250 protein-coding genes, 1 riboswitch and 2 other annotated features (2 of these 253 only partly in view) are annotated in these 228,542 nt (G+C 40.7%); of the genes, 174 read left to right on the top strand and 76 right to left on the bottom strand.

Translation table 11 applies throughout. The annotated features are described in order from the left end of the window. From LQ226_RS06865 to LQ226_RS06840, 6 genes are all read left to right on the top strand, one after another. Positions 1–198, top strand: the 3' end of a protein-coding gene (locus LQ226_RS06865; protein WP_231417105.1) for a sulfatase family protein. 1,596 nt of this gene lie to the left of the window's left edge; only the last 198 of its 1,794 coding nucleotides appear in the window; its start codon lies beyond the left edge, outside the window; it ends in the stop codon at positions 196–198. A 184-nt stretch (positions 199–382) separates the two neighbouring features. Then, positions 383–799, top strand: coding sequence for a GNAT family N-acetyltransferase (locus tag LQ226_RS06860; RefSeq protein ID WP_231417104.1), 417 nt, complete (start codon positions 383–385; stop codon positions 797–799). 98 nt (positions 800–897) lie between these two features. Next, positions 898–1,719, top strand: a complete 822-nt coding sequence (locus tag LQ226_RS06855) for an ABC transporter permease subunit (RefSeq protein ID WP_231417103.1) — start codon at positions 898–900, stop codon at positions 1,717–1,719. Continuing rightward, positions 1,712–2,791, top strand: a complete 1,080-nt coding sequence (locus LQ226_RS06850) for an ABC transporter permease (protein WP_231417102.1) — start codon at positions 1,712–1,714, stop codon at positions 2,789–2,791. The genes LQ226_RS06855 and LQ226_RS06850 overlap by 8 nt, the downstream gene beginning before the upstream one ends. A 16-nt stretch (positions 2,792–2,807) precedes the next feature. Then, on the top strand, positions 2,808–2,945 hold the full coding sequence (locus LQ226_RS06845; RefSeq protein WP_231417101.1) for a hypothetical protein: 138 nt from the start codon (positions 2,808–2,810) through the stop codon (positions 2,943–2,945). Positions 2,946–2,996: 51 nt separating this feature from the next. Then, positions 2,997–3,542 (top strand): GNAT family N-acetyltransferase, encoded by a 546-nt coding sequence (locus LQ226_RS06840; protein WP_255687712.1) that lies wholly within the window; start codon positions 2,997–2,999, stop codon positions 3,540–3,542. Between the two features lie 21 nt (positions 3,543–3,563). Here the strand turns inward: LQ226_RS06840 and pflA are convergent, their stop codons facing one another. Together pflA and pflB are read right to left on the bottom strand one after the other, a co-directional pair. Continuing rightward, positions 3,564–4,307 (bottom strand): pyruvate formate-lyase-activating protein, encoded by a 744-nt coding sequence (gene pflA / locus LQ226_RS06835; RefSeq protein ID WP_231417100.1) that lies wholly within the window; start codon positions 4,305–4,307, stop codon positions 3,564–3,566. A gap of 115 nt (positions 4,308–4,422) precedes the next feature. After that, a complete protein-coding gene (gene pflB, locus LQ226_RS06830; protein ID WP_231417099.1) occupies positions 4,423–6,678 on the bottom strand; it encodes a formate C-acetyltransferase in 2,256 nt (751 codons plus the stop codon). A gap of 329 nt (positions 6,679–7,007) precedes the next feature. Between pflB and LQ226_RS06825 the strand changes: the two genes are divergently transcribed. From LQ226_RS06825 to rsgA, 6 genes are all read left to right on the top strand, one after another. Beyond that, on the top strand, positions 7,008–7,370 hold the full coding sequence (locus tag LQ226_RS06825) for a DUF4181 domain-containing protein (protein WP_231417098.1): 363 nt from the start codon (positions 7,008–7,010) through the stop codon (positions 7,368–7,370). 469 nt (positions 7,371–7,839) lie between these two features. After that, positions 7,840–8,706, top strand: a complete 867-nt coding sequence (locus LQ226_RS06820) for a hypothetical protein (protein WP_231417097.1) — start codon at positions 7,840–7,842, stop codon at positions 8,704–8,706. A gap of 29 nt (positions 8,707–8,735) precedes the next feature. Beyond that, positions 8,736–9,173, top strand: a complete 438-nt coding sequence (locus LQ226_RS06815; protein WP_231417096.1) for an NUDIX hydrolase — start codon at positions 8,736–8,738, stop codon at positions 9,171–9,173. Between the two features lie 127 nt (positions 9,174–9,300). Beyond that, entirely contained in the window at positions 9,301–9,729 is a 429-nt protein-coding gene (locus LQ226_RS06810; protein ID WP_231417095.1) for a hypothetical protein, read from the top strand. Positions 9,730–10,024: 295 nt separating this feature from the next. After that, complete coding sequence (locus LQ226_RS06805) at positions 10,025–11,491, top strand: S-layer homology domain-containing protein (RefSeq protein ID WP_231417094.1); 1,467 nt, start codon at positions 10,025–10,027, stop codon at positions 11,489–11,491. 196 nt (positions 11,492–11,687) lie between these two features. Further along, positions 11,688–12,701: a ribosome small subunit-dependent GTPase A gene (rsgA, locus tag LQ226_RS06800; RefSeq protein ID WP_231417093.1), complete on the top strand. Its 1,014-nt coding sequence runs from the start codon at positions 11,688–11,690 to the stop codon at positions 12,699–12,701. Positions 12,702–12,761: 60 nt separating this feature from the next. Here rsgA and LQ226_RS06795 read toward each other — a convergent pair whose 3' ends face one another. The 3 genes from LQ226_RS06795 to LQ226_RS06785 all read right to left on the bottom strand — a co-directional run bounded on the left by LQ226_RS06795 (position 12,762) and on the right by LQ226_RS06785 (position 14,289). After that, positions 12,762–13,295, bottom strand: a complete 534-nt coding sequence (locus LQ226_RS06795; protein WP_231417591.1) for a DUF420 domain-containing protein — start codon at positions 13,293–13,295, stop codon at positions 12,762–12,764. A 145-nt stretch (positions 13,296–13,440) separates the two neighbouring features. Continuing rightward, the gene (locus tag LQ226_RS06790) at positions 13,441–13,830 is read right to left on the bottom strand and encodes a hypothetical protein (RefSeq protein WP_231417092.1); all 390 of its coding nucleotides are present in this window, start codon (positions 13,828–13,830) and stop codon (positions 13,441–13,443) included. Between the two features lie 24 nt (positions 13,831–13,854). Further along, positions 13,855–14,289 (bottom strand): VOC family protein, encoded by a 435-nt coding sequence (locus tag LQ226_RS06785; RefSeq protein WP_231417091.1) that lies wholly within the window; start codon positions 14,287–14,289, stop codon positions 13,855–13,857. 287 nt (positions 14,290–14,576) lie between these two features. Between LQ226_RS06785 and LQ226_RS06780 the strand changes: the two genes are divergently transcribed. From LQ226_RS06780 to LQ226_RS06750, 7 genes are all read left to right on the top strand, one after another. Then, complete coding sequence (locus LQ226_RS06780; RefSeq protein ID WP_231417090.1) at positions 14,577–15,257, top strand: hypothetical protein; 681 nt, start codon at positions 14,577–14,579, stop codon at positions 15,255–15,257. 104 nt (positions 15,258–15,361) lie between these two features. Further along, positions 15,362–15,775, top strand: a complete 414-nt coding sequence (locus LQ226_RS06775; RefSeq protein WP_231417089.1) for a hypothetical protein — start codon at positions 15,362–15,364, stop codon at positions 15,773–15,775. A gap of 231 nt (positions 15,776–16,006) precedes the next feature. Further along, entirely contained in the window at positions 16,007–17,086 is a 1,080-nt protein-coding gene (locus LQ226_RS06770) for a carbamoyl phosphate synthase small subunit (RefSeq protein ID WP_231417088.1), read from the top strand. Further along, a complete protein-coding gene (gene carB, locus LQ226_RS06765; protein ID WP_231417087.1) occupies positions 17,073–20,273 on the top strand; it encodes a carbamoyl-phosphate synthase (glutamine-hydrolyzing) large subunit in 3,201 nt (1,066 codons plus the stop codon). The genes LQ226_RS06770 and carB overlap by 14 nt, the downstream gene beginning before the upstream one ends. 13 nt (positions 20,274–20,286) lie before the next feature. Next, complete coding sequence (argF, locus tag LQ226_RS06760; protein WP_231417086.1) at positions 20,287–21,234, top strand: ornithine carbamoyltransferase; 948 nt, start codon at positions 20,287–20,289, stop codon at positions 21,232–21,234. A gap of 210 nt (positions 21,235–21,444) precedes the next feature. Beyond that, positions 21,445–22,722, top strand: coding sequence for an Nramp family divalent metal transporter (locus LQ226_RS06755; RefSeq protein WP_354665908.1), 1,278 nt, complete (start codon positions 21,445–21,447; stop codon positions 22,720–22,722). 273 nt (positions 22,723–22,995) lie between these two features. Then, a complete protein-coding gene (locus tag LQ226_RS06750; RefSeq protein WP_231417085.1) occupies positions 22,996–24,537 on the top strand; it encodes a BCCT family transporter in 1,542 nt (513 codons plus the stop codon). Positions 24,538–24,578: 41 nt separating this feature from the next. On the opposite strand, the gene LQ226_RS06745 is transcribed toward LQ226_RS06750, so the two are convergent. Together LQ226_RS06745 and LQ226_RS06740 are read right to left on the bottom strand one after the other, a co-directional pair. Beyond that, positions 24,579–27,311 carry a glycoside hydrolase family 31 protein gene (locus LQ226_RS06745; protein ID WP_231417084.1) on the bottom strand — a complete coding sequence of 911 codons (2,733 nt, stop codon included), beginning with the start codon at positions 27,309–27,311 and terminating at the stop codon, positions 24,579–24,581. 344 nt (positions 27,312–27,655) lie between these two features. Continuing rightward, positions 27,656–28,201: a hypothetical protein gene (locus LQ226_RS06740; RefSeq protein ID WP_231417083.1), complete on the bottom strand. Its 546-nt coding sequence runs from the start codon at positions 28,199–28,201 to the stop codon at positions 27,656–27,658. 167 nt (positions 28,202–28,368) lie between these two features. Here LQ226_RS06740 and LQ226_RS06735 point away from each other — a divergent pair, with 167 nt between their 5' ends. Beyond that, entirely contained in the window at positions 28,369–28,773 is a 405-nt protein-coding gene (locus LQ226_RS06735) for a VOC family protein (RefSeq protein ID WP_231417082.1), read from the top strand. 42 nt (positions 28,774–28,815) lie between these two features. Then, positions 28,816–29,784, top strand: coding sequence for a quinone oxidoreductase family protein (locus tag LQ226_RS06730; protein WP_231417081.1), 969 nt, complete (start codon positions 28,816–28,818; stop codon positions 29,782–29,784). 4 nt (positions 29,785–29,788) lie between these two features. Here LQ226_RS06730 and LQ226_RS06725 read toward each other — a convergent pair whose 3' ends face one another. Further along, positions 29,789–30,022 carry a hypothetical protein gene (locus tag LQ226_RS06725; RefSeq protein ID WP_231417080.1) on the bottom strand — a complete coding sequence of 78 codons (234 nt, stop codon included), beginning with the start codon at positions 30,020–30,022 and terminating at the stop codon, positions 29,789–29,791. A gap of 221 nt (positions 30,023–30,243) precedes the next feature. Here LQ226_RS06725 and LQ226_RS06720 point away from each other — a divergent pair, with 221 nt between their 5' ends. The 4 genes from LQ226_RS06720 to LQ226_RS06705 all read left to right on the top strand — a co-directional run bounded on the left by LQ226_RS06720 (position 30,244) and on the right by LQ226_RS06705 (position 34,805). After that, positions 30,244–30,615: a hypothetical protein gene (locus tag LQ226_RS06720; RefSeq protein ID WP_231417079.1), complete on the top strand. Its 372-nt coding sequence runs from the start codon at positions 30,244–30,246 to the stop codon at positions 30,613–30,615. Between the two features lie 213 nt (positions 30,616–30,828). After that, positions 30,829–31,752 (top strand): HD domain-containing phosphohydrolase, encoded by a 924-nt coding sequence (locus LQ226_RS06715; protein WP_231417078.1) that lies wholly within the window; start codon positions 30,829–30,831, stop codon positions 31,750–31,752. A gap of 210 nt (positions 31,753–31,962) precedes the next feature. Then, positions 31,963–32,994: an AbrB family transcriptional regulator gene (locus LQ226_RS06710; RefSeq protein WP_231417077.1), complete on the top strand. Its 1,032-nt coding sequence runs from the start codon at positions 31,963–31,965 to the stop codon at positions 32,992–32,994. Positions 32,995–33,221: 227 nt separating this feature from the next. Beyond that, positions 33,222–34,805: an N-acetylmuramoyl-L-alanine amidase family protein gene (locus LQ226_RS06705; RefSeq protein WP_231417076.1), complete on the top strand. Its 1,584-nt coding sequence runs from the start codon at positions 33,222–33,224 to the stop codon at positions 34,803–34,805. Between the two features lie 107 nt (positions 34,806–34,912). On the opposite strand, the gene LQ226_RS06700 is transcribed toward LQ226_RS06705, so the two are convergent. From LQ226_RS06700 to LQ226_RS06685, 4 genes are all read right to left on the bottom strand, one after another. Next, positions 34,913–35,437, bottom strand: a complete 525-nt coding sequence (locus tag LQ226_RS06700; protein WP_231417075.1) for a DUF2812 domain-containing protein — start codon at positions 35,435–35,437, stop codon at positions 34,913–34,915. Between the two features lie 19 nt (positions 35,438–35,456). Next, positions 35,457–35,996, bottom strand: coding sequence for a DUF2812 domain-containing protein (locus tag LQ226_RS06695; protein ID WP_231417074.1), 540 nt, complete (start codon positions 35,994–35,996; stop codon positions 35,457–35,459). Beyond that, positions 35,997–36,332 carry a PadR family transcriptional regulator gene (locus LQ226_RS06690; protein WP_231417073.1) on the bottom strand — a complete coding sequence of 112 codons (336 nt, stop codon included), beginning with the start codon at positions 36,330–36,332 and terminating at the stop codon, positions 35,997–35,999. Between the two features lie 135 nt (positions 36,333–36,467). After that, a complete protein-coding gene (locus LQ226_RS06685; RefSeq protein ID WP_231417072.1) occupies positions 36,468–36,677 on the bottom strand; it encodes a hypothetical protein in 210 nt (69 codons plus the stop codon). Positions 36,678–36,858: 181 nt separating this feature from the next. Between LQ226_RS06685 and LQ226_RS06680 the strand changes: the two genes are divergently transcribed. Together LQ226_RS06680 and LQ226_RS06675 are read left to right on the top strand one after the other, a co-directional pair. After that, entirely contained in the window at positions 36,859–38,256 is a 1,398-nt protein-coding gene (locus LQ226_RS06680) for a poly-gamma-glutamate hydrolase family protein (protein ID WP_231417071.1), read from the top strand. A gap of 81 nt (positions 38,257–38,337) precedes the next feature. Continuing rightward, complete coding sequence (locus tag LQ226_RS06675) at positions 38,338–38,556, top strand: DUF3951 domain-containing protein (protein ID WP_231417070.1); 219 nt, start codon at positions 38,338–38,340, stop codon at positions 38,554–38,556. A 465-nt stretch (positions 38,557–39,021) separates the two neighbouring features. Here the strand turns inward: LQ226_RS06675 and LQ226_RS06670 are convergent, their stop codons facing one another. Beyond that, complete coding sequence (locus LQ226_RS06670) at positions 39,022–39,867, bottom strand: TetR/AcrR family transcriptional regulator (protein ID WP_231417069.1); 846 nt, start codon at positions 39,865–39,867, stop codon at positions 39,022–39,024. A gap of 130 nt (positions 39,868–39,997) precedes the next feature. Here LQ226_RS06670 and LQ226_RS06665 point away from each other — a divergent pair, with 130 nt between their 5' ends. After that, positions 39,998–43,159: an efflux RND transporter permease subunit gene (locus LQ226_RS06665; protein ID WP_231417068.1), complete on the top strand. Its 3,162-nt coding sequence runs from the start codon at positions 39,998–40,000 to the stop codon at positions 43,157–43,159. 159 nt (positions 43,160–43,318) lie between these two features. Here LQ226_RS06665 and LQ226_RS06660 read toward each other — a convergent pair whose 3' ends face one another. Further along, positions 43,319–44,062 carry an SDR family NAD(P)-dependent oxidoreductase gene (locus LQ226_RS06660; RefSeq protein ID WP_231417067.1) on the bottom strand — a complete coding sequence of 248 codons (744 nt, stop codon included), beginning with the start codon at positions 44,060–44,062 and terminating at the stop codon, positions 43,319–43,321. 237 nt (positions 44,063–44,299) lie between these two features. Between LQ226_RS06660 and LQ226_RS06655 the strand changes: the two genes are divergently transcribed. The 6 genes from LQ226_RS06655 (at position 44,300) to LQ226_RS06630 (ending at position 48,349) form a co-directional block, all read left to right on the top strand. Beyond that, on the top strand, positions 44,300–44,953 hold the full coding sequence (locus LQ226_RS06655) for a reverse transcriptase-like protein (protein ID WP_231417066.1): 654 nt from the start codon (positions 44,300–44,302) through the stop codon (positions 44,951–44,953). 196 nt (positions 44,954–45,149) lie between these two features. Next, entirely contained in the window at positions 45,150–45,581 is a 432-nt protein-coding gene (locus tag LQ226_RS06650; protein WP_231417065.1) for a DMT family transporter, read from the top strand. A gap of 12 nt (positions 45,582–45,593) precedes the next feature. Further along, positions 45,594–46,292 carry a Crp/Fnr family transcriptional regulator gene (locus LQ226_RS06645; RefSeq protein WP_231417064.1) on the top strand — a complete coding sequence of 233 codons (699 nt, stop codon included), beginning with the start codon at positions 45,594–45,596 and terminating at the stop codon, positions 46,290–46,292. Positions 46,293–46,308: 16 nt separating this feature from the next. Further along, entirely contained in the window at positions 46,309–46,737 is a 429-nt protein-coding gene (locus LQ226_RS06640; RefSeq protein ID WP_231417063.1) for a DMT family transporter, read from the top strand. Positions 46,738–46,964: 227 nt separating this feature from the next. Next, a complete protein-coding gene (locus LQ226_RS06635) occupies positions 46,965–47,618 on the top strand; it encodes a hypothetical protein (RefSeq protein WP_231417062.1) in 654 nt (217 codons plus the stop codon). Between the two features lie 56 nt (positions 47,619–47,674). After that, on the top strand, positions 47,675–48,349 hold the full coding sequence (locus LQ226_RS06630; protein ID WP_231417061.1) for an HAD hydrolase-like protein: 675 nt from the start codon (positions 47,675–47,677) through the stop codon (positions 48,347–48,349). Here LQ226_RS06630 and LQ226_RS06625 read toward each other — a convergent pair. The 4 genes from LQ226_RS06625 to LQ226_RS06610 form a co-directional block, all read right to left on the bottom strand. Then, a complete protein-coding gene (locus tag LQ226_RS06625; protein WP_231417060.1) occupies positions 48,322–48,585 on the bottom strand; it encodes a phospholipase in 264 nt (87 codons plus the stop codon). The two genes, LQ226_RS06630 and LQ226_RS06625, sit on opposite strands and share 28 nt — an antisense overlap. Positions 48,586–48,653: 68 nt before the next feature. Continuing rightward, positions 48,654–48,767 (bottom strand): YjcZ family sporulation protein, encoded by a 114-nt coding sequence (locus tag LQ226_RS06620; RefSeq protein WP_231417059.1) that lies wholly within the window; start codon positions 48,765–48,767, stop codon positions 48,654–48,656. A gap of 121 nt (positions 48,768–48,888) precedes the next feature. After that, on the bottom strand, positions 48,889–49,005 hold the full coding sequence (locus LQ226_RS06615) for a YjcZ family sporulation protein (RefSeq protein ID WP_084599432.1): 117 nt from the start codon (positions 49,003–49,005) through the stop codon (positions 48,889–48,891). Between the two features lie 145 nt (positions 49,006–49,150). Beyond that, positions 49,151–49,396: a hypothetical protein gene (locus LQ226_RS06610; protein ID WP_231417058.1), complete on the bottom strand. Its 246-nt coding sequence runs from the start codon at positions 49,394–49,396 to the stop codon at positions 49,151–49,153. A 137-nt stretch (positions 49,397–49,533) separates the two neighbouring features. Between LQ226_RS06610 and LQ226_RS06605 the strand changes: the two genes are divergently transcribed. Beyond that, positions 49,534–50,376 (top strand): DUF2268 domain-containing putative Zn-dependent protease, encoded by an 843-nt coding sequence (locus tag LQ226_RS06605; protein ID WP_231417057.1) that lies wholly within the window; start codon positions 49,534–49,536, stop codon positions 50,374–50,376. A 46-nt stretch (positions 50,377–50,422) separates the two neighbouring features. On the opposite strand, the gene LQ226_RS06600 is transcribed toward LQ226_RS06605, so the two are convergent. The 3 genes from LQ226_RS06600 to LQ226_RS06590 form a co-directional block, all read right to left on the bottom strand. Then, the gene (locus LQ226_RS06600) at positions 50,423–51,118 is read right to left on the bottom strand and encodes a class I SAM-dependent methyltransferase (RefSeq protein ID WP_231417056.1); all 696 of its coding nucleotides are present in this window, start codon (positions 51,116–51,118) and stop codon (positions 50,423–50,425) included. Between the two features lie 104 nt (positions 51,119–51,222). Further along, positions 51,223–51,909 carry a VOC family protein gene (locus LQ226_RS06595; RefSeq protein WP_231417055.1) on the bottom strand — a complete coding sequence of 229 codons (687 nt, stop codon included), beginning with the start codon at positions 51,907–51,909 and terminating at the stop codon, positions 51,223–51,225. A gap of 82 nt (positions 51,910–51,991) precedes the next feature. Continuing rightward, complete coding sequence (locus LQ226_RS06590; RefSeq protein WP_231417054.1) at positions 51,992–52,717, bottom strand: 3-ketoacyl-ACP reductase; 726 nt, start codon at positions 52,715–52,717, stop codon at positions 51,992–51,994. Positions 52,718–52,886: 169 nt separating this feature from the next. On the opposite strand from LQ226_RS06590, the gene LQ226_RS06585 reads away from it, so the two are divergent. Both LQ226_RS06585 and LQ226_RS06580 read left to right on the top strand, forming a co-directional pair. Continuing rightward, positions 52,887–54,311: an aldehyde dehydrogenase family protein gene (locus LQ226_RS06585; RefSeq protein ID WP_231417053.1), complete on the top strand. Its 1,425-nt coding sequence runs from the start codon at positions 52,887–52,889 to the stop codon at positions 54,309–54,311. Between the two features lie 295 nt (positions 54,312–54,606). After that, positions 54,607–54,804, top strand: coding sequence for a cold-shock protein (locus LQ226_RS06580; protein ID WP_027446191.1), 198 nt, complete (start codon positions 54,607–54,609; stop codon positions 54,802–54,804). A gap of 48 nt (positions 54,805–54,852) precedes the next feature. Here LQ226_RS06580 and LQ226_RS06575 read toward each other — a convergent pair whose 3' ends face one another. Then, the gene (locus tag LQ226_RS06575) at positions 54,853–55,059 is read right to left on the bottom strand and encodes a DUF6366 family protein (protein WP_231417052.1); all 207 of its coding nucleotides are present in this window, start codon (positions 55,057–55,059) and stop codon (positions 54,853–54,855) included. A gap of 198 nt (positions 55,060–55,257) precedes the next feature. Here LQ226_RS06575 and LQ226_RS06570 point away from each other — a divergent pair, with 198 nt between their 5' ends. The 6 genes from LQ226_RS06570 (at position 55,258) to LQ226_RS06545 (ending at position 58,303) form a co-directional block, all read left to right on the top strand. Continuing rightward, on the top strand, positions 55,258–55,671 hold the full coding sequence (locus LQ226_RS06570) for a PadR family transcriptional regulator (RefSeq protein ID WP_231417051.1): 414 nt from the start codon (positions 55,258–55,260) through the stop codon (positions 55,669–55,671). Positions 55,672–55,724: 53 nt separating this feature from the next. Beyond that, a complete protein-coding gene (locus LQ226_RS06565) occupies positions 55,725–56,186 on the top strand; it encodes a hypothetical protein (protein WP_231417050.1) in 462 nt (153 codons plus the stop codon). Between the two features lie 16 nt (positions 56,187–56,202). Then, entirely contained in the window at positions 56,203–56,502 is a 300-nt protein-coding gene (locus LQ226_RS06560; protein ID WP_231417049.1) for a DUF3784 domain-containing protein, read from the top strand. Between the two features lie 123 nt (positions 56,503–56,625). Continuing rightward, on the top strand, positions 56,626–57,030 hold the full coding sequence (locus tag LQ226_RS06555) for a VOC family protein (protein ID WP_231417048.1): 405 nt from the start codon (positions 56,626–56,628) through the stop codon (positions 57,028–57,030). Positions 57,031–57,107: 77 nt separating this feature from the next. Next, entirely contained in the window at positions 57,108–57,725 is a 618-nt protein-coding gene (gene lepB, locus LQ226_RS06550; RefSeq protein WP_231417047.1) for a signal peptidase I, read from the top strand. 143 nt (positions 57,726–57,868) lie between these two features. After that, positions 57,869–58,303 (top strand): DMT family transporter, encoded by a 435-nt coding sequence (locus tag LQ226_RS06545; RefSeq protein WP_231417046.1) that lies wholly within the window; start codon positions 57,869–57,871, stop codon positions 58,301–58,303. 9 nt (positions 58,304–58,312) lie between these two features. Here LQ226_RS06545 and LQ226_RS06540 read toward each other — a convergent pair whose 3' ends face one another. Then, positions 58,313–58,669 carry a MerR family transcriptional regulator gene (locus LQ226_RS06540; protein WP_231417589.1) on the bottom strand — a complete coding sequence of 119 codons (357 nt, stop codon included), beginning with the start codon at positions 58,667–58,669 and terminating at the stop codon, positions 58,313–58,315. A gap of 105 nt (positions 58,670–58,774) precedes the next feature. On the opposite strand from LQ226_RS06540, the gene LQ226_RS06535 reads away from it, so the two are divergent. From LQ226_RS06535 to LQ226_RS06495, 9 genes are all read left to right on the top strand, one after another. Then, positions 58,775–59,533, top strand: a complete 759-nt coding sequence (locus LQ226_RS06535; RefSeq protein WP_231417045.1) for an SDR family NAD(P)-dependent oxidoreductase — start codon at positions 58,775–58,777, stop codon at positions 59,531–59,533. A 222-nt stretch (positions 59,534–59,755) separates the two neighbouring features. Continuing rightward, the gene (locus tag LQ226_RS06530) at positions 59,756–59,911 is read left to right on the top strand and encodes a hypothetical protein (RefSeq protein ID WP_231417044.1); all 156 of its coding nucleotides are present in this window, start codon (positions 59,756–59,758) and stop codon (positions 59,909–59,911) included. A gap of 144 nt (positions 59,912–60,055) precedes the next feature. After that, positions 60,056–61,690 (top strand): acetolactate synthase large subunit, encoded by a 1,635-nt coding sequence (locus tag LQ226_RS06525; RefSeq protein WP_231417043.1) that lies wholly within the window; start codon positions 60,056–60,058, stop codon positions 61,688–61,690. A gap of 9 nt (positions 61,691–61,699) precedes the next feature. After that, positions 61,700–63,130, top strand: a complete 1,431-nt coding sequence (locus tag LQ226_RS06520) for an aldehyde dehydrogenase family protein (protein WP_231417042.1) — start codon at positions 61,700–61,702, stop codon at positions 63,128–63,130. Positions 63,131–63,329: 199 nt separating this feature from the next. Continuing rightward, positions 63,330–63,926 carry a hypothetical protein gene (locus tag LQ226_RS06515; protein WP_231417041.1) on the top strand — a complete coding sequence of 199 codons (597 nt, stop codon included), beginning with the start codon at positions 63,330–63,332 and terminating at the stop codon, positions 63,924–63,926. An 18-nt stretch (positions 63,927–63,944) separates the two neighbouring features. After that, positions 63,945–64,562 carry an NUDIX hydrolase gene (locus LQ226_RS06510; protein ID WP_231417040.1) on the top strand — a complete coding sequence of 206 codons (618 nt, stop codon included), beginning with the start codon at positions 63,945–63,947 and terminating at the stop codon, positions 64,560–64,562. A gap of 187 nt (positions 64,563–64,749) precedes the next feature. Beyond that, on the top strand, positions 64,750–65,658 hold the full coding sequence (locus LQ226_RS06505; RefSeq protein WP_231417039.1) for a DoxX-like family protein: 909 nt from the start codon (positions 64,750–64,752) through the stop codon (positions 65,656–65,658). A 5-nt stretch (positions 65,659–65,663) separates the two neighbouring features. Beyond that, a complete protein-coding gene (locus tag LQ226_RS06500) occupies positions 65,664–66,272 on the top strand; it encodes a DUF4166 domain-containing protein (RefSeq protein WP_231417038.1) in 609 nt (202 codons plus the stop codon). Further along, a complete protein-coding gene (locus tag LQ226_RS06495) occupies positions 66,265–66,987 on the top strand; it encodes a helix-turn-helix domain-containing protein (RefSeq protein WP_231417037.1) in 723 nt (240 codons plus the stop codon). The genes LQ226_RS06500 and LQ226_RS06495 overlap by 8 nt, the downstream gene beginning before the upstream one ends. A 59-nt stretch (positions 66,988–67,046) precedes the next feature. On the opposite strand, the gene LQ226_RS06490 is transcribed toward LQ226_RS06495, so the two are convergent. Then, positions 67,047–68,273 carry an MFS transporter gene (locus LQ226_RS06490; RefSeq protein WP_231417036.1) on the bottom strand — a complete coding sequence of 409 codons (1,227 nt, stop codon included), beginning with the start codon at positions 68,271–68,273 and terminating at the stop codon, positions 67,047–67,049. Positions 68,274–68,421: 148 nt separating this feature from the next. On the opposite strand from LQ226_RS06490, the gene LQ226_RS06485 reads away from it, so the two are divergent. After that, positions 68,422–68,853: a MarR family winged helix-turn-helix transcriptional regulator gene (locus LQ226_RS06485; RefSeq protein ID WP_231417035.1), complete on the top strand. Its 432-nt coding sequence runs from the start codon at positions 68,422–68,424 to the stop codon at positions 68,851–68,853. A 185-nt stretch (positions 68,854–69,038) separates the two neighbouring features. Next, positions 69,039–69,884, top strand: a complete 846-nt coding sequence (locus tag LQ226_RS06480) for a GNAT family N-acetyltransferase (protein ID WP_231417034.1) — start codon at positions 69,039–69,041, stop codon at positions 69,882–69,884. Positions 69,885–69,983: 99 nt separating this feature from the next. Here the strand turns inward: LQ226_RS06480 and brnQ are convergent, their stop codons facing one another. The 3 genes from brnQ to LQ226_RS06465 all read right to left on the bottom strand — a co-directional run bounded on the left by brnQ (position 69,984) and on the right by LQ226_RS06465 (position 72,636). Continuing rightward, positions 69,984–71,336 carry a branched-chain amino acid transport system II carrier protein gene (gene brnQ / locus LQ226_RS06475; RefSeq protein ID WP_231417033.1) on the bottom strand — a complete coding sequence of 451 codons (1,353 nt, stop codon included), beginning with the start codon at positions 71,334–71,336 and terminating at the stop codon, positions 69,984–69,986. 184 nt (positions 71,337–71,520) lie between these two features. Then, positions 71,521–72,147: an FMN-dependent NADH-azoreductase gene (locus LQ226_RS06470; RefSeq protein WP_231417032.1), complete on the bottom strand. Its 627-nt coding sequence runs from the start codon at positions 72,145–72,147 to the stop codon at positions 71,521–71,523. A 57-nt stretch (positions 72,148–72,204) separates the two neighbouring features. Beyond that, positions 72,205–72,636, bottom strand: coding sequence for a MarR family winged helix-turn-helix transcriptional regulator (locus tag LQ226_RS06465; protein ID WP_231417031.1), 432 nt, complete (start codon positions 72,634–72,636; stop codon positions 72,205–72,207). Between the two features lie 169 nt (positions 72,637–72,805). On the opposite strand from LQ226_RS06465, the gene LQ226_RS06460 reads away from it, so the two are divergent. The 4 genes from LQ226_RS06460 (at position 72,806) to argS (ending at position 77,313) form a co-directional block, all read left to right on the top strand. Beyond that, a complete protein-coding gene (locus LQ226_RS06460; protein ID WP_231417030.1) occupies positions 72,806–73,675 on the top strand; it encodes a pirin family protein in 870 nt (289 codons plus the stop codon). Between the two features lie 184 nt (positions 73,676–73,859). Further along, the gene (locus LQ226_RS06455) at positions 73,860–74,360 is read left to right on the top strand and encodes a GNAT family N-acetyltransferase (protein ID WP_231417029.1); all 501 of its coding nucleotides are present in this window, start codon (positions 73,860–73,862) and stop codon (positions 74,358–74,360) included. Positions 74,361–74,432: 72 nt separating this feature from the next. After that, entirely contained in the window at positions 74,433–75,182 is a 750-nt protein-coding gene (locus LQ226_RS06450) for an NRDE family protein (RefSeq protein ID WP_231417028.1), read from the top strand. A gap of 162 nt (positions 75,183–75,344) precedes the next feature. Further along, positions 75,345–75,561 (top strand) — a binding site (T-box leader). 42 nt (positions 75,562–75,603) lie between these two features. After that, positions 75,604–77,313, top strand: a complete 1,710-nt coding sequence (gene argS, locus LQ226_RS06445; protein WP_370635449.1) for an arginine--tRNA ligase — start codon at positions 75,604–75,606, stop codon at positions 77,311–77,313. Between the two features lie 96 nt (positions 77,314–77,409). Here argS and LQ226_RS06440 read toward each other — a convergent pair whose 3' ends face one another. Beyond that, entirely contained in the window at positions 77,410–78,240 is an 831-nt protein-coding gene (locus LQ226_RS06440) for a GNAT family N-acetyltransferase (protein ID WP_231417026.1), read from the bottom strand. A 223-nt stretch (positions 78,241–78,463) separates the two neighbouring features. Here LQ226_RS06440 and LQ226_RS06435 point away from each other — a divergent pair, with 223 nt between their 5' ends. The 5 genes from LQ226_RS06435 (at position 78,464) to LQ226_RS06415 (ending at position 81,801) form a co-directional block, all read left to right on the top strand. Then, positions 78,464–78,892, top strand: coding sequence for a VOC family protein (locus LQ226_RS06435; protein WP_231417025.1), 429 nt, complete (start codon positions 78,464–78,466; stop codon positions 78,890–78,892). Positions 78,893–79,089: 197 nt separating this feature from the next. Further along, on the top strand, positions 79,090–79,371 hold the full coding sequence (locus LQ226_RS06430) for a CD3324 family protein (RefSeq protein WP_231417024.1): 282 nt from the start codon (positions 79,090–79,092) through the stop codon (positions 79,369–79,371). A 155-nt stretch (positions 79,372–79,526) separates the two neighbouring features. Then, the gene (locus LQ226_RS06425) at positions 79,527–80,075 is read left to right on the top strand and encodes a GNAT family N-acetyltransferase (protein WP_231417023.1); all 549 of its coding nucleotides are present in this window, start codon (positions 79,527–79,529) and stop codon (positions 80,073–80,075) included. An 11-nt stretch (positions 80,076–80,086) separates the two neighbouring features. Next, positions 80,087–80,983 (top strand): GNAT family N-acetyltransferase, encoded by an 897-nt coding sequence (locus LQ226_RS06420; RefSeq protein WP_231417022.1) that lies wholly within the window; start codon positions 80,087–80,089, stop codon positions 80,981–80,983. Positions 80,984–81,408: 425 nt separating this feature from the next. Then, positions 81,409–81,801 (top strand): nucleoside 2-deoxyribosyltransferase, encoded by a 393-nt coding sequence (locus LQ226_RS06415; RefSeq protein ID WP_231417021.1) that lies wholly within the window; start codon positions 81,409–81,411, stop codon positions 81,799–81,801. Between the two features lie 275 nt (positions 81,802–82,076). Here LQ226_RS06415 and LQ226_RS06410 read toward each other — a convergent pair whose 3' ends face one another. Further along, positions 82,077–82,463 carry a hypothetical protein gene (locus LQ226_RS06410; RefSeq protein ID WP_231417020.1) on the bottom strand — a complete coding sequence of 129 codons (387 nt, stop codon included), beginning with the start codon at positions 82,461–82,463 and terminating at the stop codon, positions 82,077–82,079. A gap of 95 nt (positions 82,464–82,558) precedes the next feature. Between LQ226_RS06410 and LQ226_RS06405 the strand changes: the two genes are divergently transcribed. From LQ226_RS06405 to LQ226_RS06395, 3 genes are all read left to right on the top strand, one after another. Beyond that, complete coding sequence (locus LQ226_RS06405; RefSeq protein ID WP_231417019.1) at positions 82,559–83,311, top strand: phosphotransferase family protein; 753 nt, start codon at positions 82,559–82,561, stop codon at positions 83,309–83,311. 167 nt (positions 83,312–83,478) lie between these two features. Continuing rightward, a complete protein-coding gene (locus tag LQ226_RS06400) occupies positions 83,479–84,705 on the top strand; it encodes an MFS transporter (protein WP_231417018.1) in 1,227 nt (408 codons plus the stop codon). A gap of 72 nt (positions 84,706–84,777) precedes the next feature. Beyond that, positions 84,778–85,458, top strand: a complete 681-nt coding sequence (locus tag LQ226_RS06395; protein WP_231417017.1) for an alpha/beta fold hydrolase — start codon at positions 84,778–84,780, stop codon at positions 85,456–85,458. 21 nt (positions 85,459–85,479) lie between these two features. Here LQ226_RS06395 and LQ226_RS06390 read toward each other — a convergent pair whose 3' ends face one another. After that, positions 85,480–85,758: a hypothetical protein gene (locus tag LQ226_RS06390; RefSeq protein ID WP_231417016.1), complete on the bottom strand. Its 279-nt coding sequence runs from the start codon at positions 85,756–85,758 to the stop codon at positions 85,480–85,482. A 321-nt stretch (positions 85,759–86,079) separates the two neighbouring features. On the opposite strand from LQ226_RS06390, the gene LQ226_RS06385 reads away from it, so the two are divergent. After that, positions 86,080–86,667 (top strand): group-specific protein, encoded by a 588-nt coding sequence (locus LQ226_RS06385; RefSeq protein WP_231417015.1) that lies wholly within the window; start codon positions 86,080–86,082, stop codon positions 86,665–86,667. Positions 86,668–86,680: 13 nt separating this feature from the next. Here the strand turns inward: LQ226_RS06385 and LQ226_RS06380 are convergent, their stop codons facing one another. Both LQ226_RS06380 and LQ226_RS06375 read right to left on the bottom strand, forming a co-directional pair. Then, positions 86,681–88,258, bottom strand: coding sequence for an MFS transporter (locus LQ226_RS06380; protein WP_231417014.1), 1,578 nt, complete (start codon positions 88,256–88,258; stop codon positions 86,681–86,683). Then, complete coding sequence (locus LQ226_RS06375; protein ID WP_231417013.1) at positions 88,251–88,802, bottom strand: PadR family transcriptional regulator; 552 nt, start codon at positions 88,800–88,802, stop codon at positions 88,251–88,253. The genes LQ226_RS06380 and LQ226_RS06375 overlap by 8 nt, the downstream gene beginning before the upstream one ends. A 337-nt stretch (positions 88,803–89,139) precedes the next feature. Between LQ226_RS06375 and LQ226_RS06370 the strand changes: the two genes are divergently transcribed. The 4 genes from LQ226_RS06370 to LQ226_RS06355 all read left to right on the top strand — a co-directional run bounded on the left by LQ226_RS06370 (position 89,140) and on the right by LQ226_RS06355 (position 91,404). Beyond that, positions 89,140–89,364 carry a hypothetical protein gene (locus LQ226_RS06370; RefSeq protein ID WP_231417012.1) on the top strand — a complete coding sequence of 75 codons (225 nt, stop codon included), beginning with the start codon at positions 89,140–89,142 and terminating at the stop codon, positions 89,362–89,364. 141 nt (positions 89,365–89,505) lie between these two features. Next, the gene (locus LQ226_RS06365) at positions 89,506–90,222 is read left to right on the top strand and encodes an MBL fold metallo-hydrolase (protein WP_231417011.1); all 717 of its coding nucleotides are present in this window, start codon (positions 89,506–89,508) and stop codon (positions 90,220–90,222) included. 2 nt (positions 90,223–90,224) lie between these two features. After that, entirely contained in the window at positions 90,225–90,800 is a 576-nt protein-coding gene (locus tag LQ226_RS06360; RefSeq protein WP_231417010.1) for a TetR/AcrR family transcriptional regulator, read from the top strand. A 94-nt stretch (positions 90,801–90,894) separates the two neighbouring features. Beyond that, on the top strand, positions 90,895–91,404 hold the full coding sequence (locus tag LQ226_RS06355; RefSeq protein WP_231417588.1) for a GNAT family N-acetyltransferase: 510 nt from the start codon (positions 90,895–90,897) through the stop codon (positions 91,402–91,404). Between the two features lie 66 nt (positions 91,405–91,470). Here the strand turns inward: LQ226_RS06355 and LQ226_RS06350 are convergent, their stop codons facing one another. Next, positions 91,471–92,148, bottom strand: a complete 678-nt coding sequence (locus LQ226_RS06350) for an FHA domain-containing protein (RefSeq protein WP_231417009.1) — start codon at positions 92,146–92,148, stop codon at positions 91,471–91,473. Between the two features lie 142 nt (positions 92,149–92,290). Between LQ226_RS06350 and LQ226_RS06345 the strand changes: the two genes are divergently transcribed. Beyond that, entirely contained in the window at positions 92,291–93,268 is a 978-nt protein-coding gene (locus LQ226_RS06345) for a glycerophosphodiester phosphodiesterase family protein (RefSeq protein ID WP_231417008.1), read from the top strand. 151 nt (positions 93,269–93,419) lie between these two features. Here LQ226_RS06345 and LQ226_RS06340 read toward each other — a convergent pair whose 3' ends face one another. Next, positions 93,420–93,938 carry a dihydrofolate reductase family protein gene (locus LQ226_RS06340; protein ID WP_231417007.1) on the bottom strand — a complete coding sequence of 173 codons (519 nt, stop codon included), beginning with the start codon at positions 93,936–93,938 and terminating at the stop codon, positions 93,420–93,422. Positions 93,939–94,041: 103 nt separating this feature from the next. Between LQ226_RS06340 and LQ226_RS06335 the strand changes: the two genes are divergently transcribed. The 4 genes from LQ226_RS06335 to LQ226_RS06325 all read left to right on the top strand — a co-directional run bounded on the left by LQ226_RS06335 (position 94,042) and on the right by LQ226_RS06325 (position 97,667). Beyond that, a complete protein-coding gene (locus LQ226_RS06335) occupies positions 94,042–94,974 on the top strand; it encodes a helix-turn-helix transcriptional regulator (RefSeq protein ID WP_231417006.1) in 933 nt (310 codons plus the stop codon). 72 nt (positions 94,975–95,046) lie between these two features. Beyond that, positions 95,047–95,163: an RAxF-45 family protein gene (locus tag LQ226_RS21120; protein ID WP_354665907.1), complete on the top strand. Its 117-nt coding sequence runs from the start codon at positions 95,047–95,049 to the stop codon at positions 95,161–95,163. A gap of 161 nt (positions 95,164–95,324) precedes the next feature. Further along, a complete protein-coding gene (abc-f, locus tag LQ226_RS06330) occupies positions 95,325–97,175 on the top strand; it encodes a ribosomal protection-like ABC-F family protein (protein WP_231417005.1) in 1,851 nt (616 codons plus the stop codon). Between the two features lie 57 nt (positions 97,176–97,232). Beyond that, positions 97,233–97,667 (top strand): ASCH domain-containing protein, encoded by a 435-nt coding sequence (locus tag LQ226_RS06325; RefSeq protein WP_370635447.1) that lies wholly within the window; start codon positions 97,233–97,235, stop codon positions 97,665–97,667. Positions 97,668–97,745: 78 nt separating this feature from the next. On the opposite strand, the gene LQ226_RS06320 is transcribed toward LQ226_RS06325, so the two are convergent. The 3 genes from LQ226_RS06320 to LQ226_RS06310 form a co-directional block, all read right to left on the bottom strand. Next, positions 97,746–99,197 carry an MFS transporter gene (locus tag LQ226_RS06320; protein WP_231417003.1) on the bottom strand — a complete coding sequence of 484 codons (1,452 nt, stop codon included), beginning with the start codon at positions 99,195–99,197 and terminating at the stop codon, positions 97,746–97,748. Then, positions 99,190–99,789, bottom strand: a complete 600-nt coding sequence (locus tag LQ226_RS06315; protein WP_231417002.1) for a TetR/AcrR family transcriptional regulator — start codon at positions 99,787–99,789, stop codon at positions 99,190–99,192. Before LQ226_RS06315 ends, LQ226_RS06320 begins: the two co-directional genes overlap by 8 nt. Positions 99,790–99,953: 164 nt before the next feature. After that, a complete protein-coding gene (locus LQ226_RS06310; RefSeq protein ID WP_231417001.1) occupies positions 99,954–100,217 on the bottom strand; it encodes a hypothetical protein in 264 nt (87 codons plus the stop codon). A gap of 85 nt (positions 100,218–100,302) precedes the next feature. On the opposite strand from LQ226_RS06310, the gene LQ226_RS06305 reads away from it, so the two are divergent. The 8 genes from LQ226_RS06305 to LQ226_RS06270 all read left to right on the top strand — a co-directional run bounded on the left by LQ226_RS06305 (position 100,303) and on the right by LQ226_RS06270 (position 110,109). Continuing rightward, positions 100,303–100,692, top strand: coding sequence for a DoxX family protein (locus LQ226_RS06305; protein WP_231417000.1), 390 nt, complete (start codon positions 100,303–100,305; stop codon positions 100,690–100,692). Between the two features lie 132 nt (positions 100,693–100,824). Beyond that, positions 100,825–101,976 carry a M20 peptidase aminoacylase family protein gene (locus LQ226_RS06300; RefSeq protein WP_231416999.1) on the top strand — a complete coding sequence of 384 codons (1,152 nt, stop codon included), beginning with the start codon at positions 100,825–100,827 and terminating at the stop codon, positions 101,974–101,976. Between the two features lie 138 nt (positions 101,977–102,114). After that, a complete protein-coding gene (locus LQ226_RS06295; RefSeq protein WP_231416998.1) occupies positions 102,115–103,251 on the top strand; it encodes an FtsW/RodA/SpoVE family cell cycle protein in 1,137 nt (378 codons plus the stop codon). A 44-nt stretch (positions 103,252–103,295) separates the two neighbouring features. Next, positions 103,296–104,570, top strand: a complete 1,275-nt coding sequence (locus LQ226_RS06290; protein WP_231416997.1) for a S41 family peptidase — start codon at positions 103,296–103,298, stop codon at positions 104,568–104,570. A 5-nt stretch (positions 104,571–104,575) separates the two neighbouring features. Beyond that, on the top strand, positions 104,576–105,142 hold the full coding sequence (locus LQ226_RS06285; RefSeq protein WP_231416996.1) for a lysozyme inhibitor LprI family protein: 567 nt from the start codon (positions 104,576–104,578) through the stop codon (positions 105,140–105,142). Between the two features lie 304 nt (positions 105,143–105,446). After that, on the top strand, positions 105,447–107,588 hold the full coding sequence (locus LQ226_RS06280) for a type IA DNA topoisomerase (RefSeq protein ID WP_231416995.1): 2,142 nt from the start codon (positions 105,447–105,449) through the stop codon (positions 107,586–107,588). 231 nt (positions 107,589–107,819) lie between these two features. Continuing rightward, on the top strand, positions 107,820–109,238 hold the full coding sequence (gene nhaC, locus LQ226_RS06275) for a Na+/H+ antiporter NhaC (RefSeq protein ID WP_231416994.1): 1,419 nt from the start codon (positions 107,820–107,822) through the stop codon (positions 109,236–109,238). A 16-nt stretch (positions 109,239–109,254) separates the two neighbouring features. Beyond that, positions 109,255–110,109: an MBL fold metallo-hydrolase gene (locus LQ226_RS06270; protein ID WP_231416993.1), complete on the top strand. Its 855-nt coding sequence runs from the start codon at positions 109,255–109,257 to the stop codon at positions 110,107–110,109. Positions 110,110–110,296: 187 nt separating this feature from the next. On the opposite strand, the gene LQ226_RS06265 is transcribed toward LQ226_RS06270, so the two are convergent. Next, positions 110,297–110,692 (bottom strand): VOC family protein, encoded by a 396-nt coding sequence (locus LQ226_RS06265; RefSeq protein WP_231416992.1) that lies wholly within the window; start codon positions 110,690–110,692, stop codon positions 110,297–110,299. 190 nt (positions 110,693–110,882) lie between these two features. Next, complete coding sequence (locus LQ226_RS06260) at positions 110,883–111,305, bottom strand: organic hydroperoxide resistance protein (protein WP_231416991.1); 423 nt, start codon at positions 111,303–111,305, stop codon at positions 110,883–110,885. A 158-nt stretch (positions 111,306–111,463) separates the two neighbouring features. Between LQ226_RS06260 and LQ226_RS06255 the strand changes: the two genes are divergently transcribed. The 4 genes from LQ226_RS06255 (at position 111,464) to LQ226_RS06240 (ending at position 114,546) form a co-directional block, all read left to right on the top strand. Continuing rightward, a complete protein-coding gene (locus LQ226_RS06255) occupies positions 111,464–111,907 on the top strand; it encodes a MarR family winged helix-turn-helix transcriptional regulator (RefSeq protein ID WP_231416990.1) in 444 nt (147 codons plus the stop codon). Between the two features lie 218 nt (positions 111,908–112,125). Beyond that, entirely contained in the window at positions 112,126–112,860 is a 735-nt protein-coding gene (locus LQ226_RS06250) for an IclR family transcriptional regulator (protein WP_231416989.1), read from the top strand. Between the two features lie 24 nt (positions 112,861–112,884). After that, positions 112,885–114,072, top strand: a complete 1,188-nt coding sequence (locus LQ226_RS06245; protein WP_231416988.1) for an MFS transporter — start codon at positions 112,885–112,887, stop codon at positions 114,070–114,072. A gap of 12 nt (positions 114,073–114,084) precedes the next feature. Then, entirely contained in the window at positions 114,085–114,546 is a 462-nt protein-coding gene (locus LQ226_RS06240) for a heme-binding protein (RefSeq protein WP_231416987.1), read from the top strand. A gap of 136 nt (positions 114,547–114,682) precedes the next feature. On the opposite strand, the gene LQ226_RS06235 is transcribed toward LQ226_RS06240, so the two are convergent. Further along, entirely contained in the window at positions 114,683–116,578 is a 1,896-nt protein-coding gene (locus tag LQ226_RS06235) for an alkyl/aryl-sulfatase (protein ID WP_231416986.1), read from the bottom strand. 199 nt (positions 116,579–116,777) lie between these two features. On the opposite strand from LQ226_RS06235, the gene LQ226_RS06230 reads away from it, so the two are divergent. The 7 genes from LQ226_RS06230 to LQ226_RS06200 all read left to right on the top strand — a co-directional run bounded on the left by LQ226_RS06230 (position 116,778) and on the right by LQ226_RS06200 (position 122,133). Beyond that, positions 116,778–117,125: a MerR family transcriptional regulator gene (locus LQ226_RS06230; RefSeq protein WP_231416985.1), complete on the top strand. Its 348-nt coding sequence runs from the start codon at positions 116,778–116,780 to the stop codon at positions 117,123–117,125. Continuing rightward, positions 117,122–117,583 carry an SRPBCC family protein gene (locus LQ226_RS06225; RefSeq protein ID WP_231416984.1) on the top strand — a complete coding sequence of 154 codons (462 nt, stop codon included), beginning with the start codon at positions 117,122–117,124 and terminating at the stop codon, positions 117,581–117,583. Before LQ226_RS06230 ends, LQ226_RS06225 begins: the two co-directional genes overlap by 4 nt. Before the next feature lie 425 nt (positions 117,584–118,008). After that, positions 118,009–118,956, top strand: a complete 948-nt coding sequence (gene qoxA / locus LQ226_RS06220; RefSeq protein ID WP_231416983.1) for a cytochrome aa3 quinol oxidase subunit II — start codon at positions 118,009–118,011, stop codon at positions 118,954–118,956. Positions 118,957–118,980: 24 nt separating this feature from the next. After that, positions 118,981–120,924: a cytochrome aa3 quinol oxidase subunit I gene (gene qoxB, locus LQ226_RS06215; protein WP_231416982.1), complete on the top strand. Its 1,944-nt coding sequence runs from the start codon at positions 118,981–118,983 to the stop codon at positions 120,922–120,924. Position 120,925: 1 nt separating this feature from the next. Next, entirely contained in the window at positions 120,926–121,531 is a 606-nt protein-coding gene (gene qoxC / locus LQ226_RS06210) for a cytochrome aa3 quinol oxidase subunit III (protein ID WP_231416981.1), read from the top strand. 1 nt (position 121,532) lies between these two features. Then, complete coding sequence (qoxD, locus tag LQ226_RS06205; RefSeq protein WP_231416980.1) at positions 121,533–121,907, top strand: cytochrome aa3 quinol oxidase subunit IV; 375 nt, start codon at positions 121,533–121,535, stop codon at positions 121,905–121,907. A gap of 19 nt (positions 121,908–121,926) precedes the next feature. After that, positions 121,927–122,133: a cytochrome C oxidase subunit IV family protein gene (locus LQ226_RS06200; RefSeq protein ID WP_231416979.1), complete on the top strand. Its 207-nt coding sequence runs from the start codon at positions 121,927–121,929 to the stop codon at positions 122,131–122,133. A gap of 51 nt (positions 122,134–122,184) precedes the next feature. Here LQ226_RS06200 and LQ226_RS06195 read toward each other — a convergent pair whose 3' ends face one another. The 4 genes from LQ226_RS06195 to LQ226_RS06180 form a co-directional block, all read right to left on the bottom strand. Next, positions 122,185–122,472 carry a hypothetical protein gene (locus LQ226_RS06195; protein ID WP_231416978.1) on the bottom strand — a complete coding sequence of 96 codons (288 nt, stop codon included), beginning with the start codon at positions 122,470–122,472 and terminating at the stop codon, positions 122,185–122,187. 331 nt (positions 122,473–122,803) lie between these two features. Then, positions 122,804–124,162 (bottom strand): GntP family permease, encoded by a 1,359-nt coding sequence (locus LQ226_RS06190; RefSeq protein WP_231416977.1) that lies wholly within the window; start codon positions 124,160–124,162, stop codon positions 122,804–122,806. Then, positions 124,163–125,290, bottom strand: a complete 1,128-nt coding sequence (locus tag LQ226_RS06185) for a glycerate kinase (RefSeq protein WP_231416976.1) — start codon at positions 125,288–125,290, stop codon at positions 124,163–124,165. Positions 125,291–125,400: 110 nt separating this feature from the next. After that, positions 125,401–126,465, bottom strand: a complete 1,065-nt coding sequence (locus tag LQ226_RS06180) for a CdaR family transcriptional regulator (RefSeq protein ID WP_231416975.1) — start codon at positions 126,463–126,465, stop codon at positions 125,401–125,403. Between the two features lie 232 nt (positions 126,466–126,697). Here LQ226_RS06180 and LQ226_RS06175 point away from each other — a divergent pair, with 232 nt between their 5' ends. Then, on the top strand, positions 126,698–127,864 hold the full coding sequence (locus LQ226_RS06175) for a YecA family protein (RefSeq protein ID WP_231416974.1): 1,167 nt from the start codon (positions 126,698–126,700) through the stop codon (positions 127,862–127,864). A gap of 310 nt (positions 127,865–128,174) precedes the next feature. Here LQ226_RS06175 and LQ226_RS06170 read toward each other — a convergent pair whose 3' ends face one another. Continuing rightward, positions 128,175–128,903: a YxlC family protein gene (locus LQ226_RS06170; RefSeq protein ID WP_231416973.1), complete on the bottom strand. Its 729-nt coding sequence runs from the start codon at positions 128,901–128,903 to the stop codon at positions 128,175–128,177. Next, positions 128,896–129,417 carry a sigma-70 family RNA polymerase sigma factor gene (locus tag LQ226_RS06165; protein ID WP_231416972.1) on the bottom strand — a complete coding sequence of 174 codons (522 nt, stop codon included), beginning with the start codon at positions 129,415–129,417 and terminating at the stop codon, positions 128,896–128,898. Before LQ226_RS06165 ends, LQ226_RS06170 begins: the two co-directional genes overlap by 8 nt. 618 nt (positions 129,418–130,035) lie before the next feature. On the opposite strand from LQ226_RS06165, the gene LQ226_RS06160 reads away from it, so the two are divergent. Next, positions 130,036–130,614 (top strand): Crp/Fnr family transcriptional regulator, encoded by a 579-nt coding sequence (locus LQ226_RS06160; RefSeq protein WP_231416971.1) that lies wholly within the window; start codon positions 130,036–130,038, stop codon positions 130,612–130,614. 4 nt (positions 130,615–130,618) lie between these two features. Here the strand turns inward: LQ226_RS06160 and LQ226_RS06155 are convergent, their stop codons facing one another. Then, positions 130,619–131,323 carry a DUF4386 domain-containing protein gene (locus tag LQ226_RS06155; protein WP_231416970.1) on the bottom strand — a complete coding sequence of 235 codons (705 nt, stop codon included), beginning with the start codon at positions 131,321–131,323 and terminating at the stop codon, positions 130,619–130,621. Positions 131,324–131,597: 274 nt separating this feature from the next. On the opposite strand from LQ226_RS06155, the gene LQ226_RS06150 reads away from it, so the two are divergent. From LQ226_RS06150 to LQ226_RS06140, 3 genes are all read left to right on the top strand, one after another. Next, entirely contained in the window at positions 131,598–132,254 is a 657-nt protein-coding gene (locus LQ226_RS06150) for a hypothetical protein (protein ID WP_231416969.1), read from the top strand. A 59-nt stretch (positions 132,255–132,313) separates the two neighbouring features. Continuing rightward, entirely contained in the window at positions 132,314–133,384 is a 1,071-nt protein-coding gene (locus LQ226_RS06145; RefSeq protein WP_231416968.1) for an NAD(P)H-dependent flavin oxidoreductase, read from the top strand. 112 nt (positions 133,385–133,496) lie between these two features. Continuing rightward, positions 133,497–134,306 carry a DUF2785 domain-containing protein gene (locus LQ226_RS06140; protein WP_231416967.1) on the top strand — a complete coding sequence of 270 codons (810 nt, stop codon included), beginning with the start codon at positions 133,497–133,499 and terminating at the stop codon, positions 134,304–134,306. Positions 134,307–134,424: 118 nt separating this feature from the next. Here the strand turns inward: LQ226_RS06140 and LQ226_RS06135 are convergent, their stop codons facing one another. Together LQ226_RS06135 and LQ226_RS06130 are read right to left on the bottom strand one after the other, a co-directional pair. Next, positions 134,425–135,009 (bottom strand): helix-turn-helix domain-containing protein, encoded by a 585-nt coding sequence (locus LQ226_RS06135; RefSeq protein WP_231416966.1) that lies wholly within the window; start codon positions 135,007–135,009, stop codon positions 134,425–134,427. A 246-nt stretch (positions 135,010–135,255) separates the two neighbouring features. Beyond that, positions 135,256–136,332, bottom strand: a complete 1,077-nt coding sequence (locus LQ226_RS06130; RefSeq protein WP_231416965.1) for an iron-containing alcohol dehydrogenase family protein — start codon at positions 136,330–136,332, stop codon at positions 135,256–135,258. 281 nt (positions 136,333–136,613) lie between these two features. Between LQ226_RS06130 and LQ226_RS06125 the strand changes: the two genes are divergently transcribed. The 6 genes from LQ226_RS06125 (at position 136,614) to LQ226_RS06100 (ending at position 142,215) form a co-directional block, all read left to right on the top strand. Then, complete coding sequence (locus LQ226_RS06125) at positions 136,614–137,345, top strand: ABC transporter ATP-binding protein (RefSeq protein WP_231416964.1); 732 nt, start codon at positions 136,614–136,616, stop codon at positions 137,343–137,345. Next, on the top strand, positions 137,342–138,160 hold the full coding sequence (locus LQ226_RS06120) for a hypothetical protein (RefSeq protein WP_231416963.1): 819 nt from the start codon (positions 137,342–137,344) through the stop codon (positions 138,158–138,160). The genes LQ226_RS06125 and LQ226_RS06120 overlap by 4 nt, the downstream gene beginning before the upstream one ends. A 14-nt stretch (positions 138,161–138,174) precedes the next feature. Next, positions 138,175–138,942: a hypothetical protein gene (locus LQ226_RS06115; RefSeq protein ID WP_231416962.1), complete on the top strand. Its 768-nt coding sequence runs from the start codon at positions 138,175–138,177 to the stop codon at positions 138,940–138,942. A gap of 57 nt (positions 138,943–138,999) precedes the next feature. Beyond that, on the top strand, positions 139,000–139,674 hold the full coding sequence (locus LQ226_RS06110) for a response regulator transcription factor (RefSeq protein WP_231416961.1): 675 nt from the start codon (positions 139,000–139,002) through the stop codon (positions 139,672–139,674). Positions 139,675–139,768: 94 nt separating this feature from the next. Then, complete coding sequence (locus LQ226_RS06105) at positions 139,769–141,055, top strand: HAMP domain-containing sensor histidine kinase (RefSeq protein ID WP_231416960.1); 1,287 nt, start codon at positions 139,769–139,771, stop codon at positions 141,053–141,055. A 245-nt stretch (positions 141,056–141,300) separates the two neighbouring features. Next, positions 141,301–142,215 (top strand): FAD-dependent oxidoreductase, encoded by a 915-nt coding sequence (locus LQ226_RS06100; RefSeq protein ID WP_231416959.1) that lies wholly within the window; start codon positions 141,301–141,303, stop codon positions 142,213–142,215. 146 nt (positions 142,216–142,361) lie between these two features. Here LQ226_RS06100 and LQ226_RS06095 read toward each other — a convergent pair whose 3' ends face one another. After that, entirely contained in the window at positions 142,362–142,532 is a 171-nt protein-coding gene (locus LQ226_RS06095; protein ID WP_231416958.1) for a hypothetical protein, read from the bottom strand. Positions 142,533–142,861: 329 nt separating this feature from the next. Between LQ226_RS06095 and LQ226_RS06090 the strand changes: the two genes are divergently transcribed. After that, positions 142,862–143,893 (top strand): serine hydrolase domain-containing protein, encoded by a 1,032-nt coding sequence (locus tag LQ226_RS06090; RefSeq protein ID WP_231416957.1) that lies wholly within the window; start codon positions 142,862–142,864, stop codon positions 143,891–143,893. Between the two features lie 337 nt (positions 143,894–144,230). Beyond that, positions 144,231–145,295 carry a mechanosensitive ion channel family protein gene (locus tag LQ226_RS06085; protein WP_231416956.1) on the top strand — a complete coding sequence of 355 codons (1,065 nt, stop codon included), beginning with the start codon at positions 144,231–144,233 and terminating at the stop codon, positions 145,293–145,295. A 146-nt stretch (positions 145,296–145,441) separates the two neighbouring features. Here the strand turns inward: LQ226_RS06085 and LQ226_RS06080 are convergent, their stop codons facing one another. Further along, complete coding sequence (locus LQ226_RS06080) at positions 145,442–146,206, bottom strand: YibE/F family protein (protein WP_231416955.1); 765 nt, start codon at positions 146,204–146,206, stop codon at positions 145,442–145,444. Continuing rightward, positions 146,203–147,339, bottom strand: a complete 1,137-nt coding sequence (locus LQ226_RS06075) for a YibE/F family protein (RefSeq protein ID WP_231416954.1) — start codon at positions 147,337–147,339, stop codon at positions 146,203–146,205. Before LQ226_RS06075 ends, LQ226_RS06080 begins: the two co-directional genes overlap by 4 nt. A 281-nt stretch (positions 147,340–147,620) precedes the next feature. Between LQ226_RS06075 and LQ226_RS06070 the strand changes: the two genes are divergently transcribed. From LQ226_RS06070 to LQ226_RS06050, 5 genes are all read left to right on the top strand, one after another. After that, complete coding sequence (locus LQ226_RS06070) at positions 147,621–148,481, top strand: VOC family protein (RefSeq protein ID WP_370635446.1); 861 nt, start codon at positions 147,621–147,623, stop codon at positions 148,479–148,481. A 133-nt stretch (positions 148,482–148,614) separates the two neighbouring features. Then, positions 148,615–148,950, top strand: coding sequence for a winged helix-turn-helix transcriptional regulator (locus tag LQ226_RS06065; RefSeq protein ID WP_231416953.1), 336 nt, complete (start codon positions 148,615–148,617; stop codon positions 148,948–148,950). Between the two features lie 251 nt (positions 148,951–149,201). Continuing rightward, positions 149,202–149,792 carry a TetR/AcrR family transcriptional regulator gene (locus LQ226_RS06060; RefSeq protein WP_231416952.1) on the top strand — a complete coding sequence of 197 codons (591 nt, stop codon included), beginning with the start codon at positions 149,202–149,204 and terminating at the stop codon, positions 149,790–149,792. A 16-nt stretch (positions 149,793–149,808) separates the two neighbouring features. Continuing rightward, positions 149,809–151,092: an MFS transporter gene (locus tag LQ226_RS06055; protein WP_231416951.1), complete on the top strand. Its 1,284-nt coding sequence runs from the start codon at positions 149,809–149,811 to the stop codon at positions 151,090–151,092. 52 nt (positions 151,093–151,144) lie between these two features. Next, positions 151,145–152,185, top strand: a complete 1,041-nt coding sequence (locus LQ226_RS06050; RefSeq protein WP_231416950.1) for an alpha/beta fold hydrolase — start codon at positions 151,145–151,147, stop codon at positions 152,183–152,185. 83 nt (positions 152,186–152,268) lie between these two features. Here the strand turns inward: LQ226_RS06050 and LQ226_RS06045 are convergent, their stop codons facing one another. Then, positions 152,269–154,404: an HYR domain-containing protein gene (locus LQ226_RS06045; RefSeq protein ID WP_231416949.1), complete on the bottom strand. Its 2,136-nt coding sequence runs from the start codon at positions 154,402–154,404 to the stop codon at positions 152,269–152,271. Between the two features lie 154 nt (positions 154,405–154,558). After that, on the bottom strand, positions 154,559–155,809 hold the full coding sequence (gene tyrS, locus LQ226_RS06040; RefSeq protein WP_231417586.1) for a tyrosine--tRNA ligase: 1,251 nt from the start codon (positions 155,807–155,809) through the stop codon (positions 154,559–154,561). A 37-nt stretch (positions 155,810–155,846) separates the two neighbouring features. Then, positions 155,847–156,074 (bottom strand) — a binding site (T-box leader). A 236-nt stretch (positions 156,075–156,310) separates the two neighbouring features. Between tyrS and LQ226_RS06035 the strand changes: the two genes are divergently transcribed. From LQ226_RS06035 to LQ226_RS06015, 5 genes are all read left to right on the top strand, one after another. Then, positions 156,311–156,682: a VOC family protein gene (locus LQ226_RS06035; RefSeq protein ID WP_231416948.1), complete on the top strand. Its 372-nt coding sequence runs from the start codon at positions 156,311–156,313 to the stop codon at positions 156,680–156,682. A 1-nt stretch (position 156,683) separates the two neighbouring features. After that, a complete protein-coding gene (locus tag LQ226_RS06030; protein ID WP_354665906.1) occupies positions 156,684–157,907 on the top strand; it encodes an MFS transporter in 1,224 nt (407 codons plus the stop codon). 22 nt (positions 157,908–157,929) lie between these two features. After that, a complete protein-coding gene (locus tag LQ226_RS06025; RefSeq protein WP_231416947.1) occupies positions 157,930–158,334 on the top strand; it encodes a YhfM domain-containing protein in 405 nt (134 codons plus the stop codon). A 159-nt stretch (positions 158,335–158,493) separates the two neighbouring features. After that, complete coding sequence (locus tag LQ226_RS06020; protein WP_231416946.1) at positions 158,494–159,369, top strand: hypothetical protein; 876 nt, start codon at positions 158,494–158,496, stop codon at positions 159,367–159,369. A gap of 390 nt (positions 159,370–159,759) precedes the next feature. Further along, positions 159,760–161,052, top strand: a complete 1,293-nt coding sequence (locus LQ226_RS06015; protein ID WP_231416945.1) for a DUF3137 domain-containing protein — start codon at positions 159,760–159,762, stop codon at positions 161,050–161,052. A 62-nt stretch (positions 161,053–161,114) separates the two neighbouring features. On the opposite strand, the gene LQ226_RS06010 is transcribed toward LQ226_RS06015, so the two are convergent. The 3 genes from LQ226_RS06010 to LQ226_RS06000 form a co-directional block, all read right to left on the bottom strand. Further along, positions 161,115–161,723, bottom strand: coding sequence for a hypothetical protein (locus LQ226_RS06010; RefSeq protein ID WP_231416944.1), 609 nt, complete (start codon positions 161,721–161,723; stop codon positions 161,115–161,117). A 426-nt stretch (positions 161,724–162,149) separates the two neighbouring features. Then, positions 162,150–162,617, bottom strand: a complete 468-nt coding sequence (locus LQ226_RS06005) for a flavodoxin (RefSeq protein WP_231416943.1) — start codon at positions 162,615–162,617, stop codon at positions 162,150–162,152. A 14-nt stretch (positions 162,618–162,631) separates the two neighbouring features. Continuing rightward, on the bottom strand, positions 162,632–163,024 hold the full coding sequence (locus tag LQ226_RS06000) for a hypothetical protein (protein WP_231416942.1): 393 nt from the start codon (positions 163,022–163,024) through the stop codon (positions 162,632–162,634). 156 nt (positions 163,025–163,180) lie between these two features. Between LQ226_RS06000 and LQ226_RS05995 the strand changes: the two genes are divergently transcribed. From LQ226_RS05995 to LQ226_RS05980, 4 genes are all read left to right on the top strand, one after another. Then, a complete protein-coding gene (locus tag LQ226_RS05995; RefSeq protein WP_231416941.1) occupies positions 163,181–163,654 on the top strand; it encodes a hypothetical protein in 474 nt (157 codons plus the stop codon). A 144-nt stretch (positions 163,655–163,798) separates the two neighbouring features. Next, the gene (locus LQ226_RS05990) at positions 163,799–164,155 is read left to right on the top strand and encodes a hypothetical protein (RefSeq protein WP_231416940.1); all 357 of its coding nucleotides are present in this window, start codon (positions 163,799–163,801) and stop codon (positions 164,153–164,155) included. A gap of 35 nt (positions 164,156–164,190) precedes the next feature. Next, entirely contained in the window at positions 164,191–165,327 is a 1,137-nt protein-coding gene (locus LQ226_RS05985; protein ID WP_231416939.1) for a metallophosphoesterase, read from the top strand. Continuing rightward, positions 165,296–165,703: a VOC family protein gene (locus LQ226_RS05980; RefSeq protein ID WP_231416938.1), complete on the top strand. Its 408-nt coding sequence runs from the start codon at positions 165,296–165,298 to the stop codon at positions 165,701–165,703. The genes LQ226_RS05985 and LQ226_RS05980 overlap by 32 nt, the downstream gene beginning before the upstream one ends. Before the next feature lie 109 nt (positions 165,704–165,812). Here LQ226_RS05980 and LQ226_RS05975 read toward each other — a convergent pair whose 3' ends face one another. Together LQ226_RS05975 and LQ226_RS05970 are read right to left on the bottom strand one after the other, a co-directional pair. Then, a complete protein-coding gene (locus LQ226_RS05975; protein ID WP_231416937.1) occupies positions 165,813–166,001 on the bottom strand; it encodes a YjzC family protein in 189 nt (62 codons plus the stop codon). Between the two features lie 149 nt (positions 166,002–166,150). Next, a complete protein-coding gene (locus LQ226_RS05970; RefSeq protein WP_207527502.1) occupies positions 166,151–166,339 on the bottom strand; it encodes a YjzC family protein in 189 nt (62 codons plus the stop codon). Between the two features lie 223 nt (positions 166,340–166,562). On the opposite strand from LQ226_RS05970, the gene LQ226_RS05965 reads away from it, so the two are divergent. Next, positions 166,563–167,471, top strand: coding sequence for a GNAT family N-acetyltransferase (locus LQ226_RS05965; protein WP_231416936.1), 909 nt, complete (start codon positions 166,563–166,565; stop codon positions 167,469–167,471). An 89-nt stretch (positions 167,472–167,560) separates the two neighbouring features. Here the strand turns inward: LQ226_RS05965 and LQ226_RS05960 are convergent, their stop codons facing one another. Further along, positions 167,561–168,070, bottom strand: a complete 510-nt coding sequence (locus LQ226_RS05960; protein WP_231416935.1) for a gamma carbonic anhydrase family protein — start codon at positions 168,068–168,070, stop codon at positions 167,561–167,563. A gap of 68 nt (positions 168,071–168,138) precedes the next feature. Between LQ226_RS05960 and LQ226_RS05955 the strand changes: the two genes are divergently transcribed. The 10 genes from LQ226_RS05955 (at position 168,139) to LQ226_RS05910 (ending at position 178,745) form a co-directional block, all read left to right on the top strand. Continuing rightward, a complete protein-coding gene (locus tag LQ226_RS05955; RefSeq protein ID WP_231416934.1) occupies positions 168,139–169,110 on the top strand; it encodes an NAD(P)H-dependent flavin oxidoreductase in 972 nt (323 codons plus the stop codon). A 389-nt stretch (positions 169,111–169,499) separates the two neighbouring features. Then, entirely contained in the window at positions 169,500–170,540 is a 1,041-nt protein-coding gene (locus LQ226_RS05950; protein ID WP_231416933.1) for an ABC transporter substrate-binding protein, read from the top strand. Positions 170,541–170,670: 130 nt separating this feature from the next. After that, positions 170,671–171,624: an ABC transporter permease gene (locus LQ226_RS05945; RefSeq protein WP_255688310.1), complete on the top strand. Its 954-nt coding sequence runs from the start codon at positions 170,671–170,673 to the stop codon at positions 171,622–171,624. 2 nt (positions 171,625–171,626) lie between these two features. Next, complete coding sequence (locus LQ226_RS05940; RefSeq protein ID WP_231416932.1) at positions 171,627–172,421, top strand: ABC transporter ATP-binding protein; 795 nt, start codon at positions 171,627–171,629, stop codon at positions 172,419–172,421. A gap of 15 nt (positions 172,422–172,436) precedes the next feature. Further along, positions 172,437–172,841, top strand: a complete 405-nt coding sequence (locus LQ226_RS05935) for a thioesterase family protein (protein ID WP_231416931.1) — start codon at positions 172,437–172,439, stop codon at positions 172,839–172,841. 26 nt (positions 172,842–172,867) lie between these two features. Beyond that, positions 172,868–173,998: a Leu/Phe/Val dehydrogenase gene (locus LQ226_RS05930; RefSeq protein WP_284526492.1), complete on the top strand. Its 1,131-nt coding sequence runs from the start codon at positions 172,868–172,870 to the stop codon at positions 173,996–173,998. Between the two features lie 13 nt (positions 173,999–174,011). After that, on the top strand, positions 174,012–175,082 hold the full coding sequence (gene pdhA, locus LQ226_RS05925; protein ID WP_231416930.1) for a pyruvate dehydrogenase (acetyl-transferring) E1 component subunit alpha: 1,071 nt from the start codon (positions 174,012–174,014) through the stop codon (positions 175,080–175,082). Continuing rightward, entirely contained in the window at positions 175,082–176,077 is a 996-nt protein-coding gene (locus LQ226_RS05920) for an alpha-ketoacid dehydrogenase subunit beta (protein WP_231416929.1), read from the top strand. The genes pdhA and LQ226_RS05920 overlap by 1 nt, the downstream gene beginning before the upstream one ends. 13 nt (positions 176,078–176,090) lie before the next feature. Continuing rightward, positions 176,091–177,335, top strand: coding sequence for a dihydrolipoamide acetyltransferase family protein (locus LQ226_RS05915; protein ID WP_231416928.1), 1,245 nt, complete (start codon positions 176,091–176,093; stop codon positions 177,333–177,335). Beyond that, positions 177,336–178,745, top strand: a complete 1,410-nt coding sequence (locus LQ226_RS05910; RefSeq protein ID WP_231416927.1) for a dihydrolipoyl dehydrogenase family protein — start codon at positions 177,336–177,338, stop codon at positions 178,743–178,745. It begins immediately after the preceding gene. Between the two features lie 60 nt (positions 178,746–178,805). Here LQ226_RS05910 and LQ226_RS05905 read toward each other — a convergent pair whose 3' ends face one another. Further along, positions 178,806–179,657 carry an STAS domain-containing protein gene (locus LQ226_RS05905; protein WP_231416926.1) on the bottom strand — a complete coding sequence of 284 codons (852 nt, stop codon included), beginning with the start codon at positions 179,655–179,657 and terminating at the stop codon, positions 178,806–178,808. 148 nt (positions 179,658–179,805) lie between these two features. On the opposite strand from LQ226_RS05905, the gene LQ226_RS05900 reads away from it, so the two are divergent. Both LQ226_RS05900 and LQ226_RS05895 read left to right on the top strand, forming a co-directional pair. Further along, on the top strand, positions 179,806–180,078 hold the full coding sequence (locus LQ226_RS05900; protein ID WP_231416925.1) for a hypothetical protein: 273 nt from the start codon (positions 179,806–179,808) through the stop codon (positions 180,076–180,078). A 20-nt stretch (positions 180,079–180,098) separates the two neighbouring features. Then, entirely contained in the window at positions 180,099–180,989 is an 891-nt protein-coding gene (locus LQ226_RS05895; RefSeq protein WP_231416924.1) for an RluA family pseudouridine synthase, read from the top strand. Between the two features lie 80 nt (positions 180,990–181,069). On the opposite strand, the gene LQ226_RS05890 is transcribed toward LQ226_RS05895, so the two are convergent. Then, entirely contained in the window at positions 181,070–181,876 is an 807-nt protein-coding gene (locus LQ226_RS05890) for a cupin domain-containing protein (protein WP_231416923.1), read from the bottom strand. A gap of 306 nt (positions 181,877–182,182) precedes the next feature. Here LQ226_RS05890 and LQ226_RS05885 point away from each other — a divergent pair, with 306 nt between their 5' ends. The 6 genes from LQ226_RS05885 to LQ226_RS05860 all read left to right on the top strand — a co-directional run bounded on the left by LQ226_RS05885 (position 182,183) and on the right by LQ226_RS05860 (position 187,490). Continuing rightward, entirely contained in the window at positions 182,183–183,136 is a 954-nt protein-coding gene (locus LQ226_RS05885; protein WP_231416922.1) for an LCP family protein, read from the top strand. A gap of 148 nt (positions 183,137–183,284) precedes the next feature. Continuing rightward, on the top strand, positions 183,285–184,085 hold the full coding sequence (locus tag LQ226_RS05880; protein ID WP_231416921.1) for a metallophosphoesterase: 801 nt from the start codon (positions 183,285–183,287) through the stop codon (positions 184,083–184,085). Positions 184,086–184,161: 76 nt separating this feature from the next. Further along, positions 184,162–186,087: an ATP-dependent DNA helicase gene (locus LQ226_RS05875; RefSeq protein WP_231416920.1), complete on the top strand. Its 1,926-nt coding sequence runs from the start codon at positions 184,162–184,164 to the stop codon at positions 186,085–186,087. Between the two features lie 98 nt (positions 186,088–186,185). Beyond that, positions 186,186–186,452: a 2Fe-2S iron-sulfur cluster-binding protein gene (locus tag LQ226_RS05870; protein WP_231416919.1), complete on the top strand. Its 267-nt coding sequence runs from the start codon at positions 186,186–186,188 to the stop codon at positions 186,450–186,452. A gap of 152 nt (positions 186,453–186,604) precedes the next feature. Further along, entirely contained in the window at positions 186,605–187,045 is a 441-nt protein-coding gene (locus tag LQ226_RS05865; RefSeq protein WP_231416918.1) for a hypothetical protein, read from the top strand. A gap of 109 nt (positions 187,046–187,154) precedes the next feature. Next, complete coding sequence (locus tag LQ226_RS05860) at positions 187,155–187,490, top strand: hypothetical protein (protein WP_231416917.1); 336 nt, start codon at positions 187,155–187,157, stop codon at positions 187,488–187,490. Positions 187,491–187,521: 31 nt separating this feature from the next. Here LQ226_RS05860 and LQ226_RS05855 read toward each other — a convergent pair whose 3' ends face one another. Next, positions 187,522–188,571 carry a homocysteine S-methyltransferase family protein gene (locus tag LQ226_RS05855; RefSeq protein ID WP_231416916.1) on the bottom strand — a complete coding sequence of 350 codons (1,050 nt, stop codon included), beginning with the start codon at positions 188,569–188,571 and terminating at the stop codon, positions 187,522–187,524. Positions 188,572–188,662: 91 nt separating this feature from the next. Further along, a riboswitch (SAM riboswitch) is annotated at positions 188,663–188,777 on the bottom strand. Positions 188,778–188,901: 124 nt separating this feature from the next. On the opposite strand from LQ226_RS05855, the gene LQ226_RS05850 reads away from it, so the two are divergent. Then, positions 188,902–189,444 carry a GNAT family N-acetyltransferase gene (locus LQ226_RS05850; RefSeq protein ID WP_231416915.1) on the top strand — a complete coding sequence of 181 codons (543 nt, stop codon included), beginning with the start codon at positions 188,902–188,904 and terminating at the stop codon, positions 189,442–189,444. Between the two features lie 30 nt (positions 189,445–189,474). On the opposite strand, the gene LQ226_RS05845 is transcribed toward LQ226_RS05850, so the two are convergent. After that, positions 189,475–190,113, bottom strand: coding sequence for a YczE/YyaS/YitT family protein (locus tag LQ226_RS05845; RefSeq protein ID WP_231416914.1), 639 nt, complete (start codon positions 190,111–190,113; stop codon positions 189,475–189,477). A gap of 161 nt (positions 190,114–190,274) precedes the next feature. Between LQ226_RS05845 and LQ226_RS05840 the strand changes: the two genes are divergently transcribed. The 3 genes from LQ226_RS05840 (at position 190,275) to LQ226_RS05830 (ending at position 193,328) form a co-directional block, all read left to right on the top strand. Continuing rightward, positions 190,275–190,691, top strand: a complete 417-nt coding sequence (locus tag LQ226_RS05840; RefSeq protein ID WP_231416913.1) for a hypothetical protein — start codon at positions 190,275–190,277, stop codon at positions 190,689–190,691. A gap of 253 nt (positions 190,692–190,944) precedes the next feature. Further along, on the top strand, positions 190,945–192,336 hold the full coding sequence (gene nhaC / locus LQ226_RS05835) for a Na+/H+ antiporter NhaC (RefSeq protein WP_231417582.1): 1,392 nt from the start codon (positions 190,945–190,947) through the stop codon (positions 192,334–192,336). Positions 192,337–192,446: 110 nt separating this feature from the next. Next, on the top strand, positions 192,447–193,328 hold the full coding sequence (locus LQ226_RS05830) for a cupin domain-containing protein (RefSeq protein ID WP_231416912.1): 882 nt from the start codon (positions 192,447–192,449) through the stop codon (positions 193,326–193,328). A gap of 41 nt (positions 193,329–193,369) precedes the next feature. Here LQ226_RS05830 and LQ226_RS05825 read toward each other — a convergent pair whose 3' ends face one another. Next, a complete protein-coding gene (locus tag LQ226_RS05825; protein ID WP_231416911.1) occupies positions 193,370–194,557 on the bottom strand; it encodes a cytochrome P450 family protein in 1,188 nt (395 codons plus the stop codon). Positions 194,558–194,639: 82 nt separating this feature from the next. On the opposite strand from LQ226_RS05825, the gene LQ226_RS05820 reads away from it, so the two are divergent. The 3 genes from LQ226_RS05820 (at position 194,640) to LQ226_RS05810 (ending at position 197,901) form a co-directional block, all read left to right on the top strand. After that, entirely contained in the window at positions 194,640–194,822 is a 183-nt protein-coding gene (locus LQ226_RS05820; protein WP_231417620.1) for a hypothetical protein, read from the top strand. A 64-nt stretch (positions 194,823–194,886) separates the two neighbouring features. Continuing rightward, positions 194,887–196,002, top strand: a complete 1,116-nt coding sequence (locus tag LQ226_RS05815) for an NAD(P)/FAD-dependent oxidoreductase (protein ID WP_231416910.1) — start codon at positions 194,887–194,889, stop codon at positions 196,000–196,002. Between the two features lie 147 nt (positions 196,003–196,149). Then, complete coding sequence (locus tag LQ226_RS05810; protein WP_231417581.1) at positions 196,150–197,901, top strand: ABC transporter ATP-binding protein; 1,752 nt, start codon at positions 196,150–196,152, stop codon at positions 197,899–197,901. Between the two features lie 98 nt (positions 197,902–197,999). On the opposite strand, the gene rarD is transcribed toward LQ226_RS05810, so the two are convergent. Beyond that, positions 198,000–198,896: an EamA family transporter RarD gene (rarD, locus tag LQ226_RS05805; protein ID WP_231416909.1), complete on the bottom strand. Its 897-nt coding sequence runs from the start codon at positions 198,894–198,896 to the stop codon at positions 198,000–198,002. 101 nt (positions 198,897–198,997) lie between these two features. Between rarD and LQ226_RS05800 the strand changes: the two genes are divergently transcribed. After that, complete coding sequence (locus tag LQ226_RS05800) at positions 198,998–199,519, top strand: hypothetical protein (RefSeq protein ID WP_231416908.1); 522 nt, start codon at positions 198,998–199,000, stop codon at positions 199,517–199,519. Between the two features lie 95 nt (positions 199,520–199,614). Further along, entirely contained in the window at positions 199,615–199,740 is a 126-nt protein-coding gene (locus tag LQ226_RS20905; protein ID WP_255687605.1) for a hypothetical protein, read from the top strand. 77 nt (positions 199,741–199,817) lie between these two features. Here LQ226_RS20905 and LQ226_RS05795 read toward each other — a convergent pair whose 3' ends face one another. After that, positions 199,818–200,246, bottom strand: coding sequence for a hypothetical protein (locus LQ226_RS05795; RefSeq protein ID WP_231416907.1), 429 nt, complete (start codon positions 200,244–200,246; stop codon positions 199,818–199,820). 198 nt (positions 200,247–200,444) lie between these two features. Between LQ226_RS05795 and LQ226_RS05790 the strand changes: the two genes are divergently transcribed. The 9 genes from LQ226_RS05790 (at position 200,445) to LQ226_RS05750 (ending at position 207,854) form a co-directional block, all read left to right on the top strand. Further along, a complete protein-coding gene (locus LQ226_RS05790; protein ID WP_231416906.1) occupies positions 200,445–200,876 on the top strand; it encodes a BrxA/BrxB family bacilliredoxin in 432 nt (143 codons plus the stop codon). Between the two features lie 79 nt (positions 200,877–200,955). Next, positions 200,956–201,906, top strand: a complete 951-nt coding sequence (locus LQ226_RS05785) for an aromatic acid exporter family protein (RefSeq protein ID WP_231416905.1) — start codon at positions 200,956–200,958, stop codon at positions 201,904–201,906. 54 nt (positions 201,907–201,960) lie between these two features. Beyond that, entirely contained in the window at positions 201,961–202,467 is a 507-nt protein-coding gene (locus tag LQ226_RS05780; RefSeq protein WP_231416904.1) for a L,D-transpeptidase, read from the top strand. 217 nt (positions 202,468–202,684) lie between these two features. Beyond that, a complete protein-coding gene (locus LQ226_RS05775; protein ID WP_231416903.1) occupies positions 202,685–203,413 on the top strand; it encodes a ZIP family metal transporter in 729 nt (242 codons plus the stop codon). Positions 203,414–203,576: 163 nt separating this feature from the next. Beyond that, positions 203,577–204,668 carry an ethanolamine utilization protein EutH gene (eutH, locus tag LQ226_RS05770; RefSeq protein ID WP_231416902.1) on the top strand — a complete coding sequence of 364 codons (1,092 nt, stop codon included), beginning with the start codon at positions 203,577–203,579 and terminating at the stop codon, positions 204,666–204,668. Positions 204,669–204,699: 31 nt separating this feature from the next. After that, positions 204,700–205,467 (top strand): kanamycin nucleotidyltransferase C-terminal domain-containing protein, encoded by a 768-nt coding sequence (locus tag LQ226_RS05765; RefSeq protein ID WP_231416901.1) that lies wholly within the window; start codon positions 204,700–204,702, stop codon positions 205,465–205,467. 84 nt (positions 205,468–205,551) lie between these two features. Further along, positions 205,552–206,490 carry an exonuclease domain-containing protein gene (locus LQ226_RS05760; protein ID WP_231416900.1) on the top strand — a complete coding sequence of 313 codons (939 nt, stop codon included), beginning with the start codon at positions 205,552–205,554 and terminating at the stop codon, positions 206,488–206,490. A gap of 296 nt (positions 206,491–206,786) precedes the next feature. Next, on the top strand, positions 206,787–207,272 hold the full coding sequence (locus LQ226_RS05755) for a PaaI family thioesterase (protein WP_231416899.1): 486 nt from the start codon (positions 206,787–206,789) through the stop codon (positions 207,270–207,272). Positions 207,273–207,293: 21 nt separating this feature from the next. After that, positions 207,294–207,854: a hypothetical protein gene (locus LQ226_RS05750; RefSeq protein WP_231416898.1), complete on the top strand. Its 561-nt coding sequence runs from the start codon at positions 207,294–207,296 to the stop codon at positions 207,852–207,854. A gap of 89 nt (positions 207,855–207,943) precedes the next feature. Here the strand turns inward: LQ226_RS05750 and LQ226_RS05745 are convergent, their stop codons facing one another. The 3 genes from LQ226_RS05745 to LQ226_RS05735 all read right to left on the bottom strand — a co-directional run bounded on the left by LQ226_RS05745 (position 207,944) and on the right by LQ226_RS05735 (position 210,007). Further along, complete coding sequence (locus LQ226_RS05745; RefSeq protein WP_231416897.1) at positions 207,944–208,297, bottom strand: carbohydrate ABC transporter permease; 354 nt, start codon at positions 208,295–208,297, stop codon at positions 207,944–207,946. After that, positions 208,266–208,436, bottom strand: a complete 171-nt coding sequence (locus LQ226_RS05740; protein ID WP_231416896.1) for a hypothetical protein — start codon at positions 208,434–208,436, stop codon at positions 208,266–208,268. The genes LQ226_RS05745 and LQ226_RS05740 overlap by 32 nt, the downstream gene beginning before the upstream one ends. A gap of 170 nt (positions 208,437–208,606) precedes the next feature. After that, positions 208,607–210,007 carry a hypothetical protein gene (locus tag LQ226_RS05735; RefSeq protein ID WP_231416895.1) on the bottom strand — a complete coding sequence of 467 codons (1,401 nt, stop codon included), beginning with the start codon at positions 210,005–210,007 and terminating at the stop codon, positions 208,607–208,609. Between the two features lie 147 nt (positions 210,008–210,154). On the opposite strand from LQ226_RS05735, the gene LQ226_RS05730 reads away from it, so the two are divergent. Further along, positions 210,155–210,460 (top strand): hypothetical protein, encoded by a 306-nt coding sequence (locus LQ226_RS05730; RefSeq protein WP_231416894.1) that lies wholly within the window; start codon positions 210,155–210,157, stop codon positions 210,458–210,460. Between the two features lie 16 nt (positions 210,461–210,476). Here the strand turns inward: LQ226_RS05730 and LQ226_RS05725 are convergent, their stop codons facing one another. Together LQ226_RS05725 and LQ226_RS05720 are read right to left on the bottom strand one after the other, a co-directional pair. Further along, a complete protein-coding gene (locus LQ226_RS05725) occupies positions 210,477–211,091 on the bottom strand; it encodes a hypothetical protein (protein ID WP_231416893.1) in 615 nt (204 codons plus the stop codon). A 556-nt stretch (positions 211,092–211,647) separates the two neighbouring features. Next, the gene (locus tag LQ226_RS05720; protein ID WP_231416892.1) at positions 211,648–211,845 is read right to left on the bottom strand and encodes a hypothetical protein; all 198 of its coding nucleotides are present in this window, start codon (positions 211,843–211,845) and stop codon (positions 211,648–211,650) included. A 251-nt stretch (positions 211,846–212,096) separates the two neighbouring features. Here LQ226_RS05720 and LQ226_RS05715 point away from each other — a divergent pair, with 251 nt between their 5' ends. Both LQ226_RS05715 and LQ226_RS05710 read left to right on the top strand, forming a co-directional pair. Continuing rightward, positions 212,097–212,621, top strand: coding sequence for a M15 family metallopeptidase (locus LQ226_RS05715; RefSeq protein ID WP_231417580.1), 525 nt, complete (start codon positions 212,097–212,099; stop codon positions 212,619–212,621). Positions 212,622–212,772: 151 nt separating this feature from the next. Next, the gene (locus tag LQ226_RS05710; RefSeq protein WP_231416891.1) at positions 212,773–214,098 is read left to right on the top strand and encodes a short-chain fatty acid transporter; all 1,326 of its coding nucleotides are present in this window, start codon (positions 212,773–212,775) and stop codon (positions 214,096–214,098) included. Between the two features lie 148 nt (positions 214,099–214,246). On the opposite strand, the gene LQ226_RS05705 is transcribed toward LQ226_RS05710, so the two are convergent. Continuing rightward, positions 214,247–215,803 carry an ABC-F family ATP-binding cassette domain-containing protein gene (locus LQ226_RS05705; protein ID WP_231416890.1) on the bottom strand — a complete coding sequence of 519 codons (1,557 nt, stop codon included), beginning with the start codon at positions 215,801–215,803 and terminating at the stop codon, positions 214,247–214,249. 453 nt (positions 215,804–216,256) lie between these two features. Here LQ226_RS05705 and LQ226_RS05700 point away from each other — a divergent pair, with 453 nt between their 5' ends. Then, positions 216,257–216,985: a polyphosphate kinase 2 family protein gene (locus LQ226_RS05700; RefSeq protein ID WP_231416889.1), complete on the top strand. Its 729-nt coding sequence runs from the start codon at positions 216,257–216,259 to the stop codon at positions 216,983–216,985. Between the two features lie 146 nt (positions 216,986–217,131). On the opposite strand, the gene LQ226_RS05695 is transcribed toward LQ226_RS05700, so the two are convergent. Then, positions 217,132–217,695, bottom strand: coding sequence for a glutathione peroxidase (locus LQ226_RS05695; protein ID WP_231416888.1), 564 nt, complete (start codon positions 217,693–217,695; stop codon positions 217,132–217,134). 169 nt (positions 217,696–217,864) lie between these two features. On the opposite strand from LQ226_RS05695, the gene LQ226_RS05690 reads away from it, so the two are divergent. From LQ226_RS05690 to LQ226_RS05675, 4 genes are all read left to right on the top strand, one after another. Next, positions 217,865–218,293, top strand: a complete 429-nt coding sequence (locus LQ226_RS05690) for a DUF1801 domain-containing protein (protein WP_231416887.1) — start codon at positions 217,865–217,867, stop codon at positions 218,291–218,293. Between the two features lie 132 nt (positions 218,294–218,425). Further along, on the top strand, positions 218,426–219,502 hold the full coding sequence (locus LQ226_RS05685) for an SDR family oxidoreductase (protein WP_231416886.1): 1,077 nt from the start codon (positions 218,426–218,428) through the stop codon (positions 219,500–219,502). Between the two features lie 278 nt (positions 219,503–219,780). Next, positions 219,781–221,364 (top strand): BCCT family transporter, encoded by a 1,584-nt coding sequence (locus LQ226_RS05680; protein WP_231416885.1) that lies wholly within the window; start codon positions 219,781–219,783, stop codon positions 221,362–221,364. Between the two features lie 109 nt (positions 221,365–221,473). Further along, the gene (locus tag LQ226_RS05675; protein WP_231416884.1) at positions 221,474–222,019 is read left to right on the top strand and encodes a GNAT family N-acetyltransferase; all 546 of its coding nucleotides are present in this window, start codon (positions 221,474–221,476) and stop codon (positions 222,017–222,019) included. A 12-nt stretch (positions 222,020–222,031) separates the two neighbouring features. Here LQ226_RS05675 and LQ226_RS05670 read toward each other — a convergent pair whose 3' ends face one another. Then, complete coding sequence (locus LQ226_RS05670) at positions 222,032–222,409, bottom strand: carbonic anhydrase (protein ID WP_231416883.1); 378 nt, start codon at positions 222,407–222,409, stop codon at positions 222,032–222,034. Between the two features lie 249 nt (positions 222,410–222,658). Here LQ226_RS05670 and LQ226_RS05665 point away from each other — a divergent pair, with 249 nt between their 5' ends. Then, positions 222,659–223,621 (top strand): alpha/beta hydrolase, encoded by a 963-nt coding sequence (locus LQ226_RS05665; RefSeq protein WP_231416882.1) that lies wholly within the window; start codon positions 222,659–222,661, stop codon positions 223,619–223,621. 148 nt (positions 223,622–223,769) lie between these two features. Here LQ226_RS05665 and LQ226_RS05660 read toward each other — a convergent pair whose 3' ends face one another. Further along, positions 223,770–223,985, bottom strand: coding sequence for a hypothetical protein (locus tag LQ226_RS05660; protein WP_231416881.1), 216 nt, complete (start codon positions 223,983–223,985; stop codon positions 223,770–223,772). Between the two features lie 199 nt (positions 223,986–224,184). On the opposite strand from LQ226_RS05660, the gene LQ226_RS05655 reads away from it, so the two are divergent. The 6 genes from LQ226_RS05655 to LQ226_RS05630 form a co-directional block, all read left to right on the top strand. After that, positions 224,185–224,766 carry a kinase gene (locus LQ226_RS05655; protein ID WP_231416880.1) on the top strand — a complete coding sequence of 194 codons (582 nt, stop codon included), beginning with the start codon at positions 224,185–224,187 and terminating at the stop codon, positions 224,764–224,766. A 23-nt stretch (positions 224,767–224,789) separates the two neighbouring features. After that, on the top strand, positions 224,790–225,311 hold the full coding sequence (locus tag LQ226_RS05650) for a hypothetical protein (protein WP_231416879.1): 522 nt from the start codon (positions 224,790–224,792) through the stop codon (positions 225,309–225,311). A 164-nt stretch (positions 225,312–225,475) separates the two neighbouring features. Beyond that, a complete protein-coding gene (locus LQ226_RS05645) occupies positions 225,476–226,684 on the top strand; it encodes an acyl-CoA dehydrogenase (protein ID WP_231416878.1) in 1,209 nt (402 codons plus the stop codon). Positions 226,685–226,696: 12 nt separating this feature from the next. Continuing rightward, complete coding sequence (locus tag LQ226_RS05640) at positions 226,697–227,476, top strand: SDR family oxidoreductase (RefSeq protein ID WP_231416877.1); 780 nt, start codon at positions 226,697–226,699, stop codon at positions 227,474–227,476. A 36-nt stretch (positions 227,477–227,512) separates the two neighbouring features. Then, the gene (locus LQ226_RS05635) at positions 227,513–228,076 is read left to right on the top strand and encodes a TetR/AcrR family transcriptional regulator (protein ID WP_231416876.1); all 564 of its coding nucleotides are present in this window, start codon (positions 227,513–227,515) and stop codon (positions 228,074–228,076) included. Positions 228,077–228,088: 12 nt separating this feature from the next. Next, on the top strand, positions 228,089–228,542 hold the 5' portion of the coding sequence (locus tag LQ226_RS05630; protein ID WP_231416875.1) for a 3-hydroxyacyl-CoA dehydrogenase family protein. It continues 425 nt past the right edge of the window; the window shows 454 of its 879 coding nt (coding positions 1–454); the start codon lies at positions 228,089–228,091; its stop codon lies off the right edge, out of view.

Genomic DNA, 228,542 nt, shown 5'->3' with positions numbered 1-228,542 from the left:
CCTGACCAATATGAGCTTTATAACCTATCTCAAGACCCGCTTGAAGAGAAGAATTTAGCTAACATCTCCTATCAGACTCCAGAGTCCCTAGTCATCATGAATCTATTGATCTCAGCTCTTGAAGAGCAATGCCGACAGAAGCGCTTATCCCCCTCGAGTGGTTCCGTGCCTGGGATGCCTTCTTGTAACGATACGTAACCGACTTGATAAATTATTAGCCATTCACCTAACGATACTATTACCCGGGAGCTATTAGCTGCTGGGTGATTGGTGTATTTTTAGATATGGGATTCAGAAAATTGTGTGTAAGACGATGAGATCCTGTAAACTGTAGAGGAGCATCATTTAAAATAGGATGTTATTCCTGAAAGGGGGAAGTTAGATGCATGTAGAAGTTGCGAAGGAGGATCACTTATCAGCAATAATTAAGATAGATGAAGGGGTTGTAGGCACGGACAGACGAAAGGAAATTGTTGAAGAATCTATTAAGAAAAGAAACTGCTTAGTTGCAATTGAAGAAGGAGAAGTGAAAGGTTTTTTATTATTTGATACCACTTTTTTTGACCATGCTTTTATTTCATTAGTTATGGTACCTCCAAAAGAAAGAAGAAAAAGAATCGCGAGTATGTTGTTAAAAGAAATGGTTCACCTATCTCCTACAGAAAAGATCTTTTCTTCAACCAATCAATCAAACGAACAGATGCAACAAGTATTTTATAAAAATGGTTTTAAACGAAGTGGAATCATTGAGAATCTGGACGAAGGGGACCCAGAGCTTATTTATTATTGTTCTCGCTAAGTTATAGATGGTTAAGGAGGGGAGCTGGTCACATTTTTTCAGAAAACTGTTACAATTAAGGGGTTGTTATGGCAATATATGTATTGGAGGTGAAATAATTGAAAAACTCCTTGATTCAAGGTGTCGTATTCATTGTAATTCTGCTATTTGTCTCTTCTGCACCTTTTGTGTTTGTATCATCATTCAGAGGAGTAGAGGTTGAATGGATGCGCATATTCGAATTGATACAAAGTATTCCTTCAATTGACTGGTTAGATCGAATAGACGCTACCTTTGTTGAGCGGATGGCCAGAACCTTTGTCCTCTTGTTAGTGGCGATGCTTTTTGGCTTAACTTTTGCGCTTGTACTAGGTTTGTTTGTTGCACGCTTCAAAGTATTTCGACTGTTTCGTGGTCTCATTGAAATCATTGGAATTGTTCCTGACTTTATTATTATTATCTTTTCAGTCGTGGTTGGAGTACAGGTCTATCAAATGACAGGAATTCGGATTATAAGCTTTATGCCAGATAAGAATACGGCTCACTTTTGGTTCCCAGTCCTTGTCTTGTCTATAGCGCCAGCTCTTTATTTTCTGAAACTGATCCACGTACGCTTTTTACAAATTAGCGGTGAGGATTATATCCGAACAGCGGTGTCAAAGGGACTAGATGTTTCGACTATTAATTTGCAACATGTATATAGAAATATGCAGCCGTTTATCCACGCTGAACTGACGAAAGGACTCTCTCTTACGATTGGCAACTTGTTTATTGTGGAGTATTTACTCAATGTAATCGGGTTAACACATTACATATTTGCAGTGAAGGATTTTCCGGCAACATTATTAGGCTTATGCGCTTTATTACTCATCGCACTGCTTGTATTTTTAGTGGTGAAGTTTGTTCTATTCTTATTTAGAAAGGGTTTAATCTATGAATAGAATTCGACAAATGAATGTACCTCTGTATGTAGGTTTTTTTCTTGTGTTAGTGTTTATTTTCTTAGCTATAGCCGGTCCAAAGATCGCGCCTCATTCGTTGGATCATAAAGTAGAGGTTGAGTATCAAGTAATCGATGGAAAAGGGATCGTAGTAGCACCACCGGTGGAGCCTTTTACGGTTCCGGCTTACCCATTAGGAACAGATAAATTCGGATATGATTTAGTAACAAAGCTTTTGCATGGCGCGAAGTATACGATAGGGATCGCGGTCGTGACGGCTCTTCTTAAGATGGTGACTGGGAGTATAATTGGACTTTATGCAGGCACTCTCAAATCAGAATCCTCCTGGTGGAAAGCGGTTGAGAATTCAGTCAGTTACATTCCCGCGTTTTTAATTTTATATTTTGTTCTTCAACCGATAACGATCAATCCAGATTTAGAGTCTATGAAACTGATTTTTATCTTTATCATATTAATGACGATTTTGAGTCTGCCCAGCACAATAGCGTCAGTTCGGAAACAAACGAGGGAAATCGTAAAGAAAGAATATGTGGATGTAGCAAGAACGCTAGGGGCTCGTCGCAACAGATTGGTCTGGAAGCATATCTTCCCTCAGTTAAAAGAGGGGCTACTCATCATGTTCGTGATGGAAATTGTATTTGTTATGACGGTAATGGGACAGCTTGGGATTTTCCACTTATTTATGGGAGGAACCATTAAGCAAACGAATCCTACTCTCTATTTATCTATGACGAATGAGTGGGCAGGATTGATCGGGCAATCCCGAGGCCATATTTTTGGAAATCAATACATATTGATGGTGCCTTTGGTAGCCCTTGTTCTTGCTACAAGTTCGTTTGTGTTATTAGCAAGAGGGTTACAAAATCATTTCCAAACTGACTGTCAGAAAGCTCCATGGATCCCGACAGGTAGTTCTTCTCATCAGCCACTCCCTAAAGTGAAGATGAAAATCGGGAAGCGGATAACGGTTACACCAGGCTTTATTATTATGGCTGTCTTTCTGTTCGTATTCACGGCAGGGCTTGTACTTGTAATGGGAGAAGTAGTGTAAAAGGGAGGGGTAGACATTGGGCTTTTTAGTATTAGCCATATTATTAATCTACTTATTTGATTTCACAAAGTTACGACAGCAAAATAAAACGATGATTGAGCAAAATGAGAAGATTATTCATTTACTACAAGAAATCAAAGATCAAGATCATTAACAGAAGTGCATAATAATTGGAGGAAAGAGTTTGGATAAATTCAACAACGTTTTGGAAACACAAAGATTAACCATTCGTCCTTTAATGGAAAACGATTATCAAGAGTGGCTTCATGGATTTCAATCACGTTTTCCTTCTACAAATAGACATGATGACGGGCAATTGGATCTGTCAGAATGCACCAGGGAATGGTTTAAAGGCTTAGTATCCACTCATCAGGAACTAGCGCTATCAGACATTTCCTATATTTTCGCTGTTTTTCATAAAGAAAGTCAGAAACACATTGGCATGGTTGATGTATCTACGATCATTCGCGGGGAATTTCAATGGGGAAGACTCGGGTACACCATTCATAACCAGTTTTGGCAAAAAGGGTATGGAACAGAAGCGACAAAGGGGGCATTAAGCCTTGCCTTTAATCAGCTAGGTTATCACCGGATTGAAGCTCATATCAATCTTGACAATCCCGCATCTAAAAGGTTAGCAGAACGAGTGGGTATGAAGTTTGAATGTATAAGGGAAAGATTTATATACGAGGATGGGGAATGGACAGACCACCTCATTTACACGATGAATAAAGGAAAGAACACCGAATAATGGATCTCTCGGTGTTCTTTGTTAATTTCTAATAGGTGATGGATTTTTAAGAATTTGAGTGGCCTCCCATACTTGTTCGTTTGATGGTGATTCTATCCCTTCGAGTGGATAAGGAATACCTAAGTTCTCCCATTTATAAACTCCAAGTTTATGGTAGGGAAGGACTTCAATTTTTTCGACGTTCTGAAGCGTTCCGATAAAATGAGACAAGGCAATCAAGTCTTCTTGATTATCATTCAGTGTCGGAACGAGTACATGCCTGATCCACACTGGAACATTCTTATCAGATAGAAGAGTGGCGAATTTCAATATGTGTTTATTTGTCATGCCGGTTAACGTTTTATGCTTATCAGAATGAATTTGTTTTAAATCAAGTAAAACAAGGTCGGTGTTTATAAGCAGCTCATCCAGCTTCTTTAAAAAGGTCGGGGAGCTATGGAAGCATCCTCCAGAGGTATCCAGGGCTGTATGAACACCGATCGTTTTTAACGCTTTAAAGAGTTCGATCAAAAAATCAATCTGGAGGAGCGGCTCCCCGCCGCTTACCGTCACTCCTCCGTTAGAAGCTTGGAAAAAGGGGAGAAAGTCTTTCACTTCTTCTACAATTTCTTCTACAGACTTTTCAATTCCTCCATTTAACGTCCACGTATCCGCATTATGGCAGAATTGGCATCGAAGTAGGCAACCTTGCATGAAGAGAACATATCGAAGCCCTGGACCATCAACTGCACCGCACGTTTCTATAGAGTGAATACGTCCTTTCATGAAGGTCACCTCCTGATCAATTTTTAGTTTACGAATACGGTTCTTCTCGTATTCTCCCAATTTCTATATCTCCAAATACTTATAACACGATGGTTTGTGGTGAGAATAATCTCATTTAAAGACTTTCATGGAAGGTACGATTTAAAATATCCATCTGTTGTTCACGAGTGAGCTTAATAAAGTTAACAGCGTAGCCGGACACCCGTACAGTTAGTTGAGGATATTGTTCTGGGTGATTCATTGCATCCAGTAATGTTTCTCGGTTAAAAACATTAACGTTAAGGTGATGTCCTTTCTTGATCATATACCCATCAAGTAGCCCAACCAAGTTCGCAATACGTGTTTCTTCTTCTTTACCAAGTGCCCGTGGAACAATGGAGAAGGTATTCGATATACCATCTAACGCATCTTCATAAGGAAGCTTCGCTACGGAACTTAAAGAAGCGAGCGATCCTTTCGTGTCTCTTCCATGAAGAGGGTTAGCCCCTGGTGCAAAAGGTTCTCCGGCTCTTCGTCCGTCTGGTGTATTCCCGGTTAGCTTGCCGTAGACAACATTGGATGTAATCGTTAAGATCGATTGAGTCGGTGTGGAGGAGCGATAGGTTTCATGTTTTTTAATTTTATTCATGAAACGCTTCACAAGATCGACTGCAATGTCATCTGCCCGATGATCGTTGTTTCCGTATTTCGGATAATCTCCTTCAATTTCGTAATCCATGACTAAGCCATTCTGATCTCTAATCGTTTTTACGTTAGCGTAACGGATGGCGCTCAGGGAATCTGCCACAACTGATAACCCTGCAATGCCACATGCCATCGTGCGTAGAATCTCCCGGTCGTGAAGAGCCATTTCAATTCGTTCATAGCTATATTTATCGTGCATGTAATGGATAATGTTGAGCGTGTTAACGTAAAGTTCAGCCAACCAATCTAGCATGTTGTCATATTTATCCATGACCTCATCGTAGTCTAGATACTCTGATGTTATGGCTGGATATTGAGGAGCTACCTGAACTTTCAGGACCTCATCTATTCCCCCGTTAATGGTATAGAGCAAAGCTTTGGCAAGGTTAGCACGAGCTCCGAAGAACTGCATTTGTTTTCCGATGGCCATAGCCGATACACAACAAGCAATGCCATAGTCATCCCCGTAGTATTCTCTCATTAAGTCGTCATTCTCGTATTGAATGGAACTTGTTTTAATAGACATCTTTGCACAATATTTCTTAAAGGCAGGGGGGAGATTCACTGACCACAGGATCGTTAAATTTGGTTCTGGAGCAGGGCCAAGATTATCTAACGTGTGCAAGAATCGGTATGAACTCTTCGTCACTAGTGGGCGACCGTCCTCTGTCATGCCTGCAATGGACTCTGTAACCCAGGTCGGGTCTCCGCTGAAGAGTTGGTTATACTCAGGTGTTCGGGCAAATTTAACCAGCCGCAGTTTCATAACGAAATGATCAACAAGTTCTTGAGCGGCCTCTTCTGTCAGTCTGCCTTCCATCAAATCGCGCTCTATATAGATATCAAAAAAGGTAGAGACGCGCCCAAGACTCATGGCAGCTCCGTTTTGTTCTTTAATCGCAGCCAGGTAGCCTAAGTAAAGCCACTGGAAAGCTTCCTGGGCTGTACGAGCCGGTGTAGAGATATCATAACCATAAATCGTTCCTAGTTCTTTTAGTTCATCGAGTGCTCTTAGCTGTTCAGATACTTCTTCTCGTTCCCGAATAATTTCTTCTGTCATAGCTAGTTGACTGAGTTTATCTTGATCTTTCTTTTTCTCTTCAATTAAGCGGTCCACACCGTAGAGAGCGATACGTCGATAATCTCCTATAATCCGACCTCGCCCATAAGCATCAGGGAGTCCGGTAATAATACCAGCCTTACGTGCTAATTTCATCTCAGGTGTATAGGCGTCAAAGACACCCTGGTTATGGGTTTTTCGAAATTCGGTGAAGATCTTCTCGACCTCTTCATCAAGTTTATATCCATAGGCTTCAAGAGATGCAGCCGCCATTCGGATTCCCCCAAATGGTTGGAGGGACCGCTTGAAAGGTTCATCAGTTTGAAACCCCACAATTTTTTCAAGACTCTGATCCAAATAGCCCGGGCCATGTGAGGTAATAGTCGAGACGGTTCGTGTATCTAAATTAAGGACACCGCCCTTATTCCGTTCCTCATTTGTTAAATGCAGGACCTTCTTCCATAAGATTTCAGAGCTTGATGTAGGACCTTTCAGGAATGTTTCATCCCCTTCATAAAGCGTGTAGTTCTGCAAAATAAAATCTCTAACATCAATGGAATCTTGCCATTTTCCTTCTTTAAAACCGTTCCATGGTGGACTGCTTTGCGTGATGACAGATGTGTTCATCTCTAACGCCTCCTCGCCGGTTAAGTGATAGGATTTTCGTTACTTTATGCTCAGTGTTTCACAATCTTTCTACACTTTTATTATACTCCCGTATGATGTAAAAAACAGTATTTTAAAGGAATGTTCTTACAATGTTCAAATTTATCCAATTACGTTGTAAATCGGTGATAAATCTGAAATAATTTATAAAATGGCGGTGTGGAAAAATGTGGGGATTGAGTGTTTGGTACTAGAGTCTCTGAGCATAAGATCGAGGTTAGAAATTAGGAGTGTTAATACTTTAGCTTTTTATGAATAGTTTATAATAGGCGCGTAGGAGGTGGACGTATATGACCTTTGTTGTTTTAGTCATTTTATTGCTGTTGATTTTAAGTTTGGAATACTTGCTCAGGAAGAAATTTAAGATCGAACGTCAATCCATTACAGATACCAAGGGAAAACACGTGGACCGCTTCGGAAGGGGGATGACTGTACTCATAGCCATCAGCGTGTTAACTTATGCGATCTTTGAAGATCCTGAAGAGGTTAAGTGGTATTACATGGCGATTGTTGGCATTCAATTTGGGTATGAGGCTTTCATGCAGTGGATGTTTATCAAAGGGTCTAAGGAATATATCATCACACTCGTCTATTTGGCCCTTGGTTTGTTTACGATATATAATATTGACCTTTTATTTGCAGGCTTTATGTAAGGAAGTGGGGACTTATGAAGGTGGAAGTGTAGTTTAACTGGAATAGGTCTTTCAACCAGAAAAGGAAAGCTCTTTTTTAATGACTCTGAAATAGACCAGAGTAAAGTTAAACAGATTAAGTGTAGAAGAAGTTTAGGATCTTACATAAAGAAAATGAACTTTTCAAGCAATTAGATGGAATATTGTGGTTGATGTTTTGGTGGGTTTTTGGAATACTAGATTTATGCATAAATGCTACGGTAGTCAAAGGGGGAGAGGGTATGCAGTTATTGATTGCAGTTTTAATGATTTTGGCCCCTGCTTTATTCTTAATCAATTGGAAAAAGTCTGGGTATGATTGGGGCACAGAGGAGTCAGATAACAACTAAGTAGTGACAAGGGCCGCATCTATTAAAGAAGTGGCCCTTTATATTTGTGTAAGTGGGACGATTGTAAAAGTGAAAGGAAGAGATGAAAAGTGTTTACTAGAATGGAGCCTATATACCAATCCCACAACCTTCAAAAGTTCATAGCTACATGGAAAGATGAGCGGAAGATTAAAGGGCTTTTAAACCAACAAGGTTTAGAGTGGGTGTATGGAACATACATAGAAGAGGAGTTAGTCGCTTTGTTAATTGGATGGAAGAATGAACTCCACCCCTATGCGACCTATATAAATATCTTTCGGAGCGATCGTTATTCATGGAGTGAGATTGAAGGTGAAGGGTTATGGAAGCCTGTTTCGGACGAAGGTTTTTTTCAAATCATAGTAGACGAATCTGAACACGAAAAAGGGTACCAACTTAAAAAGAAGGGATTCATAGAATTACGTAAAACCTATCTCTCATGCCTTGATGTAACAGGAGTAAAGGGTACACAAATGAAGACTGATTATATTAAAACGCTTGAATGGGCATTGGGGGACGCAAGGGTAAGTAAACAATTGTTTATGCTCGTTAAAAGAACATATGAAGAAACTCATAGAGGAAATCCAGTAAAAGATATGAACCCCTATGAATGGAAGGAACTTTTATTAAATGATTATGTGTTGAAAAAGGAGAGCTTTGTATTACTTGATCCAGATACTGACGGAGTAACCGGCTTTTCTTTTCTTCACAATTCCGGCGATCCTGATATCTTGGAACAAGGATGGTTGGGGGTAGATGAAATAGATTGTATAGATAGGTTATACGATGTGATTCAATTACAATATTCACTCGCACAAGGGACCGGAGTAAAAAAGGTAGAGGGTGAGTTTGATACGACTAGTCCTTATGCTATGTGGCTGATGGACACCTTCCCTTTTATGAAAGGTGACGTTCTCATTACATATCAATTGGGTTCTAATCATAGCTAAACGCTTATATCAGTGAGGGGTAAACAAAAATGACAAATCAAGATCGTGAAGAATCTGTAATAGTCCTTGCTCAAATAGAGAATACCTTTATCCTTATTAACCAATATAGAGAACCTCTTCACATGAATATTACACAATTACCCGGAGGGGGAGTAGAAGAAGGGGAAAAGCTTGAAGATGCAGCAAGAAGAGAATTTAGGGAAGAAGCAGGCTTTTGTTGTGGGAAGTTACACTATATAGGTGAGCTGTGGCCGGCACCCTGGATGTCTAATGAGGTGACTCATGTATTCTTTACGAATGAGGTTTCTGAACAACTCGGACAAAGATTGGAGGCGCATGAAACGATTGAGGTCAGCTTTCTTCCTGTCAATGATTGTATAGAACGTATTCAAAAGAATATATACAAAGACGCAGAGCTATGTTATGCGGTATTATTAGCTCAATCTAAAGAACTATTCTCATTGTAAAGACCCACTACAATTTAAAACTAGTTGTTCCTCAGAGCCCCTCATTAAACATAACGGCCTGCCTACATGTCAGTATTACTGAAACCTTCTTGTGATTAGAGCGACATAGTAAGTGGGAGGGAATGTGATGAAACATTTACTTGTGGGAGGTATTATTTTTCTGATATTAGTAATGGTGCCAACAAAAGCAATGGCGACTTCTTGGGCTTATCCGTTTGTGGTATGGGACAATAATTTATATGTGGTTACAGATGAAGTTGTGACTGATGTAGGGGATAGAATTGGTCAGGTTACGCGATATTCTGATATGGAACAGTATGGGGGCAATTTCAGTAACGTTTACAAAAAGGGTACAAACTATTACGCCATAGAAGGGGTTTCAACAGATCAAGCTATAGCGGTAAAAGATCAAAACGGTACTTACGTAAAAGCAAACTGGGAGAAAGAGTACAACTATGGGTTTGCCTTACCTGTTGGATGGATCAGTCTGATCGCTATTCTGCTTGTTATAGGGATGGTTTTTGCTTATTGGATACGTAAGACGTCCTTTCGTTAATAGGCACCAGATAAAATGGAATGACATTATAGATTAGAGAAAGACCATTTTCAGCTTCTTATAAAGTTGGAGGTGGTCTTTTGTAGGATTTTTATACCTTTTTCTTCTCCTTACCCTCTCAAATTCCTCTCTAAGACGGTCTTTCTTATTCCGCATGAAAGTTTAATGAAATAATGTGTCTTTTTTCACCCCCATGATACTAGATGAATTGTTCGAAGATTCTAACCGGATGAAATCATCACAGAACATCTATGATGTGATGAAGTAACGTAAAGAAGGAAGAGGAGGATTTTAAGTGAGTGGTTTTAAAAAGAAAATGACAGCAGGTTTATTAACAAGCCTAGTCGCAGGGGCGGCTTGGAACACACCAATCGCTCATGGTGAAACACAATTTCCTGATGTAAATGAAGAGATTACAGGGAAAAAAGAGATTCAGTATTTGGCAGAACACGAGATTATAAAGGGGTACCAAGATGGATCTTTCCGTCCAGGAGAGGATGTATCCCGTATGGAAGCAGCCATTATGCTGACAAGAGAATTAGGATTATCAACCGAGAATCGTCCAGATCCGGATTTTGATGACATCTCGAAAGAGCACCCTCATTATAAATATATAGCAACCTTAGTCGATGAAGGGATTATTCAGGGAACGAATTCGAATACATTTGAGCCCGATCGAAATATTACACGTGTTGAAATGGCGGCCATTCTAACAAGAGCCTATAATCTGGAGAACGAACCAATCTCTAAAGAGTTTGAAGATGTTAGTGGGAATAGGAAATATGTGAGTGAGGTCACGTCAAATCGTATATCTGTTGGCTTTCCTGACACTACATTCCGACCTAATGATTCTACAACGAGAGCTGAATTTTCCATCTTTTTAGCTCGTGCGATGGATGACCAATTTAAGAACTATTTGTCTAACGCGAAAGAAGATCCTGATTTTGAATCGATCGACAACGAAGATATTCGCGGAACCTACATATGGCATGCTGGAAATGTTATAGAAGAACCTGATGAAATTATAGCTTTTGCAAAAGAAAAGAATATTAACTTACTCTACACTCGCTTAGATCGAACGCAAGATTTTACTGTTTATAACGAATTTGTAGAGAAGGCTCATGACGCAGGTATCGAGGTACACGCTATGGGAGGTCATCCAAATTGGGCTCTTGAAACAGGTGAAGAACGCCTGAATATGTTCATTGACTATGTAACGAGTTATCAAAAAGTGGTACCACCAAGACAAAGATTTGATGGTATTCACCTCGATATTGAACCGTATGTTTTAAAGAACTGGGATGGTGCATCAGAAGATGTCTTAAAGACCTGGAAATCGAACATAGAAACGTTTGTGGATGAAGTGAAGAAAGATTCAGACCTTGAGACAAGCGCTGATTTAGCCATATGGCTTGATGATCACCAAACTCCAGGCGAAGAAGACCTCCCATTCAGTGAGTGGTTTATTAGTCAATTGGATCACACAACACTAATGGCATTCAGGGATTCAGCAGCAGGTTCAAATGGAATTGTTGATGTATCTCAGAAAGAAATGGAGTTCGCGGAAAAACTGGATAAGGAGCTAATCATATCTGTAGAAATGCAACAGATGAAAGCCAATCAGCACATTTCGTTTTACGAAGAAGGTAAGCAAGTAATGGAAGAGGAACTAGATGAAACAGAAACTCAATTTAATGACCGTCCAAGTTACCACGGCAATGCTGTTCACGCGTATGAGTATTGGAAAGTAGCGAAGGAATAACTTGTTTAATCTTCAAGTTTTGGGAAATTCAGTAGATTTATTGAAATTTTCTGATATACTAAAGGAACACTAAATTGCGAGGAGTTGATGTGTTATGGCAAACGTACGACTATATTCTAAACAACCATTACAAAAACAAAATCAATGGAGGGCACATCAACTCTGATTGCGTCCTCCTATCTAATGGAGGAATGGAATGAACGGATTTAATGAAGAGTTCAAGGTAGCAGAAGGAGAAAAGGTAGGACGTATTGCGAAAGCTACCCATGGACATTATACAGTTTTCACTGAAAATCAAACCTTAGAAGGGCGTCTTGCTGGAAGCTTGTATCATATTGCCGAAGACCCCAGGGAATTACCAGCCGTAGGGGACTGGATTGTATTTATTCCCTACGATAACAACGAGAAGGCTCTTATCCAACGTGTCTTAACCCGGCGTACATTATTGTCACGAAAGAGGGCGGGGGAGACGCATGGTGAGCAAATTATTGCTGCCAACATTGATAAAGTCTTTATTGTTACTGCTTTGACGAATGAATTTAATCTCAAACGGATTGAACGATATGTGTTACAGGTGTACGAAAGTGGAGCGCTCCCTGTCATTATTTGTACCAAACCAGATTTGTGTGAAGAAGTGAATGAACGATTACAAAAACTTGAGCTTACAGCCCCAGGAGCCCCGGTTTATGCGGTGAATAACCTTACGGGAGAAGGAATAGAAGAAATGAAGCAGGAATTACTGCCCGATGAGACCATTTCTTTCATTGGATCCTCTGGAGTAGGGAAGTCAACACTTTTAAATCGTTTAATGGGTGAGGAAATTCAACTCACTCAACAAGTGCGTGTGGATGATAATCGTGGTCGCCATACGACTACTCACCGTGAGCTGTTTTCTCTTCCAAATGGGACAACGGTAATTGACACGCCAGGGATGCGCGAATTGCAGCTGTGGGGGAATGAAGAAGCAGTAGATGCCACATTCTCTGACATCGAACAACTGAGCCTTCAGTGTAAGTTCCGAGATTGTAAACACCGTAGTGAACCTGGTTGTGCAGTGAAGCAAGCCATTGAAGCAGGAGAACTTGACCATGAACGGTTAAAAAACTATGAGAAATTAAAAAGAGAATTGCATCGTTTAGCACTGAAAGAACAGTACAGCACTCACCGAGTGAACCGTATGTTACACAGTCCTAAAGCCCATAAAAGATAAACAAAAGGTCAGCTTCCATATAGGAAGCTGACCTTTTTGGAGATTACACTCTAGCTGAGTTTAATAATAAGGAGAAATCATTAGATAAACAATGACCCCGGTGATACTGACATATAGCCATAAAGGCATGGTCCAGCGTGCAATTTTACGGTGTTTGTCTACTTTCATGGAGAGTCCACGGAAAAGCGTAAGTAACGCAAGTGGTACAATGACTGCTGCTAACACTATATGGGTAATCAGGATGAAATAATAGACATACTGAATAATTCCTTCCCCGCCGTAGGATGTAGAACTCGCCATAGAGTGATAAGTAAGATAGGAAACTAAGAATAGTGCCGTTGATGTAAACGCGGCAAAAATAAAGCGTTTATGCCATTTGACATTTTTTCGAATAATCATAAATAAAGCAGCGAGCAAGAATACCGTTGTAAATGAATTTAATATGGCATTTAATAGCGGTAGGATTGTAATGTCAAAGTTTGACCCGCTTTCAATTTCCGGTATGAATAAAAGGGCTACGACAATGGCGTTAATGGCAATAGATAGACCCACAACCCATGGTACATAGTTGTAATTTTTCTCAATTTGCAAGATCCCTCAACCTTTCTAAAATAAATGGTTCATTTCCGAGTATAGCGAAAATGAACACAAGATTCACTACTGAACTCGCCACAACAGTGACAAATTTGTTAATTTTTTTGGTTGAGAAAACTAAACAGTGCCTTTTATAGTGGACAATCTAACCTTCAATCATTTGGATGTAACGGATTTCTCTTTGATTAACGACAGCAATATATATGACCGTGTTTGTTTTAAAAATACTTGTTCCGACCGGCAACTGACTTGCTGTCCCATGCCCAAACTCCTCTGCTTTTTTGGCTTGCTCTGTAATTTCCCCGACCTTTTCTCCTAATGTGTATTCTTTTTCGCTGACCCATTCCAAACCCTCAGCATTCGAATAAACTATGCCATTTAAGACGAAGATATCTGCGTCTTCCTGGTCAAGAAAATCAGCTGGTCTAGGGTTCTGAGTCGTAAAAGATTGTGACATTCCTTGGTCATCGCCACACCCGAATAAACTTAGTAGAATGAGTACAAAAGGAAGGAGCGCTTTTTGAGAAATGCCCATAACAATTCCTTCTTTCCTGTTAGGTCATTCTGCGTGTTGGGTTTGAAGATCTTTTATATGACGCTCATGATAGGGCGAATGTGAAGCCTCCTGAACCACACTGAATAAATTGCCGTCAGGGTCTTCAAAGTCAAACGTGCTTACTTCTTCTGAGTGTCGAATCGGGGTAGTGGTGACATGGTTATCTTGTAAAGTTTGATAGTCCTTTTCAATATCATCGGACAAAAAATTGAAATAAACATTAGGTTGATTGCCTTTTCTAGTGAAGACAGTAGACTGAGGTTCCGTTACTTCAATTAACGCAATCCCTGTATTTCCTCTAGGAAAAACAAACCCCACCCCGTGATCAGTTCCGGACTCCCATTCATCCACTTTAATCAGGCCGAGATGATCATCATACCATTTCTTAGAACGCTCGATATTCGTTACCGGGATAAAAGCACTGTGCATTTGGAACATTGAAAATCCTCCTTTAAAATTGCTTTCTAACCTAACACTTTCTCTATTACTCTATCTTTTTCCTTTTCAACTGGAAAATCCAACCTCATAGTATAACTCTGCTCAAGGTCCGTTGTTGGTTTAGGAGGTCTCACCAGCTCCCCACAGGAAAGCGAGTGGTTTCCAGACCCACCTTGCGCTCATATTGAGGGAACTGTAACTTTAGATGGATTGCGCTAGATTGTAATATTTGACATAATGAGCGTTGTGAATTTTCCGCAAGATGAAAAGATTGGAAGGATGGTACTATGAAGCGAATCGGATTAGGCATTGCCGCTGCATTATTGTTGGCTGGTTGTACAGACGGAGATGCGGTGGATGAATTAGAACAAGAGAAGGATGAACTGACTCAGAAAATGGAGCAGTTGGAAGAAGAGAATAAAGATCTTCAGAAACAAGTAAAAGAGCTCACCGAGCAAGACAAAGATAAAGAACAAAATGATGGAGAAGAAACAAACGAACAAAATAAAGAGAATGAATCGGAAGATAAGGAAACATCAACCGACCAATCTTCTGGTCTGTTTTCTCCAGAATCTATTGAAAAGGGCGATCAAGTAGCGGGGCTTACTGTTACGAGTAAGGAAGTGGATACAGAAAGCCCGAGTACGGCTTATTTCATTGACTTTGAAGGTCAGTTTACAGGGAAAGGCAACTTAGCTTTAAATGAGATGGGTGATGATAAATATATCTTCATTATAAATGAGGATCTTAACAACGTCCCCCACGTTCAAGGTAACGCCGATAAACAAGAGGTTTATTTGCATTTTGAGAATGAGCAAGAGTTAGAAAAGGCATTAGGTGAAAAAGCAACGAATCTTGAATTGGGAGAAACTGCGAAAGTGAGTGTAGTACTTGAGCAGTATTCGTTTAACTATGCAGAAGGAACCGATCGATCCAATTATGCGAGATTTGTAGAATTAGCAGAGTAATCGTTGAAGTCCCGTTCACTCTAATTTCCAGTTAAAGTGAGCGGGACTTTCTTGTATAATGAAGGAGCCCATACATACATTTCAAATAAAAGGAGGTTATCAGATTGGATCCGATCTATTATTTTGTAATAGCTGTACTAATCGCTACAAGCGGAATCAGTTTTGTTTCACGGAAAGCGCTTCGTAACGTTAGCCATCATCCAGAATCCCTTCAATCGATCCAGACGAAATTATTCATAGGTGTAGCTGTAACAGAAATTATTCCAATTGCGTTAGTAGTCGTTGGGTTTACTACCCTTGAACAGTCCACCATTAACCCGATCACCCCACTTATCCTTGTAGCTGTGATAACGGTCATTAATGGGGGACATGTGTTTAAAGAATACCTTAGTCTGTACGGGGAGGCAGATAAAGTAAAGAAAGAGAAACTTCGAATGCTCTTTATGGTTTGCCTTCCACTATTACTTGCTTTTCCTATTGTAGCTGCTGTAGCTACGATGAGCGCCACGGGTAATTAATTTAAAAAGAGCACGTTCTGTTCAGCAGAACGTGCTCTTTTTATTTGCGCATAGCGTAAATTTTTGATTGTTAAGATGATAAGTAAAATAAATTTGCTAAAAAGGCTGAAAAATAGTTGTATATTAATTCTCTTTTATGTATAATAATTCGTAATTAAAGGTTTTATTCCACTTTTTATACAAAATAATGAATAAATATTTGTATGTTGATCTTTAGAGGAGGCGGGGCGCATGGAGGAAAAGGGATACTTGTTATTAGAAAATGGCGTCGTTTTTGAAGGGGTACAAGTAGGCGATTTTAAAGATAAAGACGGGGAGGTAGTCTTTAATACTAGCATGACAGGGTATCAGGAAATTCTGACGGATCCCTCTTATGCGGATCAAGTGATCGTATTTTGTTATCCTCTGATAGGTAATTACGGGATAAACGATATAGATGGGGAGAGTAACATGCACGCCCTATCAGGAGCGGTGTTTGGAGAGGCGTGTGATCTTCCTAGTCACTATCAATCTCAAAATTCTCTCGTGTCTTATATGAAAAAGCATCATATAAGTGGCCTTGCTGGTGTTGATACAAGAGCTCTTGTGAAGTTGATTCGAAAGGAAGGGACGATGCGCGGGAGAATGGTAGCTTCTCTTCAAAAGAAAGCTTCAGACTATATGCCAGATCAGAAAAATGGTCCTACTGTTGAGAAAGTGTCTGTAAAGAAGGCGATTCATTATGAGGGGAGTGGGCCCCATATTGTTGTGGTGGACTATGGCTACAAGAAGTCAATCAGAACATCTTTGCAACAAGAAGGATGTAAAGTGACGGTTGTTCCCTACTCTTTTACTTTTGAACAAATCGCTTCGTTAAAGCCAGATGGTGTCCTATTTAGTAACGGGCCAGGGAATCCTGAAGAACTAGCCTCGTTCTATCCGGTGATTAAACAACTAACAGAAACTTATCCCTCCTTAGGTATTTGTCTTGGTCATCAGCTAATCGCTTTGGCGCATGGGGCTACAACTACCAAACTTCTATACGGGCATAGAGGAGGGAATCACCCGGTCAAAGACTTAGTCACGAATAAAATTTATATGACTTCTCAAAATCATGGGTATGAAGTGATGCACCACAGTTTAATACGCACTCCATTTATGGTCACACATGAAAATGTGAACGACCGAACCGTTGAAGGAATTATCCATACCTCATTGCCTGTCTGTGGTGTTCAGTTCCATCCTGAAGCCCATGCTGGTCCTTCTGACACAAGCTTTATGATTGAAAGCTTTATATCCACAGTAAAGGAGAATGCCTATGCCAGTTCGTAAGGATTTGAAAACGGTACTCGTACTTGGATCAGGACCGATAAAGATTGGACAGGCGGCTGAATTTGATTATTCAGGGACGCAAGCTTGTCTCGCATTAAAAGAAGAAGGAATGAAAGTCATTCTGATCAACAACAACCCTGCCACCATTATGACGGATCCGGTTATGGCGGATGAAGTATACATCGAGCCTATGGATGTACATACCGTTACGAAGGTTATTGAGAAAGAAAAACCAGATGGGATCTTGCCCACTCTTGGAGGGCAAACCGCCTTAAACCTGCTTATCGATCTTAAAAACACCGGGGTGCTGGATCGCTATACCGTAGAGGTGTTAGGTACTTCGGTTGATAATATTGAGAGAGGAGAAGACAGAGATTTATTTAGAGACCTCATGCTTCAATTAAGTGAACCGATTCCTGTCTCAACTCGAGTTCATAAAATAGAAGAAGCAGACGAGTTTTCAAAGACTGTCGGATTTCCACTCATTATTCGCCCTGCTTATACATTAGGGGGAGAAGGGGGTGGGATCGCTTATACCCATGAAGACCTTGCGCAGATTGTGCGGTCCGGGTTACATGCAAGCCCCATTAATCAGGTACTAATTGAAGAAAGTATATTAGGCTGGAAAGAGATTGAATATGAAGTGCTACGGGATGCGAATGATACGTGCACAATTGTCTGCAATATGGAAAATGTCGATCCTGTCGGAATCCACACAGGTGATTCAATAGTAGTTGCTCCCTCACAAACGTTATCAGATCGTCAGTATCAGTTACTAAGAGAAGCATCTATTAAAGTAATCCGCGCATTAAATATTGTGGGCGGCTGCAACATCCAATTTGGGTTAGATCCACAATCAGATGCGTATAAAGTCATTGAAGTCAATCCTCGAGTGAGTCGGTCGTCTGCCTTAGCATCGAAGGCTACAGGGTTTCCGATTGCCAGAATCGCCACAAAATGCGCCATTGGCTACCATTTAGATGAAATCGAAAATCCCATTACAGAGAAAACATTTGCAGCTTTTGAACCTGCTCTTGATTACATCGTCGTAAAGCTGCCTCGTTTTCCTTTTGATAAATTCAAAGAAGGGAACCGAACGCTGAATACCCAAATGAAGGCAACTGGTGAAGTAATGGCTATGGACCGTACCTTTGAAGGTGCTTTGAACAAGGCAATCCGATCTCTTGACCTTCATCAGCATAGTTTAACATCAACCCGTTTTCACCATCTTTCTAATGAACAGCTCATGAGGAGTATCACTAATCCAACTGATGAGCGGATTTTCTTGCTTGCTGAAGCGTTCAATAGAGGATATCCCGTAGAGGAGCTTCACGCTATAAGCAGTATTGATCCATGGTTTCTATACAAGATGAGTGCCATTGTTACATTAGAAAATCGTGTAAAAGAAACAGCTGTCTTATCTGTGGCTGAACTATGGGAACTTAAACGCTTCAACATTAGCGACCAATGGATAGCTGATTGCTTAAAGATGTTCCTTCATGAATTCAGAGCCTTTAGAAAGAGTGTAGGTGTACTTCCGGGATATAAACAAGTAGATACTTGCGCAGGAGAGTTTGAAGCTGTTACTCCTTATTATTATTCTACATGGACGGGTAGCGATGAAGTGGTCCATGACAGCAGAGACAAAGCACTCGTCCTTGGATCTGGCCCCATTCGGATTGGGCAGGGAATTGAATTTGATTACTGTTCTGTTCATGCAGCTAAAGCCTTAAAGGCAAGCGGTTATACAACGATTGTGATGAATAATAATCCAGAAACCGTGAGCACAGATTATTCTGTGGCAGACCGTCTATATTTTGAACCTCTTGCACTTGAGGATGTCCTCTCTGTTATAGAAAAGGAGAAGATTAATCTAGTATTCATTCAATTCGGTGGACAGACAGCGATCAACTTAGCCGCTCAATTAGAAGAACATGGTGTGAATATTGCCGGGACGCCCGTTAAGGCCATATCAGGTATGGAAGATCGAAATCGATTCTATCAAATACTAAAGCGTTTAGACCTCCCTGCTATTGAGGGCTCGTTTGCCAAGAATGTGGGAGATATGGAGGAAATCATCGACGACTTATCGTTCCCTCTAATGGTAAGACCCTCTTATGTTATAGGAGGGGAATCCATGCATATCTTGAGGTCCAGTGATGATGTTCGTGCCTATATTAAGCAATTGCAACTGTCTTCAGATCGAGTATGGCCCATGATTTTAGACCAGTATATAGATGGAAGAGAATGTGAACTGGACGCAATCTGTGATGGGGAAGACGTTATCATCCCAGGGATCTTTGAGCACATTGAGCGAGCGGGCGTTCATTCGGGTGATAGTACAGCTATCTTTCCGCCTTTAACCCTGACTGAGGAAGAGAAAAGTAAAATGATAGAAATGACAAAGAAACTGACGAAGGATCAAGGAATCGTTGGTATGGTTAACATTCAATTTGTCATCGATGGAGGAACGGTTTATCCTCTCGAGGTAAATCCGCGTGCATCAAGAACTGTACCGGTTTTAAGTAAAGTTACAGGCATTCCGATTATTGATTGGGCCGTTCAGGCTCAACTAGGAATTCCGTTAAAGGATGTCCATGACAGGATGGAGCTATTAGAAGAGCCCCCGTTTTTCTCGGTCAAAGCACCAGCTTTTTCAAATGGAAAACTAGGGAATGTTGATCATTTCTTAGGTCCTGAAATGAAATCTACCGGAGAAATACTAGGGCTATCTTATACAAAAGAAGATGCTTTGGCAAAGTCAATTACTGCAGCTCAGACAGAAGGTGGGATCCTTTGTTCATTTAGCTCTCTTGATCATACAGATCAGTTACAAGACCTACAACGGTTTGTGAAACAAGGAATCAACCTATACGGAACCCCTGGGACATCTGATTATATGGAAAAGTTAGGCTTACCGATTCAACGAGTCTCAAGAGATGTAAAAGAGATTGAAGCTCTGATGGAGCAGGGGTGTATCAATATGGTTTATTGCACGCCAACGAAAGGTCGGGATAAGTTGCGTACAGGCTTTCAAATAAGAGCACTAGCAACCAAGTTTGGGCTGCCATGCTGGACGCATATCGATCAACTATCACGAATGCAATTGAAAACGAGTGTACGAGAGCAAGAAGTGACCTCGTTACAAACGTATCACCAGTCTAGTGAAAAGGTAGTCACAAAATAAGAGGAGGATGAGTATGCATCTAAAAGACCATCTTAGTCAGACCAAGGATTTCTTAACTATTGGAGAGTGGACGTTTGAAAAAATTCAATCTGTTCTTGAGCAAGCACATTACCTGAAAGATTTGCAGCAAAAAGAAATTCCGCATCCATACTTAAAGGGAAAAGTGCTCGGGATGCTATTTGAGAAGGCGTCGACGCGTACACGGGTATCCTTTGAAGCTGGGATGTTTCAACTTGGTGGGAGTGCGTTGTATTTAAACTCCAATGACCTTCAACTGGGGCGTGGTGAGACCATTGAGGATACAGCGAAGGTTCTATCTAGATATGTAGATGCAATCATGATTCGCACATTTTCCCATGACATGATTGAACAGTTTGCAGAGAGTGCTACGGTACCTGTTATCAATGGACTAACTGACCTACATCATCCTACACAGGTGATGGCAGATTTAATGACGATTGAAGAAATAAAGGGTGAATTGCCATCTGTGAAAGTAGCTTATGTGGGAGATGGGAATAATATGGCACATTCGTTAATTGAAGCGGCGAGTACAGTCGGCATGGAGTTGTGTGTGGCCACTCCGCCAGGTTACGAACCAAAGGAAGACGTTATGAATGCTTTATCCAACGACTATGTATCTGTTACACATGACCCTTTTCTTGCAGTAAAAGATGCGGATGTAATTATGACGGATGTTTGGGCAAGTATGGGTCAGGAAAATTTACAGTTAGAGCGTGAAGGAGTATTTACCTCTTATCAGGTTAATGAATCCCTGTGTGCTGTAGCGAAAGAAGATTACATCTTTATGCATTGCTTACCAGCACATAGAGGAGAAGAAGTGACTTCTGATATTATAGATGGATCTCATTCTGTAGTGTATGATCAAGCTGAGAACCGACTGCATGTTCATAAAGCTATCCTTCAATATTTACTGAAAGTGAACGACAGTAAAGAACAATAGTTTGATGAAGCAGAAAAAATATAAAGGTATTAAAAAATAAAGGTTATTCTCTATAGGGGGAATGGCCTTTATTTTATGGCATCTATTTAACCCTACCTATTAGTGAAGGGGAGTTTTTGACTAAATTTTCTGATATTATTGAATTTTTTACTTTAATATAAGAAAATGGAAATTAAGTTGAAAACGCATACATAATAAGGGGTGATTCGCTTGCAAACGGAGGTAAATCAGAGGAATGGAGATCTATTGGCGGCTCCTGCTACTTTCATGGGCAGATTGAAAAAGGTAGGACCCGGTTTTGTAGCAGCTGCAACAGGGGTAGGTACAGGTGATCTCGTAGCGGCACTTGTAGCAGGGACAGGTTATGGACTTACGTTTATTTGGGCCATTGTAGTTGGAGCCATACTGAAATACTTTTTAAATGAAGGGGTTGGCAGATGGAATCTTGCATCTGGTCAGACGATTTTACAAGGTTGGCGCTCACTGGGTAAATGGACAACTGGATATTTTGGCATCTATATTGTGATATGGGGTTTTGTGTACGGGGCAGCAGCAACCTCGGCAACCGCCATGGCGATGAATGCGATGGTGCCTGGATTACCTATTTGGGCATGGGCCATGATTCATGGAGTCGTTGGATTTTCATTAATTTGGCTAGGGCGATACGGCTTTTTCGAGAGAGTGATGATGATCCTGATCGGGGTTATGTTCGTTACAGTCATTGGAACAGCGCTATTATTTTTACCTGAATTTGATTTAATGATTGAAGGATTTGCTCCAAGAATTCCAGATGGATCACTCATGCTTGCCTTAGGGCTTGTAGGGGGAGTCGGAGGAACCATAACGATGGCTTCCTATGGATATTGGTTGAAAGAGAAAGGGTGGAAAGGGAGTTCATGGATGAGCGTCATGCGGCTAGATTCGAAAGTAGCTTACTTCATTACGACGCTTTTCACTTTGGCCCTATTGATTATCGGAAGCCAGTTTTTATTTGGGACAGGCATCTCCATTGATGGGGATCAAGGTTTAATTACGCTAGCGGACCGAATGGGAAGTGAATTCAATCCTCTGTTACGTTGGTTATTTTTAATCGGGTTTTGGTCTGCTGCCTTTTCATCATTACTTGGAGTATGGAATGGGATTCCTTACTTATTTGCAGATTTTGTTCGTCCGTTTTATAAAACGGAGAAGAAGCGGAACACACCCGTCTCAGATCAGGACCCAGCCTATAGGGCCTATCTTTGTTGGCTGACGTTTCCACCTATGTTGTTGTTGCTGTTTGGTAAACCTGTTGAACTCATTATCATTTATGGGGCACTCGGCGCATTATTTATGCCATTTCTTTCAGGAACCTTATTGTGGTTATTAAATTCTTCACGAATTTCTACAGATTATCGCAGCACAGCACTATCGAATGTCGTGTTATCACTTTGTATCGTATTATTTGGCTTTTTAGCTGTTCATTCCATTATCGAAAAGTTCTTTTAAATAGGAGTGGGAGTATAGAGGAAGTGGCCGTGGATGGAGAAGAACCATTCGCGGCCACTTTTTCTTTCTCTTCTTTAAGTAACACAATAATATGTTATGGTAAGAAAGTTTTAAAATGCAGAAATTGAACATTAAAGGCTTTTTTTGTGTAATTCAAGAAAAAATAAAGTTATGTAAAAATAGAAAAAAGTGGTTTTGTTGTGTTTTAAAAGAGGTAACTAGTAGTATTCCAATTCTTATGTAATTTGGAGAGAAAAAGGAGGGTGAAAGTTTATGAAGAGCGTAACAGCGGTATTCTGGTATGCCGTCACGGTTTGTAGCTTGTTTGTATTATGGGGTGTTTTCGCACCGGGGAATTTAGAAACAGTATCAAGTCAGGCTACTGCATTTATTTCGAAACGGTTTGGTTGGTATTACCTTTTACTATTTGCAGTTATTTTTCTATTTTGTGTTTATTTGACTTTCTCAAAGTTTGGGAAATTAAAGCTTGGGGCAGAAGATGATCAACCGAGTTTTAGCTTACCAACATGGTTTGCCATGCTTTTTAGTGCAGGTATGGGAATGGGGATGGTATTTTGGACGACCTCTGAACCGATCTCACATGCATTTAAGAGTTCACCACATGCTGAACTTGGTTCTGATTTAGCAATTAAAGAATCACTTCAGTATTCCTACTTTCATTGGGGAGTATCTGCTTGGGCCATTTACGGTATTGTGGCGCTTGTGTTAGCTTATTTCAAATTTCATAAAGGGTATCCAGGGCTAATTAGTGCTACACTTATTCCGCTTCTAGGTGAGCAAAGAATGAGAGGAATGCTCGGTAAATTAATTGATACGTTAGCTGTGTTTGCAACCGTTGTTGGTGTTGCCGCTACATTAGGATTCGGATCGGCACAAATCAATGAGGGGCTATCATTTTTATTTCAGGCACCGTCTAACTACCGTGTGCAAATGATTATTTTAGGTATTTCTACCATTTTATTTATCATTTCTGCTTATTCAGGAATACATAAAGGAATTAAATACTTAAGTAATATTAACATGGGTCTTGGCTTCGCGCTTTTAATTCTATTGTTTATCGTTGGACCTACCTTACATATATTGAATATGTTCACAAATTCGCTAGGGAATTATCTTACCAACTTTGTAGATATGAGCTTTCGGATTGCACCTCTAAACGAGGAGAGCCGAGGATGGATTAATTCATGGACCATTTTCTATTGGGCATGGTGGATTTCCTGGTCACCGTTTGTTGGAATCTTTATTGCTCGTATCTCGAAAGGGAGAACATTGAGAGAGTTTATGGCAGGCGTGTTAATAGTGCCTTCATTAGTATGTTTTGTCTTCTTTGCAGTATTTGGTGTGTCCGCTCTTGAATTAGAGCAGAGTGGCGTAGCTGAGATCTCTCAATATGCATTAGAAACAGCTACCTTTGGGATGCTGCAGCATTACCCTCTTGGTACGTTAATGTCATTCATAACCGTATTTGTCATTGCGATATTTTTCATTACATCAGCAGACTCCGCTACTTTTGTATTAGGAATGTTAACTTCAAATGGTTCTCTAGAACCTTCAAGCATGGTGAAGATTGTTTGGGGGATTATGCTTTCATTTGTTGCAGGGATTATTGTTTATTTCGGAGGTACGCAAGGGTTGCAAAATGTTTTAATCATCACAGCCCTCCCATTTTCAGTTGTTCTCCTTCTGATGTGCGGTTCCTTCTATAAAGCTGTGAATTTAGAATTTAAAAGGGGTACTCAATTAAAGGAAAGAAAAAAGTGGAAGGAAGAAGTAGCTACGTCGGCTTCTGAGTAAAGAAAGCCCTGCCAAAGAAAATGGCAGGGCATTTTTAAATATTATTTGTTTGAAGCTTTCTCGATTTGTTGAGCCATTCTTAATTTCTTGCTTTGGGAAACTTGCTTAAGTTTTTCTAGAGCTTTTTCTTTTTTATTACCTTTGCTGAGCTTATTCTCTAACTTGGTATCTTCATTATGGAACTTCTCGATCTTCTTCTCGAGTGGTTGGGATTTATCAGTACCATCAACGAGCATTTTAACTTCTTTTTCCTCACCTGAAGGGATATTTGTATATAGTATATGATTATCTTCATCATAGTAATAGGATTCTTGTGTCTCCTTCACGTCTTGACTGCTACTTACTTCTTGATAGAATTTATCACCTTTTCGAATGTAATGTGGTTTCATTACATTGTGTAACTTCACAGTGTATGAAGTTAGCTCGGAGTTATAGCTCTCGACTTTCTTATCCTGGTTAAATGTATATAAGAATTTATTCTGTTTCTGGACATGGAACTGTGTTTTATTAAATTCGCCATCTTGATAATCTTCTGTGCTTCCGTCATCTTCAATGAATGTGTAGTTTGATTGATCCTCGACATACGTATCAAGGATTAGATTTTCAAGAGGTTTCTCACCTGTATACTGCTGAACGTTACGTTTTGGGATAATCGAATCTTTCTTAACGTAAAGTGGAATGGTAGACAAGTCAGCCTCTTTTGTTATGGTTTGACCACCTTTATATTCTTCGCCTGTCCAGTAATCAATCCATTTTTCGTCTTTTGGAAGATAAACTTCTTTAGAAGTAGCGCCTTTTTCAACGATCGGTGCTACCATTAGTGATTCACCGAACATAAACTGTTGATCAATATCATGGGTGTTTTCATCTTTTTGGAATTGATAGACAAGTGGCTGTTGAATTGGCGTACCATCCATACTTGCTTGTATAAATGTATTGTAAAGGTATGGCATAAGTTTATAACGCATTTCGATGTATTTCTTGCTAATATCTTCGACTTTTTGACCATATTGCCACGGTTCTTGACCTGGTATATCCTTCGCTTCAGTATCAAAGGCAACGGTACTGCCATTATCTGCGTGAATGCGGGAGAACGGGTTAAACATTCCCATTTGAAGCCAACGAGCAAATAGCTCACCAGAAGGGCGCTTCGCAAATCCACCGATATCATTTCCTACGAAAGGAATTCCTGAAAGGCCTACGTTGTTGTTCATAGGAGTAGACATTTGTAAAGCTTCCCACGTACTTGCGTTATCGCCTGTCCATAGAGTAGCGTAGCGCTGAGAGCCAGCGTACATATCACGTGTTAATATAAATGGGCGAGTATTATTCTTGTTCACATCGAAGGCTTGATCAGTCGCTTCAGCTTCGTAGTGGGCAAACATATTATGAAATTCAGCATGATCCATATCTCCATATTGAACATCAAGTGGTTGGGTTTTCGTTGCTGTATCAAATACTGCTGGTTCGTTCATGTCGTTCCAAATTCCGTCTACACCTGCATCCATGATTGTTGCATGGCTCTCAGCCCACCAATCTTGAACTTCTTTACGGGCAAAATCCGGAAATACAGACTCTCCTGGCCAAACTTCACCCACATAGGCACTTCCATCCGGGTTTGTCGCCCAGTATCCATTTTCTGTACCTTCGTCATACATGTAATACCCAGGGTCTTTCTTAATACCAGGATCACTTACAGCAACGGAACTTACCCCTTTGCTCTCAAGGTAATCATTGAATGCTTTAGGATCATTAGTGAAGTCTTCTCCCCATGTAAAGTTACGAAAACCATTCATATGATCAATATCTAAATGAACAGCATCTAGAGGAATATCTTTCTCGCGGTATGTATCAACAATGTTTTTAATTTCATCCGCGGTTTTGTATCCCCACTTACTCTGGTGTAAACCTAAAGACCATTTAGGAGGGCGTTGCATAGATCCTGTGAGCTCTGTGTAACGGTTTACAACATCTTGAATTTCAGGTCCGTAGGCAAAGTAATAGGTTAATTGCCCATCATTTGCATAAAAGTAATAGTAATCATCGCTTTCGCTTGCCATTTCGTAATAAGAGCGATGGCTGTTGTCGAAGAAGATCCCGTACGCTTTTTCATCTTTTAATCCAATAAAGAATGGGACCGTTGTATATAAGTATTTCGTGTCTTTACTATAATCATAAGCATCGTTATTCCACATCCCAATGCTCTCTCCGCGTTTATTAAGCTTACCGGCTTGTTCTCCAAATCCATAGAAATCTTCATTTTTACTTGTGTCTTTGAATACGTATGGTTTTCCATTTTCATATCCTGATCCATACTTCATGCTATCTTGATTAATAACGTTTCCTTCTGAGTCCATAAATTTAACACCAAACGGTTCTTTATGGATACTTACAGTGATCTCATCTGTGGAAAGAGTAATACTTGTTTCGTTCTCTTCAAGATGGAAAGAAGGAGTATCCCAATCAGTTTTATTAATAGCAGCTGTATCCTCGTTCTTCTCACCTTGCTTTAGGATTGAAACCTTCGCCAGGTCGACGGCTTTTAATCGGATGAAGGCTTGGTAATTATTCGAAAGTGTCAGTTGAACACCATTTTCTACTTTCTGAACCTCTTGGACTTGTAATTTTTGCTTTTCAACGGCTTCCTTGTTTAGTTCCTTTTCTGGGTAAACATCTGCAACAGCTAATACGTGGGAAGGAGTGGCTACAGGGATGAGTAAGCTGGTTGCCAAACTGGCTGTGGCTAATGTTCGAACTGTTTTTGAATTACGCAAAATTCTTCACCTCTTCTAAAAATTTTAAGAATAAGTATTGCAGAGATAACTCTACAGCTTAGAAGATGTTGTGGTCAATTATAGGGAGGAGGTGTGATATGTGAGCAGAAAGGGCTAATGTAAGGGGTTTCTTTATGTGTGACAAAGTAATTTTCGTTTTAAATATGTATTAAAAAATTAATACAAAAGAATGACAAATATAAAAGTGTGGTAGTTTTGAGCTGTTTCTTTTTCATTACGTTACTAAGCAAAAATGAGTATGAAAGTCATACATATCCAAACTTGCTATCATAATGCATGTATGGGAAAGGAGACAACTTGGCTGAAGTCTCCTTGAGATCAATCTAATCTATGGGATCATGTAAAAGGTTTCTTATAACATTTTCTGATATCTCTAATGGTTTGGTTTCCATAGGACTGGGGGCTGAAATAATAGTGATGTTTCTATTATCTTGGTTTGTATCATTAATTGTCTTGTGTAATGTTACTATCGTGATTTGGGTAAAGTTATCATTAGCAAAAAGTAGACCATAGTTTTCAGAAGTATCGGAATTCTGCTTCTGACTAATATCTGGAATATAACCGGCTCGATTTTGTAAGAGGTTCAGTGTAATTTCAAATTTATTCGAGCCGGAAACATTTGGGGGGATCCGGTTTTTGTCGATCTCAAATGTGCCCTTAAAGATTTTCTCTAGAGTGAGTTTTCTTTGGATTGTGCCTTCAATATGAACCTCAATCGATTCTAGCGTAGGGTTATCAGCTTCTAATTGATAACGAACTCCTTGAAGGGTATGGTGGATAGGTTTCGGGTAGAAAAACCATACAATCCAATCTGTCATAGCGATAAAGACAAGTAAGATAAGAAAAAGAAAGTGTCGAGATTTACGCAAATTCCATCCACCTCAATCCGTTGTAAGTGCTATATACTATCCATATTAAGTCCGCATTGTGAGTCTTTGTGATAATAAAATGTAATCGAATGTTATAAAAAACTCGTATTATTCACCGTTTCATGCTTCCTTTATAATGAGATTATTCTTGAAGAGGAGGAATGAAAATGGAATTTAATGATTTCACAGCTGTGCAAGTAAGAGTGGCTCGTCCAACAGATCAATTTGAAGAGGTTGTAGGTTTTTATGAGAAAGGGATTGGGCTGAGGCGCTTAACCGAATTCTCCGGACATAATGGGTACCATGGAGTTATCCTCGGACTACCAGGCTTATCCTATCATTTAGAATTCACTAAACATGATGACGGAAGTCCTTGTAAAGCTCCTACTCAGGATAATTTACTTGTTTTTTATATCCCTTCTGAAGAAGAGATCAGTAAGGTAACGGCACGACTCGGTGAAATGGGCTATGCGGAAGTAGAACCTGAGAATCCTTATTGGAGGGAGAAAGGAAAAACGATTGAAGACCCGGACGGGTGGCGTGTAGTGCTTATGAATACAAATGGAATTTAATCAAAATTCAGAAGTGATTATATAGCAAAGTGAGGGATGGAAGTGAAGAAGATTGAAGTAAGAAGGTTTGGTGGACCTGAAGTTATGTGCGTAGTTGAAGCGGACCTACCTGAGATCAATGAAGATGAAGTGCTGATAAAAGTAAACAAGGCGAGTGTGAACTTCGCCGATATCAAGAAGCGAAAGGGAAGCGGGACGCAGGGTGTCTTTCCATTTACTCCTGGATTAGATGCGATGGGGGTAGTCGTTGAAAAGGGGCAGAACGTTTCGAAAATCGAAATTGGGCAACGGGTCATTGCGTTTCCGAAAGAAGGTTCATATGCGGAATATGTTGTGGCTAGTGAAACGTTGACGTATAAGGTTCCTAATCGCTTAAACGATGAGACGGCTGCTGCTTGTCCGACTGTTGGTATTCTTGCTTATAAGTTGTTACATGACATTGCTCGCTTACGGTTAGGGGAACGGGTTCTCATTCATGCTGCAGCAGGTGGTGTTGGCACAACGGCCATAGGGTTAGCGAAACAGATGGGAGCGCGAACGATTGTTGGAGTGGTTGGCCATAAGGATAAATTAGAAATAGCCTATCAAGCAGGGGCAGATCATGTTTTTCTTAACGATCGATTTAGTGAAGAGGTCATCACTAGAATGGGAGGAGTGGATGTGGTCTTAGACTCAGTGGGAGGGAAAGTTTCTAAAGAAAGCTTGAATTGTCTCGCTCACTATGGAAGGTTAGTTCAATTTGGAAATGCTGGTGGACACACTGGTCAATTCCAAACGAGTCAGTTACATAAAAGCTGCCGATCTATATTAGGTTATAGTCTAGGTACCACCAGACAAGAAAGACCGGAAACTATTAGGGGGGCAGCACACGAAGTACTTAGGTTGCTTGAGACCAAACAATTACATATACCTGTAAGCAAACAATATTCGCTTGAAGAGATAAGGGATGCCCATGCGTGGGTTGAGTCCCGTAGAAGCATAGGCAAACTGGTGATAAATGTAAATAGATGAGACATTAAGCATCTGGAATGACGGCGTAAATAGCAATGTTCTCTTGGGCAAGTGTCCGCACTACTTCAGGTATTTGCTGCATAGCAATAGAAACAATATACCCATGTTCTCTTGCTTCAATTTGACCGACAAATTGAAGGGATTCTAAAACCGTATAGACAGCTTCTAAATCAGATACTTCAAAATAGACAGGAAAGCGTTCGCCGCTATAATCTAAAGGACTTCTCTCTGTATTCATATCCATCCCCACTTTGTTCATAGTGCTTCTATTATACCATATATTTAGGTGAATTTTGATAGATCAGTATGTTTGACTGACGACCCCAATTAACAAAAATGGGCATTAACTCTAGAATCTTGAAGAGAAACTCATCAAGATTCTTTTTTTATGATTATACATATGAAACTTTTATAGTAGTAAAACGACTGTTACAGGAAAATGAGAAGAGAGGAATAGGTATGAGGAAATATGTAATTGGTATACTTCTATTGATTTTAGTGGGGTGCGGACTTGAAACAGAGACATTCGCTGAATTTTATAGCGGAGAGGTAACTAGAATCGAAATTGTGAGCGGGGAGACCGGGGAAAAGAGATCAATTGAAGATCTTGAGAGGGTCAATCGATTCATAGACCAAGTGGAAGATGTTCAGTTCCATCCTCAGGAAAATCAAGAAAAGCGAGACGGATTTAGGTATTCTATTCGTTTATATAATGAAGATAAAAAGGTATTCGGATGTACATTAACGATGGTGGATGGGCATTATTATGACACGGAACCGGACTTGTATTCAATTGTAGATAAATGGTTTAAAAGGCTAACGGCTCAATAGGTGAAGGAATGCGGAATTAAAGATTTCCTCAATTTTGGCGATAGATAGAAAGAGAGGGTGGGATGTGTCCATTTATATTGAATGATATAGAAAATAGAATGGGATGTAGTGGTTAACAAATAAAGAAATTTATGTATTCCTCCTATTAGGATAGGTTTATTTTTTGCTATAATTATACCAACTATAAATAGAAAGAATGAAAGAAGGGATACCTTGAACGAATACCTTACATCCTTAGATAGACCTATTGAAGCAGTCCGCTATGCAGGGCTTACTGTTAAGTTGCTTTCTACAGGTGATGGAACAGAAGTAATTCATCATACTTTACAAGAAGGTTCAAGATGGTCTATGCAGCCCCAAGAAGGTTGGACAGCCTCTGAGAGTATTTTCATCACTAGTGGGTCATTGAAGGTAACGGTAGATGAGGAGACAAAAGTGCTATCGACTGGTGACGTGGTGTCTGCTTCTCCTATAAAACAAGGTCTTGTATTTCTAGCTTTAGAAGAGACAGAATTTATTTATATATCTTCTCAACCTGTTTTTCAGTTTTTCTCTGAAATCGTAAGGAAAAATCAAGAATTAGCGATCGAAGTAGCGCTTAAAGATGGGTATACGGCGGAGCATTGTAAACGGATAATGCAAATGTCAATGCTTATTGGAGAGAGGATGGAGCTTTCCCCGGGCGATATGTGTACCCTTAATTATGCCTCTTATTTGCATGATGTTGGTAAAATTATGATTCCTAAGTCCATCCTCTTAAAAGAAGGGCCCTTATCGGAAGAAGAATGGGAAGAAATGAAACGGCACTGTACATATGGAAAAGAATTATTGGAAGCGACAGATAGCCCCTATATGAGGGCTTCTGGTACAATCGTGGAACAGCATCACGAACGTTTTGATGGCAAAGGATACCCCAATGGTTTACAAAGAGATGAGATTTCTCCACTGGCGTATATAGTTAGCGTAGTAGATGCCTTTGATGCTATGACAACCGATCGTCCATACCGTAAAGCGATGTCGGTGGAAAATGCTATTGAAGAATTAAATGAAAATGCAGGGACAATGTTTCATCCAGAAGTTGTAAAAATATTTATTGATTTAATTCCAGAATGGAGTAAAATGAAACAAGGGGTGTAAAAAGATGAAAAAAATGGTATATTTCTTAGCGATGACTGCTTTAGCAGCTGGATTGGTAATCGAACCACAGAGTGTTCCGATTCCATTCTTTAATTAATCGAACGAGCTCTTTATTCAAATGGATAAAGAGCTTTTTCATGTCCGTGTATAGCCATATGAGCGGTTTAATAACTAATCTATAATCGAAGCCCCCTCTAAGGACGTGCTACTATGACCCTATTAAAAACATATATAATCGCTTCCATTGGAAGTTTACTATTTTATTTCTTTCAACTGCCTCTTCCCTGGGTGCTCGGTGCAGTTTTTGCGCTTTTACTTTATAAAGTGACTGTTGCCGCATCTTTAGATTCTTCACCGATATTAAAGCAAGTAAGTTTTGCTTTACTAGGAATCCAGCTTGGGTCAGCCTTTACGAAGGGGACATTTACGGAGATTGGTCCGTACTTGTTCCCTTATTTGTTGTTTTCTATTTTGCTCATCTCAATCAGTCTTTTAAACGGATATTTGGTTTCGAAGTGGAGTAATGTGCAAAAGGATACATCGATGCTTGCGACTATACCAGGTGGATTATCTGCATCCATTGCACTAAGTGATGCTCTAGAAAGCAATACCGTTTTGGTCACCATTTTTCATACGATTCGCCTAATGGCTGTCCTTTTTATTATTCCCTTTATAGCAACTCATTTCCTCTCTGGAGGGGATTCGAGTGGTTCGTTCTCATTACCTGATGCTAGTGAAGGGGCATGGTACACATTAATCATTTATATCGCTTGTTTCTTCCTCGCTCGAAAATTAAATAATAAAATTCCGGCAGCCTTAGTTATTGTGCCTATGATCCTAGTAGGAACCCTTCAATCAATTGGAATGCCGATGTACATTCTTCCATCCTTCCTTTTCGTATTAGCTCAAGTAACGCTCGGGGTCGACCTTGGTCATAAAGTATCAGTTAAGGATATAAGAAAAGCGGGGAAGTATTGTCTTATTTACTTCGGGTTATCCTTATGGCTTATTCTCTTATCGTTTGGTTTTGGTTACCTCTTCAGTAAATGGATGGGGGTAAGTTTTGCGACAGGCGTATTGAGTGTGGCTCCAGGAGGGTTATTGGAGATGGCATTAACCGCTCAGAGTGTAGGTGGGGACCCGGCTATTGTAAGCTCCCTTCAACTGGTTCGACTTCTAATTGTTGTTATGATCGTGCCGATAGGGTTGAAATGGTTTCTTGAGAAGAGGTCCTATAGTTGAAGACGGGTGAATAATCCCTATATTTTAGTAAATTAACCTGAAGTTTGAAATTCAGGATTTATTTTCAATAGATTTAATATTTCGAATTTATGGTTAGGTCTTGTTCCTTTCTGTTAGAGCTCTCATTATAAAAAGAGGGGGTCTATGAAATTTCCTAACAAAGATAAAAAAGGTAATTTCATAGATAAATATTGGAAAGGGAGTACAGAATGAACTACAAAAAGATTATGACATCAACAGCACTGGGCGTTACCTTGTTATTAAACCCTATCATGAATGTTGCAGCAGAAACGGGAACGGTAGATGTGAATACGACCTTAAACGTACGAGAGACCCCAACTGACGGAACAATTATTGGATCCTTACAAGATAACAGCGAGGTTCAAATACTTGAACGGCAGGAAGGTTGGGCAAAGGTTCAGTTTGGAGATTTAATCGGATGGTCAAGCTTAAATTTTATCGAAGAAACTGAGGACCTTGGGAAAGTAAGTTTTAATAAAGTCTTTAATATCTATGAGAGTCCAGACACATCAACTAAAATTGGCGCAGCGAAGCCTACTAGTATGGACGTCCTTGAACAAAGGGGCGATTGGTACAGAGTACATACTTACCTCGGTAACACCTGGGTTAAGAAAGAAACGACCCAGTACATTGGTGAAGTATCATTTTCAGAAAACTTCAACATTTATGAGTCACCTGATAAAAGTACAAAAATAGGTGTAGCCAAACCTGTTACAATGGACGTTTTGGAGCAAAGAGGCGATTGGTATAAAGTAAACACGTATTTAGGTCCTTCGTGGGTTTATAAGGGTCAAAGCGAACAAGATTTTGAAACGATCAGAAATGGAACGGTTGTAGCAGATTATCTTAACGTAAGGTCTGAGCCCACACTTCGTGGCTCCTTGAAAGATCAAATTACGGAAGGGACGACTGTGTCCATTCTTCAAACAGAAGGTGTATGGTACTATATCGGGTACGGAAGCTCAAAAGGTTGGGTTCATTCCGATTACATTTCAAATGAAAGTACGCAGGGCATGATTACAGCCGATGTACTAAACATTCGGAGTGCACCGGGTGAATCTGTGAAAGATCAGATTCCTTATGGTACTAAAGTGATGATAACGAAATACAGCGGTGAATGGGCTTATGTTTCCTATGAAGGAAGTGAAGGTTGGGCTCATACCGACTACATACAAGAAACTTCTAATGGTCAATTGTTAGAAGGAAAACGAATTATTCTAGATCCTGGTCATGGAGGGTATGACAACGGAGCTCTAGCAATCGATGATAAGACCCAGGAAGAGGATATTAATCTTGAGTATTCGAAAGAATTACAACAAGAACTTGAATCAATGGGTGCTACCGTCATCTTAACCCGGGATTCAGATGTATATGTAGAACTAGATGACCGTGCAGCGATGTCAGAAGAACATAATGCCGATATCTTTCTGTCCATTCATGCGAATACGATTGCAGACGCTTCTGTAAGTGGGTCAGAGTTGTTTTACAATACAACTCCTTGTGACATCCAAGAGGATTGGTGTGATGAAGGGGAACAAAATGACTACCCGGAAAAAAGCAAAGACTTAGCGACCTCTATTTGGTCAGAAATTAAAGGAGTATTCGGGGAGAGCCCTCGTGGAATCGATGGATCAAATCATTACCGGGTAAACCGAAAGAATACAGTTCCTTCTGTATTAATTGAAATAGGTTTCCTGTCTAATTGGTCTGATCTATCAAATATTAAAGATGAGGCTCATAAAGAAAAGTTTGTAAAGAATCTGGTTAACGGGATCGTGAACTATTTCTAGTAAACTTTAATACGAAATAAATCAGAGCGTTCAGAATCTATAATTCTGAATGCTCTTTTATGTAATGATTGGGTTCTCTGTGATAGGAAGCTTTATGTCGGAGTAGTTTATAGTTGTGTTTTCTGAACTTTCTTCATTTTGATATAAACCCTTAACATGGCATAAATGTAAAAAGCAATTAGAGAAAAGAAGATCCATTTTATAATTGAGACGAACGTATAACCAGGTTGAGCTTGAAGAGATGTAACGCTACCTATGATTAAGAGAAATAACGGAAGCAATAAAGTTAGCAACTGTTTGTATTTAGCCCCTTCTGAGGCCTGGTCTGTGTAAATAACAGAGGTATCTTGACCATCTGATAGTGGTTTTCGAAAATAGTGCCAACCGTGGAAGCGGGTGACATGCTCCCATCCTGCATCTTCAAATAAAGATTTATAATCTTCTAAATCTCGGTCTGAACTCCCTTTATAATCTAGCCTATAGACTTCTTCGATTGAAGAAGATGGTTCAAAAGAATATATACCTAACCTATAAGAAGACAATCTCCATCCATCTTGAGCCATCTCGCTTAACCAATTTTCTTCTTGATCATCTTTCCATGCTGGAAATAGTTTAAATACTTGCTTGCTCATCAGAATCCCCCCTGGTTTCTTAAGATTTTCGTAGTTTATGAACTTTTCTTCTAAAACCAAGATAAGGCATTCCTGTAAAAACGAGCACAATCATAGATACGTAGCCTAAAACAATGCCAACTTCACCGAATATATCGGCCATCCAATTTAAATCACTTAATGGGTATAGCATAAAGAGAGCGATCGTGATGAGCAATGTAGGTAAAGCTGCCCTTCCCATGACTCTTTTCTCTGCTTCGTATTTCTCAATGGTTGATGGTTTGTCCGTATAGATAGGGGTTGTCCCTTCAGGAGCGCTAAATAAATGAATGTAATTAACGGCTGTTGAAACATGAGTCCATCCAGCTTCTTCAAAGTAGGCAAAGTATTCATCATCTGCATCTTTTCGATAATCAACAGCATACTGAAGCGATTTTGACTCGCCGCGCTTACACACATAACCAAATGGAGCTAACTTCTTAGCAATCCAACCTTCTTCAGAAAGAGAAGATAGTTTTTTCATGTCTTCTTCTTCGGAAAAGGCAAGGCCGCCGCTTGCAATATATTTTGTTTTCCTCATTTATTGTTCTCCTTCCTCATTCAGAACCAATCTCGCATGTGCGAGAATATTCTCTCGGCGTTCCATATCTTTCTTTAATAAATGGATTCCTCGCTCTGTCGCGATATACGTTTTACGCTTTCCTGTACCTTCACCTTGTTGTTCAATGAATCCGCCAGAAAGCAATTTCTTAATCGTGGTATACAAAGATGCAGGACCAATAGATACTTTTCCATTCGTGAGTTCTTCAATCCTCTGCATGATTAAATAGCCATGCCTCGCTTCTGTAAGAGAAAGTAATATATAGAAAGAGGTATCTGTCAGTTCACCAGCTTCAAGGGTATCGCTTCTTGCCATAAAAATACTCCCTTACGTTAATTTTATATCATTTAATGATATATCGATAAATGAAATATATCGTTTATTTTTAGGAAAGTCAATCTTTTAAAGGTATATTTTAGAAAAAATAAAGGGTAAATGTCTTAGTTGTAGTTAGGAAGAATAGTAGCCAAGTCGCAGTAAAAGATAAATAATTATACAAGAGGCAATTAAACTACCACCCATAGATGCGGCAACTTTAGATTTCTTCTTCGTTTCAAACCAAACGAAGACACCAATCAAAAAGGTTAAAATGGTGCAAATAAAAAAAGAAGCTTTAGGAGTCGTGGGCGTAATCCAATCGTACCAGCTTAAAAAATCCATCTCATCAACCCTTTACTAATTTGTTTCATAATAACACAAAATTCCAATATATAGGTCGGATGTTCCGGTTATTACATGCCGTGCTAGGTCTTAAAGGGTGAATCCTTATGAACGCCTTAAATTAGATGTCATTCGTTTCGATATTAAAGAAAATTCGAAAACGACAAGGAGACGACCATCTATGAAGAGTAAGCTGTTCGTGTTAGTTATGGCTAGTGTGTTTATGGGAGTATGGATCGGAGGTACGGTTTTTGGTGAAGGGGCCGTAGTGACAGAAGATGAAGTTATGTGTGAAAGCTGTTGGTCCTTCTCTTATATCGATCAAGGATCGGAAGTATTTATTAATGGTAAAGAGGAAGGAAAGTTTTTGCCTGTGTCGACACTTCTAGCACGAGATGCTGCAGGGAAGATGTATAACTATTACAACCTATCGGATGTAACCGAATCAGCCACACAAATTGAAACAGAGGCGACCGTTAGCCGTCCAGTTAGTGAGGTCATCTCCATTCTTGGTAAACAAGGTGATGAGGTAGAGACAACATTAAAAGGAAATAATCAACGATTATTAGCTCTATTAAGAACCCATTTAGAACGCAATGGGTTCACAGCTAACGTAGTGGTAGATTCTGAAATGGGACAAGAAGTATCAATTACCTATACAAAGGGGCAAGCACGGGGATTTTTTACAGAGGCTGACTTAACCTCTTTATCTTCAGTTACGGCGCATGATGCTTCAGATCAGTTTCAGATCTACGGGAAAGCTATCCAAGATGCCTTGAACGAATATACTACACGTAAAAGTGTATGGCTTTGGGATAGTAAGGCGATCTCTGAGCGAGCGGATGAAACGATTCAATTTCTATCAAGTCACCATATAAATCATGTGTATCTTCACTACAATCCTTTAGTGGAAGATTACTATCCTTACTTTATTTCTTCTTTGAGTCAAAAAGGGATTACAGTCCATGCGTTAATGGGAGCACCTCACTGGGGTTTAGAAGAGAATATACCTGAAGGGAAACATAGGATGGACCGCGTGATGGCCTATAATGCAGAAGTTGCAGAGGGGGAAAGGTTTAAAGGGATTCACTTCGATATTGAACCTCATGTTCTAGATGAATGGGATACGAACCGCGAGGGCGTTATCACTCAGTGGTCAAAGGCATCCGAAACCTATGTTCAATACGCAAAGGACAACGGTTTTATTGTCGGAAGCGATTTGCCATTCTGGACGGATGGCCCTAGTGTAGCACCTTATGACCCAGAGTTTTATCAAGATATGATCGATCGCCAGGATTACGTAACAGTTATGGCTTACCGGAATACAGCTCTTGGTTCGAATAGTATAACCTCGTTATCACAAAATGAAGTGCTATATGCCAATTCTGCTAAAGTAGAGGTCGGGATCGAATTACAACCTCATTATTTAGATTATGTCAGTTTTGACGATAAGAGTTATGAAGAAATGGAATATGAGCTAGCGGAAGTAAGACGATACTTTAAGGAATTAGATGCCGATGGATTTATGGGGACAATCTATCATAGTTACACCCAATGGAAAGGGCTAGAAGCGAGGTGAATAGACAGATAAAAGCGTATAACCTATCCTGTTGCGGTCATGGAAAAACTTTGAAATAATAAAAGGGTAGGAGTGGTCGGTATGGATTACTTATTCTATTCATCAAGCTTATTTACACTACTCTTTGCCCTCTTAATCGGTATTGTAGTTTATAAGGTCATGATCAAAAAAGAACGCCCTAGTAACTACTATACTCCCTTTGATCACATTGCAGGACAATCGATTGACGAGTTTCATGAAGAACGTCAAGAGGATGAACAGGAAGAGGAAGAAGATGAGGGAGACGATAAAGATCGTTAAGGTACAAGAAAGAAGATAGCAACGAGGAAGAACTTTTCCGTTTGGGAAGGTTCTTTTTTTAAACATAGATTTTTAGGATAACTAGATAAAGCAGGGGAGTGTCGTAACGAAAGATGGAAGTGTCCGAACGAGCTAGGAGAATGTCAGGACGAAGGGCGAAAGTATCAGAACGAGCTTGGAGAGTGTCGGAACGAAGGATGGAAGCGTCCGAATGAGCCTGAATGGTGCCAGAACGCCGCTGTGAAGTGTCGAGATAAGCCGGGAGAGTGACAAGACTACTATCAAGAGTGTCCGTATAAACCATAAAATGTCAGAATCCCTGAACCCTTGCAGCAAAATATCTCAGGAAGTTTAAACATGTTCTAGCTAACCCCTTATATTTTGAATTATATCCATAGTTTTGAAACAATTGATAAGAGCAGTTATGCCCTGCTCATTAAAAAGGAACCCAATACTGGATTCCCTCTACATAAAGTAAGCCCTGAGCAAGGAAGCCAGGTCTGTGTATCGTTCATATTTTTCTAAATGGTGAGCCATTCCTGTAATGATGACTTTTCTTGGAGATGGAGATTTTAATTCTTGTATTAAAACATCAATGGTTTCTTTGATGGCTGGTTCAGGGTCACTTAAAGCGATCAGTTCTAATTGCTCCAAAAGATCGTCTAAGTTATGCATATTATAGGTGGAAGGTGTCAATTGTTGAATGACGTTTTCTGTAATGACTGGTGGGTCATTTTTATTCGCATACCCTTCTATTAGTGAATCAACTCTATTGGTAATCGATTGAGCTAATAAGTAATAATCAAATTCCACATTGTCGACAATGATTAAATCCATATAGCTTTTTAAAAGGCCTTGTACCATGACGCTTGCTTCCCATACATAAGGTTCAATTCCCTGGCCATAAATGCCGAGTAAATGATTTCTATAAAAAAGGATAGAATGATAGCGCATTCGTCGGATGAAATGTTCAATCGTCTCATTAAAGGGAATGGCTTGTTCTCTGACTTGCATAATGATGAAATCCCGATGTGTAGCGATTTCTTCTATTGTTACCTTAAGTTGATCTGTAAACTTTTCTTTAGGATCCAAAGGCTTTGATGATACTTCATTTATACGGGTTTGCATGCGACGCCAATAATATTCAAATAGTTCATGGAGAAGCTCATCCTTGGAATTGAAATGGAGATAGAAAGCTCCTTTAGAGATCTGACTTGCTTTAACTATTTCCTGGACAGAGGTTGAGCTAAAGCCCTTTTGGGCAAATAAAGTGATGGCGTTCTCGATAATGTTTACTTTCTTTTGATCCATTTGAAAGCCTCCTTTCTGAAGAAAGCTATATTTATTTCTTGACCGCTGACTGACTGGTCATGTATATTGTATATCGTACTGACTAACTAGTCAACGGACGTGTTCGAAGTAAGGAAAGGGGATATAAACATTGAAGAAAATTATTAATTTCTCGATGAACAATAAGTTTGCTGTATGGTTGATGACCATTATTTTGACCGTAGCAGGCTTGTATTCGGGATTAAACATGAAATTAGAAACGATACCAGATATTGATCCTCCCATTATTACGGTGACAACCGTTTATCCAGGAGCCACTCCTGCGGAGGTAGCTGATGAGATAACAGAACCTATTGAACAGCAGGTGCAGAATTTAAGTGGAGTGAAGACCGTTAGCTCAAGTTCATTCCAGAATGCATCAAACTTACAATTAGAATATAGCTACAGTAAAGACTTAGATGAGGCTGAAGATGAACTCCAAGAAGCGGTGAGTTCAGTAGCACTACCTGATGCCGCACAAGAATCAGATGTCTCACGTATTAATTTCAATGCATTTCCAGTAATAAGCATGAGTGTTTTAAATGGGGATGGTAGTTTAGAAGAACTTACCACCACAGTTGAAGATCAAATTGTTCCTGAGCTTGAAGGGCTAGAAGGTGTGGCTTCTGTTCAAGTATCCGGTCAACAAGTGAAAGAAGTTCAAATGAGTTTCAATGAAGAAGCGCTCGCCGAGCGTGGAATGGATAAGGAAACCGTTCAGAATCTAATCAAAGGGTCAAACGTAACGTTCCCATTAGGTTTATACAACTTCGATGATACTCAGAAATCAGTAGTGATGGACGGAAACATTGCAACGCTTGAAGATCTAAAGCAATTACAAATCCCAATGATTCCATCCCAATCCCAAGGTGCACCATCTCAAGCCGCACAACAAGCACCAGGAAGCCAGCAACCTCAGGGAACTGCGCAAGGGCAAGCACAAGGGAACGCCCAAACTCAAGGGAGTGCCCAAGCTCAAGCTCAGGGAATTCCGACAGTTGAGTTGCAAGAAATTGCGGATTTAGAGATTGTAGGGCAAGCTGAATCGATCTCTCGCACAAATGGAGAAGATTCCATATCGATTCAAATCGTAAAATCTCAAGAAGCAAACACAGTTGATGTTGTAAATGCAGTAAAAGACCGAGCAGCTGATTTTGAAGAAGATCTTGATGGCGTAGAATTTGTGTACTCCTTTGATCAGGGAGAACCTATCGAGGAATCAGTAAGTACAATGTTGAATAAAGCGCTATTTGGTGGATTATTTGCGATTATCGTGATTCTGTTGTTCTTACGTAACTTTAGAACAACGCTCATTTCAGTCGTATCCATTCCATTATCTCTATTAATCGCTATTTTGATCCTAAATCAAATGGGTATTACATTAAACATTATGACACTCGGAGCTATGACCGTAGCCATAGGACGTGTCGTGGATGACTCCATTGTTGTAGTGGAGAATATATACAGACGAATGTCCTTGCAAGATGAGAAGCTTGAAGGAAAAGAATTGGTTCGTGCTGCCACACAAGAGATGTTTATGCCGATTCTATCTTCTACTATTGTAACTATTGCAGTATTCCTTCCGCTTGGCTTAGTGCAAGGAGTGGTTGGTCAAGTATTCTTACCATTTGCCCTAACGGTTGTATTTGCATTATTGGCCTCTCTTGTAGTAGCGATTACGATCGTACCAATGATGTCTCATTCGTTACTCAATAAGAAACAAGCGATGAAGAGTCATCATGAAGGTCCTGGTAAACTAGCCAACGCATACCGTTCTGTATTGGATAGCGTTCTAAATCATAAGATTATCACATCGATCGTGGCAATCGGGATTTTAGTTGGAAGTATTGCTCTTGTCCCTCTTGTAGGAACGAGTTTCTTGCCATCTGAAGGTGAGAAAATGGTCATGCCAACATACAGCCCAGCACCAGGGCAAACGATTGAAGATGTAGAAGAAATCGCTCAAGACGCACATGAATATTTTGACGGTCGTGAAGGGGTTAAGACGATCCAATATTCAGTAGGTGGCGAAAATCCGATGAATCCTGGAGCAAGTAACCAGGCGGCATTCTTTGTTGAATATGACGAAGATACGGAGAACTTCGACGAAGAGAAGCAAAAGGTTATTGATGACTTGAAAGCCATGACAGAAAAAGGTGAATGGGCAAGTCAGGACTTCTCTGCCACTGGATCAAGCAATGAGATTCAGGTTCAGGTCTTTGGAGAGACCATGGATGACATTAAACCATATGTAGATGAAGTGAAGACGATCTTGAACGATCAAGAAGATTTACGTGATGCTGATTCCAGTCTTTCTGAGTCTTATGAAGAGTACACGCTCGTTGCCAACCAGAAGAAGTTAAGTCAGCTAGGTTTAACAGCAGGTCAGATCGGTATGGAGCTAAGTCCGAACCGTGAACGCCCGAAAGTTACAACGATTCAAGAAGACGGAGAAGAGCTTCAAGTGTACCTTGAGGTGAAGAAAGACCAATATAATAATATTGATGAATTAACGGATAAAGAAATTCAGACTCCACTTGGTCAATCCGTTCCATTGAGTGAACTTGTTGAGGTGAAAGAAGGTACTACAGAAGATACCATTACGCGTCAGAATAGCAAGGTATATGCAAGTGTAAGTGCCAAATCCACGACAGACGATATCGGTACAGTATCTGCCGATGTTCAAAAAGAACTGGATGAAATCGATCACCCTGCTTCCATTGATCTGAAGATTGGCGGAGTAACAGAAGATATTAATGAATCATTTAGTCAGCTTGGTATTGCTATGCTAGCAGCTATTGCAATCGTTTATGTGGTTCTTGTCATCTTCTTTGGCGGAGCTTTAGCACCATTCGCCATTCTATTCTCCTTACCATTTACGATCATCGGTGCCGTACTTGGATTATTAGTAAGTGGAGAAACGCTTAGTATTTCTGCTATGATTGGTGCGCTTATGTTAATCGGTATTGTTGTTACAAACGGTATTGTATTAATTGACCGCGTGATTCAGCGTGAGAAAGAAGGAATTTCTACGCGTGAAGCTTTATTAGATGCTGGTGCAACACGACTTCGTCCAATTCTAATGACAGCCCTGGCTACAATTGGTGCACTATTGCCATTAGCACTAGGCTTTGAAGGTGGTTCTATCATTAGTAAAGGACTTGGTATTACGGTTATCGGAGGATTAGCAAGCTCCACGCTTCTAACACTTCTAATCGTACCAGTTGTTTATGAAATGCTTAGTAAAATCGGACGTAAGAAAAAGAAAGCGTAATTCACACTCCATGAACACAGAGGTGTGTTAAAAGAAAAACAAACAAAACCGCTTGGATCATAAGTGATCCAAGCGGTTTTATTATAGTTTTGTTTAAAGGTTTCTTAATCCATTTTCTGCTTTACGGCTCTTGAGCTGAATCTTAGTGGAAAGCAGACGCTATTGATCTGCCGTCCCTAAAGTCATGCCCCCGTCGACCACAATTTCTGCCCCTGTGCAGTAAGAGCTCTCATCAGAAATGAGAAAAGCTACCGTTTTGGCGATTTCGTTTGGTTGTCCGATTCTACCGAGTGGCACTGAATTATAAAAGCTTGGGATTCCTTGTCCTTCTGTTGCCATCTCCGTTTCTATACCTCCCGGATGCACCATATTGACTCGGATTCCTTTTGGACCTAGTTCAATTGCAGCTGATTTCGACATGGCTACAACAGCCGCCTTTGTTGCAGCATAGGCAGAGGATTTTTGAATGGGGGCAAAAGCGGATATGGATACATTATTAACGATGGATCCTTTTTGTTGCTTTTCCATTTGTGGAATAACCGCTTGCATTCCGAGGAATACACCTAACTGATTCACTTCAATCATTTGTTGGTAATCTTTCATGCTCATTTCTATAAAAGGCTTTCGGACCAGGACCCCTGCGTTGTTGACAAGGCCGTCTATTCGGCCAAACTTTTCAACAACAATTCCAATAGCAGAGGCCCACTGTTCTTCTGAGGCAACATCTAATTGGACTGGATAAGCTAAAGGACCAATTTCTGTTGCTGTTCGCTCTGCTTCTTCAAGTTTTCTGGCAGCCACAATTGTAGTAGCTCCGCAAGAAGTAAGATGTTCGGCAATCGCTTTTCCCTGACCTCTGTTGGCTCCTGTAACGATGATAACTTGTTTTTTTAAATCTGGCATAATGGTGTTCTCCTTTATCTGGGCATTGGTCGTCATTATAGATGCTCTAGGACAATTTGTACAACTAAGTTGCACCTTTTGCTTCAATCTATACATGGAGGTTGACGTATACTTAGAAAGGGTACATATCATAATCCGGATCGTTTGTAGAAGGATGGCCCCGTTATCTCAGAATAGGTAATGAAGGCGAATGGGCATGCTATTAGTTACAGATCTAACAAGTAAAGGAGATCCATTATGAAGGTACATATAGAAGTTATATATAAAACGTCAAAAGGAGCAGAGGCCGTATTTACTTCAGAATCTCTTCAAGGCGCTCATGCGCTCTTAATCGCAGAGGACTTTGAACGGACCGGTCGTGTGAAATCCATTAAGTTTGTGGATATGTACGAGCAGGAATGGGGCCTGAAGAAATTAAAAGAATATATGAAGGAATACGAAACAGAACCGCATAATATTACGGTTTATTTCGACGGTGGCTTTGATCTTGGAACGAAGATGGCAGGTCTTGGATGTGTGGTTTATTATGAACAGAATGGAAAGTCTTATCGTTTAAGAAAGAATGCGAAAGTAGAAGAATTAGAGTCCAACAACGAAGCGGAATATGCTGCTCTCCATTTAGCTCTACAAGAAGTGGAAGCGCTTGGTGTTCACCATATGCCTATTACGATAATAGGAGACTCACGCGTGGTGATCCATCAACTTCTTGATGAATGGCCTTGTTATGAAGAGTCCTTATCAAGCTGGGCTGATCGAATTGAAGAGAAGTTGAAAAGCTTGAATATACAACCGGAATATAAAGCGGTCTCTCGTAAGAAAAATCAAGAACCTGACCGACTGGCCACACAAGCATTAAAAGGCGTGGAAGTCTCCAGTACAATTGAAACATAACTTTAGACAGGGAGGATTCAGTGCTCGGGACGAATCCTCCCTGTCTTTTGTGCTTTAAAGCACTGATTGGTGTCTGACACCCTTTCCTGCATTAGCGAAGGAAAGGGGGATTTTTAAGATTTTGGGACATATGTCCTTTTGGTAGCGAGCGTTGTTGTATTTTAATAAGAGGAGTGAATGACAACGTTTGGAGGTTATGAAAGTGCAAGGAATTTTATTCTCGTTAATCGCTGGGCTTTTTATTACGATTCAAGGGGTGTTTAACGCTCGCCTTGGAGAAACAATTGGAGTTTGGCATACAACGGTTATTGTACATACAGTAGGTTTACTGCTCTCTGGCACGATCTTCTTGTTTGTGAAAGATGGTCATGTGAAACAAATTAGAGATGTGCAACCCATGTATTTATTAGGGGGAGCATTTGGGGTTTTAATTGTCTTTGGAGAGCTAATGGGGATCTCTTTACTTGGAGCAAGCTTTGCTGTTTCTCTTTTGTTAGTCTCTCAGCTAATGTTTGCTTTTTTAATTGATTCAAAAGGGTTGTTCGGAATGCAGAAAATCCACTTTAGCGGTAACCGTATAGCTGGAATTGCTATTATGGTTCTGGGTATTATTATCTTTAAATTATAGAGAGGTGTAAGGATGAAACAAGTAATCGATCGTTTTAAAATTCGGGCTTTGCTAGATCAACATGAATTGCAACATACTTTTCCGGAATCCTTACAAGAACGCATTCGCTTATATCAGTTTGAAAAGGGAGAAAGGATTTGTACCGAAGGGGAAGAGCTTACCCAGATGTACTTTCTTGTAAAAGGAAAGTTGAAGATTTTTACCGTTTCCGCTGAAGGGAATTCTCGGTTGCTAAGGTTTAAGAATCCTTTAGATATTGTTGGCGATGTAGAATACCTTAAGAGAAATCGTGTGTTTAACACAGTCGAAGCGGTTACAGATGGCTCCGTGCTAGGGATTTCTTATGATGATATTACTCGACTGGCTTATGATTACCCGCCATTCCTTCAATTCCTTCTTCATGAAGTAACACACAAGTTCTATACGGAATCTAATGCTTCGACTCTGAACCATTTAAATTCCGTTGAAACGCGTTTAGCTAGTTATTTTCTCTCGACTGCTACAACCGAAAAGAGTACGTTATTCTATCAGGAAATGAAGACCACCAATTTAAAGGATATCGCTGACCTTATCGGAACGAGCTACAGGCATTTAAACCGTGTCATTAAAGACTTGTGTGAGCAAGGAATTCTTGAAAAGACAGGGAAGCGTATTTACATAAAAGACCATGACTTGCTGCGGGAGCGAGCTCACGGAAACATCTACGAATAGCAGGAGGAGAAGGCATATGCAAGGCATCATTCTTTCCGTCATTGCCGGCGTATTTATTAGTTTACAAACAGTATTCAATTCAAGAGTCAGTGAGAGGTTCGGTTTATGGGCTACAACGACCTTAGTGTTTGTTGTAGGACTTGTAGTCGCGATCCCTGTCTTTCTACTAGTGGGAGAAGGTTCACTCTTTCACCTTGAAAAGGTTAATCTCCTTTATATGACAGGCGGACTCTTCGGAGTGGGCATCGTATATAGCATAATGAGGGGAATACGAGCCCTTGGTCCCGCCTATGCGGTTTCCATTGTCCTCGTGGCACAACTATTATTGGCGCTCATTATTGATACCTTTGGCCTCTTCGGAAGTGAGGTCATTCCATTTAGTATCTCGAAATTAGTGGGGTTATGTGTAATGGTAGTAGGTATTGTTGTTTTCAAGATGAAATGATTAAATTGTTTTAACCTTAAGCCTGTCCTTATTGGAGCGGGCTTTTTTATATAATGATGTAGAATGATGCACATTTATTGAAACTTTTGGAAAGGATGGGGCGTCTATTTAGAGAAAGAGACTGGAATGATACGTGTTTTCTTATAAAATTATAGAAATACATAGGAATTATCAAGGAAAGCATGGTAAAATGTGTAAATAAATGGAGTGAGAATGGAGAGGGTTATATGAAAAAAATAGGAGCTATAGCTGTTCTTACATTAGTCATCCTTTTTGTCATATTTGTCCTGGAACCTAAGCGAGATCCTATTAATACAACAGAGAAAGTGTTTCATGAGACATCCGAATCGAATTCAGAGGGGAAGGACTTTTTGAAAACCTTTGATGAATCCACCGAAGAAGGGGTAACGTCTTATAGACTTGAAGCCCATGATGGTGAGAAGCAGGTTACATATGGAGGGGTGGCAACAGGTGTCACCATTAAACCTAAAATGACATTCCAAATCAAAGAAAAAGGGGATGAGTGGGAAGCTGTTCCACTTCAGTTTAGTGTCGAAGCTGGAGAGGGGGTACGGGTCCTTGAAGAAGAATGGGAGAAAGAACTAACTGGTACTTATTCCTATACGAAATCAATTAGCGTCAAAGGGGATAAGCCATTAAGAAGAGCCCTACCTGTTGGTCAGGCCAAAAAATTAGCGGAAGAGACAACGGTCACATTTCAATTTCCTTCTGAAAACTACAATACTCTTCAGGAGTTGTTAGACGAAAAGGATGATTCAAAGATGTTTGAGGCGATCTATAATCCTAATTTTACTTTTGACCAAGTCATTACATTTACACTAGTTGATCCAGATCATGTGTTCGTTAAGGTAGAAAGTTAAATTCATCAAAGGCATAAAATTTATAAATACCAGGGTATATTTTAAGGAGGCTATCTATGAATCCGGCTGTTATTTTCGATATGGATGGTACGCTTTTTCAAACAGATCTTATACTTGAACCTGCTTTAGAGGAAACGTTTAATCAATTGAGAGAAGAAAATCTTTGGGATTCTGAAACACCACTAGAAAGCTATCGATCTATTATGGGGGTCTCACTTCCTGAAGTATGGAGAACGTTGTTGCCTAACCATACTGAAGAGGAACGTGAAGCTGCTAATGAGTCATTCCAAAAATATCTAGTTGAAGTCATCCATAGAAACAAAGGGGCATTATACCCACATACCAAAGATGTCCTGCAAGCCCTTACGGAGCAATCCTTTTCTGTGTTTATTGCAAGTAATGGAGAAGAGAAGTACTTACATACAATCGTTCAACATTTTGGACTAGAGAAATTTATTGAGGATATTTATAGTATTCAATCTATAAATGGAGGAAACAAAGGGGACCTTATTCGTAAGCTCATGATAGACCATAACATTTCCCGGGGAATGGTAGTAGGGGATCGTAGGTCTGACATCAAAGCTGCCAAATCCAATGGCCTCACTGCAGTAGGTTGTAAGTTTGATTTCTCGCAGGAAGGGGAGTTGGATGGAGCGGATCTGGTGATAGAAGATTTGAGTCGTGTGACGGACGTGGCGTCCTCTCATCTTTTGCACGTGAAAAAAGTTTGAAGTCGCATGTAATTATACATCATCCTTGCGTGACGTCCTTCTTGAGTATAGGGGTTCTGTAACGCAGATAACCGTCTCATGAACTGTTGATCACATTCGCAAGGGGCACCGCCGCGATCATAACAATCGTCATGAGCCTTACAAGCCGCATCAACAGCATTTACGGGGGCACCAGGCCCTTTGCATCCTGGACCGCAGTATTTATAACCAGGGAATAAACAAAACTTTATTGGCATTGTTGTGCCCTCCTCCAATATAAAGATCCGGGAACCCCCAAGAGAATGGAGGTTCCCGGTGCTTTTAATTAGTAGCCGTAGCCACCGCTGAATGCTCCTGCTCCAACAATGATAAGCAAGATAAATAGAACAACGATTAGCGCGAAACCTCCGCCATATCCTCCGCCGTATCCTCCAGACATAACTTCAACTCCCTTCTGTATCAAGCTATTCTTTATGTGTAACGTTGTACTGGACGACGCCAAACAATGGTACGTAAAGAAAAGGTAAACCTGACCTATACAAAAGGTCAGGTGTAGGATATTAGTAAACGAAAGAAGCTCCAACGATGATAAGCAGAATAAACAATACAACGATTAATACGAAGCTGCTACCGTATCCACCGCCGTAGCCACCACCATAACCACAACCGTATGACATACAAACATCTCCTTTCCTTACTAAATGTTGTATAATCCACTTCGTGGACCTTACACTATCTCATCATATGGAATTAGGGAAAAGGTGTGTAGGTGCATCCCTATTCCTGTGAAAATAATCTGTATTTGGGTGTTTGCCTAGCCCTCTACCAAAGGAATGCTCCTGCTAATGCAATACCTGTAATGGCACCTAGTGCAAATGGAACACCGAATCCTCCGTAACCAAATCCGTAATATCCCCAACCTAATCCTCTTGGACCGCCGACAGGTCGAATCCATACATGGCTTCTTGATACGCGTGTGACTTCCCCAACGTGAACACGTCCTCTGGATTCCAAGCGCACGACTCTTCCTTTATAACGGCAACAACGGTTATACATGTTATGAGACATACATATCCTCCTTCCTTTCCTGATATACATATCAGTATGTAGTCATAACTTATGCAAAAGCGTTTTGGTTGGACTAGACGGATCTACTAGATATGACAGAATAGGTGAATAACCAGAGAGGGAAGAGGGGGACTTTTATGGGAATTGTGAGAACAGATGAATGGGTAGAAGAGCTTTTAAGAGATTATGAGGAGAAGCGATCTCAAGATTTATATGAGGGACAGTTAAACAAGATCGGGGTGCCGGTCAGTCACCACTTCCCGTCTTCAAGTCCTGAAGAGGTTACGTACCATTTACAGCAGCATGGTTTATTTCAGCCTGGAGAATGGCGGAAGATGAAACGATTGGTAGGTGACATGAAAGACCGGGGAATATGGGAGACGATTGAGCATGAATTTGTACAGTTAAAAGATCAATGGAAGGGACCAGACATACCGGTTTATATATTTCCTATCACGCGTGGTTATGAAAAAAGGCAAGTTAAAAATAAGAATGGATTAGCGATAAAAGGAGCTGTTTTTCTTTTCCTTACTGCCTCGCATAAACAACAGGAGCTGCGGGCTATATTGGCACATGAATACCACCATGTCTGTAGAATGACCGCACAGGGTCTAAGCGAAGAAACCTTGCGCTTGGAGGATCTGTTAGTCTTAGAGGGGACCGCAGAACAAGCTGTAAAGAGGATCTATGGAAAGGAATGGCTCGCTCCTTGGACTTCAGTGTATAAGGAAAAAGAATGCAAGTCTTATTGGGGAAAGTACATTCTTCCATTATTAGAATCGACAGACCATGAACAGAACATGAAACTAATGTATGGAAAGAAACATGGTCGCCCCCCCAAATGGGTAGGGTATAATGCGGCTTATCACCTAGTGAATGCATATTGCAGGACTAAAGGTTTGCATGATCTTAGCGATCTATTTCAAGTTTCTGCTGAAGAAGTCATCAAAGAGTCCTCATTTGTTAAAAGCCAATTGTAAAAACTCTCCTCCTATCAAGGGGGAGAGTTTTTTTGAATAATAAAAGTTATCCTAAATGACATCTAAAAGTTCGAAATCCAAGGTGTTTCTTGCTGATTTCAACAAGCTCAGCGTGTTGGTCCCATAAATCATATAGAGATTCAGGGATGTTAGGGCTTAAATTCATATCGGATAGAGCACTTTCATTTAAATTAGACGGAATGTTTAAACATTCAATATTTGTGAATCCTGCTCGATTTAATTCTTCTTTCCACTCGGACTCTAAATAAATAGCTTGGATGTGATAGAGATTCATAATTTGTTTTTTCAAAGAGTCAGGAATGGGGTGTTCTGCAGTCATCTCAAGAAATAAAACGGTGCCTTTTGGGGTAAGGACACGTCTTATTTCTTCAAGAGTTCTAGGCATATCTGTAAAAGCAATGGTGGATTCTGTGAAGATAAAGTCGAAGCTATGGTCAGGAAAAGGCAAGTCTTCAGCATCGCCTTCTAAAAATGTAACATCTGCTTGTCGCTCATTAGCTTTTTGGATCATGATTGGATGCTGATCAATCCCCGTTACTTCACATCCAAATGTATCTCGGATATATTCTGAGGATTGCCCTGTTCCACAACCAAGGTCTAAAACATGGAGGTCACTAGTTAACTTCTCTCCGTTAAAGATCTGTTTACTCAGCTCAAATCCACCTGGATGAGCCCCGCCTATGCCGAAGTACGCTAATAAATCTAGATAATGGTTCGTCATCACTATTCTCCTGTTTAATCATATTTCTATTAAACTATGTGAATTGGATGGCTTCGTGAAAATAAAAAAGCAACCAGTCTGATGAACAGGCTGGTTGCTTTTATTTACAAATTAATGTGACCAAACTTCCCGTTAATGCCTTCCCCTTCTGATAAGGAAAGGGTTCCGTTGCCGAGCTTCCATTCATAGGAAGGATTACCCGCTAAGTCTTGTGAATGTTCGGGCTCCCCGAGCTGATAGAATAAGGTCCATTGATGAAGGGCAGCTTCTAAATCCTGGACTCCCACATGAATGGTTTCAAACGGTATTGAGTTTAAGTCCTGTGGATCAGTTGGTCCGTTCTGTTTCTCTCCCCACTCAATGATAAAAGGAAGGGGGAAAGCGCTCTCGGCTTTAGGAAATAACATGCGCCAGCTAAGCTCTTGACCATCCGGGGTCGTACGACTTCCCTTGAAAGGCCCTTCGTAATTCAGGTTTTCTGCTTCCCAATGTTCGATGAGCTCGTCCATTTGGGAAGTCCTCAGTGCAAACGTAAAGGGTCCTTCGATTTCTTGGTCATGGGTCTCTAAAGCTTGTTGAATGAGTGGATTATCAGACTGTGAGGCTTTCTCGTAATCTGTAATCCCAATCCATTCTATGTAGGCACCATTTTCAAAGAATGCTAAGTGGTTATAGGTTCCCCATTCCTTATGCTCGCCCCCCTTTTGCCCGCGTATTCCGTGTTTACCTTTCATATCTTGCTGAGATTTTTCAGGAGATTTCGCCAGTACAACTAAATGATCAAAATCCATGTCCACGCCTCCTCTAAAAAGTTATAACTTATGTACCCTGAGGAGAGGGTTCACAAACAGAAGGGGCGGTTGTGGATCAGCATTAAAAAGGGTTCGTTGCCCATTGAAGGGATTGTTTAATAAAGATGCGCGGATGCAGTTTTAGCTGCGCCGTCATATACTCTGCAATGTCTTCTGGCTGCATATACTTCTCTCTATCCTGTTTTTCATCAAAATTGTCACCAAAAGCTAGTTCTGTAGCCACAAGGCTAGGGTTTAGGGTGAAGACTCGAACATTGTGACGACGAACTTCTTGCATAAGGGCTTCTGTCATCCCTTGAATTGCAAATTTCGATGCACTATAAGAAGTAGAGCCAGCAGTTCCTTTCAATCCATTACTTGAGGAAATGTTTACAATATCCCCTTGATTCTCATCAATCATATGAGGGAGGACAGCTCTTGTAACATGATAGGTTCCATACACATTAACCTCAAAAGTACGCTTCCACTCTTCAGGCTCTAATTCAAGGAACGAACCATATAATCCAATTCCAGCGTTGTTTACTAAAATATTGGCTGGACCAACTTCTTGCTTTAACTGCTCTACAGCTCTTTCTACTTCTTCAAGATTGGCAATATCGGCTACCGCATAAGATGCTTTTACGCCATAAGAAATAACTTCATCTCTGACCGTTTTAAGTTTACTCTCTGTTCTTGCAATAAGTCCTACGTGAATGCCTTCTTTAGCAAACTGAATCGCTGTCGCACGTCCAATGCCACTACCAGCTCCAGTAATATAAGCCACTTTTCCTTTAACTTCTTGTGCCAATGTTATCATCCTTTCTTTATCAATAGTGTAAGCGCAACCTAGAACAATCTCAAAAGAATTGCTTTCTATTCGAGATGTTTCAATAGTGGATTTAGCGGTAATACATGTTACGTAAGCACAAGCAGACAACTTTTTACAAATTAAATTATAAATAAAGGAGACCTCGAATATGCGTAAGAACTTAAAACATTACATTAATGGAGAATGGATTGAATCAACTGGTAATGAAACATACAATGTGATCAACCCGGCAACGGAAGAGCCGATGGGCCAAATTAGTTTGGGTACCAAAGAAGATTTAGATAAAGCGGTAAAAGCAGCCCGTGACGCTTTCCCTAGTTTCTCTCAAACGTCCAAAGAAGAACGCGTAGAAATGCTTGAGAACATCGCTGAAGCCTATGCCAGACGTAAAGATGAATTCATTGAAGTGATGACAGATGAACTAGGAGCACCTCTTAAAATTTCAGAAAAAGTTCATTATAGCATGGGCTATAATCATTTTGCTCAGGCCGCTGAATCTCTTAAATCCATAGAATTTATGGAAGACCGCGGCGATCATACTCTTGTGAAGGAATCTGTTGGGGTTAGTGGTCTTATCACACCATGGAACTTCCCGACAAACCAAGCTTCAACGAAAATTGCTAGTGCCTTCGCAGCAGGTAGTCCTGTTGTCTTAAAGCCATCTGAAATGACGCCATTTGCGGCTATTATGTTAGCAGAGATCTTTGATGAAGTAGGCGTGCCTAAAGGCGTATTTAACTTAGTCAATGGTACAGGTGAAACAATTGGGGATGGCATTAGTTCTCATCCTGACATCGACTTTGTATCCTTCACTGGTTCTGCAGGTGTAGGTGCCAAAGTTATGCAAAATGCGTCTGAAACAATTAAGAATGTGGCTCTAGAGCTAGGCGGGAAGTCTCCGTTAATCGTTCTTGAAGATGCCGATATGAAAGACGCAGCACGTAATGCAGTAAGTAATATCGCAACCAATACAGGGCAAGTTTGCTCAGCAGCTACAAGAATGATTGTTCCAGCTTCTAAGAAAGAGGAATTCGAACAAGCAGTTCTTGACGTACTACCTGAATTTCCAGTAGGTCATCCTCGTGAAGGAAATTATATTGGACCACTTGTATCGAAAAAGCAATGGGATACGGTTCAATCTTATATTGAAAAAGGTATCGAAGAAGGAGCTAATGTGATTGCCGGTGGTACAGGTCTTCCGGATGGTTTAGATAAAGGGTATTACGCTAAGCCAACCATTTTCACTGACGTTTCCAATGACATGGTTATTGCTCAGGAAGAAATCTTCGGACCAGTCATGAGTATTATTACGTATGATAATATTGACCATGCGATTGAAATTGGAAATGATGTTGTATACGGCCTAGCTGGCTATGTATACGGTAAAGATCCTGAAACTCTTAAAAAGGTAGCAACATCTATCCGAGCTGGACGTATCAAGGTGAATGATGCTGCTCACGACTTTGCAGCACCATTTGGTGGGTATAAGCAATCTGGTATTGGTCGTGAGTGGGGTGACTTTGGTATCGAAGAGTACCTTGAGAAGAAAGCCATCCTAGGATATCCATCATAAACTAGATCGTAAATATTGCGAGCCGCCCTTTTAAAAGGGTGGCTCTTTTCACGTTTATTGCTAAGAACAAGCCCTTATTTGAATGAGTAATAGGGGTTAGGAAAAAAATAACTTGAAATCTTTTAAATAAATGCTTGTAGAAAGGGTTTTCAACTGGTATAGTAAGAGTTAATTATTCTTGTTCGTTTACGAGTGAAAGAAAAAAGTAACTGATCAGTCGCTTTCGTCTGGAACGAATATGCAGAGCAATAATAGTAATACAATGTGGACTTGATCCACGCAGGAGGTAACAATTATGTTACAAGGTACAGTTAAATGGTTCAACGCTGAAAAAGGTTTCGGTTTTATCGAAGTAGAAGGTCAAGACGATGTATTCGTTCATTTCTCTGCTATTCAAGACGAAGGTTTCAAAACGTTAGAAGAAAACCAAACAGTTTCATTTGAAATTGTTGAAGGTAACCGTGGCCCACAAGCTGCTAACGTTCAAAAGTAATAACTGCGATAAGCGATAAAAAAGACTGCCGGAAACGGCAGTCTTTTTTTATATGAGTGTATAGAGGATATAGGCGACGATCAGTGCGATGGTAAGAACTCCCGTCCCTTTCCAACCCAATTTGTTTACCAAGTGACCTAAACTAAAGAGGTCTTCATTTGAATAGCTCTCTTTCCTTTCAGCCGTCATATCGTAATTACTCCCATTTGTTAATCGTTTTCGTCTTTCTTTAGCTGTTTCCTTTTTATCCCCCATAATAACTCCTTATTAAGTGTTAATCTGATTTAATGGTCATCCTATCATACTATTTAGGATAATTGTATCGTTTGAGAAATTGATTATGATGGGGAAGTGGTTTTTCCTTATTTATCAATAAAATGGAAAAATAAAAATTAAATGGTAAAATAAGGTTAAGGCTAATCATTTTCGGTAATAGGATAGTAGTGAGCTTCTATGGATGCTCGCTTTCTTTCCACATACTATATAGGATTGCGATATAGTGAGAAACGAACTGGTAAAGGCGTGGACATTATGAAGGATAAGTGGCTGATGCAGTTAAGGAAAGGAAGCTATGAACTAGCGATTTTGCTTTTATTAAAGGAGCGGCCGATGTATGGATACGAGATTACGAATAGGTTGAAAGAAACGGACGAATTAAGTATAGGAGGTGGAGCCATCTACCCTGTACTTAAGCGCATGCAAGACCAGGAGCTTATTTGTTATTACTGGGAAGATTCAGAACAGGGACCAGCCAAGAAATACTATTACCTTTCAAAGAAAGGGGGGGAGACAGCGAAAGAACGGATGGAGGTCTATGAGAAAATGTTTGAAGCCTTAAGGTCATTCGATCAACCGACAAAGGAGTGAGTAGAGTGGTGGAGGAGGTCTATGAAGAATATACAAACGAGATTGAGAGACATATGAGCAAAATACCCTCTTTATCTTCTGATTGGGAAGAATTCAAAAGTCATGTGTACGGTTTTGTTGTGGATGTCGCTTCTGAAACCAATACAAAAGCTGCTCTATTAAGTGCGGTGAAAAAAGAATTTGGGACTCCTGAAGAAGTAGCGAAACAGTGGAAAGACCTTGAACTAGTTTCCGCATATAGAAGAAACTCAGATCAGGTTACAAGGTATCTTCCATTAGTCACTAGTCTCTCTTGTATAGCCTTAGCGATGTTCACACCTTTTCACTACGCACCTATTGGACTATTGTTTCTGTTTATATCTTTGTACGCTGTCTTAACAAAGCACCCCTTTTTGTTTTCTTACTATAAGAAGAGACCTTCTAAGGTTTATAAAAAGGGCCCTTTTTGGGTATATACAAGCTTTTGTGTGAGCTTAGGTTTAGCCTTCTTCTACATGGAATGGTGGCTACCATAAAGAGAGGAGGAAGTTCATGTATTTGAATACAGCACCTTTAGCAATAGGGATTATTTTGTTGTTGTTTGCGTTTATGGTAGGGGTCAAAAAGCAGACGTGGTTATTAAGCGGGTTTAACCAACACCGTGTACGGGACAAAGAAAAGCTATCAAGATTGGTTGGTCATTTAGATTTATCCACGGGTCTTGTTTTAATCCTTTCAGGGCTATTAACGCCCCCTACTTCGATTGAAATCGTTATGGGGATTTTGGTTCCTATTATTCTCGTTGCTCATCTAGGGATGATACTCTATGTTCAGAAGAATATGGTAGAATAGTGCATTCCTTTTTAGGGATGCCTTTATTTTTCTGTGGCTCTGGGTGTATACTTTTTTAGTAAACTTGAAACATAGTAGGGTTTGTCACCGTCATATAATAGAATAAAGGAAAAGAGGAGAAGTATGGCCAATTCAGCATTCCATCATATCTGTATTCAAACAAATCGTTATAAACAATCCCTTGATTTTTACACAAAATTATTAGGGTTCACACTTGCGCGTGAACATCCTAATTTCCATGGCCGTGCTTATAACTCATGGTTACAACTAGGAGACTTCTATATTGAATTACAAACAGGAAAAGGGAATGACGTTCTATCTGAGCCTTCTAAAGAAGTTCAGGGCATGGTCCATTTCTGCTTGTGGGTAGAAAATATAGAGGAGATCGTGACAGAGTTAAAAGAAAAAGGAGTAAAGTTTAAACGTAAAAATGGTAAAGAAATATATGACGTTGAGGGAGGTCGTCTCTCGAAGGTGTACGCACCAGAAGGAACACTTATTGAACTGCGAGAGAATAAAGGGATCTAAAGGTTGGGATATATACCTAGAGTTCGCATCCAATCTGTGATGAATAATGGATTTTTACATAGGAAAGGAACCTGCATATGAGCAAAAATGAAATAGCAAAAGAAGTCATTAGTTGGAGTAAGGTGATCGTATTTGTACTCGTCTTTTCCGTGGCGATTACGACATTTCTATTACAACCCTTCAAAGTAAGTGGCCAATCAATGGAACCGACGTTAGATGGAATGGACCTTAAAGAAGGGGACATGAAAGGCGATCGGCTTTGGGTGTTTAAGAGTGCTTATACGCTTGGTCAACAGCCTGACTACAAAGATATCATTGTAGTCGATAACCGCTTGGATGAAGAGAGAACACTTAAAGATAAAGTGCTGGAAAGTCCAGTCGTAAGCATGATTCTAGGAAGTGAAAGCCAAGACAATTATTGGGTGAAGCGCGTAATCGGGAAGCCTGGTGATACTCTAGAATCTAAAGATGGTAAGCTTTATCGAAACGGAGAAGTTATTCAAGAAGACTATATTAAAGAAGATATGATTGGTTCATTTGATAAAGTGGTTGTATCAGAGGGGCATGTATTTGTGATGGGGGATAATCGCAATAACAGTCATGATAGCCGTGCAGTGGGAGCTATTCCGATCGATCACCTGGTGGGTCAGGTCTTCTTGCGCTTTTATCCATTTGACCATATTAAAACGTTTTAAGTACAAAGCCATCCGGTAAAGCGGATGGTTTTTATTGTGCAGGTTGTATGAATTGAGAAAATAATGTGGTTCTGAAATAATATTGATAATGAAATTCTATCCAAAATCTTACTAAACTTATAGAACGAAAGAGGTCTGATGGTATGCAATTTTTAATTATGTTAATGGTTTTCGTAGGTGGGATTGGTGTGGCTGTTCAGTCTTCTGTGAATGGAGGGTTAGGTCAGAAAATTGGGGTATTTGAAGGAGCATTTGTCTCATTCTTGGTTGGGACGGTCACTCTCTTTATGGTGATGCTTTTCTTTGGGAAAGGGAACATTGTTCAAGTATTTCATGTACCAAAATGGCAATTAATCGGGGGGATGCTTGGAGCTTTCTTCGTATCCGCAATGGTACTTGCTGTGCCTCGTATTGGTGTAGGAGCTGCAATCTTTACACTGGTATCGGCTCAGTTAATTGCTAGCTCCTTAATTGACCATTTTGGTTGGTTTGGGTTAAAACAGATTCCACTTGACTCATCCCGAATTGCGGGTATGATTCTAATGATTATAGCTGTTATTTTATACACGAAGAAATAATCGCTGCCTTTACTTGTTCATCATATCTTTGTAGGTCGTTACTTTTTTCTCAAGCATTTGTTCTGTTTCCTTCAATTCTTGGATTTGATTTTGAATTGAAGCCTGGTGGTCTTCTAATAACTGCAATCGTTCATGAACGGTATGCTCTCCTTCTTGCAGGAGCTTTACATATTGTTGGATCGTGGCAACAGGCATATGGGTTTCGCGTAGTTTCAAAACAAAACGAAGCCACTGAACTTGTTGATCGGAATAGTTCCTAACCCCAGCTTGATTACGGCTGGATTCTAAAATCCCTTCTTGTTCATAATAACGAAGGGTATGAGGTTTTATATTGAGTTGAGATGCGACTTCACTTATAGAATACATCATTGAGCCTCCTCTTGAGAGTATTGAGCGCATGAATGCTTGACTTCAAGTGCACTTTAATGGATAGGCTTATAGTGTATCACATAATAAAGAGGAGGATCATGTATGGCATACACAGTTATTACGGGAGCAAGTTCTGGAATTGGATATGAAGCAGCAATCGCTTTCGCAGAGAGAGGGAAAGATCTGATTCTTGTTGCGCGTCGTGAAGAAAAGTTAGAGGAATTGAAAGCAGAGATAGAAAAACAACACAGTGTGAACGTCGTTGTTAAAACAGCAGACCTCGCAGAGCCTGAACGTGTTCATGCTCTATACGAAGAGATTAAGTCCTATCCGTTAGAGACATTTGTAAATAACGCTGGATTCGGGAACTTTGATCCAGTAGCTGAGCAAGATCTTGGTAAGATCCAGAAAATGCTTCGCTTAAATATCGAAGCGTTAACGGTTCTTTCTACTCTATTTGTACGTGATTATGAGAACAAGGAAGGAACTCAACTCTTAAATATCTCATCAGCTGGCGGGTACAATATCGTTGGCGGTGCAGTGACCTACTGCTCGACGAAGTTTTACGTAAGTGCGTTCACCGAAGGCCTTGCGCAAGAACTTGAAGGAAAAGGGGCGAAGATGAGAGCGAAAGTGCTGGCCCCTGCCGCAACCGAAACAGAATTTATGAAGCGTTCCCTTGATGTGGAGGACGTTTCTTACGAAGGCAATGTGGCTCAGTACCATACTGCAAAAGAAATGGCTCACTTTTTACTAGATCTATATGATAGCAACAAAGTTGTTGGAATTGTGGACGGAGAAACATATGAGTTTCACTTAAAGGATCCAATCTATCCTTATGTTGAGCGCTCTACTAAATAAGTTGAAGGGAGCTTCCAAAAGGAAGTTCCCTTTATTTTTTATGAGTGAATGTTTCTGTTTCCTTTAATTGGAGATAAAGGTAGTTCTGAAAATCACTCGCTTTTCACGAATTGAAACGTTTCATGCTTTACCGTGGCGAGGCCCAGGGTTTGTTTGTCTCTAACATATCTCCTTTAGAAGTGAAGCATACTAAAGGTAACTTTATTAAAGGAGTAGATGCTCATGTCTCAAAAAGGCCCATCCAAACATAATCAAAAATCTGCTGAGATCGCAAAAAAGAACAAGCAATTTGAAGCGGAGTTAGCAGAGGATGTACAAATCGGAAATGCTAAACACCAGAGTCAGAAAAAGAGTGGAAGACAAGCAAATAAAAAATAAACAATAAGATTTTTACAGGAGGGAAGCCATGTATAATACGTGGCTTCCCTTTTTCTTATCCCTCGGTAATGCTCATAAACCTTCCGCTCATAAGAACGCCTTACATTACACAACCTAAAAATATGAAGATGTGGAGGTATGACAATGAATGTTGCTCAATTGTTAATAAAATGTTTAGAGCATGAAGGGGTAGAATATATCTTTGGTGTTCCTGGTGAAGAGAACATCGATGTAATGGACGCTATTAAAGAGTCTAAGATTGAATTTATTACGACACGTCATGAAACGAGTGCTGCCTTTATGGCAGGAACGTATGGCCGGTTAACGGGTAAACCTGGAGTTTGTTTGGCGACTCTTGGACCTGGTGCAACGAATTTGTTAACCGGGGTTGCGAATGCAAATATGGATCACTGTCCACTCATTGCCATAACAGGACAGGCCGGCTTAAATCGCCAGCATAAGATTTCTCATCAATATTATGACCTTGTAGACATTTATGAGCCAGTTACGAAGTGGAATGCACAGATTAAAACAGGAGAAATTGTACCTGAGGTGGTTCGAAAAGCCTATCAATTAGCTGCAGGCGAGAAGCCGGGTGCCACGCATATTGATTTACCAGAAGACGTTGCTGAGATGGAAGTGGATCTTGATCCTCTTTACATAACGGATTATAAACGACCTCAGGCTGGTGAGCATGTTTTAAAGGAAGCATCAATGTTGATTTCTAAAGCGAAAACGCCTTTGATTTTAGCCGGAAACGGTGTAACGCGTTGTGGGGGGAGTAAGAAGCTTCGTGAGTTTGTTAAGAAGACACAAATTCCTGTCGTTCATTCCTTTATGGGCAAAGGGGCTGTTTCTTGGAAAGATGAATTAAGTCTTCTGACAGCAGGACTTAGTGGTGGAGACTACATTACGTGTGGGTTCAATCAAGCGGATTTGATTATTACGATTGGATTTGACATGGCAGAGACACCTCCAAGAAACTGGAACCCAAACGGCGAAACCCCTATCCTTCATATTGACACAGAAGAGGCAGAGATTGATGCCTACTATCCTGTCGCTCTTAACGTGGTTGGAGATATCAAGCAAAATCTTGAACAGTTAATGAAGATGGTTCCAGAGCAGGAAAGGAATTTGGATTGGGCCAAGTCAATTCGTAAGAAAGCGCTCGATGAACTAGATTCCTATAAGCAAGACTCTGGCTTCCCTGTGAAACCACAGAAGATTATTGCGGACCTGCGTGATGTGTTACGAGATGAGGATATTGTGATCTCTGACGTCGGTGCTCATAAAATGTGGATTGCTCGGATGTATCATACAGCACAGCCGAATACATGTCTCATATCAAATGGATTGGCTTCAATGGGAGTAGCCGTCCCAGGGGCAATTGGTGCGAAGCTGGCCAATCGTGACAAAACGATTGTGGCCGTTTGTGGGGATGGGGGATTCCTCATGACAGGAGCAGACATTGAAACAGCGGTTCGCCTAAATGTACCGATTGTTATTCTATTATGGAGAGATGAGGGCTACGGTCTGATTGAATGGCATCAGATGAAGAAATTTGATCGACCCGCTCATATTGATTTTGGGAACCCTGACTTCTTAAAGTTTGCAGAGTCGTTTGGAATGGAAGGCATGCGAGTGGACCGTGCAGAAGATTTAAAGCCAGCTTTGGAGAAAGCTGTTGCCATGAAACGCCCTGTATTAATCGATTGTCCAGTGGATTATAAAGAGAATATGAAGTTAACAGAGAAGCTAAACAATATCACGTGTGAATGAGGTGACACCATGAGAATCGGATCGATTATAAATGGTCAAGAATATATAGAAGAAGATAGAGAGACCCTTTCTGTCAGGAACCCCTACAATGATGAACTTGTAGCGGAAATTGCTCTAGCGAACGTGAGTGAATTACAGGAAGCGATAGAAGAAAGTTATGAAGTTTTTCATAACACGATGAAGAAGATGCCAGCTCATAAACGGGGTGACATTCTGCGTGAGGCTGCTGATCTATTAGAAGCACGCGAGGATGACTTTGCTCAAATTATTTCGAAAGAGGCAGGGAAGCCTTTGAAATTCAGTCGAGGAGAAGTGCAACGTTCTGTCCAAGTACTTCGCTTTGCATCTGAACAAGCGAAAGATATCAACGGGGAAGTTATTCCGATGGACGCAGCCATAGGTGGAGAGAACCGATTAGGCTTTACAAAACGAGTGCCACTAGGGATTGTGGCAGCGATTACGCCGTTTAACTTTCCTTTAAACCTTTCTCTTCATAAACTAGCCCCTGCGATTGCAGCGGGAAATACGGTGGTGTTTAAGCCTGCCGAGAAAACTCCTGTGTCTGCTTATATGCTTGTAAAGTTACTCCACGAAGCGGGATTACCTCAAGGTGCGCTAAACCTTGTGCTCGGGACAGGTGAAGAGCTAGGTGATCCGTTAGTGGAGCATGAAAAGGTGCATAAAGTCACTTTTACAGGAAGTCTTCCGGTCGGAAGAAGAATTAGGGAAAAAGCCGGATTTAAAAAAGTTACCCTTGAACTTGGTTCAAATTCACCCAATATTATATTTGAAGATAATGACGTTAACGATGTAGTGACGGATTTAGTGAAGGGGGCTTTTGCTTTTTCGGGGCAAGTTTGTATCTCAGCCCAGCGCGTATATGTACACCAGTCTCTTTATGAATCGTTCTTAGCAGAATACAAATCACAAACCGAATCCTTAACGATCGGCGATCCCCTTGATGAAGGTACAGATTTCGGTCCGATGATTACAGAGGAAGCTGCTGAACGGGCAAAAACCTGGATCGACGATGCTGTGAAGAATGGAGCGACAATTGAAACAGGGGGAGAACAAAGAGGCACGATCTTAACCCCAACCATTATGACAAATGTCAAAAGTGATATGAAGATCATCGCTGAAGAAGTATTTGCTCCAATTGTGTCGATTATTCCATTTGAAACAGAAGAAGAAGTGGTCCAGGCCGCTAATGATTCGATTTATGGACTACAAGCAGGTATATTTACGAAAGATATTAACCGAGCCTTTCGAGTGGCAGATCAGATTGAAATGGGCGGCGTGTGGATCAACGAAATCTCAACCTATCGCCAGGATAACCATCCTTATGGGGGTGTCAAGCAAAGCGGTATTGGAAGAGAAGGTGTGAAGTATGCCATTGAGGATATGACCGAGATGAAGTTTTATGGAATAAAGTTAACGTAAAAGGTCAGGGGAGTCTCCCCCTGACCTTTTTGGTTTAAAGTAGTGTAGAGAATATAGTGTACATGATTAGCTAGTTGGTCTAAATATAGTAACCAAATGTTTTGAATGTTTTTATCTAGATCAAGTTGAGAAATCTAGCTCTCTTTGAAATAATTGGTTGGAATGGAACGAACTTTAATAAGATGAAGGGCGTGTCGCTATGAAAATAATCGCAACTTGCTCCATTGTTGCTATTCTTTTACTATCAGGCTGTCAGTCCTCAGCAGATGAAGGAGTAGAAGGGTCACAAACCGAGAACCAGGTCGTCGACCAAGTAGAAGACTATACGTTTGAAGATTATAAGGCGATGTTTAAAGATTCTGTCTCAGAAGCGGAAGCATTTGAGGTTCAGGAGGATAACTTAGAGAAATGGATCGCTCGAACAATTTATCAATCTAAACGGAATGGAAATGATAACGTCAAAGAAGAAGCGGTGCTTGAACAAGCAAAGGAAGCTCTTCAGCAACAAGAAGATAGGAAAAGGTACGCTCAAGAAACCTATGGAGTGCAGGTAACAGAAGAGGAAGTAGATCGTTATATCGAAGAAGGTCCAGATCAATTGGATGTGATGGAGCAGAAGGCAGCTGCGGAGGCGATTGGTATGACGCCAGAAGAATTCAACCACACCTATGACCGCGATCATTATGAAATGGCTGTCCTATATGAAAAGCTCCTCCCAGAATTGAGGAAGAAGTACGATGAAGTTTCTGATGGGAACTTAATTGAACGCTTTAAAGAAGAAGTGGAAAAGGAATAGGAGTTGGAAGAGGCGATTATGGAAGAACAGCTAAGAATTTTCGATCAAAACAAGCATCCAATTGGTGTAGCCTCACGAAGAGACGTTCACCACTATGGATACTGGCACGAAGTGTTCCATTGTTGGATGATAACGCTAATTGAGGATGAGTATTATGTGTATTTGCAACTACGGAGTCCCTTTAAGAAAGACTATCCGGGCCTTTATGATATAACAGCTGCAGGGCACCTTCTTGCTGATGAATCCGTTGAAGATGGAATAAGAGAGGTTGAGGAGGAACTAGGGATTTCCGTTCAGTATGAGGATCTGACTTCGTTGGATACTCTCTCCTATCAGGTTGAGAATGACACAATCATTGATAAAGAGTTTGCGAATGTATTCTTATTAAATAGTAGACTCCAGTTCGATGATTTTAAATTGCAGGTCGAAGAAGTAACGGGTATGATTCGGGTGAAGTTGAATGACTTTGAACAGCTTTGGTCCCATCAGGCAGATCAAGTTAAAGCGTGTGGGTTTAAAATCGGTGTTGATGGACGAAGTCAATCTTTTGAAGAGCGAATCGGTCGAGAAGATTTTGTAGCTCACGATGGTTCATTTTATCGAGAGGTAGTAAGAAGAATTAAGGGTTCTTTATAGATTGGGTCCTTCGCAGCAAGAAAGGGCTGTTTGGGGGATTCTTTATGTACAATCGTAGGAATCTATAAGGTTTGGAGAGTTATGTAGTGTATTAGAGGAGTATGCACCTGGAATAGCCTGTTGGCTTTTCGTTGTTACCACATTATTTTGAGAACTGATAAAATAATAGGTGAGAAGGGGGAGGACGATGAAAAGAGAGCCGATTTATGTGGAAACTAGAATAGAAGCGGATATGGAAGATCTTTGGAACGCTTCCCAGATACCCGATCAACACGAGCAATGGGACCTCCGCTTTTCATCTATTATTTATCAACCTAAAGAACAGGAAGAGGATCCGCAAGACTTTACATATAAGACAAATATAGGTCTAGGTCTTTCAATTGAAGGGTGGGGGAGAAGTAAAGGAACCCATAATGGTAAGGATGGTTCGAGGACTTCTTCTCTTCATTTTGGAACAGATCAAAGGATATCCATTATTACAGAGGGAAGAGGATATTGGAAATATATTCGAAACGATAAGGATTTAACCTTCCTCACTCAATACGATTACCAAACGAGGTTTGGTAAGGTGGGAGCTTTATTCGACCGGTTTATCTTTCGTCCGATGATTGGATGGGCAACAGCACTTAGCTTTGATGTGCTTAAACGTTGGCTTGAGAAAGGGGTCACACCTAAGTCTCAGTACATCCAATTCTTTGTTTATTGGATGCTCGCCTTTTTCTTTTCTTTTATATGGATCTATCATGGGCTAATTCCTAAGATTTTATTTCAACATCCAGAGGAAGTAGCGATGGCAGAGAGTCTCTTGCCTGATGGAGTGTCAGCACCTAATGTTGTACTCGTCATGGGCAGTGGAGAATTGCTCTTTGGTCTCTCGTGGTGGTTTGTTGGTAGACGGAAGTGGCTGCATTTGATTCAAGCATGGGCTATTCCGATTCTCACTCTCTCAGCTATTGTAGCAGACCCGGGTACGCTTACTCATCCTTTCAGTCCTCTCCCTTACAATAGTAGTTTATTTCTATTGTCCTTAATCGGATTGACTATAAGTCGGGACGTGCCAACAGCTAAGACGTGCAAAAGGAAGAGGAAGGAGTGATGGGAATGCCGATCTATTCACAAGTGTTAGGAGATCGATTTAATCGATTACACCCGATGCTAAAGCGGCGATACAAGCAGCTTGAGAAAGGTCCATATAGAGGGTCAGGTGTCATGAAGAAAATAACAAGAGGGCCGAAGTGGATGTATCCACTGATGTTTTTGGGAACAAGAAGAAAGCTTCTATTTCCTGAGAGTGGAGTATTCATCCCATTTACCATTCAGCATCAGCCTTTAACAGGAGATAATGGAGAGGAACAAGTGCACTGGGAGAGAGTGTTTTATTTCAGTGGAAAGAAGCGGTATTTCAATGCCCTGATGAGCCTTGATTCTGAGCGTGGGATTATTAAAGACTATCTTGGGGAGCCCTCAGTTCTATATTCTGATTTGGCATTAACTGTTCTTGAAAACGGTGGTCTCCACATTCAGTCAAAGCGGCAGCGCGCGGTGATTGGTGATAAAGAAATCCCTTTACCCCGATTCCTCCAAGGGGTGGCAACCGTAGTTGAAGCCTTTAATGAGGAGAGAAATGTGTTCGAAATTCAGGTGAGGGTTCAAAACCCAATCATCGGAACGATCTTTTCTTACGAAGGGGAGTTTACTCAGGATGCGTAACATTCCTACCAGTAGAGTCAAGGGTTCGTTCCATGTCGGAGAGAATGTGCTTAAAGACCATGAGGACAGAGAGCGTCAAGAAGTAGGTCTCGTAGAAGACATGAGATTATATAGGGAAGATGTTGATCTAAACACCTTGTCTCCGGCGATTATCGATTTTTATGAAAGAACAACCTCTTATCGCTTATTGGCCAAAGTAAAATGGAAAGCATGGTTTAAGCCATTTGCAGCGGTTTATCGTTTGTTAAGTAAGAGAACGGAACAAATTAATTTGCCTCTATCTGGTAAAGAAGTAGAAATGACAGGGGATATTGTGCCGGTTTCAGAAGAGACAGACGGTCGGTACCGGCCAAGGGCATGGGTGAGAAAGATCGGGGACGAAGTATGTTTTGTTGCTATCTATTCTTTCCATAAGACGAATCAGCGGACCTATATGAATATTGGGCTCCCATTACCCTTTTCAACGATGACAGGAGTACTTGAACTTCATCAAAAGGGAAGTCGTTTAAGCTTATCGAGTAAACGCCTTAAATCAAAGGATGCTGATTCTGGGACGTATTTAAAGACTAGACTTGGAAGCTTCAAATTACCGATTGAAGAATACTTTCTGGTGGAAGAAGTGGGAGAAGGGGCGTTACATGCGACCCATAACATGTGGTTATGGTCGATTCCCTTTTTAACAATTACATACTGTATTTTACCGAAATCAGAATAAATATTACATAAATGAAGCCCTGGCTCTCCACTTGAGCCAGGGCTTTTTTTGTATAAGGATTAATGAGCTTCAGCCTCATCGACATGCATAATGTGTTTCTTATTCATCCATACAAATACCACGGAAAGAAGTACAAAGAATGCTCCTACATAAAATGGCATGCTAGAGTTGAAGATCTCGGCAAGTTTCCCTGCAAGGAAAGGTGCAAGCGCTCCTCCAAGGAAACGAAGAAAGCTGTATGCAGCTGATGCTGTGGATCGTTCAACAGGACTTGCATTCATTACGGCAGTTGTAATGAGGGTGTTGTTATTCCCTAATAAAGCACCTGCAAATATAACAGCTGCTATGACCACCCACTGAGCGGAAGTCCAAATGCCCATAGCTAAAAGGGTTGCAGCAAATAGAGTAAGCATCAAGCACATGGATTTCACAGTACCAATCCATTTTTGAAGTTTAGGTGCCATAAACACTGAAGTGATGGCAAGTAAGATTCCCCAACCTAAGAACACCATGCCAAGGCCGTGTTCATCAAGGCCTAATACAAATGGCGAAAAGGCTAATAACGTAAAGAATCCGTAATTATAAAGAGCAGCTGCAATACCAAGAACCAATAAGGAGCGGTGTTGCAGTGCACGAAATGGATCGGCTAGAGAAGTTTTCTTTCGCTTCGTTCCGCCAGCACTCTGAGTACGTGGCATAAGGGTAGTTAGACCAATAAACGCTATGACCATTAAGGTAGCAACACCTAAAAATGGACCTCTCCACGACATCGCACCGAGCCAGCCTCCAATAAGAGGACCAACGGAAATTCCGAGGCCAATAGCTGCTTCATAAAGAATGATAGCTTTTGCATTACCACTGTTCGATAAGGTGACAATGGCAGTTAGGGCCGTCGCAACAAATAAGGCATTTCCAAGGCCCCAGCCTCCCCGTAGAAAGACAAGCTCCCATATGCCGTTTGATAGTCCTCCTAGTCCAGAGAATAAGGCGATAATTACAATTCCAGATAAAAGTGTATATTTCATTCCTATTCGCGATGTAATCACGCCTGTTACAAGCATGGCTACGGCCATGACAGCATTATAGCTTGTAAACAGAAGGGTAACTTCACTAGGTGCTGCATCTAGTTGTTTCGCAATGGCAGGTAGAATCGGATCCACGAGTCCAAGCCCCATAAATGCGATGATACACGCAAAAAAGACAGCCCATACTGCTTTTGGCTGCTTTAGTATACTTGGCTCTTCTGCAATTGTAACCGGCGGGACCGGATTTGGTTTTGCTGACATATTTACATTCTCCTTACTGATCTAATGTATTTAGTTGTATTATACAATCAATTAATTGTATAATACAACTAAATACTTTGGGGTGTCAAGGTAGCCGGATGAAATATGGTATGCTAGAGGGAAAAGGAATTCGATTGAGGTGGAGAATATGAGTGAACAATCCGTTGAATTAATTGAACGGCAAATAACGGACTTTATACGGAGAATCGTCATGACTGAACAGCGAAAAGGGAGAATGGAACGATCTGCGTATATCTTGTTAAGGCAACTTTCATCATTTGGCCCAGCAGGAGTCAAAACATTATCAGAAGAACTTCATTTGGATATTTCCACAGTAAGCCGACAAGCGACAAAACTAGTTGAGAAACAATACGTTGAAAAGCTTCCAAACCCAGATGATAAACGAGCGTACTTTTATAAGATTACAGAGCTTGGTTCAAAGGAACTCGAAGGAAATAAACAGCAAAGGTTCGAGCGTCTTGAGGAGATGTTAAAAGACTGGACAGAAGAAGAACAGGAGACGTTTGGAAGGTTATTAAAGAAATACAATGAAACGGTAAATGAGCGGTTGAATTTTTAATTAGATCAAAAAGGAGAATGCTTTTCTTTTTCACAAAGAAGAGGGTTCTCTTTTTAATCTATTTTCTTTTATAAAAAAATATAAAATTTAAGGTGAGTTTGAATAGGTTTCTTTGACTTGGAAGGATTTATGCTTAAAGTTGTGGAAATGCTAAATAGATAAAAAGATTAGTAGGAGGCGAGAACTTGGAAAAAGACTTCTATCGATTTACCCCCAGGACAACGAGGATAATTGACAAGGTAAAAAAACGCGACTGCATTATAGAACCTTATCACTTTCTGATAGGTGCTTGTGAAGAAGGTACAGGTCCATGCGGAGAAGTGTTCTTATATTTATACAAACAAATCGGTGCGGATTTCATAGAACAAATTGAGAAAGTTTGTGACAAGGAAACAGAAGTATACACAGAATGGAAGGGGATCAAGGTATCCTCTGCCACTGTAGATGTGTTGGAGCGGGCCAATGAGAAGAAAGAGCATTATGGACAAGCACTGATGAATGAAGGACATATTCTATACGCTGTTATAGAGAAAGAGGTCAGTCTGAGAGAAATCTTAACGAAAGAAATGCTTACGAAGATCTTTACGATAGCCTGTACACCAAGGGATTTAACGGTTCATCTAGGTGATTATGTACATAAAACGTTCACCCCCTACAATAAGATTAGGAGAGCCAATCTGTCGGACCTTCCTGCTCTAGAAGATTATGTTCTGCAAGAATTTGGTGAAAGATGGCTTGAGCACATCAATCATTCTTACAATATGGATGTGATCCCAATCCTTCTGGCCGAACAAAATGGTAGTATCATAGGTTTTGCTTGTTATGACCTTGTTCATAACCAGAAGGGCTTATTTGGTCCAATGGGTACCTCGAAAGATAAAAGGTTTCAATTTGTGGGCAGAGAATTGCTCGATACATGTTTAATCGAAATGGCTAAGCTTCGCTACCAATATGCGATTATTGGAGAAGCAGGGCCGGTCGAATTTTATGAAAAAGCATGTAACGCAAAGTTGATCCCATTAGAACAGTAGCCATTCTTGTACATATCAAACGTAATAGTGGTCTCTATTTCATCCCTGTTTACGAACAAAAGGCAACCTCCTCATAGGGAAGTTGCCTTTTTGAATGCCTTACATATAGGGTGTTTCAACTGTACGCTTTGGTAATAGGAGGCCGATTACAACTCCTAGTAGTGCCGGCAGCATCCAGCCAAGTCCCATGCTATATAAAGGTAATACATCAGCATAGAAGGTTTGGATCGATTCGAAAGCTGACACGGTCCATCCAGGAAGGTTGGCTACTAATGCTTTATATCCGTCTATGACACTTACAAAGAAAGTAAGGAACATGGAAACGGTGTATACACTGCGCTTGTTACCAAACAGCGGTGAGGTTAATCCTAGTAGGATAAGAACAATCGCTAAGGGATAAAGGAACATTAATACAGGTATTGCAAACTGAATAATGTTCGTTAACCCAAAGTTTGCAATGATGAACGAGACAAGGCAAAGGATCAGTACAAACGACTTATAGCTGACTTTTGGAATGATAGAGTGGAAGTAATCACTACAAGATGTAATCAGTCCAATACTCGTTTTTAAACAAGCCAAAACGATAATAATGGCTAGTAATACAGAGCCAAACGGTCCGAAATAATGTTGAGCCACTTCTGCAAAGATTAGCCCACCATTATCATAAGTTCCAATGGCTTCAACACTCGATGCACCCATGTAGGTGATAAGTCCATAAATAAGCATCATAAGGCCCATCGCTACAATACCCGCTTTCCATGTCGCCTGGGCAATCGCTTTTGGTTCTGTGACCCCTTTTGATTTAATGGCGTTAATCACGACGATCCCAAATGCAAGAGAAGCCAGCGCATCCATTGTATTGTACCCTTCCGTAAATCCGGTCATGAAGGCCATGTCCTTATAGTCGCTCGCAGGACTGCCAAACGCTCCCATCGGATTGAAGATTGCCGTCCCAATCAGGATAAATAAGAAGACAAGGAATAATGGTGTTAAATATTTCCCGATGTAATCCATCACTTTAGCAGGGTTTAAGGAAAAATAATAGACAATAGTAAAAAACATGAAACTGAAAACCCCGAGCCATAACGTAACCTGTCCATCATTTAAAAATGGCTCAAATCCAACAACAAATGGAACAGTTGCTGTACGTGGGATTGCGAAGAAAGGACCGATTGTTAAATAAAGCACCGTGGCAAAGGTGATTCCAAATAACGGATGAACGCGGCTCGCTAAATCTTGTAGTCCGTTACTACGTGAGAGTCCAATCGCGAGTATCCCCATAAAAGGAAGGCCGATCGCTGTAACTAAGAATCCGATAAGGCCAGGCCAGAAATTTGTTCCCGCCATCTGACCAAGCTGGATCGGGAAGATAAGATTCCCTGCTCCGAAAAACATACCAAACAGCATGGTTCCGATCAGGGCATAGGTTGAAAATGATAATTTGTTTTGCATCGTATAAGCCCCTATCCTATGTAGTATTAAATACTGATAATTCAATAAAAATAATACTATCAGGTAATGATTACAGGGGCAATAACATTCTTAATATTCTTTTATCCTAAATATATTAACATTTCTTGTGTATCCCTTTTCACAAAAAAAGGTGCCCGATTATTGAATCGGGCACCTTCTTCCATTAGAATGCTAGAGCTGCTTGCTCAGTTTTCTTTAACCCATCCTGAATAATTTCGTCAGCTCGGTCAGGGTATTGATTGTGTCCTTCAATGACAAGTGTAGTGATATCTTGGATACCCCAGAAGTTAAGAATGTTCGTTACATAATTTACGGCCATCTCAGACGATTGAGCAGGGCCTTCTGAATAAACGCCACCTCGTGCATTCAGAAGAACTACCTTCTTATCCGTTAATAGTCCCACCGGTCCTTCAGCTGTATACTTGAACGCTTTACCAGCTTGCGCCAGGTAGTCAAAATACGTATGCAAGACAGCGGGGATGGTGAAGTTCCATAGAGGGAATGCGAATACGACTTTGTCCGCTGCAAGGAATTGATCTAAATAACGATTTACCGTTGCTGCAGCTGTTTCTTCTTCAGCTGTTAATTCCATGCCTTTAGCCTGCTTAAACATGCCGTTGATTTTATCTGTGTCATAGTATGGAAGGTTCTCTTCAAATAAATCTAGCTCAGTGATGTGATCAAAAGGATTCTCTGCTTTATATTGATCTAGAAATGTATGATATAACTGCACGCTTATAGATTGTTCAATGGGTCTAGAATTTGCTTTTATAAATAGTACGTTTGCCATAGTTGTTACCTCCAGAAATTAATTGTTGTTATAGCAACTATTGGAGAAAAATGTCCATCATTGATCCTGGACATTATGGTTGATCTTGTTAAGCAAGCGTTCAAGCTCGCTTAGTTCCTCGCTTGAGATTCCTTTGCAAACCATCTCGTTAAACTCTTCAGCAACCGGAATAACTTTTTCACCAAGTTCTTTCCCGCTATCTGTTAGAAATAACATAAGAGAGCGACGGTCTTCTTTGGGGTGGGCTCTATGAATATAGCCCTTTTTCTCTAAGTTAGAAGCCATTCTCGCAATGTTGGTTTTATCTTTATCAAGTTTATCGGCTAGTTGATTTTGGGTTAATCCATCCTTTTCCCAAAGCAACATCATGATTAAATTCTGCTCTGGAGCGAGGTTAAAATCATCTAACTTTGATTTGATGAATTTCGTAAGATTGAGGTCTGTCTGGTGAATTTTTATACTGATGTAATCTTGAAAAGATAACTTCAAACGTTTCCCTCCTGAGTTAGTTGCTATACAAACTATTTCACTTACGTTAGTATAAATATAGATATATTGTTTGTCAATTTAGGGAATGGAAATATAACTGCACGATCAACTTTTTCTTATACTGGGTGAAAAGTTGTCATCATCACTATTGGCATAGGAGGAGTTTAATATGGCGAATGAAGACAAACTGAACAGACATGTACGGGATACATGGTATGTAGAATATGAAGAAATGAACTTCCCGGCTATCCAAAAAGGTTGGGTACTCCCGGCTGATCGGTGGAAAGAGTTTGACCCGTTTATCCTTATGGCTGAGGACTGGTTTAAGAAAGGGACCTTCCCTGACCATCCTCATAGAGGGTTCCAGACGATTACGTACGTGATTGATGGTCGATTGGAGCATATCGACAACGGCGGAGGACGCGATATTTTAGAACCAGGCGATGTTCAATATATGAACGCGGGTTGGGCGGCACGTCATGCTGAAGACGGCGTAGAAGACGACGTAGCCCACACACTTCAATTGTGGTTGAACCTCCCACAAGAACAAAAGCAATCCGAAACTTTATACCAGAACGTTTATGCTGAAGATGCTCCAGTAGTGAATGTCGATGAAGGAACCATAAAGGTATATGCCGGCGAAGTGGCCGGTGTAAAAGGGCCTATGGAAACGATCGTGCCTATTACGTTATCTGAAGTAAATCTCTCAGAAGGGGCTTCTACTACACTAGAGCTACCTGAGAATCATAATGCTTTTGTCTATGTTTTATCAGGAGAAGTAGAAGTAGGCGGAGATCAAACACCCTTAAAGAAACATGGTGTAGCAACGTTAGACTATCGCGCCAACGGAGAGTCAGATAAAGGAAGCACCCTAGCACTTAACGCAAAGAAAAGACGTACAAGAGTTCTTGTTTATTCAGGTCTCCCAATTGAAGAAACGATTGTTCCTTATGGGCCATTTGTGATGAACTCCATGGACGAGATTAGAGAAGCATTTAAAGACTTCAGAGACGGGAAATTCGGACCACCTGCAGTTTAATTTGGATAAACAAAGACCGGCTAGTTCATCGTGAACTAGCCGGTCTTTTTTGAAAGAGCTGTCTGTAAAGCAAATGAACCATAGGATGAAATGCCGAGTGGAACATGATTTATGGGTGGAAGTAGACGTTTTCAGATTGGTTTGAAATAATTAGGGGTAGGCAGAGAAAGTCAGGAGTGAAGGAATGGAAAGAGTTTATCTAAGAGATTATAAAGAAGAAGATCAACCCTTCCTCGCAGCAATGTTACAAGATTCAGAAGTGATGAGGTATATAGGGAATGGTAGTGTGAAAGAAGAGGGAGAGGCAACTCGTTTGATAAATCGGATTCTAGAGACCTATAAAGAAGACCCAAACCTCAGGTTGAAACTTTTGATAAGAAAAGAAGATGAGGTGAAGTTGGGTCATGCGGGCATTGTTCCGCAAATGGTAGATGGTAAAGAAGAGTGGGAGATTGGTTACTGGATCGCTCGTCCTCATTGGGGAGAGGGATATGCATCAGAAGTGGCTAGATCACTGAAAGACTTTGGATTCAAAAGTCTTAAAGCGAAAAAGCTTATATCACTCATCCAGCCAGGAAACCTTGCCTCAAGAAGAGTGGCTGAAAAGCTTGGGATGAGCGTGGAGCGGTCTATCACATTTTCTGGTCAAGACGTGCTCTTGTATTCTATTTCAAATCATAAGTAGCCCACATATAATTCTTGAGGAAAACTAATCCTTCTGTTTACATTTGATACCTCGTAAGAAAGGAGGGCTAAAATGTGTTTAATTAATTTAGCTTATAAAGTGGATCAAACATATGATTTAGTTGTAGCCGCGAACCGGGATGAATTTTACCAAAGAGAAACCGCCAAAGCTCACTTCTGGGAGGATGCTCCACATATACTGGCTGGACGGGACCTTGAGAAAATGGGGACGTGGATGGGCGTTACGAAGGTAGGTCGCTTCGCTGCTCTAACTAATTACCGTGGCCCTGATGAAGAGAAAGGAGGGACACGTTCTCGTGGGGAGTTGGTTAGTGATTTCTTAAAAGGGACGGATTCACCACAAGAGTTTCTCGAGGCCGTTCATGAAAGGAAACATTCTTATCCGGGCTTTAACTTGATCGTCTCAGACGGGGATTCTTTATATTATTATTCAAACCGGCAAGGAGAGATCCGGGAACTGCAACCTGGTATCTATGGTTTAAGTAATCATTTGTTAGATACTCCCTGGCCTAAAGTCATAAAAGGGAAAAAATGGCTATCCGATTGCCTGGAGAGTCAAACAGATAATGTGGATGCATGCTTATTCCAAACACTTCAGCATGCTGAACCCGCAAATGATGAAGAGTTGCCTGATACAGGCATTCCCCTTGAGTGGGAGCGGAGTCTGTCGTCCCTGTTTATAGACACGCCGAATTACGGGACAAGAGCGTCTACGTTGGTGTACCAAAAGGGAGGACATTCAAGGTTTGTGGAACGCGTTTATAGCGACGGTAGTTTTGAGGACCGTCTGTTCGAATTATAAAGATAAAAGAATAGATTTATACAGAATAGCGACTATTAGGACTTTATCGTTCTTCCCTCTTTCATAATAATATATGGGTTGCAAGTTGAGGGGGAAATTCCTAGAATAAATTTTTCTTTACAGCTTCCATTCTTTCATATATAATTTCTTCCAATTAAACAAACGTAACCTAAGAAAAAGAGAGTAGTCGTTGGAAGACATTAAGAGAGCCGGGGACGGTGGGAGCCTGGTGGTAAGAAAGCGACGAACCGGACTTTTGAGGTATAGCTCTGAACGAAAGTAGGGGCTATCGGTACTTGCCGTTAACAAGAACCTAAGCTGACCTTTCTTTAAGAAAGGTAATGAGAGTGGCACCGCGGAAACGATACCCGTCTCTCCTCCTGTAATGGGAGGGGAGGCGGGTTTTTTGTTTAGAGAAAGGATGGAGGAAATGAAAAACGTTAAAAAGGAAATTACAAAAGCATTAGGTGACGAATTACATGAATACCTTTCACTGCAAAAGATAGATGAGCTCCTTGAAGTTCCAAAACACGAGAATATGGGGGACTTAGCTTTTCCATGCTTTGAACTGGCAAAAGTCTTTAGAAAGAATCCATCACAAATTGCAGCAGATCTCTCAGCGAGTATAAAGCTCTCACCTCTTGTGGTGTCTACTATAAAAGCGGTCGGCCCTTATGTGAACTTCTTTTATAACAAGGAAGCCTACACCAAAGAGCTTATGACTTCGGTATTGAAGAGTGCTCACACATACGGAAGCCATACATTTGGGAATGAAAAGACCATTCCCATGGATCTATCAAGCCCAAATATTGCGAAACCATTCTCCATGGGTCATCTTCGTTCTACGGTTATAGGGAATGCGGTTGGAAAGATCCTTGAGAAGTGCGGCTATAATGTAGTTCGCATCAATTACCTTGGAGATTGGGGGACTCAATTTGGAAAGTTAATTGCGGCTTATACATTATGGGGAGAAGGAGAGAAAGTTCGTAGCAATCCTATACAAGAGCTATTGGCGTTATATGTTAGGTTCCACGAAGAAGCGGAAAAAGACGCGTCACTTGTGGAAATGGGGCGCGCCTGGTTCGTAAAGCTTGAAAAAGGAGATCCGGAGGCAATAAAGCTATGGAAGTGGTTCAAGGAAGAATCTCTCCTATCATTTAAGGGGATTTATAACCTGCTAAATGTCTCGTTTGATTCGTATAAAGGGGAATCCTCCCACCACCAGCAGTCAGAAGAGATCCTTACCCTTTTAAAGGAAAAGGGGTTACTTGAAGAATCTGATGGAGCCCTTGTCGTTCGTTTGGATGAAGAGGGTCTGCCACCAGCTCTTATTCAAAAATCTGATGGAACCACCCTATATACCACGCGTGACCTGGCTGCGGCTATATTTAGAAAGAAAACATATAACCATGCTGCCTCTTTATATGTGGTGGGAAATGAACAGAGCTTGCATTTTAAACAATTAAGAGCTGTGTTGAAGAAAATGGGCTACGACTGGGCAGACGAAATCACTCACGTTCCATTTGGCATGATGCTTAAAGACGGGAAGAAAATGTCGACCCGCAAAGGGAAAGTTGTCTTCTTAGAAGAGGCGCTCGAGAAATCAATTCAGTTTGCCAAACAGAATATAGAAGAGAAGAACCCGGGTCTTAATCAGAAAGAAGACGTTGCACGTAAAGTTGGTGTTGGAGCGGTCATTTTCCACGACTTAAAGAACGATCGCTTAAATGATGTAGAGTTCTCTTATGAGGAAATGCTGAAATTCGAAGGTGGAACAGCGCCTTACTTGCAATATACGTATGCTCGTGCGAAATCTATTTTGAGAAAAGCGGAGGGGGACGTTACTTCCTATTCTTTCAATGCAGAGGACTGGGGTTACGCTTGGTCTGTAGTACAAAAGGTAGCCGCATTCCCTGAAGTGATTGAACAAGCTGCCCATTATTACGATCCTTCAAAAGTGGCGAAATATTTATTAAAACTGGCACAATCCTTTAATGCCTATTATGCGAATGTACGCATTTTAGAAACAGGTTCCTACCAGAATGGCCGCCTTGCGTTGACGGAAGCAGTCGCTATTGTGATCGGTGAGGGACTACGCCTTCTGGGAGTTGAGGTGCCTGAAGAGATGTAGATCCTTAGATAGAAGAGGCTTAGTAGAAATAGGGAAGAGGTCAACACTCTTCCCCGTTTTCTAGCAATCTTTAAAGTGTTTAGGTGTTCTCTCTTCTTACTCAATCGGAAAAATGTACACTAAGTACTTGAATTCATTCTCTAATCCTATCTTCCGGGCAATAGCATTCGAAGGTGTATTTGCCTCCTCGCAATCCCAATAAGGCTTCATCCCCTTATCTAAACAATCTTTCACTACGGAGCGAGCTGCTCTTTGAGCTAACTTATTTCCCTGGTAGGTCTCTATTGTTTCTATATCCAGGGCGTGAGTATTCTCCGCTACAAATCCTGAGAAACATAAACTTACGATTCTCTTTCGATGGACTACGCAATACCCTATTCCTTTTTGAAAAAAGTCCTCTGGGGAAGACCAGAATTCTAATAGTTTAGAGTGTAAAAAATCTATATTCTCAATGGTGAGACTTTTATTCTCGAAAAGTTCTCTACAGATTTGGAATACGTTATAATCTTTTTCAATAGGAGGTACATTTGTTTCTTTAACTTGGCTTTTCCTTAACTTATAAACACTTTGATGACTTACATTCATAGGACGTTGTTCAAAGATACGCTCTATTGTTTGATCCCAACCTGAATGATTCCCTATGGCTATAAAATGCTTCAACCCGAGCTCCTTTGCTTCAGGAAAAATTACGTCATCGATAAATTCATTTAAATCATGATTAAACTCTTCATTTCCTTCATCTCCTATGAAGAAAAACCCATCATGGTTACCTAACCAAATTAGTCCTGTTGTCGGAGAATCAGTATGATCTACAAAGATTCGACCTCGGTTATTTCCTTCTATTATTGCTTTAACTTCCAGGTGACCCTCATCATTGATTAAAGTTTTGCATTTATAAAATTCATTGTGATTTAGTTCACTGATCATTATGACCCTCCTCTAGTTTTCGTGATATAATCCATGATTTTATAAGTCAGATTATTCAAATATGTTACAATATTAACAGTTTTTATGAAGGTGTGCTTCGGAATTCACAAGATTTTGGGTTTATTGTTGGACACTAAGAGGTTTTAATGTGCTAGCAGTGGAGGAGTGAGGTTGATCAAAGTAAAGATACATATGTAAGTGATTAAAACTGGGAGGGATGTTTATGGTACCACAGCGCGTTAGCTTACTTACAATAGGAGCTCACGATGTTTCAGCGCTCAGGAAATTTTATCAAAATTTAGGCTGGGAGGAGACGAACCATGGGTATAGTGATTATGCTGTATTCAAAAATGCCGGAGTTATGCTTTCCCTCTATTCTTACGATAAATTGATTCAGGGCACAGATCTTGATCCCCCACCACTAGGTACTTTTAAGGGAGTGACGGTTGCCATTAACGTGGATGCCCCTGAGCAGGTTGATGAGACAATTGCCCGTGTTAAGGAAGCAGGAGGACAAGTGACTAAGCCCCCTGTAACAGAAGATTCATCCTTCCGCTCAGCATCTTTTCAAGATCCGGAACATAATGTTTGGGAAGTGGCGTATAATCCTGATTCAACATTTGACGAAAAGGGAGTAATGTTGAGTCTTTAATCGAATAGAAAGGTGGTAGCAAGGATGTGCAGAACCATGTTGTGTAAAACGAAAACAGCTCATGCAAAGCCTATGATTAGAGGGCGATTCTTTGCATGAGGAAGAGATTTTTCACATCGCCAGCAGGTAGAAACTAATCATGTAGGCTTTGCACCTTATTGAATCAGAACAAGGATCAATTAAGGAGCTGGCTAAACATGAAATATGTGAACGCAACAAACGTATTACCAGAAGAATTAGTCATGGAACTTCAGAAATACATCCAGGGAGAAACACTTTATATCCCTAAAGAAAAGAAGGCTCATAGAAAATGGGGCGCCAACAGCGGAGCTCGAGAACGAATAGAGAAACGCAATGAACGCATGAAAGAAGCGTTTTTGGATGGCGCTTCGATTGAAGAGCTTGCTTCCTGCTTTTTTCTTTCACAGGAAACGGTTAAAAAGATCGTTTATAAGAAAAAGGATGACCTTTATACATGAACATAAATATATGGATGAGATAAGCGCCGCTCTGAAAGCGGCGCTTTTTTATCTAACACCTTTCTCTGCTAGGGCAACTTTAGTTTATAACCATTTTGTTTCTATATAACTGTATTCTTAGATTGTATACTTGAAGTGATTAGGAGGGGAAAGATATGACAATTCGATTTTTAGAGAGTAAAAGGGTGTTCCTGAGGCCTATAGAAGAAGCGGACTTAGATCTATTTTATAACCAAGGCCTTTGGGATTCTGAAGTTAGACGATTAACAGGAACTCAAGCCTTTTTTAATAGAAAGAGTGTGAAGCAGTGGTTCGAAAAGATAGGAGAGGATTCAAATCGAATCGACCTCCTCATTTGTCAGCAGGAAGATGAAAAGCCGATAGGAGACATGGCAATACTTGAGATCGACCAGTTGAACCGCAAAGCGCTTGTAAGAGTTTCTTTATTTGTAAAAGAAACTTGGGGAGGTGGCTTAGGAACAGAAGCTCTCTCGCTACTAATTGATTATGGTTTTAGGCAGTTGAATCTCAACCGGATTGGGCTAGATGTATTCTCTTATAATACACGCGCCATTCGTTCTTATGAAAAACTTGGGTTTGTTAAAGAAGGTCAAATTCGGGATGCTTTGTATTATGACGGCGTGTATCATGATTCTATTTTAATGGGGCTGAAAGAAGAGGAGTTCGTCAAGCATCACAACTAGGAGGAAGCAAAATGAAAACAGTTATAGACCGGCCATATCATCTAAGGGAAGTAGCACATTTTATCTCAGAACTCAATAAAGACCCCGCAACCCACATCGGCTATGCGGGAGATGAAATAGAAGAAATTTATGATACATTAACGTCTGATTTTTCGGATCTTGATCCTGTTTCTTCTTTTTCCGTTTGTTATGAAAGTGGTCATATAGTAGGCGCTATGGGAGTAGATGCTAATCTGGATGATGGGAGTGGAGAAGTATGGGGGCCTTTTGTTCGGCAGGAGGCTGATGATGAACTAGCTGAAACGTTATGGGGAGATTTACTGGCGAAATTACCGTCTTCTATAACGAGTTTCTCTTTTATGATCCATAAACAAAATAAAGAAGCTAAAACATTTCTATCAAGAGTAGGAGCGAGAAAGCAGCACCATCACCTTGTCCTCCAAACCACCCTCGCCCAGCAACAAGATGAAGAGACAATCGCTTCCTTATCTTCTTACACTCCTTCAGACTTTGAACTTTTCAAAGCATTACACGATACCATTTTTCCTCATACCTACTTCAGTGCACAAACGATTGTAAACCGCCTTAATGAACATCATAAGCTTCTCTTCGTAAAGAATGGTTCAGGAAATTTGAAAGGATATGTGTATATAGAGGCGAATCCTGATCATAGGGAAGGGTCCATTGAATATATAGGGGTCTCAGAAGCATATAGAAGGAAAGGGGTTGGCCATCAGTTGCTTACCGCTGTTCTAGAACATCTCTTTTCATATAAGGAAATCCAAGAAATATCAATCTGTGTATCGAAAGAGAATGAAGGGGCCATTGCTCTATATAAAAGAGCTGGTTTCAAAGAGATCAGTGAGTTAGAGAATTATGAACTTGAAGTGGGGAGAGAAGATGGATGATCCTTCTCCAATTAAACGCATAGTGCTTAAGGAAATGTGAGGAATGTGCAGTCTAGATGAGTACTTTAGAATATAGGAGGATAAGCGATCTTAGATAGAGTTTATCCTCCCTTTGAGGAAAAATTATTGTATGGGTTCCTCAATTTCCTTCGTAAGGACCCATTCCTCACCTATGTACTCCCAGTTTTCTATCGTAGATCATATATGTGTATTCATATTCCATCCCTTTTCTTTTATTCCTCTTTAACATTTTCCACAAGACTATTCTAAAGCCTCCATAATAGAAGAATTCACCCAAACTCTGTAAAGTATTGTAAAACATTTGGCGTTTTGTCATACTATTCAGGTAATAGTGTGTAAGTGGACGCTTTTTTATTAAGGAAGATAGTAGGAAAGTTGTAGAGGAGATCGGGAGGAAGATTGGAATGAATTTTTATATCGGTTCAGGGTTCCAAAATAAAGAACAAGTACAGTTTGTTCGTGATCAGTTGATTCAGAGAGGTTTTATACATACATATGACTGGACCGAAAATGAACGGGCGGCTAGTAAGGAAGCGCTTGTTGAAATTGGCCAAAAAGAGAAAGACGGAGTATATGAAGCGGATCTTGTAGTGATTCTTCTTCCAGGTGGAAAAGGAACGCATATTGAACTTGGGATGGCTCTTGCTCTGAACAAAACGATCATCCTGTATGCTCCTAACAGAGAAGTAGAGGATTTCACAAAGACAAGTACGTTCTACCATCTCCCTGAAATTCAATATTCAGATTCATTGGATGAAGTTATCTCCAAGACTATAGATCTAAAAAGGGGGGAGTAAAATGTTAAGTAATTTCGGAATTCCCGGTATTATTCTTATGCTAATCATGCTTGTTATTGTTGGTGCTATTGGCATGCTAATCGTTAAGAATATCAAGAAATAGATGGGACAGTTAGGATAGCGAAGGGGCGGTGGGTGCGTATATGGAGTACATATATTACATCCAGGAAGACGATGTTCTTTTTGTGAAACATACAACGTATCATCCTTACCCTAAACTAGTAAAACATCCTTTGGTGTCTCAAGCTTAAAAAAACCCCGTTAGTCGGGGTCTTTCATGAACTGGTGATTGCTTCTTCTTTAGGCATCTTTTGTTTAAACAGTAGATAGGATACGACAATAGAAGTAATCAGACCAGTTGTGATAATGACATTGGTTTCGAGCGTGAAGTCGAAACGAATGACCTGGTGGAAATCGAACACCCACATTAAAAGAAAGAATAAGGAAGCGTAAAAGCCAGATCCGATTTCTGTTTCTTTTCTTCTAAATGTTTTTGTGATTCCAAATGCTATACCAATCGTTACAATGGAATAAGCAACAAATGAATAGACATTACCTGTTGTTAATTCTCCTTCAAAAAGGAAGAGGCGGTATCCTCCTAAGACAAGCATAGTTGCTAATACAACGCCGTACAAAGCTTTTTGAATTAGCCATTTCATCATTAGAACCATCCTTTACGAGTTGAGATGTATTTCATTTTCATATTCTAGCAAAGATGTGCTTTATTGGAAATGAAGGATCGCAAGGAGAGACGTGCATGAATCTTAATGAGCCGATAGCAGAAGGAAATACAGCCATGATTTATTTAAGTCAGGACCAGGTTATAAAAGTATTCAAAGACCACTTACCAAATACCGAAGCTTTGAAAGAAGCCAAGAAACAAGAGTTTGCCCGTTCATGTGGACTGCCGGTACCGCGTGTAGTAGAAGTGACAACGGTTGAAGGAAAACCAGCCCTGGTAATGGAATACGTAAAGGGGAAGTCATTAGGAGATCGCTTTATGGATCATCCGGATCAAGTAGAAAACGAGGTAAGACAATCTGTAGAAGTGCAATACTCCATTCATAACGTTTCTTGTACTGGACTGGAATCGATGACCCAAAAGCTAACAGAACAAATTCAAGGAGCGAGGCTTTTAGATTCTTTCCAACAAGAAAAATTAGTAGAGTTATTAGGAAGTATGAATTATACGCCTAAGCTTTGCCACGGAGATTTCCATCTATATAATCTGATTAGAACAGATTCAGATATTCAGATTATTGACTGGGTAGATGCTAGTGCAGGTGACCCGAGAGGCGATGTTTATCGGACCTTTTTACTTTATCTTCACCATTCTAAAGAACTGGCTGAGCTGTACCTGCGTCTCTACTGCGAAAAGAGTGGATTAAGTCAGGAAGAGGTTTTAATATGGGCACCCATTATAGCGGGTGCTCGATTGGGTGAACACGTTTCAACAGAAGACAATAACCGCCTTCTAACTATTGTTAATCATTATTGTTCCGTTTTGTAGAGAAGATTCTTCGTCATTCCCTCCATAGATACGTGTAAGTGAATTGATGTAAAAAACCTATTGTTTAGGAGAACGTTTGGTGTGAATTTCATTATAGAAAGTAGGTCATAACGCAATGTAGAAACTCCTTTTTATCAAAGAGAACGATCTGATAAATAGGAGGGCGTATGATGAAGAATTCTTTTCGATTATTATGGAGCGGGCAGATGCTCGCAAATTTTGGTGATGTGTTTTATATAGTTGGAGTTATTACCTTTTTGTATGCTGCAACGGAATCGGCATTTTTCTTAGCGATGCTTCCGTTCCTAAATACATTCGGACGCTTTATGAGCGGTATGGTATCCCCGATCTTAATGAATCGGTTTCCTCTGAAAACATTGCTTATGGCTTCTCAAGTGAGTAAAACCTTTGTGCTCTCCACCTTAGCCATATGGAATACGATGGGGCATGTTCCGGTTCTAGGATTATTTTTGTTTATTTTCCTTATTGCACTGTTAGACGGGTGGGCATTACCCGCAACAGACGCGATGTTACCGAGGCTTGTTAAGAAAGAAGAGCTCGTTAAAGCAAACAGTTTCGTCTCTATTGTTACACAGAGCACCCAGCTGGGTGGTTGGGCAATTGGTGGACTAATGGCCTCCTTTTTGGGTGGACAACACTTCATTTGGATTACCTTTATCCTTTTTGTGACCTCGACCGTCCTATTAAAAAGAATCCATGATCCGGTTCCTTTTAAGAAAGAGACCGGGGAAAAGAGAATGATAAGGGAGTTACAAGAAGGGTTCATCCTAATCTGGCGTACTAGATTGTTTCGCGTTATTCATATTGAAATGGCCATGCAGGCAATTGCAAATGTTGTATGGGTGGCTGCGATTATCTATGTTTATGTAGAAGAGGTACTTGGAAGATCAGAGGCTTGGTGGGGGTATTTGAACACAAGTTTCTTCCTTGGTTTGATTGCAGGAGGGTATATTTGTTCCATCTATCATGACCGATTAGAAAATCGAATGCGTTTGTTTATGATCGGAGCTTCTTTGGTAGTAGGTTTGATTACGTTTCCATTCGGTTTAGTCAAGATCGCCTGGGCAGCTTTAATTCTTACTTTCATGCATGGTGTCTTTGACCAGGTGAAAGGGGTTGCGCTTCAAACATTCTTGCAGAAAGAAGCTACAGAAAAGCAGCTCCCTAAGATCTATGGTCTCCAGTCCGGTGTGTTTTCACTGGTCTTTGGCGTAGCCACCTTAGTGTTTGGAGCCTTAACAGAATGGATGGGAGTTCAATATGCGTTTGTCATATCAGGCATTCTTTTACTGTGGGGTACGATTTATTTAATGGTGAACAAAACTGCTTTTCCTGAGTACAGTGACAAGTATGAGGTGAAGGCTCACTCTTAATAAGTAAGGGGGGGAGTTTAAGACTTCCCCTTTTTATTGATAGGAAATAATAGTAGGATTGAGGTGGCTGTGATGGATAAATTATACATGCTACATGGTTTTATGGGTACAGGTGGCTCTCATTTCGCAGAACAAATTCCATTCTTTCGAGAAAATTATGAAGTTATAGCTTTGGATTTGCCGGGACATGGTGCATCAGAGATTGAGGCAAACTCTCCTTATTTTGAAGGTGCTTTGGAATGGGTTATTGCACAGATCAAGGAAAGGGGCAAAGGGTATATATTAGGTCTCTCTTTAGGAGCTTCCCTTGCCATCCATGTAGGCTTAAAAGAACCAGGTTTACTTAAAGGGATGATCCTAACTGGATATTCCCCTTTCATCCCAAACCATTTAAAGGATGTAATGGAAAAACAGTATAAGTATTTTTCAAATATAGAAGAGAACGATCCAAGTATAACTAACCAATTAAAAAAACTTCATGGAGAAAAGTGGTATCAAACATTAAAGAAGGTCTTGTATTCACAAACTTACCATTACCCCTCAGTATCCGAGGCGCGGTTACGTGACTTACAGGTCCCAGCGATAATCGCTAATGGAAGTAATGATCAACATGAGGTGGATGCGATCCAATATGTAAAAAAACATAGTAAGGATATCAAGGTTGCGTTAATTCCTTATGCAGGTCACACTGCGAACATAGATAGTGGGGGAATTTATAATCTAATAGTCGAGGAATTCTTAAATCATCACTAAGGTAACAGGACGTACAGAAACTTACATTTTCCTACTTACATACTCTGTTAGTAAAGCCCCAACTAAAGAGACACCACAAACAACTGATAGAATCATCATAAGAATAATATCAGTGATCGGCTCATATTGTTGAGAAATGAAGATCATTTTCAAATAGATTACGCCAATGCTTAGTGCCGAAGCTATAGAAGGAACATACTTCATTAACTGAGGAAACGAATCTTTACCCAATTGATACAGTAAAACAGAGATTAATCCAGCTAATAGAATGGATATGAAGAATACGAAAACAAGTTTCACACTATAACACTCCTACCGTCTAAGATTAAAAAAGGAACCTTCTAGTTTGAGAAAGGCTCCTTTCAAGAAAAATTCATATTAATAAGAAACTAGTCTTTGCTTCTTAACACTCTTATAGAGTCCAAATACGCTTTGGATAGAGAACACAATACCTAACACTAACACTAGATAAAGAAGTCCTCGATTCATCTCGTTCAATTATATTTTACATTTTCAACCTAGTATAATTATAACATTATTTTCTAATAATTATAAGACTATCATTTCCTATATAAATTAGTAAACTTTACGAAGGAGTGATTATAAAGGGGGAAATAGAGAATGCAGTATGTGTATCACAAAGTACCTGAAAAGATGTCAGGTAAATGGTTAGTTCCATTAAATCGCTTGAAGGATGAAGAATTACTCAATCTTTATAAGAAAAAGTATTATAATCATCCGGAGAGATCCAAGCTGCTAGAGAGGACAATACCTAAACTAAACTGTCTTTGGAACGATGTGGTTCACTTTTTACCTATTCATCCCTATTTCGTTTATAAAGCTTTAAATGATACGGGCGTCAATGTGACCAGTAAATTACAGTTTTATAAAATTCCCATGAGAAACTTAGACAAGAATCAAAATGCTTTATATTTGTACGAGAAAGAAACCTACAGAGGACCGGCATCCCCAATAGAAGAAGATCAAATTCAAGCGGTTACTTCCGCCACTTACAAGGAGCTAACAACCCTTCCCTCTGAAACGAAAGATTATTTCGATCAAAAGCATAATAGAGCTGAGCCAATGGGCATGTTTCACTATATCCCTCACATTCTAAGTTTAGGTGAAGTTGAAATCGCTGACGCTGAGGTGATTAGGTGGAATGGAAAACCAAATGAATGTAATAAAAAAATTCCCCCTTTCTATTAAAGGGGGAATTTTTTTATTCTTCATTATGAGAAAAGTCTTTCCTGCGAATAAATACAAAACTAAGAATGGCTCCAAGAGCAAGAATCACTCCTGAGGTGATAAACACCTGATCTAAGCTATTCACAAAAGCGGTTTCTGCGATTGTTTGAATCTTAGAGAACCCCGGCATGTTTTGGTAAGCTTCTGATCCAGCTCCCTGTAATCCTTGACTTCCAGCGATAGGACCAGCAGAAGAAACTCCGTCTATGATGTCCTGCTTTGCTTCTTCCGGTATTTCACTTAAGGCATTAATGTTGGTTTCAATTTTATTCACATATTGATTAGATAAGATAGCGCCGAGAAATGCTGTTCCAAAAGCAATTCCAATTTGCCTTGAAACGTTATTGACACCTGAAGCCATTCCGACAATGCGGTTTGGTACCGTGTCTACCGCCGTTGTGGAAATTGGCGGATTCACAATTCCATTACCGATGCCAGCCATGAGGAATGCTGGAATTAATGCAGCCCACGTTTCTGATTCACTAGAAACGACGGTCATCATGAAAACAGCAATAGAAAGAATGGCTAAAGCTCCACTAATTAAAGGTTTAGTTCCTACTTTATTGGTTAGCATTCCAGAAATCGGTCCAAGGAATAGCGCAAACCCACTAATCGTAATGAAACGTATCCCTGTTTCAAGAGCCGTGTAACCATAATAGTTCTGTAATAATAGAGTTAAATAGAAAAAGAGGGCATAAACACCAGCACTCAAAGAAAAGGCTGCAATGCAAGCTCCTGAGTAGCTCAAATTTTTAAAAATACGAGGGTTAACCATCGGTACTTTCAATCTTAGCTCTACTAAGATGAAGACAATGAAGCTAATTAAAGAACCAGCTAGAAGGGCTAAAATCTCAGGTGAACTCCATCCAAGGTCAGGCTGGTTGACTTCGATTAATCCATACACTAAGCAAAAGACGGCAGATGTGATGAGAAGCAGCCCCCAAAAATCTATCGTTTTAGCTGTTTCTTCGTCTTTAGTTTCTTTTATATAGAAGAATGCCATGAAAAGAGCAATAATTCCAATGGGAATATTTATGTAAAAGATAGATTCCCAATTGATCTTTTCTACTAGTACTCCACCAACTAACGGGCCAATTGCAGTAGCGAGTCCACTAACACTCCCCCATACACCAAAGGCAATGCCACGTTCTTTCCCAAAGAAGGTAGTGGAGATAATGGCCATAGATAAGGACATCATAGCTGAAGCCCCGAGTCCCTGAATTCCTCTTGAAATATTCAAAAATAAGATACTTGGTGCTAGCGCGCAAAGTAGTGAGCCAATACTAAATACGATTAATCCAATCATAAAAAACTTTTTACGGCCGAAAAGGTCGCCTAATCGGGCAACGGTAATCAATGCTACAGCAAAGATTAAGGTGTATGCGTTTAATACCCACTCTAGATCACTGAACCCGGTCTCGAACTCTTCTTGTATGGTTGGTAACGCTACGTTGACAATTGTGACATCGAGCAATGCCATAAATAGCCCGAAGCAAACGGCTGCCAAAGCGAACCATCTTTTTGGGGAGAGTGAAGCTTGTGTTTCATTCATTTTGATAACCTCCTTTAATGATGTCCAATTGTTGTTTTATCCAGTTTAGTTGAATCTGTACGTTGTTTTTTCTTCGATCCAATACTTTATGGATGCTCCCTCTTTCTTTTGGAGAGATATCTGGTTCAACATTCACACGATCTTCATTATCTTGATAGTGAATTTGTAAATGATGCAAGTAATCCTTGTATTGTTCTAGAATACCGACTTGAACTTGTCCAGAAATATGATGGAAATTGCTTAATTTGATATCAAATAAGTCATCAGTCGTTTGGTCGTAGGGGAGCGGTTCTTCTATCAATTCGTAGAACCGTTTGCGGCCAGATTCTGTTAGACTAAGGATTTTTTTCGGGCGACCTCTACCTCCGTCATCTTGGACTGTCTGTTCTATGAACCCTTGATTACTCAGCTTCTGTATGAGTGGATAGAGAATTCCCCAACTGATCTTCCTGTTTGGCCCGACAACTTTATCTAATACATGTTGTAGGACATAGCCGTGCATCGGCTTATCCATTAGTTCTCCTAAAACAAATAGTTCGTACATGACATCCTCCTCTAATTTTATATCTTCAAGATATATTTATATTATATCTTAAAGATATAAAAATCAAAGATCTGAGTGTTAAGTTAATTGGTCATGACTAGAGCACTTCTATCAAAACGTTTCTTTGTCAGTATACAAATAATGTAAAGATTAGTTATGATAAAACTAATCTTTTTTTGGATGTATTGCTAATTCTCACATAAAGGTGGATCTCCTATGCGTAAGAAGACGTTCCTCACACTATCTGCTGGCTTATTGATAGTGGTAATAATACTCAGTCACGGGTTAAAGGAACCCCTAATAGAAGGGGACTTTCAAAGCCTATCCGTCTATCTCGATGAAGAACAAATATAAAACAAAAGATCCCCGTTTCATCAATCAAATCATTCATAAAGTGAATAGAAGCAAGAGGGAATCCACTGATAACTGGAGTCTCCCTGAACCTGTTGGAAGCATCGTTTTTAGAGGAGAACATAATCAAATTAAGGTGGATCTCCATGATGGTGGGGATGTTGCAGTTAATGGAGTATGGGTTTATACCGGGTTTGCTTTTTTCGAATAAGAAGGTCTATTCACCTTCCTCTCAACTAAAGCTAACAAAACGTTATATTGCATCATTCATGCCTTAAATTAAAAGGAAAATATTGAAAAACTAATGGTATTAGTTATAATAAAACTAATACCATTAGTTAGGAGTGATTGAATGAGAATTAGAAAGGATCAAAATATCTATCAGTTAACCTATATGCCGAATTTTTTTCCTGTGAACTGCTATCTTGTTGAGGAAGAAGACCACCTTGTGCTTATCGACGCAGCGCTTTCTTTAAATAAAAAAGCGATTATACAAGCAGCTAAAGACATAGGTAAACCCATACAGCGGATTTTATTAACGCATGTTCATAGTGACCACATTGGCGCACTTGATGGGATCGTTGGTGATCTTCAAGGAATTGAGGTCCTGATTCCAAGAAGGGAATCGAAGATCTTAGAAGGAGATTTAACATTAGAGGACGGGGAAGGGGCGAATCCAATTAAAGGAGGCGTACCAAAGAATGTGCGCACCCGTCCAGATCGATTACTTTCTGATGGAGATGAAGTGGGGTCATTAGTGGCTATCGATGCACCAGGACATACTCCTGGACAAATGGCTTACCTTGATAAGCGATCAAACAGTTTGATCGCAGGGGATGCTTTTCAAACTCGCGGGGGGTTAGCTGTTGCCGGAGATCTTCGTTTGACCTTTCCTTTTCCCGCCCTGGCCACGTGGGATAAAGAGGTTGCCCTTCATACAGCTGTAAAGCTCTTATCCTATCAACCTGCTTATCTCGGAGTTGGGCATGGTAATTCAATCAAAGACCCATCTAACGCTATTGAAAAAGCAATCCAACAAGCTAAACGGTCATTAGAGAAGGGGAAATAGAAATGGCAGCAAGACCAGGGTTAACTAAGGAGCGAATCATTGAGAGAGCATTAGAATTAGCTGAAGAAGAGGACTTGAGTAATGTGACAATGGCTAACCTCGCCAGATCATTCTCCATTAAACCACCTTCCCTTTACAATCACTTCAAGAATTTACACGAAATCAAGCAAGCTATGGCTCTAGAAGCTCAGGAGATGCTTTATAACGACTTGAAGGAAGCGGTAGATGGAGAAGGGGAGTCGGGAGACCGTATTCAGGAAATGGCGAAGCGCTACGTTAAATTTGCCTCTCGTTTTTCAGGAATCTATGAAGCATCTCTAATTGCACCCGATCTAAAAGAAAGGTCCCTTCAGCAGGGTGAGGAGCCACTTGTTGAATTATTACAGAAATACGTAGCACCATATAACCTCTCAGAACAAGAAACCATCCATGCAATAAGAGGATTAAGAAGTCTCCTTCACGGCTTAGTGGATCTAAATAAGAGTGAAGGTTTTAAACGGAGTGTTGATCTTGAGGAAACTAGGAGCTACCTGGTTCAAACGTTCGTGAATGGATTGCATCACAATGGAAAAACGTAATTCCTTGAGAATTGCGTTTTTTTACACAAAATAAAGGAAAAAAGAGGAATTTCGTAGAAGCTGTGATCGTAGCAAAGAAGGAGGTCTACCAGTGATGCACGTGAATATACGAGAGGGGAAAATAGAAGATGCTCCTGTGATGTGGGAGATCCAACAAGATGTGGCAAGTGAAGGTCCTTACCTTATTACGATTACCGAAGAACTAAAGAAAACAAGTGAACATCACCATAATTGGGTGAGTGAATTAATTGAACATGAGCGGAAACATTTGTTGGTTGCAGAGATCGACGAGAAAATCATTGGGTGGATTGTCTTTCAATCTCCTTCTAGAGCGAGACTTGCTCACACAGGGACGTTTGGGATGATGGTTCAAGAAGCTTCCCGTGGAATGGGGATTGGGAGACAACTCCTTGAGCATTTAATGGAGTGGGCTAAAGACCATCCGGTAATAGAAAAGGTGAGTCTTGGAGTCTTCTCTTCAAACGAAAATGCCATACGTTTATATCAACGTCTTGGGTTCGTTGAAGAGGGGAGGAAAGTAAGAGAGATCAAGCTTGAAGAAGGGCAATATGTTGATGACATTTTGATGTACAGATTTGTTTAAGAGATCGTGTTTATGGTTGAGTAGGAATAGGAGAAGGTGTAAAAGACACCTCCTTGATTCCTTGCCTTAAGGCAGGAAAGTTAACACAAATCCTTTCCCTCTTATGTTGGTAATCGTCATTAGATCTTTCGTTTTTTTGCGAATTCTATAAATCAAGGCATTAATCTCTTCATTGCTTACATCCGGGGCTGGTTGGTCCTCATAAATCCTTTCAGGCCACACTTTTTCCTTGATGTCTGAGAGATCTACAAACTGATCTTCTTTCATTAGAAGGAGTTCTAAGCAGATAAATTCTTTCTCAGAGAAGGCGAGAATTTGATTATCGATATGTAGCTCCTGGTTAATCGATTCAAGTACATAAGGTTGATCTGTGTGCATTATAGGTATGTTTGGTCCTAAATCAGCGGTTTGATCCATGCTTGAAGATAGGAAGATCATTTGGATATGATGATTGGCAATCGAAATCTGATCTGTATCTTGTAATTCATATTCCTTGTTAGGTGTAAGGGGTTCATTATTAAGTAGTGTCCCATGCTTGCTACCTAAATCCTTTACATAGAATCGTCCATCTTTAAGGAAGATAGCTAGATGTCTCCGAGATACATAGATATTTGGTATGGATAGATCAGGCTTCCAATCGTGTACTTCTCTCCCTACAATCGTATTCGTTTGGTTTAATGTGAAAAGGGTCCCTTTTTCAAAAGGTAGCCCATTTTCAATCATGATTGAGGCTAATGTGTTCATAACAAACTCCTGTAAAAGCATTTATAATCCGAGGTTTATCATTGAATTATCATTGACTATCCATTGTTTGAAGCGTGTGGATTCATTATTCTAATTGTGAGTTTATCATACTCCGGCACATAATTAGAATATGGAGGAAGAAATGAAATTGAAAAAAGTGATGAAGAGAATAGGCCTTTTATTTTTATTATTGATTTTATTTATGTTTGTGAACAACAGCAATTGGTTTCATAAGGGTGACAATTCCACTCCGAAGCTTCTCGCTCATGTTGGGATGTCTCAAACCTATCCAATGGACGGGATTACAGGAGAAACATGTACAGCTAAGCGAATTTTTGAACCAGAACATCCTTACATAGGGAATACGATTCCTTCCATGGAAGCTGCTTTCAAGCATGGCGCTGACATTGTTGAGTTAGATGTTCATCCTACCAGAGATGGTGAGTTTGCAGTGTTTCATGATTGGACGCTCGATTGCAGAACAGATGGGACAGGGGTTACAAGGGAACATACAATGAAAGAATTGAAAACATTAGATGTAGGCTACGGATATACGGCTGATGGAGGAGAAACCTATCCATTGCGGGGAGAAGGGGTGGGACTAATGCCTACCCTTCAAGAAGTTCTCACTCATTTCCCAAATAAGCCCTTTCTTATTAATATAAAGAGTAATGACCAGGAGGAAGGGGAAAAGCTAGCAGAGTATTTGTCAGATCTATCTGATGTGAACGTGGATCAGCTATCCGCCTATGGAGGGGATAAGCCGATTCAAGCTCTTCAAGAAGAACTACCCGGGATACGGGTCATGTCTATGGAGACGTTGAAAAGCTGTTTAATATCATATATGGGAGTGGGCTGGACTGGGTATATCCCTGCTGCCTGTAAAGATACTCAAATTCACATCCCTGAAAACGTAGCTCCGTGGCTATGGGGTTTCCCGAATAAGTTTCAGGATCGGATGGAAGCTGTGAATACAAGGGTGATCCTGGTTGCTGGAGAAGGTAAATGGTCAGAAGGATTCGATGATCAGGAAGACCTTAAACGAATTCCTGATGATTATGATGGTTATGTGTGGACCAACCGTGTTGATGTGATAGCTCCTTTAGTAAAGAACGACTAAAAGTTTGAAAGCGCAGAGGATGATTTATTCTCTGTGCTTTTGTTTGTATCAGATTTTGTTCTGCTGAAATTCCTTCACTTAGAGTTTGCTTTAAGCGAACAAAAAGGTTCCCAAATAAGAAGGCGTAGTGTAAAACCACTACGCTCTATAGTTATCTATGATAGATTAACTCAACGACATCATCGTGTTGTTTCACCTCTCTTAATGAGAATTTCTTTTCCTCAAGTGGTGCTTCAAAAAGCGGAATTCCTTCACCGAGAAGGATCGGCATAGTAAAGATTTTAAATTCGTCAATTAAATCTTTAGCTATGAATTCTTTTAAGAGGGAGGCCCCTCCTACAATCCAAATATCTTTACCTATTTGTTGTTTTAATTCTCTTATGAACGTTTCTGGAGATTCTTTGGTAAGCTGAACGTGTGCATTCCCCTCGTGTTGGGTTTTGGAGAAAACATAGTTAGTCTTGTCCTTATATGGAAATTCATCTACTAATTCTAAGACATGCTCATAAGTTTTCCGGCCCATCACAGTGGTATCGATGGTCTCGTAAAAGTCGTAATAGCCGAAATCACTGCCTCCTTCAAACTGATGCAGCCAATCGACATCACCGTTCTTGTCAGCAATATAGCCGTCTAAGCTCGTTGCGATATATAATATGACGTTTCGTGACATTGATTTTTCATCCTTTCTCATGTAAAGTCTGATTGCTTACAAGACATACTATAGCAAGAAATGGTGACAGATTTTGTCCTATTTGAAGAAAAGGAGTGGCAACATGTCTAAAACCTCTCGTTTATTCGAGATTATGATGTATATCAATAAGAAAAGAATCTTCACGGTCCAAGAGGTAGCAGATGAATTTGATCTCTCATCTCGAACTGTGAAGCGTTATATGGATGATTTGAGTGTCATGGGGCTTCCTCTTTATTCTGAACAGGGAAGAGGAGGAGGATACCGGATTCTTGATCATAATTGGGCGTCACCAGTTCTTTTTACGAAAGCGGAATCTGTCTCGCTATTCTTTGCTTTTCAGTCCTTGTCTCATTTTAGTTCCCTTCCATTCCGAGCAGAGGTTAAGAATTCTTTACATAAACTGTATAACCATCTGACTGCTGATGCGAAGGCAAAAGTTGATTCGATCGAGAACCACGTACGCTTTTATTCCCCCAACCGTAATGTAGAAACACCCTTTCTTGAAGACATTCTCGACTGTAGTATTAAGAAGGAGCGGATCCGGATTGACTATCAATCAAAAGGGCGAGATAAAACGTATGAGGTGTTTCCGCTTGGGATTTTTGCGCAAGATGGCCTTTGGTATGTACCTTCTTTCTCCTATGAGAAAGAAAAGATCATTCTGCTTCGTGCGGACCGGATCCTTTCTATCGAATCAGTTAGTGTAGATAGGGAGCGGAATATGGATTTAAAGGATTTCTTCGCTTACACGCCTCAATATAATCAAACAACATTGCGCGTCTTTCTATCAAGAGAAGGAGCTAGACAGTGTAGCGGGAATGCTGTTTTTCAAAATCATGTTAAAAAAGTAGATGAAGAAACTTGGATACTTGAGATGGAAGGGCCTATAGAAGAGCTATTGTTCCAAGCTCCTTTCTTCTTTCGGTTAGGGAAGGATGCGAAGGTCGTGAAGCCTCAAGCGTTAATCGATCACCTTACGTCCCATGCTAAAGAAATCCTTTCTCACTATGAGTGAAAACAGGGAATTGATTGCTAAAGATAAGTGTGCTAACATTATGATAATTAATGTGAGGAGGTGAATGAAGATATGGTACACGCTTTAATGAGCACGATTGATTGTCAATTATTATATATCCATCGTGCGCAAACTCATGGTTTTGTTGCTGACGGGACACGTATGTCCTTTTTTAGTAACAGAATATGAGCACTGCGTGTGGGTATAACTTCATTCAACCTATAGTCGGATTGAGAAACCACACGAGGAGTGTGGTTTCTTTTGTATAGATGAAGTATGTGCATCCCCCTTGAGAAACCACTCTCAAGGGGTTTTTTATTTTCTATTATAAATAATCGGAGGAAATCATTATGTTCGTAACAATGAAAGATATCAAGAAGATTGTAAGTGGAGATCTATTATTTGAAGGGATAGACTTTGAAATTCATGAAGGAGATAAAGTAGGCCTTGTTGGGCGTAATGGAACAGGGAAATCAACGCTCTTTAAACTGATTTCCGGAATCGATCAGCCAGATGGTGGAGAGCGCTTTGTTAAGAAGCAGGCTACAATTGGTTATTTGGAACAAGTGCCAGGTTTTAAGGATGGCACGGTACAGGAGTATTTGAAAGATAGCTTTACGGAGTTACTCGCTTTAGAGAAAAGGATGGTTGAACTTGAGGAAATGATGAAGCATCCAGAACAATTGGAGAAAGTCATGGAACAATATGGTATCCTCCAAGAACAATACGCTCGCTTGGGAGGATATGAGCTTCAGTCCACAATTGAGAGAGTCACTCATGGGCTTGGACTAGATGGGTTCTTAGATGCTTCTTTTGAAAGCTTAAGCGGGGGCGAACAAACAAAGGTTGGGTTAGCCCGCCTCTTATTGCAACAACCTGACGTCCTTCTTTTGGATGAGCCGACAAACCATTTGGATCTTGAAGCAATCGAGTGGCTAGAAGGTTATATTCAGGAATACAAAGGGGCGATTTGGATCATCTCACACGATCGAACCTTTCTAGATCATACGGTTACGAGAATTATGGATTTGGAGCAAGGGGAACTGCTTCAATATGAAGGAAACTTCTCCTCATTTGTGAATCAGAAAGAAGAGTATCTGTTAGCAGAGTTTAAGGCTTACCAAGAACAGCAAAAGAAGATTAAGAAGATGAAAGAGGGGATTAAGCGTTTGCGTCAGTGGGCGAATGAAGCCAATCCCCCTAGTGAGAAGTTATTTCGTAAAGCCAAAAGCATGGAGAAGGCATTGGAGAAGATGGAGAAGAAAGAGAAACCTTTACTCGATGGGAAGCGCATGGGATTAAGTCTCGAGGCGAATGAACGAAGCGGGAATGATGTGCTAGTTGCTGACGCGGTACGGAAGCAGTACGTGGACCGACATGTGTTAGCAGGAGTTAGTCTTCACCTCCGTTATCAGGAACGTGTTGCGATTGTTGGGCGAAACGGAAGCGGCAAGACGACGCTTCTCCGATTACTGATGGAACAAGAGACTCCAGACCATGGAAGTGTCAAAGTCGGGAGTGGAATTCGCCTTGGTTATTTACCCCAGCATCCACTAAAGGAAGTGGATGGGAACTTGCGTATGATTGATTACTTCAGGGATCAAATATCTGTTGCAGAGGGGCAGGCTCGTCATATCTTAGCAGGCTTTATGTTCTTTGGGTATGCCGTGTTCAGGAAGATCGGACAGCTCAGCGGAGGAGAACAAATGCGTGTAAAGCTCGCCATTTTCATGCATCAGGGGGTGAACCTGCTGGTATTGGATGAGCCGACCAATCACCTGGATATTGAATCACAAGAAGTGTTAGAAGATGCGCTCCACCATTTTAATGGAACAGTGCTTGCTGTTTCGCATGACCGCTATTTCCTCAATCGTTGTTTTGATGAATGTGCATTTCTGGAGGAAGGGAAGTTGTACAGGTTCCATCGATCTTTCGATGAGGCGCGTGTGAAGCACGAGGAGAAGAGGTTCGGAAAGGAAATGGATAAGAAACAAAAGAAGCCAAGGAGGACTCAGGAAAAGAAGGCGAATGCAACTACTGATTTTGAAAGCATCATTGAATCATTAGAGAACGAACTGACCGCTTTAACAGAAAAGATGGCGGCTTCAGAGGACGTTGAGGTACTGATGGAGTTGCAGCAAGAAAAACAAACGCTAGAAAGCACGATAGAAGAGAAGTATGAGGAATGGTTGGGAAGTTGAATCGTTCCAACCATAAAAATAGAGAGAAAGAGGTAGATCATTATGAGTCAGGATTCCATGAAAGAAATATGGGATCGTTATAAGAAGGACAACCCAGAAGCACCAGAGAGCTATGAGGCCTGGGCATTTGGCGACTCAAAGGAGATGGCAGATGAACTAGCTGAATTGGTCGTAAAGGGTACCAAGACAGCAACAGCTTCAAATTATATGGCTTATGAAGAATCTGAACCGTTACCCTATGTTGGTCTTCACAATATCATTCTTGATGGAGATGGAAGAGCTGTAGCGATTGTTGAAACGACTTCTGTTAAGATTGTTCCTTTTAATGAAGTAACGGCAGAACACGCTTATTTAGAAGGGGAAGGTGACCGAAGTTTGGAGTTTTGGCGTAAGGAGCATGAGCGGTTTTTCAGGAAGGAATTAGAAGAAATCGATCAAGTATTTCATGATCAAATCCCTGTTGTATGTGAGAGATTTAGGTTGCTTAAATGATAGAGACAAGAAAAACGCTTGGTTTTCCAAGCGTTTTCTTTATGAGATGATTCATCTCTTAATATATACATTAAATCTTTAGCACTTAATGTGTTGTTTCCAATCATACTCTTTCCCAAAATAAGAGCTGGCTACGGTTTCCTGGCATGTCTTGATTGCCGCAGCAACTTTTTGGTCGTAGGCAGAATTATCCACATTATCTTTAATGTCTTCAAGTTCATTTAAAACAGTAATGATAGTTACATCTTCATTTACCTCAACCTCGTTTACCATCGTATTTTCACTAGAAGGATTACGAATCTCTCTAAACATTAAACTGATCCCTGCTGTTGCTACAAGAATTATTCCGCAGTAAAGAAATAAAAGAGCGGGTGATATGATCCCTAACAGCCAACCTACCGCAAGAAACGTAATAGGTTGAATCCCTGTTGAACCTAAAAGTTGGAGACTCATGACTCTTCCAAGTGCTTGGGGAGGAGCGTGGACTTGTATTAACGTAACGGATAGGACGTTAAGCATGCCCACACATATTCCACTTAAGAATAAGAAGAGGGAAGTGATGTATAAATATTCTGGAGTAAAGCCTACAAACGACCAGAAAACTCCTAGGAATATTGCGATTACCATCGTCGAAATCCCTTTTGATTTCAAATCCTTGAAAAACCCTATAATAAATACTCCTATTAATGTTCCTAATCCTAGAGAAGACATTAAGAAGCCAAGGTGTTCCGCGCCTCCATCTGGAATTTGTTTAGCAATATACGGTAAGCCTATTTGCTGAGGTCCTATTATGCTTAAATTTAATAGAGCAGAAATAACGACAAGCATGAGTAACAATTTGTTTTTGTTTATAATTTTAAAGCCATCTACGACATCTTTGGTCAGATTTATTAGACTTAACTTTGAATCATGAAGAGTGTTTTCATCGTTCTTCTGGGGAGAGAGATTAGTTAAGAGAAAACTACACAATAAACTTATACTAAAAAATAGTGTCATAGTCGCATACACAGTTGGGACCCCAAAAGCTGAAATGAGCGTACCGGCTAAAGCGGGGCCAAAAGTATTCGACAATTGCATGCTTAATTGGGAAAAAGAGTTCGCTGGTTGTAAGTAATCGTTGGGTACTAGTTTAGGAATTAATGCAAAAGAAGTAGGGAGAAACAGGGCTGATGATATACCGAAGAATATAGAAAATAATACTAGCATCCATGTATGTATAGGTAAAAAGAACAAAAGGATCGTAAAGATGGTTGTACTTCCCACTAATATGGAGATGTTTGTAATGAGTAATTTTTTAGGACTTATGCGATCGAACAAAACACCACCTAAAGGAACTAATATTAAGCGGGGGACAGCAGTAATCGTTAATAATCCACCTAAAATCATTGTGGAATCTGTTACGTCTAATGTAATCCAAGATAAGGATATAAAGTAAAATTGCATAGCAAGTAAGGTGAAAACTTGGAGGAACCAAAAGCTTCTGAAGTTAGAGATCTTTAATAACTGAACAAAAGCAGCATTCTTAATCATGAGCCCTCATCCCCTTTACTAATAGTTTCAATTGATTATATAGCCGATTTAATTCTCCAAGCGTTGGCTGGTAATTCCTCGCAACCCAAAACTGCACTTGTCCATCCACATAGGACCAGAAAATTTGTGCCATCGTATTAGAGTCAACTTGAGGGTCAAACTCATTATTCCGTTTGCCAAGGTCAATAATGTCCGTGAAATATTGTTCTGTTACCGAATAACTTTCTAGTAATTTTTCTCTGTATTCAGGTTTTTTACTCGATTCAAGCCAAAACTCAAACGTAAGTTTAGTGGATACATAGTCTAGCTTTTCCCATGAGAAAATGATGCTTTTCCACTGTTCTAAAAGTTGGCTGTATGCACTTTGCTCATGGTTCACTTGACTTAAGTAGTATGGTTTTTGGTTAAGGATATATTCGAGAATGAAAATAAAAAGGTCTTCTTTACTGTAAAAGTATGCATAGACCCCGCCCTTACTTAACCCTGTATAAGATGAAATGATATTCATTGATGTCCCGTGATACCCATGATCTTTAAAAGCCTCTAATGATTTTTCAGCGATTTTCTTTTTGTTTTCTTCTTTTTGTTCCATAGAGATTCTTGGCATAAGGTAAAACACTCCTTTTTAAAAACGACCGGTCGTTTTTTGTTTTATTATAACAGAAATTTATGGAAATGAAACTCTTAATTATTGTTGATATTATTCACTCCCTTATAGCCTAATAAAAACCGTCAGACTCTACTAGTCTGACGGTTTTATGTATTACGCTCTCTCGAATTGTCCGGATCATAATCTACATACAAGAAGATATCATTTACAATATGAATCGGGTTTTGATCCTTGTTTGCAATAATCCAACGAAACCTTTTCTTTTCATTCGTTAGTTTCGTTACTTCTTCCGCCGTTATATCGTTCGGCAATGGTTGTGTGACCGTGAACGTATAGTTGTGTTCTGTGTCACCTTCTTGAATGACGGGCCCTTTGACCTCTCTAATTCCTTTTAAAGGTGGTTTCTTCACTCGTTTGGGATTTGCCAATGAGATTCTATTTCTCATATCCACTACATACAATTTCACTAACTTGTCTGCAAAAAGGAGGTATGGAATGGATGAGAAAATAGGGTGGGGTCTTTTCCTTGGGAGGTTGGTGCTTGGCGTTATTATGGTCGCTCACGGTTGCCAGAAGCTCGGACATATGGAGGATGCTGTTCAACTATTTCATAGAATGGGGCAACCTGCTTGGTTAGCTTATGTGACGGCGATTATTGAGACGGGAGGAGGACTTTTACTAGTTGTGGGACTATTTGTTGTGCCAGCTGCTATGCTACTTGGACTGACTATGATCGGAGCGATCGTGCTCGTACATCTTCCTCAAGGGTTAATCGGAGGTTTCGAATTCCCGCTTGCACTATTAGGAATCTCGATGATTTTGGCTATGACGGGGAGTGATAAATTATCTTTGGCAGAGATATTCAAAAATAGAAAAGAGACGTAAATCAGAACGGGGGACTCGTTCTGATTTTTTATGGAGAGACATAGTTGTTAGACTTTTCTTATTTTACAGATATTTGATTGTCCTTTATACTACTTTCATGTTCTAATCTAATACACCGAGAGGAGATGCAGCATGGACCAGCAAATTGAGAAACAGATCAGACAAAACTTTGAACACTTACACGAAAACGGGGAGGTTAGCTGGGAGGAATATAAAACGACAAAATATATTGAAGAAATATTAGAGAGTTATGGATGTGAAACAGAGACCTTCCAAGAGTGTCCTGGTGTTGTAGGGAAGTATGGAAATTTTGATGGGACGGTTCCTGTTGTCGCATTAAGAGCAGATATCGATGCGTTATGGCAAGAGGTAAATGGGACGCCGTGTGCGAACCATTCTTGTGGGCATGACTCCCATATGGCGATGGTGCTTGGTGTTCTGTATGTTTTACATAGTTTAAAAGACATTAAAAATCAGGTAGCGGTCAAGTTTATCTTTCAACCTGCTGAAGAGAAGGCAGCTGGTGCGTTAAAAATGGTCGAGCTTGGTGTGATAGAAGAGGTTGATTATTTATTTGGTGTTCATTTACGACCTGGAGCGGAAGTGGCCGATGGATTCGCGACTCCGATGATCGGGCACGGTGCGACAAAGCTGATGGAGATCGAAATTGACGGAGAGGACGCACACGGGGCCAGACCACATTTAACACATAATGCGGTTAATGTAGGAACGCAGCTTGTTCAAGCTATTAATCAAATCCGCATGAATCCAAGCGTCCCCCATTCTGTAAAAGTGACCAAATTTCATGCCGGAGGGCCGAATACAAATATCATACCAGGTAAAGCATCCCTTTCCCTTGACTTAAGAGCCCAGACAAATGAGGTTATGGAAGAGTTAGAGGAACAAGTCGATCACATTTTTAAAACGATTGAGTTTCAGTATGGTACGAAGATAACCGTAGGTGCGATCAACCAGATTGCAGCCGCCAGAACAAATGACGAGGCTATTACAGTTATGAAAGGTGCCATTGAATCGGAGCTAGGTGAAGCGTACACGCTTGAACCAACCGTAACTCCAGGAGGAGACGATTTCCACTTCTATACGATTAAGAAGCCAGAATTGAAAGCCACGATGTTAGGCCTAGGCTGTGACTTGAAGCCTGGGCTTCATCATCCTCAAATGACGTTTAATCAAGACCGTATGCTGGATGGAACGAAGATTCTGACACAAGCCGTATTAGGGGTATATGACATTCGGGCGGAGCTCTCTAAGCTTACAAACTAATATAACAAGCAGTAAAGACCGTCTTTCTACTGGACGGTCTTTCTTTTGTCTGATTTTTCTTCCTTTTTTGCTTGTGGTAAAAATACCCATCATGTAGAGTGATAGTGAGGTAGAATTTACATATTGGTGGCGATCCATGTGAATGAAGAAAATCAGAATCATTTCGATATCTATTTGTTGCTAGCCATTTTTTCTTTAATGGCTGTAAGTTGCGTGACCCTCGTCAACACAGGATTAGGAACATCTTTCTTCTTGAAGCAACTTGTTTGGTTTGTTTTGAGCTTAATCATTGTAGCAGTCATCTGTTTCAGTGATTTCTACCAAATTCGAAAAATAACTCCATATTTGTATGGAGCGGGGCTTCTCGCGTTAGTAGGGGTCATCGTAGCACCAGAATCCATCGCACCTATGCGAAATGGAGCAAAATCCTGGTTTGTTATCCAAGACCGAATCTCGATTCAACCCTCTGAGTTTATGAAAGTATTTTTGATCTTGATGCTTGCCGTAACCATCGCAAGGCATGCGGAGAAACATGCGGTTGGCTTAGTACCGATGGATTTGTTTCTATTGTGTAAGCTAGCCCTTGTAGCAACTTTTCCTATAGGCCTAACCCTTTTGCAAAATGACTTCGGTACCTCACTGGTTATGCTTGTCATTTTAGCTAGTCTCGTATTTGTATCAGGGATCAGCTGGAAGATTATTATTCCAATTGTCACAACAGCTGTTCTGATCGTAGCAGCTCTTGTAGGCATCTTCCTATACAATGCAAAGCTATTGTTAATCTTTCTCGATGAGTATCAATTAAATCGAATCTACTCCTGGCTTGATCCGTCAGGAAACGCTGCAGACATTGGCTACCAGCTAAAGCAATCGCTCCTAACAGTAGGCTCTGGAATGCTATTTGGAAATGAAGAAGGAGTCCCAGTGCCAGAAGTAGAAACTGACTTTATCTTCTCGCTCGTTGCTGGAAGATACGGATATATCGGTGGAAGCTTACTGATCATGCTGTACTTCGTAGTCATCTTTCGCATCGTACGCATCTCCATCTACAACGCAGAACATCCTTTCGAATCCTTACTATGCGTTGGCGTAATCGGCTGGCTCTCCTTCCACGTATTCCAAAACGTAGGGATGGTCATCGGCCTCCTCCCCATCACAGGAATCCCATTACCCCTACTAAGCTACGGAGGAAGCTCTGTCCTAGCCATGATGATCGGACTAGGGTTGGTTTTAAATGTGTCCCTTAAGACGAAGGATTTTATGTTTTCAGATTAAAGAGATGTGATTCCCTTATAAACTATGTAAAACGGAGGTATGGAATGGAGTTTTTACATATTTTCAATGAAATCGTCGATATCGCCCATCGTGACTATGCAGGATGGAAAGACAAACAAGGCTTTGATGACCCAGAGCCATTCCGAAAAGTCTTGCAGAAATCAAACTTGAGCAAAGAAGAGTTCGGAGAATTAGTCCAAGACTACTTACTAGCCTTTAACGACCATCATTTCTACTTTACTGCAGAAGGAGAAAGCGCCTGGGATCGTGGCTTCCGTGTCAGAAGGTATGAAGACCGCTTATACGTAACGGAAGTTAAAGAGGATGACCGTTTACAAGTAGGCCAAGCCATCATCTCCGTTAACCGTATTCCAATACCAGAGCTCGTTCAATCTCATTCACTTGAACTTCGTGAGAAAGGAGCAGAACGGGAACGATGGAAACGCCTGTTAGAGAAATACCGAACGATTGAAGTAGAAGACAAGCAGGGAGCGATTTATAGTATCGAGATGAAGCGTCATAAGAAAAGACCTTATCAGCCCACGCATTCCTTAGAGGTACTCAATGAAGAGACTCTTTTGATGAAGCTGACGGACTTTATCACTCCAGAACCCATCAATGATCTGATTCAAGAAAATGAATCTCTCTTAAACACCTACCCGAACTTAATCTTAGATCTCAGGAATAACGGGGGAGGTAGTGACTCAGCCTTTTACAGACTTGCGCCTTACTTATTCCCTGAAGGAAGAACAGCAATTACCCCAGAAGAGGGTGACTACATGTGGTATAACTGTACCCATGAGAATGCAGAGCGGGTTTTTAAGGAGTATAAAGATTTCCGTCAACAAACTGATGACCCTCAGTGGCTTGAAGTCTTATCATTGGTAGAAAGCGAATGGAAGAAGCATAAAGGGGAAGGGTTTGTTCGGTTTGATTTATCGGCTCTTGAAGAAACGTTTGTGATAGAAGGGTTCGTAAATCCGAAGCAGATTGTTCTGTTAACCGATATCTCAACGATCAGTTCAGCCGAATCTATTGTTGATGTGGCGAAACATTCCGAAATCATCACTACGATGGGGAGAAGTACCCTTGGTGTGAATGACTATGCGAACTTGATTACAGCGTCATGGGGAGACCAATTCCACCTCTCGATCCCGACGACGAAGCTTTCTAGGGTGGACCAGGGAATAGGGATGAACGGGGTAGGCATTGAGCCTGATATTCATATTCCTTGGTCGCCTGCTCATTTGGAACGAGATGTTGATGTTGAAGAAGCGTTGAGCTATTTTAAGAGCATGAAGGAAAACGAAAGAAGGTAAGGGCAATGAGGAAACATCAAACGAGTACAATCCTTGCGCTAATGATTCTAGTACTAGCTGCCTGTAGTAATGATTCTGGAGCTCAATCTCAGGACGAGCCTTCAAATGACACGACTATTCAAACTCAGAATGAGGAAGATGGATTAGAAACAAGCGACAATACCACTTCGACAGACTCCAACGGAACAAGTGATGAAGAAACAGAAGAAGATGAAGAACTAGAAAGTATGAAGACCAAATATCTCACTGAATTAAACAAAATGAACGACGCAGACCATATGGCGGAAGCTAAAACAACCATGGTCGAGATGGAGAAGCAAGAACAAGCGAGATATGAAAAGTGGGATAAGAAGTTGAATGAAATTTATGGAGTACTAGAGGAGCAACTTTCTCAAGAGGAGATGGACCAATTAAGAGAAAAACAGCGTAAATGGATTCGTTACCGAGACGAAGCTGCAAAAGAAGCTTCCCTGAAATATGAAGGGGGTTCTACAGAGCGATTAGAATATGTAGCTACAGAAGCCAGTTTAACAAGGGAAAGATGCTTTGAACTGGTGGCCCATTATATGTAGAAATTGCCGCATGGTTTTGAGTGAACGTAAATTCCTGATTGTGGTAAACTAAATGGAGGAGGTGACGATTCGTTGAGCCGTACCAAAAGAAAAGCGCATAAGGATTCTTTCCTTATGTATCTCGATGTGTTCATTGAGGTGCTCTTGTATGCCCCCAAACTACTCGGGAAAATGGTAAATTGGATCGTGGAAGCAGTCTGATGGCTGCTTCCCTCTTCTCTTTCCCCCTCATCTTTATTTCCTTCCCCTTGCCTTCTCTATCATCTCATAGTACAGTTGTGTTTCGTTGAAAGGAGTGGAGACCATGACGCGAGTGGTCATCTTAGCCGAGAAGCCGTCACAAGCGAAAGCCTACGCTGACGCATTTCAAATTAAAGAAAAAACCAAAACATACATTGAACTAAAACCAGATAGCACCTTCCCGGAAGGAGCTACGATTACATGGGGCATTGGTCACCTGGTTGAATTAAAAGAACCCCATGATTACAAACCAGAATGGAAGAAATGGAAGCTTGATCAGCTACCGATCGTGCCAGACCAATTTTACGAGAAAGTTGCAAGCGGCAAATGGGAGCAATTTAAGGCTGTTAAGCAACTGTTCCAGAAAGCGGACGTCATTATAAATGGAGCTGACGTCGACCGTGAAGGCTCTAATATCTTTTATAGCATCCTGCGCCTGACTGGCGTGAAGGGGAAACCCGTTAAGCGGCTATGGATTAATTCTCTAGAGAAAGATGAGGTCCGAAAAGGCTTTAACCAGCTTCAAACGAATGAGAAGGATTTGCTCCTCTTTGATGAAGCAAAAGCTCGTCAGATTAGCGACTGGATGGTTGGAATCAATGCCAGCCGATTGTTTACAGTTCTGCTTCAAAAGAAAGGATTTTCAGGCTATCTATCGATTGGACGAGTTCAGTCTCCAACCGTGTATTTAATCTATCAAAGGCAAAAAGAGATTGAGAACTTTGTTTCTGAACCTTTCTATCAAATTGAAGGGCTTTTTAAAGCTGAAAAAGGGAGCTATAAAGGCTTAGCCAAGATTAAAGAGAAAGACAAAGCGAAAGTTCAGGCTCTTATGGACCAGCACGAATTGAAAGAGAAGGAAGACATTCAAGGGACCGTTCAAAGCGTGGATAAAAAGACGAAGCACCAGAAGTCACCAAAGCTTCACTCTTTGTCGACGTTACAAAGTGTGGCCAATAAGCGGTGGAAGTACAGCCCGTCCCAGGTGCTGAAGACGATGCAAAAGCTGTACGAGAAGCGTCTCGTGACCTATCCGCGTACAGATTGTAATTACATTACAGATAGCGAATTCTCATACTTGGTGAAGAACTTAGGTCGCTATCAGGAAGCAATGAACGTATCGTTTACCCCTGGCTCAACAAGACCAAGTAAACGTTACGTCGATAGCAGCAAAGTCCAAGAACACTATGCCATCATCCCGACCAAAACCGTACCGACTCAAAACAAGATCAACGGACTAAGCCGGGAAGAGAAAAACATTTATAGTGAAATCATGTTGAACACGCTCGCCATGTTCCATGAAGATTATGTGTATGAAGAAACGACCATTATGACGGATGTAAAAGGTCTAGCATTCAAATCAACAGGCCGTACGGAAGTGAAGCGTGGCTGGAAGGAACTCTTCCCGCAGCCTACTAAGTCCAAGCAGGAGAAAGATGCACTATTACCTGAAGTGAAAAACGGGGAAGAAGTAGGGGCCCGCGTTCATATCAAGGAAAGTATGACGCAGCCGCCAAAGCCATACACAGAAGGTCAATTGATTAATATGATGAAAACGTGCGGGAAGCTTATTGATAACGAAGAAGATGTCGAGATCCTAAAAGAAGTCGAAGGACTCGGCACAGAAGCAACTCGCTCTGGTATCATTGAAACGATCAAAGCTCAGAAGTATATCGAAGTAAAGAAAAACGTGGTTTATGTGACGGAGAAGGGGATCACCTTATGTGAAGCGATTGAAGGAACCCTTCTATCGAGTCCTGCGATGACCGCTAAATGGGAATCCTATCTGAAGAAGATTGGAAATGGACAAGGATCTAAACAAACCTTTATTAAACAAACGAATCAGTTCATTTACAAACTTATTGAAGAAACCCCTGCATCCATTGAGAAAGTTCAAGTTCGTGATACGGGAGAGAGCAATAAGAAGAAATACAACACCCCGATTGCCAAATGCCCAGCCTGTCCAACAGGGTCGATCGTGGACCGCTATAAATTTTATGGCTGTTCTGCTTATAAGGAAGGGTGTAAAGTATCCTTCCCGAAAAAACTTGCAGGGAAGACGTTAACTCAGAATATGATTAAAACGCTCTGCGAGAAAAAGCAGACGAAAGTGCTGAAAGGATTTAAGGGGAAGAAGCCGTTTAGCACGGCCCTTAAGTTGGATCAGGAATATAAGATTAAGTTTGATTTTGAGAAGAAAGCTTAAATGTGAACTTTTTTAAGTAGGTCATAGAGCAGATATCCTTTTAGGGGTGTCTGCTTTTTTTATTGAATGTTGGCGTGAGCATGTCGCTTATATAAGCCACATGCTCACTTCTTTCCATTGACAAATTCCGCATGTCCCCTTTAGAATATAGCTACAATACTTTACTGATTAAAAGCATAAAAGCATAAAAGTGCTAAAGTGTTATGCTAAGCTTTGAGAGGATGAGAGATTATGAGACGAGAACCCCGCATATGGCAAGCGCTACTACCACTGATTGCTCTAATAGGAGCAGCTGCTTGTTCGATATTCTTCTGGAAGGTAGGGATGTACATACCCTTTGTCATCGGTATCGTGACTTCCGCCCTTGTAGGGAAACGTCTTGGATATAGCTGGAATGAACTGCAGCAGTTCTTAACAAGCGGCGTTTCAAAAGCATTACCCGCTATTTTTATATTACTTATTATAGGGACCATTGTGGGTACATGGATTCTTAGTGGGACCATTCCAACGTTAATTTACTATGGTCTTGAACTGATCCAACCTAACTTTTTCTTACCAACGGTTGTTATTACATCTGGAATTGTGGCAATTACACTTGGCAGTTCCTTTACCTCTATTGCCACCATCGGCTTGGCTTTTATGGCGATTGGAACAAGCTTAGGGTTTACACCTGCTCATATTGCAGGCGCTATTATTTCAGGAGCTTTCTTTGGAGACAAGCTTTCTCCGCTTTCTGATACAACGAATATCGCCCCGGCTATGGTCGATGTTAATTTGTTTGACCATGTTAAGCACATGATGTGGGATACGATTCCTGCTTTTATTCTGACAGTCATTGCTTTTTGGATCCTGGGATTAAACACGACTGCCGGAGAGTTTAATACAACTCAAATTGAGACCATTCTAAATGGACTGGACAACGTATTTGTCATCCATCCATTGCTTTTACTCCTACCCGTTGTCACGATTGTCTTAATGATCCGTCGAATACCAGCCATCCCTGCACTCGTTATGGTAAGTGCACTGGGTGGACTTGTTGCGATGATCGTACAAGGCAACACGGTTTCAGAGGTTATGCAATCCATGACGAGTGGGTTTGCATCTGAAACTGGTAATGAAACGCTTGATAGCCTTCTTTCTAAGGGAGGAATCGATTCGATGCTTTCTACAGTAGCCCTTGTTGTCTTTGCCACATCGCTTGGTGGGATTATGGAGGGAATTCACGTGTTCGATGTTTTAATTCATCGATTGATCGAGAAGGTTCAGAGTACAGGTTCTTTAATTTCAACCACTCTACTATCCACTTTCTTTGTAAGTTTCGTTAGTGGAGCGATGTATTTAGCGATCATTCTTCCATCGAAAGCATTTCTTGGTGTATACCGGGAAAGAGGGATCTCAGCAACCAATTTATCTCGTAACGTAGAAGCTGCAGGGACTGTAGGGGTAACCCTTATCCCGTGGGGTGTACCAGCTGTATTTGCAAGTGGTTTAATGGATATCAGTCCTTATTCGTTTATTCCATTCATTTTCTTTGCCTACTTTGTTCTGCTGATTAACGTCATTTATGGCTACACAGGTTTTACAATTACAAAAGAAGAACCTGATGTGCCTGCTGAACACGAAGAGTTGGCCTATCCTAAAACGGTATAAGAGAGGTCGTTTCATCATGACAATTGTAAAAGTACTTGGTACAGCTCAGGATGGGGGAGTACCTCAGACTGGGTGTTGCTGTACGAACTGCCAACAAGCAAAATTATCCTCTGAACGGCGTCGTTCTGCCACTTGCCTGGGGATTATTGATGAGAAGACAAAGGAATGGGTCCTCGTGGATGCCACTCCAGATATTAAATTACAGATGGAGAAAATGGAGACAGCTTTACATCCTACCCCTCAGTCTATTTGGCTTACTCATGCACACATTGGACATTATCCTGGCTTAATTTTTCTAGGGAAAGAAGCGATGAATACAAGCCAATTGCCCGTGTACGCGGGTGCCGGGATGGGTGAGTTTCTCCGCCATCACCTCCCTTGGAGCACACTGATAGAGGGGAAAAACATTTATATTGAAGAGCTTCAGCATGGAAAGACCTATTCCAAGGAGAGCTACTCCATACTTCCTTTACTCGTACCTCATCGAAATGAATACTCTGAGACATTTGGATTCGTTATTAAAGGGAATGAGCGCTCTCTTCTATACATTCCTGATATTGACCGGTGGGACGATTGGGATGAAGACCTTCTCTCTGTGGCAAAAGAGGTGGATTATTGCTTACTCGATGCAACCTTTTATTCAGAGGATGAGGTGAGAGGACTCGGACGTGATCCGAAGTCCATCCCACACCCTTTTATTAAGGAGACCATGGACCGCCTTCAGCCGTTAGTTGACCAGGGGAAGCTGATGGTTTACTTTACACATTTAAACCACAGTAATCCTGCGCTTGATTCCAAGTCGGAAGCCAGAAAGACAGTCAATCAAAGAGGGTTTAAGATTGCGGAGGAAGGAATGAGGATTGAATTATAAGAAGGAAAGACTTTATCATGGGAGTTTTAATGAAAGAGTGAAGTCCTAGTGGTGTTCTTAAACTATATGAAGTAAGAAAAAATGAAGACACATTGCCTTGGCTATGTGTCTTCATTTTTCTTTTTCTATTCAATTGTAAATGGCATCTCTAACGAAAGGAGCTCACCATTTGTAATAAAAAAACATCCTACTTCGCCTGATCATCAGGCTGATGAATGCCGAAGATATTACCTTCTGTATCTTTGTAATACCCTTGCCAAGCCATACCAGGAAGAGCGTACTTGGGCATAGCTACTTCACCGCCAAATTCGAGAATTTTTGCCTCACTTGCATCATAATCTTCCACTCCCATGGTGCAAGCATACCCACTTAAAGGCTGGTTAGCCTCAGGTGAAGGCCCTTGGCGTTTCATTAAGGCCCCATTAATTCCAGGCGTATCTTCACTGCCTGTCACGGCTCCTAAATAAGGCATCCCCGCATACTCTGTCCAGTCTTCAAATGTCCACCCAAACACTTCACCATAAAAACGTTTTGCGCGGTCCATGTCGTCAACGTGTATTTCGAAATGTACGATTCTCCCCATAATTTCCTCCTAAATGTTTTACGTCATTAAATAGTCTTTATATATTTTCTATAAATGTATCAGACTTCCTTCTTCTTGAATGAGGAGATTCTTGTAGTCTAGCTCCATAGACGGAATTTTAGTTCTGTAAGCGAACAAGATTTCCTTATAGAAAAGAGCTCAGCATTACTGCTGAGCTCTTTTCTATTATCTATTTAGCTATCGTGTTTAACGTAACTTCAATGTTGTCACGCGTGGCACGGGAGTAAGGGCACACCTGGTGAGCCTGATGTGTTAGGTCTTCGGCTTCTTCTTTTGAAACCCCTTTGATCTCAACATCTAATTCAACTGCTAAACCGAAGCCATCTCCTTCTTTGCCAATGCTCACATTCGCTGTAATTGCAGATTCAATAGATTTTTTGGCTTTAGAAGCGACCAGTTGAAGAGCACTATCAAAGCAAGCAGAATATCCAGCTGCAAATAGCTGTTCCGGATTCGTTGTTCCTTCTTTTTCTTGTCCGCCAAGTGATTTAGGCATGGATAGTTCGAAATCGATCGTTCCATCACTAGAGGTTACCTTTCCTTTACGTCCACCTTGTGCTGTTGCCTGTGCTGTGTATAGAGCTTTTTCCATGAGTTCATCTCCCTTTCCATTTTGATTGTGTGAAATTAAATTGTGCACAATTTAATTTATAACAACTTATAACATTTGTCAAAATAAAAGCGTTCGATTTGTTTGGTTGTAGGAGAGGTGGAGATTCGCTACACTTATTGGTAGAAGGAGAGATCTGCATGGCTGAAGACCATTTAAAATTAGAAAATCAAATTTGTTTCTCGATCTATGCAACAGCTCGGGAAGTAACGAAATTGTATAAACCTCTCTTAGAGGAGTTAAATGTGACGTATCCTCAATACTTAGTACTTCTCGTATTGTGGGAAGAAGATGGCATTACCGTGAAGGAAATGGGGCACCGCCTTTACTTAGATTCAGGGACGCTAACCCCGATGCTTAAGCGAATGGAAACAGCAGGGCTTGTATTCCGTGAAAGGTCAAAGCACGATGAACGTAGTGTTGTGGTGCGCTTAACAGAAGAAGGGAAGAAGGCTGAACAAACCGCTGACTCGATTCCATATCAATTGATTGATCAGCTAGATATGGGTCAAGAGGAGCTGAAGCAGTTCAAAGCATCCATGGTGAAGATACTTCAAAGTGTTCATCAGAAGAATGAATCATAAAGAAAGCAAAGGGAAGAACTTATTCTTTGTTCCTACTAATGAAACATCGCCTGAATAAAAAGGGGGTGTTTCTTTTTTTGCTTTTTTTGAGGGTGCTGCCGCTGATGATAGGAAACAATGAGGGGGAGTTAGTTTCATATATAGAAACTTACTTTCATTTTTTGATATTTATTTTACGGAGCTATACCATAACAAATGTGCAAAGGGGGCACAGACTCATGAGTCAATATGAAGTTTCAACGTTGAAAAAAGGATTGATCATTCTCGATCTGCTTATGGAGAGTGGAGGAATGACCATGAACGAAGTGATGCATCAAATTAATTTGAACAAAACCACGGCTTTTCGCATGCTCTATACGCTTGAACATATGGGTTATATCGAAAAGCATGGTCAAGTTTATCGGGTTTCCTCTAAGCTAACGGAATTTAAACAAGACCATAACCCTTTAGTAGATTGGGTGTCGGTTTCCCCTCTATATGAACTAAGTCAAGAGCTTGGAGAAACCGTATATATTGGAATTCTCGACGGGACAGATGTGATTACGACCCAAGTAGTGGATGGTACTCATGCGATGCGTATCCATTCACAAGTAGGGGACCGTGATCCTGCTCACGGAAGTGCCCTTGGAAAAGCGATCGTTGCTTTCTTTGAGGAACCGAAACAAAGGAAGTACTTGCAAAAGCTTCAGTGGAAGAAGCAGACAGAGAATACGTTCGACGATGAACAATTATTTCTCTATCACCTAAAAGCTATTCGAAATCAGGGCTATGCAGTGGATGATGAAGAAACGGAGATCGGACTCCGTTGCATCGCAGCTCCTATATACCGAAACGGCGAAGTGGTGGCTTCTGTTGCATTATCTGGTCCGGCTAGCAGGATTCCAAAGCAACTCGACACTCAGATTAGTAAGAAAATCAGAGCATGCAGCGCCCAAATTTCAAAACTTTTATAACGATAACGTAAGGAGGAGACCCCTGTGAGTAAATTGTCATCAAAAGCTATCATCGGACTTTTGTCATTAGCGATTAGTGCGTTTGCCATCGGCACGACGGAGTTCGTTATTGTCGGACTCCTTCAAACCGTAGCGACAGACCTGGATATTTCCGTAACAAAAGCAGGAACATTAATATCAGTTTACGCAGCAGCCATTGCCATTGGAACTCCCATAGTTACGACGATGACCGGGAAGTTACCGAAAAAAGGCCTGCTTCTTACCTTTATGACTATTTTCATTATCGGAAATGTCCTTTCAGGCCTTTCCGAAACGTATGAATTACTAATGATTTCAAGAATAATTACAGCTGTATCTCATGGAGTATTCTTCGCCATTGCTGCAACCGTGGCTGCTGAACTGGTTCCAAAGGACAAGCAAGCCTCAGCTATATCCATTATGTTCACTGGATTGACGGTTGCTACCATTATTGGTGTACCATTTGGAACATTTGTGGGGCAAGCGGTTGGTTGGAGAGCCACATTCTACTCTGTTGCCGTTCTTGGCTTCATTGGACTCATAGCTAATATGTGGGCAGTGGATCGTATAAAACGACCAGCTGAATCTCCAACTCTTATTGATGTAGGAAGACTGGTATCTAATCCAAGAATACTACTCGCTCTATTGATGACTGCATTCGGATTCGGAGGAACATTCGCACTATTTACGTACCTTTCTCCGATTCTTGAGGATGTCAGTGGATTCTCAGAAGGAGCTATATCATGGATGCTTCTCTTATATGGCATAGCAGTGGCAATTGGAAATATTATCGGCGGTAAAGTGAGTAACAATCATCCCGTTAAGGTGTTACGATTTGTCTTCTTTATCCAAGTCTTCGTCCTGCTCTTGCAAGTGCTATTGTTACCACATAAGGCCCTTAGCTACCTTTCTGTCTTCATACTAGGTTTATTTGCTTTTATGTTGACCCCAGGCGTGCAGTCCTACATTCTCATGCTCGCAGAGAAGCTTGTGCCAAAAGCTAAGGATGTCGCTTCTGCGATGAACATCTCTGCTTTCAATATTGGGATTGCCGGTGGTTCTGCGATCGGGGGCTTTGTAGTGGAGACGATGGATTACCTTGATACAGCTTGGATAGGTGGCATTATGGTATCCATTGCACTTCTACTGTCTGTTATTAATTATCGATTAGATAGAAAGCAAAACTTATTTTAAAGGAGAATAAAGATGAATACAGAACAACTACAACAACTAGAGAACGAGCTTGTTTTTGAACAATTTACTAATGAAGAGGCTTTAAAGCTAGGTATGGAACTGGTGAATTATGCAAAAGAAAATGGCAAATCTGTGGCCGTACACATTGAGAAGAATCGTCTGCCGCTATTCACTCATCTGATGGATGGAACATCGGAAGAGAATGTGAAATGGTTGTATCGGAAGAAGAATGTTGTGGATCACTATAACCACAGCACTCAATTTATTGCCGCTCGTTTTGAAGAAATGGGCACCACACACAACGAAAGCTCCCTGCTCCCTATAGAGGAATACCAGGCTGTCGGTGGTTCTTTACCAATAAACATTAAAGGTGTGGGCACGATCGGCTCTGTTACCGTAGCAGGACTAACGCCACAAATGGATCATGATTACTGCGTTGCAGGTGTGAAGCGTTTCTTGGAGAAAGATGTCTAGGTGAAAGAGAGTCTATCAATAAATAGATGAACGTAAGAAAAGGAGCACCAAGTCACGGTGCTCCTTGTTTTATTTAAAATCATGGGTTCTTTTCCTACCTAGCGGTGTCATAATAGGAAAGTCTGTGTCAATCTCATCAAGAGCCCATAGGAATTGATGCCACTTTTGAATATCTCCTATCACTTTTATAGAAGAAGGGGGAAGAGCGGTTGTTCGTGGTGGCCAACTCATACAAAGTCTTCTTATTCATAATGACCTTCACTTGATCTTCTTTTATTTCATCGGATAGATATCGGAAAATCCCTCGTTTAACCTCCGTTAAAGCTTGTTCTTTCCTATCCGGAATAATGAAGTTCAATTTAAAGTCATAGTCCCCGGCGATCAATCCGTTTATTCGAATGCTTAACATGTTCAATACTTGTTCTAGCGTCATAACGTCTAGTACTTCTGCGGTGATTGTGGACTGCTGTATAGGAATAATGCCATAACGAAGCTCTTGAGCCCCCATCAAATATTCATTCCGCCATGGCCCGGATTCTGCGATGTATCCAAGTTGTTCCAAGGCATCTGCACAAAGGTACCTGGCTTTTTTATTAGATGGGTTTGCGAAGATGACGTGCTTGGTTACTTCAGCAACCCATTGGTATTCTCCTTCTCTGAAGCTTTTCTTTGCTTTCTTGATAACTTCATCTTCTCCACCCATAAATTCCACATATTTTTTTGACGAATCTTCCGGTAAGAGCTTATTTAAATCGACTGGGTTTCCGTTATACCATCCTATATATTTTTGGTAAACCGCTTTAGAGTTGTGGTTTACCGTTCCATAGAATGAGCTATTGAACCATTCCTCTTGTAAACTTTTAGGGAAGGCAACCATTCTTCCAACTTCATCCATGGTGTAACCTTGATTAATCAACCTTAAGGTCTGATCATTAATATATTGGTACATGTCTCGCTGCTTTTCCATATAATCAATGCAGTATACTCTTCCGTGACGTGGCCAATTATGCACTTCGAATACAGATGTCAATTGTTCCCCAAATAGATCAATGGCTTGTTGGATGTACTTCGCCCATGCGACAGGATCTCGCACTTCAGCTCCTCGTAATGTATATATGTTATGGAGCGATGCTGTACAATTCTCTGCAATGCAAAGGCTCTTTTCCTCAGGCACAAACATGTTCATTTCAGCCGGTGCTTCTGTATCCGGGGTGATTTGGAATTGAAACTTTACACCATCAATCATCTTCTCCACGAAAGATTCATTTGCTAAAGGTGAAATTTCTTCAGCAGAATTCACTAAAGTTACAACTCCCGTTGATACATATTTCCCTATGCCGCTATCTATTTGACCTTTTTCTCCACGAGGTAGTATTTCACCATACATATAAAATCCTCGTCTCGACATCGCCACTCCTGCTGTTACATTCTCCTCTAAGGCGGCACTCAAAAAACCGCTCGGTGCATAAATCTTAACATCATCGGTGGTTCCACTATTAAGAACTCCATCAACACCACCATAATGATCGACGTGTGAATGAGAGAAAATGATCGCACTAACCGGAACCTTACCAAAATAACTATCGATTAATTCAAAAGCAGCTTCTGCCGTCTCTCTACTTGTAAGACAATCGATCACAATCCAACCTGTCTTTCCGCGAATAATGCTCAAATTAGCCAGATCGAATCCTCTAACCTGATAAATGTTTTCTGTCACTTGAAATAGACCGGCGTTTAAGTTCAATTTTCCTTGATACCAGAGTTTTGGGTTCACGGATGAGGGGAGTTTATCGTTCAGCAGGAAATCATAACGCTTTAAATCCCAAACAGGAAGAAGTGAATCATCTGGTTTAATAACGGGAAGGAGGACGTTTTTTAGTACGTTTCGCGTTGCCCATTCCTGTTCAACCTTCAGTCTTTCCCAGAAAATATTCTTTTTTATGCATTCATTGATTTTTTCTGTTTTCTTCGTGGCACCTTTTCGAAAAGGGGTGAGTTTCGCTTCGAACTGATCATGATGATTTTGCTCCATAAGATGTCACCTCCATGAATATAGTATTCGGTGTAATTCCACTGTATACATAGATGAACGAACGAATTCATTAGGTGTGAACACCTGAGTATGCTAACGTTAATTTGTCTAAAAAATTGGGTGCTCTTTATAATAATCTTAGTTTGAGGTTGACTGTGTAGTGCACTACATCCTTTAAGATTTAAATGAGGTGGAAGACATGTACAAAGTCGGTGAGTTTTGCAGAATGACTGGTTTAAGTAAAGAAACCTTGCGTTACTACGCTCAAATTAAACTCCTTGAACCAGTCTATATTGAACCTCGTAATAACTATAGGTACTATGATAATGGTTCATACTTGATTGCGAGATTGCTAGTCTACTTGAGGAGATTTGACTTCTCTATTCAAGAAATGTTGACCGTTGTAAATGATGAATCCTTTGAACATTTAGAGGAGTTAATTAAACAGAAACGGAAGAACTTATCTCAAGAGGTTCGTCGCATACAAACCGTGATCGAAGAGATGGACGAGTTCTTTGAGATGGAAATGGGAGCTAAATATGAATGATTAAGTGGCATGAAGAACGGGTGTTACCTTTCAACATTGAAGTGATCTGGAGATTGTTTGAAATCGAAAGCCTTCCACGCATTATGCCAAATGTGATCGAAACCAAAGTGCTCGATAAGAAAGACGGGGTAGTTGGAACCACTTATGAACAAAAATATAAAGAAGGAAAGCGAATTGAAACGTACATTGTTGAAGACCTTGAGTATGAAAACACTCCTCAGAAGAAACATAATAAAATTGGTTTTACATTAGCGAAAGCATTTGATATACAAGCATCTTTTACATTAATAAAACAAAGTGAGAATGAAACAAGATTTATTTATAAAGGGCAAAACGTAGGATTGAATTTCTTAGGTAAAACGCTGCTTAAATTAGGAGGACAAAAGAACAACCAAAAAGTAGTCGATGATTTCATGGACAGAGTTGAGAAAGAAGCCATGGTGGAGGATCAGTCATAAGAACAATAGAAAAAGGAAAAAAGTCCACTTACCAAAAAAGGTGTTTCACGAATTTAAGAAACCTGTTTCACTTTAAAGTGAAACAGGTTTTTAAGTTTATATCTAAAAAATATGAAAGTGTGAAATGTTCCGCTATATGGAAAATATCCATTTGCTAGTGTGACCTATATCTCCTTTTATAACGGAATAGAACCTCGGTATATCTATATCCTATTTTTAGTTCGTTTGTTATTAATTTCCTTGAAAGCGTGCATCATTTGGTAAAATATTAAAAGTTCGTGAACGATCTATGACAAAGTTGTGAACAATCGTTTCTATTTCGCCAAAATCTGATATAATCAGTCACGCCCTGATACGTATAACAGCTCCTAAGTTTCCGAGTTTTATACTTATAATTTAACAGATTGATAGGAGGGTTAAGATTCATGAAAGCTAAACATCTCCGAAATAGATGGTTAGGTTTGCTGCCGCTCAGCTTGATTTTCTTCTTAAGCGGGTGTGGGCAGTTGGAAATGACTGTGCTCAACCCAAAAGGGCCAGTCGCTGAAAGTCAATATGACCTGATTGTATACTCCCTATGGTTCATGCTTGGAATTGTTGTTGTCGTGTTTGCTTTATTTACTTACATGATTATCAAGTACCGTGAGAACCGTCCGGGACGTAAAGAAAGTGACTATGACCCGAACTTGCATGGAAATACAACCATCGAGATTATTTGGACGGTTATTCCGTTTATCATTGTCATCCTTTTATCCATCCCAACCGTAACAACATTGTTCGACTTGGAGGAGCCTCCTAAACCTGAAGCAGGGGAAGAGGTGAAGGAACCTTTAGTCGTATATGCCACAACGGCGGATTGGAAATGGTTCTTCAGTTATCCGGAACAGGATATTGAAACCGTTAATTACTTACACATCCCGACCGATCGTCCAATCGAATTCAGGTTAGCTTCGGCTGATTCGATGTCAGCTCTTTGGATTCCGGCACTAGGCGGTCAAAAGTACAACATGGCGGGTATGATGACCAAATTGTATTTAGAAGCTGATGAAGAAGGAGTCTACGATGGCCGTAACTCTAACTTCAACGGTGAAGGCTTTGCTGCTCAAACGTTCAAGGTATATGCCGAGAGCGAAGAAGAATTTACTTCATGGGCAGATGAAATTAGCAACGAAGCACCAGAGCTTACAGCAGAACGTTATGACGAACTGCTTGCGCCTGGTTTGACTGACGTACAATCCTATTCCAACACACACTTGGATTACGTGAAGCACCATACGAAAGAGGATGCGGGTTATGTCGTCGAAAAATACCGTGAACAATTCAAACAGAAGCTTCATTTAGAAGAAATTGAAGAACAAGAAAGCTTCCAATAGTACGTAAAGAAAGCAGGTGAAGACATGCACATTACAGATATTCTAGTCACCGGTGAACCGCTCATCTATGGTGCCATGGTATCGATGGCACTAGGTGGGCTCGCCATCCTTTTCATTCTGACGTATTTCAAAAAATGGAAATGGCTTTGGCGTGAATGGTTGACCTCCGTTGACCATAAGAAGATCGGTGTCATGTATATTTTAAGTGCCCTTCTCATGTTATTCCGTGGTGGCGTAGACGCCATGATGATGAGGGTGCAGTTGGCATTTCCTGATTTGGGATTCTTAAGCTCCCAACACTATAACGAAATTTTCACAACACACGGAACGATCATGATTATCTTCATGGCGATGCCGTTCTTGATCGGACTCATGAACATCATCGTTCCATTACAAATCGGAGCGCGTGACTTCGCGTTCCCATATTTAAACGCATTAAGTTTCTGGTCCTTCTTCTTCGGAATGGCGCTCTTTAACATTTCCTTCGTAATCGGAGGTTCTCCGGATGCCGGGTGGACGAGCTACACCCCACTTTCCGGTGCAGCGATGAGCCCTGGACCAGGTCAAAACTTCTATCTACTGGGACTACAGCTATCAGGTATCGGTACCCTGGCTACAGGGGTTAACTTGATGGTAACGATTTTGAAAATGCGTGCCCCTGGCATGAAGCTATTCCATATGCCGATCTTCTCATGGTCGACATTGGTTACATGTTTCATCATCGTGTTTGCATTCCCGATTTTAACAGTAGCTCTTGCACTACTTACAATTGACCGTGTATTCGGTGCACAGTTCTTCACGTTGACAGGGGAAGGCCTGCCTATGATGTGGGCAAACCTGTTCTGGATGTGGGGACACCCGGAAGTGTACATTGTTATTCTTCCTGCCTTCGGTATATTTTCCGAAATCATTGCCACATTCGCGAAAAAGCGTCTATTTGGCTACAATGTAATGGTTTGGTCTATGATCGTCATTGCATTACTTAGTTTCTTAGTATGGGTGCACCACTTCTTCACAATGGGTGCTGGCGCATTTGTTAACTCCGTCTTCTCTATTTCGACGATGTTGATCGCCGTACCAACGGGTGTGAAGATTTTCAACTGGCTTGCAACCCTTTATAAATCGAAAATCGAATTTACTGTACCAATGCTTTGGTCACTTGCTTTCATCCCAAGTTTCATTCTTGGTGGTGTTACAGGTGTTATGCTTGGTATGGCAGCAGCGGACTATCAGTTCCACAACTCGTACTTCCTGATCGCGCACTTCCACTACGTGCTGATCGCAGGAACCGTATTTGCCTGTTTCGCAGGACTTGTGTTCTGGTATCCGAAAATGTTCGGTCACAAGATGAACGAGCGTTTGGGTAAATGGGCATTCTGGTTGTTCTTCTTTGGCTTCCATGTGTGCTTCTTCCCACAATATTTCCTAGGCCTAGACGGGATGCCACGTCGTTTATTTATCACAAACGTTGTAGAATGGCTTCCATTGAACGTTATTTCTACTGTCGGGGCTGTCGGAATGGCACTTGGTTTCGTTGTGTTCGTTTACAACGTTTACTACAGCTATCGTTACAGCGAGCGTGAAACAACAGGTGATTCTTGGAATGGTAACGGCCGTACCCTTGAATGGGCGACAACGACGCCAGTACCTTACTACAACTTTGCAACAGTTCCATATGTGGATGAAATTGATCCATATATTCGTATGAAAGAAGAAGGCAAAACGACATTTGAAGAAGATGAAGTGAAGCCGATCCACATGCCAAGTTACACAGGGGCTCCGATCATTATGATGGCTCTTCTTGGACTTGCCAGTTTCGGTCTTGTCTTTGAATGGTTGTATGTCGCTGTCATCGGATTGATCGGTGCTGTGTTTATGATGATCCTTCGCTCCTTCGATTATGACGATGGTTACTATGTACCAGTTGAAGAAATTAAAGAAACAGAGAAAAAAGCGAGGGGGTTATAATATGGCTGCGGAAGAACTGAAAACAGGTCCTTTAGAATATCGCACCCAAGAAGGGCAAATGACCATCATGGGCTTCTGGATTTTCCTTGGAGCCGAGGTTGTCCTCTTCGCGACGTTATTTGCAACATATGCTGTGTTGTTCGGACGTACTGCTGATGGACCACTGCCAAGCGAACTGTTTGAGCCAGGTACCACTCTTATTATGACCTTCCTGCTTCTAACTAGTAGTTTTACATGTGGACTTGCGATTCACGAAATGAGAAGGGGATCAGTCAAAGGGCTGATCTTCTGGATGGTTATTACGTTAGCTCTTGGTCTTGGGTTCCTTGGATTCGAGATTTACGAATTCGTTCACTACACGCATGAAGGCGCAACAATTCAAGCTAGTGCGTTTTGGTCAGCATTCTTTATCCTTGCCGGAACTCACGGACTGCACGTTACGCTTGGTATCGGTTGGGCGACCCTGCTCTTGATCCAAATCAAGCAGCGAGGACTAACAAACGTCACAAGCCGTAAATTATTTGTCGTAAGCTTATACTGGCACTTCCTTGATGTCATTTGGATCTTCATCTTCACGAGTGTCTATCTGATTGGGATGGTGATTTAATATGGCCGATTCGAAAAAACGCGTACCAATGAATCACGTCATTGGCTTTATCTTGTCACTCGTCATGACGCTAGTTGCAGCATGGGCAGCACTTCAATCTGACTTGTCTACGACATGGATCATCATCGGTATTATGGTTCTTGCTCTGTTGCAAGCAGGCGTACAATTGTTTATGTTCATGCACGTTACAGAAGCTTCAAGCGGAAATGGGCACGTACCATGGAACATGATGTTTCACGGTTTCGCTCTTGCCGCAATCCTTGTAGCAGGATCCCTGTTCGTCATGTCCTTTGGCCATGATCATGGTGATATGGGCGACATGGGCGATATGGAACAACACGAAGAACAACATTCAGAAGACCATAGCGGTCACTAAAAAAGTGGGGGTTATTAGGATGGAAAAAAAGCAAAACATGCCACTAGAGGCCGGATGGCCATGGAAAGATTTGATTGGGTTTATTCTCTCAATATTGCTGACGGCTTTTTCACTAGGTGGAGCGCTTTATTCCTCCTATGACTTTAAACTTGTTTTATTTATTCTTGCAGGTTTCAGTTTTGTACAGGCGATGATCCAACTGTACAAACTGCAGCCGCAGGATTAAAAAAAGAAACGCTTCTTTCCTGGAGTCAGGGAAGGAGCGTTTCTTTTTTATTTATCTAAGTTGTTCTTTTGTTAATTTCTCTTTCAGTTCAGAGCTTGATTTTACGGTCGCCACCATGAACATCACCCAAGCGATGTGGGCGCCAATTAAACCAAGATAGAACATGGCCCCTGTAATGGAGAATGGTCCTGGATCTGAGTACATTGTCACCTGGAAGAAGTATAGCCACATGCCGATAAGTAGAATTGATTGCGCTACGGCAAATGCCATCTTTTTCGTTTGTAAGAATAGAAATGGAGCTATAGTCGCCAAGAGCAAGAACATTACGGTCGCACCCATGAAAATCATCTCCTTAGTTATGTTTCAAAATTGAAAACGTTTTCTTTGATCTTATTGTAACAAAAAATTCGCAATTTGGACACAAAATGTTCATAAATGGGCTAACATTTTTAGAATTTCCGTTTTTTAGCTTGTCTAAACAATATTTTTTTGGCCAATTAAGGGTGCAAATACTTGTGAATGGTCCTTTCCTCTAAAAGGAGGAGGTTTCATGTGGGACGTGGAAAGATGGGGATAGCTACCGATTACAAAAGGGAGCGACTGCTAAAAAAAGACGCTTAGGTGTGAGGCCCCCAAGCGTCATTAATTGATCTATGTGCTTCTACGACTACTATACAAAAATAAACCACAACACCGCGGTGACTACAATAGCGGTAAGACCTTGTATCAACGTTCCCATTGTTTGAGCTTTATAAGCTTGTGTAATGGAGAGACCACTGAACTCTTTGACGACCCAGAAATAACTATCATTTACGTGCGATACAACCATTGCTCCAGCTCCAACGGACATAACCATAAGAGATAATGGCACAGCGCCCTCAATCCCAACTTCAGTCAGGAGCGGTGCAATAAGTGTTGAGGTGATCACAATCGCAGCAGTTGATGAACCTTGAGCACTCTTTAGAGCGGCTGCAATGGCGAAGGGGACGAAGATAAACAGAGCGCCAGTTGCCAGGTCATTGTTCGCTACCCCTTTAATAAGATCAGCAATACTCGTTGCCTTAATGACAGAGCCAAATGCACCGCCGGCACCTGTGATCAGTAAGATCGGTGCTGCTTCTTTTATACCTTCTCCGACCCACTTCGTTAACGTTTCTTCACTAAACTCGTTCACAAGTGTGAAGGATAGTAGAGTACCTACAAGCAAGGCGACAACAGGTGATCCCAGGAATAGGAAGAAGGAGAAGATGGCACCGTCCCAGCCTGCAAAGGTAATAACAGAGCTAAATCCGATAAGAAGGATTGGAACCAAGATCGGCGCAAATGCTTTCTTGGCGGAAGGCATATTCCCAAAGCTTTCAATAACCGTGTCGTACTCAACTGTCGCAGCCGTTTCATCTTCTTCAATATGAATCTTCGTTCCAGCTTTCATGGCCCAAAGATATCCGGCTAAAATCGTCGGGATCGCAACGATTACGCCAAACAAAATGACGGTTCCTAAGTAATTCTCAGCCCCAATGTTTCCAGCCGCTGCAATTGGACCAGGAGTAGGGGGGACGAGGGTGTGCGTTGCAAATAACCCTGTAGATAACGCAATCGCCATTGAGGCAACCGTTACATTGGTTTTATTTGCAAGCGCTTTCTTTAAAGACGACAAAATAACATAGCCAGAGTCACAAAAGACAGGGATACTGACTATACTTCCGATCGCGCTCATCGCAAGCTGAGGACGTTTCTCACCAACGAGTCGGAGGACGACCTCAGCCATTTTCAACGCTCCACCTGACTTCTCAAGAAAAACGCCAATAATCGTACCAAATACAATAACAAGTCCAATGCCACCCATCAGTCCACCGAAGCCGCCATTCACAGCAGAGACGACGTCATTCATAGGCATTCCAGCAGCGAGCCCAATTCCAAACGCAGCAACGAGTAGGGAAAGAAATGGGTGAATCTTGAATTTGGCCGTAGCGACAATGACAAAGAGTACACCAGCTAAAATAATTAATATAAGTCCAATACCGTCCATTTATCCTTCACTCCTTTCTAATATGTGTCCCCAAAGTCGTGCAACTTCCACACTCGTGTCATAGAGGTAATCGGAAGCATACTTCATACAGTCATCTAAACTAATGATGCTTGGTACGATCGAGAAGCTACTCATAAACTTGCCCCGTAATGCATCCCGATCTCCTTCAATACTTCCGGACAATAGAATTGTCGGTACACCGTAATCCGCACCTAAATCCGCAACATAAGCAGGAGCTTTTCCATGAAGCGTTTGTTCGTCAGACTTTCCTTCTCCTGTAATAAGAAGATCAGCATCCTTAATGGCTTCCTCAAGCTTAATGGCTTCTGACACAAGATGAGCCCCTGATTCAAGGTCTCCTTCTAAGGTTAGAAATGAAAAGCCCAGACCCCCGGCAGCACCAGCACCAGGTGTGTCCATCATGCTTTTATCTAAAAGACGCCCCCACTTATCCAAGGCCTCATCTAACTTCTTTACCTGTTCTTTTGAAGCTCCTTTTTGTGGTCCATAAACATGACTTGCTCCATTAGATCCTGTAAGAGGGTTGGAAACGTCGCATGCAATTTTGAACGTACAGTCTTTCAGACGAGGGTCTAGTGTACTCTTGTTGACTGAATCAATCTGGTAAAGATCTTTTCCAAAAGAACCAACTTCTTTTCCATTATTGTCTTGGACAGTAAGTCCTAACGCCTGCAAAATACCAAGTCCACCGTCATTAGTGGAACTCCCGCCAAGGGCAATCATGAATTTTCGATATCCATGATCTAATGCATTAACAATCGCTTCTCCCAATCCGGTACTTGTCGTTTCCTCAGGATTACGTTGATCAGATGGAACGAGCGTAAGTCCAAGGACACTTGCCGCCTCAATCACGACCGTATCATCTCCAAGAATCAAATAGCTTGATTCGATCGGATCCCCAAGTGGTCCTGTTAAGCGGATGAACTGTCGCTTATGGTCCGTCGCAGCAGCAAGTGCATCAATCGTTCCCTCGCCGCCATCTGCCATCGGTTTTTGTATGACCGTAAGCTCTGGGTGAACGTCTTTAAAAGCACGAGCCACATGCTGTGCAACTTCACTCGAGGCGAGACTACCTTTAAATGAGTCTGGTGCGATAACAATCTTCACATCTATTCCTCCAATCGCTTTTTATCTTTGCCCTTAGTTCTATTAGAACGTATAAACCGGGGAGGGCACAATTGACAACATTCACGAAAATATCAGAAAAATGAATCCGCTTACTTGTGCATGTGCACAAATGGTTCATGAATAAGCAAGATTGTAAGTAGCGCCGCTTCTTTAAAGTTTCGCGGGTCGAGCCCCACTTTGATTCGAATTTGATCTATCCGATAGATCAACGTGTTCCGGTGGATATGTAAGTCGTTCGCCGTTGAAGTCATGCGTAAGTTATGACGGAACAATGCCTGTAACGTGACAACGTAGACTGGCTCTAATGTCGCTAATCGTTTCCCGTGTACAGAAAGTGTTTGGTCATAAATATCTTGATCGATTGTATGTATGAGACGTTCTAATTGGAGGTCCGCACTATAAGAAACAGGTGCTTCTCCAAGCGTAATCGCGTCTCTAGCTTGCTCGAAGGAGATCCGGATTCCTTTCACGCCATACTGAGGTTCACCTACGCCGATCTTGTAACTTGACGTTTCAAGCGTAAATTGCCCATCAGTGGAAAAAGGTACGATACATACGATGTAGTGCTGATAAGGAAGCACAACCAGAGGGTTAAGCGGCTCCGCAATTTCTTTCACGCCTTCCAAGTGATCATGGGGGTTCGTAGATTGAAAGGCAACCACTTGCCAGGTGTCAGATAAGTGAACGCGGAACGTATTCTCAGCTTCTTGTAACAACGCCTCATCATGCTCCGCTGAATTCTCTAAGACCTTGTTCAACCACTGAATCCATTGCCGCTCTTCATAAAACGCTTGTCGCTGCAAATAAATTTGATCAAGCGTTATCTCAACAGACCCCTGAGTCATCCCGGCAGCCTGCATTACGTCATCCGGGTGCCCAGTTAACCCAACAACACCCGTTAATCTCCCCCGGTGAAAGACAGGAAGGTTTACTCCAGCTTGCGTATTCTTATAGTGTTTTAAATCGTTTGGGTAGATCGTACAAGGAGCGTGGGTACTTACGACTTGCTTCGCTCCTTCGTGCAGACGATGCATACGGTTTTTATTGGTACTTGCGATAATGATGCCTTTTGGGTTCATGAGATTGATAGGGACGTCGATATAGGTGGATAAGCGATCAATGATTTCTTGCCCTAGGGATTCGGTTAGGTTCATAGGTGTCACCTCGAGTTTTTCTTTACAGTATAGCATCGGGGTCAATGGTGGAAAGGGGGAAGTTGTAGTACATTTGGTGTAAATGGGGTGGAGTTAAAGGTAATAATAAATAATTTGACCTTTAATTCTTTTCTTGTGAAGTATGTATCAAGAAAATGCTATGATAAAGTAGGTGTTTTTCTGTTATATTAATACAATAATGTTGCTAAAGTAGGAAAAAAAGGATGGTTGAATGGGATTAATAGGTCGAAATGAAAAATGTCACTGTGGTTCTGGGAGAAAGTATAAAAAGTGTTGTTTAGAATCGGACAATAACAATATCGAAAATGGGGTATTACCTGGGAAAGGGAATAAAGCGTTTGATCTTGTTGCGCCAAAGCATGATAGTTCTATGGGAATTAAAGAGCTTGTGTTAGCGCAGTTGGATCAAGTTAATGTATGGTTATCTAGAGAGTCTATAAACGATCTTGGCATTGAGTTCAACTCGAAAGAATTGTTAGAAATAGCAAATTCTAAAGATATGACTTATAAATTTTTTCAGGTAAATAGAGAGATACTAGAATTAAAGGGCATTAAGCATCCATATAGGGAGATGAAATTGGTAGAAGAAAGAGCGGCTAGCTTGCCATCATTATCCGAAAACGAGCGAAGAATTCTAAGAACAGTAGCAGAATCGAGTCTTGGTGAATATGAGATGTTGTCTGATATGCAAACGGCTGATTACGGTGCTATGAAGGTACTCAACGATTTTGCGTATCGTTCTATAAAAGAAGGAGTAACAGACGACAAAGGTAATATCTCTTGGGTTAATTTATATGTAGATACGAATGAAAAACAAGAAGAAATCTTGGTTAATTGGGAGTATGAGTATTCTGATGATCAAGAAGTATACGAATATGTTGAACTAAACTTTTGTCACTTGGATGAATTACATAATGAGTATCAAAAACTAGCCCATTCGTTTCATGGGTTGGAAGATAGTTCTAAGGATCAATTAGCCACAGCCTTATTTCAAGAAAAAGCATTGCCTGAAAAGTCCAGGCGCAGAGCTTCATACAATGGAATAATCAATTATTATACCGGCATCTTTGAAAATGAGCTAAGAATATTGATTAACCATAAAGAAAAGCAAGAAAGACCGCAGCTAATGATGAAGAATATAGTAGACTATTTACATATTAATTCACTTCCATATATATCCGGAAATATCAACGATCTTCCTGCGAGGTTGGATGAGATACGTAAAATAAGAAACGAAATATCTCATGGTAAAGGTGGTTTGTATGAGGATTATTGTAAGGTGAAAAAATTAGCTCTAGACGATGAAGCCTTTAAATTTATTTCCTGGTGTAAAGTATACTTTGAAGATATAGAAGAGAAAGTAACTCCGTTACCTTAAGGTCGTAGATGAAGTACAAGTCATACACGTCCATATACTCCTTCCTGCCACATTTAGACAATAGACCTTTACACGAAAACGATGGGAAGCTAATTCTTTAGCGGCGAATTGTGGGTAAAATCACACGTTGCGTTTCGAAGAATGATCGAAAATTTAAGCAAAGGTGCAGATGCTTGTAAGCTTATTTCAACGCTTTATTTAGACTTTTTACAGTTACTATTTTTAGCTTAATAAGCTTTTTATAAGGTCCATAAGTGGAAATATAAAAATGCCAGCAATCAATTGCTGGCATTTGAGCTCTTATAAACTACTATTCTATACTTTTAGCAATTTCAATAAGTTTTTTCTTCTTTTCTTCGGTGAATTGGCTTTTCTCGTCATTTTTTTCAACCATAGTTATAATGAATTTCCATCCAGACTTTTCAAGGTAAATGGCATATGCAATTCCATCTGCTCCGAAAATCTTTGCTTTTGTCTCATCCAAATTAACTTCTTCTGATATAGCAGTTCCATCATAAGTATTTGCTTTAAAAGTTGGCTCAGCACCTGGAGCCTTACTTGTATGAACACTAATGCTTTGGTTTTCTTCTTCTTTGGATTGAAAATTAACCTGGTATCCATTTACCTTGTTGCTTTTATCTAGATAAATCGTACTAAATGGAGCAATATGAAGATCAGAAAGTTTACTTGGAAATGGAATATTAGAACTAAACTTCTTCTCAGCCTGTTCAATACCCTCAAATTCTACTGTTTTAAAAACATCTTGGTTGGAAAAACCATTTCCAAAAGAAGGGGATTCTAGTGAACTGTCTTTATCATATTGGGTAACTTCGAATAAACCACTAAAAACTGCTTGAACATTGGGGCTTACCCAAACTCCAATACTTAAAATTATTGCTGCTACAAAAGCCAATAAAGGTTTATTATTTCTTTTATATTTTTGCTCCTTTTTAGCTTTTAAAACTTGTATGGTTGCCTTTTCGTGAAGATCTTCAGGAACTTTTATCTTATTTATTTCATCTTTAATTTTATTACCCATGACCAAGCTCCTCCTTATAATATCTTTCCTTTAATTTTTTTAGTGACCGATATAGAAGGGATTTTGTAGTCCCTATTGGAATCTCCATGAAATCTGCAATTTCCTCAAAGGTGTATTCATAGTAGTACTTGAGTATGACCACGCTTTTTTCGTTCTCATTAAGTCCATCTATTAAGTCTTTTACTGAAATAGGAAAGGAAAGATCTTCTCTACCATCGCTAATAAAATCATCATAGTTAGGATCTAAATTAACTACTTTTTTATTGTTTTTAATACAGTCTAAAGAGCAGTTTATAGCTATTTTAATTATCCAAGTCTTGAAATAGTCAGGCTCTCTCAGAGTGTTTATATTCTTGAATGACTTGAATGCTACTTCTTGTACAACATCTGAAGCATCTTCTTCATTTTTTACATACAGGTAAGCTGTTTTGTATAACATACTTTCATACTCTTTAAATAACTTTAGGAATGCTTTTGTGTCTCCTTTCTGAGCTTTTTTTATTAATTTTTTCATATATGGTCCACCAGCCTTTATTTCTTTTTATATAAGATTTAAATATTAGACATAGAGTGAGCTTGTTTAGCTTCATGAAATTTTATTTTTTAACAAATTACTCTGTGAGCAGTAGGAAAAGCCTCTATAAAAGAGTATTACATAAAATTCGTTACGTTCTAGCGATAATTTACCCCATGGAATTAGATTAATGTTGAAGAAGTGCAGGGACGATTCTCAAGCTTCCTTTTTACAAGAGAACTAGCGGCTGGAGCAATGGTCCATTCCTTAATAATGTCAGCGTACAGTTCTTTCTCGTTAAATACTAAAAAAGCATTTGTCCCAGTGGTCAAATGCTTTTGTAATTTATTTTTTTAGAGTTTGATTTTAATTTTATTTAACTTCCATAAACATTAACAAATTTGGTCTTTTAAAGCTTTCCTTCTTCTTTTTCAAGTCATGACTAAAGACAAAGTATAGAAAAAAACGTCATACCCACAATAATCGCTTCACCATTTATTATACAAAATTTTTAACAATTAAAAGGCTAACATCACTATCAATTAAATGCTCGGTGATTATTATTGAATGGTAAAATTAAAGGATAAATACACTTCTTAATAAAGGGGGAGTGAAAGAGTGAAAGATATTCTAATTCAGTATATGAAACGTTTCACAGACCTCAGTGAATCACAGTTAAAAGAACTGACTGTGGACATTCCTGTTACTACGTATAAGAAAGGAACCATCCTTTTGCATCAAGGGGAAGTTCCTTCTAAATGTTACTTTGTCTTAAAGGGTTGTGTTCGGCAATACGCTGTAGATGAGGATGGGAATGAACATACGTCCAATTTCTTCACGGAAGAACAAAGTGTAACGATCTTTAACCAACACACTACAGATAAAAGTTCTAAGTACTCCCTTAGCTGTTTGGAAGACTGTACCCTTGTTGTGGGTGATCTAGCGACTGAACAATCTTCTTACGACGTGCACCCCGTGTTAGAGGATATGACGCGCAAGATGATGCAAGAAGATATGGGTGCGTTGAGGGATGAGTTCTCTTCCTTTATCTCTTCAACACCAGAAGAACGCTTCCATGCTTTAATAGCGAACAGGCCAGATTTAATTAACCGGGTTCCCCAATATCAACTAGCAAGTTACCTCGGAATAAAGCCAGAAACCCTAAGTCGGATTAAGAAACGCGTCGCCTCAGAATAATGAATTAGTTCATCGTCCATTTTCTTCCCTTTACCAATAGCCAGAGCCCAAACCCTAATTCACCTACGACCATGGGCGCCATAAGAACCCATTCCAATTGTGCTGTCAAACCTTCAATCTGAGGTAGGAACGTGTACATGGTATGAATGCCCGAGTAGCTAAAGCCTGCTAAGACGACTAGAATACTAATCATTTTAGGGATCTTTTCTGTACTCATTGCGACCAAGCCAACAAGAATTAAGTGAACGCCAAAAATAATTAATCCAAAGGACCATATGTCTTCAAAAGATGAGATGGAACGCATAACTTGCTGGGCGAAATTATCAGGTGGAAGGCCAGATTCAACATTTTGAACCGCACTACTGGTAATAACAAGGTGCGACACGGCCATTGCCAGAATGGCGGTATAGAGTAAGCGAAGCCAGCCGGCTAACAAAGCATATCCATGATGGAATGGTTTTAAAACAATATAAAATCCCCATGAAACGATGATATCCAACAATATAATGAGGAGCCATCCAAGTATCTCAATGCGAAATAAGGATTGAGACGCTTGGATGTTTTTGAATGTTGTAGCCGCGTCTTCATTTACAACTAATGAACTGTGAATAAATCCTTGTGCACTAATAGCAGCTAGTGTCATGAGAAGTAATGCGATACCAGAAATGACGGCAGCTTTTTGCTGTATAGGTGTATTTGCTGTATTCAAATGAGATCCCCCCAGAACTTGATTTCATCAACATTGTATTCTGTGTAAGGGAGTCTTTCATTGACTTAAGTCATGAATAAGAGGTTTCATATAGTTTGGCAGCAAATTCCCCTATATTACATTCAGGAAAACGAATTAATAGTTCTCGGACGAAACTTTTTTCTTATTACAAAAAATGGTTCCAAGCGACCTCAATCTATGAAATAATTTACAGAACAAGCGAGAATTTAGCCTGTAAAAATGGGCATAGAGTGAAGGAAAGGTGGTCTTACTTGTGCAATTGTTCCATTATCACTGGTGGATGAATCAATTAGAGGAGATGGAGAACTTTTATAAAGAGTTGGGTTTTCAGACGCGTTTGAGAGTGGGGAATGATCAAGGAGAGATGCAAACATTTAACCCTCCTCTAGAGTGGGATGACTTCAGAGAGCGCGGGGTTACATTTCGAATTATAGAAATGGTAAAGGGTCAAACCAATGTTACATTTGGTTACGGGAAGAAAGATCGGTTTGACCACATTGGAATATTAGTGGAGGAAGGGGAATATAAAGACATTCTTCAAAGGGCTGAGGAATTGAATCTTCACATAAATGAAGGGGAACGAAGGACTTTTATTTCTACTCCATGGAAGTTCAGAATTGAATTACAAAGAAGAACAGAAGTTGTTGAGGAAGAAGAGAGTACCCTCATCCATACGGTAGAGATCGGCTTACCTTTTGCGAAAGAACATCCAAAGTTACTGGCCGAGCTTTTGAATCTTGAGGTTGTTGAAGATAAAGGCAACGATCTTGTTAATCTTGGAAACGGTCAATGGAATATAATGAGTCATGATGAAGATTACAGTCGTTTGATTACTGTTCATTTTATAAAAGATACCTTTAACCGTAATGATCCGGTTGGTACCAGATTAATAGGTCATCACTCTTTGTAACTCATGGAGAGAAGTGTGCTATCAATACATGCTTTATATAGTATAACGGAGGGGTTCAGGTGAAGAACAATAATGAGTTAAGAGCGCTTTTAGACATAGACTATCCAATTATCCAGGCACCTATGGCCGGTGGTCCAACGACGCCGGAACTGATCTCAGAAGTTTCCAATTATGGGGGGCTTGGCATGGTTGGTGCGGGCTACTTACATACCGATCAACTAACGGAACAGATTGGAAAGGTTAAGAGATTAACAAGCCGTCCTTTCGGTGTCAATTTATTTATCATCGATCCTCCAGAGGTCAGTGAAAAAGAAATAGAATCTAGCAGTAAGGCATTACAATACTTCCGTAACAAACTTAATCTTAAGGAAACCTCCAACGACGTCTCTTATAAGGGGAATGATTTAGACCGTAAAATTGACGTGATCATAAGCGAAAGCGTTCCAATCTGTTCATTTACATTTGGACTTCCACCCCATGAGGTTACCACCCGATTAAAACAAAAGGGTATTAGAGTTATTGGAACGGCTACAACCGTTAAAGAGGCGATTGCTGTCCAACAGGCTGGAATGGACGCCGTTGTAGCGCAGGGAAACGAGGCTGGAGGGCACAGAGGTTCATTCTCAAAGCCTGAGGACTCAAGTGGAATTGGAACCATGGCGCTTGTGCCACAGGTATGTGACCATGTCACCATTCCAGTTATCGCATCTGGTGGGGTAATGGATGCAAGAGGGATTGCAGCTTCCCATGTATTAGGGGCACAGGGTGTTCAAATGGGGTCAGCTTTTTTAACTACTGATGAGAGTGGAGCTCATTCTGAACATAAAGCAGCTATATTAAAAGCAAACGATGATGACACGGTCGTGACGAAAGCCTTTTCTGGGAAATGGGCAAGAGGAATTCGAAATGAATTTACGGACTATATGGGTAAGGAAAGCACCAGTATAGCACCTTATCCGATCCAAAATAGCCTCACTAAGCCGATCAGGACTGAAGCAAAGAAGAAGGAAAATCCACAATACATGTCGTTATGGGCCGGACAAGGGCTTCGTTTGAGTCAAAAAGTTCGGGTTAGAGAGCTTATGGATGAGTTAGTGAGGGGAACGGAAGAGCTGATCGACTGGAGTTAGGATTGATGTTTTTAAAGTTCACAAATAAAAGAGCATACCACTCCTTTTATTTCCTTTTTTCGCAATCATAAAGAGCCAATAAACTGTACCGGAAAGGATTTGATCATTACATATGAAAACTAAAGAAAGTTTCAAAAGAATAAACATCGATGAATGGTCATCGGATGAAGCGGACGAGTGGATGGAGTGGATGCTTACCTTTATAGGAGATCCTGATCCAGAGCTTCGGGATGAATGTATCTACCCTGCTTTTGGAAGGCTGATTCAAGAGGGGCGTTTACATAAAGATCAAGTGGATAAAATCTTAGAAACATGTTTGAGTGAGTCTCATCTTTTTTATCGGATTGGTGAACAAAAGGGGGATGGTGTGTTTACTCGATCCTTTTCTGCTTTAGTCATTGCTGAGGTTGTCCATTCTGATCAAGGATGGAAGCGGGAGCGATACGAACAGATATTGAACGCCGTGGGTGAGTATCTAAAGGAAGAACAGGATATGAGAGGCTATGTTCAAGGGAAAGGTTGGGCCCATAGCATGGCACACGGGGCTGATCTTCTTGTAGCTCTTGTTGAGCACACTCAATTCAGACAAAAAGATGCGAACCTTTTTCTGCAAGCTGTTCAAAATGCCTTTTGGAAAGAATACGCGTTTACCGATGATGAGGAAGAGCGCTTAGCATTTGTAATCGAGGCTTTATTACAAAAGGGAGTGGCACCGTCTATTATTACGAAATGGGTAAAGGAGACATTCGTCAAATTGGATGCGGAATGGAACGCTAGACCCTTTGCTATTCCCGTTTTTCGTATCAGAACAAATGTATTGCATTTTATGAAGGCTCTGTTTTTCAGGGTGGAGGTGTCTGAGCTTCAGGGGATGATTAAACAATATTTAGAGGAATGGCATAAACGGGTGTATCAACATTAGGGTGAGGAGATCACCGGGGTCTTCATTCTCTTTTTTTAGACTAACTTAGCTATCACAAAAAGGACTCTAATTTCTGAGTCCTTTTTATGAGGAAATGTTAGGCGTACACCTAATTAACTTAAAATAGTTGATAAAATAAGCCGTGTTTCGTATCATACCATAGCAGTTTCCCGTGCTTGCGTTTTGGGATCCGCGTTTGCAAATTCCATTCCGGATATTGTTTCATAATTTGAACCTGATCACCTGTGGCTAAGGCGATAAACGATATATAGTGGTCTTTTGTCATGGGGTGGTCGCTTGTTATAAACCATTCCTCGTCACTGTCTGTAAAGGTTAGCTTCTCGTCATCTGTCGCTTTCTTTGCTTCGAGTGGTTCTAACTTTCTCCCGCAACAAGATAAGGATATATCTCCAGTGGCTAGTACAATATTATTGCATGATGGGCAAACAAAATAGCTTGATTTTTTCATATTTCCTCCTACAAATTCATTAGAAGTTAGTTCTCCGTCTAAAATATTTTCTATATTGACTCCTAGTAAGGCAGACAAATGAGGGAGTAGTGTTACATCCGGGCTGCCATACCCGCGCTCCCATTTCGAAATGGTTCGATCAGAAATATGCATTTGATCTGCTAATTCCTTCTGAGTGAGTCCCATTTCTTTTCGCAAATGATAAATTAATTCTCCAACTTTATGGTTATTCATTTCGTTCTCCTCCTGCTCTACTTACAGCTTAGAGTGTTCTTTGCTTCATCGCAACAAACGTTCCGTAGAGTTACGTTTAGCTTTCAAAAGGTCACTGATGGTCTAATACTGTGAATTCATTTGTCTTTCTTTTACTTAGTAGCAACTCCGATATTTAAAACCCAATAGCGCTGGAGCATATTCTAGAACCAATCGTTCAAATAAAAAAGGACATGATGGGAGCCCATCATGTCCTTTTCCAATTCATTATCTCTCCACCAAAACTCTCTCCAAATACTCCATTGCCTCTACCACATCATCTTTCGTAAAGGATGAGATCAACCTAAGCGTTTCGTCCGGCTTCACGGCATGAGCGGCAACAATGGGCATTGCCTTGTTTTTGTTCTCAACAATGTTCAACCCTTCTAAACTCGCAGGAAATCCAAGATCTTGATAGAAAGGAAGCAGGTTTTTCACTTCTTCTGTTTTCCCTTCAAGAACGAGCTGGACTAGAATCCCGTAAGCCACTTTGTGTCCATGAAGAACCGAATGGGTTTCATCAATAAAACTTAATCCATTATGGATCGCGTGAGCTCCTGCTGTTCTGCCGTACTTTCCTCCATACCCTCCAACTGTACCGGATAAAGGAATGATCGCTTCGATGACGTTTTTGAAAGATGAAGTTATTGTATTCGATTCCATGCTTTCAATAGCAGCGCGGCTTTCGTGTAGTAGGATCTCTTTTATGTAGGAAGCGTGGTCTAGTGCGACCTTGACCATGATGGACAGGTCTTCATTTTGGTCATTACGGATAATTGGTTCTGCTTCGTACCATTTCGCGAGTGAATCGCTAATCCCGCTTTTTACATATTCGATAGGAGAAGTTAGTAGGAAAGCAGGGTCGACTAGAGCAAGGTGAATCGTCCGGTTGTGGTAATCGACACGAACAAATGCGCCAGTGTCATCGTACATGACACTTAACGGAGTAGCGGCAGCGCATGTTCCAGCCACGGTTGGCACCGTTGTAACCTCAACGCCCATATGGTCTGCGACCGATTTCGCTGTATCTAGTATGACTCCGCCTCCGATTCCGATAATGACATCAGACTCTCCCGCAAAGGCTGTGATCGTATCGATCGCTTCATCTGAACAATAGCCATCGTGCTGATAGACTTTCGTCTGAGGTAGAGATGCATAGTTTCGGAAAGCTTCATATGATTTGTAACCAGTAACGATTAGGGGAGACTGAAACGACTCTATGAAAGTAGAGAGGTCTTTAAGAATACCTTCTTCACAAATATATTGATTCGGTCCACTTCTAAGAATTTCATCTGGGTTTACCATTCCATTCACTCCTTCAAATAAAAGAATCCTATTCTGAACCACATAAAATCATTTCAAGGTGAGTAACTCCTTCGTAACTGACTATAGTAGTCCTTAAAGGTTTGACCATATCGTAACACTTTTGATTGGTATTTAGAATAATCAAAAAATATTATTAGTCAAATTTGATAGATGAATATTATTCTCTCTTCCATCGAAGTTTTTTTAATTACAGGGGAATCTTGATTTTTTCTTGATAGTTGCGATGTACGATGAATGTATCGAATGAAGGAGGGGTTATTTTGAAGAATGAAAATGTGATTAAAACAGTGAACATTACGAAAAGAGTGAAGAGGAAGGTGTTGCTTGAAGATATTTCCTTAAATGTGGAGGCAGGTTCGATTTGTGGATTTCTCGGACCAAATGGAGCCGGTAAGACGACGCTTATGAGGGTGATGATGGGATTAGTGAAACCCTCTCAAGGATCCGTCTTTCTTAATGGAGTGGATGTGAATGGAAATAGGCCAGAAGCTTTAAAACACGTAGGCGCGATGATCGAATCCCCTCTGTTCTATGACTACCTAACAGGTCGTATAATGCTTCTGAACTTATCAAGACTTCATGGTTATACGAAAGAAGAAAGAGAGGAAAAGGTCGAGGAAGTGCTTCAGATTGTCGGACTAGAAAAACGGGGAGAGGATAAAATCCATACCTATTCCTTAGGGATGAAGCAGCGCCTTGGTATTGCTCAAGCCCTCCTTGGGGACCCGTCTTTAATACTTTTGGATGAACCGGCAAATGGGCTTGATCCTATTGGAATGCGAGAGCTTAGAGAGCTTATCATCTCATTGAATCAAGAGAAAGGCATTACGTTTTTCATATCGAGTCATTTGCTGGATGAGCTGCAGCACATTTGCAACCACTATATTTTAATTAGAGAAGGTCGTATTTTGTATCAAGGGCAAGTAGACGATCTCATGAAAGATAAAGAAATGCGCCTTGAAGATTTATTTGTGGAGATGATGACGTCATGAAAGCCTTGTTTACGAGTGAATGGGAGCGCCTATGGTCGAGGTCATTTGTCGCTTTCGCTTTGTTTTCCATGCCCATTCTTAATGTTGTGCTAGGATTCTACTACCAATTTCGTAACCAGTCCTCTACAGAAGAGGCTGTAAATTATGCCACCGTTATGAACTTTCCTGTATTAAGCCTTTCAGAACACCTGTTTATTACATTCAATGTTGTCATTCTTGTTCTTGTGGGTTTTGTTGTAACAGAAGAACAACAAAAAGGACAGCTAAGGCTGCTGCTGCAGAGGGCTTACTCATTAAAACAACTATTCTTTGCTAAACTTGGTGTAATGGCAACAACCCTGTTTCTTTATCTAGGGGTGTATGGCCTGACTTCTTATTTAGTAGGACTCTTTTTATTTCGAATGCCAGAACAGTCTATTCAATTTATAAGCTTTGATAGGATTTCGAATGTGGATATGGGCCTTTATACGATCGCTTATTATGGATTGGCCTATCTTTCTATCATTGCTGTCTTATCCTTGTTTCTGTTTGCAGGCACACTTTGTCCGTCTGTGAACGCTTTACTAGCAGCAGGAGTCAGTCTGCTTGTATTCCTTATTGCCGTGCCTGAGCTCATGCAATTATCAACGGCCTTTCACATTAACGTTTTGCCGGTTATTTATGCTTCAATAACAAAGGTTCAATATTCTGGTATTGCTCTTATGTTGTTAAATGGAAGAAATCTAGCGTGGCTTTTAAGTGTCATAACCGTGTATGTATGTGGATTCCTTTTAGGATCCTACTTGGTATTCACAAGAAGGAGTTACTTTAACTAAGGAGGAAGTTGGATATGAAAGAGTTGATTCAGAGTGAATGGGAACGTTTATTAGCGAGGAGAGTTGTAAGAAATTTAGTTATTATGATGGGACTTATTACGTTTATAACGATTTATTTCTTAACCATGTATGATAATGGACAGTTCACGAGCAGTCAGAATACGAAGCTTAATGCGGTTAATTTTCCTTGGTTTGTCTTAAGGGAAGTGTCATTTTATATTACGCTTCTTCTTATGCCAATCGTGACGATGATCTCCGTTAATAGTGAAGTGAAAACAAATGTATACAATATGGTATTGAGTCGCCCTTTTAAGCGTCTCTCTTTCTTAATGGCAAAGTGGTTTAGTTTGTTGAAATTAGGGGGTATTCTTACAGTTGGAATTTTGAGTATATCAATTGTAGCTGGATTTTTATTGTATGATATGCCAAGCCGTGTTTTTCTTTTTCAACAATCAGAGCCTACTACTATCCTTGGAGGTTATCTCTATACTCTACAGTTTTATGGCGTTTTTTATATCATCCTTATAGCAGCTATATTAATTAGTTCGTGTGTAGCTTTATGGGTCAACAATCCGATGCTGGCTTTTCTGATCTACATCCTTTTATGTGGAGCTCCGGTATATTTTACTGATGCATTTCTATTTATGCTTCTTCCTACTCAGTCTATTTTCATTTCTTTAGCAGAATCAGGCATTTCTTCTATTTACGGATTCCTAGCCATACTCATTATTGGGTTTGGGATGGGAACACTTGTCCGCTGGGAGAGGTATGATTTTAAGTAGTCGATGCCCGGGGAAATCGATTATACTAGAAGGATAGAATTGGAAGGAGGGGCGTTTATGGAAAAGATTCTGATTGTAGACGATGAACCAGATATTACAGCGATTTTAGCTGACGTTCTAAGTGATGAGGGATACGTAGTGACGCAGATTCACGATGGTAGAGAAGCCATCCAATCTATACTAGAAACGTCGTTTGATTTAGTCCTTCTTGATGTGATGATGCCAGGCGTAGACGGGTTAACAGTTTGCCGCGAAGTTCGATACCGTTCAGAAGTACCTATTCTATTTCTGACAGCTAAGTCTGGGATCCCTAACCAAATTCAAGGGTTAAATGAAGGGGCGGATGATTATATTGAGAAGCCATTCTCAAACGAGCAAGTGGTGGCCCGAGTGAAAGCTCATTTAAGAAGGGAGAAGCGGTATCAGAAGAGCTCTCAAACGAAAACGTATAAATCTCTCGTAATGGATGTCTCTACCTATGAGGCTTATTATAAACAAACCATACTTCCTTTGACGAAAAGGGAATTTGATATCGTCCGAGTTCTTATTGACTTCCCAGGTCAAGTTTTCTCGAGGGACCAACTATATGAGCGGGTATGGGGGCTAGAGGCGGACGGAGACGCCTCTACCATTACAGAACATATTCGTAATATTCGTGCTAAGGTAAAGCGAATTGACACTCAGGCTCACCTATTGCAAACGGTATGGGGAGTAGGATATAGAATTGGGTAGGAAAAGAAGTACATTAAAAAAACAAATTCAATGGACGATTATTAAAACGATCTCCTACAGTTTTCTATCTACGCTTTTGCTGGGGGGATTGATTTTGCTTTTGGTCTTGCGATTAGATGAAGAAAGCCACGCCAATTATTATGAAAAACAAATTCCTGAGGTTACATCTTTTATTAAGACGGCTAAGAGTGAGCTGGTGGATCATCCATCTGTTTCCAGGGAGCGGTTAAATGAGAAGGTACCGTTAGATGGAATGACTTACCATGTCTACGATAAAGATGGCAGCCTCTTGTACGGTTCAACGGAAGCCCGAGGTATGGAATTGCCAATCATAGAGAAGGTAAATACGACCGATTTCGAAAATGATTCCTATCAAAAGTATTTACCGATTTTGTCCTCTTCAGAAGAACTGGTTGGGATGGTAAAGCTAACCTATCAGTTAGAGTCAGGTACACCTATACAGAGGTTATCGCTCCTAATCATTCTTGCTCCTTTTTTGTTTATCGTTTTTTACACCTACGTATGTGGAGGGAAGTTAAGCAGGCGCTTGTTTACGCCTATTCGTGAATTAGCAGGAGCTATTGATTCTATTAAAGAACAAGATTTGGATTTTACGCTACATGCCGCCAACCGGAGTGATGAGTTAGGGGATTTGGCAAGAGCTTTTGAGACCATGAAACAAGAATTACATACGTCTTTAGAAAAGCAATGGAAGCTTGAACAAGAGCGTCAAGATTTCCTAAGCGCTGTGACACATGATTTGAAGACGCCTTTAACGATTATGAAGTCGAATGCACAAGTTTTAGACAGAAAAATAGATGACAATGAGCGCGTATACAGTGCGGCTATTTTAAAGCAGATTGATCGTGTAACCAACCTCGTGCATGAGGTGGGGGAGGTCCAGAGGATTAATGGAGGGTCGTTTCCTATCCAACTGCAAAAGGTTGAACCAAAATCTTTCTTTGAAAAAGAACTACAATCCTTTCGAACTTATATTGAAGCTAAAGGTGACCATTATTCGATTCAATTAAGTGATGAACGATCGGTTCATAAAGATATTTCGATCGACCCGGATCGCATGCGTCAAGTTATAGAAAATATAATCTCAAATAGCGTTCGTTATACACCATCTAGTAGTACGATCCATGCTCACCTAGATTTAACAGATGGAGCGGTTGAACTCACCATAAGTGATAATGGCCCTGGGTTTCATAGTGCTGAGTTGCCTCAAGTATTTGATCAATTTTATAGGGGTAACCCTAGTACTTCAGGGCAAGGACTGGGTTTATCGATCGTTAAGAACATCATTGAAGCTCATCGTGGCGAGGTGAATGTATGGAATGATGGAGGAGCTAGTATTTCCATTACACTATTTGGCTGAACGATCGTTGGTTTGCGAGACTGCTAAGCCTGGCGTAACACTCTTCACTCCTTTAGAGCGAATTAGCCTTCGCTGTTTTATTAAGTTTATTCACTCTAGAGTACTATTTCGTTTATAGATAAAGGAGAAAAGGAATAGGAGTACTCCATCACTAGTAAGTTCGAATTAGAAAAAACTAGTGATTTGTATCGGTGATATGTGGGAATGATAAAGCGAGTTTAACAGCGGTAAAAGGAGCGTTGAGCATGAGTGAGCATTATGAAGTGGTGATTATTGGGGGAGGAGCGGCAGGTTTAAATGCAGCTCTTGTCTTAGGACGATCAAAGAGAAATGTACTTGTTCTTGATGAGAATAAAGCACGCAATAACGTTACAAAAGCTTCCCATGGTTTCCTTACTCGAGATGGTGTGAAGCCAGAGGAATTTAAGGAAATGGGAATCGGTGAAATCAAAGCTTATCCGAGTGTTTCGTATATAGAGAGTAAAGTAACTTCGCTCCATAAAGACAGTGGACTCTTCCATATTCACGGAGATGGACAAAACTATACAGCCGACCGTGTAATCGTCGCCACAGGAATGAAAGACGAGTTACCGGATATTAAGGGCGTAGACCTTGTGTATGGGACAAGCGTTTTTCACTGTCCTTACTGTGACGGATGGGAGCGCAGAGAGGAACCGTTAGCCGTCTTTGGGAATGATCCAGGGATCTTAGATTATGTGAAACTGATTTATAACTGGAGCCAGGATCTAATGATTTTTACGAATGGACCTGCAGAAATTACCTCTGAGGAGAAAGAGGACTTAAAGCAGCACGGAGTCGCGCTTATAGAAGAAACCGTTCGTGAACTGGTCTCTGAAGATGGATATCTTAAACATGTCGTTACAGAGTCAGATGAGGTTTACGACCGTTCAGGAGGATTTATATTGGAAACAAGCGAATCCCAGTCCTTCCCCCTTCATGAATACTTTGATATAGAATTCACCGATATGGGCGGATATTACACTAAAGATGGATGTGAAACGCTTGTAGATGGACTATATGTGATTGGTGATTCTAGACATGGATTTTCTGGATTACTGAAGGCGGCTAGTGAAGGATATGAGCTGGCGGTTGCCTTAAATCATGAACTTGCTGTAAATGCCTGGGATCGGAAAGGGTAACTAGGTTTCACTTTTTAGTTCAAATGTTACTACAAAAAAGAGCATTTTCCTTTTTGGAAAATGCTCTTTCTTCTTATACGAACGTTCACGTCACCCGTTACTTTATTTAATTTGAAAAATAAGCATTAAAAATATTAGAAGGATTTTCATTTCTTAGGCTTAGGTAAGAAATATGTACTACCACCCATTAAAAAGCCACCGATTATTCCAAGTAATGTACCGATTATAACCCAATAAGTTAATGAAAAAGTAGATAAATATATTCCTAACAAAAATAAGAGTAAGCCAGCAAAAAATAAAATTCTTACCTTTTTCATTTTTCTGCTCCCCTCAAAATATTTTCAGTTAAAGTCTAGTCCACTTCTTTATAAAGCATCTCAAAACTGCTTCGTTTAATTCATTTTACCATATCAATATTGATTACTGCTGCAAATTAACATGCAGTTCACCCTACAATTTCACATAAAAAAGTAGTTCAGTGGGGTGCAAGTTGTAAATATTGCACTTTAAAACTGAACTGATCACCTATAAATAGAAGGTTCTTTTTGGTGGAAAATAAGGTTGTGTAATGCGAAGGGTTTTGAAATAATTGGAATGCTACGAGAATATATTGGTGACCTTTTATCTTTAAAGAGGAGTGGATGAATTGCAATTAAACCATACCTACACAAACGCATTTGAAGATGTACATACTCATGTGAAAGAAAGTGCTAATAAGTTAGGGGCAAGTGGTGGGGCCTTATATATGATTCAAAATGACAAGGTGATAACCGAGTCTTATTTTGGCTATCAGTCTGAGGACCCTAACGCTCGAAAGGTTCAAGGGGGTACTCAATTCCACATTGCCTCTGTAAGGAAGGCTTATATCGGATTTGCAGCTGCGTATGCAATCTACCATGGTTACTTTTCTATAAATGACCCAATTTGGCATTATGTTGAAGATTCTCATTTATCCCCGTATGAAGGTGTAACCATCCGTCACTTATTAACCCACACACATGGGTTACAAATAGTGGATGGGGAATTAGTTCGTAACTTCCATCCTGGGGAATCATGGGCATACCGCGGCCCTAGCATTGATTTGCTGACAAGCATTATCCATAAAACTACAGGACAATCCGTTGCTGAGATTGTAAAAGAGCAAGTATTTGATCCGGTCGGCTTCCAATCTACAGAATGGATTAAGATGAGTCAGCCACATTCCAAAATAGCAAGCACTATTCGAGATACTAATAACGTCTATTGGACTGAAACAGATGTGGTCGATGGTTCAGGAATGAATATGTATGTGTCTGCCCGAGAGCTTGCGCTATGGGGATATCTACATTTAAAAGAAGGAAAATGGGGAGATCGTCAGCTTGTTCCTAGAGAAATTATTCAATTGGCGACATCCATCCAGACACCTGATCCGAGTCTTCCGATCCATAAGAACGGATGTTTATGGTTTGTCAAAGACACGAACTATAGCTTTAACCAACTTGGTGACGGAGTACCGAAGGGTTCCTATCAATTACTTGGGTATACAAATGTTGCGCTGCTTGTGATCCCAGATGAAGACCTCGTTGCAGTGAGAATGTTTAACCGATACGGTTCTTCTGAAGGATTCGATTATCTCGAGGACATTCGTTCTTTTGGAGATATGGTTTATCAATGTGCTGCAAAGACAAGTGCTACATGATAAGAAGCTAGAGCGAAAAAGGGGACTGATCAACTCCTTTATAATTAGGAACATACTTAGTAGCAACTCCGAATATTTATGAATAAAATCAGTTCAAAAAAACCTCTTAAGAATGTCCATCATAAGGACTGAGATTATTCCTCCTTACCATATCAATAGGTATATCAAGAAGGGAATTTGATGTTTTTGTCGAAAAAAAGAGTAGAAGGACGATTTCATATCTACCAGGGATATTGAATAGATTAGTAAAATAGCAACCACAAGGGTTGCTTATTTTATTTGAAATAATCCTTTTGAAAAGCATAAGAAGTATATGTTGGAGGTGTTAAACCTGTTCATGGAATCACTGAATATGTGGCAGTGGGGAGATATCATAACAGTATCTTTATTTGTAGTCGGGATCATTTTGTTCCGATCGATATTATCTCTTTTCATTAAACGGGTTTTCCGAAATAAAGAAGGGGTGCGGCAAGCGCTTCTTTCCCTTATAAAGTGGTTTACCTATAACGGAATACTTGTATTTCTGATCGTTTATTTCTCTGATTCTAAATGGCTGTTTTATAGCTTTTTCTCAATAGGTGAAGTAAACGTTACTTTGTTTTTAATCCTCATTGCTTTGTTAATCATCACGCTGGCAAGTCGACTTTCTAAAATTCTTAATCATTATATTCTTCCATTCTTTTATGAACGTCACCAATTAGACAAAGGCTTGCAATTTACAATGGAACGCATTATCCATTACGTAATTATGGTGATTGCTGTTTTTGTAAGCTTAACGACCGTCGGGATTGATCTGAGTGCTCTAACAGTATTTGCCGGAGTGCTTGGGGTAGGGATTGGATTTGGAATGCAAAATATTGCATCCAACTTTATCTCAGGACTCATCTTACTGTTTGAGCGACCGATAAAAGTAGGGGACCGTGTTATTATTGATGACGTAATCGGTGACGTGGAAAAGATCAGCATGCGAGCTACCGTTGTTCGTACACTTGAGAACGAGCATATTATTATTCCGAACTCTTACTTTCTAGAAGAAAAAGTCGTGAACCGCTCCTTCTCTGACCCAAGACTTCGCCTCACCGTTCCAATCGGAGTGGCTTATGGGACCGATGTTCTTCTTGTAAAGGAGATCCTGTTAACCATTGCTAGAGAAGCAAGGGTGGCTAACTCTATCATTTTAGATTCACCAGAACCATTTGTGAATTTCACAGGCTTTGGTGACTCATCTTTGGATTTTGAACTATTCATTTGGATCTCGAACCCTGAAGAAGTCATTCGAATTAAAAGTGATTTGAACTTTCGAATTTATGAACAATTAAACCATTACGGTGTTGAGATTCCATTTCCACAGAGAGATTTGCATATTAAATCCGGCTATCCCATTCAGGAGAAGGAGGATTAACTAGCTAGGTTGTTTCCTTTCGGTTAAACCTGAGCGTGAGGTGTGCTTGGAAACCACCCGATTTCCTGTTGGAATTGAAATCACGTTTCCCATTAAAGAGTCTAAAAAAGGTTCCTTCGGTTAAGATCGAAGGAACCTTTTGTAAGTTAACTCGTTTGAGCTTTCTTCACCGCAACATAAGCATTAATCCACGAAGTAATAGGGATGATTAGTGCAATCCCAATCCCCGCACAAAAGATCGTAATCATTTCAGAACTAAAAACCTTTGAATTGACGATTTGTCCAATGGAATAATCTAGATCGATAAACCAAATAAGCAAAGCCATATACCCGCCAAAAAAGGCGAAGAATAATGTATTCGTATCCGTGCCAAGAATATCCTTCCCGATCCTCATACCAGATAGGAATAAATCTTTTCGACTAATGGTAGGGTGGTGTAGCAAGGTTTCACCCATCGATGATGTAATGGAAATCGCTACTTCTGTAATGGCCCCAATCGTGCTAATGATAATGACAGATGCACCGATTTTGATGAAATCGACTCCAACAAACAAGGAGTATGGAGCAATTTCTTCTGACTGCTCTTCGCTAAATCCTTGAATCATCGATAAGCTTGTTATGACATCAATTAATAGCAATAAGACGGCAATCGTAATCATCGTTGAAATGAAAGCTGTAATGGTTTTCCTGTTTACTTCATTGACGAAGAAGAGATTAATACAGCTAAAGAGAGCGCATGCAATGATCGTTAAGATAATAGGGTTCATGCCTGGTGATAACATGAGAAAAATCGCGATCAGAAGGACCACAAAGTTGATAAACAAAGAAAGGAACGATAGTGCTCCTTTACTGCCTCCAATAAGCGTCATTAGAACAAATAAAATTACAGATAGGATCATTAATGCATTCATATACTATTCCTCTTTCGTTTCACAAAAAATATAGAAGTGTACACAGCTATCGGAATGGTTAAGACGATTCCAATTCCACCAGCCAGGGCACGGGTGAACTCCAATGAAAGGTTCATCGATAGGGTGAACCCTAAAGCAGAAGAATTTTTTAAGAATAATATGATAGATGGTATAGAACCACTGGCATAGACGAAAAACAATATGTTCGTGAGCGTCCCCATTACATCTTTTCCGATATCCATTCCTGATTGGTGTAGCGCTTTGACGCTAATTGTGGGATTGCTCTCATAGAGACCAAAGATGGACGATGAAATGGTTATGGCGACATCCATAACAGCCCCGAGTGACCCGACGAACAGTCCAGCCATGAAGACAACTTTATAAGGTCTGGTAAGAAACTGCATTTCTTCATATCTTAGTCCACTTCCTGCTGTAAACTTAATGACCACATATGTAATCAATAAAGAGAGAAAGATTCCAATGAGCGTGGATGCAATTGCTGCATACGTCATTTCATTGAAACCATTGAGTAGTAATAAAGAGATGACTGTAAACAGAATGACTAAAATACCACTGATCCACAACAAACTCCAATTTCCATGATTGACGTATACATCAAGGGCGTAAAACATGAGTCCTGCGTTAATAGTCAAGCTAATTAATGAGAATAAGCCCCGTCTTTTCCCTACAACGAGTAACATTAAGATAAAGAACCAGCCCACTAATACAACGTATTTATCCCGTTTTACATCTAAAACAGAGCCGGATAATTTCCCTTCAGCGGAGCGGTTATCCACAGAAATAAACAATTCATTACCTGCCTGATAATGTTGATCATAGGCACCGGAAATGGAATATTTATTTGTTAAATGAACGGTGTCTCCCTTTCTTTCTCCATTTTGAATAACAGCGGTTAGTTGCTGCGTTCCAATTTGGTCTTCATTTCCATGTTGATCCTTCACATTTTCCTTATTTTCCAATTGAGTGTCTGTAACTTCAGCTATGGTTCGTTTGTAAAAGGAACTATTATGATTCACAAAAACCATAGAAGCGATAAAACAGATACCAATTAAGGTAGTAAAGATCCATTGCTTGTACGTTAATCCTCTAATTAGATCTACAATCCATTTCAAAAAAAAGCCTCCATTCTTAAGAGGGAAAGTTACATATATGGTAAGAAGCTTTCCATATTCTCTTTAAACACCTGAACAATCATAGCAAATGGAAGAAGATAAACACAAACCAGAATATCCTAAATCATGCGGGGTATGGAAGTCCTCTTTAAAAGTATACTTATTAGGGCCATGCCGCGCCCCTTGTGAAAGTATCCTTTATGAAACCAGGGGAGGATTAAGTGCCTTCTTGTTAGTCGTTGTAAAAGGGAATATAGTAAAGCTAATGAGTTTATGAAGGGATGAGGAATATGGAAAGAACGTTCTTTCAAGATCCGGCTATTCGAGTTGGGGAAGTTGCATTAAAAGTTCAGGACTTAGAAAAATCAAAAACATTTTATACATCTATACTGGGATTGAAAGTTATCGAGGAAGATAAAACGAGGGTTGTGTTATCCTCGGATGGGATAACACCTCTGGTGAGAATCGAGCAGCCAGAATTGATTGAACCCAAGGATCGAAGAGAGGCAGGACTTTATCATTTTGCCATTCTTTTGCCTAATCGGAAAGATCTGGCTACGTTTATTTATCACCTATCTGAGAATGGTATCCGTTTAGGTGCTGCTGATCACCTTGTGAGTGAAGCATTATACTTCGATGATCCAGATGGAAATGGGATTGAAGTTTATCATGATCGTCCTACACACCAGTGGAAGCGTGAAGATCAACAAATTGTCATGACGGTGGAGCCACTAGACGGGGACTCGATTCTATCAGAGTTAAATGGGGAGAAATGGAAGGGAATGCCTGAAGAGACGGTTATCGGACACATCCATTTACACGTGCGTGATTTACAAGCAGCAAAAGATTTTTATTGTAAGGGTCTTGGTTTTCAGACGACGTTTGATCAACTAGATAAGGCCCTTTTCATCTCAACAGCCGGGTATCATCATCACATAGGATTAAATACGTGGAAAGGAGAAAAAGCTGAATCACCTTCTACTAATCGGGTTGGTCTTCAGCACTATTCTCTTATCTTTCCTGGATTAGAAGCGAGACAAGAAGCTATTTACCGCTTGGAGAGCTTAGGTTATCGTGTGAACGAAGATAGGATGTTAATCCATGATCCTACAGGGAATGTTATCAAACTAGATGTGAAGTAACTTTATAAAAAGTCCCGACATGAACAAAATGTCGGGACTTTTTTAGTTTGAATTCATCACATAAACGTAGTAACGTATTAAGCAGAAAAGTTCTTACATCGAGGGACTATCTTGTTGTGGAAGGAATGAGAGAATGTCTATACCATGTAAAGCGAATGAAGTTCTTGAACTTTTAACCGGAAAGTGGAAACATATTATTTTATTTCACATGATGGAGCATGAAACACTCCGGTTTAGTGAATTGCAGAGATTAATTCCAACTATTACTAAAAAAATGCTAAGCACTCACTTAAGAGAGTTTGAACATCATCAAATAATCAACCGAACGATCTTTCCATCTGTCCCCCCAAAAGTTGAATATACGTTAACCGATTACGGAAAAGAACTAAAGCCCATTATGGAAACCCTGCATAAGTGGGGAGATCAACATGCCAAACAGTTCGAATCAGAATCCACTGACTCTGTGTAGAATAGGGCAGAGATGGTTGTAGGCGTTCTTTTATATATGAAGGTGTCCTGACTCCTTTCCTTTTGAGGGAAGGGGTTTTTTAGTAGGGATATAAGAATAAGTTGATGCTAAGGGTATTTCGAAATCTTGTTCCATAAGGTCGATAGCAGAACAAGAGAATACGCACTTGTTATGGAAAACTTTACAAATCGAAAGATGAAAGATATAATAATGATTGATTAATCAATCATTATTTATTGGGAGAGATTATAATGGCCATGCAAAAATCATCAGAAAAAAGAGAACGTATACTTCAAGCTGGTATTCAAACGTTTGCGGTTAACGGATACTCTACTACCACTATTAAGGAAGTGGCTAAAACAGCTGGAGTAAGCTATGGGACCGTTTTTACGTATTTTGAAAATAAGGAAGATCTTTTTAAAGCATCTGTACTCGAGCCTTTAGAAGAAGTTAAATCCGTAATGTTCAGCATTCCGCATCCTTCTGAACATCCTGCGGAGCAGATTAAAGAGACTATTGAGAGGCAGTTCCGTTTCTTTGCCCAACAAACCACTTACGCTCGCATGCTCCAATATGTAATCGGTCAACCAGAACGGTTCCCGGATCTGTTTAAGGAACTTGATCAATTTTCCCTTCACCTGAGGGAGGCTCTTAGACCTCTTATTTTAAAGGGGCAAGAGAAGGGGGAGCTCATTCAATTAGAACCGAATGATATTAGCGATTCTTATTTGTCGTTTATTAATGGGGTTCGTCTAACGTTTATCGATTCTGCTGAGGAAATGGAGCGATGGGATACATTCATTCGCCAGGCTTATCTATTATTTGGTCCGAGTAATCCATAATACGAGGAGGGATTGTATGAAGTTTAAAGAGCTGCATCGCAATGTGAAGATAAGATTGATCACTCAGTTTTTCACTCGATTCTCCAACATGATGGTTCTTCCATTTCTTGCTGTGTATTTTGCTCAAAAAGTGGGTGAAGTCGTAACGGGTTTAATGGTCATCAGTCTTATTGGCTTTGGAATAGCAGGAGGGATCATTGGTGGCTTCTCCTCTGACCGAATTGGGCGAAAGAGGTTAATGGTATGGTCAGAAGTAGGAGCCGCTATTGCTTTTCTCGCAATAGCCTGTATGAATTCCCCTTGGTTTGATGCTCCTTATGCCACATTCGGTATTTTTATCGTTGCTATGTTCTTCGGTGGGGTCATCGGTCCCGTTTCTCAAGCCATGGTGTTAGATGTCACTTTTAGTGAAAACCGTCGGTATGTGTTTACGTTATTGTACTGGGTTGGAAACATGGCTTCAGCTATTGCTGGAGTAGTAGGTGCCCTCTTGTTTCAACATTATCTTTTTCAACTGTTCCTAAGTATATCCGCTGTCTCATTATTATCTGCCATCATCACACAGCTGTTCATCACTGAATCCTACATAAAAACTCCAATAAAACCATCAAATCCAGAGGCCAAAGACAATATGTGGACTAATTATAAAACCGTTTTCGGGGACCGCATATTCGTAATGCTTCTGTTTGCGGCGATCTTGGTTTTATCCCTTGAGGAACAACTTACAAATTTTTTAGGCCTCCATTTTGTTCATACCATTGAAACGCAGAAATTGAGCAATATCCCATCCATAAATGTTCAAATTGATGGCTTGTTGATGATTGGGATTTTGCGTTCAGAAAATACTTTTCTCGTAGTCTTTGCGGCTAGCTTTATAACGTGGTTCATTAAGAGATGGAGTAATCACACTGTTTTAGTAGTCGGGTTAATCTCTTATACGGTCGGGTATGCCTTGTTTATATTTGTCAGTTCCCCGCTGATATTAATTGGGCTAATGGCTATTGTAACAATCGGCGAACTCATGTATATCCCCATTAAACAAAGCATGTTAGCTGACTTGGCTCCTGAGGATAAGAGAAGTTCGTATTTAGCTGCCTTTCAGTTCACGGGATACATAGCGATGCTAGTAGCCGCTCTTGGAGTGGTTATAAGCGGTCTTATTCCAGCGTGGGCTATGGGGGTGAAGTACGTTGTTCTTGGTTCATTAGGACTAATTCTGTTTTTGAAAGTGAACAAGAATCTTCTTTTAAACAAACAAAAGATTAAAGAGGAACAGACGGAAAGAGTAGAACATTTTTAAATAAAAATGATTGATTAATCAATCAATAAAAATTGGATGTGGAGGTGATCATATGAAAGACAAAAGAGTGTTGGTCAAAACCCTGAGTTTGGTTGGATTGATTTCCATTATGTTGATAATCGTTGCCCTATTCTTCCCCACCTGGACTCCAAAAGTGAAAGGTGATAACAGTATCAGTACATTAGAACAAGTCAATCTTAATGGGACTGGTCATGAAATTATGATACGTGGGCAAGACCGAGGCCATCCTGTGGTTATTTTTGTGCATGGCGGGCCTGGTTCTTCCGAATTAACCTATGCAGATGCTTATCAGAGCGGTTTAGAAGATCAATTCACTGTAGTGAATTATGATCAGAGAGGAACAGGAAAGTCTTATCATTTCTTGGAGGACTATTCGAATTTATCTTCTTCGGTACTAGTGGAGGACTTATTAGCATTAACCGACTATGTTTCAGATCGACTGGAGCAAGAGAAAGTCATTCTGGTTGGGCACTCTTATGGTACTTATATTGCTATGCAAGCTGCCGCTAAAGAACCAGAGAAATTTGAAGCCTACGTTGGTATTGGACAAATGAGTGATGTCGTTAAAAGTGAGGTGGAGAGTTGGAATTTTGCAATGAAGGAGGCAAAAGCTGCGGGGGACCAGGAGGTGGTGGAAGCGCTCCAAGATGTGAAGATGCCGGTGTATAGCGGAGAGACTGTAACCCCGAGAAGATCTATTATGAAGTATGGAGGAGCAACGAGGAAGATTGAGAATCCTGATAAGAACCTGGTTGGGAAAATGTGGAGTAGCGAATACAACTTAATGGACGTGATTCGCTACCTGAGGGGAATTTCTATCTCTCAAGAAGCATTGCTGCCGGAAGTATTTGAACACCCTCTGCCTTCAATCGTTACAAATTTGGACGTTCCGGTTTATTTTATAATGGGAGATTATGATTACCAGACTTCTTCTGCGGCGGCTAAAGACTACTTTGACACGATTAAAGCAAAGGAAAAGGGGTTTGTCAGATTTGAAGAATCGGCCCATTATCCGCAAATAGAAGAAAAAGAAACGTTTGAGGCATGGATGGAAGACACGTTTGCACAGTGAAAGGAAGGCTTTGGGTAAATAGGTTGTCCCGCTGACCTCAATCAAAAGTTAGAACTGTAAAAAAAGCTCTAACTTTTGACTACTTAATCCATTGTTTCAATTTCACGAATGATCCTGCATGAGCCATCACGAACCCTTGCTTCAAATGATGTGTCCTCCGGATAACAAACGATAACTTCATCATGGGTTGTCACAATAGCTTCAACTGTACAGATACATTCATTATTACAGCGATAGGTAAGAATAATAGGGACTGAGATTTCGATTGGCACTATACTTAGTTCAGGCTGTTGTGGAAATGGTTGAATAGTACCCACAATATCAAAAGTACTTTCATCAGATAGTACTCGACATGTTTTTGTAATCGTTTGGCCGGCGTTTTGGCAATCTAGTATGGCCACGATACACTCATCTGGGAGAGGAATGGTTACTCGTTCAGTAGAGCAGAACACAATCCAATCATATACTTTATTAGCATTTATACAATATGAGGGTGGTACGTTGTTTTGGGTAAACGTTAGTTGATCTGAGGGAAGTTCTGTTGGAAGCTCAAGTGTGATAGGGGCGGTGACATCGACTTCATTCGTAATACGAACAAGAACGTCCGCACTCAGTTGATTGATTTGGGCTACTCTGACGCTAAACGTACATTGGCTCTTATTTCCGGATGCATCTGTGGCAGTACAGGTTACAGGGGTTGTGCCTACAGGAAAGAAGTCGCCTGAGGAAGGAGTGCAGTCTGCTGTTGCTCCCTGGCAGTTATCGGTTACTGTTGGATTCGGGAAATTCACAATTGTCCCTGGTTCGCCGGGGCCAACGCCAACTACCACATCAGCAGGGCAGGTGATAACGGGTGGTTCTGTGTCATTTACAGTAACGCTAAAGCTACATTCACCCTGGTCCCCACTGGCATTTGTTGTGGTGCAGGTAACATCAGTGGTTCCCACAATAAACGTTTTTTCTTCGGTGATCGTCACTTCTTGTTGAGGGGGAAAGAAAGTCTGAGTGTTTCCGTTGCAAGTTATTTCGACTATGCCACAATCGTTACTTCTAGCTGTGACCTCGTAGCTAACCACCGCTGAACATTGGCCAGGATCATTTGAAACGATGATATCATCGGGACATAAAATGTTAGGATTACAAACTTGCGCAGGTTCAGTAAGAAAGGGGAAGTAATCTACATTCCCTACAATTGAACCTGGAGGCGGCCCGGAAGCATCCCCCCACCAATTGTCCTCTGCGTCGAGAGCAGGTGGAATCGATGAATTATAAAAAAGCTCACCGGCAATGTTGTTAAAAATGTTGTTGCCTGTAACAAGTACATTGGTTGGAAGGTTTCCATCTTTGCCGATGCGGACTCCATAAGTTAAACCACCAGGTTCTCCATTATCGCGAACGCAGTTATTCGTAATCGAAATTGAGTCAGGCCGCCCGTCAATATAGATGGCACCGTTGTCACTTCTGGTGTTATAGATTTCATTTCCATCAATGAGGGTGTTACTCATTCGAAGAGTGATTCCATCCTGAGCGACATCGTAAACGATGTTATTACGGATCACACCTCCTGTTAGATTGTCATCCCCACTGTCGCCGAGCTTAATTCCGTCATTAATACGAACATCGTGAACAATGTTTTGTTCTATGATGAAATCACTGGCTTCATAAAAATACAAAGCAGCATTACCGGATCGAATGTTGTTTACTTCATTGTAGCTTATGGTGTTGTTGGTAGATCCACAACAAACGTTTATGGCATCTCCTGCTGTATCATAAACATGGTTGTAGGTAATCAATCCATCCCTTATTGCGCGTAATTGTATTCCTTCATCAGTAAGACTATTGTGAACAATATTGTAACTTACAATTGGTCGAAACTTGATGGGAACAGGTGAATATATTAAATCTCCGTTACCGTTACGAACTTCAAACCCATTAATGGTCACATCATCGGCTTGGATGATAAATATATTCGAGAGTGCACCACCCCCATCCACAATTGCTTCTGTAGTCGGATCACCAGGGATTCTTGTGGTCGAGCAAATGGGTCTTGGATCAACATCGGCCTGGGGACCTAATATCGTAACAGGTTTAGTAATGGTGATAGAAGCTGCGGGTGTGTACAAGCCTGCTTCAACATAAACGGTGCCCCCTGGATCAACATTATCAATCCCCTCCTGGATTGTGGGATAATCGGTTGGAACATACACTTCAGTAGCCATGGTATTCTCCTTTCTATTAGACATGTACTACTATGTATATTCCAAAAAGTATAAAGAGGTATAGGCATTGAGGGGAGGGGACTGGCCTGATTTATAAATAGTCCAATGTCTTAGGTATGCATAGGGGAGAGAGGGGACAAATATTTAGTAAGGTTTAGGGGTTCACTTTAAGCCTTACAAATTTCCTCTTTCCCACCTGTACGACAATTCCATCAACAACTTCTATCATTTGTGAAGGATCCATTACTTTTTCCTGATTGATGCGGACACCACCATTTTGGACCATCTTTCTGGCTTCGCTTTTAGAAGGCAATAAATTCAACCCTTTCACTAAGTCAATAATGCTGATACTTGTTTCGAGCTCCCAAATAACTTCGGGCATATTTTCTGGCATCTTATTCTTACCGAATACATTAGCGAAATTTCCTTGGCTTTGATCCGCTTCTTCTTTGCTGTAGAACAACTCTACTAAGGAATGAGCGAGACGAACTTTTGCATCTTTCGGATGGAGGGTGCCATTTTCAAGCATTGATTTAATCGTCGAGACTTCCTCGATGGAGAGGTTTGACGTTAACTCAAAATACTTCACAATCAACCCATCTGGAATGGACATGGTCTTACCAAATATGTCGTTCGGACTTTCGTCTACTCCGATGTAATTGCCTTTCGATTTAGACATTTTCTCAACACCATCGAGACCTTCGATCAGTGGCAAAAGTAAGACGACTTGCTTCTCTTGCTCATAGTGTTCCTGAATTTGGCGCCCGAAGAGGACATTAAACTCTTGATCGGTTCCCCCGAGTTCTATATCTGATTGTAATGCATAAGAGTCATACCCTTGCATAACCGGATAGAAAAATTCATGAAGATAAATCGGTTTATGGGATTTGTAACGGTTGTGGAAGTCGTTTCTTTCTAACATGCGGGCGACCGTTACCGTGCTTGCTAACTCAAGAACTTTAGAAAAATCAAAGGTGGATAACCATTTGGAGTTGTAGTGAAGTTCTACCTTTTCCATGTTAATGACTTTCCCGAATTGTTCGTAGTACGTGTTCGCATTATGCTGTACTTCTTCATCTGTCAGGGCTTTTCTTGCTGTGTCTTTCCCAGTGGGATCGCCAATCCTACCGGTGAAGTCCCCGATAATAAGCTGGATCCTATGTCCAAACTGTTGGAATTGCTTCAGTTTATTTAATACGACCGTATGGCCTAAGTGTACATCAGGTGCAGTTGGATCTAGACCTAATTTTACTTTCAATGGTTGCTTTTTTACGATCGACTTTGCGATTTTTTCTTTTAACTCTTCTTTTGGAACGATTCGTTCCACTCCATATGATAATACTTCGAACTGTGTTTGTAGCTCCATTTGTTGATTGTTGTTTAATTGGTTCACAAATTTCATAATCCATCCCCCTTTTAACATACAAAAAAGCACGCCCCAATCATGGGACGTGCTTCTATCACGCGTTACCACCCAAGTTAAAGAATGAGCTTAAACTCATCTTCCACTTAACAAGATATCGGATTTACCGTCTGATTCTACTACCTGCTCGGTTTCCAATCAGAAGCTCAGGAAAGTAATTCACATAAATATGTGTGTCGATTCACAGCAACCATCGACTCTCTGTAACAGGGATATTTATCCTACTCTGTTCCGTCATTGCATCACGTATGAAATTAAGAATAATAGTACGGCTGTTGGTGGAGTTTGTCAAATTTTATTTTAATGGAGTCTAAAATATGCAAGTTAGAGGAGGGAAATATATCCTTTCGTAGAAGTGGGTAGGGATGCAATCTTCTACAATAGGAGCTGTGGATGGTAAAAGCAATATCCGCTTAATGAAAAAGGATTAGAATGCTAGTTTAACAACATAGAAAGGAAGATAGGATGAGTATCTTATTTAGGATGGAATACTATGTCAAAGATATAGAAAGATCTTTAGACTTTTATCAACATCTCGTAGGGTTAGAGCTATACGGGAAGAATGAGCGTGCTGCACGATTCAATTATGATTGTTTCTCACTTTTGTTAACTTCAGAAGAGGTGCTTAATAAGAAGCAAGAAGAGCGAAACTACTTCAGTCGAAATGGAATGGCACACGGTAAAGGGAACGGAGCTGAGATGATTATCGTAGTTGATCGACTTGAAACGGTATATGAGCGATTTCAGCAAGCGGACTATCCTGTTGTAGTGGGGATTCAGTCGTACCCATGGGAAATGAGGGGTTTCAAAATAGCTGATCCAGATGGAAATCTGATAAGGATTACTTCTGAGTAAGGTGAAGATACTGGCTTGGAAGAATCCGTTGTTGTTGCTGTCAGGGGTTGGAATTTCTTTTTTAGGAAACTGGATTTATTTAATTGCTATTAACCTGTTGATTTTAGATCTTACAGGTTCACCTGCTGCTGTAGCGGGTCTCTATGTATTAAAGCCTATCGCCGTTCTATTGATGAATGTGTGGTCAGGTAGTGTCGTAGACCGGGTGAACGAACGAAAGCTAATGGTAATGGTTGATATCCTAAGGGGTGCCCTCGTCTTTTGTATTCCCTTGCTATCCTCGCTATGGGGAATCTATGGGTTGATTCTAATTATTCATATGATTGGAGCATTTTTTGGTCCGGCTTCTTCTGTATACATAACAAAACTTGTACCTCAAACGAAACGGAAGCGGTTCAATTCATTTTTAGGAATGACAAATTCAGGAGCATTTCTGATTGGTCCTGGTTTAGCAGGGGTGCTGATTATGATGGTGGGTACAGAACTGTGTATTATAATTAACGGTATTACATTCCTGATCTGTGCCTTCTTGATCTTCCTTCTTCCTGACGATTTGGATCAAACGGGGAAAGTACGCGAACCGATGTCGTGGAAAGGCATTAGGAAGGATTGGCAAGCATTGAGAACTTTTGCTGAAAAAGCTCCATTTTTCATTACAGTCTACTTGTTATTTCAGGGTGCCATGATGGTAGGATTCGCCCTTGATTCTCAAGAAGTGACATATATCAAACAACATCTTCAATTATCTGACCAGAAATATGGGTTGATTGTCAGTATAACCGCGGTTGGATCGTTAGCCGGAGGAAGTGTAGCGGCGATTTTAGCAAATAAACTGTCTACAAGAATGTATTTAAGTGGAGGCATTTTACTTTCCTCTGTAGGATATGTGTTTTTCTACTCTTCTTATAATATGCTAACAGCGACAGTAGCTTTTATCTTTTTGGGCTTTTTTATGGCGTTTGCGAACACGGGTTATACGACGTACTTTCAGAACACGGTCCCCGTAAATCTTATGGGGCGGTTCGGAAGTGTAGCCAATATGGTTCAAGGGGTGATTCAGATCTTGTTAACGACGTTACTTGGTTTGTTCGCTCAGTGGTTTACGTTACAAGTCGTTTGCTTAATCTTAGCAGGTGCTGGAGCCATATTGGCACTTTTCCTTCTGTTCAAAGTGTTTATCCCTTCTGAGCGAAACGATTTTTCTCAACAGAACGTTTCTTTCTAAATTAATAAAGGAGGGTAAAGGAATGAGGGATTTTCATCAGAAGCACTTTTTTGTTCTAATGATTTTTTTGTTGCTTGTTGTAACAGGGTGCAGCACTTCGTTGAATGGAATCAAAGTAGACCAGGTAAAGGTTTACATAAACATCGAAAGTGAAGCCAACACAATGGTTAAAGAAATTACCGGTGAAAAGGATGAAGCAGGCGTCCTGATTAAACTTGTTCAACAAGTAAAGGAACAAGATAAAAATATAGACTTGCCACCTTCTGACTATCAATTAGTGTTCTCTCTTGAAAATGGAGAAACTCTCACTTATTCCCTTTGGTTAGATCCGGAGCAGGGAAGGGGGATTGTTATGGGAGATACTTCCCATTTTGCCGGAATCAGTTCCTCCGATGTGGAGAGGGTTGCTTCGATCATTAACGATTAACACATGCACTTCTTTCTTAATTAACAGAAAATTTAAATAAAATTTACAAAGAACACAAGACTTCTTAAAAGGTTTCGGGTTACAATAGATACATAGTTATTAAGTACCAGTTATGTGTAAGAGAATTTGTGCTCGTAATCTTTTATAGAAGGTGGTGCAGTGTTGAATCTGGTAGTCGTTTTGTGTTGTTTAATTCCTTTTATTTACAAACAAGTTTCCTGGCTTACTTACCGTGATAAACTCCTTAAAAACCCTAGAATAACGAGTAGTGTGGTCTTATGGCTTAGTTTTACCGTAGGGTTACTTCTAATAGGTCCTGAAGGCTTTTCTTCTGTTCCTGTAATCGTAGCAGGACTCGTTCTAATTCTAACAGATTATGGGTCTAATTATTCATGGATTGGTGAAGGAGGCAGGAGGATCGGGAGGCTTTCTGCAGTTTTAATTGTTTCTGTATTCGGAGACATTCAACTCAATACGATCTTCTTCCCTTCCTTACATGAGGGTATATCTCTTCATTATGTGACCATTCCTTTAACCATCATCTGGTTTCTGTTTGTGATGTCTATGGTACACCTTGCAAGTAAATTTACATTCAAGGGGACGAGAGTGCTATCAATCGTTCTATTGGTTATGCTCTTACTAGCTGTTTCTATGGGGCACGCATATGTAGTGATGTTTACAGGACTATTATTCTTATCCATTATTAGCACTCACTATGCGTATGGTGACCAAAGTACATCGACTGTAGATATAACGGGATTTATGATCGGGGTTGTCACCGTGTTCGATGCATCACAAACGGACGGAACCTTTGTACTGGGAGGGGCGTTAATCGCTATAACGGTTGTCCTTTCTATTGTTCACGGCTACCGAGTCGGAACGGCCCGTCAGAAACGAGCAATTTCATCCAGCCTTGTAACGATTGTTGGCCTTGCTCTAGTGATTGCTTCAATCCAGTATGTATTGCTCACCTTTATAGGATTAGGCCTTCTCTACTTATTCTTTTCTCATCAGGCCGAACCCGACCATGTATAAAAGAAGTCTTGCCATATGGCAAGGCTTTTTTATATGTAGAGAAATTCCATTTACTATCTCTCATAAAGAATTTGAATCTTACCGTTTTTGAAAGATAAAGATTTTGACATAAAGCTTGTTTCCGCTTCTCCATATAGGAGAAGGTGGTTCAGGAAATCGCGAAACTCCTGCGGCAGAGAGCATAGGGAAAACCACTTAGAGATCAACGCGAGCGAGGTGCCTTCCCAGCTCGCCGCGGAAAGCCAGTGATTCCCCGAACCACCTTACACTCTTTAGAATCGAACGGAAACATACATATCCTTCTTAAAGGTAGTATAAAAGTATTGTTTCTGAAAAGGTTTGGAACTTTCAGGTAGAATTATCGTACACTTTTGAGTGGGAGGGATGAATATGGAAGAAATACCAATACATATTGAGAACTACAAAGAGTTCGAAAGAGATCATCAAATAGATATAGACCAAGCAGAGAAAGTTCGGAAGCACGAATGGAGTCTTGCCAAACGAAGGATGCTGAAGAAGAGTAGTAAGGGTTTAATCATATGGGGTCTGATTCTGGCCGGGGTGACTTACCTATTGCAACTTCATTTCATATTTCCAATTATTATTGGGACCTTGTTTCCGATCTTTGTTCTGCCCTTTGTCTGGGTGCAGGAAAGAAGTGTAGCACAGGAGAGATTCACAGAAAAATACAAAACCCTCATGCATACAATGATGGAATATGCTGTTGAAGAAGCGAACAAGGAATACCGAAATCAGGGGCTACTCAACTCTTCTGGAGTCGATACACGGGATACGCTCACATTTGATTCGAACGGTGGGTGTGTCGACCGGCGTGAACTCTTGGAGTCAGAAGTCCTCCCACTCTTATCCTCTGATGTGAATGAATTTTATACAGAAGATCATGTCAAAGGAAAGATCGGAAAGACACGTTTTCAATTTAGTGAAATTCTGACGAAGAAAGTGGGGAAGAAATTAAGATACAATAGACAAAATCAACATACAAAGTATGTGCGAGTCGTGGTCCCGACGTTTGAGGGAATCGTCATGAAGCTGACACAACCTCAATATATCAGGGGGAAGATCATCCTCAGAGAACGGATAACAAGACGCTTTACACCAAGGAGAGCCGTTCGGAAGCTTCGTTACTGGATGATGAAAGTTCGTTATTTTTTCTATGTTCTGTTCATTCTTATATCGGGAGCGTTTGTTTATTCTTCATTCGATACCTCGGGGGAACATGCTACTCAAAAAGCTCAAATGATTTCTATAGCCGCCCTGGTCGTGTGCAGCGTTCTTTTTGGAGGATATGCCCTTTGGGGGTATGTAGACCGGCGCAGAAGATACAAAAGACTGAAGACAGGAAATAGCACCTTTGATCGTGCCTATATTGTAGAACACTCAGTAGAGGGGAGTGTGGAAGGTAAGATAACAAATCAACTGATGGAAGGAATCTTAAAAGCCCGTAAAACGTTACGCAACCCCATTTATCTAACGTTTAGTCAAGATAAACTGTACATGGCCATTCCGTTTGAGGCGCAGTCTCTATTCGAGCATCCTGTTTCGAAACGAGTAAGCAAGCGTTCTATGAAACAAGAATACAAAGCGTTGGCTGACTTTCTGTCTTGTATCGTGTTGATGGATGTTCATACAAGACAATATGAACAAAGATCTACCACATCGTAAAGGAGAGAGAAATTCGAACTAAGATTTTGTAATGGGGGAGCTAGCACAAAGTGCTAGCTTTCTTACTCTAATTCTTCTTTTGAAACCTTTTTTATTACCCATTGTTCGTTTTCTCGCACAATAATGAAGTGCGCCTTCACATGGTTAAACAACTCATTATCTCTTTCCTGAACAAGCTCATATTTCTCTTCTTCTAGTTGATTGAACGTATAGGGCTGATCGGTTTGTAATTGAATTCCGCCGTCGCGAGGCTTTACCTCAAACTGTCCTTCTATTGTCCAGAAGTAAGAATCTGCATTTGAAGCCGCTAGTTCTTCTGTCATCGAATCTGTGTAATACTTTTTTATTTCTTCTTTAGAAGTATAGTCATTATCAGGGTTATCATCTTGCATAACGTCTATGGTATGGGAGATCGCTTGTTCATATTGCTGAACGACTTTAGTGGCTTCTTCTTTTGTTAATTCTTCTTTCTCACTCGAATCAGATGTGTTCTTTGGATGGCTTTGATTGTCTTTCTCTGAATCCATTGTAGGTGATTCTTTCTTCTGCGGATCATTCTCTTGTTCTTCCATTGGTTCCGCAGTTGCTGATTGGTCTTCTTGAGAGGGAGCATCCTTGCACCCCGTAAGAACACAAAAGCTTGTTAATATAAACGCGGCCGTCTTTTTCATTTTACCCCTCCTTATTAGTAGGCGTATCACGTTGAAAGATGAAGCAAACGTCTGATTGGCCAAATTTTATAACGAATCAACAGTTAAAAAAATGGATGCTTTGTGATAGACTAAAGAGAGATAGGAAAGCGTTTTCGACTTGTTGGTAGCGTGGATAACGGGGAGAGTGATGATCTTGACGATTTTACTCATTTGTATATTACTAGGGTCTTCCATCGGAATTGCATTTCTATTGGTAGGCAAAGTTGAAGTGGCAATGAAAGGTTTCTTCCGAGGTGGTTTCGCTGGGGTTACGAATAGCAATAGTGCTTATGTACAATGTCCGACTTGCCGTGCAAAACAAAAGAGAGGAAATGGGGACCCTTATTGTGCAACGTGTCAAAGATACTTTTAGAAAAGGCAATGCTAGACGGCATTGCCTTTTCTTTATGTAGCTAGTTGGAGCTTTTCTGTCATTTTCCCTTCAAAGAGACGTGTGAATGAGGTGCAACGCTCATAATCTTCTTTTACATTTAAAGCCATTTCAATCTTGAATCCTTCCTGACAAATGAATGCACCTGATGCTTCAAGGCGTGATTGAAACAGATTGACGGCTTCACAAAACTTCGGATAAGACGTATCCCCTGATCCGAAAGAAGCGGCTGGTAGTCCATTTAAATCGACTTCTTCCATTTCTTCATAAAATTCTTCTACCTCATAAGGAAGATCTCCGTCTCCCCAAGTGTAAGAACCTAATAAAACCGCATCATAATCTAAGAGATCTTGTGGGTTCAATTCGTCCATTTCCTCTAGAGTGATTGAATGACCCGAATCTTCTAATACACTCATGATGTGGTCAGCTATTTCTTCCGTGTTTCCAGACATACTAGCATACGCTATGAGGATATTTGCCATCGTGGTCAACTCCTTTAAGATGGGATTCTAGTAAATGATGTAGTGAGCACATCCTGAACTTCTTCTAGCTTATTTACATAGTGTGAAAATTGGTCCTGGTTCCATTCGTCCAGTGCGGTGTTAACTTTATATTGATAGTAGTTCCTTTGTAAGTCGAGGTCCATTTCTGATTGGATGAGATGGTGTTCGTAAAAATCTTCAAGGTCGTCAATATGGACGAAGACCTGATAGGTTTGGTTCATAATAATCCGGACATACCATCCCATTGGTTCCACATTTTTCACCTCATCTGTCAGTTCTATTCGATCTCCTTTTTGAAAGGGAATCTTACTTGTATGAGGCTCCCCGGAACAAAAGCAATCTATCTTATGTTCAAAGGACTTTGTAACAATCCATGTGTATTCCATAACCAAACTCCTTTCATTAGAGATCTAAATGAAAATCATTATCAGAGATTAGGTTTGATTATAATTGATAAACATTCTCACAGTCAACCTTTAATTGATATTGATAATTATTTTCAATTGTGAAATACTATAGCTAAAGAGGAGAGGAGTGGTGAAATGAATAAAGAATACCAAAATTTCGTAAACCACATTGTTTATCAACTTTATTTACTGCCTGCTAAACAGAGAACGACATCATCTGTTTTACATATTGTGTATCAGCATCAACAAGAAAAAGGGAAGGAAACGTTCTTTAAATCAGGTTGTGATTATATTGCTTTTGTTCAGATCGTTGATCATCTCCTGCAGCAACTAGACATTTACCAAGACGAGCACACTTGGTATTGTCCGTTGTGGAAAGGGGTGGACCCGCATAACGCTAAGAGCTTTCGCTTAGATCATACGATTATTGGGCAAGATCACAGTCAAGTAAGATTTAGAAAATTCTTTGCGGAGTGTAGTACTCAAATGCTTAAAGACTATAAAGAGAAAGCCATCTTGTGCAGTGAACATATGTTTCAAAGGAAGCCATCTAGTATCGAATGCATTGATTTAACGACAGGGGAACTTCATGTGATGAATAGTGCGTAAGGCATAGAGGGTAGGAAAGATCATCCTAATCAAGGATGGTCTTTTTTGTTTAGGATTAGCATAAATTGTCATTTAATAGGAGGGGATCATGAAGATCAATAGAATCTAGTAAAGAGTGATCCATGTTGGGGGAGGCCGGGGACGATGAAATGGGATAAGGTTGCTGAGATTATTTTTACTCCGATTCTTACGGGCATGTTAATCTATGACTACTTTTTATCGAGCGTAGATGGGGCAATATGGATTAAGTGGGGACTTTTAATCGGTTGGGGGCTACTAATCGTCATTAGTATTTTTCTTGGAGAAAAGGGAAGTCAGATTCTTCCTTTATGGGAAATAGGGCTGACCATCTATATCGTTAGTCTTCTTCTTTTATTTACTCTGTTAGGTGGTGAATCTGCAAGTGGGCTATCTTTAAGTAACCCAGTTCTATGGGTAGTTGTTTCCCTTACGCTCATGAATGCCATATGGAAAGGCAGGAAGAACAAGAGACATTCATAGCTGACATAAAAAGAAACGGAGGAGGGAGATTAAAAGTGGATAAGATTCAAGAATTACACATCCCATCTGGTAAAAGAGTAATTGTCACATCTGATATTCACGGGGAAGCAGAACTTTTGCAAGACTTATTGACAGAAGTTGGCTTTAATGAAGAAGATTACTTAATTATTAATGGTGACTTGTGTGAGAAAGGGGCCAATAGTTGGGCGGTCGTACAATTTGTGATGAAGTTACAGCAGTCTCACCCTCATGTTTATGTGACAGAGGGAAATTGTGATGTGCTTGTCCATGAAATCATAAATCACAATCAGAACATTATTCCATATTTGCTTCAGAGGGAGAAGTCATTAATAAACGAGTGGCTCCGCTTTTTAAAGGTTGAAATAGCGGAGGATACAGATATTAAGGATATTCAAAAATTCTTAACGGCACACTTCCAAGAAGAAATGAATTGGCTACTAGGATTGCCAACAGCTATTGAAACGAAAGATTATATTTTTGTTCATGCGGCTCTCGAGTATAAAACGAATTGGCGTCAAACAAAAAGATCCCATGCGATTAAGGATTATTCCTTTATGGATAAAGGTCATCTGGCTCCCCAGTATGTGGTGGTTGGGCATTGGCCTGTGGTCAATTATTCTAAACAGTTATTACAACATAATCCGATCATGGATCACGAGCTAAAGGTGATTAGTATAGATGGAGGAAATGTGATTAAAAAAAGTGGTCAGCTAAATGCGTTTATCATTCACAAAGAGGATGAGACGGACAGGTTTACCTATCAATCAGTTGATCACTTACCTAAAATACGTATTCATACAACGTATAAAGCTCAGTCCGAACCTTCACGTGTTATCACTTATCCAGATTACGAATTAGATATCATAAGTAAGGGTGAAGACTTTACCCATTGTCTACATAAATCATCAGAGAACAGGTTATACGTAAAAAATGAAATGATCATTCAGACTGAAAACGGGCTGTATAAAACGGCCGGTGATGCTTCTGGAAATGAACTGAACGTATGCCAGGGAGACTATGTCTCCTTAGTGGACGATTCGAAGACAGGCTATTCGTTAATTAAAAAGGAAGGCGTCGTAGGATGGGTTCCGCATACTGTACTAGAGAAGGGGGATTCTGTTGTCACAACAAGGACTGCTACATCATATTGAACTATATGTATCCGATCTGAAACAAACCACCGATTTCTGGGGTTGGTTTCTGAACGAGTTGGGATATGAACCGTTTCAGAAGTGGGATAGTGGAGTGAGTTATAAACTAGGAAACACCTATCTTGTCTTTGTACAAACGGAAGATCGTTTCTTGGATATTTCTTATCACAGGTGTCGTGTAGGTTTGAATCATTTAGCTTTTCATGCATGTTCTAGGAAACAGGTGGATGAAGTAACAGTAGCGCTGAAGGAAAAGGGAATGAAGATCCTCTATGAAGATCAACACCCGTACGCAGGTGGAGAAGATTACTATGCCGTTTATTTTGAAGACCCTGATCGCATAAAAGTTGAACTGGTTGCGCCCTGGAATGAGTAATGGAATAGGAGTTTAATGGATGTGTCCCCATCCTTATACAGAGACAAAGTAATACTTAACGAGAAAACCCCTACCTTTAGTTAGGCAGGGGTTTTTGTGTATATCTCGCTTAGTTAGATTTCTTCCAGTAAGCTGCAGCGTTGCTCGAACTTAGAGGAGGGAACGTTTGTCCACTTTCTAAACTAATATGTTTCTCATCTTCGGTCGGATTTGCACTTTTACGTCCATCCGTTAATCCGTCAAACTGATACGTGCCATTCTCAGGTACTTTTTCTCCTGTTTTGTAACGGTTAGCCATCAGAATACTCTCCTTTAAGAATTTTTTTGCAACTATATAGGAACGGTGTGCCCTTATAGCTGAAGGTGTGGTTTATTATCCTAAAAAAACATTCATGTGTGGCGGACAGTTATTCAAAACTGAAAAAATACGGATCCTACAACTTCTTTTTAGTTAGACTTCTTCCAATAAGCTGCTTCCTTGCTTGAGCGAAGAGGAGGGAATGTTTCGCCACTTTCTAAACTTACGTGCTTCTCATCTTCCGTTGGTGTCCCATTTCCATTCGTGTCAGCAAGGCCATCAAATTCATACGTACCGTTTTCTGGTACCTTTTCTCCTGTCTTGTAACGATCAGCCATGTTCATTCATCTCCTTTAATTGGTAATTTTGTTTACACAGAGTTATATAGCCAGAATTATACAAATCTAAACAAGAAAAACACATTTAAATGCTATTTTTATAAAATATAGGACAGAAGGAACGTAAGGGGGTAAGTTGTTATGCACTTTCTATAAATCTAGCTAATTATTTGTCGGTTTGAAATAATAGGAAAGAGCGAAATTAAGAAAAGAGGGTATACAAATGGAAGGTATTACGATTGAAATGGCAAGGCCAGAGGATGCATTTGATTTAAGAAATGTTATGAAACGAGCTTTTGATAAGGAGTCGAGGAAATGGCTCACAGGTGAGCAGGAAGAGAAGGATTACAACATTGAACCGCCTGGGTATGGATCTGTGGATCGTATGATGTATTCTATTCATCATTTACATACGTATAAAGTAATGAGGGATGAGGATATTGTCGGTGGTGTAATCCTGACTCTTACGGGGCGATCTTTTGGAAGGATAGATCGGATTTTCATTGATCCTTCACAGCAAGGTAAGGGGATAGGGAGAAAAGTTATGAACTTTATAGAAGATGAACATAATGGAGTTCGGGTCTGGGAGCTTGAGACATCTCGTCGTCAAATAGGGAATTTACATTTCTATGAGAAGAGCGGGTATAACAAGGTGTTTGAAACAGAAGAAGAATGTTGTTATGAAAAGCGAATTCATAAAAATATGTCCGGTGGTGGTAATGGACTTGTGAGAGAATATTCAGATCAGGCCCATTCGGAATGGTATGGGGCCAATCTTTCTAATATTTCTGTGAGTAACAGCAACATTGAGAAAGGCCATTATCATAATTGCAATTTAAGCGGGTCTGTTTACCAAAACATTAACTTTAGGAAGACTATGTTCGCTGATTTAACGTTAGAAGATAGCACGATTTCTTTTGTTTCTATGGGCGGCCTTCGTTTTTGGCACACGGATCTAGGAGAAGATAGGAAGTCTATTTCTTTTACAGAATGCGATCTCCATACAAGTATATTTGAGCAATGCGATTTAAGAGATGTGGCTATAAAGGATAGTCAGATCGAAGGGATGACAATAAATGGTATAAAGGTCAGAGAGCTGCTGGATAACTATGAGGGGATAAAAAGTTCTTAAACCTTATCAATTATAACGGTCATAAAAACAAAGAAGCCAAACTAAGAGCAGTTTTGGCTTCTAATTTGTTAACAGGGGCGAGGGAGCTATTACATTTGTTTTTTGTACTGTTGTCCTTTTTGTACATACGCATCTATTGATTGTTGAATGAGTTCAAGATCATTCTCTGTTAACTCTCGTACGACTTTTGCAGGTGATCCAAGTATTAAGGAGCGTGGAGGAAAGGATTTACCAGGGGGGACTAAGGAATTGGCACCGACGATACACTCTTCTCCGATTAAAGCGCCATCTAGAATGGTTGATCCCATCCCTATAATTGTTCGATTTTCAATTGTACAACCGTGGAGGATGACGTTATGACCCACCGTAACCTCGTCTCCGACCTGTAAAGGAGATTCTTCATAGAGGTGGCAAGTGGAGTTGTCTTGAATGCTTGTTCTTTTCCCGATTCGAATAGGAGCTTCGTCTCCTCTTAATACCGCGTTAAACCATACAGATGATTCTTCTTCAATCGTAACATCCCCAATAATATGGGCACCAGGAGCTACAAATACGCTTCGATCAACAATTGGGAAGTTGTTCCCGTATTTATAAAGCATTCCATTCCTCCTTGAATTGTGTTAACTTTATGAATAGTATAACATTTCTGTAACGAGGTGAGAATGGAATGAATGATCTTTGTCGCGTTTTAAATTTACAATACCCTATTCTTCAAGGTGGGATGGGGAATGTGAGTAATGCACAGTTATCTGCTGCAGTCAGTGAAGCAGGAGGTCTAGGAACAGTTGGAGTTGGGACGATGGAACCTGACGAAGTAAAAAGGATTCTAAAAGATTTAAAAGTACGTACAAAGCAACCGATCGCGTTAAACATTCCTTTAAATGTAACTCCTTACAGAGACGAAATGATTGAGTTAGTCGTGGGGGAGAAGGTCCCTGTGGTCTCATTATCGGCTGGAAACCCAGCTCCATTCATCCCTTACTTTCAGGAGTATGGTGTGAAGGTGATTGCTGTGGTGGCTTCTAAACGTCAGGCACAAAAAGCTGAAGAAGCGGGCGCAGATGTGATAGTAGCTGAAGGGTATGAAGCAGCTGGGATTAATTCAAACTTTGAAACGACTACCCTTACGTTGATTCCTCAGATTGTAGACGCAGTATCTGTGCCTGTGGTGGCAGCTGGTGGAATAGGTGATGGTCGCGGGTTAGCAGCAGTTCTAGCTCTTGGAGCAAGCGGGGTTCAAATGGGCACGAGACTGATTGCAACCTCTGATTCACCCATGCACAACTCCTATAAAGAAGCACTCTTAAAAGCGGATGACATTCAAACGGTCATTGTTGGCCGTAGCATTGGGAAAGTAAGAAGAGTGATGAAAACACCATATGCCGGACAATTGCTTACACTTGAAGAGAAGGGGATCGAGGAAGACGACTTTAATCGTCTGACTTCCGAATATTATCATAAGTTAGGGGCCTTAGACGGGAAGCTGGATCAAGGTTTTATTAACGGGGGGCAGGTGTCCGGATTGATTCACAATCTTCCTACAGTTCAAGAACTTTTTGAATCCATGATGGAAGAAGCATCGGGCTGCTTTCAATCTTTGTCCAAAACCTATTCCTTAACTAAACCAGAAACAAAGTAACAGATGAGCGAATCGCTCGTCTGTTTTTTGTTTGCTTTAGTTAGGTGAAGCGTGTCAGGCACGCATCTTCACTTTAGAGTGTGAAAGAGGTTGGGGAGTGTATGACGTAAGAAAGTTTTTGGTGTTTAGTTGTGGTTATAATAGCGGCTTTTAAATGAGGGGGAGTTGGGAGTGAGGCTTTTTCGCTCTAAATTATGTGAGTAATTTTAATTTTTTGAAAATTTATTGACAAATAGATAGGCGTCCGATACTATTACGTTATAAATACGTTGTCTGTATTGTTTATCATACAATTCGCGGACGACCATTTTTTTAGAGATTAAATGTAAACGGTTTCAAACATCTGAGTCTTACATAATAATTAAGGGATTAATGGGAAGGGGAGTTCGATGAAAAAGATTAATTGGTTGTTGATGCTTGTGGTCTTAGGGAGTTTACTCGTGTTAGGAGCTTGTGGATCTGACGATAGTACTGAGGACGCGAGTGGTGATGCGGATGATACAGCGGGTACTGAAGACACTTCCGGGGATGAGTCCTCTAATGGAGAAACGTATCAGATAGGGGTTACTCAAATTGTAGAACACCCATCTCTTGATGCAGCGTTTGAAGGGTTTAAGAAAGCGTTAGAAGAAGCTGGGGTAAACGCAGAATATGACCTTCAAATTGCTCAAGGAGACCAGTCTAATAACCAAACGATTGCTACTAATTTTGTAGGGGATCAAGTAGATTTGATCTTTGCGAACTCGACACCAAGTGCTCAGGGAGCGCTCAATGCAACAAAGGATATCCCTATTATCTTTACATCTGTTTCGGATCCTGTAGGGGCTGAACTTGTATCATCTATGGAGGAAGCCGGGGATAATATCACAGGCACTACCGATAACCACCCAGAAGCGATTCCTAGTACAGTAGACTTTATTAGCAATGAGCTCGGAGCGAAGAAAGTTGGTATGATCTATAACTCTGGTGAACAAAACTCGATTGCTCAGATTGATCTTGTCAAGAAAGCGATGGAAGGTACAGACCTAGAAATTGTAGAACGATCTGTATCGACTTCAGCAGAAGTACAACAAGCAGCAGAAGCACTTGTAGGAAAAGCGGATGTCTTCTATATAATCACGGATAATACTGTAGTTTCTGCTCTAGAGTCCGTTATTTCTGTAGCAAACGATCAAGATATTCCGGTCGTAGCAGGAGAGTTTGACTCAGTCGAACGTGGGGCTCTTGCCGCTTATGGGTTTGATTACTATGATATCGGCTATCAATCAGGTGAGATGGCAGCCAAAGTATTAAAAGGTGAATCAGAAATCTCCTCCATTGCACCAGAAGTGCCAGGCAATTTAAAACTTGTGATGAACAAGACAGCTGCTGAGGAACAAGGTGTAGAAATTAAATCAGAATGGGAAGAGAAAGCTGAATTTGTAGAGTAAAGATTGGTCCAGGTGGCCCAGTGAACTAAGTTAACTAGCGCACTGGGCCCTTTTATGAAAACGAGAGAGGGTGATCATTGTGCCTTATGCGATTTTTGGTGCGTTTGAATCTGGAATTATTTATGCGATTATGGCGCTTGGTGTTTATTTATCCTTCCGTGTGTTAGATTTCCCTGACCTAACTGTTGATGGGAGTTTTGTTACGGGAGCAGCCGTTGCTGCGATTTTAATATTTAATGGATACAATCCATTTCTTGCGACAATTCTAGCGTTTATCGCTGGGTTCCTTGCAGGGTGTGTAACAGGTATCCTTCATACAAAAGGTAAGATTAACCCTTTATTATCAGGGATCTTGATGATGATTGCTCTTTATTCAATCAATATCCGGATTATGGGGAAACCAAACGTCGCTTTGCTTAACCAGGAGTCTAGTCTTGATGTAGTATCTGGTTGGTGGGACAGCCTTGGTCTCAATGAACCATTTAACGCTTTATACAACATGGTAGGCTGGGAAGGTTACCTACCGAGTACATGGGGTATTTTCTTCTTCATGATTGTTGTGACCTTCTTCATTAAATGGCTTACGGATCGCTTCCTAAAAACAGAAGTGGGTCTTGCCATTCGTGCAACAGGTAATAACAAGAAAATGATTCGTAGTTTCTCTGCGAACACAGACTTATTTATTATTTTAGGTCTAGGCCTTTCCAACGCACTTGTCGCTTTCTCCGGAGCGTTAATTGCTCAGTTAACGTCATTTGCTGATGTTGGAATGGGAATAGGGATGATTATTATTGGGCTTGCTTCTGTCATTATCGGAGAAGCGCTCTTTGGAACGAAGTCAATTGCCCGTACAACCCTTGCAGTGGTTGGAGGAGCTATCGTGTATCGCATTGTCGTAACTGTAGCATTGCAAGCTGAATTCCTAGAAGCTAGTGATATGAAACTCGTAACGGCATGTATTGTAATCATTGCGCTTGTATTGCCAAAGGTTATTGATAATTATAAATCTCGCCAGCTAAAGAAAAAGAAAAACGCAGAACGTATGGCCGCGGTCCAAATGGCATCAGCCGGAAAGGATGAGTAACGGTGCTTCAACTAAATCACGTTCATAAAGTCTTTAATGAAGGAACACTTGATGAAAAAATTGCTCTTGAACACATTGATTTGTCTTTAAAGCCAGGTGATTTTGTCACGGTAATTGGAAGTAACGGTGCAGGGAAATCAACGCTCATGAACGTAATATCAGGGGCAATGTCACCTGATATTGGAACGGTAACCATCCAGGATAAAGATGTAACACCTTATCCGGAATATAAACGTTCGAAACTAATTGGGCGTGTTTTCCAAGATCCAATGGCTGGAACAGCGCCGGAGATGACGATAGAAGAAAATTTGGCTATCGCTTACTCGAGAAATAGAAAAAGAACCCTTAAAAGGGGCGTTACAAAAAAGAGAAAAACGTTCTTTAAAGAATCTCTTGAAAGTCTTCATTTAGGTCTTGAAGATCGTTTGAACGCAAAGGTGGGTTTGTTATCCGGAGGGGAACGACAAGCATTGTCACTCCTTATGGCAACATTTACAGAGCCCTCCATTCTTCTTCTTGATGAACACACGGCGGCTTTAGACCCGTCAAGGGCTGAACTTATTACAAATCTAACAAGTGAGATTGTAGATAAATATCATCTGACAACTCTTATGGTAACTCATAACATGCAGCAAGCGCTCGATCTTGGAAACCGTCTGATTATGATGGATAAGGGACAGATTATATTAGAAGTTTCAGAGGAAGAGAAGAAAGAGCTTACGGTTGAAGCGCTCCTAGAAGAATTCCAGAAAATTCGTGGAGAGCAAATGGTAAACGACCGTGCTCTATTATCTTAGTAGAGGAGGAGGACGATGAAGGAAGGCTTAGTCATAGGTCAGACGGCTGAAATTACAGCCGAAGTTACATCTGAAATGGTTGCTCAATTTGAAGGGGGAGTCGTACACCCTGCTTATTCTACTGTATCAATGGTCTACCATATGGAATGGGCAGCCAGACAGATTATACTGCCATACTTAGAAGATCATGAAGAAGGGATAGGAGCCTCAGTTACCGTGAAACATGTTGCTCCTACTGCTGTTAGTACAATGGTAACGGTTAAGGCTACTGTTACGGCATTAAAGAATCACTTAGTGATCACAGACGTTGAAGCTCGAAATGAAAAAGGAATCATAGGGAAGGGGGAAGTGACACAGGCGATTCTACCTAAAGAACAAATTGCGGAACGGATAGAAGCGAGTCTGGTGTCAAACGCCTAAAAATGAAAACGCTTTCTGATTTAAATATGAACCACAAAGAGGTGGGAGAGATGGATTTGTTTGAGAAGTTCACAGAGCACGAACAAGTCGTCTTTTGTAACGATCCCGCAACAGGGTTAAAGGCTATTATAGCGATTCATGATACCACATTAGGCCCGGCCCTTGGCGGATGTCGTATGCAACCTTATGAAAGTGTGGATGAAGCTCTTAAGGATGTACTTCGCTTATCGAAAGGGATGACTTATAAGTGTGCGGCAGCAGATGTCGACTTTGGCGGAGGGAAGTCCGTCATTATCGGAGATCCTGAGAAAGATAAATCTCCTGAACTATTTCGAGCATTTGGGCAATTTGTCGAATCGTTAAATGGAAGGTTCTATACCGGAACTGATATGGGCACATTGCCTCAGGATTTTATCCATTCGTTAAAAGAGACCAATTGTATCGTGGGGGTGCCTGAAGAATATGGCGGAAGCGGAGATTCTTCCATTCCAACAGCGCTCGGTGTGATATATGGGATTCAGGCTACTAACCGAGCTTTATTCGGTTCGGATGACATGAAGGGAAAAGCCTATGCGATACAGGGGTTGGGTAAGGTTGGAAGTAAAGTAGCGGCTCGCCTTGTAGAAGAAGGAGCTCACTTATATGTTTCGGACATTAATCAACATGCAATTGACCAACTCATTGATAAGGCAAACCAACATCATGCAACTGTTCAAGTTGTAAGGGGAGAAGATATTTACCGGGTAGACGCGGATGTATTTGTGCCATGTGCCTTTGGAGGAATCATTAATGATTCTACGATTGAAAGCTTTTCGTTTAAAGGGATTGTTGGATCTGCTAACAATCAACTTCTAGATGAAAGCCATGGACAAATGCTTCATCAAAAAGGGATTCTCTATGCCCCTGACTATATTGTGAACAGTGGTGGATTAATTCAGGTGGCAGATGAATTATATGAACCTAGTAAAGAGCGTGTCTTACAGAAGACAAAGAGCATTTACGATTCTTTACTATCAATCTATCAATACGCTGAACTTCATCATATTCCAACCTCAGAAGCAGCGGATTTATTCTGCCGGGAACGAATGGAAGCGCGTAAGAGACGAAACAGCTTTTTCTCACATGCTAAACGTCCTAAATGGAATGTACGTACATAAGGAGGAGAGGAACATGGAAGAACAATTTCCAATTATTCAATGGATAGACGAGAAAGGAAACCTTGTCCAGGAGCTTGATCAGGAACTCATTACAGAGGATGTCATTCGGAACATGTACCGAAATATGGTGAGGATCAGAACATTCGACCGTAAAGCGATCAGTTTGCAGCGTCAAGGGCGGATCGGTACGTATGCTCCATTTGAAGGCCAGGAGGCTGCTCAAGTGGGGAGCGCTTTGTCATTACGGGAAACGGATTGGCTGTTTCCGACTTATCGTGACCACGGGGCTACAATGACTTTTGGACATTCTTTAAAGACCATATTCACATATTGGAATGGCCGAAATGAAGGCTGTGTACCACCTGAAGGGTTGCACATCTTCCCGCCAAGCGTTCCTATTGCCACTCATTTACCTCATGCAGCTGGGGCTGCCTATGCGGAGAAGCGAAAAGGAACAGACAATATCGCAGTTGCTTATTTCGGTGATGGGGCTACTTCTGAAGGGGACTTCCATGAAGGGTTAAACGTGGCCAGCGTATTAAAGTCACCCGTTGTATTCTTTAATCAGAACAACAACTTTGCAATCTCTGTTCCTATTCATAAGCAAATGAACTCAAAAACCATCGCCCAGAAATCGGTCAGTTACGATATGCCAGGGGTACGGGTTGATGGGAATGACATTATAGCTGTATACACAGAGATGAACCGTGCGATTAAAAGGGCTAGAAACGGGGAAGGACCGAGCTTAATTGAGGCGGTAACGTGGCGATATGGTGCTCATACTACAGCGGATGATCCTACGAAATACCGTGAGCAAAAAGAAAGTGATGAGCGCCGAGCTTCTAAAGACCCTGTTACGAGGCTCGAACTATATATGAAACAAGCGGGGCTCTGGGATGAAGACTGGGTGGCAGGAATTCAGCAAGACGTTGCTAACGAAATTGATCAGGCTATAGAAGAAATGGAGAATCTACCTCCTGCAGATATAAATGTCATCTTTGATTATGTGTTTGAAAAGCCTACATGGACGATTGAAAAACAAAAGCAAGACTATGTCGCACTAATGGAAAGAGGGGATCAGTAATGCAAACAACTGTAGGAACGAATACGTTAACACTTGTCCAGGCGGTCACAGATGGTATGCGTACGATGCTTCGCGAAAAGGAAGAAGTCATCGTGATGGGGGAAGACGTAGGGAAAAACGGCGGTGTTTTCAGAGCAACAGATGGTTTGCAGTCTGAATTTGGCGATGATCGTGTCATCGATACCCCTCTAAGTGAGGCTGGTTTTACAGGAGCAGCTATTGGGATGGCGGTAAACGGATTTCTGCCAATTGTAGAGATTCAATTTCTTGGCTTTGTTTACCCAGCTTACGAACAAATCATGACACACGCATCTAGAATTCGAGCACGTACCATGGGTCATTATTCTGTTCCGATGGTTATAAGAGCTCCGTACGGTGCAGGAGTGAGAGCCCCTGAAATCCACTCTGATTCAGTGGAAACCTTATTTACTCATATGCCAGGGATTAAGGTGGTTTGCCCATCTTCTCCTTATGACGCTAAAGGGCTTCTCATTGCTAGTATTGAAGATCCAGATCCAGTGTTATTTATGGAGCCCATGCGTAATTACCGATCTTCTCGTGAAGAAGTACCAGAAGACAAGTATACGGTTGAAATTGGGAAAGGGAAGCGAATTTCTGAGGGAGAGGATGTTTCGGTCATCGCTTGGGGAGCTATGGTTCCCGTTGCGGAAAAAGCCGTCAAAAAGATGGAAGAGAAGGGTGTATCTTGTGACTTGATTGATCTCAGAACGCTTTACCCTCTTGATAAAGATCTTATAGCAGAATCAGTCCAAAAGACAGGGCGTACGGTGATTGTTCAAGAAGCGCATGCGACTAGTGGTGTTGCAAATGATGTAATTTCAGTTATAAACGATACATCTTTCCTTTATCAGAAAGCTCCGATCGAACGGGTGACAGGATTTGACACACCCGTGCCATTCTTTGCTTATGAAGATCATTATTTGCCGACACCAGACAGAGTTATGAAATCTATTGAAAAGGTCATATCGTTCTAAAGGAGGGTCTTGAATGGTAGAAGTAAAATTACATGATATTGGTGAAGGAATGACAGAAGCAGAGATCCTTCACTTTTTTGTGAAACCAGGTGATGAGGTAGCAGCGGATGAGCCGTTAGTAGAGGTCCAAACGGACAAGATGACAGCAGAAATTCCATCACCAGGAGCGGGCATCATAGGTGAAATTCTCGTGGAATTGGGAGAGACCATTACGGTTGGAACCACGGTCCTTAACATGGATGTAGGTCACAAGTCCAATTCAGGAAAAACGTCTTCTGAAAACACGAAGAAATCTTCTGAAAAAAGTGACAATCAAGGAGAGGTCCACACTTTTCAATTACCTAAGCGAAGTGAGCGCATCTTAGCTGCACCCTATACAAGGAAAATCGCTCGGGATAATGGAGTGGATATTAGTCAAGTAGAAGGCACAGGGCCGGGGGGGCGCATCGTAGATGAGGACGTGCTCGCCTATATGAAAGGGGACACCGGAAAACAATCGGTGGCTGTTGCGGACCCTTCTTTTGAGAAGGAACCTGTTATGGCTAAGCAAGAGGTCGAACCTGTGGTTGGTCAATCGATTCCGTTTAAAGGTCGCAGGAAGCAAATTGCGAAGAAGATGACCCATTCTTTGCATACGATCGCCCATTGCACGCAATTTGAAGAAGTTGATGTCACAAATGCGATGGAATGGCGGGCTATGTGTAAGGAACAAGGGAAAGTATTTTCGATCGCAGCTTTTTATATTAAAGCAGTCTCAGTTGCGCTCAAAGATTTTCCGATCTTTAACGCTACATTAGATGAACAAAATGAGAAGATTGATCTTAAAGAAGCTCATAACATCGGCCTTGCTGTAGATACTGAAGATGGATTAATCGTGCCGGTCCTTCGAAACGTGGAGTCTAAATCGATTACACAGATTCATGAGGAAATGAAGGCTTTAACTGAGAAAGCGTTGTCTAATCAATTAAGTATGGCTGATATCCAAGGGGGGACGTTCACAATTAGTAACGTTGGTCCTTTGAAAGGAAGTACTGGTGCTACTCCAATTATCAATCATCCGGAAACGGGTCTTATTGCCCTTCATAAGACGAAGAAGAAGCCTGCTGTTGTAAATGATGAAATTGTCATCAGATCAATGATGAATATATCTTTCACTTTTGATCACCGTGTAGCAGACGGCGGGACAGCTGTGGCCTTTTCTAATCGATTGGTGCAACTTATGGAACACCCGAATACACTCATGTTGGAGCTGGTATAGATGGTAGTAGGAGAAATTGCAGAACAAAGAGACGTTGTCGTTATTGGAGGAGGTCCAGGAGGATATAATGCAGCCGTTCATGCAGCAAAACAGGGCTTTCATGTGACGATTATTGAGAAGGGCGTGCTTGGTGGGGTTTGTTTAAATGAAGGATGTATCCCTTCAAAGCTGTTCTCCACTAGTGCGTCGAAATTAGCAGAAGTTAAAAGCTTTAGTGATTTTGGGATCTCTACGGAAGGGACCAGCTTTAATCTGAGTCATCTTCAGTCCTATCGTGAGAAAGTAGTGGGAAATTTACGTAAAGGTGTAGAAGCTTTATGTAAATCTAATAAAGTGGAAATTATAGAAGGACACGCTTCTTTCTTATCTGAAGATCGGATTGGGGTGGACCACGGTCATCAATTTGATGTGTATCACTTTAATCATGCGATTATCGCAACAGGGAGCCGCCCGTTTCTCCCTGATACCATTGAAGCTAGCGATGAGAGAATTTTAACAGGGGAATCACTGTATCGTATTGAGGACGTACCTGATCATCTTCTCGTCTATGGAAGTGATTATATTGCCCTTGAGGCGGCGATGACATTCCGTCAATTTGGAGCCAAGGTTTCACTTGTGATAGAAGAGGAGAAAGAAGATTTTGGCTATGATTCTTCTATTAATCGGGAGTTAAAAAGAGTCTTAAAAAAACAAAAGATTAAAGTATATTCTTCCGCTTCTATCGGGAAGATGGAGGTTAAAGAAGAACGGGTCAATGCTGTCCTTCTCCATAAGGGAGAGGACGTACAGATTGACGCTTCCCACGCATTCGTTTCAGCTGGTGTTCTCCCTAATTTAGAAGAGTTAGGAATCGATCGTTTGGGGATGGAAACAGAAGATGGTTTTATCAAAACCGATGCTCAAATGCATACGTCCATTAAAAATATATATGCCATTGGTGATGTAACCACAGGACCGGCTCTTGCAGTTAAAGCTATAAAGCAAGCCGAAGTTGTAGGGAATACTATAAATGGCGTGCCAGCAGAGTTTGATTCTACCTTCATACCAGTTGTAGCCCATACCATTCCTCCTATTGCTTCTGTTGGAATGACAGAAGAACAAGCGCTAGAAGCAGGATATCAAGTGCGAGTAGGACAGTTTGGATATGGTGGGAATGGCTATGCGACGATTCATGGAAAGCGAGAAGGTTTTATAAAGCTCGTTATACAAGATGACACTGACATCGTATTAGGTTTCCATGCGTTTGGAGCAGGTGCTGTTGAACTCATTTCGACAGGCACAGTGGCCCTAGAAATGGCGGCAAGGGATGAAGATCTTTCTTTCCCCCATTATCCACACCCGAGTTACAATGAGTCTATCCCAATGGTTGAGCCAGAGGTGAAAAGCCTGACAGAGGCCAGTTTAAAATAGGTAGACAAAAAGAATGCTACCCACATTCATTTGTGGGTAGCATTCTTTATTATTCCGTATTTAAAATTGTAATTGTTTTTCGTGGGTGAAGCCTATCTTCTCAAGAGCTTGTTGCATATTTGCGTAGCTGTTAATGTCTTTAAAGTTGATGCCGAGGCTAATTACGGTTTGGGCAATTTCTGGCCTCATGCCTGTGATGCTTGCTTCGACTCCCATAATCGTTAGAGCCTGTATGATACTGAAGATGTTATTGGCGACCATGGTGTCGATCATTGGTACACCTGATACATCAATGATTAAGTAATCTAGCTGGTCGTCTGTACTATGTTTTAACGTGGATTCCATTATTAATTTGGCTCTGTGTGTATCAATTTCACCAATTAAAGGTAGTATAGCAACCCCTTTTGTAATCGGCACAACAGGAACCGATAGTTCTTCCATCGCGAGCTGAGCGATGTTCATGGTCTTCTGATGATCCTGTACAATAAGGTTACTAAATATATAACTCACTTCGTCTAATAGTGGGTTGATTAATTTGCTCACGTCTAGCATGGTGACGGCAGAAAAATTCTTCTGCTCCAAATCTTCTTCGAACACATCCCATATGACAGTGCGAAAGAACGCTAAACTTTTCAAGGATTCATTTAAAGGAATTCCAATATCTAAGCATCTTTGTCCAACACGGTTGGCCCATTCTTTTGTACGGTTCATCACATCATCATGGTCTTCTATAAGGGACTCACCGATAAGCTCAATTAATTCTGTTCGCCAGGTGATAATATGATCGTAGGGTATTTCTGCAGTCTTTAATGTAGTCACAAACTCTTTAGCTTCTAAAGCTTCCACAGCATGAGCGAGATCTGTCTTATGGTTTACTATTTTATTCCCAATATATTCAAGCTCTTGCCTCATCTTCACCATCTCCTAAAGCTTAGTACTTTCATCGTAATTCAAGTCGTGATACAACGCAATTATGAACTCTCTTTATAAGAAAGAAATTAGTGAGGGTAGAGGTCTTGTGATACAATCGGAACACAGTGCGGTTTCAAGAGGAGGATTTATGCTTTATCGTCATCCCTATTATTGCGTGACCAGGTCTATTAAAGATGGACAACAGCTCTATGAGGAAGAAGAGCTATATCTAATTTTATCCGAAGATAAAATTACGACAAATTCGAATGTATTTATGCTTGAGCATGTCTTCGATCTTTCATATAGAAAGACAGCAGAGCTGTATGGTTTTCTGTATTTACATACGAATAAAGGCGTCTTTTCTTTCAACGTGAAGCATGCACCAGACGAATTGATTCGAACGTTTCGTTCGTTAAAATAAATCATTGCGAGGTATGTATTATGCAATTAGATAAACGTGAAAATTGGATGGGGCTTCATGTCCCGGCAATGTGGAATGATTATACGATTGAGGCTTTATTACGAGACGTATGGCAAATTCCGAAGAAACAGCTTCATCAGATTCGCATGGATAAAGGTGTTCTAGTCAACCATGAACAGAAGCGTTGGAGTGAATCACTTATTGAAGGGGACTATCTGGAAGTGAAGCTCTTCATTCCTGAAGAGTCAGATGTGGTTCCAGATCAGAAGAAGGTTGAGGTTTTATATGAGGATGATCATATACTAGTTGCAAACAAGCCAGCAGGAATGGATACGCATCCGAATGAAAAAGGACAGACAGGGACGCTTCTCAATGCTGTCGTTCATCATTGTGGTCCTCATACTAACGTCCGTCACATTCATCGTTTGGATCGTGATACGACGGGGGCTGTGTTGTTTGCCAAACACAGAATTGCTGGTTCCATTATGGACCGCCTTCTTGAAGAACGGAAAGTAAAGCGTGCTTATATGGCGCTTGTACATGGATTAGTATCAAAGAAAAAAGGAACAATTGAGCAAGCGATTGGGAAAGATCGACACCATGCAACACGGAAGCGAGTTTCCCCTAAGGGTCAATCGGCGATCACAGATTATGAAGTACATGGGTATTTGAAAGAAAAAGATGCAACACTTGTGAAGCTTTTCTTACGAACGGGTAGAACCCATCAGATTCGTGTACATATGAGCTATATGGGTCACCCTCTCCTTGGTGATACTCTTTATGGTGGGAAAAAGAAAGCTGCCTCACGTCAAGCACTACATGCAGCCTCGCTTACATTTCCGCATCCTTTCACGGGAGAAACGATAACATGTGAAGCGCCATTTATTGATGAGCCACCTATATTTGAATAATTGAAGAGGTAGGTATGGAAAAGGCAGGGGACCTAGGACCCTGCCTTTAATCATTTATAAGGGATATTGAGTCTGTTTTCCTACCATCTCATCGCTTTGCTTTGCTGGAGAAGCTTTGACTCTCCTGTACGCTCCCATTCTTCTACGGTTTGGTAGGCTTTTTCAGGAGAATACCCCTTCCCGACAAGTACTCCCATAAGAATGAATTCTTGTAAAATGTGTGTGGCATTAATTCCTCTTTTCACATCTTCTAATCCTTCATTTACTAGAAACGTCGTGTGCTGAACCCATTCATCAGGCGTTTTTCCGTCTATAACGACTCCGTTTCCATTATTGTTGTGTTGTTCCATAGCTATTGCATCTGCCTTAGTGTTATGAACAGTGCCAAAAGGATGATTAGGAGGAGCGTAGATCGAATAGAGTTTTAAAGGGGTATTGCCAGTATTGGTTACATTATGCCACGTTCCGGCTGGAATCATGATGGCAAAGTCATCAGATACATTTCGTTCATAAGTTAACTGATCTTTCTTCTTCCCCATTTGAACAAGCCCTTGCCCTTGTTCAATTCGTAAGAACTGATCCACATCAGGGTGAATCTCTAAACCGATATCATCACCAACATCGATGCTCATCAAAGTTACCTGCAAATGCTCCCCTGTCCATAAAGCTGTGCGATAGGTCTGGTTTTGTAGCGTAGCCTCATTAATATTGACTACATACGGATTTGGACCATAATCTTTCAGCATCCCATTAGAAGATTGTGTTCTGTTTGAGTACTCATACGCATTTGGGGAGCTGTAGTAACCACAGTTCCTTCCATAGTAAGGGACGGGATTACTCGTGTAATAAGGGTAGGGATAAGGATATCCATAAGGAGTGTAGTACATATTTTTAACACCTCCGACAATATAGAACTATCATATGCAAGTTGGGCAAATGTGTACTTTGGATTGTTTAACGTTACGGTGGTGAATTTAATAGATTACCTTCCGTACCCCATGCACTCCTTAAACGTAAGGGCGTCCATCCACACTCAATTGGAATAGCTCCCACCTTTTTGAAATGTATATATGCGCTTTTAGGCATTATGGTATAATGCCACTAGATAGAAAATAGGATAAGAAAAGACTTGGATGAAGCAGACAACATTCCTACTATACTATTCTGCTGAATAGGCGGAAGGGGAGTCATGGGTGGAAGAGAATCGTTTGACTATGAGAAGAGCGAGGCGCAGAAAGAGGACAAGAAGAATTGTGTTAGGTTTCTTTGTTTTCTTCGTGCTGATCGGCGCTTATGTCGTATATGAATATACAGCTGGTCTTAGAAATGCAAATCAAAATGCCCCGGGTATGAATGAAAGCTACGGGGATGAACCGTTTGAGGGAAGCGAGAGCCCTGAAGGAAAAACCAATGTTCTCCTACTTGGCATTGATCAGCGGGGGGACGAAAGCACACGCTCAGACACGATCATGATTGGCCAATATGATACAGATCAGAACAAACTTAAACTTGTGTCTTTAATGCGAGACACTTACGTAAATATACCCGGCTATGGCTATAAGAAGCTTAATGCCGCCTTTGCCCTTGGAGGTCCTGAGCTTATGCGTAGAACCATACAGGAGAACTTTGGGGTGGATCTTGAATATTACTCCATTATTGATTTTGATGGGTTTGTCAGTATTGTGAATACCATTGCACCTGATGGAGTAACGATTAACGTTGAGAAAGATATGTACTATAAAGATGGTGTCCAAACGATAGACCTAAAAGCAGGGGAGCAAACTTTGGATGGTAAGGAATTGCTCGGGTATGCGCGTTTTAGAAACGATGCTTACGGAGATTTGAAACGGGTGGAAAGGCAACAGAAAGTATTAAATACGTTAAAAGATGAATTTGTTTCCTTCACGGGGCTTGCCCGTCTTCCTAGAGCATTAGGTGCCATTCAGCCTTATGTTAAGACAAACATGGGTACTCCTGCTATACTGGGCTTTGGGACAGATTTTCTAATCAAAACTCCTGATGATATTGAAACCTTCACCATACCAAAAGATGTAGGGTATACAAATCTGCGTGTTCCAGGTGAAGGAGCTGTATTGTCGCACGATGAGGAAAAGACGAAAGAAGCACTTCAATCCTTTTTAGAATAACTTCACTAGGGTATATAAAGAAGATGTCCGTTACGAGCGGGCATCTTTTTCGTGATTTTAATCCTTCATCTATAAAATGTTTGTGAGAGAGAGGAGAAAGAAGAAGGGATAGGGAATCTATAATGAGACAGCAAAAGAGGTGTGTAGGATGACATTACAGTGGATATTGGCTGGTGTTGTAATCTTCCTGGTTTTATGGGAAGTCCTTCTGGTTCTTCCAACAAAGTGGTTGAAAGTGGAAAGGATTGGATGGGAAGGAAAGACTAATAAGAAGGTGCTGCAAATTAGTGATCTGCACATACGACACATGCGAATTTCCCTTTCTGAAATAAAGGCTCTTATCGATACAGAGCAACCTGATTATATCTTTTTAACAGGAGATTATGTAGATCGGTCAGAAAAAGAATTCGAAACACTTCGACCGTTCTTGGAACTTATACAAGAATCAGGGGTAGAAACCTATGCAGTCCTTGGAAACCATGACCGCTATATAAAGAATGTAGAAGGGCTTGAGGATTTAATTAAACAATACGGAATCCACTTGTTGAAGAATGAATTCGTTGAGAAAGAAGACGTAGTCATTGTTGGAGTGGATGACTATGCCCAAGGGTGCCACGATCTTGAGAAGAGTTTTTCCTTTTTAGGAGATGATAAGAAAGATGTGCTGGTACTGACTCATGACCCGGATGTTTTGCTTGAAATGAAGAAACCCTTCACAATGCTAGTGTGTGGGCATTTACATGGCAAGCAAGTCAATATCCCTTATTTCTTTAAGATTGCGAACATGGGGCAATTAGCTCAACAAGGGATCTATAAAGGGAAGCATGACCATACACACGGCTCTTTCTACATTTCTAAAGGGGTAGGCCAATCAAGATGGAACATTCGCTTCTTTGTTCGCAGTGAAGTGACCATTCATTCAATACGTTCAGTAAAAAAAGATTCATGAGCAGCTAAAAAACTGATATGATAAGGAATGCTGCAATAAATTTTAACCCTCTAATACAGGGTAAGAGGAGAATACGATGACACAAACTCTTCCATTTGAAATCTCCAAGGAAGATACGTTTTTTGACGTATTAGGTGATTACATTGGAGATGTCTTTTATGACATATTACCAGAACAAGGTTATGAGCTACGGGATGAACAGATCTATATGGCATTCCAGGTAGAGCAAGCTTTCAAAAATAAACAAACCATCTTCGCAGAAGCAGGGGTTGGAACGGGGAAAACGTTCGTATACTTGCTTTATGCTATTTGCTATGCTCGCTACATGAATAAGCCAGCGATTATTTCGTGCGCTGATGAAACGCTGATCGAGCAACTTGTTAAAAAGGGCGGAGATATTGAAAAGCTTGAAAAAGCGCTTGGTTTAAACGTTGATGTGCGTCTAGCGAAAGCACGCGAACAATATGTTTGTGTGAAGAAGCTTGATAAACTAGAAGAAACTACAGAAGATGAAGATATTCTAGACGTTTATGATTCCATTCCCCAATTTGTTTTCGGCGGGGATGCATCTATGCAGAAGTTTGAACGCTACGGGGACAGAAAAGAATATCCTTGGGTCTCAAACGAAAAATGGGAATCGATTTCCTGGGATCCTTTACAACAGTGTTCAACGTGTGATTGGCGTCATCGCTGTGGTCAAACGTTAAACCGTCAGTATTATCGTCATTCATCTGACCTCATTATTTGCTCACACGATTTCTATATGGAACATGTATGGACAAAGGATTCGAGAAAGCGTGAAGGTCAACTTCCACTCTTGCCAGAAGCAAGCAGTGTGGTGTTTGATGAAGGACACTTACTTGAATTCGCTGCTCAAAAAGCATTAACCTATCGTTTTAATTCGAAGACTTTAACAAGTGTTCTGACAGAATACTTAAATCAGGATATTCGTGAAGAGTCTCTTCTTCTTATTGAAGATATTTTAGATATGCACGATAGATGGTTTGAGATTTTAAGGGATACGAGCTCTGAGGTAGAGGGATCGAATCGCCACGAAGTACCACGCTCGAAAGAGATGATCGATTTAGCTGACCAGATGAACAAAAAAGTGCATAACTTACTTGAACAACTCGTCTTTGATTCTGAGCTCTTCTTAATGGATGATTACAACGTTAAGATTATTGAAGAATACCTTGAGTTCTTCTCCTATGGGTTAGCCATTCTATTAAAAGATAATAAAGGAATCTTCTGGCTTGAAACAAATGGGGAAGACAGTTCTCTTGTTATCATGCCAAGACTAGTTGAGGACGTTTTAGAAAAGGAAGTGTTTAGTCAAAACATTCCATTCCTATTTTCATCCGCAACGCTATCCCGTCAGAAAGATTTCTCTTATATTTCAGGTAGCCTTGGGATTCAGAATTACCTTTCCTTCACAGTTGAATCACCGTTTGATTATGAAGAACAGATGAAGATGAGAGGGTATCTTGACCAAGGAGAAGAACAAAAATGGGAAATGATGAAAAGCCACTTAGAGGATGAAGAAGGGCAGACGTTAATCTTGTTCTCTTCAGTAGAGGAAATGAATCGTTTCCGTTCTTGGGCGGATCAACAGACCTTCTCCTTCCCGGTGCTTTATGAAGGAGACCGGGAAATTAGTGAAACGGTCCAGGCATTCCAACAAGATCGTGCGACCGTTTTATGTTCTTACCACTTGTGGGAAGGGCTTGATGTACCCGGGCAATCACTTTCTCAAGTGATGATTTCATCGTTACCGTTCCCACCAAAAGACCCTGTATTTGATGCTAAGCGTAATCATGCAGAAAATGCCATGCAAGAAGTGGACTTACCTTATATGCTTCTTCGGATGCGTCAGGGAATTGGCCGTCTCATTCGCGGTCATGAAGATCATGGATCTGTTCATGTATGGCTTACGCCAGACCAGTACAATGCCATTGGGAAAGAAATTGAAAACATAGCTCCAACCCCTATTCAATGGAGTTAATAGAAGTGGGGAGGGTCAATTCCCTCCCCTTTATTGTGTTATGGTTATGATTTTACGTATAATGATGAAGAACTACGCATAGGGAAAGGAAGATGGAAATGGATCAAATGATGATTCGCGTAAAACAGCAAGGGGAGGAATTCTCTATTGAGCCAGTAAAGGGTCAATCCTTGTTAGCGTCAGCTTTTGAACAAGATGTTCCTTTGGATTACAAATGTCAAAAAGGAAACTGCACAAGGTGTCGTGTGGAATTACTGAATGGAGAAGAAGTGGTGAACAAACCTACCCCGAAAGAGCATGTGAAATTAGAGAATGAATTAGAGGACGGATTCCGCTTAGCTTGTCAGACTGTCCCTGTTAAATAGGTACATAATGAATAATTTAAGATGATAAGTAAGAGTACCAGGTTGTGACTGGTACTCTTTTTTTGCCTTAAGAAGTTATGAAAAACAAAGGGTTATTAAAGGTGAATAATCTTTTTATGTTAAAATATGGATAAAGTAAAGGGGTGGTGATCATGACCGGCTATTTAAAAGGGGCTATTTACCTACTGGTAGCGATTGTTCCTTTATCTATAGGAGGCTATTTCCTTGCTGTAAACGCTGAGGATTTGTTTATCTTTTACGAATGGCTCCTTGTTGCTGTAGTATTAACGGCTTTTATTCTATCAGTCAAAACAGTCTGTGAAAATCAAGGAGCGGGAAAATGGCTAGCTGGTTCTGTTGTGGCATTTATTCTACAGTTTACCGTTCTTAGTCTCTTCTTAGGGCCTTTTACGTATTACTCAATGATTTTCGTATACTATGGAGTGGCTTTTCTTGCTTTTATAGTCTACGTGAAAGCTTTAAAGAAGAACAGGGTGCATCGTGCTATTCCTATTATCCTTTTGGTTTTCACAAGTGTATTCACTGTTTATATGTTTCTTTTGAATAGTTTATGGGGAGTCAATTGGTCGTAATTAGAAAGAGAAGGGGAGGATCTTTATTCGCAATTCGCAGCGGTTTGGTTACTACTTTGTTTGGATGCTCGTTATTGGATTGGTCATCTATTTGGGGAAGAGCTATGAAATGGAATTACAGCAACAATTTAAAGTAACGTATAAATATCCGATGGCTCTTGTGTTTTTTACTCCTTTGTTTCCGGTCGCAATAGGCATACTCTTACGTCTACCTAAATTCATCCTCGAAATCATGTCACGGAAGCCCTGGACGCTTGATTGGGTTCGATTGTTGGCGATTGGCATCCCGACGCTTGCTGTCCTCGTTATGTGGACGCTTGCTTTAGCCGGTTATCAGTGGGGTCCGGTCCAACCGTTTATAGTAGTTTCCCAACCCACCCTAACAACGATTGCAGGGATTGCTTTAGGATATATCTTATTAGATTGTATAAAAGAAAGCGCCTAATGATTGTACACCGGGCGCTTTCTCTTTCCGATTAAGCCTTAACTCGGTAAGACTGATTATGCTTCTTAAGTGAATCATCTGTACCAAATAAGAAGTGTTTCTCCATGTTCGGCGAATATTTAGAGTTAATAGCTTCACGGCCAACGGTTTCCGCAACTTCACGTAGCATACTAGGTGATGCTCCGCAACATAAACCAAAATAATTCACCCCTGTGTCCAGTGCGTCTTTAGCCCAACTGGCTATCTCGTAGCGGTTACAGTAAAGTGGGTCAAGGGAGGTTGGGAATGTTGTTTCAGTTGGGAGATGACACGCGCAACCTCCGTCTGGAAGGTTAAAGAATGTTGGATGCTCTTCAGTTGTTCGGTAAGGTACAGGTAACGCTGCAACATAACCCTTGCAAGCTTCGCGGATCTTCTCAACATAAGGCTGCATTGTAGCGGGGCCCCGGAAACAGTTCATTCCCACTACTAAGGCACCTTGTTCTTCGAGGAGTCGGCAGGCTTCTTCGACTTCATAACCGTCACGCATTTGATTTTCACCCATAACGCCAAGTGTAATAACAGCAGGTAGGTCTTGCTTTTTTATTTCCTCAAGTGCAATTTGGGCCTCTTCGAAGTAATAGAATGTCTCCCCGTTTACAAAGTCGACTCCTTCTTCCTTACACCACGTGATCATTTCAGCAAACATAGTACGGACGGCTTCTTTAGATGACTCATCCTCAGGGTCGAAGAGGTTTGTGTTGGAAATGTTTCCGGCCACTAAGGCTTCTTCAACTGTATTTTCCTGCGCCACTTCTTTCGCCAGGCGAATAGCTTGACGATTAAGGGGCTCAAGCAGTTCTTCTTTTCCGATAATACGCATTTTCTCTCGGTGAGCATTATAAGTGAATGCTAAGACCACATCAGAGCCAGCATTCATATAGTCACGATAGGTTTGTTTTAAGGCTTGAGGATTATCAAGAGCTACTTCAGGTACGAAAGAGCCCGCTTGTAAGTACCCTCTTCGTTCCAATTCGAATAAGTACCCCTCGCCGCAAACGACCGGTCCATCCTGTAAGCGTTGTTCAAGTGTTCGTTTCATCTTTATTCATCCTTTCAAAAGTAAGTATACGGAAGAGAGTATAAGAAAACCCTCTTCCTGAATAAGAAGAGGGTGGATGTAACAAGGCCTCCTCTTATCTGCCAGATCATCATCTGATCTGTAGGAAGTAGCACCTTTTTCAAGATGTTTCTTGAAAGGTTGCCGGGCGTCACAGGGCCTAGTCCCTCCGCCACTCTGGATAAGAGTTCGTTATTTAATTAATAAAGCTTGATATGGATTATAACGGGTGAGAAATTTTCCGTCAATCCTTTTTCTGAAAAATGTTAAGATTCTATTTTTATTGTATACTAAACAAGGGAGGGATTCGAATTGGCAAGGAGTATAGAGGTAAGGAATGTAAGCGCTAACGATATTAATGAAAAATTCTTAATAGATTTTGACCGCTATCAGGAAACGGAAGATGTCTGGTATATAAATGGTCAAACGAAAGTGGATACAAGGTCTGATTATTTTATAGATAATTGGAGTGAAGAACAAAAACAAGATATTTCATTGTATTTAAGAGAATGCTCAAAAAATGGCGGTGGTGTCGTTTGTGCAATGGATGGAAAAAAGGTAATCGGGTTTGCGAATGTAGAAAAGAGATTCTTCGGTTCAAAAAATCAATATATCCCGTTACCGTTTATTCACGTTTCAAATGCATACAGAGGGGAAGGCATAGGGAGACAACTGTTTCTTAAATGTTGCCAAATCGCTAAAGATTTAGGTGCGGAGAAACTCTATATAGGCGCTCACCCTGCAGTGGAAACTCAACAATTCTATCAATCTGTAGGATGTGTCATAGCAGAAGAGGTAAATCAAGAGATCTACGAGAAAGAACCCTTGGATCTTCAACTTGAAAAGAAACTATAAAAGCGCCTGCTTACTCGCAGACGCTTTTTATTATAGGACGAATTCATAGCGTTTCTTAAAGTTCGGATGCATCAAGTAATAATATGGGTAAGCTCTGGTATAAGTGAGCTGAATGATCGGTCCAGCAAATAATACCCCGGCTGCAGTGCCAAGTCCCACAGGGCCGCCCATAAGTAGGGCCGAAGTTGACGTAGTAAGAGCCACAAGGGTTTGACTAAGGCGTAAGCTTATTGTAAATCTGCTTGCGATCGCAAGGAAGAGCTGATCGACAGGAGCTCTTGGCAAGGCAGGCAGAATGTAAAGACCAACCCCTGCTGCACTGAGTGAAATTCCGAGTATCATGGCACCAGCTTGTAAAAGGAATGGTGCATGAAGCAATGTGAAGTTATGAAAAACAATTTCTAACCAGAAATCTAGAATAAAACTTTCTAAAAAGAGGGGGATCAGGGCACGTGGTTCAGGTTTTTGCTTCATAAGCCATCCGTTTGCGAATATAAACAGAAACTGAAACAAGGCATACCAGAGGCCTACTGTAAATCCAAGTTGATCGGATAGTCCGACGAACAAAGCTGTCCAAAATCCTGCGCCAAGAGTTGCTTTAATGAGTAATGCAACACCAAAAAAGTTCACGAACATTCCTAATAAATATATACTTACGCGATAGACCATTGTTGACCCTCGTCTTTCCTTTAGTATCAAGGCATTATTAACCCGCGGAATATTCTAGTATGTATAAGAAAGATAGGTCAATATAAAAAGTAAAGTAGAGTTGTGGATTTTGATCGAATTTTCTGATAAAATAACAAAAAGGCGAATTTGGGGGAATAATCATGTTTCCGTATGGTTCAAGTAGAGCGTGGAAACGTAAGGGAAATAACGAATTGTATTATGCTGCTTTAGGTGTTATAAGCGCGGTTTTATTGATTCAGTTCCAATCCGCTCTTTCAGCTGGTGATAAACTGTTGTTAGTCACTACATTGACTCTAGGTATTTTAAAAACTATTTATTACTCCTTTTTAAAAAAGAAGGCTTACATTCAATTTTATAAAGACAGATTGGAAATAGCCCAATTTCCTTTATTTCAGAGTAAGCAATTGAAGTATAATCAAATTCACCATCTGGTAAGGGGAAACGATGACACGCTTACATTAAATATGGTAGATGGATCAGAATTTATAATCGATCGTAATCAAGTAACAGAGGAAACATTCCGTAAGTTAAAAGATATTCTGGTTGAATCAAATTAAGCTCAAAACAAGGAACTGTAGCGAATAGAAGAAAAGGGAAGGGGTCGATGGGATACCATGGGCTCTTTTTTAGGTTTAAACTAATCTTTATGAAAGCGGTTCCTTTGGGTCTAAATAGCGATGTGTGGGGTCACAGCTGGTTCCATTTCCTTATTTTAAAATTGGGTAGTTTAATACGAAGGGAAAAGAGGGAAAGTTCAGAAATTGTAATAGAAAGAAGGGAGTTGGTGGTTTGGAGAGTCCAAAGAAAGAGATGCCGATAGGAGTAGCGGTTTTACCGTTATTGATTATGATTGTAGGAATGGGGTTCACAATCATAAAATATGAAGGCGCACCTCATGTACCTTTATTGCTTGGAGCTTTCTCAGCCTCAGTTATTGCTTTGCTCTACGGGTATTCGTGGGAAGCGATTGAAGAAAGTTATTATAAAGGAATACATAAATCTTTGCCTGCTATCGTGATCCTGTTATTAGTCGGTCTTATTATTGGTTCATGGATTGGAGGCGGCATTGTTGGAAGTTTAATTTATTACGGACTTAAATTAATTTCACCTGGATTTTTCCTTGTTTCCATTATGCTTCTTTGTACGGTTGTTGCTTTATCGATCGGGAGTTCCTGGTCAACGATGGCAACTGTGGGGGTTGCTGGTATGGGAATAGGAATTAGTATGGGCATTCCTGAGCCTATGATAGCAGGTGCGATTATTTCCGGAGCCTATATGGGGGATAAGATGTCTCCTTTATCGGATACGACGAATTTGGCTTCAGGTATTGCGGATGTCAATTTATTCGAACATATTAAGCACATGTTATATACGACGATTCCGGCTTATCTAATTGCCTTTTGCATCTTCTTCTTTATGGGGAGACAATTTTCAGGAAGCGGCTTTGAAGGAGGGAGGATTAAGGGCATTATGACGAGTCTTGAGGATCACTTCCTCATTTCTCCTTGGTTGCTTCTCGTGCCTCTTGCGGTAATTGTGCTTGTATTATTTAAAGTGCCGGCTTTACCCGCTTTAAGCATTGGAGTTATCCTCGGATTTCTCTGTCAGATTGGTATTCAGGGAGATCAGGTAGGAACAGCAGTGAATACATTGTATGAAGGCTTTTCCTTAGAAACGAATAATGAGATGATCAGAGAGCTGCTGAACAAAGGTGGTCTAAGCAGTATGATGTATACGATCTCTCTAACACTTGTTGCAATGATTTTTGGTGGCGTTTTAGAAGGAACTGGGATGTTGAAGCGATTAATGGATGGGATTGTGACGTTAATTCGCTCAGGAAAGGCCCTTATTCCAACCACCATTTTCACCTCGTTCTTAACGAATATTGCGATGGCTGAACAATACATCTCGATTATTATTCCAGCCCGAATGTACGCAGAAGTTTACCCGAAACATAACCTTCATAGAAAGAATCTATCGCGTGCTGTTGAAGATGGAGGGACGGTAACGAGTGTACTTGTTCCTTGGAATACAGGCGGGGTGTTTGTAGCGGGTACTCTTGGAGTCCAGACGCTCTCGTACGTGCCTTATGCCTTTTTTAATTTGATTACACCGATTCTGTCCATTATATTCGCACTGATTGGATTTAGTATTGTGAAGAATAAGATTGAAGGAAAGACAGATCAGTCAACTTCCATGTAACACGAAAGGACTAAGCCATATTAGGTTTAGTCCTTTTTTAATGAATTTCGTACAGAAAATAAGTAAGGTGCATAGGATGAGGTGATGAATTTTTAAAGGGGATGATGGTTATGTATTATGGTTCTCATATTGAGCCATATCAAGATGATGTTTACTATAGATCAGGTGACATCAATCGTAGCAACGAGCAGATAGCTGATGCACTCTTAACAGGAATAATAGGGGAAGCAACGGCGGTTGACTTTTACTACCGGTTGGCACAGGCCACCACCAATGAAACTCAGCGGCGCTCCATTCATGATGCCTTAAAGAAAGAGCAAGCCCATTTACAGAGATTTACCGATTTGTATACAGAAATAAAAGGAAACAATCCTGCTTATCAAATTGATCGCATATCGTTTAACACATTTGAAGAAGGATTAGATCTAGCTTATGAGATTCAGTCTAGGAACTACGGAGCGTATCGTGATAGGTATGAACACCCTCAGCTTTCGCCAGTCCAAGATTTGTTCTTAAGAGCGTGCAATGACGAAGCGGAAATCGCAGAGCGTTTTAATGCGCTATCTGGTCATGAGTCCCGTATGCCAATGCAGGACTACGGTGGTGAGCCATTGGTAGTGGATATCAACCTGCTTACGCTTGAGAATGATAACTTTAGAACCGCCCTCTGGACTGGAGAACATTTTCAAGTCACGTTGATGAGCATTGAGCCTGGTGATGACATTGGGCTAGAAGTTCATCCTAATGTTGATCAGTTCATCCGACTCGAGCAAGGAGAAGGATTTGTGCAGATGGGAGACACAAAAGATCAGCTTACGTTTGAGCAAAAAGTGATGGATGATTATGCGGTTATGGTACCAGCAGGAAAGTGGCATAACATAACGAATATTGGTGACGTACCGATGAAAGTGTATGTGATCTACGCTCCACCTGAGCATCCTTTTGGAACCGTTCATGAGACGAAGAAAGACGCTATGGAAGCAGAAGGGTAAAAGAGAGGTGCAGTGATGTTATCACTGCACCTGTTTTATTCTCATAATGTTACTTGAAGCTTCTCTAAACCTCTTAATAAGAACATTTTTCGCCAAGTAGGAGTTGTGTTCGGGGCAAGATCCAAGTTTGGACAAGAGGTAATCAAGTTTTGTATGGCAACCTTGCCTTCTAACCTTGCAAGAGGCGCGCCCAGACAAAAATGAATCCCAAATCCAAATGCAACATGCTGATTGGTCGCACGTGTTAGGTCAAAATGATTGGCTTGTTCAAACTTTTCTTCATCCCGGTTTGCTGAGCTTAGTGAGGCGAAGATGACATCCCCTCTTTTAAGCGTTTTGCCATGAAAGTCCCGGTCGTCTTCTACCCAACGAGCGGTGGAGAAGTCAACAGGGCTATAAAAGCGTAATCCTTCTTCAATTGCGCTTTCAATCAAAGAGTGGTCTTCTTTCAGTTGATTAAACTGACTTGGATGTTGCATGAGAGCGTACATGGTATTGGCAATTAAATTAACCGTCGTTTCATGTCCGGCGATGATAAGAAGAACAACCATGGAGTAGAGCTCATTGTGATTTAATTGCTCTCCCTCTTCTTCTGCTTGAATGAGGTTTGAGATAAGATCATCTTTAGGATCGTGACGTCGGCGCTCGAAGAGTTCATCGAGATAGGATACAAAGTCTTTTACATCTTGAGAAAATTGAGGATGGTCTCCTTCAGATGCAGAAACGATGGAGTTGGACCATTTTCTGAATGAATGACGATCCTCAGGGGGGACTCCGAGTAATTCACTTATGACAATAATAGGGAGTGGAAAGGCAAATTCATCGATGAGATCAACAGGTCCTTGTTTTTCTTTCATTTCATGAATTAGATCTTTGGCAATCTCATCTATTCTTGGTTCTAATCTCGCTATCGTTTTTGGATTAAAATAAGGTGCTACGAGTTTTCGGAGTCTAGAGTGGTCAGGTGGGTCAAGGTCTAGCATCATATTACTGAAAATGTTCTGCTCAACATTTCCTTCATCTTGATTCTGGTATAGTTTCGAGAAGTCTTTTAGAAAGCTTGGCGTCTTTAGGAGTTCCTTCACATCTTTAAAACGTGTCACCATCCAAGTTGTCTGATTATGTACTTCTGACATTTTAAAGATGGGATCATTTGCTCGAAGGTCTTCATAAAAGGGGTAGGCCCCTTCTTTAAACTGAGATTGAAAAACTTTTTCTTTCGTAGTCATGGAATACCTCCTTCTTTCTTTTATTATAAGAGAAGGGAATCGATCTAACAAACATTATTTACCATCGCAGTGATACAATGAAGTGGGGGTGATTACGCTGGATGAATCTTACTATGTAGGTTGGGGAACGCTTGCGTTAATAAACGCTGGACTTGCTCAAGGGAAGAACCGAACCGGATTAAACTGGTTCTTATTATCCTTGTTCACGGGGCCTGTCGCGACGTTGTTGCTCCTGTTGAGTGAAAAGCGAGAAGAGTCTAATTGAGTTGCGACGTTAATTCTTGTACAATGACGAGAGTATATTAGACTGAATAGGGATAGGTGTCATCATGAAAAAACATATCGTCATTGGAGGAGGAATTGTCGGTGCCTCCACTGCTTATCATCTTGCTAAAGCAGGAGAAAGGGTTATGCTTGTTGACCGACAAGACCAGGGACAAGCCACTGAGGCAGGCGCCGGTATCATATGTCCATGGCTAACGAATCGTTCAAATAAATCCTGGTACAAACTTGTTGAGAACGGAGCCGCTTATTACCCTGAACTGATTCAAGAGTTAGAGAAAGACGGGGAGACAAATACAGGTTATGAGCGCGTAGGTGCTATTAACATTTTTGATACAGATGAGAAGTTGGATCGAAAGATGGAAGTCGCTTTAAAGCGACGAGAAACCACTCCTGAGATGGGGGAGGTTACGAGACTTTCTGCTGAAGAGACCAACCGTCTGTTTCCGGTACTTTCTAAAGAATACGGTGCAGTTTATGTAAGTGGAGCCGCTCGAGTTCAAGGCGGGGCAGTGCGAGATGCTCTTGTTCGGGCAGCGGAGAAAAATGGTGCTGAACTTATAAATGGGGATGCATCGCTAGTGTATGAAGGTAATCGTGTAACGGGAGTGAAGGTCGGAGATGACGTTTATGAAAGTGACCAGGTGTGTGTGACAGGTGGTGCATGGGCGAAAGAGATCTTAAAACCTTTAGGACTTCATTTTGAGGCTCGTCCTCAAAAAGCACAGATAATCCATTTAGACCTACCTGAGTCAAATACAAAAGAATGGCCCGTAGTCTTGCCTCCATACAATCACTATATCTTAGCTTTTGATCATGGGAGAATTGTCGTTGGAGCTACTAAAGAGGATGAGGCTGGATTTAATCCTGATGTGACAATTGGGGGAGTAAATGAATTGCTGGATAAAGTGCTCCGTGTAGCACCTGGTTTAGCGGATAGTCAGTATGTACAAACGAAAGTAGGCTTTCGCCCGTTCACACCAGGTTCAAGGCCAGTGCTAGGAGAAGTACCGGGTATACAAGGGCTGTTTGTGGCGAATGGCTTAGGGGCATCCGGTTTAACGAGTGGTCCTTATTTCGGGGCAGAATTAGCCAACATTGCAATGGGCACTCACACGAAAATTGACCTTAAGGATTTCGACCCTGGTATGGCGATTCAATAAGTTTGAAAAGGCGACTTCCTCTTTGAAGCGCCTTTTTTGTGTATTGCTTTAGCAGACAAAAGGGTGTCTGACACCATTTATCGCTTTACCATAGTAAAGCGAGGTGGTGTGGTACACTTTAATGAGGAGTATGGAGTGAAGTGGGGCATGAAAATGAAAGAAGAAAAGAGTCAAATAGGGTGGAGAGATTTTCTTAGTCTTGTTCGTGGAACGAATCCATCTAAGGGACGGATGGCTTTCGCTGTTGGTTTTAGTGTGTTATCTACAATCGTTGGGTTAGTCATCCCTCTGTTAACAAAAGGATTTATTGATGATTTTACAATGGAATCTTTTAAGTGGATCTATGTCGTTGGATTATTTGTAATCTTCCTAGTACAAGCTGTAGCAAGTGGTCTTTCCATCTATCTATTGAATTATGTCGGTCAGCATATAGTGGCGAGCCTAAGGACTCGTGTGTGGGATAAACATATCAAGTTACCGGTTTCGTTTTATGATCAAACGAAAACGGGTGAGATGATCTCTCGTATTATTAATGATACAAGCATTGTGAAGAATTTGATTACAGAACATGTTACTAATTTCTTTACTGGTTTGATTTCGATCATTGGTTCCATTATCATTCTTCTTTATTTAGATTGGAAGATGACGATGGTCATGTTGATCGCTGTTCCTCTCGCAATTGGGATTATCCTTCCTCTAGGGCGCAAAATGTATAAGATTTCAAGGAGTCTGCAAGATGAGACAGCCACGTTTACGTCCACCATAAGCCAGACTCTTTCTGAGATACGTCTAGTAAAGGCATCTAATGCTGAAGAGAGAGAATTTAATAAGGGTAAGACAGGCATTACCCATTTGTTTGAGTACGGGGTGAAGGAAGCAAGGATTCAAGCGATTATAGGGCCGCTCATGACCTTGGTTATGATGGCGATGCTCGTTATTGTATTAGGGTATGGAGGATTTCGCGTCTCCTCAGGGGCTCTTACTGCAGGAGATCTTGTCGCTTTTATTCTGTACCTCTTTCAAATCGTGGTCCCTTTAAGTCGTTTTACGAACTTTTTCACTCAGCTACAGAAGGCTGTTGGGGCTACAGAGAGGATCGTGGCCATCCTCTCACGAAAAGAAGAACCTCTACAATCTGGTAAGAGATTAGGGGAAGAGATGCATTCGATTGTGCTAGACCATGTTCAATTCTCTTATAATCAGGACGAGCCTGTTCTTAAAGATGTCTCGTTTACAGTCAAACCTAACGCTGTAACGGCTGTAGTGGGTCCTAGTGGGAGCGGAAAAACAACGTTGTTCTCGTTATTAGAACGTTTCTACGCTCCAACAGGAGGTGCTATTATCGTGAACGATCTTTCTATTGAATCATTCTCACTAGAAGAGTGGCGGAGTAAGATCGGCTATGTTTCACAGGAAAGTCCTATAATAGCAGGTACAATAAGGGATAACATCGTGTATGGACTGGATGAAATACCCCCCGAAGAAGAAATCCATCAAGCGGCACGCATGGCTTATGCAGATGAGTTTATTCAAGCATTCCCGTCTGGATATGAGACAGAGGTGGGGGAACGGGGAATTAAGCTTTCAGGAGGACAACGCCAGCGTATCGGGATCGCTCGGGCGCTCATTCGTAACCCGCAAATTCTGTTGTTGGATGAAGCGACCTCGAGTCTCGACAGTAAGGCTGAAATGGTCGTCCAAAAAGCCCTTGATAACTTAATGAAAGACCGGACGACGATTGTCATTGCTCATCGGTTATCAACTGTTGTCAATGCAGATCAAATAGTATTTCTCGACCAAGGAAATGTAACAGGTGTAGGGGATCACACTGAGCTTTACGACACCCATCAGACCTATAAGCAATTTGCGGACGAGCAACTAAAAATGAAACAAAACTAAGCAGGGAGGCATAAGTGCCCCCCCTGCTTTTTATTTTAAGAAGATGAACTTTATTGGTGTCAGACACCGTTTACTGCTTTAGTGAGGTGCAGGAGCCATTATTGGGATAGGGGACGAGGTCTCTTTAGTCTTGATAGAGTATAGATGGCTAATCCGGACCAGATCAACGTGAAGGCGATGAGATGTACATGAGTAAAGGGTTCGTTGTACACGAATACCCCAATGATTAGCATAATGGTCGGTGCAAAGTATTGTAGGAATCCAACCATTGATAAGGGGATACGTTTAGCTCCACTTGAGAAAAGAAGGAGTGGTATCGCAGTGACAATCCCTGCCCCGAATACATAAAGAGAAGTCATTGAAATCCATTCGATTTCTCCTAGATTTCCAGATTGTTGAATACCCAAATAAAGTAGGGCAATAGGTGTGACCACTAATGTTTCAATGGTAAGTCCAAACATCGCTCCTACATTTACCATTTTCTTAAGTAAGCCATAAGAGCCAAAACTAAAGGCAAGCAGTATCGCAACCCATGGGAATGATCCGAAGTTCCACGTCATATAAGTAACACCGGCAGCTGCTAAGAAAATGGCTACCCATTGAGCTTTATTAAAGGTTTCTTTTAATACAATGAATCCTAAGAATATGCTGACAAGTGGATTAATATAATAGCCTAAACTAGCTTCTACTACATGATTGGAGTTCACTGCCCATATGTAAGTAACCCAATTTATGCTGATCGTAACAGCAGCGAGACTAATACCGATCATTTGCTTTTTGTTAGCTAGAATTCGTACAAACTCTTCTTTAAACTGGTCAGCTTTACGAAGGGTAATAATAATGCCAAACATAAAAAGGCAGGACCAAATGATCCGGTGGGCTAATATTTCGAAGGCAGGAATCTCTTGAATCAACTTCCAGTAAATCGGCAAAATCCCCCACAAGATATAAGCGCTAGCTGTATAAAGTATCCCGATCTTCTTTTCATTATGCATAACGGAGGTCCTTTCTCTTTGGAATTACCTCATTCATTATAATTCTCATGTAATAACATCGCCAGTTAAAAGATTGAAGCAGTAAGGGGAGGAGAAAACGCATGAAACCCTTTAAAGCACATTTATCAGAAAAAGATGTTGTGGCTCTGGCATATTTAGTGGGTCAAAGACTTGATTCCATTATTGCTACATCGACAAGTCTTCATGTACAAGATGAAGCTCTTGATGAATATGATTCTGTTTTGATTGAAGTCAATCATCAGTACATCTCCATTCATAATACAAGACTTGAATCAGAAGGGTTTGTTCGTTACTGGGATGTGACGAAACTTCATCCTTCTGAGTTGCATAGGGAAGAAGAGGACGAAGAGAATGTTTTATATCATATTTCTGTGGATCAGCTCTTTGTAACTGAAATAAGAGGCATTTCCATTTATGCGAAGGAAGTAGAGACAGACGAGGTTACGTTAATGATAGATGAAATGATTGTTTTTGATTTAGAGGATGGACGAGAATTTGGCCTTGTAGCCAGAAAAGGGAAATCAGGTGTTGGCATTTTATTTGAAGCAGATATGATTCAAGCTGTTGCTGAAAATTGCATTGAACGCTGCCGATGTGGATAAATACCATTTATTCCTAAAAATTGTGTTTACAATCCTAACAAATCAGGTATAGATTACTGTAGTCAACAAAGTGAACTTCTAAGGAGGTAATAACAATGGCTAGTAACAGTAATAATCAAGGAAAAAGCGGAGAAAATCGTACGGAAGAACAGAATAAAGAGTACGGCCGCCAGGGGAAATACGCAAAAGGTAATAAGAAGAACTCAAGTGAAAACGAATAAGGGTTTGATACACAAAAAAAGCTGACCTTAACGTCTAAACGGGACTGTTAAGGTCAGTTTTTTGTATCTGAAATCCTTTACTCTTCAACCTCTTCTTCAAAATACTGTCCTTCTACTGGATCTTCCCCTTCAGGAGCGAGTAGGCCTGCCTGGGTAATTTTGTCTTCTGTAACGAGGTAATTGTAAAACCATTCCGGCTCATCTTCGAATACAACAGTTATGTAGTGAGACGATTGTTCTCCTTGTTTTTGCGGCTTCATTTTATAAATGGCATTCGGATACTTATCATCTAAATACTCTGATAAACGTTCTATACCTGGCTCTTCTTTTAAGGTTTCTGCATCTTTAAAACCCTCTGGTGTGGTCGTTGGCGGAGTAGATGTATAGGCCATATAAGCGAAAAAAATAGCTAAACAAGCTCCTATCGCTAGTAAGAGTTTATTCTTCTTTATGCCGCCAATTACAATAAGAATGATGGCAATGGGGGCAACAAATAGGTATGCCATGGTGGTTCCTCCTCATACGAGTGATCTGTTTGCTTTTTCCAAGTGTTCATTTTGTAATATAGGTGTTGTAGCTTGAGACGTCAATAGAAATATTCCGACAAAGTCCGTTATGATTTTCCAAGTAATTTCGTTGAAAGCCCTGGGCAATCTTGATATGATGGGCTTAGTAGATTATCTACAAAAAGGAGCTATGCACATATGGACTTTAATATTTTCATGCAAGACGCTGTTGGTCAGGCGCGTAACGAAATCGAATCGGTTGGTTACGAACAACTGACCACACCTGAAGAAGTAGACGAAGCATTACAGCGTAAAGGAACCACACTCGTTATGATTAACTCTGTATGTGGTTGTGCTGGCGGTGTAGCACGCCCGGCTGCGGCTCATTCCGTTCATTACGATAAACGTCCGGATCACCTTGTAACTGTATTTGCTGGTCAAGATCGTGAAGCTACAAATCGTGCCCGTGAATATTTTGAAGGTTTCCCACCATCATCACCATCTTTTGCGTTCTTAAAAGACGGTAAGATTGTTACAATGGTGGAACGCCACGACATTGAAGGCTTTGATCCTATTCAAGTTGTGAACAAGTTACAAGCAATCTTTGATGAACATTGTGAAGAAATGTAAGTGAAAAAAGATGGTCAAATTGGCCATCTTTTTTCCTCGTTTAAATGGAATAGTGACCGACACTAAAGGAGATTAAGACGTGAAGATTGGATATCGAACGATTAAAACCGCGGTAGGGACGCCTATTGCGATTTGGATTGCTCAAATCTTGGCCTTAACGAATTTCGCTTCGGCTGGAATCCTTACCATACTATGTATTCAAAACACGAGAAAGCGCTCAATTATGAGTGCCTCGTCCCGTTTCGCAGCTTGTTTACTAGCAATGGCTTTTTCATTCGCTGTATTTGAAACCATCGGGTATCATCCCCTCGCTATTGGGCTCATGTTGATTTTGTTCATACCCACCACAGTGAAATTAAAAGTTAAAGAGGGAATTGTAACAAGCTCTGTTATCATCCTGCACTTATATGGCTCTAATAATATTGGCTTTGAAACCCTTTATAACGAATTCTTATTAATAGTTGTAGGGATCGGTGTCGCCCTTGTTCTTAACTTGTACATGCCGAGTTTAGAAGGCAATTTAAAAGAAAAGCAGCGACAAATCGAGAATCATTTCAGTATCATCCTTAAGGAAGTTGCTGAATTCTTAAGAACCGGTGACCAGAAGTGGTCTGGAAAAGAGTTAACAGAGACAGCTCATATGCTAGAAGAGGCTAAGAGCCTGGCTTACCGAGATGTTGAGAACCATTTGCTTCGAAACCACCATGAATATTACCACTACTTTCAGATGCGCCAGAAACAATTTGAATTGCTCGAGCGCATGTTACCGCTGATTAGCCGAATTAATTCTACTTATGAGCAATCCATGATTATGGCAGAATTCTTTGACGAGCTATCAGATAGTGTCCATCCCGGAAATACGGCCGTCTTGTTTTTGCAGCAGATTAAAAAAATGAAAGAGGGCTTTAAGAAGGGAGACCTCCCGCAAACCAGAAAGGAATTCGAAGAGCGAGCGAGTTTATTCAATTTATTAAATGAAATTGAGCAATACCTAATTATTAAGAGATCGTTTAAAAAGAGTGATATTTAATAAATAGAGAGGGCAAGCTACCACTAAAACCAAAGTCGTTAGGAGGTTTTAGTGATGAAGAGCTTGCTCGTTTTTATATTACTTGTTTCTCCGATCTGGCCCATAGGGGAGAACCCTGCTAGAGGGTATCCTTTCGTTGTAGTGAATAAAGCAACAAATGAATTGGCTTTCATGAATGATGGGAAGATTCAGGGCGTCTATCCCGTTGCGACAGGAAAAACAACGGACCTGACTCCGGAAGGCCTTCATACCATCACAGTTAAAGCAAAAAATCCCTATTATCGTAAATTGAACATACCTGGAGGAGATCCTAGGAATCCACTAGGAACAAGGTGGATTGGATTCGATGCCAAAGATACAGACGGTCGGATCTACGGTGTACACGGTACGAATCGTCCTGATTCTATAGGGAAATATATTTCAAATGGATGCATTCGTATGCAAAATAAAGATGTGGAATCACTTTACGAGAAAATTCCGATTGGTACAAAGATTCTTGTTACCTCTACAGATAAATCGTTCCAGCAACTAGGAAAAGAATATAAAGCTATTGATGATTAGTCATAAAAAACTCAGACCGATGTCTGAGTTTTTCTTATTCTTACTTTCTTGTTATAGCTTTAGAGAAGGCATCAAGGTCATTGTGAGAGCTCCTTGTAACCTGTTCTTTGTCATTTAAGTTAATCCGGTCTTATTTTTTGTTCCATAAAAATGTAAATTGAACAAATTCATGAACCTTAGCCTATCCTCATACCATAGTATGAGGAGGGGATTAGCTTTGAATGCAGAGTTGATGGGTGTCGTCATAGCGTCGATGTGCACCATTTTAGGTGCGTTACCTGTGTTATTGATTAAAACCCTTTCTCATAAAGGGCGAGATATATTGCTAGCTTATACAGCCGGAGTGATGGTAGCGGCTTCTACTTATGGACTGATCCCATCTGCTTTAAAGCTGTCTAGTGTTCCTGTGTTGATTACAGGTATTTTGGTTGGCACACTTGTCCTCATGATCTTAGAGATCATTCTTCCTCATCAGAATTTAGAGCATGATGGCACAAGGGTATCCCGCTCATCTATCATACTCTTTATTACAGCCATGTCTCTTCATAACGTACCGGAAGGGTTATCTGTAGGAATTAGTTTTGCAAGTGGAATAGATGATTTGGGTTCCATTGTGGCTTTTGTAATCGGTCTTCAGAATATGCCAGAAGGATTCCTTGTCGCATTATTCCTGATCCTTCAGCAGGTTCGAAGGGTGAAAGTCATGTTATTTGTAACCATAACCGCCCTTGTCGAACTTGTCGCTGCGCTGATTGGAATATGGTTTGGACAATTCTTTCATAGTGCCATTCCATACGGTCTCGCATTTTCGGCTGGTGCGATGCTGTTTATCGTCTATAAAGAACTCATACCAGAAAGTCACGGAGATGGAAATGAACGCGTGGCTACAGTCTCATTTATACTTGGATTTGTAAGCATGATCTTATTAACCGATAGTTTACGGTGAAATGGAGCGCGCCCCCTGATACGGGGGCGCGTTTGTCGTTAGCAATTGTGTACCCATACCACATGAAGAGGAAAAAAGTTCGTTTCGTAAACTTTATTTAATGTTACGATAAAAGGGCTAAATACATAAGTTTTCCATTTTGATGAGGGGAGGAGGTAAACGGTTGTGGATTAATGATCTTATATTGGGTGTGATGTGTCTTTTTATGGTGCTTGGAGCGCTAGATTATTATGTTTTGAATCATAAACTGTATCTCGGTTGGCGATTTTATGAAGCATTTATGATGATGGGGCCTCTCGCTCTTTCTATGGTTGGGATTATCTCCCTCGCTCCTGTTTTAGCAACATGGCTCTCACCTATAGTTGTGCCGGTTTTTGAGTGGTTTGGAGCAGATCCGTCTATGTTTGCATCAATGCTTCTTGCCATTGACATGGGGGCTTATCCCTTAGCAACCTCTCTTGCTTCTACCCAAGAAGCGGCTATTTTCTCATGGTCACTCCTCGGGACGATGATGGGGCCGACTCTGGTTTTTACGATTCCAATTGCTTTAACCGTGATACAGAAGAAGGATCGGCCTTACTTCGCTAAAGGGATCTTAATCGGAATGATGACCATTCCCGTTGGGGTCTTTATAGGCGGATTTGTTGCAGGTTATAAACCTTTTTGGATGATTCAAAATCTCGTACCCTCTATTCTGTTGGCGCTCCTGATTGCGATGGGGCTATGGCTATTCACAAATGCTACGATACGTTTCTTTGCTTTGTTTGGAAAAGGGGTTGAGCTCACTGTTATTACTGGTTTAGTAGCCATTATTATTGAGACGCTCACAGGTTTTACCGTTATCCCTGGCATGGCACCTTTGAGTGAAGGCGTGGTCATTGTAGGGCGTATTACTGTAACGTTGGCTGGAGCTTACCCTCTTGTGGCGTTTTTAAATCGGAAAGGGGAGAAATTATTTACAAAATGGGGTGAGCATCTTAAGTTAGATGCCAGTGCGATGACAGGACTGATGGCATCTTTAGCTCATCACTTACCTATGTTCGGAATGATGAAGGATATGACGAGCAGAGGGAAAGTTGTGAATGCTGCCTTCTCTGTTAGTGGAGCGTTCGTAATAGGAAGTCACCTTGCCTTTGTAGCTGGGGTGGAGAAAGATATGATGGTCCCCGTTATGATTGGGAAAGCTTCAGCTGGTGTGCTGGCCGTTGTTGTTGCTTTAAGGCTAACAAAGAACGATGAAAGGGAGAACTCTTAAGACTTTATTACAATGAAGAGGAAGTGAACGTATGGATCTGTTAAAAGCCCCCCTTCAAACTTCTAAAGAAGAGAAAGATACCATGATTAAAGAGGTGGTAGATAGACTAATTACCACACACGGAAAAGATATTATAGCTATCGGGGTGTATGGCTCCGTGGGAGCAGGGAACCCGGGACCTTATTCAGATATTGAGATGCATGTTATCACAAAAGATGGGGTAAAGCTTGAAAGTTATGAGTTTATATACCCTCCTTATAAATTGGAAATTGGATCGCTAGAGAGGTCTTCGATTATAAAGAAAGCGAAGCGCTATGAAGCCACTTGGCCAATCTGGGCTGGGTCTTTTGTTAATGTATTACCGGTATATGATCCGGAAGAGTTCTTTGAAACATTGAAAGAATGTCCTTTCACACATACCGAAGAAATGAAGGTTGATGTTATGAGGGAATTTATGATTTGGGAGCCGTATGAATGCATGGGTAAAATTCGAAATGCTTATGTGATAGGGCATTTTACATTCCTGCCACAAGGAGCATTTCAGCTCTTAAGGCAAACTTCCATTCTAATAGGGCTTGGAAACAGAACGTTTTATAGTACTCAATCGAAAATGTTTGAAGAAGCGATGGGTCAAGCTTCTAAGCCTTCGGGGTTCGATGAACTGGCTAACACGGTACTGAAAGGGAATCTTTCTGATGAAGAGTCTGTTTATGATCAATGTGAGGTACTCTGGGCAGGGTTAAATCAATGGTTCTACGAACTTGGGATTGAATATAAAAGAAATTCTCTCCCTTTCTAATAGAGTATCCAAAACAAGACAATAGACGAGATGGGATAAAACCCTATATCATAGAAAGAAACAGACTAGAGTAGGTGGGGAAGAATGAATTTTATAGCGCTTGATTTTGAAACAGCTAACTCTTCGAGGTCCAGTGTTTGTTCGATTGGTCTCGTTGAATATGAAAATGGTCAGCCCAAACAAGAATATTATTCATTAGTAAAGCCAAAACGAAGCTATTTTGCGCCGATAAATGTGTCCGTTCATGGCATTACGAAAGAAGACGTTAAAGATGCATATGAGTTTGATACGCTTTGGCAGAAAGATCTTCAACCCCTTTTAGAAGGGAAATTCCTATTAGCTCATAATGCTCAATTTGATATGGGGGTTTTACGTGCGGTGCTCGATGAATATAACCTTCCTTATCCAATGATTGCTTATAACTGCACGATGAATATTGCCAAGAAGACCTGGTCGTTTCCAAGGTATAACTTAAAGGAACTATCTCATCATTTAAATATTGATCTGAATCACCATCATGCCTTAGATGATGCACGCGCTGCAGCTCAAATCTTCTTAGAAGCAGGAAAGCATTTAGATGCAGGTGATGAGAAAGAACTCGTTGAGAAGAGTCAGACGATTAACGGGATGATGTTTGATTCATCTTATGAACCAGCCAGATTAAATCGAAAGAAACAGGCTAAAAAAGGAACTTCAAAAGCAGAAGCTAGAAACTATACGGCAGCTTCCCGAGAATTTAATACCTCTCACCCTTTTTATAACGCGACGTTCGTATTTACTGGGAAATTGCAATCCTTGAAGAGGGAGGAAGCCATCCAGCGTGTTGTGGACCACGGGGGTATGTGGGAATCGTCCGTTCGGTCGACAACCAACTATGTGGTTGTAGGTGATCGAGCGTTCCAGGATTATGTACAGGGGAAGAAGAGTAGCAAGTTAGAACGTGTCGAAACCCTAATCGCTCAAGGGCACTCGATTGAGGTGCTTTCTGAAGAGGACTTCATTCGTTACTTTGAAGCCGTATAAAACCTGAAAATGCTCTAGGAACTTTCCCTGAGCATTTTCAACTCTCTTATTTCCATAGGGTTTTCTAAATGGGAGGGATAGTATTGAAAGGACCAACTCCTTTTCAAAAGCGGGTGAAAATCCTGAAGGTTGTTGTTATTATTGCATTTATTATTCTTTTGCTGTTTTTATTACGAACCATCTTTCTGTATGATTAGCACCTGTTTAGCGCCGATTTTTATCAAACGTTTATTGTATAATAGAGCGGTTTCATATTATGATATTTAGGAAAAGAATGGGAGAGGGAGGATGATTGGATGAGTTCAGATGTATTGCATGCGATTCAGGATTGCTATCCTGATGACTTTTCCTGGTGTTATGGGTGTGGAAGGCTAAATGAGTTGGGGCATCAGTTTCGGACAGGCTGGAATGGAGATCAGACCGTAACCATATATACACCAAAGGCTGAGCATACAGCCATTCCGGGCTTTGTCTATGGAGGTCTGATTGCTTCCTTAATCGATTGTCATGGTACAGGTTCTGCCTCACTAGCCTTACATAGAAAAAATGGACACGAGCCAGGTGATGGGGAAGAAGCCCCTAGGTTTGTAACCGCATCCCTTCAAGTGAATTTCCAAAAGCCAACCCCACAAGGTCAACCTTTAAAGGCAATGGGCACCATTGAAGAAATTCATCCAAAGAAATTTGCCATTCATGTTGAAGTATTCTCTGGTGACGTATGCTGTGCTACTGGTAAAGTAGTGGCTGCGAAAATGCCAGAATCATTTGGCCAATCAACATAGTAGAACAAAAGGAGAGGTATTATGAAACAAATTATAGCTATACTTCTCTCCATGATTGCGATCGTCGTATTTACAACCGTCTACTTTTTCTCCTCTACGCAAGGGATACGAGAAAACATCTTTCAAGAGGACGGGTACACACTTAAGTTAGAGGACCCGGCTATAAAAGGAAGCGTTAGGATCCAAAAAGAGTGGTTAAACGATAAGAAGACAGATGTGGATAAGCCTGTGCTTAAAAAGGGAAGCTCTACGGTTCTTTTAGAGAGCGTAAGCATCGATTCAGACAGTAACTACACTCTGACATTTGACATACGTCAAAGTTTCAAGGATAAAGAAAAAGGCGGCTTTCTTACCAATTTTAATCGTGGCGGTGAAGAAGTAACGTTTAAGCCGAAAGAGAACGTCCTATTTACTACAGCAAATGGAGAAAAAATCGAAAAGGACCAAATTTTGGTTGGGGAAACGTCTGGTCCCAATGAGCGCTATACAATCGATGTAAATAGAGATTATTTCGATACTGTTCAAGACTATGTAAGGGTAGAGTTTGATTTTCAATACTACACTTACAAGAAAGACCAATAATGAGTCATCTTTAGGACGGAAGCGTCCCAATAACATGATAATAGAAAAAGCGCAGGCCTTCTAACTCAATAGAGGCTTGCGCTTTTCTTTTACCCTTTAACAGATCCGGCAGTCATGCCAGCGATAAAATAGCGTTGCAAGAACACGTAGGCAATAATCATAGGAGCGGAAGCGATCATCACCCCTGTGAAGAGCATTGGGAAATTCGTCATGTATTGCCCTTGAAACTCTAGAAGGCCTAGAGGCAATGTTTTGTATTCGTCTTTCGTAATAAATAACAAAGGATACAATAAATCGTTCCAATGCATCACGAATAAGAAAATAGCCGTCGCTGATAGAGATGGAAGAGATAAAGGGAGAGCAATGCTTGTGTACATTTTCCAATTGTTGGATCCGTCAATACAGCTTGCTTCAAACAATCCTTTTGGAATGGTTGGATACATCAAACGCAGAAGGAAACCCAATTGGGTTCTCATACATTTCAGAAGTTGTTTTGAATGTCGAGAAGAGTACCGTGAGCATCGGAATGACAATAAGACTGGCGTATATCAGTAACAGTAAACGTTCTCCTGTTTTCTCCATAATGGACTCTTCTCCCCCCTTAATGTGCTTTATAGTCCAAAGCTCTCATTTGTACGATTGTAATAACGGCAATGACGACCATAAAGTTAACGGATTCGACGGATTCTGCCGAAGCATAGCCGAACCGAAAGCTTGATTAGTCTTTTGGTTTAGGCACATACATTTAGATGTTAGTTCAACTTCACCATTCTTCTTTCATCGAAAACAACTTTAGAAGGGAGGTTGGTAAGTGAAACAGTGATGTAGGGAGAATTCACTATTGCTTCAGATGGAATGTTAAACCTCAGTTTCTCTTCCCCATTGTTCACTTCTGCGCGATTTCCGGTGTATCCAATGGGGATCTCTGAGCCATCTGCTTTTGATGCATCTACGGAAAAAGGGGACTCGGTTTCATTGGCTACCCCAGACACCTTAGGGCCAGTATGGAAGCTAATCGTTTTATAAGGAGCATTTAAAGAGTTCATTGATTTCCTTGCTAGAGTAAAGGATAAATAATCACGATCATATTTAATAGAAGAAAGGCTTACCGCTGAATCATCAATTTTTTTGATGACCTCATTCGGGTGCTCTTCATAGGAATCGTTTTCTCCTAATCCCTGTGGTAACCGGGTAGTATCCATTTTAAAGGAGAAGTCTTTATGACCATTTAATTGTATGCTCTTTAATGTAATGTCTAAACTTTTAGGTATGGAATGAACAGCTTCAAACCCATTCAGAATATAGTCGTTTGTCACTTCACGTGTTTCCTTATTAGGCACTAGCCTTTGTACAAATTCAATCTGTTCAGAGTCAGGGGTGCTCGCTGCGATCTGAATCTCTTTAGGACGACCACCTTTAGGATGATTGATATGGGTGAAAAGCTTTGTACCAAATGTGCCCATTTCAATCGAATCTAGTGTTACAGAAACGTTTTTATAGGTGAAGGTTTGTGAAAGCTCAAATCTCTCTACAACATCTTCTTTAGCATCGATCTTGAAAGAAAAAGTCACTTCTTTTGATTCTCCATTAATGTTCACCATGGATGTGCCGTTCACCAAAGCGTTTTCCCCTATGACCTTTACGTCCTGAGGAACAGCTAATGTTAAGCTGGAGTAAAACCTATTATTAAGTTGTATCCCTTTCCCTCTTGCTAGCCCTGATGTCAAAACGATCAGCGGAGACAATTGTTGATTAACTTCGATTGTATAAGGCGTGTTTTCTTCTGAATATAAGTGTGGTACAGGTTGTTCTTCACCATTTGGTGATGTTCCTATTCCGACGGAGGATACTTTCCGATGGTATAAAACGTATAGATTCTTCCCGTTGTACCATGCTTCATCAAATGTAATCTCTCCATCAATTCCTCCTACATCATAGGTTTTATCAATATCTTCTGTTAACCCTAAAGATTCAGCGCGTTTTAGACCACTTAGGTTTTGATAGTAAAAGTTTTTTACCTCATCCATGTTATGAGCTACCTTTACGGATTCAAGATCTATAGGTTGTATTTCTTCAGGTGTATCCATTGATGTATATAAACCAATTCCGATTAAGAGGATCATTATAATGGCAATCGTAATCCTATTTCTCATTTGGGTACCCCTTTGATTCGATGTTTATTCAATCGTATCAAACGAAGGGAAATTTGTGGGAGAAGATTGTAAACTTCCTGAGAAAGTGCAACCTGGGAGAAGGGTTGTACGACTAATGGGTAAATCCAAGCGAAGGAGCGGTGCAGGATGAAGAGATGGATAGGAGCTGCGGTTATCCTCGTTGGAATAATAGGAATCACACTGATGCAAAGAGCGGATTACAGTGGTTTTTATGTTGACGAGGTAGAAGAAGGAGGGAAGAGTATCGTTGTTTCACCACCAGCCAATGACCCGGAAGCGGAATACCCTGTGTATAAGATTCTAATAGGTGAGAATACAGAAATAGAAGGAGATAAAGTAAAAGGGATTTCGGTAGGTGACCATGTAAGCATCTGGGTGAAGAAATTAGGAAATCAAGAAGTGGCCACTAAGGTTATCAGAAGAAGTGAATAATACAGTCCCTGTGTCTCTAATTTTTTTTCATAAAGAAGGGTGACCATTTCCCGCTGTGATATCTGGAAGTAATTATTGTGTAGCAATTTGATTGGCCATCTTGAATACATCTATTATTTTTGTAACGAAGGATCACAGTTGCATGATCATCTCCAGTCATGACAGATTCATCTTTAGGCATAAACATTGCAGATGAAAAATTGTAATCGTATAGGTTGTAATCTGAGCTTAACTCCTTTTCTGCATAGGATTTTCCTTGTTTTAAAAGAGATTTCTTCCCATCTTCGCCACCGAATACGACTCTTTGCTCCCACATATCATAGCCTTTGAATGTACCGGTGAATAGGAGGGCTACAATGATCCACCCACCAATGAAATGACCAGCTACTCGTATATGGTGAAATTTCTTTTTTCTCTTTAAAATAAACCTTATTCCTAGCAAAGGAAGAACCAATCCCCATACAAAAATAAGTCCAGTAAATGCACTCACTAAAAGAATCCCAAAAATTATTTCTTTAAGATTAACAAAGTTTCCTGTGATAGCAGTTATAAAAATAAGTCCTTCTATGTAAATCCATAAAATAAAATTAGAGGTAAGAAATAATGAGGTTTCTTTACGCCAGGGTTTCATAGACTAAACACCTTTCAATAGAATATGCACTGTTACCTATTCGTTGAATGCGTATAAAATCCTTTATTAACTAGGGGGGATTTGAAAAAAGTAGAGAAAAAAGGAGATTGAAATTGGAAAAGCGAGCCAGGTCGTCACCTGACTCGCTTTGTTATCGTACTTAGGAAAAAATGATTTTACTCATTTATCTTGCTTGCTTATTTAGCAAGGTCTGTGTTTGATTAGATCGTCAAACACTGCCGCGGTTTATAAATTCTACAAGGTAGTTTTTCAACTTAAACGACGCAATCCCTACCTCTATTGCATCCTTACAGCTCCGAAGCTGATCCAGTGTGATTAAGTCGTATTAAAACATAGCAGAATGCCAGTCTCATACACATCACTCTTTCAATTTCCGATATTTATTTGCCTTTTATCGAAGGCACAATAATTAATTATAGTATCTATTGTGTGTAATGTCAATACGTTTCCAAACTGCTATTATTACTACCTATTTAATTAAGTGTTGCTGATCTTAAGAATACCCGCTATAGAAATTTGTAAACCTCATAGAATATTATTTCCGAAAATCTTCACTATACAGTTCTTCTGTAGAGGAATCATCTTTTGATTTTGTTTTCTTTTGTTCTTCAACTTGCTCTTCTCGTTGATCTTCTGTTGGGACTCCGTCTATTAAGCCTTCTTTTTCTTTCTTTTCTTTAAAGCTCTGATCGTTCTCAGTAAGTTTTCGGTTTTGCTGTTTCTTCTCAGCCATTTTTAACCCTCCGTTTGATTACTTTAGGGATATATTTCCTCTTTTTTGTAAACGTTAAACTCCCTGGGCGCATTGATAGGTGTTCCCTTGATGCTTCAAAGCATTTCAATGTGATATTCTAAACATAAATAGAAAGTTACACTGAGAGGAATGCACAACTGTTGAAATTATTATTAAACATCGTAGCTTTTTTAATACTGTTTGTGGGTGCCGGGTTTCTTGTACTATGGCTAATAGCCAATACCGACTCGGTGGAAAGCACGAAGGATGTTTTTCAACCTATAAAGAAGAAGGATGTGTCTATGCCTACGGATCTGCATCCTAAAGTAGAAGAAGCTAAAAATACATTAGTAAATAGAGCTGAAGATAAAGGGATTTCTGTAGTGATTACCGATGGCCATCGATCAATCGAAAGACAGAATGAATTATATGCGCAAGGCCGAACAGATAATGGATCTGTCGTAACCCATGCGGATGGCGGGGAATCTTATCATAATTATGGACTTGCTATTGACTTTGCCTTACGCACCAAGAGCGGAGATGTCGTATGGGATACAAGCCGTGATGGAAATGGGAACGGAAAAGCAGATTGGATGGAAGTGGTCGCAATTGCTAAGGACTTAGGGTTCGAGTGGGGAGGAGATTGGAGCTCCTTTAAGGATTACCCTCATCTCCAAATGGATTTTGGATTATCGATTCGTGAATTGAAGTATGGAAAAAGGCCAGAAGTAGAAAACAAGGAAAGAAAAGAGTCAAAGGAGAGCGAATCGTCCTAATCAGGAGGTTCGCTCTTTTCTTATGAATAATGGCTAATGGCCTGTTATATATTTTGTAATAATCAAAAAATTATTTGAATTAAAAGGTTTGTTTTGGTAGTTTAGTAGGTGGGGTATTTTGAAAACGCTTTAATAAAAGGGAGGGAGTTTTATGAAACGAGCAATTGATTTTTCGAATAGGCTCATGCAAAGATATTTGCCAGACCCATTTGTGTTTGTCATTATTCTTACACTCGTTGTATTTTTACTAGGTATGGGAGTTACGGGGAGTACTCCTGTCGAAATGGTTCAATATTGGGGAGAAGGATTTTGGAATTTATTAACCTTTTCCATGCAAATGGTGTTAGTTCTTGTCACGGGGTTTGTGTTGGCAAGCAGTCCGTTATTTAAAAGGATCCTGAGTGGTCTTGCATCAAAACCAAATTCACCTGGCCAAGCAATCGTATTTGTCACCCTTGTATCCTTATTAGCAAGTTGGGTGAACTGGGGATTTGGTCTTGTTATTGGGGCATTATTTGCGAAAGAATTAGCCAAGCAAGTGGAGAATGTTGATTATCGTTTGCTTATTGCAAGTGCTTACTCAGGCTTCCTTGTGTGGCATGGAGGATTAGCAGGATCCATTCCATTAACGATTGCTACCCCGGATCATTTCTCGCAAGGTATCATAGGAATTATACAAACGGATGAAACCATTTTCTCCGTATTTAATTTGGCGATAGTTGGCTCATTATTTATTGTATTACCTATACTTAATTACCGTATGATGCCAGAGAAAGAGGAGAGAGTCGTTATTGATCGCTCTTTGTTAGACGAAGGCAAAGATTATCAAGCGGCTACACTCGATAAAGAAGAAATGACCCCAGCTGATCGTCTAGAGCATAGTAAGATCCTTGCTATAATAACTGGTGTTCTGGGGCTGGCATTTCTCATTTATTATTTTGTCAGCAACGGATTTCAACTCAACTTGAATATTGTAAACTTTGGTTTCTTGTTCCTTGGTATTCTGTTTCATGGAACGCCTAAAGCCTTTATTGAATCTGTGAAGGAAGCTGTAAGTGGAGCTAGTGGAATTATCATTCAGTTCCCATTCTATGCGGGAATTATGGGGATGATGGTGGCTTCTGGTTTCGCGCAAGAAATGTCCTCGTGGTTTGTGAACATTTCAACTGAATTTACATTTCCTTTCTTCGCCTTTATTAGCGCTGGAATTGTAAACTTCTTTGTGCCTTCAGGTGGTGGACAATGGGCGGTGCAAGCTCCTATTATGCTTGAAGCTGCCAAAGAACTAGGTGTCTCCATTCCTAAAACCGCAATGGCAGTAGCATGGGGAGATGCCTGGACCAATATGATTCAACCCTTCTGGGCATTACCTGCCTTAGCTATCGCGGGTTTAAAAGCTAAAGATATCATGGGCTTTTGTTTAATTGTCCTCATCATAAGCGGTATATTTATCTCCCTAGGCTTATTGTTATTGTAAGAAAACCGCTTTAGTGAAATAAAGCGTGCCAGACACCCGCTCCTCCTTTAGAGTGGTAAAGGGTGTCTGGCACGCGTTTGTGCTGTAGTGTGATAAAGATCGAGATACAAAAGGAAAACCAGGACCTGATTGGTCCTGGTTTTTGGTTTTAGAATACTTTTGTTGTCCAGTCTTCGCAGTTCCATACATCCGTTACGATATCCTGGTAGAAGTCAGGTTCGTGTGAGATGATTAAGACGCTTCCTTTATAATCTTTAAGCGCTCGCTTTAGTTCTGCTTTCGCATCCACATCAAGGTGGTTGGTCGGTTCGTCTAGGACAAGCAGGTTTGTTTCTTTGTTAATTAGCTTACATAAACGAACTTTGGCCTTCTCGCCACCACTTAATACTTTCACTTTACTTTCGATGTGCTTTTGCGTTAAGCCACACTTTGCAAGGGAGGAACGAACTTCGTACTGTGTAAGATGACGAAATTCTTCCCAGATTTCTTCTATACAGGTATTATTACTTTCTTCTTTCAACTCTTGTTCAAAGTACCCGATATGGAGATGATCGCCAAGCTCAACAGAACCTGAGACAGGCTGAATTTCTCCTAATATACTTTTAAGCAGGGTTGTCTTACCAATTCCGTTTGCACCTGAAAGGGCAATCTTTTGATTACGTTCCATCTCTAAGTTCAATGGTCTTGAGAGGGGTTCATCGTACCCAATGACAAGATCCTTCGTTTCAAATAAATATTTGCCTGGTGTACGGGCTTGTTTAAAATTGAAACTTGGTTTTGGCTTTTCAGAATCCAGTTCAATGACGTCCATTTTATCAAGCTTCTTCTGACGAGACATCGCCATTTTACTTGTAGCAGCATTAGCCTTGTTACGTGCCACGAAATCTTTTAAGTTGGCAATTTCTTTTTGCTGTTTTTTATAGGCAGCCTCAACTTGTTGCTTCTTCATTTCATATACACGTAAGAATTCATCATAGTCGCCAGGGTACCTTGTAAGCTCTTGGTTTTCCATATGATAAATCAAGTTTACAACGCTATTTAAGAATGGGATATCGTGTGAGATTAAGATAAAGGCGTTCTCGTAATTTTGAAGGAACGTACGCAACCACTCAATGTGTTCTACGTCCAAGTAGTTTGTTGGTTCGTCGAGTAGCAGGATATCTGGCTTTTCAAGAAGTAGCTTAGCGAGTAGTACCTTAGTGCGCTGTCCCCCGCTTAAATCGTTCACATCTCGTTCTAAGCCAATATCATCCAGGCCAAGACCGTTTGCGACTTCTTCTACTTTGGCATCAATGGTGTAGAAGTCATTGTTTGTTAATTCATCTTGCATTCGTCCCGTCTCTTCAAGCAACTGTTCAAGTTCCTCTGGCTCTACCTCACCCATTTTGGCAAATAAACCATTCATTTCAGTTTCAATATCAAATAAATATTGGAACGCTGTTCGTAAAACATCACGGATCGACATACCTTGGCTCAAGTCTGCGTGTTGATCTAAATACCCAACTCGCACTCGCTTTGACCAAGTAACTTTCCCCGCGTCAGGCTCTAATTTACCTGTAATAATATTCATAAAAGTAGACTTACCTTCACCGTTGGCTCCGATAAGTCCAATGTGTTCTCCTTTTAACAAACGAAAAGAAACGTCCTCGAAGATCGCACGATCCCCAAAGCCGTGACTTAAGTTCTTTACTGTGAGTAAGCTCATGTTTTACACACCTTTTCCTTCGATAAGTTCATGCTTGTCTATTATAAAGGTCATTTTCTATTTGCGATAGTAGAAGCGGGCAAAATTTCGCCAAAAAGGTATACCATTTCTCAAGTTTTCAGCGTCATCCATATAAAACGAGCTAAGGAAGAGACTCCCTTAGGATTGCGAATTAACAGATAAAAGTATTGTGAACCTATAAGTATTACGACAAAATAGGTCAATGCATAAGCATGACGATTGAACTCTTTCCGCCGGCATTTCTTTATTAATAGATTATGGTCTAGATCCTTTTGATTTAAACGGATTAAAGAAAAGGAAAATATCGGATGAGGGAAGAAGTTAAAGAGTAAGGGCTCATTGTATTTAATCGATCGAAGTAAAATGATGATTCTTAACTAAAACATCATTAAAAGAAGAGGTAGTAGAGAAAACATGTAGGAGGATGAGGGAATGCTTGAATCAGTTGACCTTTCTTTACAGATAGACGACAAAAAGCAATACAAGAAAGAGTTGAAACAAACCCAGGTGGAATTGCTTCAACTTCAACGGATGTTAGTAGATCATAAGCTTGGTGTGCTAATTGTATGTGAAGGATGGGATGCAGCAGGGAAAGGCGGAGCTATTAAAAGGTTAACCAGTGGCCTGGACCCGCGTGGTTTCTCTGTACATCCAATTAGTGCCCCTTCTTCAAATGAAAAGAGGCATCATTATTTAAAACGTTTCTGGACAAAGGTACCTGCTTACGGTGAGATCGGTATATTTGATCGATCCTGGTATGGAAGAGTATTGGTAGAAAGAGTGGAAGGCTTTGCGGATTATTCAGAATGGAATAGAGCCTATCATGAGATCAATGATTTTGAAAAGTTACTCGTTCAGGATCAATACATTGTGATTAAATTATGGTTTCACATCTCCAATGAAGAACAGCTAAGGCGATTTAAGGAAAGAGAGGCAGATCCATTAAAGCAATGGAAGATTACAAAGGAAGACTGGAGAAACCGGGAGAAGTGGGATCAATACGTGGCAGCGGTAGAAGATATGCTTGATAAAACATCTACTGCTGAAACAAAATGGCATGTGATTGAAGGGGAAGACAAATATTATGCAAGGGTCAAAACGAATAGAACTATTATAAAAGAGATTCGAGCTAGGTTACATCAATTGACTCCAAATCAATAGTGAAGACTTTTCAAACTTTGAGAAAACGAAAGAAATAGAACAGCTATCAGATACATTTGGAGAAGACCTCTAATGGAAAAGTCTTAAATAAAAGACAAGCCTCCAACCTTTCAAGCATTAACCTGAAGGGCCAGAGGAGATAGTAATTAAACCGTCAACTGAGCGAGTTGCTCTTCAATGTCTTGTTCCATGTCAATCGTATCCGTGGTGCATTCAAAGCGTTGAACCACTTCTCCCTCCGTATTGATTAAGAACTTTGTGAAATTCCATTTAATGGAGTAGTCATCTGTGAGGTATTCTGGGTGTTTCTCATTCAGTAGTGGAATGAGGACTTTCGCCACAGGGTGAAACTTGTCGAAACCTTCAAATGCTTTTTGATTAGATAAATAAGTGAAGAGTGGATGGGCGTGTTCTCCTCTTACATCCATCTTCTGAAAGAGAGGGAATGAAACGCCGTAGTTTAATAGACAATTTGTTTGAATCTTTTCGTTCTCATCAGGTTCTTGGTTATCAAACTGGTTACATGGAAAACCTAAGATAACAAGACCTTTATCCTTGTATCTCTCGTGCAAACGTTGAAGGTCCTCGTATTGATATGTAAACCCGCATCGACCTGCTGTATTAACGATTAAAAGCACTTTTCCTTTATATTCTTCAAGGGATTGCTCTTTGCCGTTCATCGCTATAGCTGAGTAATTATAAACGCTCATGTAATTAGCCTCCTAGTCATTTGTGAGAAACAAACTAAGTCTTTTGACTCACGTTTGAGTATGGCAATCTTTAACCTATTTAGCAAATAATAAACTTCTAAATCCTAAAAAACTTAGTGCATTATGAGAGATTAAGAGTATTAATTAAAGACAGATGGAGGGTTCGTCTATGTATGAACTAAAAACAAAACCGAATGATCAAAGCGTCATCGAATTTATAGAACAAGTGGAAAGTGTAAAGAAGCGTGAAGACGCATACCGGTTGCTTGACCTTTTCACCGAAACAACTGGATGTGAGGCGAAAATGTGGGGAGATTCCATTATTGGCTTTGGATCCTATCATTACAAGTATGAATCGGGGCATGAAGGAGACGCGCCTGTCGTAGGTTTCTCTCCAAGAAAAGCGAAGCATAGCCTTTATTTGGCACAAGGAGAACCTGAACGAGAGAAGCTATTGGAGCATTTAGGGAAACATAAAACAGGGAAAGCCTGCGTTTATGTAAATAAGCTCGCAGATATTGATATAGAAGTTTTGCAAAAGTTAATTCTAAATTCCATTACTTATATTCAGGATCAATACTCAACCGATATGAACTGAGTTCATTGCTTTAACAAGTTTATTTAAGCAAATTGAATGATTGTCTTTCACTTCCTCATGGCCTGTTATGTTCTATGTTTCAATGAATATACTTAAGTGTTTTAAGCGTTTTTATGGGAGGGGTAATCCGATATGGCACGAACTTATTTTATTACAGGATTTCCTGGTTTTGTATCATCTAATTTGATTAAAAAGTTAGTTGATATAGACCATGATGCTCGCTTTGAATTATTAGTCTACCGTGACCAAATTCAAAAGGCCTATCATGCAATAGAGGATATGGTTCATTATTCGAAAATCACCATTATTGAAGGCGATATTACAAAGTCTGAACTAGGAATAGATGAAGGAACAAGAAGGAGGTTAACAGAAGAGGTCACACATGTTTTTCACCTTGCAGCTATATATGATCTCGCGGTCCCAGAAGATATTGCGCATAGAGTGAATGTGAACGGAACTAGAAATGTATTAGATTTTATTCTTCCGTTTTCTTCCTTGAAACGATTTATCTATTTTAGTACGGCTTATGTTTCAGGAGATCGGTCTGGTTCCATTTATGAGGACGAGTTAGAGTGTGGTCAAGCCTTTAAGAATTATTATGAAGAAACCAAATATGAAGCAGAAGTTATGGTTCATTCTTATATGAATAAGTTACCCATTACGATTATTCGTCCAGGAGTTGTGATGGGTCATTCAAAAACAGGGGAAACGGCTAAGTTCGATGGCCCCTACTTTATGATGCGGTTCTTAGACAAATTCGCAAGACTCCCCATTCCATATATAGGGGGAGGGGAAGCGCTTATAAATCTTGTCCCTATAGATTATGTGGTTGATGCGACAACTTTCCTTGCGCATGATGAGACTGCTAAGAGTAAAGTATTTCATTTAACAGACCCTGAGCCTTTGACTGTAAGGGAGGTTTATCGTTTAATCGCTCAAACGTTAGTCGGAAAAACCCCTTCCTATACACTCCCGTCTTCTTTCGTGTCTAAGACGCTTTCTTTATCTTTGATTCGCAAATGGGTGCAAGTGGAACGGGAAACGATTGACTACTTTACATTACAAGCCTATTACGATTCTGCAAATACTATAAAGCACTTAAAGGGAACGGGCATTGTTTGCCCGCGTCTAGCTGATTATATGACTCATGAAGTGGATTATTATAAGAAGCACAGGCATGAGCCCGAAAAACTTATAAAAGTCAATTGATAAAAAGAGCTAAATCCTTTTAAATCTCTTTATCCTTTAATGTCTCACTAATAGAAGTTATAGGTTCCTCCATAAAGCTCAGAAATTCTCCTAAATCGACGAAAATTACATTTTGACGTGTTCATTTACAATCTATATAATTAAAAACTATGTAAAAAAGGTCGGATTTAAAGGGGAGAAGCATCTTCTAATATAGAGAAAGAACAATTCCAGAGCATCTAAGAACAAAATACGAACTATATCTAGCAAAAGATATAACACAATTCAGGAGGAAAATAATGACTGACGAAACGAATAGGAGAACGGGGCTTGATTGGGTCGCATTTATCATTAGTGGAGGTTTTCTCTTACTATTTCTTGTAATGTCCCTTGTGAATGACACACTAATGGGGGAATGGATCACAAGTGCGTTCGACTTTTCTGTTAAATTCTTTGGAGCATTCTGGCAATTACTATTACTTGCTACTTTCATTGTTGGAGTGGCATTGGCACTATCGAAATATGGAAAAGTGAAACTTGGTAACTTGAATAAGCCTGAATACGGAATATTCCGTTGGGTATCGATGATTTTATGTACGTTATTAGCGGCAGGAGGTGTTTTCTGGGCAGCTGGAGAACCGTTGTACCATTATTTGACGACGCCTCCTCTGTTTGCAGAAGAAGGAATGACACCTGCAGAATCCGTAGTGCCTGGACTAGCTCAAAGCTTCTTCCACTGGGGATTCACTGCTTGGGCAAGTCTTGGGACGGTGACTACCATTGTACTTATGTACGCTCACTATCATAAAGGCTACCCTCTAAAACCTCGTACGATGCTTTATCCTATGTTTGGGGAAAAAATCTTCCGCAAAGGTAGTATCGTTGGTTCTGTAGCTGATATCGTATCTATTATTGCTGTAGCAGCGGGAACAATTGGACCGATTGGATTTTTAGGACTTCAGGTAGGCTATGCCCTGCAGTATTTATTTGATGTACCAGATACAATCTTTACCCAATCTGTCGTCATTATCTTTCTAGTAGTCATCGCTTCTATTTCAGCCGCTACTGGTGTAGATAAGGGTATTCAGCTGTTAAGTCGAATTAATGTAGGGTTAGCGTTAGTGCTAATGGTAGGGATGCTTATTTTAGGCCCTACGTTCTTTATCATTGACTCCTTTATTGGGGCTGAAGCATTTCAAATCCAAAACTTTGTACGCATGAGTCTTTACAGAGGGGATGACGGTTGGCTTGGTTACTGGACGATTTTCTTCTGGGGTTGGTTTATTGGATTTGGTCCTGCTATGGCTATGTTTATTAGCCGTATCTCAAGAGGTCGTTCTATAAGAGAATTAATAATGGCTGTGGCCATTCTAGCTCCGCTTGTAAGTAACTTTTGGTTCTCAGCCGTGGGCGGATCTGGTCTATTCTATGAAATGAAAACACCAGGATCTATCTCTGATGCTTTAAACAATTCAGGCATGCCCGCTGCTGTGATGGCAATTATGGAGCAAGTTCCATTTGGAACCGTAATGGCAAGTGGATTCCTAGTGGTTACCATCGTATTTGTGGCCACAACAGCTGACTCTATGTCTTATTCAGTGGCCGTAACGCTCACGGGTCACGCTCATCCACCACGGATGCTTCGCGTATTCTGGGCTCTATTATTCGGAGCCATCGCCTCAACGTTACTTGGAATAGGCGAGAGTAGTATTCAAACGCTCCAGAACTTTATCGTTGTAACAGCTGTACCGGTATCTATTCTTATGTTACCACCAGTATGGCTAGCTCCTAAGGTTGCGCGTGAAATGGCAGTAGACCAGGGGATTGTTTCCCAAGAAACCCAGACTGCTTCAGAAACATTAAAAGAAGAAACATCATCTTAAATAGAGTAGAGACCTAAATCGTTACGATTTAGGTCTCTTTTTATGTTAAACTGGTAAAAAAGTCCATATCGTTAGTGGACGATTATGATACTCACAAAGGAGGCGCGCTTTGGTTACCCTACAGCCATTTACTTCATCAGACTTTTCACGGCTTATGGACTGGATTCCATCACCTGACTTATTGGTGCAGTGGAGCGGTTCACAATTTAGTTTCCCATTAAGTGAGGATCAGCTTGAAGACTATATTCATGGGGCGAATCAAGATGGAGCCGATCGATTTATATACAAGATTAATGAAGAGGGGAAAACAGTCGGTCATATTTCCTTAGGGCGAATAGATTACGTGAACCGCTCTGCACGAATTGGAAAGGTGTTTGTACATGAATCTATGAGAGGGAAAGGAATTGCTCCACAGGCAGTGGAGAAGGTGTTGCAACTAGCCTTTGAAGACCTTAACTTACATCGAGTCACTCTTGGCGTATTTCATTTCAATACTTCTGCGATCCAATGTTATAAGAGGGTAGGATTTCAGACGGAAGGTCTTTTACGAGATCATAGGAAAGTGGGAGAAGGGTATTGGAGCTTGTATGAAATGGGGATTTTAGAGCATGAGTGGAAAGAAAAGGGTATGAAAAAATCAGCCCAGAAGAGCTGATTTTTTCATCTTTTAGATAGTTTCAACTTCCCAGTTTTCATTAACAAATAATCCAATAACTTGTACAGGGAAATCCCAAGCTTGAACGGCTTCTACTGCTTGTTTAATTTCTTCTACTTTCTGTTCCCGTCCGACAGGGTTTCCGGCACAGTCATGGTGACCAACAACCGCAAGAACTTCAGAGCCATGAGCATCACAAGAGATGGTCACCTTTTCTTTCATAGAGTCCACCTCTGAAGCCGAACCAGCCAAGACAACTTTCTCTGGTCCTGCTGCTGTAATAGTATCAATAAAAGGCGTATTGTATTGGTTTTGCATCCACTCGTTTACAGGTAGTTGAACGCGTCCATCCATACATGTAATAACAGTAGCAAATGTTTTTTCTGACATAATGGTCCTCCTAGCATAGTAAACTTTACAAATCTATTATATATAAATTCTCATAAAAGAAAAAGGATCCTTTCTTTAAAGGTGGAGGGTAAATTGAATAAAGTCTTAACACCTATGGCTTTATAAGTACAAAGACATCAATTGTTTTGAAAGCGTTTACTATAAGTGTTAGATTCGCTGAAATAGGTTCGTTCCGTGTATAGTAGATCAAGTGTTAGGAAGTTATCAATGATTAAAGGAGAGCGAGTTATGAAGAAACGAATTGGTTGGATTGTTATGGCCATCGTTTTTATTATGATTGTGGGTTTAGGAGGTGCAGGTAACTACTTTTATGGAGTCGCTATTGATAGTGGTAGTAGAGCGGTAGATTTGCACGGTGGTGAAGCTGACGTGGCTAAGGCTGCGAGTGTGATAGAAGAAGAGCAGGAGAAAGAAGAAATCGTGAGAGAATGGACGGAAAAGCAAAGCTTTCAACCCCTGGAGATAAAAACCGATGATGGCTTATCGCTTAAAGCTGTTTATTTAGAAAATGAGAAGCCTAACGGCAAAACCGTTATTCTTGCTCATGGGTACAAAGGCAATAAAGAGCAAATGCCAGGGATCACAAAGTTTTATTATGAGGAAGGTTACAATGTACTAAAGCCAGATGCCAGGGGACACGGGGATAGTGAGGGGGACTATATTGGATACGGATGGGATGATCGTTTTGATTATAAACAGTGGATCAATCTCCTTATAGAAGAAAAAGGGGCAGACTCTATTATTCTTCATGGTTTCTCGATGGGGGCGGCTACTGTCCTAATGACTGCGGGAGAAGAATTGCCGAGTGAAGTAAAGGGAGTTATTGCTGATAGTAGTTATACAGCCGTTAATGAAGAGTTAGCTCATCAGATGAAAAATCTTTATCATATCCCGTCATTTCCTATACTCCAGGTTACGAGTTTAGTTACAAATATAAGGGCAGGGTATACATTTGAAGAAGCTTCTGTCGTGAATCAGGTAAAAAAATCCAAAGTTCCATTATTCTTTATCCACGGAGGAGATGATGAACTAGTTCCGACAGAAATGGCCAATAAGTTGTATAAAGCAGCCAAAGGGAAGAAAGAGTTATGGATTGTACCAGGTGCAACGCATACCGAGGGATATTCAGTTGCTGAGGAGACCTATCAAGAGAAGATCACAAATTTCATAGAAGAGTTATCGAACAAATAATACGATCTTCTGGGAAAGTCGAATTCTATTAGGAATTCGACTTTTTATTATTGGAGAAGAGTGGAAGTAAAGTAGATGGGACAGCAATGAAAAAAACTCTCCGGAAGAACGGGAGAGTTTTGCTGCTAGTATAGTAGGGAGAGGTGCATCAGGATAAACCTATACTAATGAATGCTATTAGGAGCATTAGGACAATGATGATCGCCATTAACAATAGGGAGGCTTTTCCATAGTTACGAACGGTTTCATTCTTATTACCAAAAGCCAAAACGAAGATGGTTACCAGATTGACGACAGGGATGGCTAATAATAGTAAATAAAGAAGCCATTTCTTAACCGATACAACTTGGTCGCTAAAATTCAAACAAATCACCTTTCTATGAATGCTCTCATCATCGTAGCATCTGCTCAACAACGGTCTCAACGGAATAGTTGATAGTAAATGATGGTAATATTCGTGAAAGGGTGGTTCGGCCAAGAATTAAGGACAAGCAATCACGCATGCTCATTTATTGGTTAAATATGTTAAAATAAGGTGTGGTTAGCCAAATGGGAGGAGTAGCATGGTAGAAATAAATATAATGAGTGAAATGTTGAAACATAATAGCAGGATTTTAATTGGAATAGATGGATTGAGCCGGTCTGGAAAAACGACCTTTTCAAAACGTCTCTTGCAAACGTTATCCGATCAACAAGTAATGGGTGTGATCTTTCATCTTGATGATTACATTGTAGAAAGATCAAGACGTTATGGCACGGAACTTCAGCAATGGGAGGAATACTATCATTTACAATGGGACGTTGAACAAGTAACGACAGATCTGTTTGAAAGGGTATTGAATTCCGATTCTGTTACGCTTCCTCTCTATCATTCTAAAAAGGACCAATGCGGAAATGTAACTGTTAAACTCCCTGATAAAGGTGTCATTATTGTTGAAGGGGGCTTTCTGCAGAGGGAAGAGTGGAGGTCTTATTTAGACTATTGTTTCTTTTTGGAATGTCCGAGAGAACAAAGGTTTAAACGGGAGGATCCACTTACTCAAAGAGACCTGAATAAATTCAAACAACGTTATTGGAAAGCAGAAGAGTATTATGAGACAACAGTCAATCCAGCTTTTCTTGCGGATCGGGTTTTATATACATAATAGTAGTAAGGGTGGTTGTTTATTTGCAAAGAGAATGGATAGAGAAAGGGAAAAATTTAATTATCGTATTTTTAACTTTCACTTTATTGCTTACGGCCGCGGCGTTAGTGTATGAGAAGAAGAGAGCGGATTACGAAGGGAAATTTGAATATGTCGTGAGACACTTTTATAATGATCTTTCTCCTATGATTAAAACCCTGAATAGTCTTTTGAATACAGAAATGGAGAAAACAGACAGAATTCGTAAAGTCATAGAGGTAAAAGAGAATTTCTCCCACTTACAATCCGTTTTAACCCTTTCCGATCAGATGCTCCCTTATCCCATTGACGATCAGCCAACATTTCTTCAGTTTGCCAGGGATAGCCGGGAATATGAAGAGGAGAGTTACCTAAAAGGGGTAAAAGGAGTACTTGTTTTCGTCAAAGGAGTAATAGGTTCTGAACAAATTGAAGAATATCCTGATGTCACACCGGAAACATTCAGTCGCGTGATACATGAAGCTACAGAACGGTATATAGAAATGGATGAGGAAATAGACGATTAGGTCCAAACAAACATAGGAAAGTTCACGATGAAGGATATCTCTATATAGTAGGCGTACATCGAAAGAATAAATTCCAAGCTTGTCTCTTGAATTTTCTGAATAATCAGCATACAATGGAATTAACATACTAACCGGTTAGTATGTTAATGGGGAGGAGGAAAACCATGCATTTTGATTACTCAAATAAAGTAAATGAATTGCTTGAGAGAGTGCGTTCCTTCATGAATGAACATGTCTATCCGAATGAAGCGGTTTACGAAGAGCAGCTGTCAGCACAAAGCTCTCGTTTTGATTCCGTTCCTTCAGTCATGGAAGAATTAAAACAAAAAGCAAAAGATCAAGGGTTGTGGAACTTATTCTTACCCGATTCTACATACGGAGCTGGTCTAACAAATCTTGAATATGCTCCTCTTTGTGAAGAAATGGGACGGTCTCTCATTGGCCCGGAGGTATTTAACTGTAATGCTCCTGATACAGGTAATATGGAAGTGTTGGCGCGGTACGGTAGTGAAGAGCAACAAGCTCGTTGGCTCAGGCCGCTATTAGATGGAGAGATCCGTTCCTGCTTTTCAATGACTGAACCTGATGTTGCCTCCTCTGATGCGACAAATATTGAGGCAAGGATTGAGCGAGACGGAGATGAATACGTCATTAATGGACGGAAGTGGTGGTCTTCAGGAGCTGGAGATCCACGGTGTAAGGTCGCCATATTTATGGGAAAGACAGATCCTGAAGCACCTCGTCATAAACAGCAGTCTATGATTCTCGTACCGCTAGACGCACAAGGTGTGAAGATTAAACGAATGCTTCCGGTGTTTGGTTACGATCATGCCCCTCATGGTCATGCAGAAATAGATTTTGACAATGTGCGTGTACCCGCTCAAAATATGATTCTTGGAGAAGGAAGAGGCTTTGAGATCGCGCAAGGACGTCTTGGTCCTGGACGCATCCATCATTGCATGCGGTTAATTGGTGCAGCTGAGAGAGCGCTTGATGATTTATGTAAGCGTGTACAAGAACGCGTTGCTTTCCATAAACCATTGGCTGATCAGGGGGTAGTGAGGGAGTGGATTGCTACTTCCCGGATAGAGATTGAACAGGCAAGACTTCTAACTCTAAAAGCTGCCTATATGATGGATACGGTAGGGAATAAAGAAGCGAAAGCTGAGATTGCGATGATCAAGGTTGTTGCTCCTCAAATGGCATTAAATGTAATTGACCGGGCGATTCAAGCTCATGGAGGCGCTGGTGTGAGTGATGACTTTACATTAGCTGCTCAGTGGGCTAACTCAAGAACATTACGATTAGCCGATGGACCAGATGAGGTGCATCGACGTCAAATAGCCAAACTTGAACTCGCCAAACATCAATAAAGGAGGAAGACGATGCACGTTCAACAATTATTCGATCTAACCGGAAAGACGGCTATTATTACCGGAGGAGGCCGGGGGCTTGGTGCTCAAATGGCTGAAGCATATGCAGAAGCAGGCGCCAACTTGGTTCTCTGTTCACGTAAGAAAGAAGCATGTGAAGAAGTTGCTCGGAGCATGGAAGAAAAACATGGTGTTAAAACGATTGCTTTGCAGTGTGATGTCACCAACCAAGATCAAGTAAATGAAGTTGTAAAACAATCTATAGAATCGTTTGGAAAGATTGATATCTTAGTTAATAATAGTGGAGCTACGTGGGGGGCGCCATCTTTAGAAATGCCTCTTGAAGCCTGGCAAAAGGTAATGAATGTGAATGCAAGCGGAACCTTCCTGATGGCACAAGCTGTTGGAAAAGTAATGGTCGATCAAGGCGCAGGTAAGATTATCAATATTGCTTCTGTAGCTGGATTAGGCGGGGCTGATCCTCGTTTTATGGATACAGTCGGATACAACGCGAGTAAGGGAGCAATTTTAACGCTTACGAAAGATCTCGCCGTGAAATGGGGAGCCCATGGCGTCAATGTGAACGCGATCGCCCCAGGATTCTTCCCAACCAAAATGTCAAAAGTGGTCCTTGAGCAAGGTGGTCAGCACATTTTGGATCGAACACCACTAAATCGGTTTGGTAGTGAGGAAGATTTAAAAGGGGCAGCTCTATTTTTAGCCTCTGCAGCTTCAAATTATGTAACAGGTGAAACGCTAGTGGTTGATGGTGGGATGCAGGCTCACTGTTAACGACTTACACAACTTACTAACGAGAGGAACGTAAACATGAGAGAGAAAATCATCAATACAAGCATAGCCCTATTCGGAGAACGAGGGTTCAGAGAAGCATCGATTCAAGATATTACAAGAGAACTCGGTGTAACGAAAGGAACCTTTTACTATTACTTTACCAATAAAGAAGACGTGTTGATGCATATTCATCTTCGGTTTATTGAAGGATTGCTCGATCAACAGAATCTCATTTTACAAGACAAAGAGCTTACGGAACGAGAGAAACTGTATGCGAATGTGAAAATGATCATCAGTAATATTAAGTCAGGTGCTCAGAGCGCCAGGGTGTTTTTCAGGGAAATGCGTCATTTAAGTGAAAAACATACCTCAAAAGTACTCCCAAAAAGAGATGAATTTCAGCGGAATTTACAGCACATTATCCAAACGGGTATCGATCAGGGAGAGTTTAGAAGTGATCTGCGCGCTGATATGCTTTCTTTTGCTGTATTAGGAGTCTCGAATTGGAGCTACTTCTGGTATGAACCGGATGGTGAGGTCTCAGAAGATGAGTTAACAGATCTTTACATGAAGATGATCCTCGAAGGGATACAAATTTAGGGAGGTAAAGAAATGAAAATTAATAAACTGGCCGTCATTGGCGCGGGTTCAATGGGACATCAGATTGCAATGCTTGGGGCGCTAGGGGGATATACCACCGTACTACAGGATGTAAACGAAGAGTCCCTTGAGAAAGCAAAAGAAACCTTGCACGGCATTATGGATAAATGGGTGAAGAAAGATAAGATTTCAGAAGGTGATAAAAATGAAGCCTTCAATCGCCTTACTTTTACACCAAGCCTTGAAGAGGCAGCCAGTGAGGCAGATTTCGTCATTGAGGCCGTGGTGGAAAAACTTGATGTAAAGCGCGATGTCTTCAGTGATCTTGATAAGATTGCTCCTGCACACACAATCCTTGCTACCAATAGTTCTACTATTGTAAGTTCTTTGATTGCTGACGCAACAGAGCGACCTGACAGAGTGTGCAACATGCATTTCTTCTTCCCGGCTCTTGTGATGGATTGTG

The organism is Pontibacillus sp. HN14 (genome assembly GCF_021129245.1).
Taxonomy (GTDB): domain Bacteria; phylum Bacillota; class Bacilli; order Bacillales; family BH030062; genus Pontibacillus.
This window is presented reverse-complemented; position numbering and strand designations above follow the sequence as displayed.

Bases quoted from the DNA above. Each gene is read 5' to 3' on its own strand.
- LQ226_RS06860 (WP_231417104.1), top strand. From the start codon at position 383: ATGCATGTAGAAGTTGCGAAGGAGGATCACTTATCAGCAATAATTAAG.
- LQ226_RS06850 (WP_231417102.1), top strand. From the start codon at position 1,712: ATGAATAGAATTCGACAAATGAATGTACCTCTGTATGTAGGTTTTTTT.
- pflA (WP_231417100.1), bottom strand. From the start codon at position 4,307: ATGAAAGGACGTATTCACTCTATAGAAACGTGCGGTGCAGTTGATGGT.
- pflB (WP_231417099.1), bottom strand. From the start codon at position 6,678: ATGAACACATCTGTCATCACGCAAAGCAGTCCACCATGGAACGGTTTT.
- LQ226_RS06825 (WP_231417098.1), top strand. From the start codon at position 7,008: ATGACCTTTGTTGTTTTAGTCATTTTATTGCTGTTGATTTTAAGTTTG.
- LQ226_RS06820 (WP_231417097.1), top strand. From the start codon at position 7,840: ATGGAGCCTATATACCAATCCCACAACCTTCAAAAGTTCATAGCTACA.
- LQ226_RS06815 (WP_231417096.1), top strand. From the start codon at position 8,736: ATGACAAATCAAGATCGTGAAGAATCTGTAATAGTCCTTGCTCAAATA.
- LQ226_RS06810 (WP_231417095.1), top strand. From the start codon at position 9,301: ATGAAACATTTACTTGTGGGAGGTATTATTTTTCTGATATTAGTAATG.
- rsgA (WP_231417093.1), top strand. From the start codon at position 11,688: ATGAACGGATTTAATGAAGAGTTCAAGGTAGCAGAAGGAGAAAAGGTA.
- LQ226_RS06790 (WP_231417092.1), bottom strand. From the start codon at position 13,830: ATGGGCATTTCTCAAAAAGCGCTCCTTCCTTTTGTACTCATTCTACTA.
- LQ226_RS06785 (WP_231417091.1), bottom strand. From the start codon at position 14,289: ATGTTCCAAATGCACAGTGCTTTTATCCCGGTAACGAATATCGAGCGT.
- LQ226_RS06780 (WP_231417090.1), top strand. From the start codon at position 14,577: ATGAAGCGAATCGGATTAGGCATTGCCGCTGCATTATTGTTGGCTGGT.
- LQ226_RS06770 (WP_231417088.1), top strand. From the start codon at position 16,007: ATGGAGGAAAAGGGATACTTGTTATTAGAAAATGGCGTCGTTTTTGAA.
- carB (WP_231417087.1), top strand. From the start codon at position 17,073: ATGCCAGTTCGTAAGGATTTGAAAACGGTACTCGTACTTGGATCAGGA.
- argF (WP_231417086.1), top strand. From the start codon at position 20,287: ATGCATCTAAAAGACCATCTTAGTCAGACCAAGGATTTCTTAACTATT.
- LQ226_RS06750 (WP_231417085.1), top strand. From the start codon at position 22,996: ATGAAGAGCGTAACAGCGGTATTCTGGTATGCCGTCACGGTTTGTAGC.
- LQ226_RS06735 (WP_231417082.1), top strand. From the start codon at position 28,369: ATGGAATTTAATGATTTCACAGCTGTGCAAGTAAGAGTGGCTCGTCCA.
- LQ226_RS06725 (WP_231417080.1), bottom strand. From the start codon at position 30,022: ATGAATACAGAGAGAAGTCCTTTAGATTATAGCGGCGAACGCTTTCCT.
- LQ226_RS06720 (WP_231417079.1), top strand. From the start codon at position 30,244: ATGAGGAAATATGTAATTGGTATACTTCTATTGATTTTAGTGGGGTGC.
- LQ226_RS06710 (WP_231417077.1), top strand. From the start codon at position 31,963: ATGACCCTATTAAAAACATATATAATCGCTTCCATTGGAAGTTTACTA.
- LQ226_RS06705 (WP_231417076.1), top strand. From the start codon at position 33,222: ATGACATCAACAGCACTGGGCGTTACCTTGTTATTAAACCCTATCATG.
- LQ226_RS06700 (WP_231417075.1), bottom strand. From the start codon at position 35,437: ATGAGCAAGCAAGTATTTAAACTATTTCCAGCATGGAAAGATGATCAA.
- LQ226_RS06695 (WP_231417074.1), bottom strand. From the start codon at position 35,996: ATGAGGAAAACAAAATATATTGCAAGCGGCGGCCTTGCCTTTTCCGAA.
- LQ226_RS06690 (WP_231417073.1), bottom strand. From the start codon at position 36,332: ATGGCAAGAAGCGATACCCTTGAAGCTGGTGAACTGACAGATACCTCT.
- LQ226_RS06685 (WP_231417072.1), bottom strand. From the start codon at position 36,677: ATGGATTTTTTAAGCTGGTACGATTGGATTACGCCCACGACTCCTAAA.
- LQ226_RS06680 (WP_231417071.1), top strand. From the start codon at position 36,859: ATGAAGAGTAAGCTGTTCGTGTTAGTTATGGCTAGTGTGTTTATGGGA.
- LQ226_RS06675 (WP_231417070.1), top strand. From the start codon at position 38,338: ATGGATTACTTATTCTATTCATCAAGCTTATTTACACTACTCTTTGCC.
- LQ226_RS06670 (WP_231417069.1), bottom strand. From the start codon at position 39,867: ATGGATCAAAAGAAAGTAAACATTATCGAGAACGCCATCACTTTATTT.
- LQ226_RS06660 (WP_231417067.1), bottom strand. From the start codon at position 44,062: ATGCCAGATTTAAAAAAACAAGTTATCATCGTTACAGGAGCCAACAGA.
- LQ226_RS06655 (WP_231417066.1), top strand. From the start codon at position 44,300: ATGAAGGTACATATAGAAGTTATATATAAAACGTCAAAAGGAGCAGAG.
- LQ226_RS06650 (WP_231417065.1), top strand. From the start codon at position 45,150: ATGAAAGTGCAAGGAATTTTATTCTCGTTAATCGCTGGGCTTTTTATT.
- LQ226_RS06645 (WP_231417064.1), top strand. From the start codon at position 45,594: ATGAAACAAGTAATCGATCGTTTTAAAATTCGGGCTTTGCTAGATCAA.
- LQ226_RS06640 (WP_231417063.1), top strand. From the start codon at position 46,309: ATGCAAGGCATCATTCTTTCCGTCATTGCCGGCGTATTTATTAGTTTA.
- LQ226_RS06635 (WP_231417062.1), top strand. From the start codon at position 46,965: ATGAAAAAAATAGGAGCTATAGCTGTTCTTACATTAGTCATCCTTTTT.
- LQ226_RS06630 (WP_231417061.1), top strand. From the start codon at position 47,675: ATGAATCCGGCTGTTATTTTCGATATGGATGGTACGCTTTTTCAAACA.
- LQ226_RS06625 (WP_231417060.1), bottom strand. From the start codon at position 48,585: ATGCCAATAAAGTTTTGTTTATTCCCTGGTTATAAATACTGCGGTCCA.
- LQ226_RS06620 (WP_231417059.1), bottom strand. From the start codon at position 48,767: ATGTCTGGAGGATACGGCGGAGGATATGGCGGAGGTTTCGCGCTAATC.
- LQ226_RS06615 (WP_084599432.1), bottom strand. From the start codon at position 49,005: ATGTCATACGGTTGTGGTTATGGTGGTGGCTACGGCGGTGGATACGGT.
- LQ226_RS06610 (WP_231417058.1), bottom strand. From the start codon at position 49,396: ATGTCTCATAACATGTATAACCGTTGTTGCCGTTATAAAGGAAGAGTC.
- LQ226_RS06605 (WP_231417057.1), top strand. From the start codon at position 49,534: ATGGGAATTGTGAGAACAGATGAATGGGTAGAAGAGCTTTTAAGAGAT.
- LQ226_RS06600 (WP_231417056.1), bottom strand. From the start codon at position 51,118: ATGACGAACCATTATCTAGATTTATTAGCGTACTTCGGCATAGGCGGG.
- LQ226_RS06595 (WP_231417055.1), bottom strand. From the start codon at position 51,909: ATGGATTTTGATCATTTAGTTGTACTGGCGAAATCTCCTGAAAAATCT.
- LQ226_RS06585 (WP_231417053.1), top strand. From the start codon at position 52,887: ATGCGTAAGAACTTAAAACATTACATTAATGGAGAATGGATTGAATCA.
- LQ226_RS06580 (WP_027446191.1), top strand. From the start codon at position 54,607: ATGTTACAAGGTACAGTTAAATGGTTCAACGCTGAAAAAGGTTTCGGT.
- LQ226_RS06575 (WP_231417052.1), bottom strand. From the start codon at position 55,059: ATGGGGGATAAAAAGGAAACAGCTAAAGAAAGACGAAAACGATTAACA.
- LQ226_RS06570 (WP_231417051.1), top strand. From the start codon at position 55,258: ATGGATGCTCGCTTTCTTTCCACATACTATATAGGATTGCGATATAGT.
- LQ226_RS06565 (WP_231417050.1), top strand. From the start codon at position 55,725: ATGAGCAAAATACCCTCTTTATCTTCTGATTGGGAAGAATTCAAAAGT.
- LQ226_RS06560 (WP_231417049.1), top strand. From the start codon at position 56,203: ATGTATTTGAATACAGCACCTTTAGCAATAGGGATTATTTTGTTGTTG.
- LQ226_RS06555 (WP_231417048.1), top strand. From the start codon at position 56,626: ATGGCCAATTCAGCATTCCATCATATCTGTATTCAAACAAATCGTTAT.
- lepB (WP_231417047.1), top strand. From the start codon at position 57,108: ATGAGCAAAAATGAAATAGCAAAAGAAGTCATTAGTTGGAGTAAGGTG.
- LQ226_RS06545 (WP_231417046.1), top strand. From the start codon at position 57,869: ATGCAATTTTTAATTATGTTAATGGTTTTCGTAGGTGGGATTGGTGTG.
- LQ226_RS06540 (WP_231417589.1), bottom strand. From the start codon at position 58,669: ATGTATTCTATAAGTGAAGTCGCATCTCAACTCAATATAAAACCTCAT.
- LQ226_RS06535 (WP_231417045.1), top strand. From the start codon at position 58,775: ATGGCATACACAGTTATTACGGGAGCAAGTTCTGGAATTGGATATGAA.
- LQ226_RS06530 (WP_231417044.1), top strand. From the start codon at position 59,756: ATGTCTCAAAAAGGCCCATCCAAACATAATCAAAAATCTGCTGAGATC.
- LQ226_RS06525 (WP_231417043.1), top strand. From the start codon at position 60,056: ATGAATGTTGCTCAATTGTTAATAAAATGTTTAGAGCATGAAGGGGTA.
- LQ226_RS06520 (WP_231417042.1), top strand. From the start codon at position 61,700: ATGAGAATCGGATCGATTATAAATGGTCAAGAATATATAGAAGAAGAT.
- LQ226_RS06515 (WP_231417041.1), top strand. From the start codon at position 63,330: ATGAAAATAATCGCAACTTGCTCCATTGTTGCTATTCTTTTACTATCA.
- LQ226_RS06510 (WP_231417040.1), top strand. From the start codon at position 63,945: ATGGAAGAACAGCTAAGAATTTTCGATCAAAACAAGCATCCAATTGGT.
- LQ226_RS06505 (WP_231417039.1), top strand. From the start codon at position 64,750: ATGAAAAGAGAGCCGATTTATGTGGAAACTAGAATAGAAGCGGATATG.
- LQ226_RS06500 (WP_231417038.1), top strand. From the start codon at position 65,664: ATGCCGATCTATTCACAAGTGTTAGGAGATCGATTTAATCGATTACAC.
- LQ226_RS06495 (WP_231417037.1), top strand. From the start codon at position 66,265: ATGCGTAACATTCCTACCAGTAGAGTCAAGGGTTCGTTCCATGTCGGA.
- LQ226_RS06490 (WP_231417036.1), bottom strand. From the start codon at position 68,273: ATGTCAGCAAAACCAAATCCGGTCCCGCCGGTTACAATTGCAGAAGAG.
- LQ226_RS06485 (WP_231417035.1), top strand. From the start codon at position 68,422: ATGAGTGAACAATCCGTTGAATTAATTGAACGGCAAATAACGGACTTT.
- brnQ (WP_231417033.1), bottom strand. From the start codon at position 71,336: ATGCAAAACAAATTATCATTTTCAACCTATGCCCTGATCGGAACCATG.
- LQ226_RS06470 (WP_231417032.1), bottom strand. From the start codon at position 72,147: ATGGCAAACGTACTATTTATAAAAGCAAATTCTAGACCCATTGAACAA.
- LQ226_RS06460 (WP_231417030.1), top strand. From the start codon at position 72,806: ATGGCGAATGAAGACAAACTGAACAGACATGTACGGGATACATGGTAT.
- LQ226_RS06455 (WP_231417029.1), top strand. From the start codon at position 73,860: ATGGAAAGAGTTTATCTAAGAGATTATAAAGAAGAAGATCAACCCTTC.
- LQ226_RS06450 (WP_231417028.1), top strand. From the start codon at position 74,433: ATGTGTTTAATTAATTTAGCTTATAAAGTGGATCAAACATATGATTTA.
- argS (WP_370635449.1), top strand. From the start codon at position 75,604: ATGGAGGAAATGAAAAACGTTAAAAAGGAAATTACAAAAGCATTAGGT.
- LQ226_RS06440 (WP_231417026.1), bottom strand. From the start codon at position 78,240: ATGATCAGTGAACTAAATCACAATGAATTTTATAAATGCAAAACTTTA.
- LQ226_RS06435 (WP_231417025.1), top strand. From the start codon at position 78,464: ATGGTACCACAGCGCGTTAGCTTACTTACAATAGGAGCTCACGATGTT.
- LQ226_RS06430 (WP_231417024.1), top strand. From the start codon at position 79,090: ATGAAATATGTGAACGCAACAAACGTATTACCAGAAGAATTAGTCATG.
- LQ226_RS06425 (WP_231417023.1), top strand. From the start codon at position 79,527: ATGACAATTCGATTTTTAGAGAGTAAAAGGGTGTTCCTGAGGCCTATA.
- LQ226_RS06420 (WP_231417022.1), top strand. From the start codon at position 80,087: ATGAAAACAGTTATAGACCGGCCATATCATCTAAGGGAAGTAGCACAT.
- LQ226_RS06415 (WP_231417021.1), top strand. From the start codon at position 81,409: ATGAATTTTTATATCGGTTCAGGGTTCCAAAATAAAGAACAAGTACAG.
- LQ226_RS06410 (WP_231417020.1), bottom strand. From the start codon at position 82,463: ATGATGAAATGGCTAATTCAAAAAGCTTTGTACGGCGTTGTATTAGCA.
- LQ226_RS06405 (WP_231417019.1), top strand. From the start codon at position 82,559: ATGAATCTTAATGAGCCGATAGCAGAAGGAAATACAGCCATGATTTAT.
- LQ226_RS06400 (WP_231417018.1), top strand. From the start codon at position 83,479: ATGATGAAGAATTCTTTTCGATTATTATGGAGCGGGCAGATGCTCGCA.
- LQ226_RS06395 (WP_231417017.1), top strand. From the start codon at position 84,778: ATGGATAAATTATACATGCTACATGGTTTTATGGGTACAGGTGGCTCT.
- LQ226_RS06385 (WP_231417015.1), top strand. From the start codon at position 86,080: ATGCAGTATGTGTATCACAAAGTACCTGAAAAGATGTCAGGTAAATGG.
- LQ226_RS06380 (WP_231417014.1), bottom strand. From the start codon at position 88,258: ATGAATGAAACACAAGCTTCACTCTCCCCAAAAAGATGGTTCGCTTTG.
- LQ226_RS06375 (WP_231417013.1), bottom strand. From the start codon at position 88,802: ATGTACGAACTATTTGTTTTAGGAGAACTAATGGATAAGCCGATGCAC.
- LQ226_RS06370 (WP_231417012.1), top strand. From the start codon at position 89,140: ATGAAGAACAAATATAAAACAAAAGATCCCCGTTTCATCAATCAAATC.
- LQ226_RS06365 (WP_231417011.1), top strand. From the start codon at position 89,506: ATGAGAATTAGAAAGGATCAAAATATCTATCAGTTAACCTATATGCCG.
- LQ226_RS06360 (WP_231417010.1), top strand. From the start codon at position 90,225: ATGGCAGCAAGACCAGGGTTAACTAAGGAGCGAATCATTGAGAGAGCA.
- LQ226_RS06355 (WP_231417588.1), top strand. From the start codon at position 90,895: ATGCACGTGAATATACGAGAGGGGAAAATAGAAGATGCTCCTGTGATG.
- LQ226_RS06350 (WP_231417009.1), bottom strand. From the start codon at position 92,148: ATGAACACATTAGCCTCAATCATGATTGAAAATGGGCTACCTTTTGAA.
- LQ226_RS06345 (WP_231417008.1), top strand. From the start codon at position 92,291: ATGAAATTGAAAAAAGTGATGAAGAGAATAGGCCTTTTATTTTTATTA.
- LQ226_RS06340 (WP_231417007.1), bottom strand. From the start codon at position 93,938: ATGTCACGAAACGTCATATTATATATCGCAACGAGCTTAGACGGCTAT.
- LQ226_RS06335 (WP_231417006.1), top strand. From the start codon at position 94,042: ATGTCTAAAACCTCTCGTTTATTCGAGATTATGATGTATATCAATAAG.
- LQ226_RS21120 (WP_354665907.1), top strand. From the start codon at position 95,047: ATGGTACACGCTTTAATGAGCACGATTGATTGTCAATTATTATATATC.
- abc-f (WP_231417005.1), top strand. From the start codon at position 95,325: ATGTTCGTAACAATGAAAGATATCAAGAAGATTGTAAGTGGAGATCTA.
- LQ226_RS06325 (WP_370635447.1), top strand. From the start codon at position 97,233: ATGAAAGAAATATGGGATCGTTATAAGAAGGACAACCCAGAAGCACCA.
- LQ226_RS06320 (WP_231417003.1), bottom strand. From the start codon at position 99,197: ATGATTAAGAATGCTGCTTTTGTTCAGTTATTAAAGATCTCTAACTTC.
- LQ226_RS06315 (WP_231417002.1), bottom strand. From the start codon at position 99,789: ATGGAACAAAAAGAAGAAAACAAAAAGAAAATCGCTGAAAAATCATTA.
- LQ226_RS06305 (WP_231417000.1), top strand. From the start codon at position 100,303: ATGGATGAGAAAATAGGGTGGGGTCTTTTCCTTGGGAGGTTGGTGCTT.
- LQ226_RS06300 (WP_231416999.1), top strand. From the start codon at position 100,825: ATGGACCAGCAAATTGAGAAACAGATCAGACAAAACTTTGAACACTTA.
- LQ226_RS06290 (WP_231416997.1), top strand. From the start codon at position 103,296: ATGGAGTTTTTACATATTTTCAATGAAATCGTCGATATCGCCCATCGT.
- LQ226_RS06285 (WP_231416996.1), top strand. From the start codon at position 104,576: ATGAGGAAACATCAAACGAGTACAATCCTTGCGCTAATGATTCTAGTA.
- LQ226_RS06280 (WP_231416995.1), top strand. From the start codon at position 105,447: ATGACGCGAGTGGTCATCTTAGCCGAGAAGCCGTCACAAGCGAAAGCC.
- nhaC (WP_231416994.1), top strand. From the start codon at position 107,820: ATGAGACGAGAACCCCGCATATGGCAAGCGCTACTACCACTGATTGCT.
- LQ226_RS06270 (WP_231416993.1), top strand. From the start codon at position 109,255: ATGACAATTGTAAAAGTACTTGGTACAGCTCAGGATGGGGGAGTACCT.
- LQ226_RS06265 (WP_231416992.1), bottom strand. From the start codon at position 110,692: ATGGGGAGAATCGTACATTTCGAAATACACGTTGACGACATGGACCGC.
- LQ226_RS06260 (WP_231416991.1), bottom strand. From the start codon at position 111,305: ATGGAAAAAGCTCTATACACAGCACAGGCAACAGCACAAGGTGGACGT.
- LQ226_RS06255 (WP_231416990.1), top strand. From the start codon at position 111,464: ATGGCTGAAGACCATTTAAAATTAGAAAATCAAATTTGTTTCTCGATC.
- LQ226_RS06250 (WP_231416989.1), top strand. From the start codon at position 112,126: ATGAGTCAATATGAAGTTTCAACGTTGAAAAAAGGATTGATCATTCTC.
- LQ226_RS06240 (WP_231416987.1), top strand. From the start codon at position 114,085: ATGAATACAGAACAACTACAACAACTAGAGAACGAGCTTGTTTTTGAA.
- LQ226_RS06235 (WP_231416986.1), bottom strand. From the start codon at position 116,578: ATGGAGCAAAATCATCATGATCAGTTCGAAGCGAAACTCACCCCTTTT.
- LQ226_RS06230 (WP_231416985.1), top strand. From the start codon at position 116,778: ATGTACAAAGTCGGTGAGTTTTGCAGAATGACTGGTTTAAGTAAAGAA.
- LQ226_RS06225 (WP_231416984.1), top strand. From the start codon at position 117,122: ATGATTAAGTGGCATGAAGAACGGGTGTTACCTTTCAACATTGAAGTG.
- qoxA (WP_231416983.1), top strand. From the start codon at position 118,009: ATGAAAGCTAAACATCTCCGAAATAGATGGTTAGGTTTGCTGCCGCTC.
- qoxB (WP_231416982.1), top strand. From the start codon at position 118,981: ATGCACATTACAGATATTCTAGTCACCGGTGAACCGCTCATCTATGGT.
- qoxC (WP_231416981.1), top strand. From the start codon at position 120,926: ATGGCTGCGGAAGAACTGAAAACAGGTCCTTTAGAATATCGCACCCAA.
- qoxD (WP_231416980.1), top strand. From the start codon at position 121,533: ATGGCCGATTCGAAAAAACGCGTACCAATGAATCACGTCATTGGCTTT.
- LQ226_RS06200 (WP_231416979.1), top strand. From the start codon at position 121,927: ATGGAAAAAAAGCAAAACATGCCACTAGAGGCCGGATGGCCATGGAAA.
- LQ226_RS06195 (WP_231416978.1), bottom strand. From the start codon at position 122,472: ATGGGTGCGACCGTAATGTTCTTGCTCTTGGCGACTATAGCTCCATTT.
- LQ226_RS06190 (WP_231416977.1), bottom strand. From the start codon at position 124,162: ATGGACGGTATTGGACTTATATTAATTATTTTAGCTGGTGTACTCTTT.
- LQ226_RS06180 (WP_231416975.1), bottom strand. From the start codon at position 126,465: ATGAACCTAACCGAATCCCTAGGGCAAGAAATCATTGATCGCTTATCC.
- LQ226_RS06175 (WP_231416974.1), top strand. From the start codon at position 126,698: ATGGGATTAATAGGTCGAAATGAAAAATGTCACTGTGGTTCTGGGAGA.
- LQ226_RS06170 (WP_231416973.1), bottom strand. From the start codon at position 128,903: ATGGGTAATAAAATTAAAGATGAAATAAATAAGATAAAAGTTCCTGAA.
- LQ226_RS06165 (WP_231416972.1), bottom strand. From the start codon at position 129,417: ATGAAAAAATTAATAAAAAAAGCTCAGAAAGGAGACACAAAAGCATTC.
- LQ226_RS06140 (WP_231416967.1), top strand. From the start codon at position 133,497: ATGAAAACTAAAGAAAGTTTCAAAAGAATAAACATCGATGAATGGTCA.
- LQ226_RS06135 (WP_231416966.1), bottom strand. From the start codon at position 135,009: ATGAATAACCATAAAGTTGGAGAATTAATTTATCATTTGCGAAAAGAA.
- LQ226_RS06130 (WP_231416965.1), bottom strand. From the start codon at position 136,332: ATGGTAAACCCAGATGAAATTCTTAGAAGTGGACCGAATCAATATATT.
- LQ226_RS06120 (WP_231416963.1), top strand. From the start codon at position 137,342: ATGAAAGCCTTGTTTACGAGTGAATGGGAGCGCCTATGGTCGAGGTCA.
- LQ226_RS06115 (WP_231416962.1), top strand. From the start codon at position 138,175: ATGAAAGAGTTGATTCAGAGTGAATGGGAACGTTTATTAGCGAGGAGA.
- LQ226_RS06110 (WP_231416961.1), top strand. From the start codon at position 139,000: ATGGAAAAGATTCTGATTGTAGACGATGAACCAGATATTACAGCGATT.
- LQ226_RS06100 (WP_231416959.1), top strand. From the start codon at position 141,301: ATGAGTGAGCATTATGAAGTGGTGATTATTGGGGGAGGAGCGGCAGGT.
- LQ226_RS06095 (WP_231416958.1), bottom strand. From the start codon at position 142,532: ATGAAAAAGGTAAGAATTTTATTTTTTGCTGGCTTACTCTTATTTTTG.
- LQ226_RS06085 (WP_231416956.1), top strand. From the start codon at position 144,231: ATGGAATCACTGAATATGTGGCAGTGGGGAGATATCATAACAGTATCT.
- LQ226_RS06080 (WP_231416955.1), bottom strand. From the start codon at position 146,206: ATGAATGCATTAATGATCCTATCTGTAATTTTATTTGTTCTAATGACG.
- LQ226_RS06070 (WP_370635446.1), top strand. From the start codon at position 147,621: ATGAGGAATATGGAAAGAACGTTCTTTCAAGATCCGGCTATTCGAGTT.
- LQ226_RS06065 (WP_231416953.1), top strand. From the start codon at position 148,615: ATGTCTATACCATGTAAAGCGAATGAAGTTCTTGAACTTTTAACCGGA.
- LQ226_RS06060 (WP_231416952.1), top strand. From the start codon at position 149,202: ATGGCCATGCAAAAATCATCAGAAAAAAGAGAACGTATACTTCAAGCT.
- LQ226_RS06055 (WP_231416951.1), top strand. From the start codon at position 149,809: ATGAAGTTTAAAGAGCTGCATCGCAATGTGAAGATAAGATTGATCACT.
- LQ226_RS06050 (WP_231416950.1), top strand. From the start codon at position 151,145: ATGAAAGACAAAAGAGTGTTGGTCAAAACCCTGAGTTTGGTTGGATTG.
- LQ226_RS06045 (WP_231416949.1), bottom strand. From the start codon at position 154,404: ATGGCTACTGAAGTGTATGTTCCAACCGATTATCCCACAATCCAGGAG.
- LQ226_RS06035 (WP_231416948.1), top strand. From the start codon at position 156,311: ATGGAATACTATGTCAAAGATATAGAAAGATCTTTAGACTTTTATCAA.
- LQ226_RS06025 (WP_231416947.1), top strand. From the start codon at position 157,930: ATGAGGGATTTTCATCAGAAGCACTTTTTTGTTCTAATGATTTTTTTG.
- LQ226_RS06015 (WP_231416945.1), top strand. From the start codon at position 159,760: ATGGAAGAAATACCAATACATATTGAGAACTACAAAGAGTTCGAAAGA.
- LQ226_RS06010 (WP_231416944.1), bottom strand. From the start codon at position 161,723: ATGAAAAAGACGGCCGCGTTTATATTAACAAGCTTTTGTGTTCTTACG.
- LQ226_RS06005 (WP_231416943.1), bottom strand. From the start codon at position 162,617: ATGGCAAATATCCTCATAGCGTATGCTAGTATGTCTGGAAACACGGAA.
- LQ226_RS06000 (WP_231416942.1), bottom strand. From the start codon at position 163,024: ATGGAATACACATGGATTGTTACAAAGTCCTTTGAACATAAGATAGAT.
- LQ226_RS05995 (WP_231416941.1), top strand. From the start codon at position 163,181: ATGAATAAAGAATACCAAAATTTCGTAAACCACATTGTTTATCAACTT.
- LQ226_RS05990 (WP_231416940.1), top strand. From the start codon at position 163,799: ATGAAATGGGATAAGGTTGCTGAGATTATTTTTACTCCGATTCTTACG.
- LQ226_RS05975 (WP_231416937.1), bottom strand. From the start codon at position 166,001: ATGGCTAACCGTTACAAAACAGGAGAAAAAGTACCTGAGAATGGCACG.
- LQ226_RS05970 (WP_207527502.1), bottom strand. From the start codon at position 166,339: ATGGCTGATCGTTACAAGACAGGAGAAAAGGTACCAGAAAACGGTACG.
- LQ226_RS05965 (WP_231416936.1), top strand. From the start codon at position 166,563: ATGGAAGGTATTACGATTGAAATGGCAAGGCCAGAGGATGCATTTGAT.
- LQ226_RS05960 (WP_231416935.1), bottom strand. From the start codon at position 168,070: ATGCTTTATAAATACGGGAACAACTTCCCAATTGTTGATCGAAGCGTA.
- LQ226_RS05955 (WP_231416934.1), top strand. From the start codon at position 168,139: ATGAATGATCTTTGTCGCGTTTTAAATTTACAATACCCTATTCTTCAA.
- LQ226_RS05950 (WP_231416933.1), top strand. From the start codon at position 169,500: ATGAAAAAGATTAATTGGTTGTTGATGCTTGTGGTCTTAGGGAGTTTA.
- LQ226_RS05945 (WP_255688310.1), top strand. From the start codon at position 170,671: ATGGCGCTTGGTGTTTATTTATCCTTCCGTGTGTTAGATTTCCCTGAC.
- LQ226_RS05935 (WP_231416931.1), top strand. From the start codon at position 172,437: ATGAAGGAAGGCTTAGTCATAGGTCAGACGGCTGAAATTACAGCCGAA.
- LQ226_RS05930 (WP_284526492.1), top strand. From the start codon at position 172,868: ATGAACCACAAAGAGGTGGGAGAGATGGATTTGTTTGAGAAGTTCACA.
- pdhA (WP_231416930.1), top strand. From the start codon at position 174,012: ATGGAAGAACAATTTCCAATTATTCAATGGATAGACGAGAAAGGAAAC.
- LQ226_RS05920 (WP_231416929.1), top strand. From the start codon at position 175,082: ATGCAAACAACTGTAGGAACGAATACGTTAACACTTGTCCAGGCGGTC.
- LQ226_RS05915 (WP_231416928.1), top strand. From the start codon at position 176,091: ATGGTAGAAGTAAAATTACATGATATTGGTGAAGGAATGACAGAAGCA.
- LQ226_RS05910 (WP_231416927.1), top strand. From the start codon at position 177,336: ATGGTAGTAGGAGAAATTGCAGAACAAAGAGACGTTGTCGTTATTGGA.
- LQ226_RS05905 (WP_231416926.1), bottom strand. From the start codon at position 179,657: ATGAGGCAAGAGCTTGAATATATTGGGAATAAAATAGTAAACCATAAG.
- LQ226_RS05900 (WP_231416925.1), top strand. From the start codon at position 179,806: ATGCTTTATCGTCATCCCTATTATTGCGTGACCAGGTCTATTAAAGAT.
- LQ226_RS05895 (WP_231416924.1), top strand. From the start codon at position 180,099: ATGCAATTAGATAAACGTGAAAATTGGATGGGGCTTCATGTCCCGGCA.
- LQ226_RS05890 (WP_231416923.1), bottom strand. From the start codon at position 181,876: ATGTACTACACTCCTTATGGATATCCTTATCCCTACCCTTATTACACG.
- LQ226_RS05880 (WP_231416921.1), top strand. From the start codon at position 183,285: ATGACATTACAGTGGATATTGGCTGGTGTTGTAATCTTCCTGGTTTTA.
- LQ226_RS05875 (WP_231416920.1), top strand. From the start codon at position 184,162: ATGACACAAACTCTTCCATTTGAAATCTCCAAGGAAGATACGTTTTTT.
- LQ226_RS05870 (WP_231416919.1), top strand. From the start codon at position 186,186: ATGGATCAAATGATGATTCGCGTAAAACAGCAAGGGGAGGAATTCTCT.
- LQ226_RS05865 (WP_231416918.1), top strand. From the start codon at position 186,605: ATGACCGGCTATTTAAAAGGGGCTATTTACCTACTGGTAGCGATTGTT.
- LQ226_RS05860 (WP_231416917.1), top strand. From the start codon at position 187,155: ATGGAATTACAGCAACAATTTAAAGTAACGTATAAATATCCGATGGCT.
- LQ226_RS05855 (WP_231416916.1), bottom strand. From the start codon at position 188,571: ATGAAACGAACACTTGAACAACGCTTACAGGATGGACCGGTCGTTTGC.
- LQ226_RS05845 (WP_231416914.1), bottom strand. From the start codon at position 190,113: ATGGTCTATCGCGTAAGTATATATTTATTAGGAATGTTCGTGAACTTT.
- LQ226_RS05840 (WP_231416913.1), top strand. From the start codon at position 190,275: ATGTTTCCGTATGGTTCAAGTAGAGCGTGGAAACGTAAGGGAAATAAC.
- nhaC (WP_231417582.1), top strand. From the start codon at position 190,945: ATGCCGATAGGAGTAGCGGTTTTACCGTTATTGATTATGATTGTAGGA.
- LQ226_RS05830 (WP_231416912.1), top strand. From the start codon at position 192,447: ATGTATTATGGTTCTCATATTGAGCCATATCAAGATGATGTTTACTAT.
- LQ226_RS05825 (WP_231416911.1), bottom strand. From the start codon at position 194,557: ATGACTACGAAAGAAAAAGTTTTTCAATCTCAGTTTAAAGAAGGGGCC.
- LQ226_RS05815 (WP_231416910.1), top strand. From the start codon at position 194,887: ATGAAAAAACATATCGTCATTGGAGGAGGAATTGTCGGTGCCTCCACT.
- LQ226_RS05810 (WP_231417581.1), top strand. From the start codon at position 196,150: ATGAAAATGAAAGAAGAAAAGAGTCAAATAGGGTGGAGAGATTTTCTT.
- rarD (WP_231416909.1), bottom strand. From the start codon at position 198,896: ATGCATAATGAAAAGAAGATCGGGATACTTTATACAGCTAGCGCTTAT.
- LQ226_RS05800 (WP_231416908.1), top strand. From the start codon at position 198,998: ATGAAACCCTTTAAAGCACATTTATCAGAAAAAGATGTTGTGGCTCTG.
- LQ226_RS20905 (WP_255687605.1), top strand. From the start codon at position 199,615: ATGGCTAGTAACAGTAATAATCAAGGAAAAAGCGGAGAAAATCGTACG.
- LQ226_RS05795 (WP_231416907.1), bottom strand. From the start codon at position 200,246: ATGGCATACCTATTTGTTGCCCCCATTGCCATCATTCTTATTGTAATT.
- LQ226_RS05790 (WP_231416906.1), top strand. From the start codon at position 200,445: ATGGACTTTAATATTTTCATGCAAGACGCTGTTGGTCAGGCGCGTAAC.
- LQ226_RS05780 (WP_231416904.1), top strand. From the start codon at position 201,961: ATGAAGAGCTTGCTCGTTTTTATATTACTTGTTTCTCCGATCTGGCCC.
- LQ226_RS05765 (WP_231416901.1), top strand. From the start codon at position 204,700: ATGGATCTGTTAAAAGCCCCCCTTCAAACTTCTAAAGAAGAGAAAGAT.
- LQ226_RS05760 (WP_231416900.1), top strand. From the start codon at position 205,552: ATGAATTTTATAGCGCTTGATTTTGAAACAGCTAACTCTTCGAGGTCC.
- LQ226_RS05755 (WP_231416899.1), top strand. From the start codon at position 206,787: ATGAGTTCAGATGTATTGCATGCGATTCAGGATTGCTATCCTGATGAC.
- LQ226_RS05750 (WP_231416898.1), top strand. From the start codon at position 207,294: ATGAAACAAATTATAGCTATACTTCTCTCCATGATTGCGATCGTCGTA.
- LQ226_RS05745 (WP_231416897.1), bottom strand. From the start codon at position 208,297: ATGTATCCAACCATTCCAAAAGGATTGTTTGAAGCAAGCTGTATTGAC.
- LQ226_RS05740 (WP_231416896.1), bottom strand. From the start codon at position 208,436: ATGGAGAAAACAGGAGAACGTTTACTGTTACTGATATACGCCAGTCTT.
- LQ226_RS05735 (WP_231416895.1), bottom strand. From the start codon at position 210,007: ATGAGAAATAGGATTACGATTGCCATTATAATGATCCTCTTAATCGGA.
- LQ226_RS05730 (WP_231416894.1), top strand. From the start codon at position 210,155: ATGAAGAGATGGATAGGAGCTGCGGTTATCCTCGTTGGAATAATAGGA.
- LQ226_RS05725 (WP_231416893.1), bottom strand. From the start codon at position 211,091: ATGAAACCCTGGCGTAAAGAAACCTCATTATTTCTTACCTCTAATTTT.
- LQ226_RS05720 (WP_231416892.1), bottom strand. From the start codon at position 211,845: ATGGCTGAGAAGAAACAGCAAAACCGAAAACTTACTGAGAACGATCAG.
- LQ226_RS05710 (WP_231416891.1), top strand. From the start codon at position 212,773: ATGAAACGAGCAATTGATTTTTCGAATAGGCTCATGCAAAGATATTTG.
- LQ226_RS05705 (WP_231416890.1), bottom strand. From the start codon at position 215,803: ATGAGCTTACTCACAGTAAAGAACTTAAGTCACGGCTTTGGGGATCGT.
- LQ226_RS05700 (WP_231416889.1), top strand. From the start codon at position 216,257: ATGCTTGAATCAGTTGACCTTTCTTTACAGATAGACGACAAAAAGCAA.
- LQ226_RS05695 (WP_231416888.1), bottom strand. From the start codon at position 217,695: ATGAGCGTTTATAATTACTCAGCTATAGCGATGAACGGCAAAGAGCAA.
- LQ226_RS05690 (WP_231416887.1), top strand. From the start codon at position 217,865: ATGTATGAACTAAAAACAAAACCGAATGATCAAAGCGTCATCGAATTT.
- LQ226_RS05685 (WP_231416886.1), top strand. From the start codon at position 218,426: ATGGCACGAACTTATTTTATTACAGGATTTCCTGGTTTTGTATCATCT.
- LQ226_RS05680 (WP_231416885.1), top strand. From the start codon at position 219,781: ATGACTGACGAAACGAATAGGAGAACGGGGCTTGATTGGGTCGCATTT.
- LQ226_RS05670 (WP_231416883.1), bottom strand. From the start codon at position 222,409: ATGTCAGAAAAAACATTTGCTACTGTTATTACATGTATGGATGGACGC.
- LQ226_RS05665 (WP_231416882.1), top strand. From the start codon at position 222,659: ATGAAGAAACGAATTGGTTGGATTGTTATGGCCATCGTTTTTATTATG.
- LQ226_RS05655 (WP_231416880.1), top strand. From the start codon at position 224,185: ATGGTAGAAATAAATATAATGAGTGAAATGTTGAAACATAATAGCAGG.
- LQ226_RS05645 (WP_231416878.1), top strand. From the start codon at position 225,476: ATGCATTTTGATTACTCAAATAAAGTAAATGAATTGCTTGAGAGAGTG.
- LQ226_RS05640 (WP_231416877.1), top strand. From the start codon at position 226,697: ATGCACGTTCAACAATTATTCGATCTAACCGGAAAGACGGCTATTATT.
- LQ226_RS05635 (WP_231416876.1), top strand. From the start codon at position 227,513: ATGAGAGAGAAAATCATCAATACAAGCATAGCCCTATTCGGAGAACGA.